Genomic DNA, 228,881 nt, shown 5'->3' with positions numbered 1-228,881 from the left:
ACAGCTCAAGCACCGTCCGCCGCCGCGCGTCCAGCGCCCTGGCCTCCTGCGGCGCGACACCGAAGAAACCGGCGTCGAAACCGTCGGCGGCGGCGATGTCCCCGGTGGTGTCCCCGCCGGGGTCGCCGGACGCACTCGGGAAGCGGTCCGACAGCCCGATGACGGCGATCGGCTCCCGAACGCCCCCGGTATCGCTGCGGCGATTCTCAACAGACACGCGGTCCTCACTTCAGGTCAGCGGCGTTCTATGGGGCTTGAAGGGGGCCGCGCCGCCCGGACCGTGCTGTCCGACCGGTGCGTCAGGCGCGGGCCCCGCGGTCACACCGACAGCAGCTGCCGTTCGGCCGTGCGCAGGGTCTCCGCCGGACGGTTGAACGCGATGCGCACGTACTGGTCCCCGTCGGAGGGGTCGGCGAAGAAGGCGCCGCCCGGGACGACCAGCACCCGGCAGCGGTCGACGAGGTCACGCATGAACTCCTGGCTGTTCCGCCGACCTCCGGTGAGCGGGCCGATGTCCGCGAACAGATAGCAACCGCCCTCCACCGGAGCGAACTTCATGCCCAGCCGGGAGAAGATGTCCTGCGCCAGATCGCGCCGCGCCGACATCTGCGCGGCCACGGCCTCCCGGTCCACCGACGGGATGGCCAGGCCGGCGGCGTGCTGCAACGGGGCGGCGGTGCCCAGCGTGGTCAGCTGATGCACCCGCTGAAGCACCTGGGTGCGCGAGGGGTCGGCACGCAGGAAGCCCAGGCGCCAGCCGCTCACCGCATGGCTCTTGGACAGCGAACCGACCACGATGCTGCGCTCGGCGAGACCGGGGACGTCGGCGACGGAGAGGTGACGCCGGCCGTCGAAGACGTAGGTGCTGTAGACCTCGTCGCTGATGACGGTCACGTTCCAGCGCTCGCACAGTTCGGCCAGTTCGGCCAGTTCGTCATGGGTGAGCACCCGGCCGGTGGGATTGCCGGGGGTGTTCAGGACGACGGCCCGGGTCCTGGCGGTGAAGGCCGCTGCCAGCGTGGCGGAGTCGAAGCGCCATTCCGGCGCCTCCAGCCTGACGAACCGAGGGATTCCGCCCACCAGTTCGATGGCGGCGGCGAACTGATCGAAGCCCGGCGTGAACACGACGACCTCGTCGCCGGGGTCGATGGTCGCCAGCAGTGCCAGGTACAGGGCCTCGGTCGCTCCGGCGGTGACGGTTATCTCGGTGTCGGCGTCGGTGGGAGCACCGAGCATCTCGGCGATGCGCTGTCGCAGCAGCTGTCCGCCGGCCGGATTCTCGTACTGGTTGTGTCCCGCCCGCATGGCACGGGACGCCTCCTCGATCATCGCCGTCGGGGTCTCGGGGTAACCCGGCGTGCCGATCGCCAGATCGATGGCGTCGGTGCTTCGTCCGAGCATGAACACCTCGGCCAGGCCGCTGTTCGGCAGCCGGGCCGCCCGCGCGGAGACGGCGGACCTCGCGGCCGGGTAATGCGTCATTTCCGATCCTCCCGCTGCTGGATCACTGAATGCGGCCGACGCCGCGGATACCTCTCGAAAAGCAAACGGCTCAGCCATTCACGTCAATTCCTGGGGTTCTTCAATTCCTGCGGAAGGTCCGTACGGCCGCGCTTCTTTGGCAGCGGCCGTACGGACCTGGGGGTGAACTGTCAGACGGTGCGCGACAGTACGCCATTTCCCGTTTCCCAGTAGTGCGGGATTACCGCACCCGCTTGAGACTTTCGCACTTTCTGATTCCAGCGACGGCAAACATACCCCTCGGCCGGGGAATGGTGAACCGGAAATCAGCGGCACCGGATAAATGCGTCTCCGTGCATTAGGGCGGACCTGGTGGAACCCGAGTCCGAAGGGGGCGCCGGGGCCTGTCCCGTCGACGGGACAGGTATCCCAGGTTGCGCGTGGCACCATTGTGGTGCAATCTTGGCGCTATGGACCTCACGCGGTACGTCGACAGCCTGCGGCAGGAGTTCGTCGCCGCAGCCGAGACGGGTGACGAAGCGTCACGTGAACTGGCCGAACGTCTGGTCGCGCCGCTGTCGTCGGTCGTCCGGCTCGCCCTCCTCGAAGCCTTGTCGGCCGCCGCGGACGAGATCACCCGCGACCTGGCGCCCGGCTCGGTGGAGATCCGGCTGCGCGGGCTCGATCCGAGTTTCGTGGTGACACTGCCCCCCACGGCCCATGGATTCGACGACAAGCCCGAAGAAGACTTCTCGCGCGAGGAGAATTCAGGACGGCCCGCTCTGTCCGCGGTGGCGAGCGGCGACGACGGCGCCACCTCGCGCATCAACTTTCGCCCCCCGGAATATCTCAAGGCCCGAATCGAGGAGGCCGCGAGCCGGGAGCGGCTGTCCGTCAACGCCTGGCTGGTCCGTGCGGTGTCCGAGATGCTGGAGACGGAGAACCGCTCTCGTGTGCCCGAGCGGCGTGCGGCTCGCGGAAGTTCGCAATTCAGCGGCTGGGTGAACTGACCGCAGACGCTGTTTCTCACGTACCGCGTTCTCCGGTACCGCGGGCCATGCATCCGGTCGGCCGCACGTCCGGCCGGTCAACAGGGAAGGGCGGCAATGCCAGCCTTCGAGACACCACAGCCGATCACGGTGACCATCGACCTGTCGGTCGGCGACGTCCGTCTCGATGCTGGAGACCGCATCGACACCGTGGTCGAGGTCCTTCCGAGCGACCCGCGCAACGAACTCGACGCCAAGGCCGCCGAGAACACCCGGGTCGAGTACACGGGCGGCCAACTGCTGGTGAAGGGGCCCAAGCAGCGTCAGCTCTTCGGCCGGGCCGGATCCATCGATGTGAGGGTCGAACTGCCCTCGGGATCCGAGATCCGGGCGGTGGCGCAGACGGCGGCCTTCCGAGGCACCGGCCGGCTGGGGGAGTGCCGCTTCAAGACGTCCATCGGTGATGTCCAGGTGCAGGAGACCGGTCCGCTCATCGCCGCCAGCTCGCTCGGGGACATCTCCGCGGACCGGGTCGAGGGCGCGGCCGAGGTCACCACCGGCTCCGGCGCCGTACGGATCGGCGAGATCGAGGGCCAGGCCGTGATCAAGAACTCCAACGGGGACACCTTGGTGCGGTCGGTCACCGGTGACCTGCGGGTGAAGGCCGCCAACGGCGGCATCTCCGTCGACCGGGCGCTCGCGGCGGTGGAGGCCAAGACCGCCAACGGTGACATCCGGATCAGCGAAGTGGTGCACGGTTCGGTGGTGCTCGGAACCTCCAGCGGCCAGCTGGACATCGGTGTCCGCGCGGGCACCTCGGCGTTCCTCGACGTGCGGACCAAGTCGGGGCGTGTGTACAACTTCATGACCGCGACGGACGGTCCCGGGACCGCCGAGGCGCGGGTGGAGGTGTACGCCAGCACCTCACGGGGCGACATCGCCGTCCGGCGCGTGTGATCCCTCCTTGGTGAGAGCCCGGCGGCGGAGTCCGTAGCCGCGAGAACGCCCGGGCTCCGCAGGGGCCGAGAGCCTTTCGGCAGGCGGTACCGGTTCCGCGGCGATACGTCGATTCCGCGATGCGTTTGATCAGCGATGCATTGAATCAACGATGCGTTGAATCAGCGACGGCCGGACGTGCCGGGTCGCTGCCGGTGCGGCGACGGCCGCCCGGGCTCCGGCGCTGCGCGCGTCCCATTGCCAGTCAGCCAGTCAGCCAGTCAGCCAGTCAGTCAGCCAGTCAGTCAGCCGGTCGAGCAGTCGGCCAGCCAGTCGGCCGCGCCGCCCGGCCCGGGCGGCGCGGCCGCATCGCGGCCAAGTGGTCCGCCGAATTCACGTTCCCCGGGCCGGAGTTGCCCGCTGCCGCTCGACGCGGCCCCCGAAGACCACGTCTGAGAGCCGCCCGGGATCCGTCCGAGAGCCACCGAAGTGGCTGCCGGAGAGGGCGCCGAAACGGACGCTGACAGCGTGGCGGTGCCACGTAACGCCAAAGCGGCTTGCGGTGGCGCCATCGTGATGCCACGATGGTGGAGGCGGGGCGCGCTGCGCTCGTACACCGCCGCACTCCGCACTCCGCTCACCGCAGTCCGTGCCGCGCCCCCGGGTGTGTGAGGACGCACTACGACCGAACAGGACGGGACCCGCCATGCCTGCTTTCGCCACTCCGTCACCCCTCTCCGTGAATCTCTGGCTCCCTCGGGGAGTCGTGCGCATCACGGCCGGTACGAGGGCGGAGACCGTGGTCGAGGTGAAACCCACCGACCAGAACAGCGAGCGGGACCGGAAGGCCGTCGAGCGGACCCATGTCGACTGCTCCGGAACCGAGTTGGTGATCGAAGGCCCCCGCAAGCGCAGCTTCCTCGACGGCAGCGGCTCGGTCGACATCTCCGTCGAACTGCCCGCCGGGTCACGGCTGTCCGGGAAGAGCGACATGGGCGCCCTCCACTGCGTGGGCGAGCTGGCCGGCTGCGAGTTCACCACCGACTTCGGCGAGATCCAGCTGGACCGCACCGGCGAGGTCCGGTTACAGAGCGGCTCCGGCGACATCGAGGTCGGTTCCGTCTCCGGTGGCGCCGACATCCGGGCCGGCTCCGGCGACATCCGGCTGGGCAGCGTCGACGGGGAGTTGACCCTCAAGAACTCCAACGGCGCGATGCACGTCAAGGAGGTCACCGGACCGGTGAAGGCGACCGCCGGCAACGGCGACTTCATCGTCGGCCTCGCCCACACCACCGTCACCGTCCGGTCCAACAACGGCCACATCCGTGTCAACGAAGCGCTCGGGGGCCGGCTGGAGTTGAAGACCTCGGCCGGTGAGATCGAGGTGGGCGTCCGCGAGGGCGCCACCGCCTGGCTCGACCTCCAGACCAAGTCCAAGGTCGGCACGGTGCACAACTCGCTCGGCCCGGCCGAGTCGTTCGTCCGCGAGGACGCCGACCTTGAGGTCCACGCGGTCACCAGCAGCGGCGACATCGTGGTGCGCGGGGCGGACCAGGCATGAGACGCCAACTGCTGTCACGGGCGGGCGCGTCGAGGCCTGCCGTTGCATCGACGAGTACGAACATCCACGCCACCACTGCCCACGGCGGCATCACCGCCCGAAGCCTCCGAGGAGCACTCCTGTGACCAATCTGGCCATCGCGGCGAACGGGCTGCGCAAGTCCTACGGCGACAAGGCCGTGCTCGACGGCATCGACCTGGTCGTCCCCGAGGGAACGATCTTCTCCCTGCTCGGCCCGAACGGCGCCGGCAAGACCACCGCCGTCAAGATCCTCTCCACGCTGATCTCACCCGATCCCGCCTCCGGCGTGATCCGCGTCGGCGGCCACGACCTCGGCACCGACCCGCAGTCGGTCCGCGCCACGATCGGTGTCACCGGCCAGTTCTCCGCCGTCGACGGGCTGATCACCGGCGAGGAGAACATGCTCCTCATGGCCGACCTGCACCACCTGCCCAAGCAGGAAGGCCGCCGGACCACCGCCGAACTGCTGGAGCGCTTCGACCTGGTGGAGGCCGCCAAGAAGCCCGCCTCCACCTACTCCGGCGGCATGAAGCGTCGCCTGGACATCGCCATGACGCTGGTCGGCAGCCCCCGGATCATCTTCCTGGACGAACCGACCACCGGCCTCGACCCGCGCTCCCGCCACAACATGTGGCAGATCATCCGCGAACTGGTCACGGGCGGTGTCACCGTCTTCCTCACCACGCAGTACCTCGAAGAGGCCGACGAGCTCGCCGACCGCATCGCCGTGCTCAACGACGGGAAGATCGCCGCCCACGGCACCGCCGCCGAGCTCAAGCGGCTCATCCCCGGCGGACACATCCGGCTCCGCTTCACCGATCCGACCGCCTATCAGTCCGCCGCCACCGCGATGCGTGAGGTGACCCGGGACGACGAGGCGCTGGCGCTGCAGATCCCCAGCGACGGCAGCCAGCGCGAACTGCGCTCCATCCTCGACTGGCTCGACTCCACCGGTATCGAGGCCGACGAACTGACCGTGCACACCCCCGACCTCGACGACGTCTTCTTCGCCCTGACCGGCAGCGCCGCTCCGGCCGATCAGCCCCCGCTCCCCAAGGAGACAGCCCGATGAGTTCCCTCTCCCTCGCCGTGCGCGACTCGTCCACGATGCTGCGCCGCAACCTCCTGCACGCCCGCCGCTACCCGTCGCTCACCCTGAACCTGCTGCTCACCCCGATCATGCTGCTCCTGCTCTTCGTCTACGTCTTCGGCGACGCGATGAGCGCGGGCATCGGCGGCGGCGGGGCCGACCGCTCCGAGTACATCGCCTACATCGTCCCCGGCATCCTGCTCATGACCATCGGCTCGAACGTCGTCGGCACCGCCGTGTCCGTCGCCACCGATATGAACGAGGGCATCGTCGCCCGCTTCCGCACCATGGCCATCCACCGCGGCTCCGTGCTCTTCGGCCATGTCGTCGGCAGTGTGCTTCAGGCGATCATCAGTGTCGCCCTGGTCGGCGCCGTCGGCGTCGCCATGGGCTTCCGCTCCATCGACGCCACCGTCCTTGAGTGGATCGCGGCATTCGGACTGCTCGTGCTGGTCGCCCTGGCCTTCACCTGGATGGGTGTCGGCCTGGGCATGGGCAGCCCCAACGCCGAGGCCGCCAGCAACAACGCCATGCCGCTGATCCTCCTGCCGCTGATCTCCAGCGCCTTCGTCCCCATCGAGGCGATGCCCGGCTGGTTCCAGCCCATCGCGGAGTACCAGCCCTTCACCCCGGCCATCGAGACCCTGCGCGGGCTGCTGCTCGGCACCGAGATCGGCCACAACGGATGGATCGTCGTCGTCTGGTGCCTCGGTCTCACCGTGCTCGGCTACCGCTGGTCGAGGGCGCAGTTCAACCGCGACCCCAAGTAGGCGGCGGTCGGGGCAGCGGGCCCGTTCCCGCGGCCCGCTCCCGCACTGCCGGACACGCCGGCCCGTGCCCCGTCTGCGAGAGCAGCGCGGGTCGGTGACACCGCACGCTCCGCTCCGGGGCGTGCGGTGGCCCGGCTGTCACGGACCACCAGCGGGGCACAGCTCAACCGATCACCGTCGCCCGTACACAGAGCACGTCCGGCAGATGCGACGCCAGTTGGTGCCAGGTGTCGCCGTCGTCGGCCGACGCGAAGACCTCGCCGTTGCGGTTGCCGAAGTACACGCCCGCCGGGTCCGCGCCGTCCGTGCACAGGGCGTCCCGCAGCACCGTGCCGTAGTGGTCCTCCTGCGGCAGCCCCGCGGTCAGCGGCTCCCAGCTCCGGCCCGCGTCCGCCGTGCGGAAGACACGACATCGGCGGTCCGCCGGGACCCGGTCGGAGTCGGCGTTGATGGGGAACACGTACGCCGTGTCGCCGCGGTGGGGATGCGCGGCCGCTGCGAAGCCGAACGTGGACGGCAGACCCTCGCCGATGTCCGTCCAGTGGGCCCCGGCGTCGTCGCTGCGGTACACCCCCCAGTGGTTCTGCAGATAGAGCCGGTCGGCCGTGGCCGCGTCCTGGGTGACCTTGTGGACGCACTGGCCGAACTCCGGGTCCGGGTCGGGCAGGAACACCGCCGACACCCCGGAGTTGGACGGCGCCCAGCTCTCCCCGCCGTCCTCCGTGCGGAAGACGCCTGCCGTGGACACGGCGACCGTCACCGCCCGCGGATCTCGGGCGTCGGTCAGGATCGTGTGCAGGCCCTCACCGCCGCCGCCCGGAACCCACCGCGAGCGGGTGGGATGCTCCCAGAGCGGGCGGACCAGCTCGAAGGACTCGCCGCGGTCCGTCGAGCGGTACAGCGCGGCGGGCTCCGTGCCCGCGTACACCACGTCCGGCTCGGCCGCCGCCGGGTGCAGCTGCCAGACCCGCTCCAGCGAGGCACCGGTGTCCTTGGGGAATTTGACGGCCGCCTTGGCCGGTTCGGTCCAGGTGCGTCCCAGGTCGTCCGAGTGGAACACCGACGGGCCCCAGTGCGCGCTGTCGCCTCCCACGAGAAGTCTCGGCACGTCACGACGGGTGTCGATCGCGACCGAGTAGACCGCCTGGGCGTTGAAGTACGGGCTGTCGTCGAACTCCCAGGCGCCGCCGCGCCGCCGCCCGACGAACAGTCCTTTGCGCGTGCCAACCGTGAGCAGAACCTCGGTCATGCCGATCCACCTCCGGACGTCGTTGTCTCAGATGTCGGCCAGTCTGCACCCCACCACTGACAGTCACCCCCGGACGGCATATCGGTGCAGGTCAGGGCGATTCCCAAGACGTACCACCGCGGCATCCGCGACGCATCGGGGATGTGGGGCAGGTCTGGTGAGCAACCGGGCCGCCGCTCCCGTATGGGAGGGGGACCGGTGTGCGCGTGTGGAGAGGGTCCCCGATGGCGGCTTTGCGTGGTCCGAGGGCGTTGCTGTGGCGATGGTGGCCCAATCCGCTACGGCGGCGCAGCGACAGGATCGAGGCCTGGACCATGCTCGCCGTCGCGCTGTCGGCCCTGCTCGCCGGAACGCTTGGGGGGCTGTGGGCGACGCGGTCGGTCGAGCTCAATCTCGCGCGGGAGCGTGACGAGTGGCGCCCCGTGATCGGAGTGCTCGCCGAGCGTGCGCCGGGTACGGCTTCCGGTTCCGAACAAGTGTGGGCCGAGGTCCGCTGGCCCGCCGCGGACGGCCCCGCCCACCGGGGTCAGACCCGGGTCGATCCGGGCAGCGCGGCGGGGACCCCGGTCACCGTGTGGACCGATCTCCAGGGGCGCATGGTCACCCGGCCCGCCACGGAGGCCCAGGCGAGCCTGCGGGCGGGACTGATCGGCGTCCTGGTGGGCACGACCGCGGCGCTCGTGCCCCTGGCGGGTGGCCGGCTGCTCTCGGAGCGCCTGCAGCGCCGCCGGCTCGACCAGTGGGACACCGAGTGGGAGCGGGTCGGCCCCCAATGGAGGTGGAAAACCGGCTGAGGCGGCGCCCGCTGTCACAGATCCGGGCCCTGCCCGGTCAGCATGGTGAACGTCCCGTTCCGACGGACGAAACCGGAAAGGTCGCACCATGAAGATCGTAGTGATCGGCGGTACCGGGCTCATCGGGTCGAAGCTCGTGGACAGGCTCCGGACGGACGGCCACGACGTCCTCCCCGCCTCCCCGAACACCGGCGTCGACAGCATCACCGGCGAGGGCCTCGACGAGGCGCTGAAGGGCGCGCAGGTCGTCGTCGACGTGTCCAACTCGCCCTCCTTCGAGGACAGCGCGGTGCTGGAGTTCTTCCGCACGTCCACGGGCAACCTCGGCGCGGCCGAGGCCGCGGCGGGCGTGGGACACCATGTCGCCCTGTCGGTCGTGGGCAGCGACGCGCTGCCCGACTCGGGCTACCTGCGTGCCAAGGTCGCCCAGGAGGAACTGATCAAGGGGTCCGGAATCCCGTACTCCATCGTGCGCGCCACACAGTTCTTCGAGTTCGTGAAGGGCATCGCGGCCGGATCCACCGAGGGCGACACGGTCCGGCTGCCCTCCTCGCTCCTGCAGCCCCTCGCGTCCGACGACGTGGTCGCGGAGGTCGCCCGCGTCGCCGTGGCGGCTCCGCTGAACGGCACCACCGAGGTGGCGGGCCCCGAGGAGCTGCACCTCGACGAGTTCGTCCGGACGGGCCTGGCGGCCGAGAAGGACCCGCGCGAGGTCGTCACCGACGAGTCCGTGGGCTACTTCGGGGCGAACCCCCGGGGGCGCGAGCTGCTGCCCGGCCCCGGAGCACGTCTTGCCGGGACCCGCTTCGCGGACTGGCTCGACAGCCGGCGGTAGTCGCCGACCGGCGACGGACCCGGGGCCGCGGATTCCGGCGGACCCCGGGTGTCAGGCCCCGTCAGACCGAACGGTGGTACTGGTCCGGTACGTGCACGGAGTCCCCGAGCTCGCGGGCCGCGTCCCGGGCCCACGAGGGGTTGCGCAGCAGTTCCCGGCCGAGCAGCACGGCGTCCGCCTCACCGTTGGCGAGGATCTTCTCGGCCTGCTCGACCTCGGTGATGAGACCGACGGCGGCGACGGCCATGGAGGTCTCGTTCTTGATGCGGGCGGCGAAGGGCACCTGGTAGCCGGGCCCGAGCGGGATGCGTACACCGGCCGCGTTGCCGCCCGTGGACACGTCGACCAGGTCGACACCGTGGGCGGTCAGCTCGGCGGAGAGACGGACCGTGTCGTCGGCGGTCCAGCCGTTCTCCTCCAGCCAGTCGGTGGCCGAGATACGGAAGAACAGGGGCTTGTCGTCGGGCCACACCGCGCGCACGGCGTCGACGACCTCCAGGGCGAAGCGCACCCGGTTCTCGTACGAGCCGCCGTACGCGTCCGTACGCCGGTTGGAGTGCGGGGAGAGGAACTCGCCGATCAGATAGCCGTGCGCGCCGTGGACCTCGGCGATCTCGAAGCCGGCGTCCAGCGCCCGCCGTGCGGCGTCGGCGAACTGGCCGACCACCTCGCGGATCCCGTCCACCGTCAACTCGGTCGGCACGGGGTGGTTCTCGTCGAAGGCGACCGGGCTCGGCGCGATCGCCTGCCAGCCGTGCGCGTCGGGTCCGACCGGCCCGCCGCCCGTCCAGGGGCGATCCGTCGAGGCCTTGCGGCCGGCGTGCGCGAGCTGGATCGCCGGGACCGTGCCCTGCGACACCAGGAAGCGCGTGATCCGCCGGAACGCCTCGACCTGGGTGTCGTTCCAGATGCCCAGGTCGTACGGCGAGATCCGGCCCTCGGCGCTGACCGCGGTGGCCTCGACGATGACCAGACCCGTCCCGCCGGCGGCGCGCGCCCCGTAGTGCTGGAGGTGCCAGTCGTTCGGCGCGCCCACCTCGGGGCCCTCCGGCGCGGCCGAGTACTGGCACATCGGCGGCATCCAGACCCGGTTCGGGACGGTCAGCTCGCGCAGGGTGTAGGGCTCGAAGAGCGCGCTCACGGCGGGACTCCAATCATGACGGGGCGGAATTGCCGAATCGTACGATAGGCATCGTAGTACGGTGGATGTCAAACTACGAGAGTTCTCGTACAATGAGGATTCCGGGGAGACCTCCGGACCCGACGCACTGGAGCCGCCGTGACGACCGCCGCCCCGACCGGCAGCAGCCGCGATCTGCCGCACCCGCAGCGCGCGGACATCCGGCTGGAGGCCGTGCTGCACGCGCTCTCCGACCCGCTGCGGCTGCAGGTCGTGCGGGACCTCGCCGCCGACGGCGGCGAGCTCTCCTGTTCGCACTTCGACCTGCCCGTCACCAAGTCCACGACCACGCACCACTTCCGGGTGCTGCGCGAGGCCGGCGTGATCCGGCAGATCTACCGGGGCACCGCCAAGATGAACGGGCTGCGCCGGGACGACCTAGACGGTCTCTTCCCGGGACTTCTCGACAGCGTCCTCGCCGCGGCCGCCCGTCAGGCCGTCCGGCTCGGGGGCCGTTGAACCGCCCTGCGCGGGAATCCCGGGTGCCTCTGAAGGGCCCACCTCCGAACCACCCACCTCCGAACGGCTCTTCGGGCCCAGGTGGTTGAAGAGCAGGTTCAGTGCGATCGCGGTGAGACAGCCCGCGCTGATACCGCTGTTCATCACCGTCTGGAACCAGTCGGGGAACTGCTCGTACACCGCCGGTACGCCGACCGGCAGCATGCCCACGGCCACCGAGACGGCCACGACCGTCAGGTTGTCGTTGCCCTTGAAGTCCACCTGGGCCAGGGTCCGCAGCCCGCTCGCTGCGACCGTGCCGAACATGACCAGACCGGCGCCGCCGAGCACCGGAGCCGGTATCGCCGCGACCACCGCACCCAGCTTGGGCAGCAGTCCGAGCAGGACGAGGATGCCGCCCGCGGCGGCCACGACCCAGCGGCTGCGGACCCGTGTCATACCGACCAGGCCGACGTTCTGCGCGTACGCCGTGTACGGGAAGGTGTTGAAGACACCCCCCAGGACGGTGGACAGGCCGTCCGCGCGCAGCCCGTCGGCGAGCGTGCGCGGCTCGATCCGCCGGTCCGTCATCTCGCCGACCGCGATGAGGTCGCCGGTCGTCTCGGTCATCGTCACCAGCGCCACGACCAGCATCGAGGCGATCGCCGACGCCTCGAAGGTGGGAGCGCCGAAGTGGAACGGCGTGCTGATGCCGAGCCAGTGCGCGTCCCCGACCCCGCCGAAGTCCGTGAAGCCGAACGGGACCGCGACCGCGAGACCCACGACGATGCCGATCAGCACCGCGATCCGGCTCAGGAACGCCGGCGCGAACCGCTGCACGCCGAGCACCACCGCGAGCACGAAGGCGGCCAGCGCCAGGTTCTTCGGCTCGCCGAAGTCCGCCGAACCCGCCCCGCCCGCCGCCCAGTTGCCGGCCACCGGCAGCAGCGAGAGCCCGATGATCAGGATCACCGTGCCCGTGACGAGCGGCGGGAAGAACCGCAGCAGCTTCCCGAAGACCGGTGCGAGCAGCATGATCGCGAGACCGGCGACGATCACCGAACCGTAGATCGCGGGCAGTCCGCCGCCGCCCGTCCCGATCAGCACCATCGGCGACACGGCCGCGAAGGTGCACCCCTGCATGATCGGCAGCCGTACCCCGAACCGCCAGAAGCCGACGCACTGGATGAGCGTCGCGATGCCGCACACCAGCAGGTCCGCGGTGATCAGGTACGCCATGTCCGCGGGCGACAGCTTCATCGCGCTGCCGACGATCAGGGGGACGGCCACGGCGCCCGCGTACATCGCGAGGACGTGCTGGAGGCCGAACGCGGCGAGTTTGTGGACGGGCGGGATCTCGTCCACCGGGTGCACCCGCGGTGCGGGCTCTGGAACGGGGGTTGCCATGGGCATGACTCCAGGAGTGGCGGGGAGGGGGGCTGTCCGTGACCGTACGGGGGTTGAACAGAATGTTGATTTCAAGGGTGTTGCCGGTTGGTGTCCTGCCCGGAGGGGTTGTTCGTCGCCTGCGGGCCGGTGGGGGTCGGCCGCGCCGTTCCCCGCGCCCCTAAAGGGGCTGGGCCGCATCCATCAGTGCCTGCCAGTCGGGGAGTTTGACCACGCCCCTGCCCAGGGAGGCGCCCAGGGCCGCTTCCGCGCGCTCTATCGACTGCCAGCCCGACCAGTCGACCGGGCGCAGGCCCTCGGACCGCAGCGCGGCGAGCGGGTCGGACGGGACCGCGCGCTGTACGAGGGCCGGGGCGTCCTCCAGGAGCGAGGTCACCGTCTCCTTCGCGCAGGGGCGGTTGGTGCCGATGACGCCCGTCGGGCCGCGCTTGATCCAGCCGGCCACGTACTCGCCGGGTGCGACCGAGCCCGCCCGCAGGACGCGGCCCGCGAGATGCGGGACGGTGCCGCGGTCCGCGTCGAACGGCAGGCCCTCCAGCGGAACCCCGCGGTAGCCGACCGAGCGCAGGACCAGCTGGGCCCCGATGTCCTCGTACCGCCCGGTGCCCTTCACGCCGCCGAGGCCGTCCGGGACGGTCCGTTCGAAGCGGATCGCGCCCACGCGCCCGCCGTCGTCCGGGAGCAGTGCGACCGGCCGCAGGAAGAAGCGGAGCCGGATCCGCCGGGAGCCGCCCGCCCGCGGGCGCTCGGTCCACCCGCGCAGCACCTCGACGTTGCGTCGCTGCGCGGCGGGCAGGGCGGACGGGTCCAGGTACGCCGGATCGAGCGCCAGCTCCGCCGGATCCACGACGACCTCGGTGTCCGGCAGGCCGCCCAGCTCCCGCAGCTCCTTGGTGGTGAAACGGGCCTGGGAGGGGCCGCGGCGCCCCACCATCTGGATCTCCCGCACCTGGCTGGCGGACAGCGCGTCGAGCGCCGCCTGGGGCATGTCGGTCGGGCTCAGTTCCGCGGCGCCGCGGGCCAGGATCCGGGTCACGTCCACCGCCACGTTCCCCACGCCGACGACGACGGCCGCCCGCGCCCCGGCCACGAAACCGCCGGCCCGGAACCTGTCCGACACGACATCCGGGTGCGCGCTGTACCAGGACACGAAGTCGGTCGCCGACCAGCTGCCCGGCAGCTCCTCGCCCGGCACTCCCAGACGCCGGTCGGTGGCGGCGCCCACGCAGTACACGACCGCGTGGTAGAGGTCCCGGAGCCGGGCGGCGGGCAGGCCTTCCGGGCCGATCCGGACTCCGCCGAGGAACCGCACCCGCTCGTGCTCCAGGACCGTACGCAGCGTGCCCTGCAACGACTTGATCTTCTCGTGGTCGGGTGCCACCCCGTAGCGCACCAGGCCGTACGGGCACGGCAGCCGGTCCAGCACGTCCACCCGGATCCCGGGCACCCGCTCCTGCTGGACGAGACCCTGCGCGGCGTACACCCCGCTCGGCCCCGAACCGACGACGGCGACCTGCAGCACGGCACAACCCCTTCCCCGAGGAGAACGAGAAGCTCGCTGGCGCTTCCAGCATCGCATCGCACCGCGCGCCGGGGGAGGGGCGGGAAGGGCCCGGGACACGGCCGGGCGGGGCGCTGCGCCGACCGTGTGCCGCGCGGACCCCGCGCGCGTGCCTGTCCGCAATGAATGTGATCATGCGGTTACGTTGCGTATGTGCTGGAAACATCCTTTCTTAATCTTTCTGATCGTGATGAGCCGGACGGGGCGGTGTCCGTGCGGCGCGCCTGGGAAGTGCGGGAGAACGACACCGCCACGACGTGGTGCGACGTCCGGCTGAGTTTCGCCGACGGCGCCGGGGTCGACCTGCTCGCGGCGGTGTGCGAGGGAGGCGTTGCCGTCGAGGACGTACGGGCCCGGCCCGCGCTCTCCCTCGACGACCTGGCCGTGCTCGCCGACTGGATCGAGGGCCCGCTTCTTGAGGCGTGCGGGGGCGCGCCCGTGGTGGCGGGCGCCCCGGGCGGTGACGGGAGCCCCGACAAGCGGCACGCACGGCCCGCGCTGCCGCGCGGTGTCGAGAGCCGTCGGCTGGTCGCCGGGGAGTATCTGGCGGCCCAGCGGGCGGGGCGGGATCCGGTGCTCGCGGTGATGTCCGTGACGGGGTTCAGCCGGCGGCGGTCGCTCAGGCTGATCGCGGGGGCGCGGGATGCGGGGCTTTTGGCGCCGCGGCATGTTCGGCGGTGACGCCGGCCGGTTCCGGCGGCGGCTGAGGAGGGGCGGTCGCTCGTCGCCCGGGTGCGGGTGCGTCGTGGCTGGGCGCGCAGTTCCCCGCGCCCCTCAAGGGGCGCCCCTGCGGGGCTGCCCCCTCCCGCGTGGCGGGCGTGTCACATCTCGCGCATCCTGCTGATCTCGCTCGTCTGCTGGGCGATCACGTCGTCGGCCATCTCGCCTATCTGGATGTTGTTGCCCTGGGAGAGGACGTCCGTGGCCATGGTGATCGCCCCGTTGTGGTGGGTGATCATCAGCTTCAGGAAGAGCTCGTCGAACGCCTTGCCCTTCGCCGCGCGCAGCGTCTTGAGCTGAGCGTCGGTCGCCATGCCCGGCATCACGTCGTGGTGGTGCTCCCCGGACCCCTTGCCGCTCTTCTTGTCGCCACCGTGGTTCTTGAGCCAGGCCTTCATCGTCTCGACCTCCGGCCCCTGTGAGGCGGCGATCCGCTCGGCGAGCCGTTTCACCGGCGTCGACGAGGCCTGCTTCGGGGCGAGTTCGGTCATCACGATGGCCTGGGTGTGATGCTCGATCATCATCCGGGCGTAGTCGAAGTCCGCCGAGTTGGGGGTGTCGTCGTCGGAGCGCTGCTTTGCCGCGTCCGCGGCGGAGAGCGTCTCCGCGGCCTCGCCCGGTCTGCCCGGCGCGATCACCGAAGGGCCCGTGTCCGGCGCTGACTTGGCGTCGTCGTCGGAGCCCGTGCAGCCGCCCAGTGCGAGAACGGCAACCGTCACGGACGCCGTGATCAGACGGCGGTACGCACGGTGGGACGTACGGCGAGCGAGCACAGTGACCTCCTGTGGCACATGAATCGGCAGACACCTGACGAGTGCGGACACCTTGTGAGTGTCGATGACCGTCCTAGCACGCTTCCGCGCGCCAATGATCAAAAACATTCATTACGAATGCGTTGCCACCTGTTGATCTGTGCATGCAGAAGACGATACTGCGGTGGTACCTGAACCGTTCGACTGCGAACGGCTACTAGGGAGGACGCAGTGACCCTGTTGAACAATCACCGAACGCGGCGCAGACGTCTGGGAGTTGCCGCCACCGCGGCCGGCCTGCTGGCGGCCCTGCTCACGGCAGGACCCGCGGTCGCGACCCCCGACCCCGGGGACGCTCCGGTGACTTCGGAGAAGGTCTCCAAGAGCGCGGCGGCCGAGGCCAGAGCGGCGATAGAGGCGGGCGAGATACCCGGGCAGGACGAGATCGTCCACTCGGACAACATCGAGCACCTCGTGAACATCCCCAAGGACGCGCTGCCCGGCACCAACTCGGACCTCGCCTTCCAGGGCAAGTACGCGTTCGCCGGCAACTACGACGGCTTCCGCATCTTCGACATCAGCAACCCGAAGGCCCCGAAGACGGTCTCCCAGGTCCTCTGCCCGGGTTCGCAGAACGACATCACCGTCTCCGGCGACCTGCTCTTCCTGTCCACGGACTCCTCGCGCAGCGACAACTCCTGCAGCAGCACCACGCAGCCCGCGACCGAGAAGTCCTCCTGGGAGGGCATGAAGGTCTTCGACATCAGCGACAAGAAGAACCCGAAGTACGTCGCCGCCGTCGAGACCGCCTGCGGCTCCCACACCCACACGCTGGTGCCGGAGCGCAAGAACGTCTACATCTACGTGTCCTCGTACTCGCCGAGCGCCACGTTCCCCGACTGCCAGCCGCCGCACGACGGCATCTCGATCATCAAGGTGCCGCGCAAGGCGCCCGAGAAGGCCGCGGTCGTCAACTTCCCCGTCCTGTTCCCCGGTGAGGGTCCGGACGGCGGCGGCAACCCCGGTGGTCCGACCAACCCGGGTGTCTCCAAGACCACCGGCTGCCACGACATCACCGTGCTGCCCTCGAAGGACCTCGCCGCGGGCGCCTGCATGGGTGACGGCATCCTGTTCTCCATCAAGGACCCGGAGAACCCGAAGATCATCGACCAGGTCCAGGACAACGTGAACTTCGCGTTCTGGCACTCGGCGAGCTTCAACCAGAAGGCGAACAAGGTCGTCTTCACGGACGAGCTCGGCGGCGGCGGTGCGGCCACCTGCAACGAGACCGTGGGCCCGAACCGCGGCGCGGACGGCATCTACGACATCGTCGGCAAGGGCGACAAGCGCAAGCTCGTCTTCAAGAGCTACTTCAAGATCCCGCGCCACCAGGCCGACACCGAGAACTGCGTCGCCCACAACGGCTCGCTGATCCCGGTCAAGGGCAAGGACATCATGGTCCAGGCCTGGTACCAGGGCGGTATCTCCGTCTGGGACTTCACGAACTCCTCGAAGCCCAAGGAGATCGCCTTCTTCGAGCGCGGTCCGCTGAGCACCACGACCATGGTCACCGGCGGCTCCTGGTCCGCGTACTACTACAACGGCTACATCTACTCGAACGACATCGCCAAGGGCTTCGACGTCCTGAAGATCAACGACCGTCGTACGGACCCGGCGAAGAAGAACCGGCTGGACGAGCTGAACGTCCAGACGCAGCCGGACTACTTCGACTGACCGGCCGCGTCCGTCTCCTGGTTCGCCACGCCACCGTCACCGCGGCCCTCCTCCGGCTCGCGGCTGCCGGGAGCGAAGAACCGTGAGAGGTCCTCGTGGTACGTCCCGCCGGGCGCTTCGGCGCCCGGCGGGGCACCCCGCTCCCAGTCCAGCCCGTACCGCCTGAACAGCTCGGCCCGCAGCACCGGTACCGGCATCGGGACGCCGGGCACCAGGGCCGCGTACACCGCGCCCATCAGCAGCGCCCGCAGCATCGGGTAGTCGGCGGCGGTGTCCGGTGAGCCGTAGCGGGACATGGTATCGCTCAGCAGCTCGGCCAGCCGGCGCTGCTCCGGACACTGCTTGAAGCCCTCGCCCTGCAGGATGCCCGCCATGTGCTGGCGCATCACCACCGGATGGTCCCGGGCGAGGCCCAGGATCGCGTCGATGGCCCGCGCCATCCGCTCCTGCCCGTCGTCGGTGCGCGGCTCGCGCTCCAGCGCCTCGTCCAGCGTGCGGTGCATCAGCCGGTGCACGGCGGACTGGACGAGCAGACGCTTACCGGGGAAGTAGTACGAGACGAGACCCCTGGCGGAGCCCGCGCGGTCCGCGATGTCGCCCAGCGTCGTGGCGTCGTATCCGCGCTCGCCGACGAGCTCCAGAGCCGCCTGCAGAAGCCTCTCGCGGGAACGTCGCCGCAACTCTTCATTGACCGATGCGCTGCGAGGGGACATCCTATGTACTCCTGCGTTGACTGGCTGCCAGCCAACTATACTCAGCGCGTCCGGGCCGGTCCCCTCGGGGATCACTTCCGGGCTGCCGTCCGTCCGGGGCGACGCGGGGGATCGTCCCGGGCGGTCGGCAAGGAATCCGGCGCGTGCCTCCCGCGGCGGCCGTCAGGGGGCCGACCTGCCGTTCGGCGCTGTCGCCGAGCCTTCGTCCGCTGCTTACAGTGGGCAGGAGTGCCGAGGAGGCGTACCCCATGGATCAAGAGCAGATCCTTGCCAGGATCACGGCGATGGTCGACGACGAACGCGTCCTGCGGGACGCCCTCGCGTCCGGGAAGATCGACAGCGCGACCGAGCAGGAGCGCCTCGGCCAGCTGGAACGCGATCTCGACCAGTGCTGGGACCTGCTGCGGCAGCGGCGCGCGAAGTCCGAGTTCGGCGAGAACCCGGACGACGCGCGCGTGCGGCCGTCGTCGCAGGTCGAGGGCTATCAGAGCTGAGGGACGGCGACCGGCGGTCCGGCGCGGATCAGGTGCGGACCAGGTCCAGCACCGGCCGCAGACCGTTCGGCCGGTCGGTCACCGGCAGATGCTCGACGAAGTACACCCCGCACCCCAGGGGCGCCGCTCCGCCGTCCGCCAGCCGGTCGTCCCCGACCATCAGGGTCTCGCGCGGATCGGCCCCGAGCGCGTCGCAGGCGGTCGCGAAGAGCCGCGCGTCCGGCTTCTGCACGCCGTGCTCGTACGACAGCACGTAGGCCCCCACGTACGCGTCGAGGCCGTGCTCGCGGAACACGGGCCGCAGATCCCAGCCGATGTTGCTGACCACCCCGATCGCGACCCCGCGGTCGCGCAGCGTGTGCAGGACGTCGATCGCGTCGGCGTAGGGACGCCAGGCCGCCGGGTTCATGTGCCGGTCGTACAGCGCGTCGTACAACTCCTCGGCGGGCAGCGCCACCTGGCGGCAGGCTCCTGTGTACGCGGCCCGGTGCGCCTCGGCACTCTCGTCGCGGATGCCCCACAGCGCGCTCAGCTCGGGCGGCACCGGCCCCCTGTGCGGTGCCCCGCCGGGCAGCGCGCCCGCCGCCTCCAGTTCCTTCGCGGTACGGAGCAACTCCTGCTCCGGCAGAGTGATCTCGGCCTCGGTCAGTACGGCGCGCAGCCAGCTCTCGGTGGATTCGATACGGAAGAGGGTCCCGGAGAAGTCGAACAACACGGCAGCCATGCGGGGGAAGTTACCCACACCGCCGTCCGGATATGTGCTCCCGCACTCCGCCGGCACTCCTCCGGCCCTGGTCAGAGCGGTGCCGTTGCCCACTGCGGGGTGGAGAGACGTCTCAGGGCCTGCGGCCCCGGAAGGTGCGGCGCAGGTCGTCCACCCAGGCGTCGGGGTTCTCCCACGGGATGAAGTGACCGCCGTGGTCATGGGCGTTGACGTTGACGTGGTTGAACCAGGCGGCCTGCGGGCCGGTCTCGAACGCCCGGACGCGCTCCTGGGCGGTGTGGACGCCGGGCGGGTTCTCGTACGTGACGAAGGTCAGGCCGACCGGGGCCTCCACCACCGGGGTGCGGTCGTGGGCGGGCGCCCACGGATAGCGGTTGGCGTTGGCGTAGTAGCGCATCGACGTGCCGATGGAGTTGTTCACCCAGTAGATCGTGGCGTGGGTGAGCAGGTCGTCCTTGGTGAAGACGGACTCGACGTCACCGCCGTTGTCGCTCCAGGAGTTCCAGCGCTCCAGCAGCCAGGCGAGCAGTCCGGCGGGCGAGTCGCTCAGCCCGTGGGCCAGGGTGGCGCCGTCGAGCATGTGCACGGCGAGGTGGGACGCCGAGCGGTGGTCCAGTTCGATGAGGCGGGCGCGGACGTCGGCGGGCTGGTCGTCGGTGAGGGGACGGTTTCGGGCGAAGTCCCAGGCGCGGGGGCCGCTGAAGAAGTCCAGCGGCAGCCCGGAGCCGATGTGGATGCCGTACAGCTCGTCGGCGTACTTGTGGCCGAGCTGGCTGGTGACGATCCCGCCGATGTCACAGCCCCCGGCCGCGTACCTCTCGTACCCCAGGGTCTCGGTCATCAGGGTGTGCCAGAGGTCGGAGACCTTCCAGAAGTTGACGTCCGGGAAGCCGGTGAGCGGGCCGGGGAAACCGAAGCCCGGCAGGGACGGCACGATGACGTCGAACGCGTCGGCGGGGTCACCGCCGAACGCGGCCGGGTCGGCGAGCGGGCCGATCACCTTCGACCAGTGCCAGAACGTCCAGGGCCAGCCGTGGGTGAGGATCAGCGGGACCGGGCGGGGGCCGCGGCCCGGCTCGCGCATGAAGTGCACCGGGACACCGGCGACGTCCACGCGGTAGTGCTCGTGGACGTTGACGGCGGCCTCGGCTTTGCGCCAGTCGTAGCCGTCCCGCCAGTGCGCGACCAGCTCACCGAGGTAGCCGGCCGGGACACCGTACGACCAGTCGCCGTTCCCCTCGTCCAGCGGCGGACGGGTCGACGCGAGACGGGCGCGCAGATCGTCGAGCACCTCGGCGGACACGTGGATCGGGGTGGGCTCCAGAGGGAAGGCGTGCGAAGAAGACATGGCGTGGGTCCTAGGGGTCGGGCCGCCCGCCGCGCTGTCGGGTGCGCTCCTACTCCGCGGGCGGCAGCGGGCCGAGGACCGGGTTGGTCAGATGCTGGTAGATGATCGAGGTGCGGAAGGCGACGATCTCGCGGCGGTTGGTGAACTGGTCCAGGAGAAAGGCGTGCAGGTGGTCGATGTCCTGCGCCGTGACATGGACCAGGAAGTCGTCGCTCCCGGCCATCGTGTACACGGAGACGACCTCGGGCAGCCGGGTCACCGACTGCTCGAACGCGGTGACGACGTCCCGGCGCAGCGGGCGTACCTGGGTGAACACCATCGCCTGGACCGAGCGGTTGAGAGCCTTGAAGGAGACCTCCGCCCGGTAGCCCTGGATGATGCCGCGCCGTTGCAGGAGCCTCGTGCGTTCCAGACAGGTCGAGGGGGCGATGCCGAGCTTTCCCGCGAGGGCGCGGTTCGACTGCCGACCGTCGGCCTGCAGTTCGCGCACGATCGCCGAATCAAGTTCGTCCACGGCTTCCTCCCCTGCCCGTACACCGAATTTGATTCGGTGCAATCCCCGGTGGTCCGCGCATCAGCCTAGCTTCGGCGTCATGAGTCGAGCATTCGCACATGAAGAGGTCGTCGTCCGTCGCGGACGCCGCTCCGGCCTGCCGCTGATCGTCGCCGTCCACTCCCGCGTGCTGGGGCCGGCGGCCGGCGGCTGCCGGATGCGCCGCTACGACACCTGGCAGGATGGACTGACCGACGCGCTGCGCCTGTCGGAGGCGATGACGTACAAGTCGGCGGTGGCCGGCCTGGACTTCGGGGGCGGCAAGAGCGTGATCGCCCTGGACCGGGACACCGACGTCACCCCGGATCTGCGGGAGGCCGCGCTGGAGGACCTGGGTGAGCTGATCGCCTCCTTCGACGGCTCCTACCGCACCGGCCCCGACATCGGCACCGGCCCCGAGGACATGGTGGTCCTGCGGCGCTTCTCCCCGTACGCGTACTGCGCGCCCGAGGAGCACGGCGGCACCGGGGACTCCGGCGGGCCCACCGCCATCGGTGTCCTGGCCGCTCTGCGGGCCGGCGCCCGGCATGTCTTCGGCGACGCCTCCTGCACCGGCAAGGAGGTGGTCGTCAGCGGGTTCGGGTCGGTCGGCAGCCGGGTCGCCGCCGGCCTGGCCGCGGAAGGGGCGCACGTCGTGGTGTCGGACGTGGACCCCTCCCGCAAGGAGGCCGCGCTGGCGAGCGGGTACGGCTGGGTCGAGCCCGGCCGGGCCCTGTCGGCACCGGCCGACATCCTCGTCCCGGCCGCCGTGGGCGGGGTGTTCGACGAGGCGAGTGTTCCCCGGCTCACCGCGCCGCTGGTCGTCGGACCGGCCAACAACCAGCTCGCCGACGAGTCGGTCGCCGACACCCTCGCGGAGCGCGGCATCGTCTGGGTGCCGGACTATGTGGCGGGCGCCGGAGGGGTCGCCTACACGCTCAGCCGGGAATCGGAGGGCTACGCCCACGAGGCCGCCCTGGAGCGGGTCGAGGGCATCGGCGACACCGTCGGGCACCTCCTTGGCCTCGCGCGCACGAGTGGCGTCACCCCGATGAGGGCGGCCCGGCAACTGGCCGAGCGCCGCCTCACCGCGGCCGGCTCCCCGGCAGCGGCAGCCGCAGAAGTAGAGGCCGATGCAGAGGCAGAGGCGGCGACTGCCCGGACCCGGCTCCTCAGCCGATCGTGACGACACGCGCCCAGGACGGCGGAGTGTCCGGTACGTAGTCGGGGTCCTCCTCGTCCGCCGCGCGGGCGGGGCGCGGGAAGAGCCCGACGACCGTACGGCAGGGCGGCGGCGCGGAGGGCCAGGGCGTCTGGCCGTCCGTGAGGGCGACGATCACGTCGGGGCGCGGCCGGGAACGCAGTGCCCGGGCGAAACCGGAGCGCAGATCCGTGCCCCCGCCACCGACCAGCTCGATGTTCTCCGCGCGGCAGAGCGGCACGGCGACCCCGGCCGCCGCGTCGCACGAGATCACCGATACCAGGTCGCGCCGACCGCCCACCGCCCGCGAGATCGCCGCCACCTCCAGCAGCGCGCTGCCCAGTTCGGCGTCGCTCACCGACCCGGAGGTGTCGATCACGACGCAGACGCCGGGCGGCGTACGGCGCAGGCTCGGCAGCACCACTTTGGGCACACTCGCCGAGCGCCGGGACGGGCGCCGGTAGCTGTGGTTCTCGCCCGCGCCCGGCGCACCCGCCGCCGACCGCACCGCCGCACCCAGCAACTGCCGCCACGGCTGCGGCGCTTGGAACGCCTCGTCGGCCCATCGGCGCCAGCCCTCCGGCGCCTCGCCCGGCCGGCCCTTGATCCCCTCCGCGACCCGGAAGCGGACCGCGTCCTGCTGGTGCCTGCTCAGCCCGTGCGCCCCGTCCGGACCCAGCTCCCACGGCCTGTCCTGTCCGTCGGCGCCGCTGCCGCAGTCCAGCCAGGCCAGGTCGGCGGCGAGACCGGACATCGACGCCGTCCGCAGGTACTCCTCCATCAACAGCCCGTCCGGCAGCCGCAACAGGGACGGAAGCACCGCTCCGGCGGGCCGCGGCAGACCGTCGCCGTAGATGTCGTCGTTGATCTCGAAGTCCGCGGCGATGTTCCGGCGCAGCCTCCCCCAGCCTTCGGCCGGGGGGACCCCCGTCCCGCTTCGCTCGCCCGGTCCGAACTCCTCGTGCTGCCGCGCGTACCGCTCGCCCCTGCCGTGGTGGTCCCGGAGCAGATGGGAGACCTCGTGCACCCACACACCCGCCAGCTCCTCCATCGGCGTGCGGGCCACGAACCCGGGGGAGACGTAGCAGCGCCAGTGCGCGTCCACCGCCATCGTCGGCACCGACCGGTCCTCCACCACATGCAGGGCGAAGAGCGCACCGGCGAGATAGGGGCGCACCTTCACCGCGTGCAGCCGGGCGGCCAGCAACTTCTCCATGTCCAGGGGGAGTCCGGTCGCTCGGGCCGCCGCACCGGAGCCGGCCGGCGGCTTCGGCACGGTCGCCCGCACCGGACGCGGTGGCGCGGGCCGGGGCATCGGACGCGGCCGGGGCTGCGGCGCCCGCGGGTTCGGAGTCCGCTGCTTCGGGGTTCTCGGGGTCCCCGTCATCGGCGTGTTCCCGCCGCCGCGCGCTCGGCCGCCGCGGCAGCTGCCGCGACCCGCTCCACCGACCGGTCCGCCTGCCGGGCGAGACCCACCACCCCGGCCAGCCGGTCCATCGTCGCCGGCACCTCCCAGTCGTCGCGCCGCACCGCGGCCAGCGCAGTCGCCGGGGCGACCAGCAGATCCGCGGTGCCGGTCTCCAGCGCCCGCACCAGCACCGCCCAGCCCGCCTCCCAGCGCTCCCGTTCCGGCCGCGCTCCGACGGCCGCCACCACCGCCTCCAGCGCGGCCTGCCGCAGATCGCCCCGCTCCGGCAGCTCGGCGGCGGCCGGATCGGCGAGCAGTGTCTCCGGGTCCGGCAGGTCCATCCGGTCCAGATGGGCGAGGAGTTCGAGTCCGGGCCCGTCGCCCACCGCACCCCGTACGAGCAGGGCCAGCACCTCGCGGGAGACCGAGGCCGCCGTGCCGAAGGCCAGCAGGGTCAGCGCGGCGTCCCAGCTCCGGGGCGAGGGCCACGCACCGCCGCGCCGTGTCTCGGTGCTCGGCAGCCGGTGGATCAGCGTCGGCCGCGCGGTCAGGAATCCGCAGACCACGCGCCGCGAGAAGGCCACCGCCTCCGGCAGCAACGCCGGGTCGAGGCGCGGCAGTACGGCCCTCGGCCAGACACCGCCGAGTCCGCGCACCACCACCTCCTGGTCGTGCACCCAGTACAGATGCACGAACCGGTTGGCCAGCGGCGGGCTCAGCTCCCACCCGTCCGCCGCGGAAGCGCGCGGATTGGCGGCGGCCACGATCCTTACGCCCGGCGGCAGTCGGAGCGCGCCGACCCGCCGCTCCAGGACGACCCGGAGCAGAGCGGCCTGCACGGCCGGGGTGGCGGTGGAGAGTTCGTCCAGGAAGAGGAGGCCGCGACCGGCCCGTACCAGCTCCACGGCCCATTGCGGCGGTGCCATCGGCACGCCCTGCGTCGCGGGGTCCTCGCCCACGATGGGCAGCCCCGAGAAGTCGGACGGCTCATGGACGCTGGCGATCACGGTCGTCAGCGGCAGATCGAGCGAGGCGGCGAGCTGGGTCAGGGCCGCGGTCTTGCCGATACCCGGCTCGCCCCAGAGCAGCACGGGCAGGTCGGCCGCCACGGCCAGGGTGAGCGCTTCGAGCTGCTCGTCGGGGCGCGGCTCGGTGGTGGTCGTCCGCAGGAGGTTCAGGAGGCCGTCGGCGACGGCGAGACGGGTGTCCGTGGCGGGCAGGAGGGTGCTGTTGGTCATGGGCATCACCTGAGGGGGCTGAGGGGACGACAGAGTCTGTCCCGGACGGCTGGAGACTGTGCGGCGCGGAAGGCGCGACAACGCGACAAGAGGTGGGAGCAAGGAGCAAGGAGCTAGAACTGATGGTCGAGGGGGCTGCGGCGGCTCGCCGGTCAGGAGGCCAGACCGGTGCGGGGCCGGGACCGGCCGACGAGTTTGCTGCGCAGCGGAAGCGGCGTGAAACGGTCGAGCCGGGGGCGGTGACCGGCCTTCACCCGTCCCGCGCCCGCGTCACCCGCACCGCCCCCGCCGTCTGAGCCGTCCGCGCCCCCTGCCGCACCGGCGGCGGCGGGATGCACGGCGACCAGTCCCGAGCGGAAGAGCCCGTGGTCGAGATGGCGGGCCGCGGCCTGCTCCAGCTCCTCGCGGAGCGGTCCGTCGCGCAGGACCGCGTCAGGACCGAGCAGGCCTTCGACGACGGCCAGTGCCCCGGTGACATCGCCGTGGCGGAGCCGTTCCCGGACCGCGGGCAGCGCCTCCGGATCCCGGTGCACCGAGTCGATCGCCCGCAGACAGGGCAGCGCGGGCCCGCCGAGCGCCACGAGCAGTTCCTCCCGGCGCAGTTGGGCGGGGTCGTGGTCGACCGCGGTCAGCACTCCGTCGCGCAGCGCGATCCGATGGGTCTCGCCACGGCACTCCACGCGATGCGGATCGCCGGGCTCGGGAACCGGTCCGTCCACCGGCGGCGACCCGTATCCCGCCAGCGCCGTGGCGACGAGCGGATGCAGGCGCCCGGGCGGGATGAGTCCCGTCCGCAGCAGTTCCAGATCCGGCAGGACCCGGGCCGCCGCTTCCGGCAGCACCGGGAGCGCCGCGACCTCCTGCGGCGGCAGCACGCCTTCGGGCAGGGGCCGGAGTGTCGGGACATGGCTGTCGTCGGGGGCGACGAGTTCGAGTACGTTCCGCCTGCGGGCCCCGAGCCGTACGGTGAAGGCCCCGCGGGAGAGCCCGTCGGCCCGCAGCAGCAGTTCGGCCTCGACGGCCCAACTCCCCTTCGCCCAGGGCGAATCGTGGGGCGGTGCCTCGCCGGCCGCGCACCGGGCGGTCAGCTCGCCGCTCCGCCCGGCGTCCCACAGATGCCGGTGCAGATCGAGCCGGAAACGCCGCTCGGGATGTGGGTGCGGGTGGTGTCCGTGGAGGCGGTGTCCGGGGGTGTCGTTCCCCGGTCCCTCCCACAGCGCCAGGGACATCCACTGCCCGCCGTCCGCCCAGGCCGGCGGGGTCCGTACCACCAGGTGCGACGGCGTGCCGCCGTCATTCCCGTAGCGGGCGAGCGAGAGGGTGAGTCCGGGACGGAGCCGGCCGTCCGGGGCGATGCGGGGCATGTGCCAGCGGAGCAGCTCCGGCGCCAGCCGGCGCAGGTCCTCGCGGAGGCGGGTGACCACTTGGGTGCCGTGGCGACGGCGCACGGCGCGCAGATCGAGATCGACGTGGACACGGGCGGCGGCGCAGGCCCCCGCCCAGTCGCCGGCCGCACGTCGTGCGGCCGCGCTCTCGATCATGGACGGTGGCACGGCGTACTCACGTACGCGCCGCCACATCAGCAGGTGGGAAGGAATCTCATTCGCGAAGTGAGGTGCCATCAGCACTCACCTTGCGCGAATGATTCCCCCAATCCGGAAAAGGAGAAGGTGTTCATCGCCCGCATGGTAGGCACGGCGACGACGATCTGTCTTCCCTCTTTTTTTGTGGGCCCTCTTCATGTGCCGTCCTGCGCGCCTAGGTGCCGGCGTGCCGGATCCCGGACGGGGCTGCCGGCCGCGTCGCGGTGGCAGCCCCCGTCCGGGTCATGGGCGTCGCGCGTGGGCGAAGCCCCGTCGGTGCCAGAGCAGGCCGCCCGAGTGCGTGGGCTCACCGCGCACAGCGGTCACCCGTCCTACGAGGATCGTGTGGTCGCCTCCTTCCAGGACGTCGTGGCGGACACAGTGGAGCGTGAGGGAGGCGTCCCGGATGACGGGGGCCCGGTGGGAGTCCGCGGCCAGGGGCACGCCGTCGAAGCGGTGCTCGGCCGGCCGCATGAACCGTTTGACGAGATGTTCCTCGCCCGGTCCCAGGAGGTGCACGGCGAACTCCTCGGCGCCCGTCAGCGTGTCGTGCGTACGGGAGTTGCGGTCGAGGCAGACGAGGAACAGCGGCGGGGTGAGGGACAGCGAGCTGACGGCGCTGGCCGTCAGACCGCGCGGCCTGCCCAGGTCGTCGTAGCAGGTGACGAGGGTGACGGGGGCGGCCAGGGCGGACATCGCGGCGCGGAAGGCGTCGGCGAGGTCCTGGACCGGCTGGGCGGGCGTCGTGGACGAGGACGTGCCGGACGAGGACGTGCCGGGCGGGGACTGGGATGCGGGCAGTTGGGATTCGAGCAGTGTCGAACTCATCGGGCCACCTCCAGAGGCCGTGCCGAGCCCTGCAGCCAGCGGCCCTCGGGGCGCCCGGAGAACCCGTCCCGGATGTCCCAGACGACATGGCCGCCCTTCACCGTGGTCGTGAAGCGTCCGGTGAAGGTCCAGCCCTCGTACGCGGACCAGCCGCACAGCGCCTGTACGTCGTGCGCGGAGAACTGCCAGCGGTCGGACGGGTTGAGCAGGGTCAGGTCCGCGTCCGCGCCGGCTTCGAGCCGGCCCTTGCCGACCAGGTCGAAGAGCCGGGCGGGTCCCTCTCCCATGAGCCGGGCCAGGTGCGAGGCCGCCTCGTCCGGGGCGATGTCCCGGGTCCGCAGGCCGGTCCAGACGGCCGTGGCCAGCTCCTGGACGCCGGGCAGGCCGGGCGGCGCGTCGGCCGGTGGACGGTTCTTCTCCTCCACGGTGTGCGGAGCGTGGTCGCTGCCCAGGGTGGCGACCTCGCCGCGCAGCACGGCCTGCCACAGCCGCTTCTGGTCACGGCACTCGCGGATGGCGGGGGAGAGCCGGGTCCGCGGACCGCGCCGGGTGGTGTCGTCGTGGGTGAACGAGAGGTGATGGCCCGTCACCTCGTAGGTGAGCGGCAGCCCTTCGGAGGCCGCCGCCGACAGCAGATCGGCCTCCTCCGCCGACGACACATGCAGGATGTGCGTCTTCGTGCCGTACTCGCGCACCAGCCGCACGACATGGGCGACCGCGACGATCCCACCGGACCGCGGCCGGTGCGGCTCGTACCCGCCGTACGTGTCCGGGGCGCCCGAACTCGCGTCGAGCAGGTCGAAGACGTGCTGGTCCTCGGCGTGCAGGACGAGCCGGACACCCCCGCGGGCGGCGGCGGCGAAGGCCCGTCGCAGCTGCTCGCCGTCGCGGAACACGACGGGGGCCGTGTGATGTCCTGCCATGAACACCTTCGCCGAACTCGCTATCCGCGGGTCCAGCTCCGCCAGCAGCTCGGGATGGTCGGGGTCGGCGCCCATGTGGAAGCGGTAGTCGATCCATGAAGTGCCCTGGATCACCGCGGCCTTGGCGAGCATGCTGCTCTCGTCCAGGGACGGCGGACGGGTGTTGGGCATGTCCATCACGGTCGTCACACCGCCGACGAGGGCGGCCCGGCTGCCGTGCTCCCAGTCCTCCTTGTACTCCAGACCGGGTGTGCGGAAGTGGACGTGGGAGTCGATCAGGCCCGGCAGCACGTAACGGCCATGGGCGTCGAGGCGCGGTCCCGGCGGCAGCGGCTCGCCCGGCGCGAGCAGGGCCGCGACCCGGCCGTCCCGGACGAGAACCGTTCCGTCGCGGACGCCGTCCGGGGTGACGAGGCGGCCCCCTTCGACGATCAGATCGGCGGGCGGGCCGACGGGAGGGGAAGGAGCGGTGCCGGGAGAGAGGTCTGCGGATCGGGGCTTCAGCGGTTCCACGTCAGACTCACCAGTTCCTTGCAGAGGTCGTTGGTCGGTCCCATCAGGGCGACGGCACGGGCGTCGCGGCCGTAGCGGTTGATCTCGTTCGAGGCGACATAGCCGGCCGAGCCCAGCAGCCGCTCGACGGCGTTGATGACGCGCTCGGCCGCCGAGGAGGCGACGAGCTTGGAGTGGAGCGTGGCGATCCCCGGGTCGTCGGCGGTCCGACGGCCGGCCCGTTCGACGACCGCACGGGCGGTCTCGACCTCGCCCGCGATGTCCACCAGCCGGTGCCGGACGGCCTGTTGGGCCAGCAGCCCGCGCTTCTCGGCGTGCCGGTGGGCGAGTTCGAGGGCAGCCTCGGCCAGGCCGACGGACACGGCGCCGAGCGTGGCGCCGCTGTCGCGGACCCCGGCGATGATCGAGGCGGCGGCGCCGACCGGGCCGAGCCGGGCGGTGTCGGGCACGTGGCAGTCGTGCACGGAGACGAAACCGGTCGCCGAACCGCGCATGCCGGTCAGCCGCATCGAGGTGTCGGGTTCCAGACCCGGTGTGTCCGCCGGTATCAGGAAGAACGTCTGGCCGGCGGAGCCGTAGCCGGTGTCCGGAGCGGCGTCCGGCTCGGGCTCCTCGGTCTGCGCCAGCACCAGGTAGATGTCGGCGAGCCCCGCGCTGGTGGTGAAGGACTTGGCGCCGTCCAGGACCCAGCCCCCGTCGGGCGTGCGGCGGGCGACGGTGGACAGCTGCTTCTTGTTGGCGCCCGCCCCCGTCTCGCTCCAGGCGGAGGCGGCGAGCCAGTCGCCGCGGGCGAGTTGGGGCAGCAGCCGGCGCCGCAGGGCCGGGCTGCCGTGTTCGAGGATGCGCCTGCTGACCGCGTAGTGCTGGAACAGCATGATCGAGGCGGAGGCGTTGACCTGCGCCACCTGTGCGACCGCCGAGTTGAGGCCGTGCGCGTCGGCTCCGGTGCCGCCGTACTCGTACGGCAGTGCCAGTCCGAGCAGTCCGGTCTCGCGGAGCAGGGCCAGCGCGGGCCGGTCGGGTTCGCCGCTCGCGTCGGCGTCGCGGGCGGCGGCCGCGAGACGCTCACGCATCGCCTCGGTCAGACCCGTGGACGGTCCGGCGGACGGACCGGTGGACGGTCCTGCGGGCAGGTCGTCGGCCGGTGCGGGAAGCGGCACGTCGGTCCCGGTCAGTGTCCGGGCTTCGGGCACGGTCAGGCTGTCAGCGGAAGCCATGACAACTCCTCGGAGGTGGGGGCGGGCAGGAAGAGGCCGGCGTAGTCGACCTGCTTCTCCGCGACGGAGATCCAGGCGAGCCGGCGGTCGCCGGGGCCGCCCGCGATACGGGCCGAGGCGCGGACCGTGGCGCCCGGTGTGCGCAGGGAGAGCAGATCGCTGTCCGGCTGGTCCGAGACACCGGACAGCAGGTAGGGGATCGTGCCCTCCACGGCGGCACCCGCCGCGAGGCAGGTGGCCCCGGTGAGCGCCACCGTCGGATGCCAGGACGGTACGGAGATGGCGCGCACCGCGAGGGCGCCCGGACCGTCCGGGAGCAGCGCGGCCACCTTGGGGAAGGCGCCGGTGGTGTCCCAGCCCAGCGTCCGGCAGACCGCCAGGCGCAGCCTGGTCATCCGGTCGAAGAGCACGAGGTCGTCGGCGAAGAGGTCCTCGACCGTGTGGGCGCCGAGTTCGGCGGCGTGCACGAAGAGATACGGATTGCCCATGGAGACCAGCGAGACCGGAACCGTACGCCCCTCGAAGGGGATGCCGGTGACGGGTTCGCCGGTGATCAGGAGGTCGTTCACCGGCCGTGGCGGCGAGCAGAGGAAGTGGGCCGTGAAACGGGTGCCCCCGTCGTCGGTCTCCTCCGCCTCGCACACCACGTTGTCGCCGTTGTTGAGGACGTTGACCCGGACCCGGCAGCCGGCCACGAGGGGCTGGATCATGCCGGTACGGGCCGCCGCCTCGACCGCCGCCAGGATGGAGTGGCCGCAGGAGCCGCGCAGGTCGAAGCTGTCGAAACTGTCCGGCATCGACTGGACGAAGCGGTAGTCCAGGTCGAACAGGGGATGCCGGGAGGGCTGCACGAGGGCGTTCTTCAGGACGTCCGAGGCTCCCTGGTCGGCCAGTGCCGACCGTAACTCGGAGAGCCGGGCGAGGAGTTCGGGTTCCGAGTCGGGCAGGGTGCGCGCGTCCATCACGGCGGTGGGGCAGGGGGTGCCGTGCGCACGGGCGAGGCTGACAGTCACGCCGCCTCCTGGAGGACTCGTACCGGGGTGTGGAGCGTGACCGGGGCCTTGGCCGTGGCGAAGAACTCCTGGCGCCACAGCTGGTGCGACATCAGGGACCACAGGGCCAGGGAGACGGCGTCGCTGGGGCGGGTGGCCTGCTCGTCGAAGAGGGCGTCGACCCGCTCGGGGCGGATCCGGCCGTCGGCGCGCAGGGTGTGGGGCGACAGGACGTCACGGGCGAGGGTCCACAGCCGCTGGCCGGGCGTGAGCATCGCGGTGACCGGGAGGGTGAAGGGCTGCTTGGGCCGTTCCAGCACACTGCGCGGGATCAGCCCCTGCGCGGCCTGGTACAGGGCCCGCTTCACCCCCAGACCCGGTACGAGCCGCTGCTCGTCGGTGAGGGTGGAGGCGAAGCGCACGACCGACGGCTGGGTGAACGGCAGCCGCACCTCCACCGAGCTCGCCATCGACAGATGGTCGACGCGCCGCAGGTGGTAGGCGGGGAGCCGGTAGCGCTGCTCCACCGCGCCGATGCGCTGCAGCCGGGTGCCGGGGCTGCTGTGCAGGATCCGCCGGATGCCGGGCGGCAGGGCGGGACCGACCGCGTTCACGGCGAAGGCGTACTCGTCGGTGTACAGGCTCTCGCGCAGGGCCCGCGGGACGGCGGCGAGATGGTCGAGGTAGCCGTCGATCCAGCTCGAACCGTGGTGTGCGGCGACCGCCTGGGTCATCCGGGAGTAGCCGCTGAACAGTTCGTCGGCCGCGTCGCCGGTGAGGGCGACCTTGAAGCCGGCGTCGCGGACCGCACGGAAGAGGGAGAAGGTGGACAGGGTGATGGGGTCGGCGTTGGGCTGCCCCAGATGGCGGACGACGTCGGTCATGAGGTCCGGGAAGGTGGCCGGATCGACCTCGACCTGGTGGTGGGTGGTGCCCGCGGCGCGGGCGACCTCGGCGGCGTAGGCGCGTTCGTCGCTGGGCCAGGTGCCGGTGTAGGCGATGTTGAAGGTGTGCAGGCTGCCGGTGCCGCCGCCGTCCCGCAGCGCCTGTGCGGCGAGCGCGGTGACGAGGCTGGAGTCGAGCCCGCCGGAGGTGACCGCGGCGACGGGGGCGTCCGCGATCAGGAGCCGCGACACCTCCCTGGACAGCAGGTCGCGCAGCTGGTCGCCCGCCTCGGCGAGGGTGCGGTCCTTGTCGGGGCGCAGTCCCCGCTCGTGGGCCATCGGGCGCTGCTTGATCCGCAGTCCGTCCCGGTGGCTGAGGAGGACGGTGGCGGCCGGCGGGAACACCTCCACCCCGCGGAACATGGTGCGGTTGCCGAACGGCGTCTTGGAGGTGAGGTAGGCGTCGAGACCTGCCTCGTCCTCCTCGGCCTTCACCCCGGCGAAGCCCAGCAGCGCGGGCAGTTCGGAGGCGAAGTGGAAGCGGCCGGCGGCACGGTCCCAGTGGTAGTAGAGCGGCTTCATGCCCGAGTCGTCGGTGGCCAGCACCATGCGGGGGGTCTCCCGCAGGTCCATGACCGCCACCGAGTACATGCCGTCCAGGTGCTCGGCGAACCGGTCCCCGTAGGTGATGTACAGCGCGGGCAGGATCGAGCCGTCGCACAGGTCGTCGAAGTGGAAGCCGAGGCCGGCCAGACGCGAACGCAGCTCGCCGTGGTTGTAGATCTCACCGTTGAAGACCACGGTGACCCGGCCGAGGTGGTAGGGCTGGGCGCCCCCCTCGGGGTCCATGATCGACAGACGGTTGTTGCCCAGGGCCCAGTCGGGCCGGTGCGCGACACCCTGGGCGTCGGGACCGCCGTGGTGCATCAGGTCGGCGACGCGGCGCAGTTCGGCCTCGTCGGAATGGACGTTGAAGGTTCCGTATATGCGGCACACGCTGCGTTCACCTGACCTGTGAGGAGTAGCCGGCGGCGGAGTAGAGCGCCGGGTCGAAGGGGCTGGGCCCGCCGCAGGTCACGAAGCGGCGGGCGGTGGGACCTGTGTGCGGGTTGCGGGCGCCGTGCAGCACTCCGGGCGAGGCGTACAGGACGTCACCCGCGCTCACGTCGATCCAGCGGTCGCGCAGATACATCTGGCCGACGCCCTCGAAGGCGATGAACGCCTCGTCGCTGTCGGGGTGGAGATGGACGTTGAAGGTCTCGCCGGGCTGCTGGATGCCGCAGTGCAGACACAGCCGGCTGCTGCCGTTGCCGGGCCAGAAGACGAAGTTCATGGTGGCGCGGCGCTCTGCCGCGTCGACCTGTCCGGTGCCGCCGAAGCCGCGCAGCTGGGTGGTCTCGTCCCACAGGGAGGAGTGCAGGACCGGCTCGCTCCCGACGGGGGCGTCCGCGAGCGGGGTCCGCCACACGTAGGCGGTCAGACCCCTGTCGTCCGCGGTGAGGGTGAGGGCGCGGCCGGTGGGGGCGTAGGCGGCGGATCCGCGCTCGACGGGTGCGGTGAGATCGCCGACGGCCGCGGTGCCCGTCCCCGAGAAGACCACGACGGTGTTCTCCTCGGCCGTGCTGCGCTCGGGGGAGTACGACTCGCCGGCGGCTATCCGCACGACGTGGAGGGTGACATGGGTGGCGCCCGCGGCCGGGCTGACGGGGGTGGCGACCGTGGTGCGGGCGCCGGATTCGGCGCCGGCGACGGGGCGGAAATCGAACTCGGCCGCGGTGATGATGCGGGCGTCACCGAGGGCGGTGGCCGGAGTGGGTGCGGGTGCGGTGGATGGGGGCATTCCGGTGGCTGCTTCCTGTGTACGAAGGCCGGTGCGGTGGCGTCGGCCCGCTGGTGCGGTGGGGGAATCGGAGGTGGGACGGGAGAGATGAGAGGGACGAGAGACACGGGAGAGGTGAGTGGGTGGGGCCACAGAGTCCGGAGGGGCTGCTGTGGCTCCTTTTCTCTTCCTCCTGCAGGTTCGCGCGGCGGGTTCCCGGTCGTGTCCCGCGTCGCTCCCGGCGCACGGAGCGGGCGCGGGAACCGGGGGGTGCGCCCCGTAAGGGGCGCGGGGAACGGCGCGATCGTTTGCCTTGAGGGGTGTGGGGAACGGCGCGGCTCGCCCCACGAACCCGGGCGCCGGCCCTCGGGGTGGGGACACGCGGGCAGCGGGCAGCGGGCAGCTGGCATCGAGCAGCCGGCCACACGCGAACGCCGCACGGCGCGCCCCTGAGCAGGGGGCGCGCCGTGCGGCGTGCTGCTGTGCGGAGTTGCCTGGAGAGGCCGCAAACGGGTCCGGGCGGGCCCGAACAGGTCCGGTCAGCAGGCCTCTTGGGCGACCGCGGGCTGGGCCCGGTCGGTGCGGTCGGCCCGGTCGACCTGGTCGGTCGGCCGGGTCGGCTCGGCCGGGTCGGGAACGGGCGGGACCGGAGCGGCGGCGGCCGGCGGCTCGGCCGTGCGCCGTGAAGCGGGCAGCGGCAGCCGCCCCTCCGCGAGAGCCAGCGCCGCGATGACCACCGCGCCGCCCACCGGCACGTTCCAGGTGACGGACTCGCCGAGGGCCGCCGCGCCGACGATCACGGAGAACACCGGGACCAGGTAGTTGACGCCGGAGGCCGTGGTCGGTCCCGCGTCCGCGATGAGCCGGTTCATCAGGACGAAGGCGATACCGGTGGAGGCGCCGCCGAGGACCAGGAGGGACAGCAGCGGGCCGGCCGTCAGCTCGCCCGGCAGGTCCCAGCCGATGCTAAAGGTGGTGATCAGACCGGTGATGACCATCGCGGAGGTGAGCTGCGCGGCGGTCACGGCGAGCGCCGGGATCTTGTACGGGGAGACGAACCGGCGGAGGTAGACGAAGCTGATCGCGTAACTGACCGCCGCCCCGACACAGGCGAGTTGGCCGCCGATGGACCCGAATCCGTCGGTGCGCCACGGTCCGACCACGACGACCAGCCCGACGAAGCCGATCACGAGACCGGTCACCTTGCGGGCCGTGGGCTTCTCCGTGCGGATGGCCGCGGCGGCGAGACCGAGCGTGACCAGCGGTGTGGCGCCCTGGATGACACCCGCGATGGTCGCGGTGGTGTGCTGCTCGCCGACGGCGAAGAGGGTGAACGGCACGACGTTGCCGAACACCGAGGCGACGGCGATGTGTCCCCAGACCGCGCGGTCGGGGAAGGAGCCCTTGGTCACGGCGAGGATCAGGCCGACGACGAGGGCGCCCACGAGCAGCCGCCCGAAGGCGAGTTGGAGCGGGGCGAAGGCGTCCAGCGACACCTTGATGAAGGCGAAGCTGCACCCCCACAGGGCGGCGAGCAGGCCGAAGCGGGCCCAGTTGACGGGATGCATGTGATGACTCCTGAGAGTTGTCGAACGGACGGGGGAACGCGTGAGTACGGGTGACGGCAGTGCGCGTGACGGTCAGGGCTCGTCGATCTCGAACTGGTCGTACTTCTCCATGAGCGCGACCATCTCGGCCCGCGACGGGGTGTTCCCGTCGGCCAACAGCTCCGCCAGGCCGGTGAAGTAGGCCTCGCGGTTCTCCGCCGGGGTGAAGATGATCAGCATCTCCGCCGGTGCGTCGCTGTCGTTGCGGAAGCCGTGCACGGCGTGCTCGGGCACGTGGAGGAAGTCGCCGGCATGGGCCTTGTGCCAGCCCGTGCCGTCATGGACGGTGACCTCTCCCGAGATCACGTAGAACGACTCGGAGATCCGGGTGTGGTAGTGCGGGGCCGCTCCGGCGGCGCCCGGCAGCATGTGGTGGTGGAAGAGGCCGAGGCGGCCGTCGGTGGTCTCGGCGAGCGCGATGTACCGGGTGGTGGTGGTCTCCCCGATACGGACCTTGACGGCGTCGCCGAACCTCTTCAGGGTCGAGACCAGCAGCGTCATGACGGGTCCTCCCACATGCTCAGGTACCGCTCGCCGGTGTCCGGCAGCACGGTGACGACGGTCTTGTCCCGGTACTCGGGGCGGGCGGCCACCGACTGCGCGGCGTGCACGGCGGCGCCGGAGGAGACACCGACGAACAGGCCCTGCCCGGCGGCGAGCCGGCGGGCGGTGTGCAGCGCGTCGGCGTCGCTGACGGCGATCACCTCGTCGATCAGGGAGACGTCGGTCGTCGGGGCGATGAAACCGCCGTTGAGGCCGGGGATGCGGTGCCGTCCGGCCTGTCCGCCCGACAGCAGCGGGGACCCCTGCGGCTCGACCGCGACGATCCGTACCGCGGAGTCGTACTCCCGCAGATGACGGGCGATCCCGGTGAGGGTTCCGCCGGTGCCCACCGCGCAGACGAGCGTGTCGACGCGGCGGCCGGTCGCCGTGAGCGCGGCGGTGATCTCGGGGCCGGTGGTGGCGTAGTGGGCCTCGACGTTGTCCGTGTTCTCGTGCTGGCAGGGGAACCAGGAGCCCGGGGTGAACGCGTGGATCTCCTCGGCCTTCTCGATCGCTCCGGGGTAGCCCCGGTCGGCGGGGGTCTGGACGACCTCGGCGCCCAGCGCCGCCAGCAGCCGCACGCGCTCGGTCGTCGCGTTGTCGGGCAGCACGATGACGCAGCGGTAACCGCGGGCCGCGGCCAGGGCGGCGAGCGAGATACCGGTGTTGCCCGAGGTGGCCTCGACGATCGTGCCGCCCGGCGCCAGATCGCCGCGCGCCTCGGCCGCCCTGAGCATGTACAGGGCCGCCCGGTCCTTGCTGCTGGACATCGGGTTGGCGGCCTCCAGCTTGGCCAGTATCTCGGCGCCGGGCGCCAGTCCTTCGAGCCTCAGCCGGACCAGCGGGGTGGCGCCCACCAGGTCGTCGATGCCGTCGGCGACGGCGGGCCGGACCAGGGAGGGTTGGGAGGTGTGCGGTGCGAGGGTGCGCATGGTGTGATTCCTTGTCAGATCTGGGCCTGCGGGCGGAAAGAGTGGGAACACCGGGCTGCGGGCGGGGAGACCGGAGGGAGGCGGACCGGTGGCGCGGAAGGCGTACGAGTCGGAGCCGGGAGACGCGGGGCCGGGAGGTCCGGAGCCGAGCGGCCCGGCGGCGGGGGAGCGGCTACCAGGAACCGGCCGAGGCGATGCTCGCGATGGTGTCCTCGGCCGGACGGCCCGGCGTGCGCCCGGAAGCGGTCGCGGCCAGCATCCGCATCCCCTCCGGCACGTCCTTGTTGACCAGGGCCTGCGCGCCGATGATCGCGTCGTCGCCGACGGTCACCGGGCCGAGCACGGTCGCGTTGGTGCCGAGGATGACGTTGCGGCCCACGACCGGATGCCGGCGGTCGCCCTGCGGCCTGTTGTTGTCGCTCCACCAGCCGACCGCGCCGAGCGTCACCTGGTGGTAGATCGTCACGTCGTCGCCGATCGTGCACGTCTCGCCGATGACCACCGCGGCTCCGTGGTCGATGAACACCCGGCGGCCCAGTACCGCCCCGGGATGGATCTCGACCGCGGTCAGCCGGCGGGCCCAGCGGGCCAGCAGACGTGCCGTCATCCGGTGTCCGCCCGTGTGCAGCCGGTGGGCGATCCGGTGCGTCCACAGAGCGGTCAGCGCGGGGTGCAGCGCGGCTTCGAGACGGCCGCGGACGGAGGGGTCGCGCTCGACGACGACGCGCAGGTCCTCCCGCATCACCCGCGCCAGACGCAGCGGACCGGTACCGGGGAGGGAGGGCGGCGTGGCCGTCGGCCCGGCGGCCCCGGTACCGGCCGCCTCGGTCCGCCGGAAGGGCAGGACAGCGGCGGGCTCCTTGTCGGTTGGCTCCTTGTCGGTGGCGCTCATGGGGGCTCCAGTCGGTGAGGAAGGGGCGGCCGTGGACGGGTCCGGGGCGGTGTGCGGGGGCACGTTCCGCTCCCGGTGAGGAGGGGGGAGCCCGACGGCCGCGGCGGTGGTCGAGGTCCCGAGAAGACCGTGCCGCACCCCGTTCCCGCTCTCTTCCCGCCCCGTTCCCCCCCCCGCCCACCGGTGCGCGGGAGCCGCTCGGCGGCCCGGCCGGGAACGTACGGGGAGGGATCCGGGAACGGCCGGAGGGACACTCCCGTCGAGCGCCACTCCGCGCGGAAACGCGTGGGCACGACCGGAACAGTCGGTCCGGCGCCCTCACGCATCAAGGAAGCATCCACACATGTACGAACATTCAGCCGACCGGCCATCAGTTGCCCGGCCGCCAGTTGTCCGGGTCACCCGGGACACGGGCGAGCGCGACAGCCGCCGGATCCCGCCCGCCGTCGAGGAGACGAGGAGCCAGCCATGAGCGCGACGGCCGACCGCTACCGAGAGCCTCACCCCCCGGACAGCGCTCCGCAGCGCCTGCTGCTGCTCTGTCCTTCGACCCGCCTCGTCCGCGAGGCCGTCGCGGCGGGTTTCGCCGTACGGGTGCTCGCGGACGCCTCCCTCCCACCGGGATCCCCGGAGCCCGCGAAGTGCCCCCGTACCGCGGACCGCCCGGACGACGGCATTCCCCCCGGGACACCGGTGGACCTCGTCGACCTCACGGACGAGACCGCGCTGGCCGCGGCGATCGACACCTCGGTCCGGGTCCACGGGACGCAACGGCTGCTCGCCTTCGCCGGCACGGCAGCCCTGCCCGCGGTCGCGAGGACCGCGGCCCGGCTCGGGGTGACCCCCAACCCGGTCGACGCGGCCCGGCTGCTGGGCGAACCCGCGGCCATGAGGGCCCTGCTCAACGGCAGCAGGCATTCGTACGTGCCCGCCGCACAGGCCCGTACGGCCCAGGAACTGCCCGCCGCGGTGGAGGAGATCGGCGCGCCGGTCACCGTACGCACGCTGCCGTCCTCCGCGCGGACCGCGGCCTGTGGCAGCGAGTCGGCGGGTGAGCGTTCCTATCTCGTGGAGCGGTATCTGGAGGGCCCGGAGTACGGCGTCGTGACGCTCACCGTCGACGGTATGCACCGGGTCGTCGGCGTCGTGGCCCTGCACGGCGCCTGGCATCCGAGCAGCCACCTCTTCCCGGCACCCCTGGGGGAACGGGACGAGGCGGAGGCCCGCGCGATCGCGACCGAGCTGCTCGACCTCGCCGGGTACGAGTTCGGCTACGCCTACACCGTGGTCGTCCTCACCGCCGACGGCCCACGCGTGGTGCGTTCCCGGGCGGACTACCCGGACGAGCCGCTCGCCTCGCTGATAGAGCTCGCGGCGGGCTTCTGCGCCGAAGCGGAACTCGTCCAGGCGCTGGCCGGGAAACCCGTGAACGTGCCGACGGCCGACCGGTACGCCGCCGTCGCGTCCTACCGGCTGCCCGTGGGGCGGCTGCTGTCGGTGTCGGGCCTCGAATCGGTCTCCGAGCTGCCCGGTGTGCACCGGGTCCACTTCCCGTACGCGTCCGGGGACGACATCCCCGGCCAGGGCGGCGGCGCGGACGGCTATGTGCTGCTGAGCGCGGAGTCCACGCAGGAGGCCGCTCGGACGGTCACCGAGGCGGGACGGCTGCTCCGCGCGGAGGTGAGCCGGCGCCCCGACCACCTCTGAGGTCCGGTACGCCGCTGTCGTACACCCCTGTCGTACGCCTTGGCCGTACGCCGCCCGCACGGCCCGAAGCAGGCCGTGCGGGCGGTCGTCGTGGGCGTGCGCGGGCCCCGCCGAAGGGGTTCCCGGGTGCTTCCCCGCCGCACCCGACGGGCCGGTAACGGACCCGGAACGGGCCGGGAGCGCCCGGCGCGACCTTTCTTTCTGTCAGCACCGCAGATCGCGACGACAGAAGGCGGACAACATGATTCTCAAGGGCTTCGGAACCTCGGCCGGTCTCTTCGCCTCCGCGGCGGTCACCCTCGCTCTCGCAGCCGGTGTCGCCGCCGGGACGGCCGCCGCGAGCCCCACCTCGGACGAGGGCCCGAACTTCGTCCCCGGCTTCTCCCTCGCCCTGGACACCGCCGCGGACCGCGGCCCGGCCCGCACACTCGCCTCCGACGAGGGCCCGAACGTCATCGGGACCGGCGCCGAGGGCGACGAGGGTCCCAACGTCGTGACGGCCGGTGTGGAGGGTGACGAGGGTCCGAACGTCGTCACGGTCGGCGCCGAGGGCGATGAGGGCCCCAACGTCGTCACGGCGGGCGTCGAGGGTGACGAGGGTCCGAACGTCGTGACGGCTGGTGTGGAGGGCGATGAAGGTCCGAACGTCGTCGCGGCTGGTGTGGAGGGTGACGAGGGTCCGAACGTCATCACGGCCGGCGCCGAGGGTGACGAGGGCCCCAACGTCGTCACCGACGGTGTGAACGGTGACGAGGGCCCCAACTTCTACGCCGCCTGAACCGCTTGGGACCCGCCCCCGGACGTCGCGTCCGCCCCGCCCGCTGAACCTCGCCCCACATGCCGATGCCCGCCGTGACGAACGGCGGGCATCGGCATGTCGTGCTTCACACGGCCGGCGTGTCAGTCCGCCCGGCGGAAACGGCCCGGGATCCCCATCGCACGGAACGCCTCCTCGGCGGCGGCCCCCCGCTCGGCCGCCCCCTCGGCGTCACCGAGCGCCGCCAGGGCCCGGGCGATGCCGTCCAGGGCGTAGGCCTCCTCCACCCGGTGGCCCAGCCGGGCCGCGGACGCGTGGGCCTGCCGGTGCAGACCCAGCGCCCGCTCGTCGTCGCCGTCCCGGTGGAAGAACCGTCCCGCGGTGTTCCACACGGTGACCTCCCGCACGGGCGCGTCCTCCAGACCCTTGATGGCGAGCGCCTCCTCCACCCAGGGCAGCACCTGCTGCCGCCGCCCGAGCCGGCCCTCCGCCTCCGCGGACAGGACGAGCTGCAGCGCCCGGTCCGCCGGAGCCAGCGCACCGGCGGCACGCTCGCGGGCCGCCGCCAGCGTGCGGGCGGCCGTCGCCACCTCACCCATGGCCAGCTGGACCTGCGCGAGATCGCTCAGTCCCACGAGTTCCTTCTCCGACGCGCCCAGTTTGCGGGCGAGTTCGATGGACCGGGTCGCCGCGCTCACCGCCTCCTCGAAGCAGCCGCGTTCCATGTAGACGCCGCTGACGTTCGACAGGGACTCCGACTCGGCCCGCTCGGCGCCCAGTTCGCGCTTGAGGGCGATCGACTGCTCCAGCCGGGGCAGCGCCTCGTCGAAGCGGCCGGTGGTGGCGAGCAGCAGGCCCAGTACGCCGGTGTCCTTGGCCTGGCCGCGCCGGTCGCCCAGTTCCACCGCCAGTTCATGCGCCTCGACGGCCGCCGCTATGCCGTCCTCGAACCTGCCGCGCTTCCAGCAGGCGACCGCCAGATTGGACAGGCTCAACCGCAGGAGGTCGGACTCGTTCAGCCGGCGGGCCGCGGCGAGCGCGGTGCGGCACAGGGCGAGGAAGTCGTCGAGCCTGCCCCGCAGATCGAGGTGGAAGACGACGTTCGCCGCGAGCAGGGCGACCTCGCGGTCCAGGCCCCGGCGGAAGGCCAGGGCGATCGCCGCGAGCAGACTGTCCTGCTCGCGCTCGAACCAGTCGCGGGCGGCCTCCGGCGTGGACAGCGGGGCCAGTTCGGGCTGGAACGAGGGCGTCGGGCGGACCATCCGCACCCGCCCGGGGAAGAGCAGGTCGCAGGCGGCGTCCGAGGCGGTGAGCGAGAACTCCAGCAGACGCCGGACCGCGCCCGCGGCCTCCTCCGAGAACTCGCCGGTGCCACCGGAACTCCGCGTGTGCGACAGCATGAGGGCGAAGCTGCGCACCAGGTCGTGGAACGCGTAGCGGCCCGGCTCGTGCTGCTGGACGAGGTGCATGTCGAGCAGGTACTCCAGGACGTCCTCGGCGTCCCTGACCCCCAGGTCGAGCAGGGCCGCCGCCGTGTAGACGTCCAGATCGGCGCCCGGGTACTGGCCGAGGAGCCGGAAGGACTTGCGGTAGTCGGCGCCCAGTCCCTCGTACGACAGCCGCAGGGTGACCTCCACGCTGCGTTCGCCGGCGCTGAGTTCGGCGAGGCGGTGGGTGTCGTCGCGGAGCCGGTCCACGAGGTAGCGCACGGTCCAGCGGGGTCGTTTGCGCAGTCGCGCGGCGGCGATGCGCAGGGCGAGCGGGAGGTGTCCGGCGAGGTCGGCGAGGTCGGCGACGGCCGTGGGTTCGGCCTCCGCACGGCGCTCCCCGATGATGCCGACGATCAGGGCGACGCTGTCCGGCGGCGCCATCGTGCCCAGGGAGACCGAGTGCGCCGCGTCGAGGTCGACGAGCAGGGCACGGCTGGTGATCAGGACCACCGTGCCGGTCGGCGAGGCGAGGAGCGGCTTCACCTGAGCCTCGTCGACTACGTTGTCAAGCAACAGGATCATGCGGTGTTTGGTCATGGTGGAGCGCCACAGGTTGATCCGGCCCTGCGGGTCGTCGGGGATGCGTTCGCCGGGGATGCCGAGCATGCGCAGCAGGGCCTCGGCCGCGGCGGGCGGGGCGAGGGGTTCCTCGCCCGGGGTGTAGCCGCGCAGGTCGAGATGGAGCTGGGCGTCGGGGTACTGCTCGGTGAGACGGTGGGCGGCGCGCACCGCGAGGGAGGTCTTGCCGCTGCCTCCCATGCCGTCGATGGCGATGATCAGCGGGCCGGAGCCGGTCGCTCCCTCCACGAAGCCGAGCAGCTTGTGCAGTTCCTCCTCGCGGCCGGTGAAGTCCCGCAGGTCGTAGGGCAGGGTGGAGCGGCTGCCGGTCACCGCCGGGGCCGCGGTCGGCGAGGGCGAGGCGGCGACGGTCAGGGAGGGTTCGTTGCGCAGGATGGCCTGGTGCAGCTCGCGCAGGGCGTCGCCCGGCTGGATGCCCAGTTCCTCGTCGAGCAGGGCGCGGATGTTCCCGTACTCCTCCAGTGCCTCGGCCTGGCGGCCCGAGCGGTACAGGGCGAGCATGAGCTGGCCGCGGAGGGTCTCGCGCAGCGGGTTGCCACCGATCGCCTCGCGGATCCCGGCGACCAGCTCGGCGCCCTCCCCGGCCTCCAGTCTGAGGTCGAAGAGCTGCTCCACCGCGGTCATGCGGCGTTCCTCCAGCGAGGCGGAAGCGGCGTCGACGACCGCTCCGCCGTTGCCGGAGAGCACCGGGCCGCGCCACAGGGCGACGGCCTCACGCAGCAGTGCCGTCGCCTCCACGGCGAGGCCGGCGGCGACGTGGTCGCGGGCCCGCCGCAGGGCGTCGGTGAACTGCAGCAGGTCCAGTTGCTCGGGCGTGACGGCGGCGCGGTAGCCGGGGCCGTCCGTCGCGATGAGGGTGCGTCCGTCGGGGATGCGCTGGCGCAGTTCGGCGACGGCCTTGCGCACCTGGTGGGCCGCGGTGGCGGGGGCGTCCTCGTCCCAGACGGCTTCGACGAGCCGGTGCACCGGCAGCACGCGCTGGGGTTCGAGGAGCAGCGTCACCAGGACGCGTTCGCTGACGGGCCCGCCGACGTGGACGCGCTCGTCACCGTCCCAACATTCCAGAGACCCGAGGATGCGAAAGCGTACGGGCGGTGTTTGGCGCATGGCGCGTGCCCTCTCCTCGGTCCGGGGGCGGCCGCCGCCCCGCTGCTCGTCTGCGGGAAGGAGCTCGCGGTGGGACCGCAGAGCGCTTCCCGTTCCTCGATGTTCCGCAGGGAACCGCGTCGGGCGGCCATCACTGTCGTGTACATCCTGACCCACGATGTGTACCGACCGGTGCGGCTTCATACGTCTCGTGGCCGAGACGCGGGGCGCGCTGGTGGATATCGGACAAGTTTTTGTAGGGGTTTAGGCTTTGCGCAGGTCGCCGACGGGTGAACGGACCGGGTGCAACGGGCGTACCGCAGGCGGGCGTCGACCGCCGGATGTTCGCCGCCGCGAAGGCGCCCTCCCGGGGCCCGGGAACGGCACGACGGGAAGCATCGTTTCTGCACAGGCCGTGTCGCGGAGCGTAGTTCCCGTACGCTTCCCGGCCGGGCCGGAGGTCAGGGGCGCGGCCCCGCCTCGAAGGGGCGCGGGGAACCGCGCGACCGGGCCCCCACCGGCCCGCAGCCGAAGTCCCCCGGGCCCCGGCGGCGTTCAGAGGCGGACGCGCAAACACGCGCGGCCGGTGGCCGACGGCGGAAACCGTCGGCCACCGGCCGTGTGCGTCGGTTTTTGTCAAGGGCGCCTCGACAGTGCGGGTTCGGCCTCCGGGGGCACCGGCGCACGGTCCGCCGGTTCCTCGATCGGCGTGTCGGCGAGGAGGCCTCCACGGCCCCAGTGGTCCTGCTCGACATCGCGTACGAGCACGGTCACGACGTCGCGCGGGCATCCCGCGATCCGGGCCACCGTCGTGGTCAACTCGTCCACGAGATCGGCTCGTTTCTGTCGGTCGTTGCCCTTCCACCAGTCCACGGTCACCACAGGCATGTTTCTCTCCTCATTCGTTGTGTGCGTCGAAGGATGTGCCGGAAGATTTCTCAGGGGTTACGAGGCCCTCGGCCGCCGGGAACTGGTCGAATCTGCGCGCCAGTTCCTCCAGCATCCCGGGGGTCGGTTCGGGCGACGAGTTCAGCAGGTCGCCCAGTTCGCGGAAGTACCTCTCCCGGCCGCCGTCCGGGGTGAACATCACCAGCAGGGTGGCGGGGTCGGCGCCGGGGTTGCCGAACGCGTGGCTGGTGCCGGGCGGCACCATCATGAACGTGCCGGGACCGGCGGTGCGCCGCTCCCCGCCCAGGGTGAGCAGGACGTCGCCGCTCGCCACGTAGAACATCTCGGTCAGTTCGCTGTGGAAGTGCAGTGGAGCTCCGGGTGCGCGGGGCGGGAGCCGGTGTTCGGTGAGGCCGAAGCGGCCGGCCGTGTCGTCCCCGGTGACGAGGAAGGAGACGGGGGTGCCGCCGACGACGGTGGTGGGACCGGCTCCGGGCTCGATCACTCGGGGGAGCGTCACCGCTCGCCCCCGGCATCCGCCCGGACGGCCGCCGTACGGGGCGACAGCGTCCGCAGTGCCACCGCCGCGGCCACCAGGGCGAGGACGGCGGTCAGCGCGTACGCCCGGCCGAACGCCCCGCCGGCGGGCTCGTCACCGAGGACGAGGACCAGTACGGCCAGTCCCATGGCGCCGCCCGTGTACTGCGTCGTCGTCAGGACGGCCGACGCGGTGCCCTGTTCGCTGTCCGGCACGTCCTTGGTGCCCGCGATGTACATCCCCGCGAAGGCCATGCCCTGGCCCAGCCCGCTGACCAGCAGGCCCGGGAGTACGGCGGTCCAGTAGTCGGAGCCGCCCGTCCCGAGGCCGAGCAGGGCGAGGCCCGCCGCGCCGACCGCGAATCCGGTGGCGAGGGTGCGGCGGATGCCCCAGGAACCGGCGAGCTGCCCGGTGACGAGATTGCCCGCCACCACGCTCAGCGCCAGCGGCAGGAAGGCGATACCGGCGCCGAGCGGACCGTAGCCCCACACGTCCTGGAGGAAGAGGGTGATCAGGAAGAACTCGGCGCCGACGCTCGCCATGTAGAGCGCCGACATCGTGCTCGCACCGGCCAGCGAGCGCACCCGCAGCAGGGCCGGCGGGATGAGCGGGGTGGCGGCCGGACGCCGGTCGTACGCCGACCAGGCCGTGCCCAGGGCGACGGCCGCGGCCAGGCAGCCCAGGCAGGACGCGGAGGCCCAGCCGTCGACCGCGGCCTGGGTGAGCGCCGCCACCAGGAAGAGCACCGCGCCGGTGAAGAGAGCGGCGCCGGGGATGTTGAGATGCCGGACCGAGGCCCTGGTCCGCGTGCCGGCCGGCAGGACCCGCAGCGCGAGGACGACGGTGACCGCGATGAGCGGCACGTTCACGAAGAACACCCACCGCCAGGAGAGCGCCGCGGTCAGCACACCGCCGATCAGCACACCGGCCGCGAGCCCCACCGCGCCGATCGCGCCCCAGATCGCGAGCGCCCGGGAACGGACGGGACCCGCCGGGAACGCGGCACCGATCAGGGCCAGCATGGCCGGGGTGAGGGCGGCGGCGCCGATGCCCTGAGCGGCACGGGAGGCGACCAGCAGCCACTGGTCACCCGCCAGTCCGGCCACGAGCGAGCCGAGGCCGAACAGGGCCAGCGCGCCCAGGAAGAGCCGGCGCGGCCCGGTCAGGTCGGCGGCCCGGCCCCCGACCACCAGGAAACTGGCGAAGAAGACGGCGTAGGCCGACACGACCCACTGGAGCCGCTCCGGGGCGAGTCCCAGGCCCGATCCGATGCTGGGCAGCGCCACGTAGATGATCGAGTAGTCGAGTGCCACCAGGAACTGGGCGATGGACAGGGCCAGCAGCGCGGCCACCATACGGCCGGTGAACCGGGTCGAGGCGGGAGGGGGAGTGGGGGAGGCGGGGGAGGGAGAAGGGGCGGAGGCCCCGGTGGAGGTCTCGGGGGTCTGGGCGGTGGTCATGACAGGGCTCCGGTCGGTTCCGGGCTGGTCCCGGTGAGGGCTCGGGGGGTGACGCGGGCGGTGGCTCGGGGCGTGACACGGGCGGCGAGCGGTGTTCCGTCCAGGAGGATGTCGATCACCGCGGGGAAGTCGGCGACGACGTGGTCGGCGCCGGCGGCCCGGAGCGCCTCGGCGGTGTCGACGCCGTAGGAGACGGCCACGGTCCGCAGTTCCGCGGCACGGGCCATCCTCATGTCGGTGACGGTGTCGCCGACGTACCAGGACCGCGCGGCCTGCGCGCCCAGGTCGGCGAGGGCCCGCAGCGCCATGTCGGGGTGGGGCTTGCCGCGTTCGACCATGTTGTGGCAGATGACGGTGTCGAACCGGTTGAGGATGCCGGTGGCGTCCAGCAGCGCGTGGGCACTGGCGTAGATCTTGGAGGTGGCGATGCCGAGCGGGCGCCTCGCCGACCGCAGCCGGTCCAGCCCCTCGGTCACGCCCGGCAGCAGGAGCGCCGGCCCCCGGCTGAGGACGTCCGTGGTGAAGCGGCGGCGGTAGCGGGCGGCGGCCTCGGCGGTCACGGTGTCGTGGACGCATGTGCCCAACAGCCCGGCGAGCGAGGCCTCCAGCGGCTTGCCGACCGTGGCCAGCACGTCCGCGTACGAGGGATCGGCGCCGAGACCGCGCACCACGTCACCGATCAGCTCGGCGATGGCGGACGGGGTGTCGGCGAGAGTGCCGTCGATGTCGAAGACGAACGCGGTGCTCATGCCGCGGCCACCTGCCCGACCGGCTCGGCGGTGGCGGCGTACGCGACCGCGAGGCGCCCGGCGAGCCGGGCGGTACTGATCAGGACCTCGCGGTTGGCGGCGGCGGAACGGCCCTCCGTGGCCCGCGAGACGGCCTTCATCAGGTACGGGGTCGCGGCGGGACCGCGCACCCCGTCGATCTCGGCGGCGCGCAGCGCCTCCTGGATGACCCCTTCCATGAGGTCGCCGTCCAGGGCGTGTTCCTCGTCGATGGGCGCGGTGATCAGGGCGCCGCCGGGCAGCCCGGCCGCCCAGTGCATCCGTACCGCGCGGGCGATGTCGCCCGGGTCGTCGATCCGCTGGGGGACGCGCAGACCGCTGGAACGGCAGTAGAAGGCGGGGAAGTGGTCGAAGCGGTAGCCGATCACCGGCACCCCGAGCGTCTCCAGGTACTCCAGGGTCAGGCCCAGGTCCAGGATGCTCTTCGCGCCGGCACAGACCACGGCCACCTTGCTCCGGGTGAACTGCACGAGGTCGGCGGAGACGTCGAAGCTCTCGCCCGCACCACGGTGGACTCCGCCGATGCCCGCCGTGGAGAAGAACGGGATGCCCGCGAGATCCGCGGCGACGATCGACGAGGCCACCGTGGTGGCGCCCAGGCCGCCACCGGCCAGGACGACACCGACGTCCCGGCTGGACACCTTCGGCACATCGGTACCGACCGCGAAGCGCTCCATGTCGTCGGGGGACATGCCCACGGTGAACCGGCCGCCGTCCAGCCCGACGGTCGCCGGGACGGCACCCGACTCCCGGACCGCCTTCTCGATGGCGAGCGCGGTCTCCACGTTGCCCGGATAGGGCAGCCCATGGGCGATCACCGTCGATTCCAGGGCGACAACGGGCCGGTTCTCGGCCAGCGCGTCACCTACTTCCTCACTTGTACGCAGCAATGGGTGCACGAGGGGTCTCCTGAACGGTTCGTCGTACGGCGATTGAGGGGCGGAGGCGGTGCGTACGACCCGGTCGGCGCGGGAGTGTGCTGCTCTTCCGGGTCACCAGGACTGTCCCGGACCCCGTTCCCGTTCCGTTCCCACCCCGCGGTCGCCCGGCTTCCCGCGTTGTCGGTGCCGGGCGCTTGAATGGCCGCATGAAGAACCTCCACGATGTCGCGCTGCGGCTGCCGGACACCGCCGAAGTCCTCGACCGCTGCGCCTCGTTGGCGGTCCTGCACGCGATCCTCGAACCGGATCCCGCCCGGCGGGGCTGCACACTCACCGCTGCGCGGGAGGGGGCGCACACCGCGCGACTGCGGCACCCGGACGGCAGGTGGCTGAGCGTCGGCTTCTCCGCGACCGGAGCCGGAGCCGGGGCGCTGCTGCACTGGCACCAGGAGCCGGGGCAGGGGCGGCCCGGAGTGCTGGACGACGTCCCTGAGTCGCTGTGGCGGATCCTGGAGGACGTCCCGTGCGCCTGCCTGGACGACCCGCGGCTGATGGCCGCCGCGATCTGGCGGGAGACGGGCGACGACACCTGGCGGGCGACCGACGACTCGGCCCCGGGGACCACTCCGTCCCTGCTCCGCTGTCTGACCGACCGTTCCCCCGAACGCGCGCGCCGGTTCGCGTTCAAGCACTACGGCACACGCGCCGGTCGAGAGGCGGTCCACCACCTGATGGCCCTGCGGACGGATCGCGGGCCGGAACTCGTCACGGATCGCGGGGCGGGCCTCGGCCCGTCGGCCGAGCGGGCGTTCCCGTCGGTCGGGCGTCTGCCGTCGGCGGCCACGCCCCGGCGGAGCCGCGAGCTGTTCCGCCGCCGTGACGCCTCCGGGCTGATCACCACTGCGGCCTTCCGGTACCGGGCCGGCCGCGACCAGCAGCACTTCACCGACCTCCGCGCCGACGTCGACGGCGACATGGTGGCGATCGGCGGCGGCGCGCGGGCCGTCGACTCACCGCAGGGCGCGCTGCTCACCGCCTCGTACCCGGCGGACGACGGTACGGCCTGGCTGGCGTCGTCCAAGGACCACAACGTCCCGCAGCCGCACCGGCTGACCGCCTTCGCGATCGGCATGAGGATCGACGGGGTCGGCCGTGAGCGGCTGGCCGGGGAACTGCTGACCGTCGTCCGGACCCGGAGCGCGCACGCGGCGCACCCCTTCGCCTCCGCCCGGGTCCCGGAGGGCCACACGCTGATCGGCGGAGGTTTCCGCGTCAACTGGCGCGATCCCAGGGGCGGTCACACCGAGGGCAACCTCGCCACCGGCTCCTTCCCGCGCGCAGGAGGCGCCTGGACCGCGCGCTCCAAGGACCACCGGGTCTCCAGCCCGTGCACCATCGACGCGTACGCGGTCTGCCTGAAGTCCTCTTTCGTGATCGACGGCGTCCGGTACACCGTCGACGTCCGCACGGACTTCGCCGAGAGCGACGGCGGCCCGGTGCCGCATCCCTCGGCAGCCGTGTCGCTCCCCGCGACCGGACACGTCCTGACCGGCATCGGCGCCGAGGCGCTCCCCACCGAACCGGGCTCGCTGCTGTGGCAGTTGGAACCCACCGCGGACGGTACGGGCCCGGGTGTCAGGTCAGGAGCGAAGGACCACGGGGAATGGTCCCCGGACACGCTGTGCGCGTGGGTGCTGGGGATTCGCCTGATACAAGGCTGATGGCGGAGTCGACGAGCGGGGCGTCTGCGGGTTGAGCCGTCACTTGCCGAACAGGCCGGTGACGATGTCCCCGATACCGTCGAGGAGACCGCCGGAGGACGTCTCGGTCGGCGAGGGCTCGGCCGAGGTGTCCGGGGCGGTGGAGTCGGCCGGGCTCGGAGCCGTGGTCGCCTCCTGGGCCGGGTCGGGGGACGTCGTGCGGCCGGGCTGCACGGCGACCGCTTCCTCCTCATCGGCGGGCGCCGCCCCGGTGTTGCCCGCCTTCGAGGACGCGCCGGCCGCGGACGGTTCGCCGGCCGAGGCGGTCGAGCCCTTCTCGCCGGACGGCGAACCGCCCATCGCCTCCGGGGCCGTGTCGTTCGACGGCTGCCGGATCGGTGACCCCGCGGCGGTGGACGAGGGGTCGTCGGCGGTCGGTGCGCCGGACTCCGGCCGCTGCGACTCCGGAGCCTCGTCCAGACTCCGGTTCTCGAAGCTGTCGCCGAGCACGCCGGGTATCTGGAGCCAGGGAGCGGTGGAGTTGCCGTCGGCGATCGCGACACCCAGGGTGGCGGCGGAGCACACGCACCCGGCTGCCACGAGCCAGCCCAACCGGCGCATCCGGCCGGCCCGCCTACCGCTGGGATCGACGAATATCGGTGCGACGCCCGCCGAGTCGGACTCCGATGAGGTGGACTCCGGCGCGTCGGATTTCGATGAGTCCGACCCCAACGCGTCCGACCCCAACGCGTCGGACGGGCTTTCCGCGCTGCGGTCGATGACGTCCGTACCGTGCTCCGGGCGTATGTGCCCTTCCCCGCCCGCCTTGCCTGTCATGCAACTGCCCTTTCACCGTGCCGTGGTTCGTGTGGGGGCCGTGTGTCGACGGCCTGCGCAGGTGATCCGTCGCCACGGTGGTGCACGGATTGGTCCAAAGAGGAAAAGTTTTGTCCGAGTCGGTCGCCATGAAGGAGCGGCCACGGATCCGTCCGCGACCGCCGCTCCGGCGAGATCGCCGCACCGGTGGTGCGGGCGGATCCGGAAGGCGAACGCGTTGGGGCTTCCCGCCTCGACGAGGACGTACCGGCCGCTGCTCGGCCTCCGCCGCGATTCACCGCCCCACCCCCATTGACACGTTCGGCTAATGGGATTAGCTTTTAGCTAACAACATTAGCTAAGCGGTCGGCGGCGAGAGCCGGCCCGTGCGAACTGGGAGATGTCATGACCGAGTACCTCGCCGTCGACGGCGGCACGATCGCTTACGAGGTGGCGGGAGACGGCCCGCTGATCGTCCTCGCGCACGGCATGGGCGACAGCCGCGCCGCCTACCGCGCGCTGATCCCGCAGCTGGTGGCGGCGGGCCACCGCGTCGCCGCCGTCGACCTGCGCGGCTGCGGCGAATCCAGTACCGACTGGCCCGCCTGGAGCCGCACCGCGATCGCCGGCGACCTGCTCGCCCTGATCCGCCACCTCGGCGGCCCGGCCGTGCTCGTCGGCCACTCGGTCTCCGGCGGCGCCGCCACCATCGCCGCGGCGCAGGAGCCCTCGCTGGTCACCGCGGTCGTGGAGCTGGCGCCGTTCACCCGCAAGCAGTCGATCAGCCTCGGCGGCCTGCGCCTCAAGCGCTATCGGCAGGGCATGTTCCGGCTGCTCGGCACCGGCGTCTTCGGCAGCGTGGGCCAGTGGCGCGCGTACCTCGACGTGGCCTACCCCGGCACGAAGCCCGCCCACTGGGCCGAGCGGCTCGGCCGTGTCGACTCCCTGATGCGCGAGCCGGGCCGGATGAAGGCCATGCAGGCCATGGGCCGCAGCGCCCCGACCGACGCCGGAGCGCAGCTCGGCAACGTCCGCTGCCCGGTCCTGGTCGTGATGGGCACCCTCGACCCCGACTGGGTCGACCCGCACGCCGAGGGTTCGGCGATCGTCGGTGACCTGCCGGCCGGCCTCGGTCGCCTTGAGATGATCGAGGGCGCCGGACACTACCCCCACGACCAGTTCCCCGACGAGGTGCTCTCGCTCGTGCTCGACTTCCTGCGGACGGACGCCGCCCGTGCCTAGGGCCGGCCTGGACCCGGCAGCCGTGGTCGCGGCCGGGGCGGCCCTCGCCGACGAGGTGGGCTTCGGCCGGCTGACGATGGGCCTGCTGGCCGAGCGGCTCGGCGTGCGCACCCCGTCCCTGTACAAGCACGTGGGCGGCCAGGACGACCTCAACCGGCGTATCGCGGCCCTGGCGATGAGCGAGGCCGCCGACGCCGTCGGGGGCGCGGTCCAGGGGTACGCGGGCCGCGACGCCCTGGGAGCCGCGGCCCGCGCCTTCCGCGCCTTCGTCCTGGAGCATCCCGGCCGGTACGCGGCGACGATCGGCGTGGAACCGGCCGGCCCGGACGACCCGATGGCTCTCGCGAGCCGCCGGCTGCTCGGCGCGTTCACGGTGGTGCTGCGCGGCTACGACATCGCGGAACCCGACGTCGACCACGCCCTGCGGATGCTCCGTAGTCTCTGCCACGGGTTCGCCACACTGCAGTCGGGGGGCGGCTTCCAGTGGAGCGCCGACATCGACGAGAGCTTCGAGTGGCTGATCGCCTTCGCCGACCGGGGCCTGCGCGCGGCCTGAACGCGCGGCGCCGGTTCTACCTCAGTCCCTCAGTCCCTCGGTTTCTCAGTCCCTCAGTTCCTCAGTTCTTCCGGCCCGTCCCGGTGAGCGAGGCCCGTTGCCGGGCGGCGCGCACCGCCGCGGACAGCGCGGCGATGTCGTAGGCGCCGTGGTGACGGCGGCCGTTGACGAAGAACGTGGGCGTGCCCGACACCCCGCTGAGGTCGGCGGACTCCACGTCCGCGGCGACCCTGGCGGCGCCCGTACCGGCCCGGAGGTCGGCGCGGAAGCGATCCGTGTCGAGGCCGATCTCCTCGGCGTAGCGCAGCAGGTCCTTCGGCAGCAGATCCCCTTGATGCCGCATCAGCTGCTCGTGCATCTCCCAGTAGCTGCCCTGCCGGTGGGCGGCCTCGGCGGCCTCCGCCGCGAGCTGCGCACCCGGGTGCACGTCCGGGAGCGGCAGATGCCGCCACACGTACCGCACGTCGCCGAAGTCGGCGAGCAGTTCGCGCACCACCGGCTCGGCCAGCCCGCAGTAGGGGCACTCGAAGTCCCCGTACTCCAGGAGCGTCACGGGCGCGTCCCGGGGGCCGCGTACGTGGTCGCGGTCCATGTCGACGGGTTCGCTGAGGTCGACGATGGTCTGCCCCGTGCCCAGCAGGGCGCGGGCCCGGGACGGCGCGGACAGGGCGCCGGTGACCGCGGTGACCAGCCAGGCGAGGAGGAACGAGCAGAGCACGGCGCCCAGGATGCCGATCTTCGCCTGCTCCAGCCGGTCGCCGTCGAAGGCGAGCGTGGCGATCAGCAGGGACACCGTGAAGCCCACCCCGGCCAGGGTGCCGCCCGCGGAGATGGCGCCCCAGCCGACCGGCGGATGCAGGCGCCCCTTGCTGAGCCGCGTGGTGAGCCAGGTAGCGCCGATGATGCCGACCGGCTTGCCGAGCACATAGCCGAGGAGGATGCCGAGGGTGACCGGTGAGGTGAACGCGCCGGTCAGCTGGTCGGCGCTGAGGGTGATCCCGGCGTTGGCGAGGGCGAACAGCGGCACGATCACATAGCTCGTCCAGGGGTGGAGCATGCGCTGGAGCCGGTCGTTGGGGGAGAGCGTCGAGGCGATCTGGCGCCGTACGGTCCGTTCGAGTTCGGGGGTCGGCTGCTCGCGGAAGCGCCGGAACTGCCGGCTGGCCAGTTCCAGGTCGCCGCGCTCCGCCGGGCGGGCGTACGTCAGCAGTCCCATCGCGAGGCCGGTCACCACCGGGTCCACCCCCGACTTGAGCAGCGCCACCCAGATGGCCACGCCCAGCACCGCGTACAGGGAGGGGACGCGCATGCCGAGGGTGCGGCGCACCAGCAGCACGACCGCGAACAGGCCGAGCGCGGTCAGCAGCGCGGGCCAGGCGATGGCTCCGCTGTACGCGAAGGCGATGACGGCCAGGGCCAGGAAGTCGTCGACGACGGCGACGGTGAGGATGAAGACCCGCAGGCCGCCGGGCAGCCGGTTCCCGAAGACGGCGAGCATGCCCAGCGCGAAGGCCGTGTCCGTGGACATGGCCGCGCCCCAGCCGTGCACGGAGTCCTCGCCCGCGTTGACCGCCAGATAGATCGCGACGGGTACGAGCATGCCGCTGAGCCCGGCGAGCAGCGGCAGGGTGATCCGCCGCCGCTCCCGCAGCTCGCCCATGTCGAACTCGCGGCGCGCCTCCAGACCGACGACGAAGAAGAACAGCGTCATCAGCCCGCTGTTCAGCCACTCGCGCAGTTCGAGGGAGACACCGCCCGAGCCGACGCGGACCGACAACTCGGTCTCCCACAGGGAGTCGTACGAACCGGCGCCGGCGTTGGCCCAGACGAGCGCGGCGAGCGCGCCCGCCAGCAGGAACGCGGCACTGCCGGTCTCCGTCCGCAGGAAGGCGCGCAAGGGGCTGCGGGGGGCGCTGCCGCACAGGGTCTGCAGCGGCGGTGAGGTCTCGGATGGCACGGTCACCCTCTGATTCTGACCCCACCGATGATCCGGCACCCGGCGGGGGCGCGGGCGGTGACGTCAGCGGTGTGCGGTCGACGACAGGAGCATCGGCAGGGAGACGTAGTCGGCGAGCGCCCGCTGGCCCGCGATGTTGGCGTGGATCCCGTCGCCGGTGTCGTAGGCCGGGTCGATGCTGTTGGGCTTCAGCGGGTCCTTGAGGACTTGGTCGAAGTCCGTCACCCCGTCGCACGTGCCGTCGCAGGTGTTCCCCTTCTTGACGTGGGTGCCGACGGCGTGGCGGTCGAGGTTGTTCCGGTCGGTGTAGCCGGGGCGCGGGGTGATCGGTGTGACGTAGACCTTGATCCCGGCGGCCCGCAGCCGCTGGAACACCTCGTCGTAGCTGCGCAGGATCAGCTCGGCGTCGCAGCCGTTGGCGAGGTCGTTCGTGCCGTAGTAGTAGAGGACCCCGGTCACCCCGTGCAGGGCGAGCACGTCCCGCTCCAGCCGGGACACCGCGTCGAGCCCCCGGACACCGGCCGGATTGCGCGGGCAGTCTGCGGAACTGGTCGTGCCCCCGATGCCCGCGTTGGCGATCGCGAGCTGCCGGGTGCGGGGGAGTTCGGCGGTCACGCGGCGGGCGAGATCGTCCGTCCAGCGGTGATCGGTTCCCTCGGGCGTGCAGCCGGGCCCGCAGTCGGTGCTGCCGGTCCCGTCGACCACCGAGCTGCCGTACGCGACGATCGTGCCCCTGAGCTTCGGGTTGTGCACGTCGACGGCGCTGACGAGGTACGTGGAGCCGACGGTCTGCGTGTACGCGGAGCCGCTCGCCTCGGTCGTGTGGTCGCCGGAGCCGGGCGCGGTCAGGTAGTTGGAGCGGAAGGCGCTGGTGTGCCGTCCGGGCGTGACCGTGCCGGACACGGACAGGGAGACCGCGACGTCGTCCTGCGCTTCGGTCCTCAGCGCCGCCGCGTCGCTCCACACCTCGCCGCCGGCCGGTACGACGACCTCGCGCCGCCCGTCGAAGGTGACGGCGAGGACGTCGCCCTCGACGGCCGCGCCCTGGCCGTCGCTGTGCCCGACGGTGGCGGCGTCCACGGTGAGCGGGGTCGTACCGAAGGTGTTCTGGATCCGGACCCGCAGCGCCCCGCCGCCCTGCCCGAGATGGGTGATCATGCGAACGGACTGGTCGCGCAGGGGAGTCGGGGCGAGATCCTGCTGGGACTGCGCCCAGGAGGTGAACCAGGCGCGTCCGGCCGATGCCGTGGCCGCCGCGGGGTCGGCGGTCGCGGTGGCGGCCGTGGTCGCGGAGACCGCCGACCCCGACGCCAGGAGCGTCAGGGTCAGGGCCAATGCGGCGCGGCGCAAGGAGGGCGTACGGAAAGGGGGCATGGGGGTCCCTTCGGTGACGTACGGTCCCGGCGGGCAGGCGCAACCGCCGGGACCACGGCGGCTCGTTCCCGTATGGCCTGCCCGTGGGGTCCCTGCGTCAGACGTGACGCCCGGGGCCAATTACCGCATCAGGTAAGGGAGTTACCGTCTCAACCGGTTCGTACCGACCGCCCGTGCCGAAGGTCCCGCGGTCAGGAGACGCGGGCCACGCCCGTGTAGATGCCGCTGCCCTCGGCCCCCTGCACCTTGCCCGAGGCGTCCCACTCCGTCGCCGTCACCAGGCCGGGCGCCACGAGTTCGAGGCCTTCGAAGAAGCGCTCCACCTCCGCGCGGGTGCGGAAGCCGAGCTGGATGCCGCCCTTGGCGTACTCGGCGGTGACCTGCGCCGCCAGTTCCGGATACAGGTCGGAGGCGGCGTGCGACAGCACCAGATAGCTGCCCGACGGCAGCGTGGCGACCAGGTCGCGCACGATGGAGTGGGCGTCCTGCTCGTCGGGGATGAAGTGCATCAGCGCGATCAGCGACAGCGCGATGGGACGGCTGAAGTCCAGCACGCGCCGGGCGTGTTCGACGATCGCCTCCGGCTGCCGCACATCGGCCTCGATGTAGTCGGTGACTCCGTCGGGACGGCTGACCAGCAGCGCCTCGGCGTGACGCAGCACGATCGGGTCGTTGTCGGTGTAGACGACCTTCGCCGTCGGCACGATGTCCTGGACGATCTGGTGGAGGTTGGGCTCGGTGGGGATGCCCGTGCCGATGTCCAGGAACTGGTCGACGCCCTGGGTGGCCAGCCAGGCGGCCGCCCGGTGCATGAACTGCCGGTTCTGGCGGGCCGCGTCCTTCGCCTCGGGCGGCAGCTTCTCGCCCACCGCCTCGTCGACCGGATAGTTGTCCTTGCCGCCCAGCAGCCAGTCATAGACACGCGCCGGGTGCGCCTTGTCGGTAACGATCTGCGAGAACCGCTGTGGGCCGGTCGACATGACAAGCAACTCCATCGCGCCAATGAACGGGTTGGATCAACTATTCGATCACGCAAGGGGAGTACATCATGTGCTTCGCGCGGGAGGGAAGCAGCGGGCGTACGACACCACCGCCAGGGCCACCGCCGACGCGCCCAGCAGCCAGCCGGCGAGCACGTCCGTCGACCAGTGCACGCCCAGCCAGATCCGGGTGAACCCCACACCGGCGACCGACACCACCGCCACGGCCACCGCGATACGCCACAGGACGCGCCCCGTGCCGTACAGGCGCAGGACCCACAGCAGCAGGCCGCACGCCACCGTGGCCGTCATGGCGTGCCCGGAGGGGAAGGCGGCGAAGTGGGCGGAGTCCACCGGGTCGGGCCAGACGGGGCGGTCGCGGTCGACCGCCGCCTTGATGCCCTGCGAGAGGAGCCCGGCGACCAGGAGGGTGGCCGTCAGCCACAGGGCGAGCCACCACGCGCCGTGGTGCAGCACCAGCCAGAGCACGGTGACGGCGATCAGGGCCCGCATCGTCCACGGGTCCCACACCCAGTCGGTGAGGATGCGGAACGCCTGGGTCAGGTCGGGGTCGTCGACCGCCCAGCGGTGGGTGGTGCGGGCGATGTCGCCGTCGAGGGCCATGAGCGGGTCCCAGGAGGCCGTGACCAGCACGATCAGCAGCACGGTGGGCAGAGCGAGAGCCGTGGCAACGCGCAGGGCGATCCCGGGGCCGGTCGCGTGGGGCGGCGAGTCGACGGGAGAGTGCATACGCCGATCCTCGCCGACGGACGGGGTCAGAGGCGAACCAGGGGTTCGCCGCGCGTGCCTGCGGCGTTCACCCGAGCGCCCGCAGACCCGGCCCGAAGGCCACCAGGACCGGGATCACCGGCACCAGCGCCGCCGCCGCGGTGAGCTTCAGCCTGCGGGTGGGCGGGAGGCGGTCCGGGGGAGTGAGCAGCCGGTGGACCCGCTGCGGAACATGCGCCTGCGGGGTCGGGCAGGGGCCGAACACACCGCGGTCCTCGTTGAGTTCCACCAGCGCGAGAGCGGTGGTCAGCCGGCCGAACCTGCGTGACGCCATGTCGTCGGCGGCGAGCTCCACCAGCCGGTGCATCTCGTCACGGAACGCCGCGAACACCGGGACCTGCGGAAAGCCGCCCGCCAGCGCCGCCGAGGAGTGCAGCAGCCAGTTGTGCCGGGCGCGCGCGTGGCCCTGCTCATGGGCGAGCACGGCGTCCAGCTGCTGCCCCTTGAGGCGGCGCAACGCGGCGGTGGTGATGACGAGTTGGGGCGCGGCGCCGGGCAGCCACCAGGCATCGGGGCGCTCCCCCTCCAGGACGACCAGCCGCTCACCGCCCGGCTCCTCCCCCGGCAACAGCGGTGCGCGTACGACGAGTTCGGCGCGGCGGCGCCGTCGCCTGGCCGCGGCCCGGCCGATCTCACGGGCCAGCATGGCCGCGGTCCACACCCCGCCGAGCGCCAGTGTCACCGCCGTCGCCGCGGCCCAGGGGCCCCCGGCGAGCGCGTAGGCCTCCACCACCGCGTGCGGGGCGGGGGCGAAGAGCCTGCCGCGCACGGCCTGCCAGGCGGCGGCCGCGCTGAGCGCCATCGACAGCGCGCAGCAGAGCAGGACGGCCACCACCACGCACTGCCACGCCCACAGGGCGACCACCGGTTCGCGGTCCTGCCACTGCGCCCGCGCGAGCAGGCGCGGAGCGAGGACGGCGGCCAGGGCGCCGAGCAGCAACAGTGCTGCGGGGACCATCATGGAAGCAGACTATGAGCGCGGCGGCGCCGCCGGATACGACTGGCCGCGGCAAGTGACGCAGACCACGGTTGCGTACGGTTCCGTACAGTCGCGAACCCCCTCAGAGGGTGCCCTCGGGCCGTGTCCCCGGCCGGTGCCCTCAGAGGGTGAGGAGCATCGCCAGCATGCCTATGCCCATGGAGAGCCGGCACGCCCGTGCCAGCTCCAGCCGGTCGCCCCAGCCGGGCGCGCGGAGATCTCCCGCCGGTCCGCCGGCGGCGACGGGTACGAGCCGTGTCCCGGTCCACAGCACGTACGCCGTGAAGTACGCGAGCAGTACGCCGGTCAGGACCGGAATCCCCGCGTGCGTCCCGCTCGCCATCATCGCGGCCATGTAGACCATGGCGAAGGCGCCCACCAGGTGATGCAGATGGTGGGCGCTGTTCCGCGCGGCCCACAGGGCGCGCAGTGCCGTCGCCCCGAACACGGCCGCGTAGACGACCCAGGCCCAGCGCGGTGGCGCCGGCACCGCCGCGGGTACGGCCATCGCGGCCATGCCGAACCCCATCAGCGCCTCGCCGCCCGCGGTGCGGCGCTGCTCCTCGACCCTGCTGCGCATCCGCAGCAGGCAGTAGGCCCCGGTCGCCGCGCACAGCGCGACGAGCAGCCAGCCGGCCGAACCTGCCCCCGGTCCGTGCACCGCGCACCTCCCCGCTCGACGGTGTCGGACAGTCCGGTCGAAGTGATGCCCCGGCCGGCCGGGACACAAGCGGAGTCGAGCGGGCGCAACGGCGTACAGGGGGAGCGTGCGGGGGGTGCGCGGCAGGCCGCAGAGGCTTCTGCGAGCGCATGTCTCCCACGAATATCTTTTATGAGTAAAACACCTGCTAATCTTATGGGTATGAGCAGTGTCCGCCCCCGCCACCGCGCCACCCCCGTCCGCAGACTGCCCCTCGCGGGCGTCCTGCGCCTCAACCGCCCCTCCGACATCTGGTTCAAGCCCGCACTGAGCGTGGTCGTCGCCGTCGGCGTGCCGAATCTGACACTGCTGGCGCTCGGCCGGCTCGACCTCGCCCTGTACTCCATGGCCGGCTCGCTCTGCGCGCTCTACGCCCACAACCTGCCGTACGCGGCCCGCGGCCGTGCCCTCGGCGGAGTCGTCCTCGGCATGCTCGCCTCGGTCGCGATCGCCCTGGTCACCGCGTCGCTCACGTCCTCCGCCGTGGTCCTGGTCGCGGTCGGCGCGCTGCTCGCCGCCGCGCACAAGGCGCTGACCGACCTGACGCGGATCGGCCCGCCCGGACCGGTGATCTTCACCTTCATCAGCTCCGCCTCCCTCTTCGCGCCCCAGACGCTCGGCCAGGTCCTGGGCCACCTCGCCCTCGCCGCCGGGGCGGGCGCCTGGGCCTGGCTCGTCGGCATGGCGCCCGGCCTCGTACGCCCGCACGGCCCCGAGCGCCGGGCCACGGCCCGCGCGCTGAACGCGGCCGCCGGATACGTGGAGGCGCACGGGTCGGCGTCCACCTCCGGCGTACGCGGCGAAGCGGGCCACCGGCGGGCCCGCGCCGCCGCTGCCGCCGCCGTGCACGCGGCCTGGCAGTCGCTGCTCGCCACCGGCGCGCGTCCGGAGCCCCGCCGGGCCCTCGAACAACTGGTCGTACGGGCCGAGGTCGCGCTCGCGGCCCCCGCCGACACGGACCCCGCCCGGCTGCGCACCTGGGCGCGCGACCTGCGCGGCACGAACCCCGTACCCCGGGTGGCGTCCGGACGGGACGCCGATGAACTGCTCGGCGTGGAGGTCGAACTGCTGGAGACCGGCCCGGCCGCCGGGAGGAGCGGCCGGCGGCGGTGGTCCGGCGGGCTGGGTCCCCTCCTCCCGTTCGCCCTGCGCACCGCGCTCGGGTGCGCCCTCGCCGGTTACGTGTCCCTGGCGCTCGGCGTCGGCCGCCCGTACTGGGCCCTGGTCACCGCGGCCTCGCTCTATCAGGCGAACCTCACGCTGACCTGGAGCCGGGGCGTCCAGCGCGTCGTCGGCAATCTCGTCGGCGTCCTCCTCTTCGCGGCCGTCGCCCCGCTCGCCCACCTCGGCCCCGCCGCCCTGGTCCTGTGCTGCCTCGCCTTCAACTTCGGCGCGGAGGCACTGATCACCCGCAACTACTGGCTCGGCAGCATCTGCGTGACCCCGATGGCCCTGCTGATCACCGAGTTCACCGGCTTCCAGGAGCCCGGCGCGCTGATGACGGACCGGGTCGTGGACACGCTGGTCGGCGCGGTCGTCGGTTTCGCGGCGGCGGTCGCCGTCACCAACCGGCGCGCCGGGGACCGTGTCGAGGACGCGCTCGACACGGTGGAGCGCGCCCGTGAGCAGGCGGCACGGCTGATCGCCGCCGAGCCGCCCGGACCCGGCTCCGGACCCGGCTCCGGCTCCACCCCCGGTCCCGGCGCGCTGGAGGCCGCCCGCCGTCGGCTGGCCGCCGCGCTCGTCGAGCTGCGCGCCACGGCCGACGCGGCGGCCGGCGAATGGTGGCAGCGCGCCCTGCCGCAGGAGCGGGTGATGCTGGCGGAGCAGGCCGGACACCGTACGCTCGCGGCGACGGTACGACGGCAGGGACCGCACGTTCTGGAGGACGCAGAGGCATGACGGCAGCGAACGGTCGGAGGGCGGTCGGCACCGACGCCGCCGGTGGCGGGCCGCACGAGGGCGCCGGGGCGGGGCGGCCGGCCGGGGGCGACACGGTCGCCGCGGTGGTCCGGCAGTGGCGGACGGTCCATCCCGACCTCGACACGGGACCCATGGAGGTCATCGGCCGCATCAACCGGTGTGCCGCGCTCCTCCAGCAGGCCGAGGACGCGCCGCTGCGGCACGCCGGACTCACCCGCCCCGAGTTCGACCTCCTCGGCGCACTGCGCCGCACCGGCCTCGAACTGACACCGGGGGAGCTGGCCCGGGAGACCTTCTCGTCCGGCGCCGCCGTCACCAAGCGGCTCAAGCAGCTGACCGAGCGCGGTCTCGTCGAGCGGCGCGGGGACGCGCGCGATCGCCGCGTCGCCCACGTCCGCCTCACGGACGCCGGCCGCGCCCTGGTGGACGGCATCCTCCCCGAGCAGCTCTCGTACGAGACAACGGCCCTGTCCGACCTGAACCCCACGGACCAACACACCCTGGCAACCCTCCTGGGCAACCTCCTCTCCCAACTGGAAGGCCGCCTGGGCACCCCGCGCACCTGACCCGGGCCCCCTTTGAGGGCCCGCCCTTCCAGGGACACGGGGAACGGCGCGCCGAGCCTGCCCGCTCGGCCGCGGCGGGATCGGGCTCGTTTCGAAGTGCTGCCCGGTGGGGGCCGGCCGCGCAGTTCCCCGCGCCCCTGAAGGGGCGCCTGCCCGACCGCGCTGAAGACCGGGAGGGAACTCGTCGAGCCAACGGGGTGCTGCCCCCGCCCTCGTCGGGCCCTTTCAGGGACACGGGGAACGGCGCGACAAGCCCCCACGGTCCCGCACTGTGAGAGCTGCCGGGTGTCGGCGCAGGGGCTGGCGGACCTGTCCTCGATGCCACCGCGGAGGGCCAGGCACGGCTCAGGGGCGCGGGGAACGGCGCGACCAGCCCCCACCGGCCCGCACTTCAAACCGAACCCCTCGCCCCCGCCCCGGAAGGCGGGCGTCGCGCCGCCGTGCTGGCCCGCACGACCAGCTCCGTGGCCAGCTCCACCCGGGGCGAGTCGAGGGCCTCGCCCCGGGTGAGCCGAAGGACCGTGCGGACCGCCAGCTTCCCCATCTCCGCGAGCGGCTGACGGACCGTCGTGAGCGGCGGAGCCGACCAGCGGACCTCCGGAAGGTCGTCGAAACCCACCACGCTCATGTCCTCCGGCACCCGCAACCCCCGCCGCCGCAACGCCTCGACGGCCCCCATCGCCATCTGGTCGCTCGCGGCGAAGAGCGCCGTGGGCGGCCGGTCGAGGTCCAGCAGCGCGGCGCATCCGGCGTACCCCGACTCGGGGTAGAAGTCGCCGGGCACGATCAGCGACTCGTCGACGGCGATCCCCGCCCGGTCCAGCGCCGCGCGGTACCCGTCCAGCCGGGCCCGCGAGCAGAGCAGCCGCGGCGGCCCCGCGACGAACCCGATCCTGCGATGGCCGAGCCGCACCAGATGCTCGGTGGCGGCCATCCCGCCGGCCCAGTTGGTGACCCCCACCGTGGGCGCGTCCAGCGCGGGCGAGCCCGCCGGATCGACCACCACGAGCGGCACCCCGAGCCGCCGCAACTCCTCGTGCAGGACGGGTTCCAGGACGGACGTCACCAGGATCACGCCGTCCGAGGCACGCGCCCGCAGGTTCGTCATCCACCGGCGCGCGTCCCCCGAGCGGCCGTGGATCGCGGAGACGACCGTCCCGACCCCCGCCGCGTGCGCCACCTCCTCCACGCCCCGGATGATCTCCACCGCCCAGGGACTGTCGAGGTCGTCGAAGACCAGGTCGATCAGCGCGGCCCGCACCCGCGCCCCGGACGGCCGCCGGCGGTAGCCGTGCAGACACAACAGGTCCTCCACCCGCGCACGCGTCCCCGGCGCCACGTCCGACCGGCCGTTGACCACCCGCGACACGGTCGGCACGGAGACCCCGGCCTCCCGGGCGATCTCCGTGATCGTGACCTTGCCCCGCCCCTCCCGCGCCCCACCGCCCCCGGCGTTCCCGGTGTCCTCCTCGGTCAACTGCCCCACCTCCGTTGACGGTCACCCCGTACGCCTCTACCGTTCCGGACGCACTCTCGAAACTTTGCAGAGGTCTTCCGGAAATTCCGGAAGCGACGTGAAGCCATCATGAGAGGGACGTCCATGAAGCCCCAGAGCTTACGGAGAGCCGCGTCCGCGTTCCTGGCCGCGGCCTCGCTCGTGATCGGGGCAGCCGCCTCCGGTCACGCCGCCGCCGGCTCCGAACCGGCCGCCACGCAACGGCAGGACGCGACGCGACGGCAGGCCGCCGCAGAGCCCGTACTGCGGGACCTCGCCGCCGCGAAGGGCATCTATTACGGGACGGCCGTCACGGCCTCCAAGCTCAACGGCACCTACGGCACGATCACCGGCGAGCAGTTCGACTCCATCACGCCGGGCAACGAGATGAAGTGGGGTTCGGTCGAGGCGACCCGCGGGAGCTTCACCTGGTCAGGCGCCGACGCCGTCGTCGACTTCGCCGAGGCGCACGCCCAGAAGGTCCGCGGGCACACCCTGGTCTGGCACAGCCAACTGCCCGGCTGGGTCAGCAACGGCACCTGGACCGCCGACACCCTGCGGACCGTGATGACCGACCACATCGCCACCGAGGCGGGCCGCTACCAGGGCCGCATCGACCACTGGGACGTCGTCAACGAACCGTTCAACGAGGACGGTACGCGCAGGCAGTCGGTCTTCCAGACGGCGATCGGCGACTCGTACATCGCCGACGCGCTGCGCGCCGCCCGCGCCGCCGACCCGGCCGCGAAGCTGTACGTCAACGACTACAACGTCGAGGGCGTCAACGCGAAGAGCACCGCGCTGTACAACCTCGTCAAATCCCTCAAGGAGCAGGGCGTCCCGATCGACGGCGTGGGACTGCAGGCCCACCTGATCCTCGGTCAGGTCCCGTCCACGCTCCAGGCCAACATCCAGCGCTTCGCCGACCTCGGCGTGGACGTCGCGATCACCGAACTCGACATCCGTATGACCGTCCCGCCCACGACCGCCCAACTCGCCCAGCAGAAGGCCGAGTACAAGGCGGTCACCGCAGCCTGTGTCGCCGTGGCGCGCTGCGAGGGCGTCACCGTGTGGGGCTTCACCGACTCCGACTCCTGGATCCCGGACGTGTTCACCGGGTACGGCGCGGCGACCCCGTACGACGAGAACTTCCAGCCCAAGCCCGCCTATTACGGCATCGCCGAGGCGCTCGGCTGGGTCGACGACGGCACTCCCGAACCGGTGGGCGCCTGCGCGGTCGCCTACGCCGTGCAGAGCCAGTGGAACACCGGCTTCACCGCGCAGGTGACGGTGCGGAACACGAGTACCACCGCCGTCAACGGCTGGCAGCTGGCGTGGACCTGGCCCGCCGGGCAGAGCGTGACGCAGGCGTGGAACGCGACCGTCACCCAGTCCGGCTCGGCCGTCACCGCCGCCAACGCGAGCTACAACGCGGCCATCGCACCGGGCGCGGCGGTCACGTTCGGCTTCAACGGCTCCTGGTCCGGCGGCAACACCGCACCCACGGCCTTCACCCTCAACGGGACGGCCTGCACCACGTAAAGGGGCAGGCGGCAGGAACGCCGGTGGGCGGCCGGGGCGTCGGGCCGAGGACGGGGGCCTACGCGGACGTCGGCTCCGTCCCGTGCAGGGGGCGGAGCACCAGCGGCGTCGCGTCCGGCGCCGCGCTCTCCAGGGCGTCCAGCCCGTACGAGTCCCACCACTCGGAGTTGCCGTCCTCGATGCAGCGCAGCAACACCCCTTCACGCAGCGCCCAGGGGCAGATGGTCACCTCGTCGATGCCCATCAGTTTCATCGTGGTGTGCGCGACGATCGCTCCGGCCAGGGACTGTCCCGAACGCGCGAGGGAGATACCGGGCAGCAGAGCGCGCTCCGCGGCCGGCAGCACCGCCAGCCGCTCCACGGCCCTGCCCAGGTCGGAGCGGGTCATGGTCCGCGTGGTGAAGGGCCCGGACCGGCCCGGGGCCGCGCCGCACAGCCGGCCCAGCTGCTGGAACATCCGCGAGGTGACGACCGCCGTCCGCGGCGCCTCCCAGCGGATACGGGCCGCGACATCGCGCAGCTGATGGCGTACGTGCCGGCGCAGCAGCTTGATCCGGTGCGGCGACGGCGGGTCCTGGCCGCGGAAGAACTCACGGGTCAGCCGGTTGGCGCCGAGCGGCAGCGCGATCGCGAAGTCGGGCAGTCTGCTGCGCCCGAAGGCCACCTCGAACGAACCGCCCCCGATGTCCAGCAGGGCCAGCGGCCCGGCGCGCCAGCCCATCCAGCGCCGGGCGGCCAGGAAGGTCAGCTCGGCCTCCACCTCGCCGGGCAGCACATGCAGCGGCACGCCCGCCTCCGCCGAGATCCGGCCGAGGATCTCGTCGCGGTTCGGGGCGTCCCGCACGATCGCGGTGGCGAACGCGAACGGCTGGGCGACCCCCCACCGCCTGCCCTCCGCCCGGGTGTCCCGCACGGCTTCCACCAGCCGGTCCACCTGTTCCACCGGCAGATGGCCGCCTCGCTCCACATGGGCGGAGAGGCGCAGCTGACGCTTGGCGGTGTGCACGGGAAGCGGAACCGCTCCATCCGTCTCCGCGATCACAAGCCGCACCGTGTTCGAGCCGACGTCGAGTACACCCATTCGCATCCCCTCCCCGTACCCCCGGCGGCCCCCGGCACACCGCGACACGCGGACCGGTCCCGCCCTGTTTGGGATGTTCTGCAGGGGTACTCGCACCTTCATGGAGAGCTTCGGCAGGGCCGCAGCGATCCCGCACGAGGTCGTGGCCGGTTCGGCGCCCTTCGTCGTGGGACCCCTCGTGGTGGGACTACTGGTCACGGCCATGCTGGTCGTCGCGGTGTGGTGGGGCATGCGGGTGCGCAGCCGGGAACCCGGTCCGCCGCGCCCCGAGGATCAGCCCCGGCTGCCCGAGGGCGGCGCGGTCCACGAGATCTCGGAGATGCGCGAGGCCGACGAGATGCCGCACGACGGCACCGTCCTCACCCCGCACGAACTCCGCTCCTCGGGCAACATGTCCACGCGGCGTGCCAGGAACCAGAAGCGGCGCCAGTGGAGCCGTAACAGCAGTGGCGGCTTCGGGAGCGGCGGCCTCGGCAGCCACTGAGACGGCGGGGGTTTCGGGCGGCCCCGACCGGCCACTCGGAACGTATGGTGCAAATCGGATACACGATGATGACCGAGCAGGCCGGCCCCCGTGAGCTCGTGGAGCACGTGGTGGCCGCCGAACGGGCGGGCTTCGACTTCTCCGTCACGTCCGACCACTACTTCCCCTGGCTGGCCGAGCAGGGACACGCGCCGTACGCGTGGAGCGTTCTCGGAGCCGCCGCGCAGGCCACGTCCACGATCCCCCTCATGACGTACGTGACCTGCCCGACGACCCGCTACCACCCGGCGGTCGTCGCGCAGAAGGCCGCCACCACGCAGTTGCTCGCCGAGGGCCGCTTCCGGCTCGGGCTGGGCTCCGGCGAGAACCTCAACGAGCATGTGGTGGGCGGCGGCTGGCCCGCGGCGCACGTACGCCTGGAGATGCTGGAAGAGGCCGTCGAGATCATCCGCGCACTGTTCGAGGGCGGGAACGTGAACCATCACGGCACGCACTTCGACGTGGAGAACGCCAGGCTCTTCGATCTGCCGGACGCGCCGACCCCCATCGGTGTAGCCGTCTCCGGTGAGCGGTCCTGCGCCCTCGCGGGGCGGCTGGCCGATCTGGTGATCGCGACCGAGCCGAAGGCCGAACTGATCGAGTCCTTCGACCGGCACGGTGGCAGCGGCAAGCCCAGGGTGGGCCAGCTGCCCGTCTGCTTCGACACCGACAAGGACGCGGCCGTGGCGCGGGCGCACGAGCAGTTTCGCTGGTCGCTGGGCGGCTGGCCGGTCAACTCCGAACTCCCGGGCCCGGCGGCCTTCGACACGGCCACCCGGTTCGTGAGGCCCGAGGACGTGGCGAAGAACGTTCCCTGCGGCGACGACGTGGACGCCTTCGTCGAGGCCGTCCGCCCCTACGCCGAGGCGGGCTTCACCGAGGTCGCCCTCGTCCAGATCGGGGGAGACCACCAGCTCCCCTTCCTGGACTGGGCGGAGAAGAAGCTGCTGCCCGCGCTGAAGGACCTGTGAGCCTCGAAGCGGAAGGAACCCCATGGCCATCGCCACGTACAGCCTCGTAGCACTCGACTGCCCGGACCCGCCCGCGCTGGCGGGGTTCTACGCGGGCGTGCTGGGCGGCGAGGTGAAGCGGTACAGCGACGACTGGTACGACCTCCACGCCCCCGGCGGCCACCGTGTCTCCTTCCAGCGGGCCCCGGACCACCGCCCGCCGAACTGGCCGAGCGCCGACGGCGGCTCCCAGCAGCTCCACCTGGACTTCGACGTGCCGGACCTGGACGAGGCCGAGGCGCAGGTACTGGCCCTCGGCGCCACCCCGCTCGACCTGGACGACGAGGACGGCCGTCGCGGCTTCCGCGTGTACGCGGACCCGGCGGGCCACCCGTTCTGCCTCTGCCGCCAGTGACAGGGAGCCGGCGGCCCTCCACCACCGTCGGCCGCCACCGTGCGCCGCCCCGGCCGTCACCATGCGGCGCCCCGCCCGGTCACCGTGCCCGGCTGCTCACGGCCGATACCGCAGCGGATGGTCCGACGGCACCTCCACCACCGCGATCCGCGTGCCGTCCGGATCGCTGAGCCACATCTCGACGAGCCCCCACGGCTCCTTCACCGGCGGCCGGTCCACCTCGACACCCGCGGCCACGAGTTCCTCGTACGCCGCCGTCACGTCGGCCACCTGCAGCCACAGCCCGACGGCGGGGGAGGGCGGTTCGGCGGAGCGGCCCGAGACTTCGAGGAAGCCGCCGCCGAGGAAGTAGACGGTGCCGCGCTCGGGGCCCGTGCCGAACTCGCGGTAGACGGGCAGCCCGAGCTGCTCGCCGTAGAAGGCGCGGGAGCGCTCGGGATCGGCGGGGCGGAGCAAGGTCCGGCTGCTCAGTACATGCACCATGCGTCCCGAGCGTAAGGGGTGCGACCGGGAGCGCTACTCTCTTGCCTGGCCGAGCCGCGCCCGAGATCGGAGAACCGCTCCATGCCCACCGCTCCCGACGGACTGACCTTCCGGGACGCCGTCGACACCGACGTGGACGACCTGGTCGCACTGATCGAGTCCGCCTACCGGGGGGACTCCAGCCGGACAGGCTGGACCACCGAGGCGGACATCCTGGAAGGGCAGCGGACGGACCCGGAGGGTGTCCTCGCGGTCATCAAGTCGCCCGACAGCCGGCTGCTGACCGTCGAGCGCGACGGCGCGACGGTCGCCTGCTGCCAGCTCGAACACCGGGGTACGCACGCCTACTTCGGCATGTTCGCGGTCAGCCCCGCACTCCAGGGCGCGGGTCTCGGCAAGGTGATCATCGCCGAGGCGGAGCGGCTGGCCCGCGAGACCTGGAACGCGGAGGAGATGCACATGACCGTCATCTCCGTGCGCGAGGACCTCATCGCCTGGTACGAGCGGCGCGGCTACCGCCGTACGGGAGAGATGACTCCCTTCCCGTACGGCGACGAGCGGTTCGGCCTGCCGCAACGCGACGACCTGCAGTTCGAGCTGCTGACGAAACGGCTCGCATAATCGTTACGCCGCCGACCGTCCCGTCGGCGGCGGCTATGCGGTGAAGCGGCCGGTGCGCTTGATCTCCGGGTAGTCGGTGGTCGCGCCGTCCAGCTCCAGGGCGCGCACCAGCCGCAGATGGTCCTGGGTGTTCACGACCCAGCCGATGATCCGCAGGTCCGCCTTGCGCGCCCGCTCGACGACCTCCAGGGTCAGCCGCCGGATGTTCAGCACCAGGGTCGTGGCGCCGACCGCGGTCGCCCGTTCGACGACATCGATGCCATAGCGGCTGGCGACCAGCGCCGTACGGACGCCCGGCACGAGCCGTGCGATCTCGGCGATCGCCTCGTCGTGGAAGGACAGCACCTCGACCCGGGCGACCAGGTCGCGCCGGTTCATCACCTCGGCGAGTGCCCGCGCCGCGGCCACGTCCTTGATCTCGGCCTGGAGCGGGGCCGTGACCGCGTCCAGGACCTCCTCGAACACCGGCACGCGCTCCCCGCGTCCCGCGTCCAGCACGCGCAGCTCCGCGAGGGTCTTCTCGGCGATCGGACCCGAACCGTCGGTCGTACGGTCCACGTCGGCGTCGTGCATGACGACGAGCGCGCCGTCCTTGCTCAGATGCAGATCCAGCTCGATCAGGTCGAGGCCCGCCTGCTGGGCGGCGGTGAAGGAACGCAGGGTGTTCTCCGGTTCGACACCCATGATCCCGCGATGACCGATGGTGAGGAAGTTCAAGGGTTGACTCCGCTTCCGTCGACGGCGGCTCGGCTGCCGCGCGCGGCGGTCCCGTGCCCACGGCGGCAAGGCCGCAGCCTAATGGCCCCGGCGGACCTTGTACCCGCTCCGGTGGCCGGGAATGAGGCCTGTCGGCCGGGGGAACGGGCGCTGCCGTCCTCTTTGCGGCTCACCCCCGGGTGGGCGAGTCCCCAGCGGGTTGACCGGGCTGCGGAGGGATGTCCGGAGCGGATCTCCCGAACTCCGGCGACTACCCGGACGGCGGCGGAAGTATTCGCTCTCGCGGTGCCCCACAGGAAAAATAGCGGTGAAGTTGCGAGACGGCAGGATAATTTCCCGAGTCTCCACTTGTCCCGGGGAGTCCCGCACGCATACGGTGTCCATACGCGAGGTTCTCCCGTGGAAGGTGGGTCATGACGGAAATTCTTGTGCAGGTGGGTGCGGAGGAACGGATTCCTCCCCGGAGCGGGGTAGTGAGCCACCCGGCCTGGCCCGTGCTCAAGGATGCCGTGGAGCGGATCCGGCCATGGCAGTCCAAGGACGGGTCGATCGACTTCGACGCCGAGGGCGCCCCTGATCCGGCGGACGCCGAGCTGGCCGTGCGCGACGTCATGGAGGCCGTCCAGGAGCTGTCGCCGCTGGTTCCGCACGACGCCGGGTACCACGCGGCGCTCGTCGAGGATCTGCGCCGCTGGGCCGACGGCGGCTTCGAGGTGCCCGACTTCCTCGACTCGCTGCTGGCCTTCCAGCCGGCGGCACACCGTGAGGACGGCCTCGAACACCTGGTCCTCTTCCCCATGTACACGCAGAACGGCAACCCGGACCGCAACTTCGAAGCGGTCGTCCTGCGCATGGTCTGGCCCGACTGGCTGGCCGATCTCGAACGCACCCGCTACGACAACCCGCTGTTCTGCGGCATCAAGTTCGAGGACTTCACCGCCGGGTACGACACCAACTCGGCCGTCCTCTTCCCCGAGACCATCGCCGTGCGCGAGGCCCCGGAGCGGTTCAGCTGGGGCGGTATCTTCTGCGACCGCGAGGCCGCCCGCTTCCGCAAGGTCACCGAGGCGGCCGTCGGCACGCTCGGTCTCGAACTGCCCGACGACATCCGCGAGATGGTCGGCGACCAGACGCGCTGCGAGCAGGCCTTCGTCCTGTGGGACATGGTCCACGACCGCACCCACAGCCACGGCGACCTGCCCTTCGACCCCTTCATGATCAAGCAGCGCCAGCCGTTCTGGATGTACGGCCTGGAGGAGCTGCGCTGCGACCTCACCGCCTTCCGCGAGGCCGTGCGACTGGAGGCCGACGGCTTCCCGCAGGGCCGCGACGTGCAGTACGCGGTGCTCTTCGACCGGATGTTCCGCTTCCCCGTGACCGGCGACCGCGTCCGCAACTACGACGGCCTCGGCGGACAGCTGCTCTTCGCCTACCTGCACAAGCACGACGTCGTCCGCTGGACCGACAACAAACTGTTCATCGACTGGCAGCGCGTCCCGCAGGTCACCAACGAGCTGTGCGCCGAGATCGAGAAGCTGTACCGCGACGGCATCGACCGTCCGAAACTGGTCCACTGGTTCGCCGCGTACGACCTGGTCTCCCAGTACCTCTCCCCGCACCCGGGATCCCGCTGGGCCAAGGGCCCCGACGCCCTCGACCTGACGCTGCCGCCGCGAAAACTGGTGGACGACGTGCTTCCGGACGAGTTTCCCCTGAGCATGTTCTATGAGGCACTCTCCAAGAAGCTGAAGAACGTGATCGCGCAGACCAAGGGCATCACCGCTGCGAGTGCCGAGCGGGTGGCCGCATGAGCGACCGCGTCCGGAACACTGCTCAGGAGGCGAAGACCATGGGGAACGGTAGCGGCGGGGCACTGAGCGGCGCGGTGATCGCGGTGGCCGGCGCGGGCGGTCCGGTCGGCCGGGCCACCCTGCTCCGGCTCGCCGAGGCCGGGGCCGTGGTCGTCGGGTCCGACAACGACCCGGAGCGACTGGCCGAGGCCGTGGACGCGGCCCGCTACGCCCACGGCGGCGCCACCGTCGTCGGCGACACGGTCGACCTCCTCGACCGGGACTCGGCGAAGGAGTGGGCCGCGCGCACCGAGAAGGAGTTCGGGCGCGTCGACGGACTGGTCCACCTCGTCGGCGGCTGGCGCGGCAGCGAGACCTTCACCAAGACCAGCCTGGACGACTGGGACCTGCTGGAACTGCTGCTCATCCGTACCGTGCAGCACACCTCCCTCGCCTTCCACGAGGCCCTGCAGCGCAGCGACCGCGGCCGGTACGTCCTGATCAGCGCCGCGGGCGCCGGCAAGCCCACCGCGGGCAACGCCGCGTACGCCGCCGCCAAGGCCGCCGCCGAGGCGTGGACGCTGGCCATGGCCGACTACTTCCGCAAGGCCGGGATCTCCGAGGGCGCCGACGGGCCGACGTCCGCCGCCGCCATCCTGGTGGTGAAGGCGCTGGTGCACGACGCGATGCGCGCGGAGCGCCCGAACGCGAAGTTCTCGGGCTTCACGGACGTCAAGGACCTCGCCGAGTCCATCACCGGTGTCTGGGAGCAGTCCGCCCCCGAAGTGAACGGAAAGCGTCTGTGGCTGACCGAGAAGCCGTGAATTCCGGCAGAGATGCCGTGAACCCGCCGAAGACCGATGCCCGGCGGCGCCACGACCCGCAGGTGCGCGGCTTCGCCAGCGACAACTACGCGGGAACCCACCCCGAGGTGCTCGCCGCCCTGGCCCTCGCCAACGGCGGGCACCAGATCGCGTACGGCGAGGACGACTACACCGGCCACCTCCAGCAGGTGATCCGCGGGCACTTCGGCGCGGGCGCCGAGGCGTTCCCCGTCTTCAACGGCACGGGCGCCAACGTCGTGGCGCTGCAGGCGCTCACCGACCGCTGGGGCGCGGTGATCTGCGCGGAGAGCGCGCACATCAACGTCGACGAGGGCGGCGCTCCCGAGCGGATGGGCGGGCTGAAGCTGCTCACGGTGGCCACGCCCGACGGCAAGCTCACACCCGAGCTGATCGACCGGCAGGCGTACGGCTGGGACGACGAGCACCGGGCGATGCCGCAGGTGGTGTCGATCACCCAGAACACCGAACTGGGCACGGTCTACACGCCCGACGAGGTCCGCGCGATCTGCGAGCACGCCCACGGGCACGGCATGAAGGTGCACCTCGACGGCGCCCGGATAGCCAACGCGGCCGCCTCCCTGGACGTACCGATGCGGGCGTTCACCAACGCGGTCGGCGTGGACGTGCTGTCCTTCGGCGGCACCAAGAACGGCGCGCTGTTCGGCGAGGCCGTCGTCGTCCTGAACCGCGACGCCGTCAGCCACATGAAGCACCTGCGCAAGCTGTCGATGCAGCTCGCCTCCAAGATGCGCTTCGTGTCGGTGCAGTTGGAGGCCCTGCTCGCCAAGGACCTGTGGCTGCGCAACGCCCGCCACGCCAACGAGATGGCCCAGCGTCTCGCCGAGGGCGTGCGCGCGGTGCACGGCGTCGAGATCCTCTACCCGGTACAGGCCAACGCGGTCTTCGCCCGGCTGCCCCACGACGTGAGCGAGCGCCTGCAGAAGCGCTACCGCTTCTACTTCTGGGACGAGGCCGCGGGAGACGTCCGCTGGATGTGCGCCTTCGACACGACCGAGGACGACGTCGACGGTTTCGTGGCGGCGCTCAAGGAGGAGATGGCGGCGGGCTGACGACCCGGGGATTGGATGCATAGATATACGGTCACTCGGAAAAGTATTTGACTCCCGGGTGATCGTGTTCTTATGCTCTGCAGGCATGGAGCTGATCCAGACCAACCCCGACCTGTCCGCCTATCTGGCTGTGGACGAGGCCATCGACCACCATCATCCGCTCGTGCGCGAGGTGTCCGCGCGGCTGGCCGGCCAGGTCGCCGACTCGTATGCCTATGCACAGGCCGCCTTCGAGTTCGTGCGCGACACCATCCCGCACTCGCAGGACTCCGGCGATCTCCGCGTCACCTGGCGCGCCTCCGACGTCCTGGAGCAGGGCACGGGCATCTGCTACGCCAAGGCCCACGCCCTGGCGGCCCTGCTGAGGGCCGAGGACATCCCGACGGCGCTCTGCTACCAGACGTTCGACGTGGTGCACGGCCTTGTCGCGGTCCGCTTCGACGGTGCCTGGCACCGGCAGGACCCCCGGGGCAACAAACCGGGCGTGGACGCCCGGTTCTCCCTCGACGGCGAACGCCTGGCCTTCACACCCGACCCGCAGGCGCACGAACGGGACCACCCGGAGCTGTACGCCGCACCGCACCCGGCCGTCCTGGCCGCCCTCAAGGCCGCCCCGGACCGACCGCGCCTGTGGGAGTCGCTTCCCACCGTGCTCTGAGCGGCGGGCCCGCAGGCCCGCCCACCTGTTCGTCCGTGGAGCGCCGCGCTCAGCGGGCCTCGGAAGCCTTCACCTCTTCGGGGGTCGGCGCCGTGCCGCCGAGGTGCGCCGGCATCCACCAGGTGTCGTCCGGGCCCTTGGGGCGGACGGGATAGGCGCGCTGCGCGGCTTCCAGGAGCTCCTGTACGCGCTCGCGCACCTGGCGGGTGATCGCGCCCGCGTACTTGTCGCGGGAGGCCTCGATCGCCTCGCCGACCCGGATGGTGATCGGGGTGTGGCTGCGCTTGAAGTTGCGCGGGTGGCCCTTGGTCCACAGCCGCTGCGTGCCCCACACGGCCATCGGGATCAGCGGGACGCCCGCCTCCTGGGCCATGCGCGCGGCACCCGACTTGAAGCTCTTCAGCGTGAAGGACTGGGAGATCGTGGCCTCGGGGAAGACGCCGACGATTTCACCGGAGCGCAGCGAGGCCAGCGCGTGGGCGTACGCCGTCTCCCCCTGCTTGCGGTCCACGGGGATGTGCTTCATGTTGCGCATCAGCGGGCCGGAGATCCTGTGCCGGAACACCGACTCCTTGGCCATGAAACGGACGAGGCGCTTCTGCGGCAGGGCGGCGAGACCGTCGAAGATGAAGTCGAGATAGCTGATGTGATTGCTCACCAGCACCGCACCGCCCGTGCGCGGGATGTTCTCCGTCCCCTTGAGATCGATCTTCAGGTCCCAGGCCTTGAACAACGTCTGGGCGAGACCGATGGCGGGACGGTAGGCAAGCTCAGCCATGAACGGAGGGGACCCTTCTCTCTGCTCTGCCTGGGAAGGGGTGCTCCCGGCGGGAAACTTACGCTGCCGTAGGTTTACGGCATTGCGCAGATCGTGCCCGAAGAACGGACGAGTGACCAGTCCTGGTGCCTGAGATTGGCGAGATCCTCGTCACGTCACCCCTTGATCCACCTCGGCGTTTTACGCCACCTTTACTCCGTGCGAACCGCCACTCGCCGTACGAGCAGGTACATCTCGCACCCGAGGCAATACCCGAACGCCGCGTTGAGAAACGCCGCCGCGAGCGCCGCCCCGGTCGCGGCGAGCCCCAGCCACTCCGGGCCCACCGTGTAGCCGAGCAGACCGAGCGCGGCGAACACGAACCCGACCGCCTGCGCGAACCGCGGCGGCTCGGGCGCCTCGAACTGCGTCGGCGGCGCTATCCGCGGACGCACGACATGGCGGAACAGCAGTCCGTACGGGGAACGGCCCACTCCGGCCGCCGCGCCGAGCGCGAACGCCAGCGTCTGCCAGGCCAGCAGCCAGGCGCTGCCGGTGATCAGTACGACCGCCAGGACCACGGTGGTCACGACCGCTCCGAAACGCGGCCCACGTGCATCGATGTTCATGAATCGAGTATTCCGCAGGGATCACCCCCTCGGGCGCGGGAATCTTTGCAGCCTCGTGAACGCTGAAGCCGGGGATGACCGGACTCGCGGTGTGTGTGGTGGTGCTCGCCCTGGCGAGCGCCTACGGAGTGCTGAACCGACGGCGGAGCGGGAGAGTCAGAGTGCGTGGGCGGGACGGCGGAAAGCGGCTGGGCGCGGCCGAGTTGGGCGAGGACCTCGGCGAGCGGGCCACCCTCGTCCAGTTCTCCAGCGCCTTCTGCGCCCCCTGCAGGGCGACCCGCAGGGTGCTCGGCGAGGTCGCCGAACTGGTGCCGGGCGTACGGCACGTCGAGATCGACGCCGAGAGCCGTCTCGGACTCGTCCGTGAACTGGAGATCCTCAAGACGCCGACCGTGCTCGTCCTCGACGCCGAGGGTCACATCGTGCGCCGCGCCACCGGACAGCCGCGCAAGGCGGACGTGATCGCCGCGCTCGGTGAGGCGGTCGGCGCCACCTGACCGTCCGACGCCCGATGCCTGACCGTCCGACGCCAGGTGCCCGACCGTCCGGAGCCCGTTGATCGTCCGGAACACCCTGATCATCCAAAAGCCCCTGATCGTGAGGCTGGAGGCCCTCGGTGACGCATCTCCCACATGCCGGGACGCACTTGACTGCATCGACCACCTATCGTCAGTCTGACCGTATGTCCACGGAACTCCTTCCTTGCGAGCGCCTCGCGCGCTTCGAGCGTGCACGCCTTCGGACCGCGGCCCTCGTCCGTGGTGCGGGCGGGCGCTGTCCGGGCTGCTGAACAGCCCAGGACCCCCGCCGCCGGCTTCGCGCAGAAGGACAACTCCATGACGGCCACGCCCGATCTCCGTACCTCCCGACTCGCCTCGCCGGACCTGCTCCGCTCCGTCTTCCGGCAGCACGCGGCCGGTGTCGCCGTGATCACCGCGCGCGGCGACGAGGGCCCCGTCGGCTTCACCGCCACCTCGCTCGCCTCCGTGTCCGCCGAACCCCCGCTGATCTCCTTCGGCATCGGCACCGGTGCCTCCAGCTGGCCGGCCATCTCACGGACGGACCACGTGGGCGTCCATGTGCTCGGCGAGCACCAGCGGGAACTGGCCGCCACCTTCGCCCGCAGCGGCGCCGACCGCTTCGGCGAACCCACCGCCTGGCGGGAGGGTCCCGAGGGCGTCCCGGTGCTCGACGACGTCCTCGCCTGGCTCGTGTGCCGGGTCGTCACCCGCGTTCCCGCCGGGGACCATCGCGTCGTACTGGCCGAGGTGGTGCTCGGCGACCCCGCCGGTGCGGGGCGCCCCCTGCTCTATCACCAGGGGCGCTTCAACGCGCTGCGGGAATAGCGCACCCGGAGCCGGATGCCCGGCCGCCCGGCCCGCGTCGCCCACCCCCGTCTGCGAACACGTCGAGTTCCGATTACGCTGCGTTGCGAAGGTCACAGTTCAAAGCGCTTGCTTAGAGGGAACCAGCTACGGGAGCGTAGAAGCGCGTACTGGCGAGTAATATTTCGCTCGGAGCGCGGGTCGCCCCCACCGGGAACGGCCGCTTCAGGCGCCTATGCTGCCCGTAGGCAGGCAGCCCAGAAAAGACGATGCAGTAGGAGAGCCGGCGTGAGCTTGAGGATCGTTGTCACTGTTAAGTACGTGCCCGACGCCACTGGCGACCGGCACTTCGCCGAGGACCTGACCGTCGACCGTGACGACGTGGACGGCCTGCTGTCGGAGCTCGACGAGTACGCGGTCGAGCAGGCCCTGCAGATCGCCGACGAAGCGGACGACGCGGAGATCACCGTGCTGACCGTGGGCCCCGAGGACGCGAAGGACGCGCTGCGCAAGGCGCTGTCCATGGGCGCGGACAAGGCCGTCCACGTCGAGGACGACGATCTGCACGGCACCGACGCGATCGGCACCTCGCTGGTGCTGGCCAAGGCGATCGAGAAGGCCGGCTACGACCTGGTCATCTCCGGCATGGCCTCCACCGACGGCACCATGGGCGTGCTGCCGGCGCTGGTCGCCGAGCGCCTGGGCGTCCCGCAGGTCACGCTGCTGTCCGAGGTGTCGGTCGCGGACGGCGTCGTCAAGGGCCGCCGGGACGGCGACACCGCCTCCGAGCAGGTGGAGGCCTCCCTGCCCGCCGTGGTGTCGGTCACCGACCAGTCGGGCGAGGCGCGGTACCCGTCCTTCAAGGGCATCATGGCCGCCAAGAAGAAGCCCGTGCAGTCCTGGGACCTCGAAGACCTGGAGATCGAGGCCGACGAGGTCGGCCTCGGCGGCGCCTGGACCGCGGTCGACTCGGCCACCGAGCGCCCGGCGCGCACCGCGGGCACGATCGTCAAGGACGAGGGCGAGGGCGGCAAGCAGCTCGCCGAGTTCCTCGTGGGTCAGAAGTTCATTTAACGGCTGGGGTCCGGGGGTCGTCCCCCGGGCCGACACAGCATCTGAGCCCGGCCGTTGCCGCCCGTCCCTCATCTTTCGCAAGCAGGAGAGAAGAAGTCCCATGGCTGAAGTTCTCGTCTACGTCGACCACGTGGACGGCGCCGTCCGCAAGCCCACCCTGGAACTGCTGACGCTGGCCCGCCGTCTCGGCGACCCGGTCGCCGTCGCGCTCGGCGCCGGCGCCGCGAACACCGCCGCCACGCTCGCCGAGCACGGCGCGGTGAAGGTGCTCACCGACGAGGCCGCCGAGTACGCCGACTACCTCGTCGTCCCCAAGGTCGACGCGCTGCAGGCCGCCGTAGAGGCCGTCTCCCCGGCCGCCGTGCTGGTGCCCTCGTCCGCCGAGGCCAAGGAGATCGCCGCCCGTCTCGCGCTGCGCATCGGCGCCGGTGTCATCACCGACGCCGTCGACGTCGAGGCCAGCGACCAGGGCCCGGTGGCCACCCAGTCGGTGTTCGCCGCGTCCTACTCCACGAAGACCAGGGTCTCCAAGGGCACCCCGGTCATCACCGTCAAGCCCAACTCGGCTCCCGTGGAGGCCGCCCCGGCCGCCGGCGCCGTCGAGGCGCTGTCGGTGACCTTCTCCGCGCAGGCCACCGGCACCAAGGTGACCGGCCGCACCCCGCGCGAGTCGACCGGCCGCCCGGAGCTGACCGAGGCCGCGATCGTGGTCTCCGGCGGCCGTGGCGTCAACGGCAGCGAGAACTTCTCGATCATCGAGGCGCTCGCCGACTCCCTCGGCGCGGCCGTCGGCGCCTCGCGCGCCGCCGTGGACGCGGGCTGGTACCCGCACACCAACCAGGTGGGCCAGACCGGCAAGTCCGTGTCCCCGCAGCTGTACATCGCCAACGGCATCTCCGGCGCCATCCAGCACCGCGCCGGCATGCAGACCTCGAAGACGATCGTGGCGGTCAACAAGGACGCCGAGGCCCCGATCTTCGACCTGGTCGACTACGGCGTGGTCGGCGACCTCTTCGAGGTCGTCCCGCAGCTCACCGAGGAGATCAAGACCCGCAAGGGCTGATCGCTCTCCTTGCGTGATCCTCGCGTGAGGCCCCCTCGACCGATTCGGTCGAGGGGGCCTCACGGCGTCCGGGGCCCTGCTCAGCCCAGGTTCAGGGACGCCTGTACGGGCAGATGGTCGCTCGGGAACTGCCCGTCCACGGAGAAGGTGTTGATCGACGCCCGGTGCGCGTTCACCCCGGGCGAGGCGAGGATCCAGTCGATGCGGTCGCCGTCGGGGGTCAGCGGCCGGTAGCCGTGGAACGTGGCGTACAGCTCGCTCCGTTCGGCCGCCGAATCCCAGGTGTCGACGAGGCCGGCGCCCAGCATCGTGTCGTAGACCGGGTTCTGGTGGGCGGCGACGTTGAAGTCGCCGGTCACCACCAGCGGCAGGGAACGGTCGAGCCCCGCGATCCGTTCGGCGATCAGGGCCGCGGCACGCGCGCGTGCGTTCTGACTTGCGTTGTCCAGATGGGTGTTGAGGAAGTAGAACTCCCGCTGCCCGTCCCGCAGATCACGGAAGCGGACCCAGGTCACCATGCGTATGGAGCCGCCGCCCCAGGTGTTCGAGCCGATCACGGAGGGCGTGTCCGAGAGCCAGAAGTGGTCGTACTCCACCGGCGCGAGTCTGCGGGTGTCGTAGAAGACCGTCATGAACTCGTCCCGGCTGCCGCCCGCCCGGCCCGTGCCGATCCACTCGTGGTGCCCGCCGAGATCCGTCGCGATGTCGCGCACCTGCTGGTAGAGGCCCTCCTGGGTGCCGATCACGTGCGGCCGCTCCCGGCGCAGCAGTTCACGGGTGACAGGACGGCGGACGGCCCAGCTGTGGGGTTCGGCGGTGCTCGCGTACCGCAGGTTGAAGGACATGACCTCCAGGCGGCCGAGGCGGTTCGCCGCCGAGGCGGACGACCTGGAGAGCGCTGTACCGGACAGGGGGAGTGCGACCGCGGCGGCGACCGCGGTCTTGAGTCCCAGGCGGCGCGTGACTCGGCTGTGACGGGGCACGGGATGCTCCTTCTGTGGCCAGTACCGGTCCGTGGTGCGGACCGTCGCTGCGACGGATGCCGGTCGGGTCGTGCGCCTTGCAGTCTCGAAGTTGGGCGTGAACATGTCGAGATGCCGGGATGGACCCAGGGGGAAGTCCGCGCGTGTTCCGGGAGGGACGCGGGGGAGGATCTCCGGGCAAGGGGGGTGCAATGAGGGTGTTGACCAGCCGGAAGGTCACGGATAACTTCGCTCTACGGATTGTTGATTCCGCTGAGCGGAAAACAGGAGGGTGCGGAATGGGTCAGGGTCAGCAGGAGAAGGTGGCGACGAGCCTCGCCGGCGCCGTCAGCGAGGAGATCAGCGCCTCCCTCGCCCCGGTCGACGCCGAGTTGGAGCGCCGCTACCCCGGAGACCCTGGCACCCGCCAGCCCGTCCACACCGTGTACGTCCCGGGCGACGCCTTCGCCGCGGACACCGTCCGCTCCTGGGGCGACCAGGCCCTCGCCGCCCTGGACCGGCACGCACCCGACGCGGCCTCCTTCGCCGCCGTCCTCGGCCTCTCCGACGACCTCGCCGAGCCCGTGCACGCCCGCGTCCGCGCCAAACTGGAGCGCGAGCCGATCGAAGACCTGCGCGTCGACTTCGAGGACGGCTACGGGCCGCGTCCCGACGCCGAGGAGGACGAGGCCGCCGCCCGCGCCGCCCGGCTGATCGCGCGGGCGTACCAGGACGGCACGGCGGCCCCGTACATGGGCATCCGGATGAAGTGCATGGAAGCGCCGGTCCGCGACCGGGGCATCCGCACGCTCGACATCTTCCTCACCGGGCTGATGGAGGCCGGCGGACTGCCCGCCGGACTGGTGCTCACCCTGCCGAAGGTCACGTACGCGGAGCAGGTCACCGCGATGGTGCGGCTCCTGGAGGAGTTCGAGAAGGCCCACGGGCTTGAGCGGGGCCGGATCGGGTTCGAGATCCAGATCGAGACCAGCCAGTCCATCCTCGCCACCGACGGCACGGCGACCGTCGCCCGGATGATCCAGGCCGCCGAGGGCCGCGCCACCGGACTGCACTACGGCACGTTCGACTACAGCGCCTGTCTCGGCGTCTCCGCCGCGTACCAGGCCAGCGACCACCCGGCCGCCGACCACGCCAAGGCGATCATGCAGGTCGCGGCCGCCGGCACCGGCGTGCGGGTCTCGGACGGCTCCACCAATGTGCTGCCGGTCGGGCCGACGGCGAAGGTCCACGACGCCTGGCGCCTGCACTTCGGCCTGACCCGCCGCGCCCTCGCCCGCGCCTACTACCAGGGCTGGGACATGCACCCCGGACACCTCCCGACCCGGTACGCGGCCGTGTTCGCCTTCTACCGCGAGGGGTTCGAGCAGGCCGCGGCCCGCCTCGTCGCGTACGCCAACCGCGCCGGCGGAGACGTCATGGACGAGCCCGCCACCGCCAAGGCCCTCAGCGGCTATCTGCTGCGCGGCCTGGACTGCGGGGCCCTCGACATCGCGGAGGTGGCACGAGCCACCGGGCTCACGCGCACGGACCTGGAGGGCTTCGCGGTACCGAGGCGGGCGGACCTGACCGTCGCGGCCAAGTAGCGGCCCTGTCACAGCACCAGCCGCAGGCCCTCGCCGTCACCCGGGCCCCGTACTGTGGGCGGCACTTCATTGGCATGTCACAGGAACGGGGCAGCGGTGTCTGCGGGGGAGAACCAGCAGCCGGGGGAGCGGGACCGGCCCGGGGAGAGCGAACAGCCGGACGGGATCGGGCGGCTCCTGGCCGGCCGCTACCGTGTCGTGGCCCAACTGGGCCGCGGCGGAATGGGCGTGGTCTGGCGGGCCCACGACGAGGTGCTCGGCCGCGAGGTGGCCGTCAAGGAACTGCGCACCTACACGGACGCGGACGCACCCGAACTCGCCGACCTGGGGCTGCGGATGCAGCGCGAGGCCCGCGCGGCGGCCCGGGTGCGCCACCCCGGCGTGATCGCCGTGCACGACGTCGCTCAGATCGACGGCCGCCCGCTCATCGTCATGGAACTGGTCGACGGACCGTCCCTGGACGACGTCCTGCGCGAACGCGGCACGATCGACGCCCGCGAGGCCGCCGGGATCGGCGCGAAGGTCATGGACGCGCTCGCCGCGGCCCACCGGGCGGGAGTCCTGCACCGCGACGTGAAGCCGGGCAACATCCTGCTCGACCGCTCGGGACGGGTCGTCCTCACGGACTTCGGCATCGCCACGATGGAGGACCCCGGCGACGGCTCCACCACACATCTCACGCGCAGCGGCGAACTGGTCGGCTCCCTGGACTACCTGGCACCCGAACGGGCCCAGGGGTACGAGCCGGGCCCCGCCTCCGACATCTGGGCGCTCGGCGCCACGCTCTACGCGGCCGTCGAGGGCTCCTCGCCCTTCCGCCGCACCTCCACCTGGTCCACGCTCACGGCGATAGTCGTCGAACCGCTGCCCGAACCGCGACGCGCCGGACCGCTCGGTCCCGTCCTGCGGCAGCTAATGCACAAGCAGCCCGAGTCCCGCCCGGAGGCGGGCCGCGCGAGCGAGCTCCTGGAAGCGGTGGCGACGGCCACCGACCAGGACTCGGCGACCCGCGGGCTGAGGGCGTCCGAGTCCCCGCCCCCGCCACGGGAGGCGACCGAGCGGAGCGTACCGGTGGTGCCACCGGGTTTCGGACCGCCGCAGCCGATGCCGCAGGCGGCCACTCCGGCGGCCCCGGCCACCCCGGTGGCGCCCGAGCCGGCCGCGCCCGCCGCTCCCCGGCGCCGCAACAGGGGGCGTGTCCTGCTCGTCGGCGTGGCCGTCGCCGTCGTACTGGCCTCGACCGGTGTCATCGTCGCCCACCTGACGGACTCCGACGCGTCAGGGGCCGCCGCCAGGACCGGGGCCTCCCGGGACGCGGACGGCACCGCCTCCCCGGGCGCCACCCGCGGCTCGGTCGACCTGACGGACGACGAGAAGCCCGCGGAGAAGGGCGACAAGAAGGAGTCGTCGCCCCCGGGCGACAAGCCGGACGCCTCCGAGGACACCGACCGCACCGAGGACGCCGACCCGACGGACAAGGCACCCGCTCCCTCGGCCGGAGCCACCGAGGGCGGTACCACGGGCGGGAGTTCGGGCGGCGGTTCGGGCGGCGGGGAGACCGCGAGCGCCGCACCGGTCTGTCATGCCATCGGAGGCGGCAAGTACAACTGCCAGGTCTGGAAGACCGCGGCGTCCTACACCGCCGCGGGAGCGCGGGCGGGCACCCTCAACGCCGGCACCAACTACTTCTACTGCCAGCAGGACCTGGGGCGCCGCGAGACCTCCGGGAGGTGGACGAACACCTGGTGGGCGAAGACCGACGACGACAGCGGCAACACCGGCGTCTGGGTCAGCGACGTCTACGTCCAGGGCGGCGACAACGACGCACCCGTGCCCGGACTGCCCGTCTGCTGACCGCGTACGTACTTCTCCAGGCCGGAAGCCGTCGTGCGCCCCTCCCGGGCGAAGAGCCGGGTCCCCTCGGCGCAGAGCCGCAGGTCGCCGCGCGCCCGGGAGACGAACTCCTCGGGAGTGGACCCGAACAGCTTCCTCAACCCCGGTGACTCCGCGAGGAGTTCGGTGAGCAGCCGATGCTCGCCGGGGTGTTCGCGCGGAGTGCCGGTGCCGTCCTGGAGGACACCGTGACGGTTCACATAGAGGTGCACACCGTCGAGCGGCTCACCCGGCTCACCGGAGTCGGCCGACTCCGGTTCGACGCGGAAGCCGGTCGGGGGCAGCGGCACGCGGTCGTACGCACCCGACGGCCTTGTGACTCCCTCGCTCGCGTCGATCGCGGCCAGCTGTGCCGGGTCCAGCCAGGTGATGAAGAGCTCGCGGGTGTGCCCGGGGGCGCGAAAGGGCGACGCGGACACATATCCCAGGGCGCTGACGTGCGCCGACACGCCGATCTCCAGCCCCGTGACCCGCGCCTTCACCAGGGGGATCGGGGACGACAGCTCGTACTGGCGCATCTTGTGCCGGAGCTGGGCGGGGGAGGCGTTCGAGCCGATCGCGAGGACGGGCACCCGGCCCGGGAACGTGCGGCGGGTCAGGGGCAGCAGCCGGTCCCCGTCGAGAAGCCCCGACTCCGCGGGCCAGACGCCGGGATAGACCAGCGGGTCCTCGCGCGGCGCCACGGCCAGGCCGAGGGCTTCGAGCGTGCGGTCGGCGGGGGTGTGCCGGGGCTCTCCCATCTGTCAGGCGGCGGGCGGCAGTTCACCCGAGCCGCGGGTGATCAGACGCGTCGGGAGCTCGATGCGCTCAGGCAGCACGAGGGAGCCGTCGAGCTGGCGGAAGAGGCGGTCGGCGGCGGTACGGCCGAGCTGGGCGGCGTCCTGGGCGACGACGGTGACGCCGGGCTGGAGGAGGTCGGCGAGCTCGATGTCGTCGAAGCCGACCAGGGCGACCGGGCGGGCGCGCTCGGCGATGACGCGTACGACCGTGACCGTCACGCGGTTGTTGCCCGCGAAGACCGCGGTCACGGGGGAGGAGCCCGAGAGCATCGTCTCGGCCGCCAGACGGACCCGCTCCGGGCCGGTGACGCCCAGGGACATCCAGTCGGGCTCCACCGGGATGCCGGCGTCCTCCATCGCGGCGCGATAGCCGCGCAGCCGCTCGGCGGCGGTGTGGATGCGGGGCATGTCCCCGATGAACCCGATCCGGCGGTGGCCGTGCGCGATGAGATGCGCGACGCCGTCGCGCGCGCCGCCGAAGCTGTCGGAGAGCACCACGTCCGCGTCGATCTGCCCGGCGGGGCGGTCCACGAAGACCGTGGCGACGCCCGCCTTTATCTCCGGCTCCAGATAGCGGTGGTCGTCTCCGGCCGGGATGACGACCAGCCCGTCCACACGGCGTGCGCAGAGCGCGAGGACCAGTTCCTGCTCGCGGTCCGGGTCCTCGGCGCTGGAGCCGTTGATCAGCAGGGCGCCGTGGGCGCGGGCCACTTCCTCGACCGCGCGGCTCAGCGGGCCGTAGAACGGGTCCGCCAGGTCCTCCAGGACCAGACCGATGCTCGCGGTACGGCCCTTGCGGAGCACGCGCGCGCTGTCGTTGCGGCGGAAGCCCAGCGCGTCGATGGCCTCCTGGACCCGGCGCTCGGTGTCGGGGGTGACTCCGGGCTCGCCGTTGACTACACGCGATACCGTCTTCAGGCCGACCCCGGCACGCGCGGCGACGTCCTTCATCGTCGGGCGGTTGCCGTAGCGGCTCTCGGTTCGGCGGGCGGTCTCGGCCACGATGCGCTGTCCTGTCCTGTAGTCCTGTGGGGCCGCGTCGGGCTTGACGGGCCCGATGGGCACCCGGATCGGGATGTGGCGTCGAGCATAGAGCCTGGACAACGTTGTCAGATGCGAGAGAGACTGTCCATCGCTTTTCCGGCCCGCTCTCCCCACCGCGCGACCGGCCTGCCCTTTCCTCATGGTCCATCGGGATCCGATCGGGAGAACTGACACTGATGCACACCGACCTCGTGGCCGCGCTCGACATCGGCGGCACCAAGATCGCCGGAGCGCTGGTGGACGGCCACGGCCGGATCCTGCTGCGCGCCCAGCGGCCGACGCCCGCGCAGGAGCACGGCGACATCGTCATCCGGGCCGTCGAGGCCGTGCTCGGCGAGCTGACCGCCTCGCCGCTGTGGAGCAGGGTCACGGCGGTCGGCATCGGCAGCGCTGGGCCCGTGGACGCCTCGGCGGGCACGGTGAGCCCGGTGAACGTGCCCGGGTGGCGCGACTTCCCCCTCGTCGAGCGGGTACGTGCCGTGACGGACGGGCTGCCCGTCGAGCTGATCGGCGACGGGGTGGCGATCACGGCGGCCGAGCACTGGCAGGGGGCGGCCCGGGGGCACGACAACGCGCTGTGCATGGTCGTCTCCACGGGTGTCGGCGGCGGGCTGGTCCTCGGGGGGAAACTGCGCCCCGGGCCCACGGGCAACGCCGGTCACATCGGTCACATCAGCGTGGATCTCGACGGCGACCTGTGTCCGTGCGGGTCGCGGGGGTGTGTCGAGCGCATCGCGAGCGGGCCGAACATCGCGCGCCGCGCCATCGAGGGCGGCTGGCAGCCGGGTCCCGAGGGGGACGCGTCCGCGGCTGCCGTGGCCGCCGCGGCCCGCGCGGGCGACCCCGTCGCGACGGCCTCCTTCGAGCGGGCCGCGCAGGCGCTGGCGGCGGGCATCGCGGCGACCGCGACCCTCGTGGAGATCGACATCGCGGTGATCGGCGGGGGAGTGGGCAAGGCGGGCGAGGTGCTGTTCGCGCCGCTGCGGGCCGCTCTGCGCGACTACGCGACGCTGTCGTTCGTACAGCGGCTCACGGTGACACCCGCGCAGATGGGCACGGACGCGGGGCTCGTGGGCGCGGCATCGGCGGCGCTCAGCCTCCGGCCGACCGGCACGGTGGTTGTCGGCTGAGCCGCCCGCTGTTTTGAGGACGGGGGTCCTCCGACCGACGTGACGTGCGGGCCCGGTGGGGGCTTGTCGCGCAGTTCCCCGCGCCCCTGGGGGGTTGGGGTGCGGGGGCGCTGCTTGGTGGACGCGGTCTCTCGGGCCCCGGATGCCCGGCCACCTCGTGGCACTTGTGATCGGCCCGGCGCTGGGCCCCGTAAGGGGCGCGGGGAACGGCGCGCTCGGCCACGATGGTCCGGCACCCGGATGACGACCGTTGCCGTCCAAGCCGCGCTTCGGAAGGGCCCGCTGTCGAGGCAGGCTCGTGCCCGGGAGGGCTTGGGGGCGCGGGGAACTGCGCGCTCGGCCACGACGGTCCGGCACCCGGATGACGGCCGCATCCGTTCAAGCCGCGCCTCGGGAGGGCCCGGTTGTCGAGGCAGGCTCGTGTCCGGGAGGGCTTGGGGGCGCGGGGAACTGCGCGCTCGGCCACGACGGTCCGGCACCCGGATGACGGCCGCATCCGTTCAAGCCGCGCCTCGGGAGGGCCCGGTTGTCGAGGCAGGCTCGTGTCCGGGAGGGCTTGGGGGCGCGGGGAACTGCGCGCTCCGCCACGGCGGACCCGCAGCCGGAAGGCCACCGCATCCGTGTGGGCCCGCACTCGTGAGAGGCCCGGCGCTCGGGGAACTGCGCGCCAGGACATGGCGGGCCGCCACCGGACGGCGTCGGCCCGCGCCGAGTCGACGGCGTCAGCAAGTCAGCCGCGCCACCCCCCAGTCACCGTGGTCCGACGTGATCCCGTCCCCGCCGTCCGTCACGGCCAGGCGGACCACCCGCGCCCCGCTGACGTCCGCGGCAAGGGCCCGCGCATCGTCCGCGTTGGTGAGGACCCCGGTCGACGCCACCTTCGTACCGTCGGCCCAGATCTCGAACGCGACGGACCCGTCGGCACCCTCCTCGTCGTCGACACCGACCTCCGCGGTGACGGTCTCGCAGGCCCCGCCCGCGTAGAACTCGACGGCGCTCTCCGCGTGGACGCCGAGCCCGGTGGCGTAGACGGCACCGTTGACCGTGAGCGGACCGCCGTCGCCCGCCGCGCTCTCGCCGTTGCTGGTGTCGCGCTCGACGGGCCCCCAGCCGTTGGTCGCCGACAGCCAGGGGAGAGCGCCGAGGTTCGACGTGCCGGAGGGCGGCGCCACCGCGACGGTCGCCGTCAGCGGCAGCACGCTCTCGGCCCGCACCCCGCCGGGCGAGCGGTACACGGCCTTCAGCGTCACGTCGTACGCTCCCGGAAGCGTGCCGGCGGGCGCGGTCACCGTCCACCTCGTACGCAACGCCCTGCCGGTCGGCAGGGAGTCCGCCGTGGTCGGCGAGTCGGCCTTCACCCGCCACCCCTCGGGCCCGGTCATGGAGACGGAGACGCGCTTCGCGGGCGTACGGCCCAGATCCGTGACCGATGTCGTCAGGGCGGTGGCCCTGCCCGCCTCGGTCAACGTGCTGCCGTCCACGCCGAGTTCCACGGCGGGCGGGTTCACGGCCCACCGGCCGTCGGCCGAGACACGGACGAGGACCGTGCCGTGGGCGGGGACGGTCGCGGAGATCGTGCCCGCCGTGTTGTAGCTCCTGTGCTGCCACAGATCGCGCAGCGTGTAGGCGTCCGCCTCGGGCAGCCCGACGGCCTGCGCGCTGGTGGCGATCCGCTGCGGGCTGCCGGTCTCGTTGAAGAGGGCGACCGCGCGGCTGCCGTCCTTCATCTCCTTGGCGACGACCCAGCGACCGCCCTCGGAGGAGAGCACCGCGCCCTGCTTGCCGAGCGGGTCCTGGTCGACCGCGATGACCTCCTTGTTGCCGATGATGTCGAAGGTCTCCTCGGACGCGGACCGCAGGTCGGAGCCGATGAGCAGCGGCGCGGCCATGACCGACCACATCGAGAAGTGCGTGCGGTACTCCGTGGCCGTCATCCCGCCGTTGCCGACCTCCAGCATGTCGGGGTCGTTCCAGCGCCCGGGACCGGCGTACTGCGCGAGCGGGAGGTTCTGCTTCATGATCGAGAGCATCGAACCCCAGTTGTCACTGATGTCCCCGGTCGTACGCCACAGCTGGCCGACGTCGGCCGCCCATTCCCAGGGCTTGTTCTCGCCCCACTCGCAGATGCTGTACACGATGGGGCGGCCGGTCGTCTGCGAGGCGGCCTTCAGGGCGTCCCGCATGGTCGTGTAGCGCTGTTTGGCGTCCACACCCTGGTTGTTGCAGTTGTCGTACTTCAGGTAGTCGACACCCCAGTCCGCGAACTGCCGGGCGTCGCTGTACTCGTGGCCCAGCGCGCCGGGAAATCCCGCGTCGTTGCAGGTCTTCGTACCCGCGCTGGTGTAGATGCCGAGCTTGAGCCCCTTGGCGTGCACATAGTCCGCGACCGCCTTGATCCCGCCGGGGAAGCGGGCCGGGTCCGGTACCAGTTTGCCGTCGGCGTCACGGGCGGGCAGTGCCCAGCAGTCGTCGAGGTTGACGTACTCGTACCCGGCGTCCTTGAGCCCCTTGTCGACGAAGATGTCCGCGATCCCCTTGACCATCGCCTCGTCGAACTCGGCCCTGCAGTGCGTGGAGTTCCAGTTGTTGAAGCCCATGGGCGGGGTGAGGGCGAGACCGTCGTCCGCGGCCGGTGCGGCCGACACCGGTGCGGCCGACACCGGTGCGGCCGGGGTCAGGGCGCCGGCGGTCGGGATCGGCCCGGCCGTCCCCCAGGTACCGGTCAGGCCCAGCGCGCCGAGCAGCCCGGCGGTGAGTGCTCCGACCACTCTTCGGCGAGGTGTGCGGGTGGGAAGGTGACGCATCGTTACGTTCCTCCGTACTCGCGAAAGGTTGGATGTCCGCATGTCCGCGTCATCCGTGCGCGTTTACGGTAGGACCTGTTGCACTGTGGTGGAAGGGATGCGGTCATGGTTGTTCGATATCCCGTCAAATCCCTTGACCATGGCTCTTGGGGGGTGCGCTCCGAGCTGTACGTGCGGTTGTGTTGGTTTGAGCCAACGAGGCCATTCCCGGCGCAGCCAGTGCCCGCCGAGCTCATGGCGCCTGCATGACGGGCCAGGACATCGGATGTCAGCGGACCCGGTGGAGAGCCGACCGTGGGTTCCGGGAAGCCCGACCGTGACCCCTGGGCGGGTCGGCAGTTGAGTGGGGCATGAAGAAGCGCAGCATGCTCGCCATCGCGTCCCTCGCCACCGGCTTCGTGGTGGCGGCCGTCACCCCGTCCCACTCCCTCGACGGTGACGCCCTCAACAGCCTCAGCACGCTCGATGTGCAGGACACCCTCAGCACGGTGGACCAGACGATCAGCGACGGCAGCCTGGAGACGGACGGCACTTCCCCGGCGCAGGAGGGCTGACCGGGCCCTTCCCGCCGCCCGTTCCGCCTGTCGAGACCCCGAAGCCCGGCCCACCGAGGGCCGGGCTTCCGTGCGTGTGCGAGCCCTCGAACGCGCACTCATCAGGCTTCGACGCGCAGCTCATCGCCGATGCCCCGAAGCGCTGACCCCTTCTGGCTCGGGTCCTCTCTACGACGGGTCCTCGCTGATGGCCTCGCGGCGCTGCCCCGGCGGCGGGGTCGCGGCCACGAAGTCGGCGCTCAGTACGTCGGCGTACGTGGCCAGATCTTCGTGCGTGGCCACCACGGCGCGCACGATCCGGTTGATCGTGTCCGAGCGGGCCAGGCGTGCGCCCCGGGCGCGGTTGGCCGACCCCGTCAGCAGGGCTCCTCGGGAGGTGAAGGTGCCGTAGGCGGTGTTGGTGACGCGGCCGGTCGCCGGGTCGGGCGCGAAGGTTCCGGCGGGAGTGAGCCCGGTGTAGGCGTCGATCGCGCGGACGGCGTCGCGGCTGATGGTGACACTGGTGGTCGCGGTCTCCTCCGCGTTCTTGGGCCGGACCTTCCAGGTGGTGCGGAAGCCCTCGTCGACGCGGTTCTCCAGGTTCAGGGCGCGGATCGTGCCGGGGCGCAGCTTCTCGTGCCCGAAGTAGCCGTTGAGCAGCAGGTGTATCAGGGCCCGGTCGCGCAGCGCGTCGCGGCCGGTCAGCCGGTCGGCGGCCTGCAGCAGCCACCTCGGGCCGTCACCCCTGAGACCGGTGCGCATGGGATCGGCGGGCACGGGGGCCCCGACGAGGCGCGCCCGGGTGAGTTCCGCGTCTACCCCGTCGGCGATGCCCAGGTCCAGCAGGTGCTGGTAGAAGCTCGTGACGGCGGAGGCCATCGCGGCGCGGGTGGCCAGCGCGTCGTGCCCGTGCATGTCGGAGATCCACACGCCGATGTTGGCGCGGGCGCAGGTGTAGGGGTCCAGTCCGCTGTCGAGGTCGCACCAGTTGAGCCAGGCGGTGACGTAGGCGCGGTAGTGGCGGCGGGCCTCGGAGGAGAACGCGCCGGAGACCAGCTTGTACACACCGCCCTCGGCGGTCCAGTCGGCGAGCTGTCGGTAGGCGTCGTGGGCGTCGTCGCACGGGGCCGGGCGCTCGGGCGAGCAGTCGATCGAGTGGCGGTGCAGGGCGTTCGTCACCCGCGGCAGTTTACGCGCTAAGTGTGGTAACGGACCTCGCCTCTCCAAAAAGTGGCATGGCTCCCGGACCTACCCCGCGGTACAAACCAGCACCTGGAGACCACCGCTTGGTGCCCCCACTTCCGCGCACGATGCTGCAGGGCGCGTACGCGGAGCTGAGTGACCTCGGTGGCCTGGCGCTTCTGGAAGCAGCAGACGTGCCCCGCCCGTGCAGCGTCTGCAGTGACGCATCCAAGACGGCGAGTACGCGCTCAACCAGTCCGAATCCGCCGTCGGACGTGAAGTACGGCAGCGGCTGCAGGCCGAGGCCGGGCAGCCGTGCCCTGGCGGCGAGGTGCACGCCGCCAGGGGTGATCAGTCGCGTACCGCCGAACCGGAACGCACCGGAACGCAGTGCTACGAGGCGGCTGGTGCGGGATGCCTGGCGGATGTGATGCGGCGTCGGTCGAGGAGGTCCCGATGCATCTCCTCACTGCTGCGCAGGGCGAGTGCCGCCATGGTCAGTGAGGGGTTGGACGTGGCCACCGTGGGCATGCTGCCGCACCCGACGGCGTAGAGGTAAGGGTGGTCCCAGCAGCGTTGCCATTCGTCGACCACGGATGTGCGAGGTGAGTCGCCCATGATGTGGGTTCCGGCTCCGTGGCCGGCCGCCCGGTAGGCGTAGGAGCTGCCTTCGAACTCGAAGTAACTGGGCCAGCCGGGCCCCTGTTCGAAACGCGTATGGTCCTGTGCGCCCAGCAGATCGAAGAGCTGGTCGGACACCGCCTTCGCGGCGGCGATGCCGCGTTTGACGTAGTCGGACAGGTCGTAGTGGATGATCGGCCGCGGAGTGCCCAGCGCGTCGCGGTGACGAGAGTCGATGGTCACGCGGTTCGCCGGGTCGGCCTCCTGTTCGAGTTCGAACTGGAAAGCGAATTCGCGTCCGATCTGATCGCCGAGCGCCCGCCGCAGTTCTGTACCGAGGATGCCGTGGCCGTCGGACCCTCCGGTGCCCAGGAGTTCGGCGACCCGCTGTTCGGGCGGTCCCAGGGACCAGGTCCAGCCCCAGTTGCCGATCTCCACGCGAAACGGGGCGCGCCGGGCTCGCGCGGCGCCGAAGCGGAAACCCTCCAGCCCGGAGGTCGAGCCGGGACCACGGTAAGCACCGACCTGCTGGGGCATCAGGCCCCACGTCAGCAGGACCGGGTGGTCCATCAGGTTGCGGCCGACCTGGTCGCTGCTGTTGGCGGCCTCGGAGACGAGGAGGAGCTTGGCGTTCTCGATCGCGTGCGCGGCCAGGACGACGAGGTCCGCGTCGACGCTGTGGGTCACCGCTCCGGCGGTGTCGTCACCGTAGGACCGGTAGTCGACACCTGCCGCCCGCCCGTCGGCTCCGATCCGGACCCGCGTGACGACCGCCCGGGTGACCAGGGTGACGGACGATCCCCAGCGGGCCTGTGTCTTGAGGGGCGTGTACTTCGCCTGGGACGGGCAGATCGGAACGCAACTGGCGTAGCCCTGGCACAGCGTTCCCCGATCCGGCTGCCCCGGTCCCGGGGCGGGCCGGTAGCCGGCGCCGTCGTCGTAGGAGGGATTGGGCAGGCCGTTGCGGGCGTGTGGTGTCGTGACGACGCGCAGAGGGACCGGATCGTCCGCCCCGGGATCCCGAATGGTCCCGCCGTCCAGGGACTTCGTCATCACCTGGTCCAGGTAGCTCTGCGGGATGGGCCGCATGGGGAACTGGTAGCCCTCCGGGAACGGCAGGCCGATTTCCGCACCCTGCTCCTCCGCGTCGCCGGCCACCCCGATCTCCCGCTCGGCCGCGCGGTAGTACGGTTCCAGGTCGTCGTAGCCGAGAGGCCAGTTCCGCCCCTGCCCGAAGTCCCCGGCGCGGAAGTCCTCGGGGTGCATCCGGAGCGCGAGTCCGGTCCAGGGCAGGCCGGTACCGCCGTTGGCCCGCAGGTATCCGCTGCCGTACGGAAGCGGGCCGTTCTGCACGAAGTACTCGCCGACGTCGCCCATCGCCGGCGACGGTGCCGCGGTACTCGTCCGGTAAGGCGAGTTGGGCACCTTGAGCAGTGCTGTGCGGTACGCCTCGACCGCGTCCGCGTGCCCCCCGTCCGAGCTGGACGCGCCGTGTCCGGCCTCCAGCACCAGGACCCGCCAGCCCTGGTCGCCCAGGCGCTTGGCCACCAGGGAACCCGCGAAACCCGCACCGACCACGACCACGTCCCACCGCCGCCCCTGCGGACCGCTCATCGCGCGACCACCGACTCGGTGTCACGTGCTCCCCTGGGCGCTGCCTCGGACGGGGCGGGCGCTGCCTCGGACGGGGCGTCGGCCCAGCTCCCGTGCGCCTGTGCCGCCGCGCCGGGCGCGTTCCCGCCGAACGCACGCCATACGAGACCCTGTTCATAGGCCTGGGACGAGACCACGTACGGCCCGGTCTGCGGTGTCCCCGCTCCGTTGTCCGGGGGCAGCGAATCCGGCAGGCCGGGCCATGTTCCGACGTACCAGAGGTGGGTGATCGCCCGCGCCAGCTCCCGGGCGGAATCGTCCTCGAAGCGCGGCGGGCCGTCGGGGGTCCCCGCCACCGAGTCGGCGAGCCGGTCGAGCCGCTCGGCTCCTGTCTGATCCACGACGACCTGCCGGTACGTGTGCAACATGCCGGTCTCCTGCAACTCCCTGCAGTCGAAACCGGTCAGGTCCGCCGACAGGGCGGCGAACTGGTGGAGTTCCATGCTCTCGAAATCCTTTTTCCTATGGGGTCAGACAAGTTCTTCTCGTACACGCGCGCCCTCGCGGGACGGTGAGCCCGCGCGGGTCGGGCTCGCGCCGGATCGCTGGGCACGGCCGACGCCCGGACCGGTACCGGCGTCCCCGCGTCAGCGGCGTTCCGCCGTGGCGGCTCCACCGGATCGGGCACGGCGAACGACATTCCGCGCGACGATCGGCGCATCCTGGCTGTCGCCCTCGGGCCGGGGCAGCGCAACCGCCACCACCTGCCCCGGGGCGACGCCGCCGAGGTGCGGCGCCAGGCCCTCCGGTGAGCCGGGGTCGTCGGCGCCGTGTGCCTCGGGAGTCCCGTCGCGGATCGCCATCACTGCTCCCGTGCGTCGGGGAGGAGCGAAGGCCGGGCCTCGGCCGGGCCGGTACCGCTTCCCGCGTCGGGGTCGAACCGGTTCAGTTCGGCCGTGATGACGGCGGCGACTCGCGGCAGTTCGTCGCTCTCCAGCATGTCCCAGTGGCCGCAGTCCACCGGTTCCACCACGAAGCCGCCGCCGGCGCGCCGCTCCCAGAACGCGCGGAGTTCGGCGGCTGCCTCACCGTCCTCGTCGTCCTCCACGGCCATGGCCTGCATGAGCACCGTGCGGGCCCGCGAGTCGGGCACCTCGTAGGCGAGGCCGGTTGCCTGGTGGTGGTTGTACACCGTGAGGTACCGGGCGACCTGAGCATCGTCGATGCCCGGGAACATGCCGTTGAAGCGGATCAGCTTCTGCCGGAACTCCTCCATGCCGGTCGGCGTGAACGGGGCGTGCCGTTCCGCGTCCTCGGCGCCGCGGGTGTCGAGCAGGACCGCGCTCACCCTTTCGTGCCCGGCCGCCGCCAACTGGCGGGCCATCTCGTGGGCGATCAGCCCTCCGTAGGACAGCCCGCACAGCACCAGTGCCTCGTCCGGGCGGGGATCGACGAGCCGCAGGTACTCCTCGGCGATGGCCTCCACGGTCGGCAGGGTCGACTCACCGGGATTGATCCCCGGGGCCTGCAGGCCCAGCACGCCGACGTCCTCCGCGAGCGCGGTGGACAACGGCAGATAGCAGAAGGCGGTGCCGCCGGCGGGGTGGACGCACACCACGCGCTGCCGGCCGTCTCCGGCGCGGAACTCGACCAGGCTGCTGTGGTGCGCGGGTCCGGCGGTCCCGGAGAGGGCACCGCGAACGAACTCCGCGAGCGCCTCGATCGTGGGACGCAGCATGACGTCCCGGACCGGCAACGCCACGCCGAGTTCCTCCTGCACGGCGTGTGCCATCTTGATGGCCGAGATCGAGGTGCCGCCGAGCTCGAAGAAGTTGTCCGCGACCCCGACGTCCGGGTGCAGCAGCACCTGCCGCCAGATCCGGTACAGGGCCATCTCGACGTGGTCACGGGGTGCGGCCGTGTTGACCCGCCCGGCGCGGGTTCCGGAGGTCGCGCTCAGCACGGCCTCCCGGTCCACTTTGCCGTTGCGGTTCAGCGGCAGCCGCGCGAACTCGGCGACGACCGCGGGGATCATGTAGTCGGGCAGCCGTTCCCCGAGCGCGAGACGCCATTCGTGGGGTGTCCGGTCGGGCCCGGGGTCGCGTCCCACGCCGGCCACCAGTTGCGGGTCGCCCGGCGTCCGGCGGTCGGCCAGGACGACCGCCTCCCGCACCCCGGGCACCGCCAGCAGAGCGGCCTCCACCTCGCCGGGCTCGATGCGGAAGCCGCGCAGCTTGAGCTGGTCGTCGCTGCGGCCGACGTACTGGGCGTTGCCGTCCGGCAGCCAGCGCGCCAGATCGCCGGTGCGGTAGAGGCGTTCTCCTGGCACGAACGGGTCCGGCACGAAACGCTCGTCGGTGAGGTCGGGTCGGTGCAGGTACCCGCGCGCCAGGCTTGCGCCTCCCGCGTACACCTCGCCGGGAATTCCCACGGGCACCGGGCGCATGCGGTCGTCCAGCAGGTACAGGCGCGTGCCGCGCAACGGCCGCCCGATGGGGCACGACCGCGAGCGGGCCTGCGGATCGGTGTACGCGGTGGTGTAGAGCGTGGCTTCGGTCGGTCCGTAGCCGTAGCAGATCCGAAGGCCCGGCAGTGCCTCGCGCATGCGGTGCAGCGCGGCTTCCGGCAGGGACTCCACGCCGGTGAGGAGCTGGCGCAGGCTCAGCCCGGCCAGCCGCCGGGACGGGTCCTCGTCGATCCACATGACGTAGGAGGGGGGCAGGAAGGCCTGGGTCACCCGCCGCTCCCGCAGCCAGTCCATGAGGGCCCCGGGGTCGCCGCGAAGCTCGTCGGGGACGAGGTGGAGCACCGCGCCCGTCGTCAGCGGCATGAGGAGTTCGTGCACCGAGGCGTCGAAGCCGATGCTCGACCAGGCCGAGGCGGCCTCGCCCGCGGCGTCGCCCATGAGTTCGCGCCAGTGGTCGAGGAGATTGACGACGCTGCCGTGGGTCACCGCCACCCCCTTGGGGCGGCCGGTCGACCCGGAGGTGTAGATGACGTAGGCCAACCGGGCAGGGTCCGGGTCGATCCGCGGCGCGGTCTCCCGTGTGCCCTCCGCCTCGACGGCGGTCAGGTCCTGCCAGCGTCCGCCGTCGGCCGCCGGGGCCGCGTGGTCGGTCAGCACGAGCGCCGGCTCGGCATCGGCCACCATGGCCGCGAGCCGTTCGGTGGGCTGCCCGGGATCGAGGGGGAGGTAGGCGGCCCCGGCCTTGAGGATTCCGAGGACCCCGACGACCAGTTCGAGCGTGCGCCCGGCGTGCAGGCCCACCACCTGGCCGGGGCGGACACCGCGGGCGGTCAGCGCGCTCGCCAACCGGTCGGCTCGCAGGTCCAGCGCCGCGTAGGTCACTTCCGCGTCCCCGGCGACCACGGCCGGCTGTTCGGGCCGGGTACGCACCTGTTCCGCGAAACGCTCCAGCAGGGCGGCGGACGCCGGTGTCACCGGGTCGCCTCCCCAGCTGAAGGTCGACAGGATCTCTCGCTGCTCGTCCTCGTCCAGCAGGGTGAGGTCGCCGAGGTCCGCCGTGGGCCGCTCGGTCATCAGCCGGAACACCCGCAGGAGTTGGCGTGCGAACCGCTCGACGGTCGTCTGGTCGAAGAGGGCGGTGGCGTACTCGATCCCGCCGACCAGGCGCCGGCCCTCGTCGGCGACGACCGCCACCAGGTCGAATTTCGCGGCGACGTGTGAGTCGTCCTCGCGCAGCTCGACTCTCACGCCGGGGAATTCGAGGTCCTGCCGCATGGAGGGCACCCACGCGACCATCGTCTGGAACAGGGCCGTGTAGGCCGGACTGCGCGGCGGGTTGACCAGCTCCACGACCCGTTCGAAAGGCAGGTCCACATGGCGAAGGTCTTCACGCAGCCGCTGGTTCACGCGCTTCAGCGCCTCCCCGACGGTCGGTGAGCCGGACAGGTCCGCGCGCACGGCAAGGGTATTGGCCAAGAAGCCGATGAGGCCTCCGACGTCGCCCTGCCTGCGGTTGGCCGTCGGGGTGCCGACAACGATGTCTTCCTGCCCGGAGAGCAGGGACAGCAGCACCGACCAGCCGGTCAGGACCGTCGCGTACAAGGAGACCCCGTGGTGCTTCGCCAGGGCTCGCAGCGCCTGGGTGAGGTCCTCGTCGACGACCAGGGCCGCCCTGCCGCCGCGGAAATCCTGCTCCGGCGGACGGGTCCGGTCAGTGGGCAGGGGAAGCACGGCCGGGACCCCGCTCAGCGCACCGGTCCAGTACTCGGCGTACGCGGCGGACTCCTCTCCCGCCATCCAGTCCCACTGCCAGCGGGTGTAGTCGCTGTACTGCCACCGCAGTTCCGGCAGCGACACTTCCTGTCCCGCGTGCAGCGCGGCGTACATCGTGCTCAGCTCCCGCAGCAGCAGGGACTGGGACCAGCCGTCGAAGATGAGGTGGTGTGCTGTAAGGAGAAGGACGTGGTGGTCCTCACCGAGCACGACCAGGCGACCGCGCGCCATGGCTTCCTCGCCGAGGCGGAAGGGAGTGCTGCCCACCGCCCGCTGCGCCTGTGCGAGGCGCTCGCCCGCGTCCGGCAGCCCTCTCAGATCCTCGACGGTGACGGGGAAGCCCGTCTCCGGGGGATCGACGACCTGAAGTGCCGAGCCCTCGGCCGGCACCAGCCGGGTGCGGAGCGCTTCGTGCCGGGCGGCGAGCAGGTGCAGCGCCTGGACGAGCAGGTTCGCGTCCAGCGGCCCCTTGAGGTCGAAGTTCATGAGCCCGTGGTACGCGGCGCTGGCCTCCCCACCCATCCGCGCGAGGACCCACAACCGCTCCTGTGCCAAGGACAGGGGGGCGGGGTCGGACGAGGGGACGCCGACGGGGCCTGATGCCGATGAGGCCGACCGGGTGGACGGGAGGGTTCGGGGGGTGGCGATGCGAGGCACAAGGTCTCCTTCATGAGCGAGGAAGACGGCGAAACAGGCGTGGGACGCGGCGCAGGGAGGGCCTGTGTCCGGTCGGCCGCACCGGCGACCGGGAGCATGGCGAGGGCGACAGCTGAAGGAGTGGTGGCTGCGTCGGGCCTCGGCGTGCCGGGCAGGATTCCGAGGCGCCCGTCCGGCGGCGGGCTTTCGTCGTAACTCAGGAATTTTATCGGCGTATTACCCGCACATGACGTCGGGGGTATCGGTCGAAGCAGCTGGACCAGCAATAGATATGGCTAATCACCAATTAATGGTTCGTCACGCAAAAGTACATCCCAGGCTGCTTTAAAGGTCAACAGTGACGCAGGTCACACAAGTTCCTGGCGTCGAAATGTTTGGATCCGTCATGTCTCGAAAAAGGGTATGGCGGCAATTCTGTCAAATATCACCACCCTTCCGTCATGGGGAACTGGGTGGGAGAAGTCCGATGCACGCCGAAAAGGCGTACGGTCCGGCGATGTCGAATCTCCCGCCCTTGGCGCGGGTTGTCGAAACCTGCACGCCATCCAGCCCGTCTGTACGCGGTGGGCTGCACCGTTTCGCCGAAGTGAAGCCTTGACGGGGCGTAGATCTTCATTACGCTGAAGCGGCTTGAGATTCACGGAGGCGCTAATGAGGGAGACCCGAGCCGGTGCGGTCGCGGATGCGGCAGCATCTCACGCGTCCCCTGCGGTGGACGTGTCGGCGCGTGTCGTGTTCATGCGATTGCGCCTCGTAGGGACTGGACATCACTACCTGGGGGAGAAGGTCGGTCGTCGCCGGCGGGGTCGGAAGAGGGGTGGCTGACGCGGCGTTAATCGGGCAGGTCCGGCGGGCGCATGCCCTCGATATGCCGGCGGGTCGGCTGTTCGGCATCACCCCACGTGACCGTCGGATTACGGCTGCCGGGCAGAACAAATGACGCCGTCCGTAAAAGCGCTAGTCTCGGGGAGAGGAAAAATTTTCATCTCCGACTGAATGCATATCGGTCCGGACGGGTTCGCCGCGAAGGGGGCCGGCCGACTCCGCGGCGATTTCTCCCGACTGTCCTGTACGGGCCCAGAAAGCGGGCTTGGGAAGGTGAACCCGGAGCCGAGGAATCCGGCCGTCCGGGCGCACCCCGGCCCGGGTGTCGCCGCTTCTTCACACACCACACGCCGCACACCACACACGGTTTACGGACCCCCGGTCGATCCGGGCAACCCAGTAGGGGCCAAGGCATGAGTGTCCGCCGAGACCGAAAGGTCACACCCCAGTTCCTGAGGACAGCGGAAAGGACGTTACTTTGATGAGCAGCGACACTTTGACGAGCACCGACGGCCTGCCCTTGGACGGTGTGACCGTCCTCGACTTCACCCAGGTCTTCATGGGTCCCAGCTGCACCCAGCTGCTGGGTGATTACGGCGCCGACGTGATCAAGATCGAGCGCCCCGGAACCGGCGACCTCTCCCGGACGTCCTTCCCGGACCGGGACGGGCTGGACGGGCCGATCTTCCTCGCCATCAACCGGAACAAGCGCAGCGTCTGCGTCGACGTCCGCGCGCCCGAAGGCAAGGAAGTGATCCTGAGTCTGGTCCGCACGGCAGACGTGGTGGTGAGCAACTTCCGCGGTGGTGTGATGGAACGGCTCGGTTTCGGCTACGAGGACCTGCGCACGATCAACCCTCGTCTCATCTGGGCCTCCGGCACCGGTTTCGGAAGCGCCGGCCCGTACAGCCACAAGGGCGGCCAGGATGTGATCAGCCAGGCCTACTCCGGGGTGATGTGGCGCCGCGAATCACCGGACCTGCCGCTGTCCGTCTACCCCACACCACTGGGCGACTACACCACCGGCATGCATCTGCTGCAGGGCATATTGCTCGCGCTGTTCACCCGGACCAGGACCGGGGAGGGCCAGAAGGTCGAAGTCAGCATGTACGACTCGATGCTGCACATGCAGATGCAGGAGGCCTGCGCGCAGCTCAACCGCGGCTACGAGGTCAACTGGGCCAGCATGCCGCTCAGCGGTGTCTTCCCGACCATGGACGGCGCAGTCTGCATGGTCGGAGCGTTCAAGGAGAACCCGCTACGCGCGGTCTGTGCAGCCCTGGAGATGGACGAGGACCTCTCGCTGCGCGAGGAGTACTCCACCATGGAGGCGCAGTTCCAACGACGCCCGCAGCTCCAGGCGATCTTCCGGCAGCGGTACGCCGGCAATGTCACGGATCACTGGATCCGACGGCTGGAGGAGCAGGACATCCTCTGCGCCCCGGTGCGCACTCTGGAAGAGGCTCTCGCGGACGAGCAGACCGCGGTCAACGGCATGATCGTCGATATGAACCACCCGGTGGCCGGCAAGGTCAGGGCGGTCGCCGCCCCCATCCTCCTCTCCGGCGCCCGCATGGCCGTCCGCCACAGCCCGCCGCAGCTCGGCGAGCACAGTTCCGAGGTCCTCAGGGAACACGGCTTCGACGACGCCCGGATCGCCGCGCTGGTGGAGAGCGGTGTCCTGCGGTGACCGCAGCGCCCTCCGCGGACGAAGTGCGCCTGGAGATCGACCAGCACGTCGCCCGTGTGACCATCGACCGACCCCGGGTGCTCAACGCCGTCGGTGCCAAGACGCTTCAGCACCTCAACGAGGCCTGGGAGCGCATCGAGTCGGACCCCGAGGTCCGTGTCGTCGTCGTCACCGGTGAAGGCGACCGAGCCTTCTGCACCGGCGCCGACATGTCCGGCGAGGAGACCGCCAGGACCGGCTTGGAGTACTGGGCCGCCCTCGACCCCAACGGTTTCGGCGGCCTGTCCCTGCGCACCACCCTCGACGTCCCGGTCATCGCCCGGGTGAACGGGTACGCCCTCGGCGGTGGCATGGAGATGGTCCTGGGCTGCGACATCGTGGTCGCAGCCGATCACGCCCAGTTCGGGCTCACCGAGCCCCGCGTCGGACGCGTCCCACTCGACGGAGGAGTCACCCAGCTTGTCCGCCGGCTGCCGCATACCCAGGCGATGAGCCTGCTGCTCACCGGGCGGCGGGCGAGCGCGGCCGAGCTCGCCGGGATGGGACTGGTCAACGAGGTGGTTCCGGCCGAGCAGTTGGACGAGGCGGTCGGCCGCTGGGTCGCCGATGTTCTCGCGTGCGCTCCCACCTCGACGCGCGCCATCAAACAGATGGTGCAGCGCACCGCGCACCTGACCAGTCAGGAGGCACGGGCGACCCGTCTGCCGGCGCTGATGGCAGCCCTGGACAGCGAGGACAGCCGCGAGGGCGTCCGAGCCTTCAGAGAAAAACGCCCACCGAACTGGCCCGGCCACTGAACCGCCGGCGATCAGTGGCAGATCACTGTGGGGGATGACAGCTGACAGCTTTGGCCGGACGCTCGGCCCAAAGCCTGGTGGGAGCGCTTCGGTGGTCTGGTTGGTCGGCCGGCTGAGGGGGGCGTCTTGGAGGCGGCGTGGGTGAAGCTCGCTTGGGAGATGCAAGCAAAGATGGGTAGGGGCAAGAGCCGAATATCGTGCCCCCGAGTGGTGTCTCCCGGATCCATGGGCTGTAAGTAGGCGGTGCCTGCCATTCTCTACGAGGATCAGCTGATTTGCTTGCATTACCTTGCCATGTCGCAACCGCAGAAGCTCAAGGGAACGCGCAAGAAGTGACGAAAAAATGATCGTGCTTGGCGCCACACATGCAGGTGAGATCTACGCCCGCACTGAACAGGAGGTGAGTTCACTCATCGATCACATCATGGGTGGGCTCATCCAAGAAGGGCGAACTCCGGACGGCTTTGAGATCATTCCCGAAAGGGCTGTGATCAGTATCGTCCAGGGGAAGTATCCGGAGGAGACCATTGAGGGATGGCCAAACAACTATCTGTATGTTTCGGTGAACACTCGAAACGAGTACGGGGCGTTGAAGTGGTGGACAAGCGACATTCCCGACGGGTCGCCTGGAGGTGACGTCGCCCGATCCGTATGGACCTCGGGAGTCTCAAATCCTCCGCCCTTTGATCCGAGACTAATTTCGGATCCGGGGACACCCAGCTACTACCCGCGAGAGGCGGCCATCCCGGTGAACCTCGTTCGCGAAGCCGTTGAGGAGTTTTGTCGATCTCGAACGGGCGCGCGCCCGGAATGTTTGCCATGGCAGCGACTTGAGCAGTCGGTGTAAAAAGGCCGTACTGTGTTGTAACCGCGGTGTATGGGGGTGCGGCACGCCACCTGACTCGAACTTACGTGACGGCCCGTCGGCTTCTTAGGTGGGCCGTTTTAATCGTGTCCGTTACAGAATGTTCCAGGATCCGAAACTCCAGTTCTGCTAAACGGAAAGAGGGGGGAATCTGCGATCATCGCTGTCCGCTTTCGGGGTGAGATGTCATTTTTGCGTAGCGTACAGGACGTTTCGGACTCCCTTGACGATGTCTTCCGGGCCTCGCGAGGGGCCGATGTGGACGCAAAGGCTTCGTGGCTTGCGATGGCTAATGAGGAAGACCATTTCCCGGCACGCATGCTAGAAATCAGCGTCAATCTGAAGAACCGACTGGCCGGTGCTGTCTGGTTCGCCGGATGGGAGAACGGCCAGTGCGTATCGAATGGGTTCCGGGTGAGCTGGACGCAGCCGGTCTTCCTGACAGGTTTTCGTAGCTTCCTGCGCACACTTGACGACAGAGGCAAGAATCGACGGTCAGGAAACCGCGTCCGGCATCGGCCCATCGCCTCGGAGCTCAACCTCGCATGCCGTCCGGGGCGGAGTAGCGGGACAGTGCTTAACAAGCTGGTGCACGACAAAAGCTGAGGCGTCGAGAAGCTCGGTGTGGCCCATGTTCACGTCTGCCGTGTTGAGTGCAGTTCTGCGGTCTGCTGGTGGGATAGCTGCAGCGGTCACCTGACAGAAATGCATCGCCCGACCCGCATTGCCGAGATACCCCTGCGAGTCTTAATCGCAGGGGTATCTCATATTATCTAGTCGCTGGGCCGTAGGTCCTGGCATGATGTTGTCCATGTCCATGTCCACGTACCGAAAGGTCGATGCCGCGTAAGCGGCCCGGTGCGCTGCGCGCTGAACAGTCTCTCCGTGTCGCGTGGGGCTTGCCTCCAGAGCGGATCCACGGGCTCTCTGCCCGAACCAGCGTCGCCATAGATCGAGTAGAGCGGCTCTCGGGCGACTACTACGTGTATCCCGGTGCCACGGACCGTGCGCTGCGGCAGTATCGGGCGTTTCTGCAGCCCCCCGGACGACGGCCCCTGTATCCACAGGATGTCGAGTGTTCGTGCCGCGGTTGCTCCTTCGACGACGTGCGGCACGCTCGCGACGTGCTTGAGGAGGTCTTGCGGCAGTTGCCTCCCCGTCCCCGCGCCCAGCTGCAACGCCAGGTGCGCGCCTTGGACGCCAAGTACGTCGAGCGGACGCTGCCCGACCCGTTCGCCGCTGATCGACAGTGGCGTTCTGACCTCTGGTGGCGGCGCCGTCTGGCCGGCTGACGAGAAGCTGGATGAGATTCCCGGCCCAAGCCGCGGTGAAAGGATCAATCCGTGGCTGGTGTGATCACGGCGTCAGAGCCGTCCTGGATAGGGCCGTTCGCCGGGCTGAGCCCGCGCTGCTTCGGCAAGCTGGTGACCGCCCTGCGCCGCGAAGGAGCGGACACGGTCCGCCGAGGCCGACCGTGGGGCCTGCCCCTGAAGGGCCGCGTCCTGCTGGTCGCGGCGTACTGGCGGACGAACTTGACGCTGCGCCAGCTCGCGCCGCTGTTCGGAATCTCGAAGTCTGCGGCCGACCGCATCATCAACCGCCTCGCACCCCTGCTCGCCCTGCGGCCATGCCAACGATTCCGCAAGGACACCGTGCTCATCGTGGACGGCACCTTGGTCCCCACACGTGACCACGCGGTGGCCGCACAGTCGAAAAACCACCGGTACTCCACCAACCACCAGATCGTCATCGACGCCGACACGCGACTGGTCGTCGCAGTTGGCCAGCCCCTGCCCGGCAACCGCAACGACTGCACGGCATGGGAGTTGTCCAGAGCGAAGGCAGCCGTCGGCAACACCACGGTGATCGCTGACGGCGGCTACCGCGGCACCGGCCTGGTGATCCCACACCGCCACGAACCCGGCCAGGCCGAACTCCCGGCCTGGAAAGAGGAGCACAACCACTCACACCGCAAGTTCCGTACCCGCGTCGAGCACACACCTTCGCCCGCATGAAGAGCTGGAAGATCCTCCGCGACTGCCGATTGAAGGGCGACGGCGTTCATCACGCCATGCTCGGCATCGCCCGCCTGCACAACCTCACCCTCGCCGGATGAAGCAGCGGCCCGCACCGCACGGGACCGCATCCCCGACTCACTGCTGATCATTGCGGGACAGCGCTTACGAGCTCGTGCACGGTAGGCCGTGGCTCGGTGCCCGGGTGGCTCGTTGAGCTCTGCATGATGGGGGCTGGGGCGCGCGAGTTGATCGTGGCGGAGTACCGGATCACCGGGCTGTCGCCGGTTGTGATCGCTGAACTCATCGCCGGCATAGCGCCGTTGTGGCACGAGCGGCATCAGGCTCGCCTGACGGCGCGGCAGCGGCAACGAGCGGTAGGAACTGGGGCGAAGTACGAGTTCGTCTTCGTCGACCGGCTGCTGGCCACGCTGGTGAGTCTGCGCCATGGAACCACGCATGACGTGCTGGCCTGCTGGTTCGGCGTGGACCGATCCACCATCACCCGCTCCATCGGCGAGGTGCGTCCCCTGCTCGCGCAGCGGGGATGCGCCATCGCCCCGGACGTCCGGCTGCGTACTCTCGCCGAGGTCATCGAGTACTGGGCGCGGTGGTCGGACCGGCATCATCGACGACACGGAGATCCGCGTGCGACGCCCGGCTGCCGGCCGCAAGGACCGCGACAAGTTCGTCTCCGGAAAGACCAAGCAGAACGCCGTGAAGTCCATGGTCCTGACGGACGCCGAGGGGCGCATGCTGTTCTGTAGTCCGGTTCGGCCAGGCAGTTGTGCTGACATCACCCAGGCCCGGGAGCTGGGCCTGGGCCAGCTCCCGGGCCGACGGACCATTCATGGAGATCCTCGCGGATGCCGGCAACCAGGGCATGGGAGCGCAGGCCGGCGGCCGGGTGGTGACACCGCCGCATCGCAAGTGAAAGAAGAACGCTCCTGTCTGGTACGAGGAGCGGCACGAGCAGCAGCGCACGGCGCACTCCTGACGGCGCATCCGTGTCGAGCACGGCATCGCGCACCTCAAGAACTGGAGGGCTCTGACCCGCCATCTTGGCCGACGCGAGCACATGAGTGACATCGTCCAAGCCGTCGCCGGACTCCTCTCACATCAGCAGACCGCCGCCCTCGACTGTGGCCTTCGAGTCTGAACACCGACCACGCCACACGTCTCGACTTGCCACGGCCTACCGTGCACGAGCTCGTTAGCCAGGGCAACGAGCGGGAGTTCCAGGGGGATATTCTCCTGCAAACCGGGCCGACCCCGCACCTGCGGGGATCCACCGGAGATGCCGGAACGCAAGGTCGAGGTTCTTCGACCCCACGCCCGCGCGGATCCTCTACTCACCGTCCCAACCAAGGGACAGGTGGTGGCGATCGGCCTGCCGCTATCCGGTAGCCGCAACGACTGCCGGGCCTTATTGGTGGTGTCGGCCGTCAGCCGCCTCGGAGTGCCCACTTGTCGAGGCCGCCGTACACGTGGGCTTCAAGGCATTGTGGAGCGTCCATACCGACGGCCTCGCCTCGGTAGAGGGCGATGAGCGAGTCCCTGCCTCGCCACCATGTGTCCGTTACGCCCTGTACTTCGGGCACCGGCTCGAAGTCGGCGAGGTCCAGTGACTCGACGGCCTTCCCTTTGACTTTTGTCACGGTCGTGGCCCAGCGGCCGGCGTGGGCGGCGAGCGCCAAGGACTCCACCCATCCGTCGGTGCTGGCGTGCAGCGGTGTCCAGCGGTGGGCATTGATCCCGAATGCGCCGTCTGAGCCGATCATGAATCCGTAGGCCATGGAGACTCGGCAGCTTCCTGCCGGAAACAGCCAGCCCTCAGCCGCCGAGCCTTCGGGGCAGTCGGCGCCCAGGATGCGGGGACCGCCCTCGTAGAACGGGGCAGGCGGCAGCGCAAGACCGCCCCAGCGGTCCTGGAAGGTTGCGGCCCGGTCGATCTCCACGGTCGGGACCCCGTACTTGATCCATCTCTCTCGGTGCTGCCCGAAGCCCTGTCCGGGAACGCGAACGCCATCCACTTCGACGAACCTTCTGGCCCGCGCGGTCAGGCCGACGGGCGCGACCGGGATAGGCGATAGGGGAGTGGCGGCCGTCATAGAGCCGGAGTCTAGTGGCGGGGGCCGGTCGCGATTTCGGTGTCAGTCGTCGTGGCCAGGTGTCATCTGTCGCGCCGGTTGCACCGCAGGAGGGCCGGCGTTCCAGGGTCGTGCCGTCAGCGCCAGCCGAGTTCCGGAGCGACGTGGGTCAAGATGCTTTCGATGACATGGGCGTTGTACTCGACGCCCAACTGGTTGGGCACGGTGAGCAGCAGGGTGTCGGCGGCGGCGATGGCCTCGTCCTCGGCGAGTTGTTTGATGAGGACGTCGGGTTCGGCGGCGTAGGACCGGCCGAAGATGCTGCGTGTCTGGGCGTCGATGTAGCCGATCTGGTCCTTGGAGTTTCCTTCCCGGCCGAAGTAGGCGCGGTCGCGGTCGTCGGTGAGGGCGAAGATGCTGCGGCTGACCGAGACCCTCGGCTCACGGGTGTGGCCCTCGGCCCGCCATGCCTGGCGGTATGCCTCGATCTGCTTGCGCTGCTGGACGTGCAGGGGCTCGCCGCTCTCGTCGTCCTTGAGTGTGGAGCTCTGCAGGTTCATCCCGAGTCCGGCTGCCCAGACCGCGGTGGCGTTCGAGCCGGATCCCCACCAGATACGCTCGCGCAGTCCCTCGGAGTGCGGTTCGACGCGCAGCAGTCCCGGCGGGTTGGCGAACATCGGTCTGGGTTCGGGCTGTGCGAAGCCCTCGCCTGTGAGGACGTCGAGCAGTCGCTCGGTGTGCTCGCGTGCCATGTCGGCGTCGGTCCCGCCGGGCGCGGGCGTGTGGCCGAAGTGCCGCCAGCCGTCGATCACCTGCTCCGGGGACCCGCGGCTGAGGCCGAGCTGGAGTCGGCCGCCGGAGATCAGGTCGGCCGCGCCCGCGTCCTCGGCCATGTACAGCGGGTTCTCGTAGCGCATGTCGATCACACCGGTGCCGATCTCGATGCGGCTGGTGCGCGCGCCGATGGCCGCGAGCAGCGGGAACGGTGAGGCGTGCTGCCGGGCGAAGTGGTGTACGCGGAAGTAGGCGCCGTCGGCGCCCAGTTCCTCCGCGGCGACCGCGAGGTCGATCGCCTGGAGCAGGGAGTCCGCCGCTGAGCGCGTCTGCGAATGCGGCGATGGCGTCCAGTGTCCGAAGGACAGGAACCCGATCTTTTTCATGCCACATTCAACAATCAGCGACCGGTTTCATTCCTCGGAACCCAGGTGGAGGCGTCTAGCGGGGCCGTGCCAGCCGTTGTCGCAGCCGCCGGGAGTCAGCCGGACGGTGTCGCCGACATGTTCGGCCGCCGAGGACGGGTCGTGGCCGAAGTAGCAGCAGCCGGTGCCGTCTGGCACCTCCCGCCGGTCACGGGCGCCGAGCAGACCTTCTCCGGCACGGGCGGCTGTCTCGGCCGCCGGCCCTGGAGAGACGTACTGCACCTTGCATGTCTCTCCAACAGCCGGGAAACACCGAGGATTCAAGGGCGCCACCGTCTGTGCGGTCACCAGTCGGTGTGAGCTGCCCAGTATGGAGGGCGCGTGCAGCGAGGTGACGGTCTCGATGGGGGAGCGGATCGGGGCGTATCTTCAGGGCGTATGGGAGAAAGAGGTAGTGGGTGCGGGATTGTGGACACCGACTTTTCCCACGCCGCTCCCGGATGATCTGGTTACGCCCGCTCCGCCGCTGTTCAGCGGCCTTCCCATCTTGGAGTACGAGTGATCGTCTGGATCAACGGTGCGTTCGGTGCGGGGAAGACCACCACCGCACGGGAACTGATCGACCTGATCCCGAACAGCACACTCTTCGACCCCGAGCTGATCGGCACAGGGCTGGCACAACTGCTGCCCGCCAAGCGCCTCGCCGAGGTCGGCGACTTCCAGGATCTGCCGATCTGGCGGCGGCTCGTGGTCGACACGGCGGCCGCCATGCTCTCGGAACTCGGGGGCGTGCTCGTGGTCCCCATGACACTGCTCCGCCAGGACTATCGCGACGAGATCTTCGGCGGCCTCGCGTCCCGCAGGATCGCCGTACGCCATGTGCTTCTCGCCCCGGCGGAAACGATCCTGCGCGAACGAATAGCCGGCCGGGAGGTCCCGCCGGACCTCCCCGACGGGGAGATACGGGTGCGCCAGTGGTCGTACGACCAGATCGAGCCCTACCGCGCCGCCCTGGCCGGCTGGCTCACCGCGGACGCCCACTCCGTCGACAACGGCACCCTCACCCCGCACGAGTCCGCCGTGTGCGTCGCCGAGGCCGTGAACAGCGGATCCGTGCCGGTCTGCGACATCGTGCAGACCCCCGAACCCACCTCGGAGACCGTCGCGGCGGGAGTGCTCCTCTTCGACGAACTGGACCGGGTGCTGCTCGTCGACCCGACGTACAAGGCCGGCTGGGAGTTCCCCGGCGGCGTCGTGGAATCCGGCGAGGCACCCGCGCGCGCGGGCATCCGCGAGGTCGCCGAGGAGACCGGCATCCGGCTCGCCGACGTCCCCCGCCTGCTGGTCGTCGACTGGGAACCCCCGGCGCCCCCCGGTTACGGCGGCCTGCGCCTCCTCTACGACGGCGGCAGGCTGGACGGCGGAAAGGCCCGGCAACTGGTGCTGCCGGGCCCCGAACTGCGCGACTGGCGCTTCGTCACCGAGGAGGAGGCCGCCACACTCCTGCCCCCCGTCCGCTACGAGCGCCTGCGCTGGGCACTGCGGGCGAGGGAGCGGGGGGCCGCCATGTACCTGGAGGCGGGGGTACCCCAGGGGTAGGGGAGGGGTCTTCAGCCCGTCCGGCGTTCGAGGACGAGGCCGTTCAGGCCGAGGGGGGCCTGGGGGCGCAGCCCCCAGATCCCCGGGGCGCGCCCCACCCACGGAGCGTGCCCCGGCTTCACCCCGCCGCGTAGTTCCGGAGGAACAGCGCCTCGGCCACAGCGAGCCGCTCCAGTTCGTCGGGCGACACGCTCTCGTTCACGGCGTGGATCTGCGCCTCCGGCTCGCTGAGCCCGATCAGCAGGATCTCCGCCTGCGGGTACAGCGACGCGAGAGTGTTGCACAGCGGAATGGACCCGCCCTGCCCCGCGTACTGCATCTCCGCTCCGTCGTACGCGACACTCATCGCCTCAGCCATCGCCGCGTACGCCGGGCTCGTGGTGTCGGCGCGGAACGGCTGGCCCTGCCCGATCTGCTCGGTGCTCACCCGCGCTCCCCACGGCGTGTGCGTCTCCAGGTGGGCCTGGAGCAGCTTGGTCGCCTCGGCGGCGTCCACGCCCGCCGGTACCCGCAGGCTGACCAGCGCGCGGGCGCCGGCCTGCACGGACGGGGTGGCGCCGACCACCGGCGGGGCGTCGATGCCGAGCACGGTCACGGCGGGCCGCGCCCAGATACGGTCGGCGACCGTGCCGGAGCCGATCAGCTCCACACCGTCGAGCACCTTGGCGTCCTTGCGGAACTGCTCCTCGTCGTACTGCAGGCCCTCCCACGACGAGGCGCCCGCGAGCCCGTCGACCGTGGTCGAACCGTCCTCCGCGCGCAGCGAGTCGAGTGCGCGGATCAACGCGCTCAGCGCGTCGGGGGCCGCGCCGCCGAACTGGCCGGAGTGCAGATTGCCTTCGAGGGTGTCGACCTGGACGCGGACGAGCGTCATACCGCGCAGCGCGGTGGTGACCGTCGGCACGCCGACCCGGAAGTTCCCGGAATCGCCGATGACGATCGCGTCGGCCGTCAGCAGCTCGGGGTGTTCCTCGGCGTACCGCTCCAGACCGCCCGTGCCCTGCTCCTCCGAGCCCTCGGCGATGACCTTGACGCCGACCGGGACGCCGCCGTTCGCCTTCAGCGCGCGCAGCGCCAGCAGGTGCATGATCAGGCCGCCCTTGCAGTCGGCGGCCCCGCGCCCGTACCAGCGGCCGTCCCGCTCGGTCAGCTCGAAGGGCGGCGTCCGCCAGCCGGCCTCGTCGAGGGGCGGCTGCACGTCGTAGTGCGCGTACAGCAGGACGGTCTTCGAGCCCTCGGGGCCCGGCAGGTAGCCGTACACCGACTGGGTGCCGTCAGGGGTGTCGAGCAGGGCGACGTCCTGGAAACCCTCGGCGCGCAGCGCGTCGGCCACCCAGTTCGCGGCGCCCTCGCTCTCGCTGCGCGGGAACTGGTCGAAGTCCGCCACCGATTTGAAGGCCACCAGCTCGGTCAGCTCCGTCTTCGCCCTGGGCATCAGGGAGACGACGGTCTCGGCGACCGGATTCGACGACATGGGCACGCTCCTCGTGGGTGCGACGTTGTACGAGTGGGTACGGCTGCGAGTGCGCGCGCGAACGGGTGTGCGCGCTGCATACGCTGCCGATCCTCCCACAGCGGTCTTCGCCGGACGCCGCCGTAGGATGCGTGGAGTAGGTGCGGCAGGCGGCTGGATCGGAGCAGCAGACCATCGTGAGCAGCGAGAACTCTTCGGACGACGGACAGGACGACGGGCAGCAGGTGTGGGACGTCGTCGTGGTCGGGGCGGGACCGGCGGGCGCCTCGGCCGCCTATGCGGCGGCGGTCGCGGGGCGCCGCGTCCTGTTGCTGGAGAAAGCGGAGTTGCCCCGCTACAAGACGTGCGGCGGCGGCATCATCGGACCCAGCCGTGACGCGCTGCCGCCCGGTTTCGAACTGCCCTTCCGGGACCGGGTCCACGCGGTCACGTTCTCGCTGGAGGGCAAGTTCGCGCGGACGCGGCGCTCCAAGCAGATGCTCTTCGGGCTCATCAACCGGCCGGAGTTCGACCAGCAGCTCGTCGAGCACGCCCAGAAGGCGGGCGCCGAACTGCGTACGGGGGCCACGGTCTCGCGGGTCGAACAGCACGGCTCGGCGGTCCCCGACCGGCGCTCGGTCGCCGTCGTCCTCCAGGACGGCGAGACGCTGCTGGCGCGGGCCGTGGTCGGCGCGGACGGCAGCGCCAGCCGGATAGGAGCCCACGTCGGGGTCAAGCTCGACCAGGTCGACCTCGGCCTGGAGGCGGAGATCCCGGTGCCGGAGACGGTCGCGGAGGACTGGAAGGGCCGGGTCCTCATCGACTGGGGCCCCCTGCCCGGCAGTTACGGGTGGGTGTTCCCCAAGGGCGACACCCTCACCGTCGGAGTGATCTCGGCCCGGGGCGAGGGCGCCGCCACCAAGCGGTATCTGGAGGACTTCATCGCCCGGCTCGGCCTCGCGGGCTTCGAGCCCAGCATCTCCTCCGGGCACCTGACCCGCTGCCGCGCCGACGACTCCCCGCTGTCGCGGGGCCGGGTGCTGGTGTGCGGGGACGCGGCCGGTCTGCTGGAGCCGTGGACCCGCGAGGGCATCTCCTTCGCGCTGCGCTCAGGGCGGCTCGCGGGGGAGTGGGCGGTGCGCATCGCCGAGGCCCACGACGCCGTGGACACGCGACGGCAGGCGCTGAACTACGCCTTCGCGATCAAGGCGGGGCTGGGCGTGGAGATGAGCATCGGCAGGCGCATGCTCCAGATCTTCGAGCGCCGGCCCGGGGTGTTCCACGCCGCGCTCACCGGCTTCCGGCCCGCGTGGAAGGCGTTCGCGGGGATCACCCGCGGCTCCACCTCGCTGGGCGACATGGTCCGCTCGCACCCGATGGCGGAGCGGGCCCTGAGCAGGATCGATCGCTGATCGCTGATCGCTGACCGCTGACCGCCGAAGGCCGACTGCTGGCTGCCGGCCGCTGAGGGCTGCGGGCCGACCGCCGAGAGCTGCCCGCTGAGGGCCGGCCGCCGATCGTCGGCGGTCGGCCCGAGCGCGTACTCCGCAGGGAGTACGTGTGATCACCACGCCCGGCGGACGCCCCCGGCGGGCCGTGACGTCTAGCGTGGCCGGCATGGAAGAGCAGCGCACACGCCGGTGCGACGGACCCCCCTGGGCCAGGGGCGGTCCACCAGGAGGCCGGTGGCACGGGCCCCCGTGGTGGAACCACCGCGGGGAGGAGGACGAGAGCGGCGGTCACCGTCCCCGCTGGCCGTGGCGTTCCACGCTGCTCCTCGCAGCGTTCGTCATGGTCGGCAGTAAGTTCGCCGCCGAGGCGCAGCCCGAGCGGGAGCAGCTCGACGCCCTCGCGCGGGCCCTGCTCCTCGGCGGCGCTCTCCTGCTCCTGTGGCGGCAGCGGTACCCGGCGCTGGTCATGTGCGGCACCGCGACCACGGCCCTCGTCTACTTCAGCGCGGGATACCCGTACGGGCCGGTCTTCCTCACGGTCGCGCTCGCCTGCTTCAGCGCGGTCCTCGCCGGGCACCGCCGGCTCGCCTGGAGTGCGCTCGGCACCCTGTGGACGGTGCATCTCCTGGTCGGGCACTGGCTCTACCGATGGCTGCCGCCGGAGGGCGACCCGGCCTCCTCGTGGGGCGAGGAGATCGCCATCGCCGCCTGGATCGTGGCGATCCTCGCGGTCTCCGAGCTGGCCCGTGCCCGCCGGGAGCAGTGGGACCGCGACCGGGCGGAACGCCGTCAGGCGGCCAGGCGGCGCGCCGACGAGGAACGGCTGCGCATCGCCCGCGAACTGCACGACGTCCTGGCGCACAGCATCTCGGTCATCAACGTCCAGGCCGGAGTGGGCCTCGCGTTGCTCGACTCCGACCCGGAACAGGCCCGTACCGCGCTCACCACCATCAAGGCCGCGAGCAAGGAGGCGCTGGGGGAGGTGCGCCAGGTGCTCGACACGCTCCGCACGCCCGGGGACGCGCCCCGCGCTCCGGCGCCCGGCCTCGACCGGCTCCCCGAACTGGTGGAACAGGCCGCGGGCGCCGGTCTGACCGTCGCCGTCGAGAACGGGGACGGCAGCGGGAAGCTCCCGCCGGGCGCCGATCTCGCGGCCTTCCGCATCGTCCAGGAGGCGTTGACCAACGTCGTACGGCATTCCGGGTCACGCCGTGCGCGCGTGCGGGTCGACCGGACGGGCGACTCCCTGCGGCTCCGGATCGACGACGACGGTCCGGCGACCGGCGAGGAGGCGGGCGGCAGCGGCAACGGACTGGCCGGAATGCAGGAGCGCGCGGCGGCCCTGGGTGGCACCATCGAGGCCGGGCCCCGGGAGGACGGAGGGTTCCGTGTGCTTGCCGTGCTGCCGCTGAAGAAGTCCCGTATCCCCGAGGAGGACCGGTGATCCGCGTACTGCTCGCCGACGACCAGTCGTTGGTCCGTGCGGGATTCAAGGCGCTGCTGGACGCCCAGCCGGACATCGAGGTGGCCGGCGAGGCCGCGGACGGGGCGGAGGCCCTGCGGGGAGTACGTCAACTGCGGCCCGACGTCGTCCTGATGGACATCCGTATGCCGGTGCTCGACGGCCTCGCCGCGACGCGCCACATCACGGACGCGCCGGACCTGGCGGACGTCAGGATCGTCATGCTCACCACCTTCGAACTCGACGAGTACGTCTTCGAGGCGATCCGTTCCGGCGCGTCCGGCTTCCTCGTCAAGGACACCGAACCGGAGGAGCTCCTGCGGGCCGTCCGGGCGGTGGTCGAGGGCGACGCGCTCCTGTCGCCGGGTGTGACGCGCCGGCTCATCGCCGAGTTCGCGGCCCGTTCGAAGGAGCCGGCCGCGGCGGATGCGCTCGTCGAACTCACCGAGCGGGAGCGGGAGGTGATGGCGCTGGTCGGCATCGGACTGTCGAACGACGAGATCGCGCGGCGTCTGGTGGTGAGCCCCCTGACGGCCAAGACCCACGTCAGCCGCACCATGGTCAAACTGGGCGCCCGCGACAGGGCCCAACTGGTCGTACTGGCCTACGAGTCCGGTCTGGTCCGACCGGGCTGGCTGGGCTGAGGCCCCTGCCGGAAGCGGACCAGCACCGAGATCACCCGCAGGAAGAAGAGAGTGGCCGCGAGCACCGTCCCGGCGGCGAGGAGGACCTTCTCGACCGTCGTCGGCAGGTCGAAGAGCAGTGCGGGACCGGCCAGGACCCCGAACAGCACGGCCGCGGCGAACACGGCGCTGGCCAGCGCGTATCCGATCTCCACGGTGATCGCGTCCCGCTCGGACTGCGTCCGTCGCCCCCTGCTGTGTCCCATACGGGGAGTGTCACAGCTGTGCGCCCGGCGCGGCAAGGAAGCCCGCCGGGCGCACGACGCCGAGTCCGGTCCACGGGCCGAGGTCGGTTCACCGTCCGAGTTCGGCCCTGGGTCGGGCGCCAGCGCCGGGGATCAGTCGCGTGACGTCACGCGGGCGTCGGCCTTTCGCTCCTGCGGCTGCGGCTGCGGCGTCGTTTCCGGGGCCGGGTCGGACTTGGCGACCAGGATCGTCGTCTGCGGCGTACGCTGCCGCCGCAGTCCGGTGGCCGTGATCAGCAGGCCCGCCACGGCGACCGCGGTCACCACGACGAGACCGGGCCGGTAGCTGTCCAGGACCGCCTGGGGCGAGGCGCTGCCGGACGAGTTCGCCGTCACGACGGCCGTCACGATCGCCAGGAAGATCGCCCCGCCCACCTGCACCGAGGTGTTGAGCAGACCCGACACCATGCCCTGCTCGTGGTCGTCGACGCCGTTGGTGGCCTGGATGTTGAGCGACGGGAAGACCAGCGCGCAGGCCGCGCCGATCAGCAGCATCGACGGCAGGATCACCGCCGCGTACACGGGGTCGAGGTCGACGCGCAGGAACAGCGCGTAGCCGACGACCATCAGGGCGAAGCCCAGGACGAGGAGTCGTGGCGTGCCGAACCGGTCGACGATCGCCCCCATCTTCGTCGCCGAGAGCGCCACGAGCGCGCCCGCGGGCAGGAAGGCGAGCGCGGTGTGCAGGGCCGACCAGCCGAGCAGCGACTGCATGTACAGCGTGACGAGGAACTGGAAGCCGACGTACGAGCCGAAGAACATCATGGCGCCGAGCTGGGCGCGGACCTGGTCGCCGGAGCGCAGCACACCGAGCCGGATCAGCGGGCTCGCGCTGCGCAGCTCGACGCGGACGAAGACGGTGAGCATGACCGCGACCGCGAGGAACGACAGCAGCGTACGGGCCGAGGTCCATCCCACCTCGGGTGCCTCGACGACGGTGAAGACGAGCAGCAGCATGGAGGCGGTGCCGATGACGGCGCCGGGGATGTCGTAGCCGCGGTGGGTGCGGTCGCGTTCGCTGCGCGGGATGAGCTTGAGGCCGGCGATCAGGGCGAGGACCGCGATGGGCGCGGGCAGCAGCATGGTCAGCCGCCAGCTGGCCTCGGTGAGCAGCCCGGACAGGACGAGGCCCATCGAGAATCCGGTGGCGGCGCAGGTGGTGTAGATCGACAGGGCGCGGTTGCGCAGCGGGCCCTGCGGGAACGTCGTGGTGATGATCGACAGCCCGGCGGGCGCGGTGAACGCCGCGCTCAGGCCCTTGATGAACCGGCTTGCGATCAGCAGCGGCCCGGAGTCGACGAGCCCGCCGAGCAGTGAGGCGAGGGCGAAGACGGCGAGGGCGACCAGGAAGACCTGGCGGCGGCCCAGGAGATCGGCGGTGCGGCCGCCCAGGAGCAGCAGGCCGCCGTAGCCGAGGATGTAGCCGCTGACGATCCACTGCAGGGTCGAGGTGGAGAGGTCCAGTTCGGAACCGATGGACGGCAGGGCGACGCCGACCATCGACACGTCGAGCGCGTCCAGGAACATCGCGGCGCAGAGCACCAGCAGGGTGCCCCACAGGCGGGGCGTCCAGCGCCCCTGGGACGCGGAGGTGGTGAGCGGAGAGGTCATGCGCGTCACAGTACATGCGCATGCATTCAATGCAGCTGCATTTAATTCCAATGCAACAAAGTCACGCCCTTGCTAAGGTGCGGCCATGGCGGCTGTGGAGAAGCCCGAGCAGCAGCTCGTGGACCGATGGCGCGACATCCTCGCGGTGCACGCGCGCACGCTGTGCGAACTCGACCGCGCCCTGCATCGACACGGTCTGGGCGCCAGCGACTTCGAGGTCCTCGACGTACTGGCCGCGGGCGCGTCCGCGGACGGCGGGAACGCCTACCGCGTCCAGGAGATCGCCGAGCGGGTGCATCTGAGCCAGAGCGCGCTGTCCCGGCTGATCGGCCGCCTGGAGAAGGACGGCCTCGTGGAGCGCTGCATGTGTCCCGAGGACCGGCGGGGCGTCCGCGTGTCCCTCACGGCCAAGGGGCGCGCCCTGCACGCTGAGGTGCTGCCGCTCCAACGGGCCGTGCTGGGGCGGATGTTGGCGGGCGGGTCAGACTCGCGGGACTGACCGGCGCCCGCCGGGGTCGTGCTTCTACCGGGTGCTTACCAGGTGGTTCCAACGGGTGGTCCTACCGAGTGCTCCACCCAAGTGCCCCTACCGAGTGGTCGACTCCCCGGAACCCTCGTCGAAGCTCGCGAAGTAGGCCGCAGCCATGTCCTCGTCCGCGTGACCCTGCGCCGCGGCCCGCTCGAAGCGTTCCGCGCTCGCGGCGGCGACATCGAGGCGGACCCCGTGCTGCTCACCGGCCTCGACGATGAGGCGGGCGTCCTTGCCCGCGGTGGACACGGCGAAGGCGGCGGGCGACAGCCGGTCCTCCAGGATGAGGGCGCTCTTGGCGTGCAGATACCCCATGTCGAGCGGGCCGCCGGCGATGGCGTCGAAGAAACTCCTCGGCTCCACACCGAGCGCCTTGGCCAGGGCGAGGGTCTCGCCGGTCGCGCTGGTGGCGGCGATGACCCAGTTGTTGGCGACGAGCTTGAGCCGGGTGGCGCTGCCCGCCGCCCCGTCCTCCCCGGTCCACACCGTACGGGCGCCGACCGCGTCGAAGACCGGTGTCACCGTGTCCCGGCCGTCGACCGGACCCGCGGCGAGGACGAGCAACTGCCCGGCCTCGGCGGGCTGTCGGGTGCCGAGCACGGGCGCGTCGTAGAAGGCGAGGCCTTTCTTGCGGGCGAATTCGGCCAGTTGGCCGACGCCGTCGAGGCCCGCGGTCGTCGACTGGATCCACGACGTGCCCGCGCGCAGGGCCGGCGAGGCCTGCCGCATCACGTCGAGCGCGGCGGGCCCGTCGTACAGCATGGTCAGCACGACGTCGGCGCCCTCCACGGCCTCGGCGGGCGTCCCGGCGATGTGCGCACCGTCGGCGGCGAGCGGTTCGGCCTTGTCCCGGCTGCGGTTCCAGGCCCGGACGCTGTGCCCGGCACGCGCGAGGTTACGGGCCATCGCGGCCCCCATGATCCCGGTGCCCAGGACACTGACAGTGAGCTTGTCGGTCATGACATCAACTTCCCTATCCGTTCGGTGCGGTGGACACCACTCTGCCGTGCGCGGCCGACCGCCGCGTTCCCCCGGCTCGCCCGGAGCCTCAACGGCTTCTCCCGGAATCACCAAGAGCGGTTCAACAGCTGCCCAACAGCCGCTCAGGATTGAGCAACCCGAACAGAGGGGCGGCGGGGCGGACGTACGTTCCCCTCCGTGATCTCTGACCCAGCACCTCACATACCCGCCGACATACGCGCCGACGCGACGACCCCCGCCCGGCGCTCCCTCCTGCGTGCCGCCCTCACCGGGACCGCGGTTCTCGGAGCGGGACTGACCGTCGGCGCCGGATCCGCGGTTGCCGCGGCCCCCGCCGCCGCGCGCAAGCGGCCCACCACCGCCGAAGAGGCCCTGCGGGAGCTGTCGGCGGGCAACCGCCGCTGGCGCACCTTCCGCGAGAAGCATCCCGACGAGTCACCCGCCGTCCGGCAGGCGCTGACGACCGGTCAGCACCCCTTCGCGCTCCTGCTCGGCTGCATCGACTCCCGGGTCCCCCCGGAGCTGGTCTTCGACCAGGGCCTCGGCGATCTGATGACCGTGCGCAGCGCGGGCCAGGTTCTCGACGAGGCCGTGCTCGGCAGCCTCGCCTACGGAGTGCTCGAACTGGGCATCCCGCTGCTCATGGTGCTCGGTCACCAGTCGTGCGGTGCCGTGAAAGCGACGGTCGAGGCGGACGAGTCGGGGGCGCGACTGCCCCGCCACATCCAGTACCTGGCCGACCAGATCAGCCCGGCCATCGACCGCACCGAGGAGGGTGACGCACGCGTCGACGCGACGATCGACGCCAACATACGGCTCGTCCACTCACGGCTCGCGGCGGATCCCGATCTCGCCGCCAAGGTGGACTCGGGGGCGCTGAAGATCGTCGGTGCCCGCTACGAACTGAGTACGCAACTCGTGCACGGCGTCAGCTGAAAATCGCGACGACGGTCGCCCCGGCCGACGCGGCCGCAGGTCCGAACCCGTCAAGGGCTCGGACCTGCGGCTCGGACCGGCTCCGCCGGCCCATGGCCGGGAGGGCGGTGTGCGGTGTGCGTGTGCGGACCTTCGGCGCGGTGCGTGCGCACTACCGGCGCGGGCGGCCCTCGCCGTCGTCCTCGATGCCGTCGGCGGTGATCCGTTCCTTGCGGACCTGACCCGTGACGGTCTCCTCCTCGGTGACCTCCTCGGTGCTCAGCCGCACCCGCTCCACCGGAACCGTCTCGGTCTCCACGATCGGACGTTCGGCGTGCAGCGTGACCTCGTGCTCGGCCTCGGAGATCTCCGCACCCGACATGGCGTCGCCCACGTTCGCGTCCGTGATCGGCTCGCGCACGACGCGTACCTCCTCGTGACGCAGGGGCACCGTCTGCGTGACCTCCTCCGTCACCACGTACTTGCGCAGTCGCGCCCGCCCCGTCTCGTAGCGTTCGGCGCCGACGTGCATGTGCTCCTCGGACCGGGTCATCGCCACGTCCTCGGGCGCGGCCATGTCCCTCTCCGCGGTGCCGGCGGCCGCGGCCGTCCCGGTCGTCCCGGCCATGCCGGCCGTGCCGGAGTGGGCCCAGCCGCCTCCGCCGGGCTGGTTCGCCTGCTGCCACGCGTCGTCCCAGGCGATGCCGTAGTGCTCGTACAGCCGGACCTCCTCCGACTCGGACAGGTGGCCGCCGCTGTCGACGTCGACGTTGGGTGCGTCCTTGACCATGCCCTTGGCGTAGGGCACCTCAAGGTGGTCCTCGACCATGACCGCTTCCCGGATCGGCACGAACGACTCGCTGGTGCCGAAGAAGCCGGTCTTGATGCTGACCCATTCCGGACGGCCGGTCGCATCGTCGAAGAAGACGTGGCTGGCGTCCCCGATCTTGCTGCCCTCGGCGTCGTACACGGGATGTTCCAGTACTGCCGGTATCTGCTCCTGGGTGATCATCCTTCAGCACCCTCCTTCTGGGTCCGGTGTGCTGTCCGGGTCACCGCGACAGAAGGCATGAAACATAGTAAAAGCGGACAATGGCCATAGAAAAGGCAACTACTTTGCGGCCGGTTCAGGCCTCGCGCGGACGCGGGCCGCGAGTTTCCGCAGCAGGGGCCAGATCAGCAGCAGGGCCGTCACGGCGTACACGGTCACCGCGAACGGCGTGTTGACCAGCCCCGACACGCTGCCGTCGCTGATCTGCAGGGCGCGTCTGAGCTGTTGCTCGGCGTTGGGACCGAGGATGACGCCGATGACGGCGGGCAGCACCGGCAGACCGTACCGCCGCATGCCGAAACCGATCAGGCCGATGATCAGCAGGATCACCAGGTCGATGACCTCGCCGCCGACCGCGTACGCGCCGACCGCCGCGAAGAACAGGATTCCCGCGTACAGGTACGGGCGCGGGATGCGCAGCAGTTTCGCCCAGACCGGGGCCAGCGGGAGGTTGAGGGCGAGCAGCAGGACCATGCCGACGAAGAGGGAGGCGATCAGGCCCCACACCAGGTCCGGCTCGCGCTCGAAGAGGAGCGGGCCCGGCTGGATGCCGTACTGCTGGAACGCCGCCAGCATCACGGCCGCGACCGCCGTCGTCGGCAGGCCGAGCGTCAGCATGGACACCAGCGTGCCCGCCGCGGAGGCCGACGCCGCCGACTCCGGCCCAGCCACCCCCTCGATCGCGCCCTTGCCCCAGTCGTCCTTGTGCTTCGACAGCCGCTTCTCCGTGGCGTACGACAGGAACGTGGGGATCTCCGCGCCGCCCGCCGGGATCGCCCCGAAGGGGAAGCCGATCAGCGGTCCGCGCAGCCACGACTTCCAGGTCCGTCGCACGTCGTCGCGGCCCAGCCAGGGCCGGCCCACCGGGATCGGCTTGCCCGTGCTGCGCCGCAGATGAGCCGCCACCCACAGGGCCTCGCCGATCGCGAACAGGCCGACCGCCACGATCACCACGTCGATGCCGTCAGCCAGTTGCAGCGACCCGAACGTGAGGCGCTGCTGGCCGGTCATCTGGTCCAGGCCCACCAGGCCCAGGGTCAGGCCGATGAGCAGGGACGCGAGCCCTCTGATCCGGGACGAGCCCAGCACCGACGTCACCGCGATGAACGCCAGGACCATGATGGCGAAGTAGTCCGGCGCGCCGATGTCCACCGCCAGGTCCGCGACCGTCGGGGCGAGCGCGACCAGCAGGAGCGTACCGATCAGGCCGCCCGCGAAGTGGCCGATGGCGGCGGCCGCGAGCGCCTGCGCGCCCCGCCCCGCCTTCGCCATCGGGTTGCCCTCCATGGCCGCGACCACGGCGGCGCTCTCACCGGGCGTGTTGAGCAGGATCGAGGTGGTCGAACCGCCGAACATCGCCCCGTAGTAGATCCCCGCGAACATGATGAACGCGCCGATCGGTTCGAGTCCGTACGTCACCGGCAGCAGCAGGGCCACGGCCATCGCGGGCCCGATGCCGGGCAGCACACCGATGGCGGTGCCGAGCAGCACACCGAGGGCGGCCCACAGCAGATTGACCGGTGTGAGGGCCGTACCGAAGCCGTCCATCAGGGAGTTGAGGGCGTCCATGTCACAGCACTCCCATCAGCGGGCCGCCCGGCAGCGGTACCCCGAGCAGATTGTTGAAGACGGCGTACGTGATCAGGGAGAGGACAGCCGCGATCAGCGGGTCCTTGTCGAGCCGGCGGCTGCCCAGCGCGAAGGCGGCGCCCCAGAAGAGGAGGGCGCCCGCGACGGGGAAGCCCAGCGGTTCGATGAGGACGGCCGAGCCGAGGAACACCCCGGCGAGCAGCAGCACCGTACGCCAGTCGGCCGGTTCGGACAGGTCGACGTCCTCGCCGCCCTCCGCCTCGCCGTGGCCGCCGCGCAGGACGTCGACGGCGAGCAGCGCGGCGATCACGAGCAGCCCGACGCCGACCACGATCGGGACGGTCTTCGGTCCGACGGGGCCGCGCTGGGTGATGTCGACGTCCATCGTGAGCGCGTCGGTCAGCACGAGCACGCCCAGCGCCAGCAGCAGGACGCAGACGCCGAGTTCGGAGTGCTCCCGCAGCCAGGCGCGGCGCGTGTCCGAGGACGTCGGGGGTGTCGGCGGGGTGGGCGGCGTCCCGGGGACGTCGGTGGTCTGCGTCGTCACAGTCCCAGCTCCTTCAGCACGGACACCACGCGCTTGTCCTGGGCGTCCAGGAAGTCGCCGAACTTCGCACCGGTCAGGAAGGCGTCGTCCCAGCCGTTGGTCTCCAGGGACTTCTGCCACTCGGGTGAGTCGTGCAGCTCCTGGACGAGGCGTACGAGCTTGTCGCGTTCGGCGTCGGACAGGCCCGGCGGGGCCACGATGCCGCGCCAGTTGGTGAAGTCCACGTCGTAGCCGGACTCCTTCAGGGTGGGCGCGTCCAGCTCGTCGACCCGCTCGGGTCCGGTGACCGCGAGCACCCGCAGCTCGCCTGCCTTGATCTGGTCGAGGTACTCGCCGACGCCGGACACCCCGAAGGCGACCTTGTTGCCGAGGATCGACGCGAGCAGCTCGCCGCCGCCGTCGAAGGGGATGTAGTTGACGTCCTTCGGGGCGATCCCCGCGGCCTTCGCCATCAGCATCGGCGCGAGATGGTCGGGCCCGCCGGGCGAGGAACCGCCGCCCACGGGCAGCTTGCCGGGATTCGCCTTCCAGGCGCCCACCAGCTGCTCGACCGACTCGTACGGGGAGTCCTTGGAGACCACGACGACGTCCTGCTCCTCGGTGAGCCGGGCGATCGGGGTGGTGTCTGCGAGGGTCTTGGGCGCGTCGTTGGAGCGCACCGCGCCCACCACACCGAGACCCATCGACATGGCGAGCTTGCCGTTGCCGTGCTCGCTCACCAGCCGGCTCAGCCCGACGGTGCCACCGGCGCCCGGCAGGTTGAACACCTCGATGTTGTGGGTGAGTTCGGCGTCCTCGGCGTTCTTCGCCGCCGTACGGGCGGTGATGTCGTAGCCGCCGCCGGGCGTGTTGGGGACCATGAAGCGCAGACCGGGAATCTGGGTGCCGGTCTCGGCACCACTGCCCGTGGTGAGCAGCGGAGGTCCCACGAGCACGAGCACGGCGGCCCCGAACAGGGCGAGGGGAGTGCTCAGGCGCACGGATTCCACCACCTGTACATGAGATGCGGGGGAGGGGCGTCCCCGTACTGGAGCCGGGGGGATACGGGGACGCCCTGGAATGGGGGGGGAGGGTGACGTGGGCCACATCCTGCCCGTGCGCCGGGAGTCTGTCTCTCTTGCGGAACCAACGGAGGTTGTGGTCTTTGTGTCAGCCCCGGTCCTCTCCCTTTTCCCGGCCGTCGGCGGACGCCATGATGGTGCGACCCGGCAGCCGAGCCGAGCCGAGCCGTTCAGTGCCGTGTCAGTGCCGTGTCAGCGCCGTTCAGCACGAGAGATTGAGTCCGTCGTGGTCGCCGCCTTCCGTCGCCAGACCCTCGCGGGCGAGATGCTGGTGCTGCAGCTCGGCATCGTCGTGGTGGTGCTGGTGGCCGTCGCGGCACTCTCCCTCAGACAGTCGGAGCTGACCTTCACCCGCGTCGAGGGCCGCCGGGTCATGGCCCTCGCCGAGCAGCTGGCCGCGAACCCCCTGACCCGCAGCCAGCTGATGCAGCCCGCGCCGCAGCAGGCCCTCGCCCCGCTGGTGAACTCCACACAGACCCAGTCCGGGGTCACCTCGGTGACGGTCGCCGACGCCGAAGGCCGGATCGTCAGCTCCACCGATCCCACGGCGGTCGGCGGCCGGCTCCCCCTCGGCGAGGGGGTCTCCGAGGGGCGCGGCTGGTCCGGACCGATGACGCTGGACGGCAGCCACGAACTCGTGGCCCAGGTGCCGGTCCTCGGCGCGACGCAGGAGAACCTCGGACAGCCGCTGGGTACGGTGATGATCGGCGAGGCGGACCCGACGGTGTGGCAGCGCCTCAGCGGGGCGTCCTCGTACCTCTTCGCCTATCTGGGCATCGCCAGCGGGCTCGGCCTGATCGGCTCCTGGCTGCTGGCCCGGCGCGTCAAACGGCAGACGCTCGGCCTCGAACCCCGCGAGATCGCCGGCCTCGCCGAGCACCGGGAGGCGATGCTGTACGGGATCGCCGAGGGCGTGATCGCCCTGGACCCGCAGCACCGGCTCACGCTCGCCAACGACATGGCGCGGCGCCTGCTCGCCCTTCCCGCGGACTGCGTGGGCCGCAGCCTCACCGAACTCGGCATCGAGGGACGACTGCGGGACGTCCTGGCGGGGGACCGGGAGGGCGCGGCGGGCCCGGGGAGCGGGCTCGGCGACCGCGGCGACCGCGGCGACGGTGACGATGGTGGGGACGATGGTGGGGAACGCGACGAGGTCGTCGTCCTGCACGGCAGGGTGCTGGTGATGAACCGGATGACCGTCACCAAGGACGGCCGCCCGCTCGGCTCGGTCACCACGCTGCGGGACCGTACCGAACTGGCGCGGCTGGAGAGGGAGATCGGATCCTTCCGCAGCTCCTCGGAGCTGCTGCGCGCGCAGGCCCATGAGTTCGCCAACCAGCTGCACACCATCTCGGGGCTGATCCAGATCGGTGAACAGGACGAAGTCGTGCGCTATATAAGGGGGTTGAATCAGCGCCGCCAGTCGCTGGACGTCACCCTCAGCCGCCGTGTCCGCGACACCGCGGTCGCCGCCCTGCTGATGGCGAAGTCCTCCCTGGCCGCCGAACGGAAGGTCAGCCTGCGCATCTCGGACGCGACCGCCCTCGACCGGCTCACCCCGGAGGACGCCGCCGACGTGGCGACGGTGGTCGGCAACCTCGTCGACAACGCCGTGGACGCCGCGTCCGTCGCGGCGGCGGGCCGTGATCCCCATGGCCGTGACCCCCATGGCCGTGAGGGACCCCACGGTCGTGAGGGGCCCGACGGCCACGAGGCCTGGGTCGAGGTCGAACTGCGGCAGGATGCCTCCAGCGTGGAGATCGTGGTCCGCGACTCGGGTCCCGGCGTCGCTCCCGAACTCGCCCGGGAGGTCTTCTCGCACGGCTTCACCACCAAGGCCGCCCAGGAGGGCGAACGCGGGATCGGCCTGGCGCTCACCCGGCTGGTCTGCGAGCGTCACGGTGGAGAGATCTCGGTGACCAACACCCCCGACGGGGCGATGTTCACCGCACGCATGACCGTCAGCCACCTCACCGACGCGGTGGCGGAAGGAGCGACACGATGAACGGGGCGCCCGGTGGGGCAGACACGACCGCGACGACGGACACGACCGCGACGGCGGACGCGTCCGGCACGACAGACGCGTCCGGCACAGCCGACGCGGCCGACGCGTCCGGCACGGCCGAGAGAGCCGGCGGATCCGACGTATCTGACGGATCCGATGGATCCGACTCGATCGACGTCCTCGTGGTCGACGACGACTTCATGGTGGCCCGGGTCCACCGCGCCTTCGTCGACCGTGTCGAGCCGTTCCGGGTCGTGGGCGTCGCCAGCACTGGCGAACAGGCCGCCCGCGCGGTCGACGAACTGCACCCCGACCTCGTCCTGCTCGACCTGTATCTGCCGGACGTCTTCGGGCTCGACGTGATCCCCCGGCTGCGTACCGCGGGACACGACTGCGACGTCATGGTCATCAGCGCGGCACGGGAGACCGACGCGGTCCGTGGCGCTGTCCGGCACGGCGTGGTCGACTACCTGCTCAAACCGTTCGAGTTCGAGGACCTGCGGGCCCGGCTTGAGCGGTACGCGCTCCAGCGCGGCCGGGTGCTCGCCACCGTCGTGCACGGCCAGGCCGATGTCGACCGGGTGCTGGCCGGAGCGACCGCACCCGCATCCGCATCCGCGCCCGCCACCCTGCCCAAGGGCCTGAGCGTGGAGACGGCCGCGCTGATCGAACGCACCCTGAGAACCGCGCAGGACACCCTGTCCGCCGCCGAGTGCGCGACCCGGGCCGGCATCTCCCGCGTCAGCGCCCGCCGCTATCTGGAGCACTTCCACTCCATCGGCAACGCCGAGGTGACCCTGCGCTACGGAGCGGCCGGCCGCCCCGAGCGCCGCTACCGCTTCCGCGGACACGGGCAGGGGGTCCGACGGCCAGGTGACGAGGCGCGGGCCTGAAACCACTTGGCGGTGTCGTGCGTGACGGCACCGATGACGATCGCGACCGCCACACGTGGAGAAAGTCGGTGCAGGACACGTCCCGCCCCGTCCGGCCTATCGGTGTGCGGTGTCGTCCTCCAGAGCCACGGCCAGCACGAGCGCGGCACTCGCCGCGCAGTCGATCCTGCCGTCCCGGACCGCCGACAGGGCCGCCGTCAAAGAAACATGACGGATCTTCAGGTCCGTCTCGAAGGGATCCGGGGCGGGCGCCCCCGGCGTGAGTCCGGTCGCCCGCCACAGATGGACCCGGGCGGGTGTCAGGGCTGGCAGGGGCTGCGGCGCACCCCGTTTCGACCAGTCGCCGCCGAAGTAGCCGGTCTCCTCGGCGAGTTCACGGCGGGCGGCCGTGCCGCTGTCCTCGTCGCCGGGCTCCACGGACCCGCCCGGAAGCTGCCACATGGGCCCGCTTAGGTAGTGGTACTGCTCGACGACCAGGAGGCATCCGTCCACCAGCGCGGCCACCCGCACCTGGTCCGCCACGTCCACCCAGTCGTAGTGCCCCGCTCGTCCGTCCGGCAGCGTGACCTCGTCCCGGTACGCGGTCAGATGCGGGGCGGCGTGCACCCGCGTCCGGCTGTGCCGTAGCCAGGGTCCCCGGTGTTCGTTGTCGTCCATGGCCGGTGTCCGCCCCCTCGTGCCGAGTTCATCGTTCCGCCGTCCGGTGACGCCATCCTCCTCGGGCTCTCACACCCTGACGACCCCGACGCCCGCCTCCTCGAAGCGCTCCACCGTCTCCTCGTCCGCCGCCGCGTCCGTGACCAGCGTGTCCACCGAGCCTGCCGGGCAGATGCGGGCGAAGGCCCGCTGGCCCAGCTTGCTGGAGTCGGCGGCGACGATCACCCGGTCGGCGCGCTCGCACAGCAGGCGGTTGATCGCGGCCTCCGCCTCGTCGGTCGCCGCGGCGCCATGGGTGGCGTCGAAGGCGACCACGCCGAGCACGGCCACGTCGAGGGAGATCTGACCCAGCACACCGTCGGCGAGCGGCCCGACCAGCTCGTACGACTGCGGCCGGGCGACGCCACCGGTCAGCACGATCTTGAACTGGGGGCGTACGACCAGTTCGCCGGCGATGTTGAGGGCGTTCGTGACGACGGTCAGGGCCGGGGAGCCGGTGGCGAGGTCGCCGTGCACGGCCAGGGCGCGGGCCACCTCCGTGGTGGTCGTGCCGCCTGTCAGGCCCACCACCTCGCCGGGGGCCACGAGATCCGCCACGGCCTTCGCGATGCGCTGCTTCTCCGAGGCGCGGCGGGCGGTCTTGTAGCGCAGGGGCAGCTCGTACGACACCCCGTGCACGACCGCGCCGCCCCGGGTGCGTACGAGCATCTGCTGTTCCGCGAGCTGGTCGAAGTCGCGCCGGATCGTCGCGGCCGACACCGCCAGGTCGGCCGCCGCCTCCTCGACGTCGAGCCGGCCGCGCTCGACGAGCAGTTCCAGCAGTGCCTGCCAGCGGGCGTCGCGCGACATCCGCACTCTCCGTCCATCGATGTCCATCGACCGTCACAGGGGCCGTCACAGGGATCGTCACAGGGGTCGTGACAGGGACCGTTCACGACCGTTCTCCGATCGTGCGGCGACTTTAACGCACATCGTTCACCGTGGAATGCTTGATTGTGCTCGAAAGCTCGCTATATCTTGCACGAACAAGCATTTCATCCATCGGGAGGCCGCGGCGTGAGCCATGTCGAGAACGAACTGAAGTCCCAGCCCGAGTGCTGGGCGCGGGCCGCCGGGGAGGCCGCGGAGCACGCGGCCGTGCTGCCCGCGCCGGGTGAGCGCGTCGCGCTGGTCGGCTGCGGCACCTCGTGGTTCATGGCGCAGGCCGTCGCCGCCCTGCGCGAGCAGGCCGGGCAGGGCGAGACCGACGCCTTCGCCGCGTCCGAGTTCCCGTACGGCCGCCCGTACGACCGGGTGGTCGCGCTGACCCGCTCCGGCACCACCACGGAGGTGCTCGACCTGCTCGGCCGGCTCAAGGGGAGCACCCGCACGGTGGCGATCACCGCCGATCCGCGAACTCCCGTGATGGAAGCGGCCGATGACGTCGTCGTCCTCGAATACGCCGACGAGAAGTCGGTCGTGCAGACGCGGTTCGCGACCACCGCGCTCACCCTGCTGCGCGCCCACCTCGGCCTGCACACCGACGCCGTGGTCGCCGACGCCCGCACCGCGCTGGCCGAGCCGCTGCCCGAAGGGCTCGTCGACTGCACCCAGTTCACGTTCCTGGGGCGAGGCTGGAGCGTCGGGCTCGCGAACGAGGCCGGGCTCAAGATGCGCGAAGCGTCCCTGGCGTGGACCGAGGCCTACCCGGCGATGGAGTACCGGCACGGCCCGATCAGCGTCACCACCGCCGGCACCGCGACCTGGATGCTGGGCGAGGCGCCCGACGGGCTGGCCCAACAGGTCCGCGACACCGGGGCGTTGTGGGTGGCGGGCGGCCTCGACCCGCTCGCCGAACTCGTCCGCGCCCAGCGCCTCGCCGTGGCCGTCGCCGCCGCCCGGGGGCTCGACCCCGACGAGCCCCGCCACCTCACGCGCTCGGTCGTCCTCGGCTGATCCGCCACCACACCCGCCGCACCCTGAAGGACGGTCCATGCCCCTCGTAGCAGCCGGTGAGCTGGTCTCCCGGGCGGCCGCCGCCCGGACCGCCGTCGCCGCGTTCAACGTCATCACCCTGGAACACGTCGAGGCCGTCGTCGCGGGCGCCGAGGCGGCGAACGCCCCCGTCATCCTCCAAGTCAGCGAGAACGCGGTGAAGTTCCGCCACGGGCGGCTGCTCCCGCTGGCCCGCGCCGCGGTCGCCACGGCCGAACAGGCCGCCGTGCCCGTCGCGTTGCACCTCGACCATGTGCAGAGCGGTGAACTGCTCCGGCAGGCGGCGGACGCCGGTTTCGGTTCCGTCATGTACGACGCCGCCCATCTGCCCTATGCCGAGAACCTCGCCGCGACCCGGGCCGCCGCGGACTGGGCACATGCCCAAGGTCTGTGGATCGAGGCCGAGTTGGGCGAGGTCGGCGGCAAGGCGGGGCAGCCCGCCTTGGACGCCCACGCGGCGGGGGCCCGTACGGACCCGGCCGAGGCCCGCTCCTTCGTCGCCGACGCGGGTGTGGACGCCCTGGCCGTGGCCGTCGGCAGCACGCACGCCATGACCACCCGCACCGCCGCCCTCGACCACGACCTCCTCAAGCGACTCACCGCCGCCCTCGACGTACCGCTCGTCCTGCACGGCTCGTCCGGTGTCCCGGACGCCGAGCTGAGGGCGGCCGTCACCGGCGGCATCGCCAAGGTGAACGTCGGCACCGCCCTGAACATCGCGATGACGGACGCGATCAGACGGTTCCTGACCGAGCACCCCGAGGCGGTGGACTCACGCAAATACCTGCTGGTGGCACGTGAGGCCATGGCGGAGGCGGTGACCCGGATCATCGGCGTCCTCGACGCCCGCTGACCTCCTCAACCGCCCGCGGACCCGTCCGCCGGACCGGCCGGGGGCCTCACCCGCCCGTCGGCCCGTCCGGCGGCAGGTCGACGAGCTTCTCGAAGAAGAACTCGTGCTTGAGGAAGGACACGTCGTACTCGCCGCCCGGGTACGGCGGGATCAACTGGGCCGCCTGGAACAGCCGCCAGCCGTCCCGCAGCGCCTCCACGCCCGACGCGTACGGCGGCACGTCACCGTCCCCGGTGGTGGGCGACGTGCGGCCCGTACCGTCGTACACCGACCAGCCGACCACCGGGGAGTCCAGCGCCGACGTGCCCAGATAGAGGACCAGCACCTGCTGACGGACGCTCATACGGCGTCCTCCTCGGGGCGGTTGGAGACACGGGTGACCCAGTGCTCCAGGTCGAAGGACGCGTCGCCCGTGAGCGAGCGCCACAGCAGCACACGGTTGTACAGCTCAAGACGGCCGGTGGCGGGCTCGTACCAGGGGAACGTCGTCGAGAGTTCCGCGGCCACCCGGGGATCGGCTAGGTCGGAGGTGTCCCACAGCCGGCGCTGCCGTACCGCCGGGTTGAAGCGGATCTTGAACATGTACCGGATGCCGTCGCTGTCGTTGCGCCGCCCGCCGTGCCAGAGGCCGTGGTGCAGAAACACCACGGTGCCCGCCGGGCAGACCAGCCGTGACTGGCCGAGCAGGTTCTGGTAGCGGCCGGTGTCCGACTCGTTCGTACGCCGCAGATGGCTGCCCGGCACGCTCAGGGTGCCGCCCATGTCCAGGGTCACGTCCTGCGGGTAGTACATCAGCTGGACGTCGAAGGCGTCCGTGCGGACGTCGATGATCGCGTCGCCGTGCAGCGGCTGGGCCGACCCCTCGTGGGGCTCGCGCACGTGCACCGCGTGATGGTCGACGAGCGGGCCGGGCCCGACGAGACCGCGCAGCACCCCGGCCACCGCCGGGACATCGAGCAACCGTCGTACGAAGGAGCCCTCGGGATAGGCGTCCGCCACGGCGCTGCCGTACGGCACGTCGGGTACGCCGCGTGCGAGGAAGCCGATCGCCTCGGCGTTCAGCCCGGCCGGGACCGCCGCGTCCAGGCGCAGCGAGCCGTGGGCCACGAAACGGGCCATCCGGACCGAGTCCAGCAGGGGACGGTGTTCGAGGTCTTCCGGAGAACGCTCGGGATGCGTCATGCGCCGACCGTACGGAGCCGGGCCCGCCGCGCGCGTTGGTCCGTTTCACCACCGCTGGTATTTTTTCACCATGCTGGAGACGAGCATCCACCTGGGCGAGCCGCCCGTCGTGGTCAACGCGGGCGTCGGTGTGCACGGCGTCGCGAGCCGCACGGACGTCTTCCGGCTGCCCGAGCTGTGGCAGCTGCACCTGTACCAGTACGAGGCCGAGCTGACCGTCGACGGCACACCGCACCTCATCCGCCCCGGCCGGGTCGGCCTCGTCCCGCCGGGCGCGACCGTCCGCTACCGCTACCGGGGCCGCTCGGAACACCTGTACGCACACCTGCGCGTCGCCGCCGCCGGAGAACCGCGGACCGTGCCGGTACTGCAGGACGCCGGAGCCGAACTCCCCCTGCTCACCGAGCTGTTGCTCCAGGCGGTGGCCTCCGCGCCGAACGAGCCCGAGCGCACCAGGGCCGAGATCTGGACCGTGCTGTGGCGTATCGCCCGGCTGGCCCCGGCCGCCGCACGGCCCGGCCCGCATCCGGCCGTCACCGCCGCCATGGCGTACATCGAGGGCCGTCTCGCCACCCCGCTCACCGTGCCCACGGTGGCCCGCGCCGCGGGTGTCTCGCACAACCACCTGACCCGGCTCTTCCGCGTCACGACCGGCGCCACCGTGGTCGCGTACATCCGCCGCCGCAGGCTCGACCGCGCCCGGCATCTGCTGCGGGCCTCGACCCTGTCCATCCCGGCGGTCGCCGCGTCGGTCGGCATCCCCGACCTGCAGGCCTTCAACAAGGCCTGCCGACGCGAACTCGGCGCATCGCCGCGCGCCCTGCGCGGCGGGACCGGTGCTACCGCGGCGCCTGCTTGACGGCCTTCAGGACCACGAACTTCGCGTCGCTCGCGACCAGTTCGCTGTTGCCGAAGAGACGCCGCAGCTTCACGTGATAGCCCAGATGGCGATTGCCGACCACCCACAGCTCCCCGCCCGGCCGCAGCGCGCGGCGCGCCCCGACGAACATCCGCCACGCCGTGGCGTCGGTGGTCGCCTGGTGCGAGTGGAAGGGCGGGTTGGTCAGGACCAGGTCGACGCTGTCCTCCGGGACACCGTTCAGACCGTCGTCGACCCGGAACTCCGCCTTGCCGTGCTCGGCCGTGTCGTCGGTGTTCACCCGGTACGTCGCCTCCGCCGAGGCCACCGCCTGGTACGACTCGTCGACGAACAGCACCTCGGAGTCCGGCCGCGCCAGTGCCACGGCCGTACCGACGACGCCGTTCCCGCAGCCCAGGTCCACGACACGCCCGGACCCGTGCCCGTACGGCAGGTGCCGCAGGAAGAACCTGGTGCCGATGTCCAGGCGCTCGGCGCAGAAGACGCCCGCCTCGTTGACGACCGTGCGGCCGGATACGGGGCCGATGCCGTCGGGCAGCGTGTAGCTGAGCGGCCAGGGGTTCGCCGACGGCACGATCCCGGGGTTCGGCGTGCAGAAGATCAGCCGGGCCTTCTTCTCGGCCAGCGACGTCCGGGTCGGTCCGATGATCCGCTCGAACAGCTTGAGCGTCGAGGTGTGGATCTCCTTGACCATGCCGGTGCCGACGACGACCGTCCCCTCGTGCACGGAGGGCGCCAGCCGCAGCAGCTGGTCCTCCAGCAGCGCGAGGCTCTTCGGGACGCGCACCAGCAGCACGTCGACGCGCTCGGGCACCGCGTCCTGCGTGGTGAGAAGGCGTACGGACCCGTCGTCGGCGCCGTTGCGCGCCAGATTGGCGCGGGTCGCCTCCCGGGTGAGGAACGAGTCGGTGATCTGCGCCGGCGCATGCGCCCGCAGGGCCGTGGTGAGGGCACCCCAGCGGTCACCGACCACGACGACCGTGCCGTCGAGCGACCGGCCGCTGTCGGCGAGATGCCTCAGCAGGTACTCGTCGGAGGCGTCCCACGCACGGAGCTGGTCACGGGAGTCCTCGGGGAAGCGCGCCAGCATCAGCTCGGCCGAGGGGGTCGTCATACGGTCGGTCATCGGGACCAGGCTAACTGAGGCGCAGCTCAGGGACGCCCGACGGCCACGCGAGGGTACGGCGGGAGCGTGCGCGGACCCTGCGCGAGGATGGGAGCCATGGACGCCGAACTGTTTCCCCGGAGCCGGACGGAGATCGCACCGGGCGCCGTGCACCTGCCGGACTGGCTGTCGCCCGGACGCCAGAAGGACCTCCTGGAGGCCTGCCGCGACTGGGCCAGGCCGCCCGCGGGACTGCGCACGGTCCGTACCCCGGGCGGTGGCACCATGACCTCCCGGCAGGTCTGCCTCGGATGGCACTGGTATCCGTACGGGTACGCGCCGACGGTCGTCGACGGGGACGGCGCGCCCGTGAAGAAGTTCCCCGCCTGGCTGGGTGAGCTGGGGCGCCGGGCGGCGCGGGACGCTCTCGGCGACCGGGCCGTGACCACTCCCGGGGACCGCACCCCGGAGGCAGAGGGCCCGCCACCCCCGTACGACTACGACATCGCGCTGATCAATTTCTACGACGCCGACGCCCGCATGGGTATGCACCGCGACAGCGACGAGAAGTCCGGCGCCCCCGTGGTGTCGCTGAGCCTCGGCGACACCTGCGTCTTCCGGTTCGGCAACACCGCGTCGAGGGGGCGTCCCTGGACGGACGTCGAACTGCGCAGCGGCGACCTGTTCGTGTTCGGTGGCGCGGCCCGGCTCGCCCACCACGGCGTGCCGCGCGTCCACGCGGGCACGGCACCGCCCGAGTTGGGACTGACCGGCCGCCTGAACATCACCCTGCGGGTGAGCGGCCTCCCGGGCGCATGACCGGCTACTGACCGGTCACCGGGCCACCGGATCATGGGAGACTCGCCCTCATGAGCGGCGATGCGACCCCCGGAGCGGTGGGAGAAGGAAGCACCAGGACACGCCTGGACCGAGGGCGGGGTGCGCTCGGACCCGCGCTGGAGCTCGTGCACACGGGACGCGCGCCGACCCGGGCCGTGCTCACCGCCGAACTGGGCGTCACCCGTGCGACGGCGGGCGCGGTCGCCGCGGAGCTGGAGGCGCTCGGGCTGATCCGCGTCGACGCCCGGCCGGGCGCAGCGGCCGGTTCGCAGGGCCGCCCCTCGCACCGGCTCGAACTCGCCGAGGACGGCCCCGTGGCGCTGGCCGCCCAGGTGCACGCCGACGGCTTCCGGGCCGCCCTGGTCGGCCTCGGCGGCCGGCTCGTGGCGACCGCGCCGGGCTGCGAGACCGTGGACGCCGACCCGGCGAAGGTGCTCCGCTCGGTCGTGGAGGCGGGCGCCGATCTCCTCCGGGAGACGGGCCGCCGCTGTGTGGGCGCCGGGGTGGCCGTCCCGTCGGCCGTCGCCGAACCCGAGGGCACCGCGCTCAACCCGCTGCACCTGGCCTGGCCGGCCGGCGCGCCCGTGCGGGAGATCTTCGCGGAGTGCGTCCGCGCGGCCGGCATCACCGGTCCGGCGTTCGCCGCCAACGACGTCAACCTCGCCGCGCTCGCCGAGCACCGGCACGGCGCCGGCCGCGGCGCGCGCGATCTGCTGTGCGTGGCGACCGGGCACCGGGGTGTCGGCGGTGCGCTGGTGCTCGACGGGCGTCTGCACACGGGCAGTTCGGGCCTCGCGCTCGAAGTCGGCCACCTCACGGTCAACCCGGAGGGCCGCGCCTGCCACTGCGGCAGCCGGGGTTGCCTGGACGTCGAGGCGGACCCCCTGGCGTTCCTGACCGCGGCCGGCCGCGACCCCGGCCCCGAGGTGTCCCTGCTCCAGCAGGCCAACGAACTGATCCGCGACCACTACGCCGACCCGGGCGTACGCACCGCCGTCGAGGCACTGATCGACCGGCTGGGCCAGGGCCTCGCGGGCCTGGTCAACATCCTCAACCCGGACCGCATCATCCTCGGCGGCCTGCACCGCACCCTCCTGGACGCCGACCCGGAGAGGCTGCGGGCGGTCGTGGCGGACCGGAGCCTGTGGGGGCGGAGCGGTGGCGTACCCATCCTGGCCTGCACACTGGACCACAACAGCCTGGTGGGCGCGGCCGAGTTGGCGTGGCAGCCGGTCCTGGACGACCCGATCGCGGCCCTGGCACACGCCTGAGCGGATCTGATCGCGCCGTTCCCCGCGCGCCTGAGGGGGACGGGGCGCAGCCCCTCCCCGAGGGGCGCGGGGAACGGCGCGGCCCGCCCCCGCCGTCCCGCGGCCGAACGCCGTCCTCACTGCCGCCCGTGGCTCTACGTCCACCCGACGGCGAACGCCCGCTGCGGATTCGCCGTCAGCACGCGCTCCACCAGCTCGCTCCCCAGAGCGAGTTCGAGCCGGGGCCGGACGCGGCGCAGCAGATACGGCATCCCGGGCCCGCCGTTCACCGAGCGGGCCCCGGCCGTGGTCGTGTCCCCGCCGAGAAGCAGCCGGTCGCCGAAACCGGCGTCGGCAAGATCGCGTACGGCATCGGGCATGCGCCAGTCCGTCGCGTGATTCGCGCGTGACGGTCCGTCAAAAGCCAGATAGGCGCCGGACTCGGCGGCCTGCCGGTGTACCACCGGGTCGGGGGAGCGGTTGAGATGTCCGAGGATCACACGGGCTGGCGCCACGCCCAACTCCCCGCACAACAGGTCGAGTACGTCGAGCGCGCCCGTGCCCAGCTCCAGGTGCACGGCGATCGGCGCCCCCGTGGCGTGGTGCGCCTCGGCCGCCGCGGTCATCGTCCAGCGGGCATGCGCGTCGAGCGCGTGGAAACCGCCCGCCACCTTGATGAAACCCGCCCGCACACCGGACGTGGCCAGGCCCTCGGTCAGCTCGGACACGAAGACGTCGGCGAGCCCGCCGCGCAGCCCGCCCCGCAGCCGGTCCAGCACCTCCGGCGCGTAGTGGACGGCCTGGTGCAGTCCCGTGGCGGCCACGACATGGACCCCGGCGGCGCGGGCGACCAGCGGCAGATCGGCGGCCCGCCGCCCCAGTCCGTACGGGGTCCACTGGGCGACGCTTCCGCCACCCGCCGCGCCGAACGCGGCCAGCTCGGCCGTCGCGGCGCCCGCGTCCCGCAACTCCTGCCCCGGAAGGCGGGGACTGCTGAAGAAGAGATGGTCGTGCGCGTTGCACACCCCCAACTCCGCCGGGGGAATGTCCCCGACCACCGTGCGGACGGTACGGGGCGCACCGACCTGACTCACCACTGCCGTCCCCTGCGCAGCCGGTCACGCCCCGGCGCCGACAGATGCAGCACGCGATACGTCTCGCCCTCGGCCTTGGGCGTGTCGTGGGCCCAGAGGGAGAAGTGCACGACCTCCCAGTGACGTGGGTCGAGGGCGGCAGCGGCACCCACGACCCCGTCCAGCGCGGCCAGGCGCCCCGCCTCCAGGACGGCCTCCCGCGCCACCTCGGCGAGCGGCACGCCCTCGGGGACGCTCACCCGTCTGCGTACCGCGACCTCGGGCGCCGCACCGGCTGCGCCCCCGTCCTCGTACGCCAGGCCCGTCCAGTGCTGGACCACGGGGCGCCCGAAGTCGTTCACGAGCCCCTGGAAGCCGGGCCCCCAGAGGAAGGAGTTCATGCCCTCGGGCGTGTCCCAGAGATAGAACGGCGCGTACTGGTTCACCGCCGAGCCGTCCACGCCCCGCTCCCTCAGCAGGTAGGCCTTCAGCCCGAGCCCGTCCCAGTCGTCGAGCAGATGCCCGACGCGGGCCACCCGGTCCCGGACGATGCCCATGTCGTAGTCCGCGGGCAGGGTGATCTCGTACTGCATGGCGTGCATCGGTGCCTCCCGGCGGCTCAGGCCTTCGTAGGGGTGGGGCAGTCGCCGGCGGGGGAGCGGGGCGCGAGGAGGGACAGCAGCCCGCGGACCCCCGTGTCGAAGGCGGCGGTCGAGCCGGAGGCGCGGGCCAGCACATAGCCTCCCTGGACCGTGGCCACGATCGTCGCGGCGATCTCCTCGCCGTCCAGTCCCGGCGCGAACTCGCCCCGCTCCCGGCCCTCCTCGACGACCGCGGCCAGCCGCTCGCGCAACCAGTCCAGCGTCTCGTCCACGGGCGCGCGCAGTTCGTCGCTCGCGACGACGTCCGGATCCATGGTCAGCCGCCCGACCGGACAGCCGCGCAGGACGTCGCGCTCGCGCCGCAGATACGCCTCGACCCGCTCGTACGGGGAACCCGGCCCGCCCAGCACCGCTTCGGCGGTGGCGCGTATCTCCTCCGCGGTGCGCCGGATCGCGGCCAGGGCCAGCTCGGGCTTGCCCGTGAAGTGGTGGTACATGCTGCCCTGGCCCGCGCCCGCCCGCTGCAGGATCGCTTTCGGGCTCGTGCCCACGTAGCCGCGCTCCCACAGCAGCTCACGGGTGGCTTCGATCAGACGCTCCGGAGTACTCACACAGACACTGTACATACTAGTAGTTACAGAATCGAGAGGTGGGCGGAGCCGAAGGCGCGAGGAGCAGCCGAAGCCCGCATTCCTACTCCCACGGAGGTACGCGTACTGCCGCTGGCCGTACGACGACCCGGACCCCCTCCCGGCGCGAGCCTCGAAGCATCACCGGAACACCCGGAACCAGCCGGAGTGCCGGACCTCCCGAGGAGATGACTTCAGATGCAGACCCTGGCGAACTGGGACGGCGGGCCCGGCCCGTGGATCCTGTTCTTCCCGCTGATCTGGGCGGCCGTCGTGATCGGTGTCGTGACCGTCCTGCGCCGCACGGTGTGGCGCGGCCGTCGCGGCCCGTGGCACGGCCCCGAGCGGTCCCGACCCTCCGGCGACTCGCCGATCGCGATGCTGGGCAGGCGCTTCGCCGCCGGCGAGATCGACGAGGACGAGTACTGGCGCCGCCTCTCCGTCCTGGACGAGCAGTTCGGACGCACGGGGCCGGACGAGCGCTTCGGACGTACGGGCAAGGGCGGTGCGGCATGAACGCGCCACCCGCGACGACCGCCACCAAGGGCACACGGACCGCGGCGCGGGTCGCCGGAGCGGTGAAGGTGTACGGCGCCGGGGACACGGCGGTACGGGCCCTGGACGGGATCGACGTCACCTTCCCCGCCGGACGCTTCACCGCGATCATGGGGCCCTCGGGCTCCGGCAAGTCCACCCTGATGCACTGCGCGGCGGGCCTGGACACCCTCACCTCGGGCGCGGCCTTCATCGGCGACACCGAGCTGGGCACGCTCGACGACCGCCGCCTCACGCTGCTGCGGCGCGACCGTATCGGCTTCGTCTTCCAGGCCTTCAACCTGGTACCGACGCTGACCGTCGCGGAGAACATCACGCTGCCCATGGATCTGGCCGGGCGCGGGCGTGGCCGCAGGGGTGACGGGAGGGGTGAGGGGAGGGGTGACGGGAGGCGGGACGGCTCGTCCGGCGAGTGGATCGACGCCCTCGTGGAGGTCGTCGGGCTGCGCGACCGGCTGCACCACCGGCCCGCCGAACTCTCCGGCGGTCAGCAGCAACGCGTCGCCGTGGCACGGGCGTTCGCGGGCCGGCCCGATGTCGTCTTCGCCGACGAACCGACCGGCAACCTCGATTCACGCTCCGGCGAGGAGGTCCTGAACCTCCTCGGCCGGGCCGTACGCCGGATGGACCGCACGGTCGTCATGGTCACCCACGACCCGGTCGCCGCAGCCCACGCCGACGAGGTGGTCTTCCTCGCCGACGGCCGCCTCGTGGACCGCATGGAGTCCCCGACGGCCGACCGGGTCCTGGACCGGCTGAAGGCGTTCGACGGCACGTTCGACAGCAAGGGGGCTCCGTCATGAACGCGTCCGTGCGGATCAGCGTCTCCTCGCTGCGTGCCCACAAGCGACGCTTCGCCGGTACCTTCCTGGCGGTCCTGCTCGGTGTCGCCTTCCTGGCGGGCACGCTCGTCATGGGCGACACCCTGCGCGCCTCCTTCGACACCATGTTCGGCGACGCCACCAGCGGCACCGATGCCGTGGTCCGCAGCGCCGACACCATCACCACACCGGGGGAGAGCCAGGGCGTACGGCAGCCCGTGGACACCGACCTGGTGGCGGCCGTCGAGAAGATCCCGGGTGTCGCCGCTGCCGCCCCCGACATCCAGGGCGCGGGCCAGCTCGTCGGCGCGAACGGCGAGCCCATCGGCGGCCAGGGCCCGCCCACCCTCGCGGGCAACTGGATCGACGACCCCGAACTCAACGCCTACCGCCTGGCCGAGGGACGCGCCCCGGCGAAGTCCGGCGAGGTCGTCGTCAACCGGGGCGCGGCCGAGAAGGGCGACCTCCGTATCGGCGACACGACGACCCTGCGCACGCCCGATCCCGTCGACGTGACGATCGTGGGCCTCGCGACCTTCGGCGGCGAGGACGGCATGGCGCAGGTGACCTTCACCGGCATGACGCGCTCCGACGCCGAGAAGTACCTGACCGCGAAGCCCGGCGAAGCCGCGAGCATCCTCGTACGGGCCGGCCCCGGCACCGGTCAGCGGGAACTCGTCGACGCCCTGACTCCCGTACTGCCCAAGGGAGTCGAGGCGATCACCGGTCAGGAACTGGCCGAGGAGAACACCGACATGATCTCCGGCCAGTTCCTGACACTCTTCACCACGTTCCTGCTGGTGTTCTCCGGAGTGGCGCTGCTCGTCGCGACCTTCTCCATCCACAACACCTTCGCGATCGTCGTCGCCCAACGCACCCGCGAGAACGCCCTGTTGCGTGCCCTCGGCGCCTCCCGCCGCCAGGTCACCGCGTCGACGCTCGTGGAGGCGAGCGTGGTCGCCGTGGTCGCGTCCGCGGCCGGTCTCGCGGGTGGCATCGGTATCGCGGCAGGCCTCCAGGCGCTGTTCCCGGCCATCGGATTCCCTTTCCCCGAGGGCGACTTGGTGATCAGCGCGCTGTCCATGGCCCTGCCGCTCGCGGTAGGCGTCGTGGTCTGCCTGGGCTCCGCGCTGCTGCCCGCCGTACGCGCCGGGCGCACCGCACCGCTGGCCGCCCTGCGCGAGACGTCCGTCGACCGGTCCGGCGCGTCCCGGACCCGCGCCGTCGTGGGCACCGGACTCGCCGCTCTGGCGATCGCCGTCACCCTGACCGGCGTCGTCGTCAGCCCGTCGCTGTGGCTCGCGGGCGGGGGCGCCGTGCTGGCACTCGCCGCCTTCGTGGTCCTCGGCCCGGTCGCCGCGACCAGCGCCGTACGCGTCCTGGGGGCGCCGCTGGACCGGCTGCGCGGTGTCACCGGCGCCCTGGCCGCGCGCAACGCCCTGCGCAGCCCCAAACGCACCGCGGCCACCGCCAGTGCCCTGATGATCGGCGTGGCCGTGGTGTCACTGTTCACGGTCTTCGGCGCCTCGCTGAAGGCGACCATGGACCAGACGGTGTCGCGGTCCTTCGCCGGGGACGTCGTCGTGAGCACCCCGTCGTTCGGCGCGGGCGGCAGCGGACTGAGCCCCGCACTCGCCGGCGCGATCGGCGAACGGCCCGAGGTCGACACGGCGGTCGGGCTGGGCCGCGGAGTGGCCGAAGTCGACGGCAAGGGGCGGGCGTTGACGGTCACGGACCCGGTCGCGCTGGAGCGGACCTTCGACCTCGGCGACGTACGCGGCTCGATGCGTGACCTGGGCGCCGACGGCATCGCCGTCACGGAGGAGGAGGCCGACAAGCAGGACCTCACGGCCGGCGACACCACCCGGCTCGCCTTCACCGACGGCCAGGAGAAGACCTTCACCGTCCGCGCGGTCTACGGCCGTTCCGAGCTGGCCGGTGAGTACGTCATCACCCGCGAGGCCTGGGCCCCGCACCGCACCCAGGACTCCGACACGGTCGTCGCCGTGAGCTTCAAGGACGGTGTGGACGCGGCCGAGGGCAAGGCGGCGGTCGAGCAGGTCGCGAAGGCGTACGGCAACCCCGAGGTGCAGACCCGTGACGAGTACGCGCGGTCCTCGGCCGGGGCCATCGACATGATGCTCACCCTCGTCTACGCGCTGCTCGCGCTCGCCGTGCTCATCGCACTGCTCGGCATCGCCAACACGCTGACCCTCGCGGTCCATGAACGCACCCGCGAACTCGGTCTGTTGCGGGCCGTCGGACAGACCCGGTCGCAGCTGCGGGCCATGGTCCGCTGGGAGTCCGTCCTGGTGGCCGCGTTCGGCACGGCGGGCGGGCTGGCGCTCGGCGGATTCCTCGGCTGGGTGCTGGTCAAGGCGTCCGACGGGGCGTCGAGCAGCGCGTTCGCGTTCGCGGTGCCGCCGGTTCAACTGTGCGTGGTCGCCGGGGTGGGGGTCGCGGCGGGCGCGCTCGCGGGCCTGCGGCCTGCGCGCCGCGCAGCCCGCTTGGACGTGCTGCGAGCCATCGCGACAGAGTAGTGCGCTCACCTCTGAGGGCTGCGCCCCCGGCCCCCCTGTCCTCAAACGCGGGGCGGGCTCGGAGACTTCGGCTGCGGGCCGGTGGGGGCCGGCCGCGCAGTTCCCCGCGCCCCCGGGGGGTGGGGCTGCGCCCCTACCCCCGATTCTTGAACGCTGGGCGGGCTTGCAGGTTTCGGGTGCGGGCCGGTGGGGGTCGGTCGCGCAGTTCCTCGCGCCCCTGGGGGTGGGGCTGCGCCCCTACCCCCGGCCCCCTTCAGCCCGTCTGTGATGTCTTCAGCCCGTCCGGCGTTTGAGGACCGGGGGTTCGGGGGCGGAGCCCCTGAGTATGTGACGGGAACGGGTAGGGGCGGCGGGGGCGGGAAACCGGACCGCCACCCCCCATCCCCCCACCGCGCAGCCACCTGTCACCGCCCGGTCAGCCGGCAACGGCCGACCGGGCGGGAGCGTGTCCACCCCCAGAAGCCGGCGCCAGCCCATCCCCGGCGTGCTCCACCTCCACGAACCCGACCCCACCCGCCCCCGCGACAGCGGCGTACGGCGGTCGCATGGGCAGCGCAGGAGCAGGAGCCGGAGCCGTGAGGGTGAACCACACGACCTTCCCCGACTCACCGTCCGGCCGCACACCCCAGCTCTCACTCACCGCGGCGACCATCGAAAGCCCACGCCCGCAGGTCGCGAGGGAGGTGGCGTCCCGCACCTCGGGAAGCCGCGGGTCGCGGTCGTGCACCGAGACGGTGAGCCGGTCGAGCAACAGCTCGATCTCGACGGTGCACAGCTTGTCGGGCCGGGCATGCAGATGGACATTGGTCAGCAGCTCGGTCACACCGAGCGCGGCCCGGTCTATCAAGGGATCCAGACGCCAGTAGCGCAACTGCGCAGATACGATTCTGCGGACCTGGCCGATCCGCGACGGCAGAGCGTTGAGCTCCACCGTGCAATGTTTGCTTGGCTGGCTGATCACGGCTGCGACTCCCCGAATTGAGGTCCGGAAGAAGACGAGTGCGGATCCAGCGGGCTGCCTACGCGCGCCGACCGCCTGCTGTCGGTGGCCGGCGGGCTGGTTCGCAGCGTTATCGCCGGTAAACCCAGAGTGACGTGACAACAGAGTGGCTCAGGAGGCGCGCTCCCGCAACTCGCGGTGATCCCGGCGGCCGGACGAACGGCCCCCCGCCCGGGGCTCAGCGCACGCGCCCCGCCGCATTGCGCACGGCCTCGATGAACCGACGGGCCGCCGGCGGACCGGGCTCTCCGGGGGCCGGATCGTGGTCGCCGAGGGTGAGCAGATAGCGGGTGCCGTTGACGTCCGCCAGTGCCCGGTCCGCCTGGGCGAACCAGGGCTTGGACGCACGGACCGCCTGCACCGGCGCGCTGTCTATCTCACTGCCGTAGCTGGTGAGCAACTCCAGCCTGCCGTCGCTGATCCGGACCTGCCCGGCCCGGGTGAGCGAACGCAGCCGCTTCCCGATCCGCACGCCTGTGGCTGTGAACTCCGGCTCCGCCATGTGCCCCACCCCCTTGTGCGCTTCGGTCGTGCCCCGTCGTGCATACGGTCATGCAGGTCGTGCAGGTCGTGCAGGTCGTGCAGGTCATGCGATACGGGTCGTGCCCCGTCACGAACGGCGGGTCGCGCCCGCCGTGCGTACGACGAGGGTCACGCCCGTCGTGCGTACGACACGGGTCCCGTTCCATTGTGCGTCCCGCCGGGACCGGCGTCCTGTGCGTGCAGTCTGCCCGCGCAGGGCGTCGAGCACCAGTGCGCATCCCGGCGTGGCACATGCCCTGTGGCGCACTCGCGTGAATGCGCCCCCCAACCCCTCGGCGACCGATCGCACCAGGAGTCCCTTTGGGGTTCTCAAAGGAGTGTTTATGCAGGTGAGAAGCGTGCGCAAGGTGCCTATGATCGAGGCGTCCGACCGCGCGATCCGACGTCGGCAGCCACCCGAAGGAGCCCCGCCGTGACCACCCCACAGCAGGCCCGCCCCCATGAGCCGACGGCCACGCTCGATGTCGACCACAGCGACGCGGAGTACCGGCACTGGCTCAAAGAAGCCGTGCGGAAGGTCCAGGCCGACGCGAACAGATCGGCCGACACCCATCTCCTGCGCTTCCCGCTGCCCGAGCGCTGGGGCATCGACCTGTATCTCAAGGACGAGTCCACCCACCCCACCGGCAGTCTCAAGCACCGCCTGGCCCGCTCGCTCTTCCTGTACGGGCTGTGCAACGGCTGGATCCGGCACGGCCGCCCCGTCATCGAGGCGTCGAGCGGCTCCACGGCCGTCTCCGAGGCGTACTTCGCCAAGCTGATCGGCGTGCCGTTCATCGCCGTGATGCCCCGCACCACGAGCCCGGAGAAGTGCCGCCTGATCGAGTTCCACGGCGGCCGGTGCCACTTCGTCGACGACCCGCGCACCATGTACGCGGAGTCGGCGGCCCTCGCGGCGCAGACCGGCGGACACTTCATGGACCAGTTCACGTACGCGGAGCGGGCCACGGACTGGCGCGGCAACAACAACATCGCCGAGTCGATCTACCGCCAGCTGGAGTTGGAGCGCTACCCCGAGCCCGCGTGGATCGTCGCCACCGCGGGGACCGGCGGCACCTCGGCGACCATCGCCCGCTATGTGCACTACATGCAGTTCAACACCCGCATCTGTGTGGCCGATCCGGAGAACTCCTGTTTCTTCGAGGGCTGGACCACGGGTGACGCGGAGGTCACCACCGACTGCGGCTCCCGCATCGAGGGCATCGGCCGGCCGCGGATGGAACCGAGCTTCGTGCCCGGGGCCGTCGACCGGATGATGAAGGTCCCGGACGCGGCGAGCGTGGCGGCCGTGCGGGCGCTGGAACAGGCCATCGGACGCAAGGCGGGCGGCTCGACCGGCACGGGCCTGTGGAGTTCGCTGAGGATCGTGGCCGAGATGGCGGCGGCGGGACGGACCGGGAGCGTGGTCACGCTGCTGTGCGACCCGGGGGACCGCTATCTGGACAAGTACTACTCGGACGACTGGCTGGCCGGTCAGGGCCTGGACATCGCGCCCTACGCGGCCACGATCGACGCGCTGCTGGCGACGGGGGTCTGGCCCGCCTGAGCGGTCCGTTCACGGGGCGGCGCGGGTCCAGAGAGGAAGCGACCCAAGGTGACCGTGCCCAGGCCGACGGCGGTCGTTCCGGACAGCGGCTGTCAGCGCGCGTGCGTCGAGCCGATCCGCCGGTCCAGCTTCCGTACCGCGTCGCGGAACGCCCGGCCGAGACCGGCCCGGCTCAACCTCGTCACCAGGCGGAACGCCGCCGTGCCGTCGGCGGCCACGGTCCACCGCACCCGCGTACCGGAGGCGCCGTCCGGTGTGAGCCGCCACTCCTCGACGAGGGCGCGTACCCCGGGGGCGTTCGTCGCGTCGACGCGGTACGCGTACAGCTCGTGGGCCTCGGCCGCGAGGATCGTCTCCTCGAAGCGCGTGCCGCCCCTGAGACGGATCAGCCGTCCGGAGCCGCCGTCGGACGGGTGCGCAGACGAGACGGCGGAGAACCATCGCGGCCAGCCTTCGACGTCCTCGGCCAGTGCGCGGTAGACCGCCTCGGGGGACGACGTGACCCTCCGCGCGAACACCAGCCGCACGGGAGCGGTCTCGGTGAAGTCGAGTTCCACGGGGCGCAGTCGACGAACCATGCGTACGACCTCCTCGCGTGAACGAGTCGGGAACGAGTCGGGAGCGAGTCCTGAACGCGGCCCCGCGCCACGGCAGTTGGCGAGGCAGGGTCACCATAACCGGCGGCACGCCGGATGTCTGTACCGCCGATGGACGCCGGGGCGGACCCTCAGGCGTCCGGCGCGTCCTCGTCCTCGGCCTCCGGTTCGCCCGCCACCACCAGGCGCCGCAGGTGCTCGGAGATCTCCGCGCGCGCCTCGGCGGGCAGCCCGTCGTCCGTCACCAGCGTGTCGATCTGTTCCAGCGCGGCGAACGAACTCAGCCCCACCGTGCCCCACTTGGTGTGGTCCGCGACCACGACGACACGCCGCGCGGACTGCACGAGACGCCGGTTCGTCTCGGCCTCCGCGAGGTTCGGCGTGGACAGACCCGCCTCGACCGATATGCCGTGCACCCCGAGGAAGAGCACATCGAAGTGGAGGGCCTCGATGGCCTGATCCGCGACGGGACCCACCAGCGAGTCCGAGGGTGTGCGCACCCCGCCCGTCAGCACGACCGTCGCCGCGCCCTGCCGCTGCCCCGACGTGCGCTGCGCCGAGTGGAAGACGTCGGCCACCCGCACCGAGTTGGTCACCACCGTCAGGTCCGGCACGTCGAGCAGCTGATGGGCGAGCGCGTACGTCGTCGTGCCGCCGGACAGCGCGATCGCCGTGCCCGGGGCCACCAGCGAGGCGGCGGCCCGCGCGATGTCCTCCTTGGCCGTCAGCTCCAGCCCCGACTTGGCCTCGAAACCCGGCTCGTGCGTACTCGCCTCGACCACCGGGACGGCGCCGCCGTGCACCTTCTCCACCACGCCCTGCCTGGCGAGCGCGTCCAGGTCGCGACGGACCGTCATGTCGGACACGCCGAGTTTCCTGGTCAGTTCGTTCACGCGGACGCCACCGCGCCGCCGCACCTCGTCCAGGATCAGAGCGCGCCGCTGCTCCGCGAGGAGGTTCTGATTCTCGCTCACGTCCGCTCCGGTTCCCTTCGCCTCGACCCGCTCGACATACCCCTGTGCAGCCCCTGCGTCGAACACCGACAAGGACGTTCCCCTCACCTGTGGACCGCGGGACGCCCCATCCTCGCACGGGCCGCCGCAGGTCGCGCCACTGCCTGTGGCGACGCGCACACGTCACGCTGCCACCTCGTGTCCGGCACTGTCACACGGATCGGGGAGATTCCGTGACGAGTGGTGCGCGCAGCGTCAGCAGAGGAGATCCTTGTATCTGGACATGACACATGTCGTACGGGCATCACGGGGGACACACAACAGTGGAGCGTCTACAGGGGCACGCCCCGACGAACGAGACGAACGGTTCCGGGCCGCGGCAGGCGCCCGACGCCGCGCTCGAACTCCTGGTCCACGGCGTCGGCGGCACGACGCCCCAGGAAATGCTGAACGATCCGCGCACGGTCCGGATCACCGGCGACGACACGGCCGCGGTCTTCCGCCGCGCCGACGACGTCGAGGCCGAGACGGACGCGACGCGCCGGTCCGCGGAGCACCGGGGCGAACCGATCCCCGAGGCGTACGTCTGGTGCAACCTCACCTCGGGCAACGGCTCCCGGGCGCTGTGGCTGCTGCTCCTGCCGTTCATGGTGGTCAACCTCGCCCACTGGATGCGGCCCACGGTGAGCGACAACCGCAAGCCCGCGGTCCGCCTCTACGGGCTGCTCGTGCGCGTGACCGGTCTGACCCTCACGGTGCTGCTGGTCGCCGCGGCCTGCGAGGTCGCCCTCGACCTGGCCGTGTGGCAGTGCGCGGGGACGCCCGACTGCGCCCGGGAACACTCCTGGCTCGGCTTCCTGTCCCCGGCGGTCTCCGACGGCGGCTGGTGGAGCCAGCCCGGCCGCCGCCTCGCCCTCGCCGCGCTGGTGCCCGCCGCACTCACGGGTCTCCTCTGGTACCTCTCGCACCGCACCTGGAGCGCGTACGAGTCCCAGCAGCCGAGGCCGCGCGAGAGCGAGCCGGAGGAGGAGGGCAGCCGGGCCGGACTCGGCCGCCCCGGCTTCTGGTACGGACGCCGGCTGGTCGCCCGGCTGCGGGTCGCCCATACCGCCGCGGGTCTGCTGACGATCGCCACGGCGGTCGGCGCCGCGGCGGCCCGCCACGACCGCGAGGCGGGCGGCCCGGCCACCCTGGACGTGCTCGGGTGGCTGCTGACCGGGGCGCTCGTGCTCGTGGCCGTCCTCGTGCTGTGGGTCGTCTGCAGCCGGGGTCGCAGCGAGCACCGGCTCGACCGGCGGATCGACGCGGCCCTGGTGCGCCGGCTGCCCCTCGGCTCGCTCGCCCTGCTCGTCCTCACGCTCGTCTACGCGGGCTGGTCTCGCCCCGGGTGGAGTTCGGACCACCGGCTCGCCGGCGGCGGCACCGCCTTCGGCACCATCGCGCTGGTCGAGTGCCTGCTCGTGATCGTCCTCGGGGTCGTGGCCCACGCCCTCCACCGCGCCAAGCCCGATCCCCGTACCGCGATGCGGGGCCTGGCGGGGCCCGCCGTCGCGATGCTGGCCTGCGCGCTGGGCGGGGTGATGTCCGGCGGAGTCTCGCAACGCGTCGCCGACTGGCTGGACGGCACCGGCCACACGATCGCCGGACCGCCCGTGCTGCTGACCTGGCAGGCGTCCGTCATCCCGCCCCTGCTGCTGGTCCTGTTCGTCCTCGTCGGCTGGCTGGCGCGGCGCACGGTGGTGCTGCGCCGCGCCGAGACGGCCGCGGTGGAACTCGCCTACGAGGACGAGCCCAAGGACGAGGCCACCACCCGCCGCATCGCGAGCATCCGCGCGATGGCCTCCCTCACCGACCGGGCGCCCCGGATCATCGGGATCACCTCCGTCGTGACGCTGATCCTGGGCGGCCTGGCCGTCGCGGGCGCCCTGGCCACCGAGGACGCCCCGGGCGAGGCCGCGAGCGGCACCTACCCCGTCGTCCAGGGCGCGGCCGAGACCGCGCAGGCCCTCGGCTCCTGGCTGATCGGTGTCGGCTTCATACTGTTCGTCACCTGGGGCCGCCGCGCCTACAAGGACCAGACCGCCCGCCGCACCATCGGCATCCTGTGGGACGTCGGTACGTTCTGGCCACGCGCGGCACACCCCTTCGCGCCCCCCTGCTACGCCGAGCGCGCCGTCCCCGACCTGACCTGGCGCATCGCCGGCTGGACCCGCGCCACAGGCGGCCGTCTCGTCCTCTCCGGCCACTCCCAGGGCAGTGTCCTCGCCGCCGCCGCGGCCTGGCAGCTCGAACCGTCGGTACGCAAGCGGGTCGCCCTGCTGACCTACGGCTCACCGCTGGAGCGGCTCTACGGGCGCTGGTTCCCGGCGCACTTCGGGCCCGAGGCGCTCAGCGGACTGCACCGGGACGTCGACTGCTGGCGCAATCTGTACCGGGCCACCGACCCCATCGGCGGCCCCATGCGGCTGCCCGGCGACTGCGGCCCCGAGGTCGACCGCGAGGCGCTGGAGGACCCGCTCGCGTACTGCCGCTCGGAGAAGCACCCGCTGCCCGCGCCGATCCTCGGACACTCGGACTACCAGGCGGACCCCGTCTTCGCCGAGGAGCGGGAGAAACTCCTGTCCCGCCTCAGGCCGGACGTCCCGGCCCCGCGACCGGGCACGGAGCCCGAGGAACCACTGGGCGGCCCCCGGGCGGAACCGACGCCGGTCTAGGGCCGGACGGCCGGAACTCCCCTGAGCCCCGGCCGGAGTTCAGGGGAGTTCCGGCAGGTCCTCCGCGTACAGCAGGGTGAGGTCGTCCGTGCTCGTCTCGGCGAGCTGGGCGACCCGCCCCGCGTGCCGCTCGACCATCGCCTCGAAGGTCTGCCGCGCGGTACGGCCGTTGCCGAACGCGGGCCCCTTGGGGATCGCCGAGAAGTACTTGAGCAGCGCCTGGTCGGCGCCCGGCGCCAGTCGGTACTCGTGCTCGTCAGCCTGCTGCTCCACGATCCGCAGCAGCTCCTCGGAGCCGTAGTCGTTGAAGGTGATGGTCCGTGAGAAACGGGACGCCACACCGGGGTTGACCGACAGGAAGCGCTCCATCTCGGCCGTGTAGCCCGCGACGATCACGACCACGGCCTCCCGGTGGTCCTCCATCAGCTTCACCAGCGTGTCGATCGCCTCGCGGCCGAAGTCGCGCCCCGAGTCCTCCGGCGACAGCGCGTACGCCTCGTCGATGAACAGGACACCGCCGCGCGCCTTGTCGAACGCCTCCTGCGTACGGATCGCCGTGGAACCGATGTGCTCGCCGACCAGGTCGACGCGGGACACCTCGACGAGATGCCCCTTCTCCAGGACGCCGAGGGAGGCGAGGATCTCGCCGTACAGGCGGGCGACCGTCGTCTTGCCGGTGCCGGGGGAGCCGGTGAAGACGAGATGGCGGCGGGCGGAGGCGGCCTTGAGCCCCGCCTGCTGCCGCCGGCGGCCCACCTCGATCATGTCGGTGAGGGCCCGCACCTCGCGCTTGACGCTGTCCAGGCCCACCAGCAGGTCCAGTTCGCCGAGCACGGCCTCCGAGGTGCGCGAGGGCCGCTCGGGCTCCGCGGCGGCGATCAGCGGCTCCTGCTCGGTGGCCCGCTGGCCCGGGATGGCCCCCAGCAGGCCGGAGGACTGCCCGGCGGTCTGTACGGCGGGTTCCGGGGCCGGGGGCCGCGCGTGGGCGCTCTCGTCGCTCGTGCAGTCCTCGACCAGCGGCCCGGTGCCGGACGCCTGGTCGCCCCCGGCGTCGGCGAACTCGTAACCACCGCGCGCGCAGCGCTCCGTGCGGCACTTCTTCAGGGTGGCGCGGCAGCCGTCTATGACATGGAAGCCGTACCCGCCGCTGCCCGTCACCCGGCAGCCGTGGAAGCTGCCGCGACCGCCGGCCGACACGTAGAAACCCGCCTCCGCCGGCGAGGTGACCGTGCACCGCTCGATCGTGGGATCGGCGCCCTTGGTGACGATCACGCCCGTCTGCGTGCCGTCGATCGTGCAGGCCGAGAGTGTCCCGCCGCTGCCGTGGTCGCGGAACCAGGCACCCGTCGCCGCGTCCCGGATGCGGCAGTCGTCGAGCTGCGCGGTGGCGCCGTCGCTCACCGACACGGCGGTGTTGCGGACCTGCGTGATGTCGCTGTCGACGACGTCGGCGCGCGAGCCGCGGTCGAGCACGAACAGGGCGTCCGGCACGTCGTGCACCCGGCACGATTCGAGGACGACCGTCGCGCCGTCGCTGACCCACACCGCGGGGTAGTCGCCCGTACTGTCGTGGATCTCGCACTGGTTGGCGTCCACGCGCGTGCCGGGATCCCAGACCGACAGGCCGTTGCGCCCGAACCGGCGCACGGTGGAACGCGTCATCGTGAGGACCGAGCGGGAGCGCAGATCGACCGCGTTCTCCGGGATGTCGTGGATGCGGCAGTCGGCGAGCGTCAGCACGGCGTCCGTGTCGAGCGTGACACCGTCCGACGTCGTGCGGTGCACATCGCAGTCCGTGAGGTGCGCCGTGGCCCGCGCGGAGATCTGTACGCCGCTGCCCCTGACCTCGTAGACCTCGCAGCCCACCGCTTCGAGGGCGGACTGCTCGCCGGTCACCGACAGGCCCGCGCCCGCCGTGTGGTGCACCCGGCAGCGCTCCAGCCGCGGATGGGCGCCGCCGCGCACCGAGATGCCGGACTGGCCGGCGGCCACGACCTCGCACTCCTCGAAGACCCCGCCCCCGCCGTCGAGCACGGAGATGCCGACGCCGGCCGGATTGTCCACCGTGCACCGCCGCACCGTCGGGCGCGCGCCGCCGCGCACCTCGACGCCGGCCGCGGATCTGGTGACGATCCGGATGTCCATGAGCTCCGGGGTGCCTTCCTCGACGAGCAGCGCGGGCGCGGCCGAGTCCTGGCCCTCCACGAGCAGGTCCTGGACCACGGCGGAGGCCCGCACGGTCAGCGGCACGCCGTCGACGGGCGCGATGCGCACGGAACCGGCCGATCCCTCGGGGCCGCGCAGTGTCACCGCCCGCTCTATGACGAGGTTCTCCCGGTAGGTACCGGCGGCGATGGTGAGCACGTCACCGTCGGCCGCGGCCTCCAGGGCGGCGGCGAGGGATGCGTACTCACCCGTGCGGCGCCGCCACCGCGACGTGCCGGTGTGCGTCACCTGGACCGTGCCCTGTGCCATGGCGCTGCTGTGCCCCCACCTCGTCGTACGCGGGTCCTGAGAAGCCGTGTTCCCAGCGCCTGGCCGTCAACTCGGCTCACGGGGAACGGGAAACAGCCTCTCATGACGGTGCCGAACACCTCGGCCGGTCCACCGTAGCGTGCGCGGGGCCGCGCGGTTGACCGGAGCGGGGAGGCCGTCAGCTGCCCGTGCCCGTCCTGCCCCAGTCCGGCCCCGCCTGGGACCACGCCTGGTCCCAGCGGTCGTACCTGCGACGCACCATGCGCCAGACCAGCAGACGCCGGGTGCCCTCGACGAGACCCGCGCAGGCGGCGGCCGTGCCGAAGCCCGCGAGGACGGCGTGGGTCGCGGCGGTCGCGGTGTCCAGCGGCCTGCCCACTATTCGGCCCCGCTGATCCGTCCACACCGTGAAGCGGTCGCCGCGCTCGGGGGCCTTGAGGTCCGCCATGGCCGTGCCCCGGTGCGCGGTGCCGTCCGGAGCGGTCCAGCGGGCCAGCACCCGGTTGTGGGAGTCACGTCCGGAGGCCGTCTCGGGGTCGGGATCCAGCGGAGTGCGATCCGATTCCCTGATCACGGTCGCGACCACCGGATGGTGGTTCTCCCGCTGCTCCCGCACGGACCGCTGGAGGGCGTCCCCGGCGATACCGCCGACCAGCACCCCGACCAGGGGCGCGGCGACGAGGATCAGCACGAGTGCCCCCAGCGCCAGCCACGCCTCGAACAGATCCGTCGTACGCCGAAGCGGGTTGTGCCGCCAGCGCCAGATTCCCCGGATTGCCCGCACCGCTCCGCACCCCCCTCCGCCTCCGTGATAACCCCCCTCGGAGCCGTTCACGCGCGCGGCCGGACAAGAGAGAGGCACATCACCTCTCCTGCCGGCCTCTCATGAACTTCTCACACGGACTCAACGGCTGTGCCCGGCACGGGTGTTCCCCGGACGAAGCCCTATTCGAGGATCCGCACCGGGTCGCCCACCCGGACCGAACCGGGGGACTCCGGTACGAGATTCTGCCCGAAGACCAGCTTGTCGCCGAAACGGCGGTGGCGGGCGAGGGTGCGCAGCGGCTCCCGGCCGCGCTCGGCCGTCTTCTGGTCGGTGGTGGTCACGACACAGCGCCCGCACATCTTGGCGACGCGCAGCACGACCTCGCCGACGGCGATCCGCGACCAGCCGTCCTCGGCCCAGGCGGCGGTGCCGTCGACCACGATGTTCGGCCGGAAGCGGTCCATGGGGAGCGGGCCCTCCTCGGGCCGGTCGCCCTGCGCGATCAGCGCGTTCAGGGCGTCGAGCGAGGCGAGCGTGGTGACGAGCAGGGGGTAGCCGTCCGCGAAACTGACCGTCTCGCCCGGCCGCGCGAACAGCGGGTCGACGGGTCTGCGGGTGGCCGGGTCGTCGAGATGCGCGAGCCGCACGGCGATGCCGAGGAAGTCGCTGAACCAGGCGTCCGCCGCGACCCCGGCGGGGACCGCCTCCACCTTGTCGTTCCAGATCTCCACCGTCGTGGTGCCGCCCGGTTCGGGCACGGGGACGGTCAGTGGCTCCCGGCCGGGCGCGGACACCAGGATCGCGCCGCCGGCCAGTGTCTCTGCGCGGACCAACGCCATCCGCGGTCGCGCGCGTTGGGTGATGATCCTGTTCTTGTCGTCGGTCAGCACCCAGCGCCGGTCGCCCGCCGGACCCCATGGCTCCACGACGGCCTCGTGCGGGTCGTACCCCGCGGCCGCCTTCAGCGGGTAGACGTGGATCGAGTGCAGTACCGGCTTCGACATGAGGTCATCCTGCCGGAGGGCTCGGACAACCTCCGTCGCATCACCCTCAGTAACCGCGGTACTGCTGGTTGTTGTACGGGTCCTGGTACGGCGCCGGAGCGGGGCGCGGGGCCGAGGGGGCGGGCCGCGGCGCTGCCGGACGCATCGCCTCGTAGCCCGTGCCGCCGCCGTTCATCGGGCGCTGCGGCTGGGGCGCCTGGGGGCCCGGGTAGCCGCGCGGCGCGCCGCCCTGCTGCGGGATGTACGGAGCCGCGGCCTGCTGCAGCGGAGCCGGTTGCTGGGCCTGGGGGTAGCCGTACTGGGGAGCCTGCGGAGAGGGCGCGGCGGGCAGAGCGGGCAGCGCCGACGGAAGCGCGGGCAGGTTGCTGCCCGTGTCGTACGCCGCGGGAACCCGGATCGGGGCGATCTGCGGGGTGCCCCGTTCGGCCACGAGGGAGTCGTAGATCGGGGTGTCCGGGAAGGAGGCGGAGTAGTAACCGCCGCCATAGGTGGAGCGGGGGGAGGTCATGGCACATAAGTTAAGCCCACGATCTGCCGGTTGGGGAGACCGATAAGAGGGTTGTTTTCCGTGTCGGCAGTGACGTGGGACCCCCAATGTGAGCGAACTTGGCGAAAAAGGGCAGCGGAGACTGCCAGGATCGTGTAAAGGCCGAGTTCCGGAGGGGTTACCGACGGGTCGGCCGCCGATCTTGCGGGTCCGGTCATGGGCGTTCGGGGCTCGGGGGATTAGGTTGGCGCAGAACGGGCGAACGAACCGAGTCGCGGTCGTCGCGGAGACACCCGATGGGGGCGGACATGTCAATGCCTAAAGGATCGAACGTTCCGGTGCCGACGACGGGACTCCGCGTCGAGCTGGGCTGGCGGACAGGTCCCGGAGTGCCCGACGCGGACGCCTCGGCGCTGCTGCTGGCGTCCGGGAAGGTCCGCTCCGACCGGGACTTCGTGTTCTACAACCAGCCGGCGCACTCCTCCGGCGCGGTGCGCCACGAGGGCAAGCGCAACGCCGGCGGCCAGGTGAACGACACCCTGTTCGTCGACCTCGCGCGCGTGGAGCCCGGAATCGAGACGGTGGTCCTCGCCGCCTCCTCGGACGGCGGCACGTTCGGGCAGGTCCCCGGGCTGTACATCCGGGTCCTCGACGCACAGGCGGGCACGGAGGTCGCGCGCTTCGACAGCGAGGGCGCGAGCGTCGAGACCGCGTTCGTGCTCGGCGAGTTCTACCGCAGACAGGGCGCCTGGAAGTTCCGTGCCGTCGGACAGGGTTACGACAGCGGACTCATGGGACTGGCCACGGACTTCGGGATCACCGTCGACGAGCCGCAGCAGCCGGCGCCGCCCGCCCCCGTGGCCCCGCCGGTCACGGCCGCCCCGCCGCCGGCCCCCGTCGCCCCGCCCGTCACGGCCCCCCGCCCGATGACACCGCCGCTGCCCGCCCCTCCGGCACCGCCCGCCCCGCCCGCGGCGCCCGTACGCCTGACCAAGGTCACGCTCACCAAGGACGCCCCGTCCGTCTCGCTGACCAAGCAGGGCGGCACCTCGGGTGTGATGCGCGTGAACCTCAACTGGACGGTGCGCAAGCAGTTCTCGGGCTGGCAGGCCAAACTGGGCCGGGCGATCGCCATGCACGCGGACCTCGACCTCGACCTGTGCGCCCTCTACGAACTCTCCGACGGAAGCAAGGGCGTCGTCCAGGCCCTGGGCAACGCGTTCGGAGCGCTGCACCAGCCCCCGTTCATCCACCTCGACGGCGACGACCGGACCGGCGCGTCGTCGAGCGGCGAGAACATCAGCGTCAACCTCGACCACATCCGGGACTTCCGCCGCATCCTCATCTTCGTGACCATCTACGAAGGGGCGCGTTCCTTCGCCGACCTGGACGCCTCGGTGACCCTCCAGCCGCTGCACGGCGCACCCGTCGACTTCTCGCTCGGCGAGTGCACGGTCCCCTCGACGGTGTGCGCGCTCGCCCTCATCACGAACACCGGCAGCGACCTCGTGGTCCAGCGCGAGGCGCGCTTCCTCGTCCCCGACCGGGGCGTGAGCCCGCAGCGCACCGTCGACTACGCCTACGGCTGGGGCATGAACTGGACCCCGGGCAGGAAGTGAGCCGACGCGCCGCGCCCGCTCAGGGGCCGGGCGCCGCGTCGGGACGGGCGTAGGTGCGGCCCTTCCAGGCCGCGCCGCGTCCCCTGTAGTGCTGCACCGCGGAATCCACCGTCATGAAGAGGTACATCAGGGCCGTGAACGGCAGCAGCGGGCCGAGCGCGAGCGGCTGCCCGTAGTAGCGCAGCATCGGCAGATACGTCGCCGTCATCAGCAGCCACGCCAGTCCGCCGGCCGCCGCCGCCGGGTGGGCGCCCGTCACGAGACCCACGACGAGTGCCACCGGTGGCACCAGATACACCACGGCGAGACCTGCCACGGTGCCGGCGAGCAGCAGCGGGTTGTGCCGCAGCTGGGCGTACGCGCTGCGCGAGACCATCCGCCACAGATCGTGCAGCCGCGGATAGGGACGCACGCTGTCCACGCGCTCGGCGAGCCCGAGCCAGATGTGCCCTCCGGAGCCCTTCACGGCCCTCGCCAGCGCCACGTCGTCGATGACGGCCTGCCCGATGGCGTCCGGGATCCGGGCCCGCTCGGCGGCGGAGGCACGCAGCAGGACACAGCCGCCCGCCGCGGCGGCGGTCCGCGAGCCCTTCCCGGCGATCCACCGGAACGGATACAGCTGCGCGAAGAAGTACACGAAGGCGGGCACCACGAGCCGCTCCCAGACGCTCTCCACGCGCAGCCGGGCCATCTGGGAGACGAGATCGAAGTCCCCGGTCACGGCCGAGGCCACCAACTCCCGCAGACTGTCCGGCGCATGGGCGATGTCCGCGTCCGTGAGCAGCAGGTATTCGGGTTCACGCGCGCGTGCCAGGCCGATGCCGTGCCGCACCGCCCAGAGCTTGCCGGTCCAGCCCGCGGGCGGCTCCCCGGGCGAGCCGACGGTCAGCGGCAGCCCGCCGTGCCGTCGGCCCAGCTCACGGGCCAGCTCCCCGGTGCCGTCCGAACTGCCGTCGTCGACGAGGAAGACCTCCGCCCGCCCCGGATACTCCTGCGCCAGCAGCGAGGGCAGACTCTCGGACAGGACGGCGGCCTCGTCGCGCGCCGGTACGACGACACACACGGACGGCCAGCTCTCCGGCTCCCCGCGCGGCGGCAGCCGCAGGTCCGTACGCCAGAAGAAGCCCTGGCCGAGCAGCAGCCACAGCCAGGCGGCCAGCGATCCGACAGCGGTCCACACAAGGGCGCTCACCCGCCGCAGTCTGCCCCACCGCCGCGGCCCGTTGAGCCGGATCGACTATGGTGACCGGGTGAAGATCGCGCTCATGGACTCCGGAATCGGACTGCTTGCGGCGGCCGCCGCGGTACGTCGACTGCGCCCCGACGCGGAGCTCGTTCTCTCCTCGGACCCCGGCAGCATGCCGTGGGGGCCCCGTACGCCCGAGGACGTGACCGCGCGCGCCCTCGCCGTCGCGGAGGCCGCCGCCGCGCACCGGCCCGACGCCCTGATCGTCGCCTGCAACACCGCGTCCGTGCACGCCCTGCCCGCCCTGCGGGCCCGCCTGGAGCCGGGGATTCCCGTCATCGGCACGGTCCCCGCGATCAAGCCGGCCGCCGCGGGCGGCGGATCCTTCGCGATCTGGGCCACGCCCGCCACCACCGGCAGCCCCTACCAGCGAGGTCTCATCCGCGAGTTCGCCGACGGGGCGAGCGTCACCGAGGTGCCCTGCCCCGGCCTCGCGGACGCTGTCGAGCACGCCGACCAGCCGGCCATCGACGCCGCGATCGCGGCGGCCGCGGCGCGTACCCCCGCCGATGTGACGACCGTCGTCCTGGGCTGCACCCATTACGAACTGGTCGCCGAGCGCATCCGCGCGGCCGTGCAGCGGCCCGGCACGGCACCGCTCGTCCTGCACGGCTCGGCCGGCGCAGTGGCCGCCCAGGCGCTGCGCCGCACCGGTGAGGCGGCGGCCCCGCAGGCACCCGACCAGGGCACGCTCACGGTGCTCCTCGGCGGCCGGGAGGGCGTCCTGCCCGCCACCGCGCTGACGTACGACGAGGGCCGGCTGCTCCAGGCGGTCAGTCCCGCCCGCTGACCCGGGCGCGCGGCGGCGCCCGCCCGGCGGAGGCTTCGCCTCCACGCGCGACGGTCACCGTCCGCGATCAGGTGCCCCCGCTGCGGAACGTGAGTACGCTCATTGGCATGACGGACCACCCCCACGGCGAACAGGGCGCTGCCGACGCCCCGCATACCGAGGTCTGGCACGGCCGCGCGTCCAACCGCATGCAGTGGCTGCTCGCGAGCATCGGCGCCGCCTGCCTGGCCCTGGGCATCCAGCTGGCCGTCGACTCGACCTGGACGTCGGGCATCGCCGCCCTCGCCATGTCGGTGGTCGGCTGCATCGCGGCGGGGCTCCTCGTCCTCTTCGGGACGCTGGCGTTCGTGCACGTGGCCGTGAAGGTCGACAAGGAGTGCCTCGAAGTGCGCTGCGGCCACATGGGTGTCCCGCGCCGCCGCATCCCGCTGTCGAACATCACCGGAGCCGACTTCGCGCCCCGGGTCACCCCGCGGCAGTGGGGCGGCTGGGGTTACCGCTGGCGGCCCGACCAGGGAACCGCCGTGGTCGTCCGACGCGGTGAGGGGCTGGTGCTCCTCCTGGGCGACGGGCACACGTTCACCATCACGGTGGACAACGCGGAGGCGGCCGTGCGGGTGATCCGCGACCGGCTGAGGATCGCCGCCATGGGCCGGACCCACTGACGCCGTCACACCGCTGACGCCGTACGGACCGTCCCCTCCGGAAGGGCTCTCCCGGGCGGGTGCGTCCGCTACTCCGTGGGGACGGTCGGCGCGGGACGCGCTGTGGCCAGGCCCGCGAGCAGGCCCGCACCCGCCGTGACCGTCGTGAAGCTCAGGGCGTTGCCGACCGCGGCGATCGCGGCCAGCGCCGCCAGGGCGGCGCCCGCGGTGAGGACGACCGGAGTGGGGCGCGGTGACCTCCACAGGGCGTACAGGACCCAGCCGAACACCGCGGCGAGCAGGACCATGCCCAGGACCCCCTGCTCGGCTGCCTGCTGGAACGGCGCCGAGTGGGGTTTGCCGTCGGGCGGCAGCGTCTGTGTGACGGTCGGGCTCAGCTCCGCGAAGCGTCCGGGGCCGATGCCCAGCCCCGGTTCCCGGGCCGCCATGTCGAGCGCGTCGTGCCACAGCAGTACCCGGTGCTGGGTGAGCTGTCCCTCCAGGGCCGAGGTCAGACCGTCCGGCAGTACGTCCTCGGCCGCGGCCCAGGTCGCGCCGGTCACCAGGGCCACGGCGAGCGCGAGACCGCCGAGCCCCACCGCGCGGCGGCGCATACGGTCGGCGGCGAGCGAGCAGAGCAGCACTCCCAGGCAGGCGACGAAGCCGGACGTCGATCCCAGGACGGCCGCGGTGACCGCGATGCCTGCGGCCAGCAGCCGCAGGGCGAGCCGCAGTCCCGGCGGGCGCGCCGCCCAGGCCGCACAGCACGCGGCGCCCGCGGAGAGGGTGAGCAGCGCGGCGGTCGCGCCGGTCTGCCCGAGCGGTGAGGTCGCCTGGCTGCCCGGATTGATGTGCGGCGCGGCCACGGCGAGCCCGAGCCCGGCGAACGCGCCCGCGGTGGGCACGGCGACCGGCAGCAGTTCGCCGCAGATCCGCCCCACCGCGTAGCCGGCGGCCACGGCGAGCACCGCGAGCAGGACCCCCTCGGGCCGCCCGCCGTGCACCGCGGCGGTGATCAGGGACCAGGCGGCGCACGCTCCGAGCACCGCGACACCCGTCGCGTCCGAAGCGCTGCGTCTGTCGTGCGCCGACGCCGGACCGGTCGCCGAAGTCATCCCCGTGGACCCCACCCCGACGCCCCCCGACCTGTGACGGGCCCCGACCGCCCGGCCGGAAACGGCCCGTACGTCGAAGGCTCCGGCACACCGTAACGGGTGATGCGCCGGTTTGTGGACGAGTTGCGCAGAAACGATGCGGCAAGTGAGGGGTGAACACCCGGTCAGTGCCTCGCCGGTACCCGGCCGGAGCCTGGTCGGGAGCCGGGGGCCGCGCTGTCGGTGCCGTGGTCAGGCGCCGTAGACTCCCCGGGTGACCGCCACAGCGACCCCCGTAGACGAGCCGGAACAGCTCGAACCGCAGGACCGGCCCGTTTCGCGCACGGTTCGCCTGGCACGACGGCTGCTTCCGGCCGCCGCCGCGGCACTCTCCGGGGTGCTGCTGTACGTCAGTTTCCCGCCGCGCACCCTGTGGTGGCTGGCCCTGCCGGCCTTCGCGATCTTCGCCTGGTGCCTGCACGGCCGCACCTGGAAGGCGGCCCTCGGCCTCGGCTACCTCTTCGGCCTCGGCTTCCTGCTGCCGTTGCTCGTGTGGACCGGCGTCGAGGTCGGCCCCGGACCGTGGCTGGCGCTCGTCGCCATCGAGGCGGTGTACGTCGCGCTCGTCGGCGCCGGTATCGCGGCCGTGTCGAAGCTGCCCGGCCGGCCGCTGTGGGCCGCCGCCCTGTGGATCGCAGGCGAGGCGGCACGCGCGCGTGTGCCGTTCGGCGGCTTCCCCTGGGGCAAGATCGCCTTCGGCCAGGCCGACGGGGTCTTCCTGCCGCTCGCGGCGGTGGGCGGCACCCCCGTGCTCGGTTTCGCGGTCGTCCTGTGCGGCTTCGGCCTGTACGAGACCGTCCGCCTGGGCCTCGAAGTGCGGCGCACCCGTGTCGTACGCCGGGGAGCCGCCGCGGTGGCCCTGCTCGCTCTCGTCCTCCCCGTGGCGGGCGCCCTCGCCGCACGCACCCTGGTCAGCGACAGTGCCGAGGACGGCACCGCGACCGTCGCCGTCATCCAGGGCAACGTCCCGCGCGCGGGACTCGACTTCAACTCCCAGCGCCGTGCCGTCCTCGACCACCACGCACGGGAGACCGAGCGGCTGGCCGCGCGGGTCAAGGCGGGCAAGGCGGCCCAGCCCGACTTCGTGCTGTGGCCGGAGAACTCCTCGGACATCGACCCGTTCCGCAACCCCGACGCCTACGCAGTGATCGACAAGGCGGCCCGGGCCATCGGCGCGCCCATCTCGGTCGGCGGTGTCGTGGAGAAGGACGGCAAGCTCTACAACGAGCAGATCCTGTGGGACCCGGTGAAGGGCCCCGGCGCCACCTACGACAAGCGGCAGGTCCAGCCGTTCGGCGAGTACCTCCCGATGCGCTCGCTCCTCGGTGCCATCAACGAGAACTGGACCTCCATGGTCCGCCAGGACTTCAGCCGGGGCGACGAGCCGGGCGTGTTCACCATGGCGGGTACCGAGGTCGGCCTCGCGACCTGTTACGAGGCCGCCTTCGACTGGGCCGTGCGCGACACCGTCACCCACGGCGCCCAGATCATCTCCGTACCGAGCAACAACGCCACGTTCGACCGCAGCGAGATGACCTACCAGCAGCTCGCCATGTCCCGCATCCGGGCCGTCGAGCACAGCCGGACCGTCACCGTCCCGGTGACCAGCGGTGTCAGCGCCATGATCATGCCGGACGGGGAGATCACCCAGCGCACCGGCATGTTCGTGGCCGACTCCCTCGTCCAGAAGGTCCCGCTGCGGTCCTCCGAGACCCCCGCCACCCGCCTCGGCATCGCGCCCGAGATGGTGCTGGTCCTGATCGCGGCGGGCGGACTCGGCTGGGCGGTGACCTCGGCCGTACGCGGACGCCGGAACGCGGCAGGGTGACCCGACCGGCCCGTTAGGGTCGGTCCATGGCTACTCCTGACTTCATCCGTACGATCCGGGCCACCGCCGGACAGCAGCTGCTGTGGCTTCCCGGAGTCACCGCCGTCGTCTTCGACGACGAGGACAGGGTCCTGCTCGGGCGCCGGGTCGACACCGGCAAGTGGGCCGTCATCGCCGGAATGTCGGACCCGGGGGAGCAGCCCGCCGCCTGTGCCGTCCGTGAGGTCTACGAGGAGACGGGCGTACGGTGCGTCGCCGAGCGCGTCGTGCTCGTCCAGGCCCTGAAGCCCATCACGTACCCCAACGGCGACATCTGCCAGTTCATGGACATCACCATCCGGTGCCGGGCCGTCGGCGGCGAGGCCCGTGTCAACGACGACGAGTCGCTGGAGGTCGCCTGGTTCGCCGTGGACGCGCTGCCGGAGCTGAACGAGCACGGGCTGATCCGGATCAAGCAAGCGCTGTCCGACGAGCCCACGTGGTTCGACCCCACGACCTGACGGCGAAGTGTGGGTTGTGACCACATGGGTCGAGCTGGAGGGGCTCCCTAGGGTCGGAGCATGACCGCCCGCAGCGTCCTCGCAGGCCCCCAGGCCCCCTCCTTCGACCTCGGCGGCCGTACCGCCCTCGTCACCGGCGCCGCGGGCGGTATCGGCCGCGCGTGCGCGCTGCGGCTCGCCGCGGCCGGTGCGAAGGTGCGGGCGGTCGACCGGCAGGCGGGGGGACTGGAGACACTCGCCGAACGGGCCCGCGGCCTCGCGGGAACCGTCGAGCCGCACCTCCTCGACCTCACCGACCTGGACGCGGCGGAATCCGCCGCGGCGGGCACCGACATCCTCGTCAACAACGCCGGACTGCAACTGGTGCGCCCCATCGAGGACTTCCCGCCCGACACCTTCCACACCGTGCTGACCGTGATGCTGGAGGCACCGTTCCGCCTCATCCGTGGGGCGCTGCCACACATGTACGGGCAGGGGTGGGGCCGCATCGTCAATGTGTCCTCCGTCCATGGGCTCCGCGCCTCCGCCTTCAAGTCGGCCTATGTGGCGGCAAAACACGGCCTGGAGGGCCTCTCCAAGACGGCGGCACTCGAAGGCGCACCCCATGGAGTCACCTCGAACTGTGTGAACCCCGCCTATGTGCGCACACCCCTGGTCGAGAAACAGCTCACCGACCAGGCGGCCGCCCACGGAATACCGCGGGAACGGGTGCTGACGGAGATCCTGCTGAAGGACAGCGCCGTCAAACGCCTCATCGAGCCCGAGGAGGTCGCCGAGGCCGTGGCGTACCTGTGCGGCCCGGCCGCGTCCTTCGTCACCGGCACCTCGCTGGTGCTCGACGGCGGCTGGACCGCGCACTGAGCGCGAGTTATCCACAGGGCTGGTCAGGCTGTCGGTGCGACGGGTAATCCTGGTGGACATGTTCCGTGATCAATCGAGGTCGGCCGGGCGCTCCGAGGCGAGCGCGGAGACGCCGTTCCTGAAACTGCTGGCCAGGGGCGCGTCCGCCGACGCGTACGAGCAGCCGGTGCTGCTCGCCCGTGCGGACGGCATGGCCGCCGACCGGATCGCCGCTCTTGAGGGCGCCAAGGATCTCGCCCTGCGTGTGCGCTCCGAGATGGAGGGGCGCCGCAGACGCGAGGCCGAGCTGTCCGCGCTCTTCGAGACGGCCCACGACCTGGCGGGACTGCGCGACCTCGACGCCGTGCTCCAGGCGATCGTGCAGCGCGCCCGCTCGCTGCTGAGCACGGACGTCGCGTACCTCAGCCTGAACGACCCGGCGCGGGGCGACACGTACATGCGGGTCACCGAGGGCTCGGTCGCGGCGCGCTTCCAGCAGCTGCGCCTGGGCATGGGGGAGGGGCTGGGCGGGCTCGTCGCCCAGACGGCCCGGCCCTACGTCACCGACGACTATTTCCGGGACGACCGCTTCCGGCACACGCTGACGATCGACGCGGGGGTCCGGGACGAGGGGCTGGTGGCGATCCTCGGCGTGCCCCTCACGCTCGGCCCGCACGTCATCGGTGTGCTCTTCGCCGCCGACCGCCGGGCGCGGGTCTTCGAGCGGCAGGAGATCGCGCTGCTCGGCTCGTTCGCGGCCCTGGCGGCGGCCGCCATCGACGCCGCGAACCTGCTCACCGAGACCCGTCAGACACTGGCGGACCTGGAGCGGGCCAACGAGATCATCGGGGACCGCAGCGGGGTCATCGAGCGGGCCTCGGACGTCCACGACCGGCTCGCCGAGCTCGTCCTGCGGGGTGGCGGGGTCCACGACGTGTCCGCCGCGGTCTCCCAGGTCCTCGACGGCACCGTGCGCTTCGCCGACGCGGGAACGGCACCCGGCGACGCGGTCGAGATGTCACGGGCCGAGGGCCACGCCGTCCGCCACGGGGACGACTGGATCGCCGCCGTCGCCGCCGGCGGAGAACTGCTCGGCGCACTCGTGCTGGACGGCCAGCCGGGCCTCGACCCCGTCGACCAGCGCACCCTGGAGCGCGCCGCCATGGTCACCTCGCTCCTGCTGCTGGCCCGGCGTTCGGCCGCCGAGGCCGAACAGCGCGTCCGCGGCGAGCTGCTGGACGATCTGCTCGACGCCCGCGACCGCGATCCCCGGCTGCTGCGCGAGCGCGCGGCCCGCTTCGACGCCGACCTCGACTCCGTCCACGTGGTGCTCGCCGCCCGCCTGGACAGCCCGGTGGCGGACGCCGACCAGGAGGCGGCCGCCCGGCGCAGACTGGGGTCCGCGGCGTCCCACCTCGCCGCCACCCGGCACGGACTCGCCGCGGCCCGCGACGGAGGCACCGTCCTGCTGCTGCCCCTCGGCCCCGGCGAGACCGCGACGGAGCTGGCCCGCCGCACGGCGAGAGATCTGGGCACGGCCGTGCACGAGGCGGTCACCGTCGGGGCCTCCGCGCCCGTCCGGGATCTCGCCGTGCGCCCGGAGACCGTGGCCGAGGCCTACGCCGAGGGGCAGCGGTGCCTCGACGCGCTGCGGCTCCTCGGCCGCCCGGGGGACGGCGCCGCCGCCGAGGACTTCGGGTTTCTGGGGCTGCTGCTGGCCGGCAGCAGGGACATCCCCGGCTTCGTCGAGCGCACCATCGGCCAGGTCGTCGGTTACGACGAGAAGCGCGGCACGGATCTCCTGCGCACCCTCGACGCGTACTTCGCCTGCGGGATGAGCCCGGCGCGTACCAAGGACGAACTGCACGTCCACGTCAACACGGTCGCGCAGCGCCTGGAGCGGGTCGGCCGGCTGCTCGGACCCGAGTGGCAGAGCCCGGCCCGCGCGCTGGAGATCCAGCTCGCCCTGCGACTGCACCGGTTGTCGTCCGCGACGCCTCCCGGACGGCACTGACCCCCGCACACACGGGCGCGCGGGGGTCGGTCGTCGCACAACGGCTCGGACGATGCCGGGTCGGTGCGGCCGCTGCTCAACAGGTGCTCAGCCGCTGCTCAGACGGTACGGGCGTCCGCGGGCCGGGAATCCTTCACGCCCTCCGCCGCCTCCGCCGCTTCCCTCTCCGCCTCCCCGTCGACGTCCGCGAGGTCCCGGTGGCGGGTCTCCTTCGCCACACCCACGGCGATCAGGGTCAGCACGGCCGCCCCGATCACGTACAGGGCGATCGGGGTCGAGCTGTCGTAGTCCGCCAGCAGCGCGGTGGCGATGAGCGGTGCGGGCGCGCCCGCGGCGACCGACGAGAACTGCGCGCCGATCGAAGCCCCGGAGTACCGCATGCGGGTCGCGAACATCTCCGAGAAGAACGCGGCCTGCGGCGCGTACATGGCTCCGTGCAGGACCAGCCCCACGGTCACAGCGAGGATCAGGTCCCCGAAGCTCCCCGTGTCGATGAGCGCGAAGAACGGGAACATCCACAGCCCGATACCGGCCGCGCCCAGCAGATACACCGGACGGCGGCCGACCCGGTCGGACAGGGCGCCCCACGCCGGGATCGCCGCGAAGTGCACCGCGGAGGCGATGAGCACCGCGTTGAGCGCGGTCTGCTTGGACAGCCCGGTGGACGTAGTGGCGTACACGAGGATGAACGCGGTGATCACGTAGTAGCTGATGTTCTCCGCCATGCGCGCGCCCATCGCGATGAGGACGTCCCGCCAGTGGTGGCGCAGCACGGAGACCAGTGGCAGCTTCTCGGCGCCCCCGTCCTCGACTGACCTGCGGGCCTCGGCCTGGGCCAGAGCGGCCTTGAAGACGGGCGATTCGTCGACGGACAGACGTATCCACAGACCGACCATGACGAGCACGCCCGACAGCAGGAAGGGTATGCGCCAGCCCCAGGCGGTGAACGCGGCGTCCGAGAGCAGGGCCGTCAGCAGCGACAGCACCCCCGTCGCCAGCAGTTGTCCGGCGGGCGCGCCGGTCTGCGGCCACGAGGCCCAGAAACCGCGTCGCCGCGCGTCCCCGTGCTCCGACACCAGCAGTACGGCGCCGCCCCACTCCCCGCCCAGCGCGAAGCCCTGCACCAGGCGCAGCACGGTCAGCAGCACCGGGGCCGCCGTGCCGATGGTCGCGTGCGTGGGCAGCAGCCCGATCGCGAAGGTCGCCCCGCCCATCAGCAGCAAACTCAGGACCAGGAGCTTCTTACGGCCGAGCCGGTCGCCGTAGTGCCCGAAGACCAGTGCCCCGAGCGGCCTGGCGGCGAACCCCACCGCGTACGTCAGGAACGACAGCAGGGTCCCGACGAGCGGGTCGGAGCCCGGGAAGAAGAGCTTGTTGAAGACGAGCGCGGCGGCGGATCCGTAGAGGAAGAAGTCGTACCACTCGATGGTGGTGCCGATCAGGCTCGCGGCGACGATGCGCTTGAGGCTGCCGGGTGGTGTCGAGGCTGGTGGTGGGGGAGCGGTCGCTGCGGATGCCATGTGCACCACTTCCGGGTGTTCGGTGGGGACGGGGACGTATCGGCACACCGTAGGAAGACGCAGGTCAGGCGCACATGTGGTGGGACAACATAGTTCTGCCCGATGAAGTGCGTGCATCCACCATGCCGGGCATCGATGGCGCGGGCTGACCACCCCCGACCGGGCCGAAGCCGCCTCTCGGCCGGACCGCGGCGGACTTGTGCAGCCTCCTGTCCGGTCCCGCGCCATCACGAGATATCTTGATGTCGAGCAATGTTGCAGACTTTGCAGACGTGGAGCGGAGCACCCGGTGACTGACTCGACCATCATCTACACGCACACTGACGAGGCCCCGGCCCTGGCGACCTATTCGTTCTTGCCGGTGGTCCAGGCGTACGCGTCGCAGGCCGGTGTCACTGTGGAAACCCGTGACATCTCGCTGGCCGGGCGGATCATCGCCCTCTTCCCCGAGTTCCTGGAGGAGGGGCAGCGCATCCCCGACGCCCTCGCCGAGCTGGGTGAGCTGGCCAAGACGCCCGAGGCCAACATCATCAAGCTGCCGAACATCTCGGCCTCGATCCCGCAGCTGAAGGCCGCGATCGCCGAGCTGCAGTCGCAGGGCTACGCGCTGCCGAACTACCCGGACGACGCGAAGACCGACGAGGAGCGCGACATCCGCGCCCGCTACGACAAGGTCAAGGGCAGCGCCGTGAACCCGGTGCTGCGCGAGGGCAACTCCGACCGCCGCGCCCCCGCGTCGGTCAAGAACTACGCCAAGGCCCACCCGCACCGCATGGGCGCCTGGACCGCCGACTCGAAGACCAACGTGGCGACCATGGGCGTCGACGACTTCCGGTCCACCGAGAAGTCCGTGGTGATCTCCGAGGCCGGCTCCCTGCGCATCGAGCTGACCGGCGACGACGGTTCCACCACCGTCCTGCGTGAGTCCGTACCTGTCCTCGCGGGCGAGGTCGTCGACGCCTCCGTCCTGCACGTCGCCGCGCTGCGCGAGTTCCTCACCGCGCAGATCGCCAAGGCCAAGGCCGACGGCGTGCTGTTCTCCGTGCACCTCAAGGCCACCATGATGAAGGTCTCCGACCCGATCATCTTCGGCCACGTGGTGCGCGCCTTCTTCCCGAAGACGTTCGCGCAGTACGGCAAGGCGCTCGCCACCGCGGGGCTGACCCCCAACGACGGTCTCGGCGGCATCTACAAGGGCCTTGAGTCCCTGCCCGAGGGCGCCGAGATCAAGGCGTCCTTCGACGCCGAGCTCGCCGAGGGCCCCGAGCTGGCCATGGTCGACTCCGACAAGGGCATCAGCAACCTGCACGTGCCCTCCGACGTCATCGTCGACGCCTCCATGCCGGCGATGATCCGTACCTCCGGCCACATGTGGGGCCCGGACGGCGGCGAGGCCGACACCCTGGCGGTCCTCCCGGACTCCAGCTACGCCGGTGTCTACCAGGTCGTCCTCGACGACTGCCGCGCCAACGGCGCCTTCGACCCGTCGACGATGGGCACCGTCCCGAACGTCGGTCTGATGGCGCAGAAGGCCGAGGAGTACGGCAGCCACGACAAGACCTTCGAGATCGCGACCACCGGCACGGTCCGCCTCGTCGACGAGGCCGGCGATGTGGTCCTGCAGCAGACGGTCTCCGCGGGCGACATCTTCCGCGCCTGCCAGACCAAGGACGCCCCGATCCGGGACTGGGTCAAGCTGGCCGTCACCCGCGCCCGCGCCACCGGCGACCCGACCGTGTTCTGGCTGGACGAGACCCGCGCCCACGACGCGAAGCTCATCGAGAAGGTCAACGCCTACCTGCCGGAGCACGACACGGAGGGCCTGGACATCCGTGTCCTGTCGCCCGTCGAGGCGACCAAGCTCTCCGTGGAGCGCATCCGCCGCGGCGAGAACACCATCTCGGTCACCGGCAACGTCCTGCGCGACTACCTGACCGACCTGTTCCCGATCCTGGAGCTGGGCACCAGCGCCAAGATGCTCTCGATCGTCCCGCTGATGAACGGCGGCGGCCTCTTCGAGACGGGCGCCGGCGGCTCCGCGCCCAAGCACGTGCAGCAGCTGGTCAAGGAGGACTACCTGCGCTGGGACAGCCTGGGCGAGTTCCTCGCGCTGGCCTCCAGCTTCGAGCACCTCGCGCAGACCACGGGCAACGCGCGCGCCCAGGTCCTCGCCGACACGCTCGACCGCGCGACGGCCACGTTCCTGGAGAACGACAAGTCGCCGAGCCGTCGCCTCGGTGGCATCGACAACCGCGGCAGCCACTTCTTCCTCGCGCTGTACTGGGCGCAGGAGCTGGCCGGACAGACGGACGACGCCGAGCTCGCCAAGGTGATCGCTCCGCTCGCCGAGACGCTCACCGCGCAGGAGGAGACGATCGTCTCCGAGCTGAACGCGGTGCAGGGTTCGCCTGCCGAGATCGGTGGGTACTACCAGCCCGACCCGGCCAAGGCCTCGGCTGTCATGCGGCCGTCCGCGACGCTCAACGCTGCGCTGGCGACGCTGGCCTGATTTTTGGCCTCGGTGTGCCGCTGACGGTTCGACGCCGTCTGCCGGCGCGTCGTGGCTGAGCGCGCAGTTCCCCGCGCCCCTGACGGGGCGCGCAGTTCCCCTGCGCCCCTTCCGGGGGCGTGGGGTTTGCTGTATCCGGACTCCTGACGGGCAGGTCGGTGATGGCGTTGCAGGTCGAGGCGCACGGGCTCGATGTGATCGGGGACGGCGAGCGGAAAGGCACGCCGCGTACGCTCTTCTGGCCCTGGTTCGGGGCGAACGTCTCCATCCTCGGGCTGAGCTACGGATCCTTCGTGCTCGGGTTCGGGATCTCCTTCTGGCAGGCCCTGGCCGCCGGAGTGATCGGGATCGTCTTCTCCTTCCTGCTCTGCGGACTCGTCGCGGTCGCGGGCAAGCGCGGCTCGGCGCCGACGATGGTGCTCAGCCGGGCCGCCTACGGTGTGCGCGGCAACCGGCTCCCCGCCGTCGTGTCCTGGATGCTCACCGTCGGCTGGGAGACCGTCCTCACGGCGCTGGCGACCATGGCCACCTCCACCGTGCTCGACCGGCTCGGTTGGGGTGGCGGCACCGGGACCGAGGTGGTCGCCCTGATCGTCGTCGGCGCGCTCGTCGTGGTCGGCGGAGTGATGGGATTCGACCTGATCATGCGGCTCCAGACGGTCATCACCGTCGTCACCGGGGTCCTGACCGTCGTCTACATCGGGCTCGTCGCCGACCACATCCACTGGTCGGCCGTCAGCGCCGTACCGGCAGGCTCCGCCCAGGAGCTCATCGGCGCCCTGGTCTTCATGATGACCGGCTTCGGCCTCGGCTGGGTCAACGCCGCCGCCGACTACTCGCGCTATCTGCCGCGCGACTCCTCCGGCCGGGGCGTGGCCGGGTGGACGACCTTCGGCGCCTCGGTGGCACCCCTGCTCCTGCTGGTCTTCGGCCTGCTGCTCGCCGGATCGTCCACGACCCTCAGTACGGCCATCGCGGGCGACCCGATCGGCGCGCTCACCACGATCCTGCCCACCTGGTTCCTGGTCCCCTTCGCCGTGGTGGCCGTACTCGGCCTGGTCGGCGGCGCGGTCCTCGACATCTACTCCTCCGGCCTGGCCCTGCTCGCCGCGGGCCTGCGCGTACCGCGCTATCTGGCGGCCCTGCTGGACGGTGTCCTGATGATCGCGGGCTCCGTCTACATCGTCTTCGTCGCCGACGACTTCCTGGGCCAGTTCATCGGCTTCCTCACCACGCTCGGCGTACCGGTCGCCGCCTGGTGCGGAGTGATGCTCGCCGACCTGGCGCTGCGCCGCCGCGACTACGACGAGGCCGACCTGTTCCGGGTGAAGGGCCGCTACGGAGACGTCGAACCGCTCCCGCTGCTGCTCACCCTCGCCGCCACCGCGCTCGGGTGGGGCCTGGTCACCAACTCGGCCGCCGACTGGCTGGAGTGGCAGGGCTATCTGCTCGGCCCCCTCGGCCTCGGCGGCAAGGACGGCACCTGGGCCTACGTGAACCTGGGCGTCCTCGCCGCGCTCGCCCTCGGCTTCCTCGGCACCCTCGCACTCGGTGGGGGAAGGGTGCGTACGCAGGAGGCACAGGCTCCGAGCGGACCGGTGGACGGGAAGACGCTGAAGGCATGAGCGGCGACGGGACCCCCGCCCACCTCGCCGTCATCGACATGCTGCTCACCGGAACGAAGTGAGCACGTCAGAGCCGGCCCGCCCCCGTGTACAGGTCCAGTTCCCCCTCCAGTTCCACGGCCAGCACGGTCGCCTCCTCGTCCAGATCGGCCGCCGCGGGCGCGTCGATCCACGTCACCCCCGGTACGGTGTCGAGCCCGCCCGTGACGTGATGGCCCAGTTCCGTGCCCGTGCCGAGGACCGTGACGCGCCGGACCCGGTTGCGCAGCCCCCGGACCGACACGGAGTCGCGCGGCGCGTCGAAGCACACCAGATACAGCGTGCGCCGGTCGGCGGACAGGGTGCTGGGGCCGTAGTGGTGCCCGGCGGGCAGCCCGGCGACCGTGCCGTACACGGCGTCCGAGTGCCGCCCGATCCACGCGCCGAGGCCCTCCATGCGGGTGATCTGTTCCTCGGGGATCGTGCCGTCCTCGCGCGGTGCCGCGGCCAGCAGCAGATTGCCGCCCATGCCGATGGTCTCGGTGAAGTACCGCACCAGCTGGCGCACCGACTTGAAGTCGCGGTCCTGCGGCCGGTGGCTCCATGAGCCGTTGATGGTGAGGCACAGTTCCCACGGGCCGTCCGGGGCCTGGAGCGGGGTGCCCTGTTCGGGCGTGGCGTAGTCGCCGTGGCCGGGTATCCGGCCGTTGAGGACGGTGTCCGGATTGCCCGCGAGGATCAGGTCGGCGAGCTCGTCCGTCCGCCACTGCTCCTCGGTGCGCTCCCACTCGCCGTCGAACCAGAGGATGTCGGGCCGGAAGCGTTCGACGAGTTCGCGGACCTGTCCGTCGCGGTACGCGAGATAGCGCGCCCAGGCCGCCGGGTCCTCCCGGCCGGGCTCGGCCTGCGAGTACGCGTTCAGCGGCACGATGTACGGCCCCGGGTGCCGCTCACTCGCGTAGTCCGGGTGGTTCCAGTCGGAGTGCGAGTAGTAGAGGCCGACCTTGAGGTCCCGGGCGCGCAGTGCCTCGACGAACCCGGTGACGAGGTCGCGGCCCGCCGGGGTGTCCCGGACCACGTCGAGATTGCGGTGATCGGTGTCCCAGAGGGCGACCCCGTCGTGGTGCCGGGTGGTCAGGACCGCGTACCGGGCGCCGACGCGGGCGAACAACTCGGCCCAGGCGTCGGGGTCGTAACGCGACGCGCTGAAACCGTCGAGCTGTTTCATGTACTGCTCGTGCGTCATCTCGCCCGTGTAGAAGGACCAGGACTCGGCGGCGCCACCGACGGCGTAGACGCCGTAGTGGATGAAGATGCCCAGCTTGGCACCGGGAAACCAGGGTTGCATCGGCATGCTTCCACGCTAGGCGCGGGCCCCTCGCGGCGCGTGGGCGCCGGTCACCACTACTGGTCCGTTCTCACCCTGCGGCCCCCGGGCTGCGCGATCCCTTTACGTGGCTGTCATGTACCTGTAGCTTCCGCGCTGCAAGGACTTTCTGGAACTTGCCGGTTCTTCTTGCAGAGCAACTCGGCGCCCCACGGCCCGCATTGGAGACGCTCATGGGACGTACACCCCTCGGTCGGTCGCGGCGCCCGCTCCTCGCGGCGCTGGTGGCGACCGGACTGCTCGGCGCGCTCGCGGGGCCACCGGAGACGGGCCCCGCCCCGATGGAGACGGTCGCCGCCGACGCGAACACGGCGACCGTCTTCTACTACACGAAGACCAAGAACTGGTCCTCCACCTATCTGCACTACGCGCCGGACGGCGGCGCGTGGACCACCGTGCCGGGCACGAAGATGGAGGCGGCCTGCACGGACTGGGTGAAGAAGACCGTCGACCTCGGCTCGGCGGCCGGGCTCGCGGCCACCTTCAACGACGGCGGCGGCACCTGGGACAACAACGGTGGCGCCAACTACGCGCTCGGCACGGGGAACATCACCGTCAAGGACGGGGTGATCGCCCACAGCGACCCGTGCGCCGGCACCGAACCGGCCGAGGGCAACCAGGCCACGGTCTACTACTCGACGGCCACCACCGGCTGGACGACGGCCAACATCCACTACGCGCCGACCGGCGGCACCTGGACGACCTCGCCCGGCGTCGGCATGGAGGCCGCCTGCACCGGCTGGTGGAAGAAGACCCTCGACCTCGGCACGGCGACCTCACTGAAGGCGGCCTTCAACAACGGCAACGGCGTCTGGGACAACAACAACAGCGCCGACTACGCCCTCACCTCCGGCACCTCGACCGTCAAGGACCGTACGGTCACCAAGGACGCGGCGGACCCGTGCGCCGCCGTCGAGCCGGACACCGAGGCGCCGACCGCGCCGGCCAAGGTGACCGCGAGCGCCACGAACACCTCCGTCGTCGTCAGCTGGGACGCGGCGACCGACAACATCGGAGTGACCAAGTACCAGGTGGCCCGCACCGGCGGCACCAAGGGCACGATGGTCACCGACATCGGATCGACGGTGTTCTCCGACACGGGACTTGAGGAGAGGACCCGCTACACCTACACGGTGAAGGCGGTCGACGCGGCGGGCAACACCTCACCCGCCTCCGCCGCGGCCACCGCGACGACCGGGGACAAGGCCCCCGACCCCGCCTCCGGCACCCCGCTGGGCACCGACCCCCGCAAGGACCCCATCTACTTCGTCCTCACCGCCCGCTTCAACGACGGCGACAGCTCCAACAACCGCGGCGGCAGCCAGCACACCAAGTCGGGCAACGCGGCGAACAACGACCCCATGTTCCGGGGCGACTTCAAGGGACTGGTCGAGAAACTCGACTACGTCAAGGCGCTCGGCTTCTCGGCGATCTGGGTCACCCCGGTGGTCCTCAACCGCTCGGACTACGACTACCACGGCTATCACGGCTACGACTTCTACAAGGTCGACCCGCGCCTGGAGTCGGCCGGCGCCTCCTACCAGGACCTGATCAACGCGGCGCACGCCAAGGGCATGAAGATCTACCAGGACGTCGTCTACAACCACAGCTCCCGCTGGGGCGCCAAAGGCCTGTTCACCCCCACCGTGTACGGCGTCCGCGACTCCCAGTGGAGCTGGTACTACGACGAGAGGAACGAGGGCTTCGAGTACGACGGCCTCACCGTCGAACCCAAGTCCGGCAAGGCGTACTACAACGGCGACCTGTGGTCGACCGCCGAGCCGTCCGGCAACACCTGCCTCAACTGGGGCAAGCCCACCGGAGGCAAGAGCGCAGAGGGCTACACGCTCTACAACTGCCAGTGGCCCAGCCCCACTTCGGGCATGTTCCCCAAGGCGCTCTACCACCAGTGCTGGATCGGCAACTGGGAGGGCGAGGACGCGCGCTCCTGCTGGCTGCACGAGGACCTGGCCGACTTCAACACCGAGAACACCACCGTCCAGAACTACTTGATCGGCGCCTACGACAAGTACATCGACATGGGCGTCGACGGATTCCGCGTGGACACGGCCGTGCACATACCCAGGGTCACCTGGAACCGCCGTTTCCTGCCCGCCATCCAGGAGCGTGTCACCCAGAAGTTCGGCGCCGAGGCCGCGCGGAACTTCTTCGTCTTCGGCGAGGTCGCGGCCTTCGTCAACGACAAGTGGAACCGCGGCTCGGTCAACCACTCCGCGCAGTTCTACACCTGGAAGGAGCGCAAGGAGTACAGCGCCGACGACGAAGTGGCGGCCCTGGAGCAGTTCACCTACGAGAACGACCAGGGCACCGGGAACCAGCCGACGTCCACCAACGCCTTCCTGGACGGGAACAACTACCACACCCCCGACCGCAGTCGGTTCTCCGGCATGAACATCATCGACATGCGGATGCACATGAACTTCGGCGACGCGCAGAACGCCTACGGCAACGGCAAGGACTCCGACGACAGCGTCAACGACGCCACGTACAACGTCGTCTACGTCGACAGCCACGACTACGGGCCCAACAAGAGCAGCGAGCGCTACACCGGCGGCACCGACGCGTGGGCCGAGAACATGGCCCTGATGTGGACCTTCCGCGGCATCCCGACCCTGTACTACGGCTCGGAGATCGAGTTCCAGCAGGGCAAGAAGATCGACTGCGGTCCGAGCTGCCCGCTGGCGACGACCGGTCGCGCGTACTACGGCGACCATCTCGCCGGCAGTGTCACGGCCTCCGACTTCGGCACGGTCGGCTCCGCGAGCGGCGAGGTCGCGAACACCCTCGCGCAGCCCCTGGTCAAGCACGTCCAGCGGCTCAACCAGATCCGCCGGGCCGTCCCCGCCCTGCAGACGGGGCAGTACTCCACCGAGGGCATCAGCGGCTCGATGGCCTTCAAGCGCCGGTACACCAGCGGCTCGACGGACAGCTTCGCCCTGGTCACCGTCACGGGCGGCGCCACATACACGGGCATCCCGAACGGCACCTACAAGGACGCCGTCACCGGGGACGTGAAGACCGTCTCCAACGGCACGCTGAGCGTCGGCGCCCCCGGCAAGGGCAACCTCCGGGTGTACGTGCTGAACGGCCCCGGGAAGATCGGCGCCGACGGCCCGTACCTGAAGTAGGCCCGCGCACAAGCGAGTTGGTGGGGCGGTCCACTTGGCGGTATCCGGTGGGTACAGCGGGCACCGGTCGCGTGTTCAATCACGGGTACCGCGTCACGTACGGACCGCCCCACCTGTCAGGAGGCACCGTGATCGCCCCTCCCGAACCCGCACTGACCGAACGTGAACTCATCGACCGGGCCACCGCCCTGCGGCCCGTACTGCTCGAACGCCAGGCGGAGACAGAGGAGTTGACGCGCTACCCGCAGGAGACGCACGAGGACTTCCTGCGGGCCGGCTTCTACCGGACCCTCCAGCCGCGCCGCTACGGAGGCTACGAGTTCGGGCTGCCGACCTTCTTCCGCGTGGTCACCGAGATCACCCGCGGCTGCCCCTCCACCGGCTGGGCCCTGTCCCTGACCGCCGCCCATGTCCTGCAGTTCGCGGCGCAGTTCGACGAGCGGGCCCAGGACGAGGTCTTCGGCACCCACGGCGAGTTCCGCGCCGCGTCCACCGTCGCACCCGTCGGAGTCGCCCGGCCGAACGGCGACGACGGGATCGTCCTGGACGGCATCTGGCCCTACTCCTCCGGTTCCCCGTACTCCACCCACTACCTCGGCCAGACCCTGCGCGCCCCGGAGAAGCCCGGCGACCCGCCCGGACCGATGGTGCTGTTCGTCGCCCCGCGCCCGGTGTGGACCCTCGTCGACGACTGGCACGGCGTCCTCGGCCTGCGCGGCAGCGGCTCCAACAGCGTCCGCATGGACCAGGCCCGTATCCCCGAACACCTCACCCGCGAGGTGAGCCTGCTCGACCTGCCCGTGGAGGGCGGCACCCCCGGCTCGAAGCTGCACGGCAACGCCCTGTACGCGGGACGCGCGCCCAGCGTCTACCACGGGGAACTGGCGGCCATCATGACCGGCATCGGATACGCCGCCGCCGACGAATACGCCCGGATCCTCGCCGACCGGCCGCTGACCCTGGAACCGGACCGTACCCGCGCGGAACTGCACGACTACCAGCGTCATCTCGGCGAGGCGCTCGGCATGATCCACACCGCGCAGGCCGCCCTCCAGCGCAACGCCGAGGACTACATGGAGGCCTGCCGCCGCAACGTCTCCGGCGAGGCGCCCTTCACCGTCGCCGACGACAACCGGCTCGCGTTCGTCTTCCTCAACGCGGGACGCACGGCCTGGGACGCCCTGCAGAACATCCTCTTCCGCACGGCCGGCTCACGCTACGCGCGCGACGGCGAACGGATGCAGCGCTACTTCCGGGACGCCGCCACGTACTGGTCGCACATCGGGGCGAGCATGGCCGAGCCACTGGCCCGGCGCGTGGGCCGCGACCGGCTCGGACTGCCCTCGCACGACATTCCGCTCATCCCGTGACCGTTGCGTGACAGGTGTGTGGAGCGGGCATGGCACCCCGCAGGACGGGTACGCGATCAGCCGCGCCCGAGTCGGAGACGACACGGGCGGCCTGTTTTCGCCACTACGTCTGGATGTGCCATGGAGATTTCCTCGAACGACAGCGCCACGGTGGAGGCCCAGCGCGCGCTGAGCGTCCTGGCCGAGAACGCCGGGGACGGCGCGGCGCTGGACACACTGGCCGGTAGTGACGTGCTGGTCCCGGTGCCCGACGACGCCCAGGACGAGACAGCGGCCGACCCCACGGTCGTGGCCCTGCCCGTCCTCGAACAGCCGGGCTCCGACCCGCTGGTCCCGGTGTTCACCTCGGAGGTGACGATGGCCGAGCTGCTGCCGTCCGTCTCGCGCTACCGCCTCGTCCCCCTGGGGACGCTCGCCGCGCAGTGGCCCTCCAGCGACCTCTCGCTGAGCATAGACGCCAGCACGCCGCACGGACTGACCCTCGACTCGCAGGGTGTACGCACCCTGCTGGCGCCCCGCGCCTGAGAAGGACGGTGCGGACGGGGGATCGGGCCCGGCCACATGCGGAGGGGAGCGGCCGGGCCCTGGGGCGCGGGCGTGCTCCCGCGCCCTGGGGCGCAGGTCTGCTCCCGCTCCCGCGCCCCTGGTCCGCAACCGTGAGGGATGAACGGCGCCGACACCGTTCATCCCTGACGCACGGGCGCCGTGATCAACGGTAGGCCGACACCCGTGCCGGAATCGCTCCGCAAAGCGCGGCGCTTGTCCGGTATGCGCGGTGGCGCCCCTCAGCCCGAACGCAGCGTCTGCGCGGGCGAGGTCCCGAACCGGTTCCGGTAGCGCTGCGCGAAGCGCCCGAGATGCGCGAACCCCCACCGGTACGCCACCTCCGTGACGGTGATCGTCGCGGGATCGGCCGCGAGCAGCTGCTCGTGCGCCCGCCGCAGCCGGACCTCGGTGACATACGCGGTGGGGGACATCCCCACATGTTTGCGAAACGCCTCCTGGAGGGCGCGCACCCCGATCTGGGACAGGGAGGCCAGCCGCGCCGCGTCGTAGTGCTCGTCGGGGCGTTCCTCGATCGCCTCCATGACCCGCCGGACCGTCGCGGGCCGCGCCGCCGGCACGGGCGTCTCCAGCGCGCCGCGGTAGGAGTGCCCGCACGCGAGCAGCAGCCCCTCCAGCAGGGTCTGCTCGATCCGGGACCGGATCAGGGGCCGGCCCAGCAGCCCGTTCGAGGTGTTCTTCTCCAGCAGGCACCACAGCGCGAGATCCGCCCAGCTGCGCCCGGCCCCCTGGCCGACGTCGATGTACGTCTCGAAGGACGGCGGACGGCGTACGGGCCCGCCGAGCAGGGCCTCCAGCCGCTCGTGCAGGGCAGCCATGTCGATCTTCACGGTGAGGGCACGGCAGTCGGCCGACCAGTCGTCCACCCGGATCCCGCGTTCCGGCTGGAGGAACACCGCGCGCTCGGGAACGGTGTACGCCGACGCCCCGTACCCCTGCCTGCAGCGGAAGCGGCCGGTGAGGGGCACGGTCACGTGGTAGACCCGCGGCTGTGCGAAGTCGATCCTCACCTCGGTGCCGAAACTGACGTCGCCGACGGTCAGGGCGCCGAGTTCGGCCACGCTGAGCCGGGTGAGGAAGTCCTCGGCCCGGCCCGGTACTTCGAGGCGGAGGTCGTAGTAGTGCTCCGCGATGACGACATGGGACTCGTCCACGCTGCGTGTCTCGTAGCTGCTGACCCCGGCCTGCCGCTCTTCGTCCTCGACCACTGTGATCCCCCCGACACAGCCCGCGCCGTTCTGCGCACGGCAACCATGTGACGGTACGGGATGCGCCGGGCGCGGAGGAAGGAGCCTCAGGCGTCGGTCAGCATGCGCGCCAGGGCGGCGCGTTGGAGGGGGCGGACCTGGGTGTGCAGGTCGCGGCCCTTCTGCGTGAGGGCCACCCAGACGCCGCGCCGGTCCTCCTGGCAGATGCTCCGCTCCACCAGGCCCTCCTTCTCCAGGCGTCCGATCAGCCGCGAGAGGGCGCTCTGGCTCAGATGGATCCGGTCGGCGATGTTCTGCACACGGCACTGCTCGGCGGGGGCCCGGCCCGTCTTCTCCTGTGTGGTCGGGCCCGAGGTGTCCGACACGAGGATGTCGAGCACCTCGAAGTCACTGGCGCCCAGTCCGTGCGGATGGAGTTCGCGGTCGATCTCGCACATGGTGCGCGCGTGCACCGACAGGATGTCCCGCCACTGGTCCTCCAGCCGGGAAGCGGCCTTCTCTGCTGCCATGTCCGCACGGTAACAGAGAAAAGGCCGCTTGTTGAGTATGCAACTAGTGCAGTTGCATACAGTTGACCGGCTTCAGGATCGGACTGACCGGGTCCAGGATCAGGACGCCTCCTGGACCAGACCGACCGCGTTGCCGTCCGCGTCCTTCACGGAGGCGATCAGCATGCCGCCGCCGACGTCCTGGACGTCCTGGACCACCTCGGCGCCGGCGCCGACGAGAGAGGCGAGGCCCGCCTTGATGTCGTCGACGTACCAGTAGGGGACCGGCCCGGTCAGCCCCTTGGCGTGCCCGTGCGGGTCGAGCCCGACCTCGGGCTGCCCCGGCGCCCGGAAACCCACGTAGTACGCCTCGTCCACGTACGGCTCCACTCCGAGGAGCGCGCCGAACAGGGCCTTGGCCCGGGCGAGGTCCTTGACGGGGTAGGTGATGGTCTTCAGGCCTTCGGACATGACGGGCTCCTCCGTGGTCGTGGTCGTGACGCACCGGCGGTCGTTCGTCCGCCGGTTCCTTCACGCTACGACCGGGTGGTGCCGGGCCGCTTCTCCGATCCTGACCGGTCGTGGGACCGGCCGCGGGCGGAGCGGCCGTCGGCGCGTCAGCCCGCGAAGATCTCCACCACCGACCAGACGGCGAGGCCGAGCATGCAGATCCCGCCGACGCGCTGCACGGTCTTCAGCGGTACGCGCTTGGCGATGAAGCGTCCGGCCAGCAGCGCCAGCGCCGAGACCGACATCAGGGCCGCCGCCGAACCGATGGCCACGGACGCGACCCCGTTCGTGGCGGCGAGGTTGGCGGTCGTGATCTGCGTCAGATCGCCCCACTCGCTGATGAAGACGGCCATGAAGGCGGTCGTGTAGACGGGCCAGAAGCCGGTGACGGTACGGCCGCCGGCGTCCTCCTCGTCCTCGTCGTCGCCGCCGCGCAGCAGCATGAAGGCGCCGAACGCGAAGAGGGCGGCCGAGACGGACTTGACGGTCCAGTCGGGCAGCAGGCCGATGAGGCTTCCGGCGCCCACCGCGATGGCGACATGCACGATGAAGGCGGTGGACGTGCCGAACCACACGTACAGGGGCCGCATGCGGGTGCCCATGGCGAGTGACGCGAACATCGTCTTGTCCGGCAGCTCGGCGAGGAAGATCAGCCCGAAGGCGGTGAGGATCGCCAGAGGGTCGAGATGCATTCCGGTGGCTTTCTGTAGGGACCGGGCCCCCGGATCTTCGCGAAGCGCCCTCGATCGGGGCGACGGGAGAACCGATCGGCCCGGCATCTGGGGTGCCCGCGGGATCGCGGGCACGGCAATGCCTGGCCGAAGGTCTCGTCCACCCGTGTGTCACACGGGCCCGGCCACCGGGAACCCGAGGGCTCCAGTGTGTCGACGACCGGTTCGCAGGACTACTCCCCTTCGCAGTCACTCAGTGTACAGGGCATCTGGATGGGTGGCGCATGGGAGCGGGACGAGTGGGTAGAACGGGTGCATTCCGCGCGGACGGATCATCTCCGGGCAATCAGGTCTCCGGGGGCCGCGCGGGGAGAACGGAAAGCGGCACCATGACCATGACCGACGCGACCGACGAAGGCACCGCCGAGGTGATCCTCCGGGCCCTGAGCGTGCTGGCCCACGACGGAGGGGACCGGCACGCGCGGGCGACGCTGGCCGACAGCGACGTACTGATCCCGTCCTACGGCATGGACGACGACGGCGGGGACCCGATACAGCTGCTCCTGCCGGTCACGGAGCGGACCGTGCTGGTCTTCACCTCGGAGGCGCGCATGGTCCACTCCCTGCCCGGTGTCCGTCACTACTGTCTCGTCCCGCTCGGCACGCTCCCTGCGTACTGGCCCGAGAGGAACCCCTCTCTGATCATCGACGCCGGGTCGCCGGACAGCGTGATCCTCACCGCCGAGGGCGTACGGACACTGCTGTCCGCCGACGGCCGGTGAGCCCCCGCCTCAGGTCGACTGGCGTTTCACCAGCTCCGTCGGCAGGATCACCGCCGCCGGATCCTCTCCGCCGATCTGGGCGAGCAGCACCCGGACCATCTCGGAACTGATCCGGTCGTAGGGCTGGCGGATCGTGGTGAGTTCGGGGCTCGCCGCGACCGCCGCGGAGGAGTCGTCGAAACCGCCCACCGCGACATCGCCGGGGACGCTGCGGCCCGCCCGCTGCAGCGCGCTCAGCACGCCCTGCGCCATCAGGTCGGAGGCCACGAAGACGGCGTCCATGTCCGGCGACCGTTCCAGGAGCAGTTCGGCGCCCGCCTCGCCGCTGGCCCGGCTGTAGTCGCCGGACGTGACGAGGCGTTCGTCCAGGTCGATGCCCGACTCGGTGAGCACCTCGCGGTAGCCCGCCAGGCGCTCGACACCGCCGGGGGTGTCCAGCGGGCCGGTCACCATGCCCACCCGGCGCCGGCCGAGCGACACCAGATGGCGCACCATGTCCCGGGCGCCGTCCCGGTCGTCCGCGGCCACGTAACTGATCTTGGAGCCGACGCCGATGGGCTTGCCGCACATGACGAGCGGCACACCGGCGTCGCGCAGTTGCTCGGCCACCGGGTCGCCGGAGTGGCTGGACACCAGCAGCACCCCGTCGACATGGCCCGCCGTGATGTACCGCGTGATGCGGCGCCGCTCGTCCTCGGTGCCCGCCAGCATCAGCAGCAAGGGGATGTCGTGCGCCGCGAGTGCCTGCGTACAACCGCGCAGCAGGACGTTGAAGTTGGGGTCCTCGAAGAACCTCTCCTGCGGTTCGGTGAGCAGGAAGCCGATCGAGTCCGAGCGTCCGGTGATCAGCGAGCGGGCGTGCCGGTTCACGACGTAACCCGTCCTGCGGATGGCGGCGTTGACCGCTTCCTGGGCGGCGGGGCTGACGTAGTGCCCGCCGTTCAGGACGCGTGACACCGTCCCCCGGGACACTCCGGCCTCGCGCGCGACGTCGTGAATCGTCGGCGGTCGGCGCCGGCCCCCCGATTGGCTCATGGTCACGACTTTACGGCTCCCGACAGCAGATCGAGACTCCAGAACCGCTGGATGACCAGGAAGAGGGCGACGAGCGGGATGACCGCGAGCAGCGCGCCGGTGATCACCAGCGTGTAGAGGGCCGGAGTGTTGGAGCCCTGTTCGAGAAGCGTGAACAGACCGAGGGTGATCGGGAACTTCTCGTCGTCGCTGAGCATGATGTACGGCAGCAGGAAGTTGTTCCACACCGCCACGAACTGGAACAGGAAGACCGTCACCAGACCGGGCACCATCATCGGCAGCGCGATCCGGGTGAAGATCCGCAGCTCGCTCGCGCCGTCCATCCGCCCCGCCTCGACGACGTCGGCGGGCACGGCCGCGGCGGAGTAGATCCGCGCGAGGTACACGCCGTACGGGGACAGGATCAGCGGCAGCAGCACGGACGCGTAGGAATCCGTGAGGTCGGCCTTGGCCATGAGGAGGTACTGCGGGATCGCGAGGATCACGGGCGGCATCAGCACACCGGCCAGCAGGATGTTGAAGACGGTCTCGCGCCCGCGGAAGCGGTAGATGGCCAGCGCGTAGCCGCTGAACGCCGACACGGCCGTCGACAGGAGGGCGCCGAGGCCCGCGTAGAGGGCGGAGTTGCCCATCCACTTCCAGTACACGCCGTCGCGATAGGCGTTGAGGTCCGAGATGTTCTGGGTGAAGCCCGTGCCCGGCAGGAACGTGAACGTCGAGAACAGCTCGCTGCCCGACTTGGTCGCCGCGATCACCACCCAGGCCACCGGCAGCAGGCAGTAGAGCGCGCCGATCAGCAGGGTCACCGTCGGGACGAAGGCGATACGGCGGCGCAGCGGCGGCCCCTGGGCGGTGCCGGGCGTGGTGCCGGCGGCCGGGGCCGCCTTGCGGACGGCAAGAGAACTCACTGTGCTGCCTCCTGCTTGTTACGGGAGTTCGCGGCCCGCAGGAAGCCGAAGGACAGGACCAGCGTGACGAACGCGATGATCACCGCGGTCGCCGCGGCGGAGTAGATGTCGCCCTTGCCGAAGGCGTCCTGGTACACCTTCATCAGCGGACTCCAGGTCGTGGAGACGGAGTTGGTGAGCGGTTTGAGCGTGGTCGGCTCGCTGAACACCTGGAGCGTCGCGATGATCGAGAAGAAGAAGGTGAGCACCAGCGAGGGCACCACCATCGGGATCTTGATCCTGAGCGCGGTCTGCAGCGGGGTGGCGCCGTCCAGCTTGGCCGCCTCGTACACCTCGGCGGGGATCGCCTGCAGCGCGGTGTAGATGACGATCATGTTGAAGCCGGTGCCGCCCCAGACCGCGATGTTGGACAGGGCGATGTACAGCGGCCCGCCGTCCAGCAGATCCGGCTGCGGCAGGCCCAGCCGGTCGAGGACGAAGTAGAAGGGGCTGACGTCCGGCAGATAGAGGAAGCCCCAGAGCATCGCCGCGACGACACCGGGAATGGCGTACGGCAGGAAGATCGCGAGCCGGGTGACCGGCGTGAGACGGACCCGGTCGGCGTCGAGCATCAGCGCGAAGAGCAGCGCGAGCCCGAGCATCACCGGGACGACGATGGCGCCGTACCCGAGCACGCGCAGCGCTCCGGCGAGCAGTTCGGAGTCGGTGAGGGAGTCGGTGTAGTTCTCCAGGCCCGCCCAGACCTCTTTGCGGGCCCCGGAACCGAGGCCCAGGCCCTTGACCTGGACCTTGTGCAGGCTGAGCCAGATCGCGTAGCCGATGGGCAGCGCGAAGAACAGGGCGAACAGGATCGTCGCGGGGAGAAGGAAGGCATACGGGGCCTTCTTGGCCCCGTACGACTTCCGGCGTGCGCTGGTCACTCCGCGACCTCGAAGCCCTGCTTCTCCAGGTCCGCGACGGTGTCGTCCTGCATCTTCGTCAGGGCCGCGCCGAAGTCCGACTTGTTCTTGGCGGCCGAGCCGAAGGCGTCCTTGAACGTGGTGTACGCGACGTTCACGTTCGGGCCCCAGGCGGAGGGGGCGGTGGTCTTCGCGATGGCGGAGGCCTGGGTGTAGAAGTCGGGCTGGTTCGAGAAGTACGCCGGCGGCTCGGTGAAGGCGCCACTGGTCTGCGCGGTCGTGGCGGCCGGGTAGATGCCGCCCTCCTTCGCGAGCGCGGTCAGCGCCTCGGGATCCGTGTTCAGCCAGGTGGCGAACTTCGCGGCGGCCGACTTGTGGCCGGAGTCCGTGGTGACGGCCGTGGACGAACCGCCCCAGCTGCCCGTGACGTTCTCGGCGGCGGACCACTGCGGCAGCGGGGCCATCGCCCACTTGCCCTTGGTGTCGGGCGCGGCGGTGGTGAGGGTGCCCGGCGCCCAGACCGCGCTCACCCAGGCGATCTGCTTGCCGGTGTTCAGCGCCTTGTTCCAGGCGGGCGTGTACATCGGCTGGTTGTCGATCGCGCCCTCCTCGACGAGACCGCCCCAGAAGTCGGCGACCTTCTGCGAGGCCGCGTCGTCGATGCCGACCTTCCACTTGTCGCCCTCGGTGGTCCACCACTTGGCACCGGCCTGCTGCGCGAGACCGGCGAACAGCCCGGAGTCGTTGGCGGAGAACGTGGTCAGGTCCGACTCCGGCGCCTTCTTCTTCAGCGCGCGGGCGGTCTCGGCGAACTCCTCCCACGTCTTCGGGACATCGAGGCCGTACTTCTTGAACAGGTCCTCGCGGTAGTAGAACATCATCGGCCCGGAGTCCTGCGGGATCGCGTACACCGCGTCCGAGCCCAGCGTGGTCTGCTGCCAGACGCCCTCGGCGAACTTGTCCTTCACCCCGTCCACGTCACCGGCTATGTCGGCGAGCGCGTCGTTGCTGACCAGCGTCGGCAGGGCCTGGTACTCGGCCTGGACCAGGTCAGGGGCCTTCTTGGCCTTGTGCGCGGTGAGGATCTTGGTGACCAGCGTGTCGCCGGACGCCTGCTTCTTGACCGTGACCTTGATCTGGTCCTTCTTGCCCTGGCCGTCGTTCCACAGGGCGGCGACCTTGTCCATGCCCGGCGTCCAGGACCAGTACGTCAGCGAGACGGGCCCCGAATCGGCCTCGCTGTCGTTGTCGTCCGAGGACCCGCAGGCGGCGAGTGCGGTGGCGCCGAGCGAGACGGCGACCGAGATGGTCACGAGGCGGCGCAGCTTCGTGTGTGGCATGGATGTATCTCCCTGACCGTGGTCTCCGCCTGCTGCGGAGGCCTGCCATGCTTCTGTGAGCGTTCACAGTAGAGAAACATCCCGGACACTTGTCAATGGTTGTTGCTGTGCGGTTATGTTGGCCTCGCGCCGCTGGCGCTGTGTGTGCACGTTCCCAAATGATCGATTGACCGGGAGACATTCCATGCCGGAGACCACCCCCAAGGGCCTTGACCGGCTCGCCTTCGGTGGGGACTACAACCCCGAGCAGTGGCCGGAGTCCGTGTGGCCCGAGGACGTCCGGCTGATGCGCGAGGCCGGCGTCACGATGGTCAGCGTCGGGATCTTCTCCTGGGCGCTGCTCGAACCCTCGCCGGGCACCTACGACTTCGGCTGGCTCGACCGGGTGCTGGACCTGCTGCACGAGAACGGGATACGCGTCGACCTCGGTACGCCGACCGTCGCGCCGCCCGCCTGGTTCTACCGGGAGCACCCCGAGGCGCTGCCGGTGGCCGCCGACGGGACCCGTTACGAGTTCGGCTCGCGCGGCGCCATCTGCCACAGCAACCCGCACTACCGCGCCGCCGCCGCGAACATCACCGAGCGTCTCGCGGAGCGGTACGCCGCACATCCCGCACTCGCCCTGTGGCACGTCCACAACGAGTACGGGGTCCCGGTCTCGGCCTGCTACTGCGAGAACTGCGCGGCACACTTCCGCCGCTGGCTCACCGAGGCGTACGGCTCCGGCGGCACCGTGAACGCGATCGACGCGGTCAACGAGGCCTGGGGCACGGCATTCTGGGGCCAGCGGTACGCGGACCTCGACCAGATCAACCCGCCCCGGCTGACCCCGACCGTCGGCAACCCGGGCCAGGCGCTCGACTACAAGCGGTTCGCCGACGCCACCATGCGCGAGAACTTCGTGGCCGAGCGGGACATCCTGCACCGCCTGGCGCCCGGCATCCCGGTCACCACGAACTTCATGACCGCCCTCAGCCAGTGCGACTCCGTCGACTACTGGGCCTGGGGCCGCGAGGTCGACCTCGTCAGCAACGACCACTACCTGATCACCGACGGCCGCCGTACGCACGTGAACCTCGCGATGGCCGCCGACCTGACCCGTTCCGTGGCGGGCGGCGCCCCCTGGCTGCTGCTCGAACACTCCACCTCGGGCGTCAACTGGCAGACCCGCAACCCCGCGAAGGCGCCCGGCCAGATGGCCCGCAACTCGCTCGCCCATGTGGCCCGGGGCTCCGAAGGCGCGATGTTCTTCCAGTGGCGGCAGTCACGGCGCGGCGCGGAGAAGTTCCACTCGTCGATGCTGCCGCACGCGGGCACCGACTCGCGCGTGTGGCGCGAGGTCGTCGAACTCGGCGCGGCCGTCGACTCGTTGAGCACCGTGCGCGGCACTCGCACGGTGGCCGACGCGGCCGTCCTGTGGGACTGGCACTCCTGGTGGGCGCAGAACCTCGCCTGGCGGCCGAGCGAGGACCACGACCCGCGCGAGCGCGCCGACTCCTTCTACGAAGCCCTCTACGACCGGCACCTCACCGTCGACTTCGCCCACCCGGAGGCCGACCTGTCGGCCTATCCGCTGGTCGTGGTCCCGGCGCTCTACCTGATGACCGAGGCCGCCGGGCTCAACCTGAAGGAGTACGTCGAGAACGGCGGCACGCTCGTCGTCTCGTACTTCTCCGGCATCGTCGACGAGCACGACGCCGTGCACGACGGCGCGTACCCCGGACCGCTGCGGGACGTGCTCGGCCTGACCGTCGAGGAGTTCTCGCCCCTCCTCGCGGGCGACCGGGTGCGGCTCACCGGCCCCGACGGCTCCGAACTCGCCGGCGACGTGTGGAGCGAGTTCGTCGTGCCGCGCGGTGCCGAGACCGTGTGGACGTACGCGGACGGGCTCGCCGCCGGGCATCCCGCGGTCACCCGGCACCGGCTCGGGGCGGGGTCCGCGTGGTACGTGTCCACGCGGCTCGGCGCCGCCGGGCTGGACGCGCTGATCGGGTGGGCCGCGGATGATGCGCGGATCGCTCCGCGCGGTGATCTGCCGCGTGACGTCGAAGTCGTGCGGCGGGTGGGGGAGTCGGGGGCGTTCCTCTTCGTGGTCAACCACACGGGTGTGGAGGTCAAGGTGCCGGTGGATGCGCACGGTACGGAGTTGCTGACCGGGGAGCGGGCCGGGGGGCGGCTCGCGGTGCCCGCGGGGGCCGTCCGGGTCGTGCGACTCGACGACTGATCCGACCTGCTGATTTCGCCCCCGCCGCCCTTACCCGTTCCCGTCCACGACTCGGGGGCCAGCCCCCGAACCCCCGCTCCTCAAACGCCGGAGGGGCTGAGATCAGCCCGTCCGGCGTTTGAGGACGAGCGCGCAGCGCGATCAAGGGGGGCGAGGGGGCGCAGCCCCCATGCAGTGACGGGAAGGGTAGGGGCGGCGGGGGCGAGCAAACCCCCCGTCACCACAACGCGGGGATCACATCCACATCACGTCGAAGGGACAACGACGACGATGTTCCATCCCAGACGCACACTCAAGGCCCTGCTCCTGCCCCTCGCAGCCGGCCTCGCCCTGACCCTGCTACCCGCGCAGAGCGCCTCCGCGGCAACCACCCTCACCAACCCCGGCTTCGAAGCGAACGGCACCGGCACCGCCACCCCCACCCCCACCGGCTGGACGGCCTACTCGGCCGCAGGCCAGACCGCGGCCTCCTTCACCGAGGCGGGCGGCCACACCGGCAGCTACCGGCTCACGCACTATGCGGCCTCCGCGTACAAGGTGGAGACGTACCAGTACCTCTCCGGCCTCACCAACGGCACCTACAAGCTCACCGCCTGGGTGCGCTCGGGCGGCGGCCAGAACTCCGCGTATCTCGCGCTGAAGAACTGCGGCAGCGCGGAGCAGCGCACGGACATCCCGGTGTCGTCCAGCGGCTGGCTCCGGATCGTCACCTCCATAGCGGTGACGAACAACCAGTGCACGATCAGCGTCAACTCCGACGCCAAGGCGGGCAACTGGATCAACGTGGACGACCTGACCTTCACGTCCGGCTCATCCGCCCTGTCCATCAAGGGTTCTGACGTGTCGTCACTCGCCAAGAGCGAGGCCAAGGGCGGCGTCTACAAGAACAGTTCCGGCACCACCGGCGACGCCCTCGCCATTCTCAGGTCGGCCGGGCAGAACTACGCCCGGCTCAAGGTATGGGTGAACCCCGCCGACGGCTACAACGACAAGGCGCACGTCCTCGCCGTCGCCAAGCGCGTCAAGGCGCAGGGTATGAAGCTCCTGGTCGATTTCCACTACTCGGACACCTGGGCCGACCCGGGCGCCCAGGCCAAGCCCGCCGCCTGGTCCGGCCACTCCTACAGCCAGCTGAGGACGGACGTCTACAACCACACGTACGACGTGCTGAACGCCCTGAAGGCCCAGGGCACCACCGCCGACATGGTGCAGGTCGGCAACGAGATCAATGGCGGCATGCTCTGGAACGAGGGTTCCACCTCGAACTGGTCGCAGCTCGCCGGACTGCTCAACTCGGGCTACGACGCGGTGAAGGCGGTCAACTCCGGTACGACCGTGGCGATCCACCTCGCCAAGGGCGGCGATCTGGCCGGCACCCGCTGGTGGTTCGACAGCGCCGTCTCCAACGGTGTGAAGTTCGACGTCATCGGCCTGTCCTACTACGGCTACTGGCACGGCACGCTCGCCGACTTCCAGACGACCCTGGACGACGCGGCGTCCCGCTACGGCAAGCCGGTCTACCTCGCCGAGACGGCCTACCCCTTCCGCCTGGACAGCGAGGACGCGACCGAGAACATCATCGACCTCGCGAGTGAACTCGTCCCCGGCTACGCCGCCTCGACGGCGGGCCAGACCCAGTGGATGAAGGACGTCGCGAGCATCGTGGAGGCCGTTCCGAACGGCCGCGGCCTCGGCATCTTCTACTGGGAGTCCACCTGGACCGCGGTGACCGGCAACGGCTGGGACCCGACGGACCCCTCGTCCGGCAACGGCTGGGAGAACCAGGCCCTGTTCGGCTACGACGACAAGGCGCTGCCGGCGATGGCGTGGTTCAGCCACCGGTGACCGCCCTAGCGTGACCTGGCGCGAGAGCAACGGGGGTGGGGTGGAGACAGGTGTCCGTTTCCGCCCCACCCCCCTCGGCCCCGCCCGCTCTCCCTCCCGGAGGGCCCCGTCAGTCCCGCCAGAACGGCTCCCGCAGCTTGAACTTCTGCAGCTTCCCCGTCGCCGTGCGCGGCAGCGACTCCACGAAGTCGACCCGCTTGGGCGTCTTGAAACCGGCGAGCCGCGTCCGGCAGTGGGCGATCAACTCCTCGGCGGTGACACCGGATCCGTCGGTCACCACGAGCGCGGTCACCAGCTCGCCCCACTTCGCGTCCGGGATGCCGATCACCGCCACCTCGCGCACCGCGGGATGCGAGGTGATGACGTCCTCCACCTCGATCGACGAGACGTTCTCGCCGCCGGAGATGATGACGTCCTTCTTGCGGTCGGAGATGACCAGGTACCCCTCGTCGTCGAGGTAGCCGCCGTCCCCGGTGTGGAACCAGCCGCCCTCCTGGGCCTTCGCCGTCTCCTCGGGCTGCTCCCAGTAGCCGTCGAGGTTGTGGTTGGACGCGGTCAGCACCTCTCCGTCCACGTCGACGTCGACGCGTACGCCGAGAGCGGGCGCGCCCGCCCGCCCCAGCCTGCGGGCCCGTTCGGTGGGGTCGAGGTCGTCCCACTCCGCGCGACCGCGGTTGACCGTGACGAGCGGCGAGGTCTCGGTGAGCCCGTAGATCTGGATGAACTCCCAGCCCAGCTCGACCTCCACGCGCTCGATGGTGCGCGTCGGCGGCGGCGCGCCCGCGCAGACGATACGGACCCGGTCGCGGCCCGGGATCTCGCCCTCCCAGTCGGCGGCGGCGTCGAGCACCGCGTTCAGGACGGCGGGCGCCGCGCACATCAGGGTGACGCCGTGCCGCTCGACGCGGCGCAGGATCTCGGCCCCGTCGATCTGCCGGAGCACGATGTGCCGGCCGCCGACGCCCGTGACGCCGTACGGCATGCCCCAGCCGTTGGCGTGGAACATCGGGAGCGTGTGCAGATAGACGTCACGGTCGCTGATGGTGGTGTGCAGCCCGAACACGGTCGCGTTCAGCCACAGATTGCGGTGGGTGAGCTGAACTCCCTTGGGGCGGGCGGTCGTTCCGGACGTGTAGTTGACGCTGGCCGTCGCGCCCTCGTCCGGCTCCGCCCACGCCCGCGGTTCGGTGTCGGCGAGGAAGAGATCGTCATCGTCGCCCAGGACGAACTTGTGCTTGACGTCGAGGGAGTCGAGCACCTCCGCGCAGGAGGGGTCCGCGTAAACGACCGAGGCGCCGGAGTGCCGGACGATGTAGTCGATCTCCGACCGGGTGAGCCGGAAGTTCACCGGTACGAGGACCCGCCCCCAGCCGGAGACGCCGAAGAACGAGGTCAGCAGGCGCGCCGAGTTCTGTGAGATCACCGCGACCCGGCCGCCCACCGGGACGTCCAACCGGTCCAGTTTCGCCGCCTGCGCCCGGGCGAGCCTCGCCAGCTCCCGATAGGTGAGCTCGCCGAGGCCGGGCCCCGGCTGTTCCGGTTCGTCGACGACGGCGACGCGGTCCGGGTAGACATGGGCCGCGCGGTCGAGGAAGTCACGGACGGTCAGCGGGTAGTACACGACAGCACCTCCGGTTCGGTGGTTCCTTCCTACCTCGCCGGACCGCCCGCGTACCCCCATGGACCCGTCGCGTTCCCAGTCCACCCGTCGCGTGTCCCTGTCGACCCGTTGCGGACCGGCGCGCCCGAAGAGTACTGTCCGACACACCTATTCAACATGTTGAGTATCAGTGAGCAAGAGAGAGTGAGAGGTGGATGATGACGCACCCCTTCCGCAAGGCGGTCGAGGACGGCGACCACGCTGCCGTCGTCGACCTGCTCTCCGAGGACGTCGTGTTCACCAGCCCGGTGGTCTTCAAGCCGTACGCCGGGAAGGCGATCACCTCCGCGATCCTCGGCGCCGTCATCGAGGTGTTCGAGGACTTCCACTACGTCCGCGAGATCGCGGACCCGGCCGGCCGCGACCTCGTCCTCGTCTTCGAGGCGCGAGTGGGGGACCGCACCCTCCAGGGCTGCGACATCCTGCACTTCGGCGAGGACGGCCGGATCGACGACCTCACCGTCATGGTCCGCCCCCTGTCGGCGGCCCAGGCGCTCCAGGCGGCCATGGCGGCCCGCTTCGACGCCATCACCGAGCAGGCGTCGGCCGCCTCCTGACCGGCCCCGGCGGTTAGCCTGATCTCCTTGCCCGAGATCAGGAGACACCGCCCATGACCAGCCCCCATCCGGAGACGGTGGACGAACCCGCGGAAACCACCGCGCCCGCCCGGCGCGCACCGGTGTGGCGGGGCCAGGGGCCGGCCGTGGCGGTGGTCGCGGTCGGCGGTGCGGCCGGTGCGTCGGCGCGCTACGGGGCCGCGCTGCTCTGGCCCGCGCGGGCGGGCGGCTTCCCGTGGACCACGTTCTGGGTCAATGTCGCCGGCTGCTTCGTGATCGGCGTCTTCATGGTCCTGATCACCGAGGTGTGGGCGCCCCACCCGCTGGTACGCCCCTTCTTCGGCACCGGCGTGCTGGGCGGCTTCACGACCTTCTCGACCTACGCCGTGGACATCCAGCGACTGATCGACGAGGGCCACCCCCGGACCGCCCTCGCCTACCTCGCGGCCACCCTCCTCGCCGCCCTCGCGGCCGTGTGGGCGGCCGTGGCACTGACGCGCCGGGTGTCGGCCCGGTGGGGTACGGGGCGGGAGGCGTCGTGAACTGGGTACTGGTGATCCTCGGCGGCACGGTCGGCGCGCCCCTGCGCTACCTCACCGACCGCGCGGTGCAGTCCCGGCACGACTCGGGCTTCCCCTGGGGCACCTTCACCGTGAACGTCGTCGGCTGCCTGGTCCTGGGCACCCTGACCGGCGCGGCCACGGCCGGAGCGGCCTCCTCCCACCTGCAACTGCTGCTCGGTACGGGCCTGTGCGGGGCGCTCACCACGTACTCGACGTTCTCGTACGAAACGCTGCGGCTGGCCGAGAGCGGCGCCCGCGCCCAAGCCGCTCTCAACGCGATCGCGAGCGTGACCGCGGGGCTCGGGGCGGCTTTCGTGGGGGTCACGGTGGCCCAGGCGATCTGGGCGTAGTCGCCGGGCGGGGTCGAACGGGCCGCGGCGGGCCGCCGGGCGGCCGACCTTGACAGTCACCTCACGCGCACCGCAGGATCACCCCCGTGAACCTGTCAGACAGCCAGACAGCTGGTGGCTCCGTGCCGCGGCGCATCAGCGCCATGGAAGCCGTACTCGCGCACCTTCGTGGTGCCATCGAGGGCGGCGAGTACGCCGTGGGGGACAAGCTGCCCTCCGAGGCGGAGCTGTGCCGACGGCTGGAGGTCAGCAGGCCCGTGCTGCGGGAGGCCCTGCGCGCCCTGCAGACCATGGGGCTGACCGTGTCACGGACCGGCAAGGGCACGTTCGTCGTGTCGACGGGCCCCGTCGAGGACCCCACCTTCGGCGACTACACGGCCAGCGACCTGATGGAGGTCCGCCGGCACGTCGAGATCCCGGTGGCCGGATACGCGGCAGTGCGCCGGACCCCCGAGGACCTCGACCACCTGGCCCATCTGCTCGAACGGATGGAGCGCGAGCGGGACACCACCGCGTGGGTCGCCATGGACACGCTCTTCCATCTCGCCGTGGCGCAGGCCGCCCAGAACCCGGTCTTCCGCCGCGTGATCGAGGAGATCCGGGACGCATTGGCCCGGCAGTCGGCGTTCCTCAACGAACTCGGCGGCCGGCGCGAGCAGTCCAACCGTGAACACCGCGCCATCGTCGAGGCCCTCGTCGACGGCAGCGCGGCCGACGCGACCGACGCCATGGCCCACCACCTCGACCGCGTCGAGACGACCCTCACCGCGATCGTGCGCCCCGAGCGCACCGACCCCGCGGGCACCCCCACAGAAGGCGGAACACACGCGTGAGCGAGCAGTCCCTCGAAGAGCACGAAGAACAGACACAGCCCGCGGAGCCGAAAAGGAGGGCGAGCGGTCATGTCGACGCCGGTGACGCGGGGTACAGCAAGTCCCTGAAGTCCCGGCACGTCAACATGATCGCCATCGGCGGGGCCATCGGCACCGGCCTCTTCCTCGGCGCGGGCGGCCGGCTCGCCGACGCGGGCCCGTCCCTCTTCATCGCGTACGCCGTCTGCGGGGTCTTCGCCTTCCTGGTCGTCCGCGCCCTCGGCGAACTCGTCCTGTACCGGCCGTCCTCCGGCGCCTTCGTGTCGTACGCCCGGGAGTTCCTGGGCGAGAAGGGCGCGTACACCGCGGGCTGGATGTACTTCCTGAACTGGGCGACCACCGGAGTCGCCGACATCACCGCGGTCGCGACCTACACCCACTACTGGGGCATGTTCTCCGACATTCCGCAGTGGGTGATCGCCCTGATCGCGCTCGCGGTCGTGCTCACCGTGAACCTCATCTCGGTGAAGATCTTCGGCGAGCTGGAGTTCTGGTTCGCCATCGTCAAGGTCGGCGCGCTCGTCGCCTTCATGCTCATCGGGATCTTCGTCCTGGTCACCCAGCACCCCGTCGACGGAGCCACCCCCGGCCCCTCCCTCATCACCGACAACGGCGGCCTCTTCCCGAGCGGTCTGCTGCCGATGCTGCTGATCATCCAGGGTGTCGTCTTCGCGTACGCCTCCGTCGAACTGGTCGGCGTCGCGGCGGGCGAGACGGAGAACCCCGAGAAGATCCTCCCGAAGGCCATCAACTCGATCATGTGGCGCGTCGGACTCTTCTACGTCGGCTCGGTGCTCCTGCTGTCCATGCTGCTGCCCTGGAACAAGTACACCGCCGGGGAGAGCCCGTTCGTGACCGTGCTGTCCAACATCGGCATCCCGGCAGCGGGCGGCGTGATGAACCTGGTCGTGATGACCGCCGCCATGTCCAGCCTCAACTCCGGGCTCTACTCGACCGGCCGCATCCTGCGCTCCATGTCGATGGCCGGCTCCGCGCCCAGGTTCACCTCCGTGATGAGCCGCAGCCAGGTCCCGTACGGCGGAATCCTGCTGACCAGCGGTATCTGCGTGCTCGGCGTCGGGCTCAACTTCGTCGTCCCCGCCGACGCCTTCGAGATCGTGCTCAACTTCGCCGCGCTCGGCATCCTCGCCACCTGGGGCATGATCATGATCTGTCATCTGCAGTTCTGGCGGAAGGCGCAGGAGGGCGAGGTGGACCGCCCCGGCTACCGGCTCCCGGGCTCACCCTGGACCGAACTCGTCACCCTCTTCTTCCTCGCCTCCGTCCTGGTCCTCATGTACGCGGACGGGGGAGCGGGCCGCACCACCGTCCTGTGCCTCCCGCTGATCGTGGCGGCGCTGGTGGCGGGCTGGTACGGCGTACGCGCCCGCGTCAACGCCCTGCGCAACGGCCAGGTGGACGCATGAGCACCGACGCCGCCACCGGCTGCGGGAGTTCGCTCGGCGCGGCACCCTCCGTCAGAGAACCGCTGCACGCGCCCGTCGCCCATCTCGTCCGCGGCGGTGTCATCGAGGGCATCCACTACGGCTCGGTCGTCGTGCTGGCCGCCGACGGGAGCGTGGACCTGCAGATCGGCGACATCGAGGCGGCCTTCTACCCGCGCTCGGCGCTCAAGCCCGTCCAGGCGGTCGCGATGGTACGGGCCGGGCTGCCGCTCGACGGCGACCTGCTCTCGCTCGCCGCGGCCAGCCACTCCGGCGAGGAACGCCACCTCGCCGGCAGCCGGCGCATCCTGGAACTCGCCGGACTCACCGAGGACGACCTGCGCAACGTCCCCGACCTGCCCTTCGACCCGGTCGTCCGGGAGAACTGGATCCGCGCGGAGCGGCTCCCGTCCCGGCTCGCCCAGAACTGCTCGGGCAAGCACGCCGCCATGCTCTACACGGCACGCCTCAACGGCTGGTCGCTCGACGACTACCTCGACCCGGCCCACCCCCTCCAGCAGGCCATCGAGGAGATCGTCGAGGACCTCACCGGGCAGTCCGTCGCCCAGGTCACCGTCGACGGCTGCGGCGCCCCGCTGTTCGCCGTCTCGCTGCACGGCCTCGCCCGCGCCGCCGCCCGGATCACGACGGCCCCGCCCGGCACGCCCGAGGCGCGGGTGGCGGACGCGATGCGCGAGCACGCCGAGATGGCGTCCGGCTCCGGCCGCGACGTCGCCGCGCTGATGCGTGCCGTGCCCGGGCTGCTCGCCAAGGACGGTTTCGAGGGTGTGCAGGTCGCGGCGCTGCCGGACGGCCGGACCGTCGCCGTGAAGATCGCCGACGGCGCCGACCGCGCACGCGTACCCGTCACCGCGGCGGCCCTCGCCCGTGCCGGCGTCGACCCGGCCGCGCTCACCGAGTTCGCCGGGGCGCCGCTCCTCGGGGGCGGCGCGGTGGTGGGCCACATCCGGCCGACCCGCGCGCTCGACCCGCTGACGGAGCCGCCGGCGGCGGCGCTGTCGGCCCGGCCCGTCTGACCCGCTCGCCCTCTCTGCCCTCGACTCCTGGAAAGAAGACACGCACCGACATGAACGTCCGCAGTGAGCACGACCTGCTCGGCGACCGTGACGTACCCGCCGAGGCGTACTGGGGGGTTCACTCCCTGCGTGCCAGGGAGAACTTCCCCATCACCGGCACGCCGATCTCCGCGTACCCGCACCTGATCGAGGCGCTCGCCGCGGTCAAGGAGGCCGCCGCCCTCGCCAACGAGGAACTGGGCCTGCTGGAGCCCGTGAAGGCGGCGGCGATCGTCGGGGCCTGCCGGGAGATCCGGCAGGGGAAGCTGCACGACCAGTTCGTCGTCGACGTCATCCAGGGCGGGGCCGGCACCTCGACGAACATGAACGCCAACGAGGTCGTCGCCAACCGCGCGCTCGAACTGCTCGGCCGTGCCAAGGGCGAGTACGCGTACCTGCACCCGAACGAGCACGTCAACCTCGGCCAGTCGACCAACGACGTGTATCCGACGGCGGTCAAGGTCGCCACGGTGTTCGCGGTGCGGGGGCTCCTGGACGCGATGTCCGTCCTCCAGGACGCCTTCGCGGGCAAGGCCGTCGAGTTCCGCGATGTGCTGAAGATGGGGCGTACGCAGCTCCAGGACGCCGTGCCGATGACGCTCGGGCAGGAGTTCTCGGCGTACGCGGTGATGCTGGACGAAGACCGCAGCCGGCTCGCCGAGGCCGTCGAACTGGTCCACGAGATCAATCTGGGCGCGACGGCGATCGGGACCGGGCTCAACGCGCCCGCCGGTTACGCGGAGGCGGCGCGCCGGCATCTCGCGGACATCACCGGGCTGCCGCTGGTGACGGCGGCGAATCTGGTCGAGGCGACGCAGGACTGCGGGGCGTTCGTCCAGATGTCCGGGGTGCTGAAGCGGATCGCGGTGAAGCTGCCCAAGGTCTGCAACGACCTGCGGCTGCTGTCGTCGGGGCCGCGGGCCGGGCTCAACGAGATCAATCTGCCGCCCGTGCAGGCCGGCTCCAGCATCATGCCCGGCAAGGTGAACCCGGTGATTCCCGAGGTGGTCAACCAGGTCGCCTTCGAGGTGATCGGCAACGACGTCACCATCACGATGGCGGCGGAGGCGGGTCAGCTTCAGCTGAACGCGTTCGAGCCGATCATTCTGCACTCGCTGTCCGAGAGCATCACGCATCTGCGGGCGGCCTGTCTGACGCTCGCGGAGCGGTGCGTCGTGGGGATCACGGCGAACACGGAGGTGCTGCGGGCGGCCGTCGAGAACTCGATCGGGCTGGTGACCGCGCTCAATCCGTACATCGGGTACTCGGCCGCGACGGAGATCGCGCGGGAGGCTCTCGCCACGGGGCGGGGGGTGGCGGAGCTGGTCCTGGAGAAGGGCCTGCTCCCGGCGGACCGCCTGGCGACGGTGCTCCGGCCGGAGGTGTTGGCGGGCGGCTCTGGCCCGCGGTGAACCGGCGGCCGGTGGGGGCCGGTCGCGCAGTTCCCCGCGCCCCTTAGGGGGTGGGGGCTCGCGTCCGCGGTGAGCTGACGGCCGGTGGGGGTCACCCGCGCAGTTCCCCGCGCCCCTGAATACCTAGGGGCGCGGGGAACTGCGCAGTCTTTTGGCTTTTCAGGGGCGCGGGGAACGGCGCGGGTGACCCCCGCTGACCCCCGCTGACCCCCACCGACCCGCAGCGCACGGAGTGCCCCGGCGGCAGAATGTGATCATGAGTTCGCCGCTGACCTTCCAGCCCGTTCTGGACCGTATCGCCGCCGAGATCGAGCAGACCCCCGGCCGCGGCCGGCCCGCCGACTACATCCCGGCCCTCGCCGCCTGCGACCCCCGGAGCTTCGGCATGGCCGTGGCAGAGCTGGACGGCACGGTGTACGGCGTCGGCGACTGGCGGCAGCCCTTCTCCACCCAGTCCATCACCAAGGTCTTCACCCTCGCCCTGGACCTGGCCCACGAGGCCGACGAACTCTGGGAACACGTCGGCCGCGAACCCTCCGGCAACCCCTTCAACTCACTCGTCCAGCTGGAGTACGAGAACGGCATCCCCCGCAACCCCTTTATCAACGCGGGCGCCCTCGTCGTCACCGACCGTCTCCACACCCAGACCGGCGACGCCGCGGGCACCCTCCTCGACTTCCTGCGCGCGGAGAGCGGCAACGAACACCTCGCCATCAACGAGGACGTGGCAGCCTCCGAGTCCGCCCACGGCGACCGCAACGCCGCGCTGGGCCACTTCATGGCGTCCTACGGGAACATCGGCAACCCGGTGCCGGCCCTGCTCGACGCGTACTTCCGGCAGTGCTCCGTAGAGGCGTCCTGCGCGGACCTCGCCCTGGCCACCGGCTTCCTCGCCCGCCACGGCATCCGCGCCGACGGCTCCCGCCTCCTGACGATGAGCCAGGCCAAGGAGGTCAACGCGGTCATGCTCACCTGCGGCACGTACGACGCGGCGGGCGAGTTCGCCTACCGCGTGGGCCTGCCCGGCAAGAGCGGCGTCGGCGGCGGGATCATCGCCGTCGTCCCCGGCCGCTGCACGGTCTGCGTCTGGAGCCCCGGCCTGGACGGACACGGCAACTCGGTCGCGGGAGTCGCCGCCCTGGACCGCTTCACCACCATCACCGGCCTGTCGGTGTTCTGAGCAGCCGCACCCGGACAGCCGTCCGGACGCCCGTCCGGGTCGGTAAGACGGCGGTCATGCTGCGGCTGCCGCTCCGAGACGGACACGTCGCTTTCCGGCCACCCCGCCTTGACACGCTTCCCGAGTGTTGGCCAAGGATTTCACCGTCGATCTGCGTCGCTGTCAGCTGCTCGGGCTCGCGGGCTCGGTCGTCCTCGCGGCGGGAGGCGAGACGGCCGGCGCCCTGCCCGTCCGGGAACTGCCGTCGCTCGCGTCCGGACGGGCGGCACTCGGCCTGGTCGGCGTGTACTTCGGAGTCGTCCTGCTCATCGCCGCCTGGGCGCTGCTGGGGCGGGTCGTCCGAGGACCCGAACCGCCGACCCCGCGTGCGCTGCTGGTCGTCCTCGCCGTGTGGGCGGTGCCCCTGCTACTCGCCCCGCCCCTGTTCAGCCGGGACGTCTACAGCTATCTGGCCCAGGGCGCGATGGTCGACGCGCACCTCGACGTCTACACGCACGGCCCCGCCATCCTGGGCGGGCCCCTCGCGGACGAGGTGGCGCCCGTGTGGCGAAGGACCGCGACACCGTACGGGCCCGTCTTCCTCGCCGTCGCCTCCGCGCTCTCCGGGCTCACGCGGGGCGAGGTGCCCGCCGGACTGTTCGGCATGCGGGTCGTCGCGCTGCTCGGCGTGGCGCTGATGGCCGCCGCCCTGCCGAAGCTCGCCCGGCACAGCGGCGCCGACCCCGCCGCCGCCCTGTGGCTCGGCGCGCTCAACCCGCTCGTCCTGCTGCACCTGGTGGCCGGAGCGCACAACGACGCCATCATGCTCGGCCTGCTCGGCGCCGGACTGGTGGCGGCCCTCGGCCGCTGGCCCGTCCTGGGCGCCGTCCTCGTCACCCTGGCCGCCCTGGTCAAGGCCCCGGCCGTGCTGGGCCTGGCGGCCGTCGTGGCGCTCCAGGTACGCGCCGGACGGGGCTTGGCGCGGTCCGTCGCCACGACCACGGCCGCCGCACTCGCCACCACCGTCGCCGCGACCGCCGCGGCCGGTACCGGATACGGCTGGATCGCCGCGCTGAGGACACCCGTGTCCCCGCACAACTGGTCGCCCACCAGCCTCCTGGGCCGCGCCACCGGCGACATCCTCCGGGGCCTCGGCAGCGACCTCGCCCCGTACGCGCTGCCCGCCTGGCACGCCCTCGGCCTCGTCCTCACGGCCGTCGTCATCGGCGGTATCTGGCTGCGCCGCCCTCGCGTCAGCCCCGTCTACGCGCTGGGCCTCAGCCTGGCGACGGTGGCCGTGCTCGGCCCGGCCATCAGGCCCTGGTACGCGCTGTGGGGCCTGTTCCTCATCGCCGCGGCGGCGCCCAGCGCGTCCGTACGCCACCGGGTGGCCGCGGTGACCGGAGCGCTCGCCCTCGCCGTCCTGCCCAGCGGAGGGCCGCCCGACAGCGAGCAGCTGGCGCTCGCGGTGTCGGGCGGGATGCTCGCGCTGGTCGTCCTCTGGCAGGCGCACCAGACGTCGAACGCCTCCGTCCTGGGGCGGACGGCATGAGGCTGCCGCGCTCCGACCGGGGGCGTGTGCTGTTCGTCCTCGCCCTGGCCACCGCCGTGACCGTCTTCACCGCGACCGTGCCCCTGCTGCGGGACTGGTTCGACCTGCGCGTCTACCACGGGGCCGTCGGCACCTGGATCCACCACGGCGGGCACCTCTACGACTACCGGGTGCCGGGGACGACGTACGGCTTCACGTATCCGCCGTTCGCGGCGGTCGGCATGCTGCCGATGGCGCTGCTCGGACTGCGCACCGCGATCGCCGTCGGCCTGCTGCTCAACCTCGCCGCGACGGCCTTCGTCCTGCACACGATGTACGTGCTGACCGGGCGCCGACTGCGCCGGTTCGGCCTGTTCGGGCTCGCCGTGGGCGTCTGTCTGCTCGCGCTGCTGGAACCGGTCCGCGACACCTTCAGCTTCGGCCAGGTCAACCTCCTGCTGCTGGCGCTCGTCCTCGCCGACGCCCGGCTGATCGCGCACGGGCGGAGCCGCTGGACGGGCGTCGGGATCGGGCTCGCTGCGGCGGTCAAGCTCACGCCCGCGATCTTCATCGTCCTGCTGCTGCTCGCCCGGCGCCCACGCGCGGCGGCCACCGCCACGGGGGTCGCGGGGGCAGCCACCGCGTTCGCGGCCCTGGTCGCGCCGGACGCCTCCCGCTTCTACTGGACCGACGCGGTCTGGGACACGTCCCGTATCGGCCGCCTCGCCTATGTCTCCAACCAGTCGCTGCAAGGCGTACTGGCGCGTCTCGCCGACCCCGCCGAGCCGAGCCGCGCCGTCTGGGCGCTGCTGGCGCTCGCCGTCCTCGGGGTGTGGGTGTGGCGGGCGCGCCGGGCCCTCGCCACGGGCGACGTCCTCGGCGCCTTCGCCCTCACCGGACTCGCCGCCTGTCTGGTCAGCCCCATCACCTGGGTGCACCACCTCGTCTGGCTGCTGCCCTCGCTGCTGATCCTCACCGAGACGGGCCTGCGGCGGCGGCGCGCACGGCTGCTGTGGTTCACCGCGGGCCTGTACGTCCTGCTGTGCAGCAGCGTCGTGTGGCTGTGGTTCGACGACGCGTCGGGCATCGACGGCTTCGTCGGGAGCAACGCGTACGTGTGGATCACGCTGGGGCTGCTGCTCGGGCTGCCCGTCGGTCAGCGCCGGGCGGTGGAGCGCCGGCCGTGGAGGCGCAGGGCCAGCGCCACGGCACCCGCGCCGAGCACGCCCGCGCCGGCGAGCGTTCCCGCGGTCGTCAGCCAGCCACCGGCCCCCTCGGAGTCTTCGGCGGCCCGGTCCGCGGGCGCCGGGGGACCGGTCGGCGCAACGGCGGCCGAACCCGGGCCGGGCCGTGCCCCGGCCGCCGGACCCGCGGTGGCCCTCGGCACGGGACGGGGCAGCAGCGAGCCGACCGGATCGACCCGGCCGGTGGCCCCGAATCCCCAGTCGAGCAAGGAGCGCGCCTCCTCGTACACGGCGAACCTGCCGCCTTCCTGAGGGTTCATCACGGTGACGACGAGGGTGTGTCCGCCCCGGCGCGCGGCGGCGACGAGCGTGCTGCCCGCCTGCGAGGTGGACCCGTTCTTGATGCCGATGAGCCCCGGATAGGGCGCGACCCCGTCGGCGCCGGAGAGCAGCCGGTTGGTGTTCTCGATCTCGTACGCCCAGCCGTCGCCGGGGAACTTCGCGCGGACGGTGGCGCAGTAGCGGACGAAGTCCGTGTTGCGGAGCCCCGCGCGCCCGAAGACGGCCAGGTCGTAGGCGGACGACACCTGCCCGGGCATGTCGTAGCCGTCGGGTGAGACGACATGGGTGTCACGGGCGCCCAGGGACCGGGCCTTGGCCTGCATCTGGGCGGCCGTGGCGCGCCAGCCGCCGTTCATCGCGGCGAGGACGTGGACGGCGTCGTTGCCGGAGTTGAGGAAGACGCCCCGCCACAGGTCGGACGCCCGGTAGGTGTGCCCCGCGCGGACCCCGACCAGGCTGCTGCCGGGGCCGATGCCGGCCAGGTCCGCCTCGGTGGCGGTGTGCCGGACCGCCGAGGGCAGCACCGGGAGCACGGTCACCGCGAACAGGGTCTTCAACGTGCTGGCGGGCGGCAGGGCGAGGTGCGCGTTGTGTGCCGCGAGCACGTCTCCGGTGTCGGCGTCCGCCACCAGCCAGGACCGGGCGGACATCCCTTGCGGCACGCCGGGCGCTCCGGCCCGGAGCCGGACCTGTGTCCCGGGACGGTCCAGGGTCGGGGGCGGCGCGGGGGGCGACGACTTCGCGGGAGGCGCGGGCGGGGGATGGGCGGTGCTCGGAGTGGGCCCGGTGTGCGCGCCGCCCGTCCCGACGCGAGGGGTGACGGGCGTGTGCGCCCCGCCGAGGGCCGCGACCGGTGCCGGCCCGAGGGCGAGCGCCCCGACGACGCAGAGGGCGGAGCAGGAGACGGCCGTGCGGGCAGGGAGTCCGATGGTCATACCGCAAACGTAGGAACGCGCAGGTCGCAAGGCGAACCGCCTCGGCCGAACGGAGCTGTCGAACACCCGGATGCCGCAGCGGACGCCGACGCGCGGCAGGTGTTCCCGGCCGCCTACTGGCTGCCCGGCACCGTCTGCTGGACCTGCCGGAGGAAGGTCGCGTTGTCCGGGGTCCGCCGCAGCCGCTCCAGCAGGGTCTCCAGACCGGCCTGGCCGTCACCGCGGGAGTGCAGGGCGCGTCGCAGACCTCGTACGGCGGCCAACTCGGCCGCGGGGACGAGGAGTTCCTCGCGGCGGGTGCCGGACGGGGTGATGTCGACGGCGGGGAAGACACGGCGGGACGCGAGGGTGCGGTCCAGCCGGAGCTCCATGTTGCCGGTGCTCTTGAGCTCCTCGAAGTAGTAGTCGTCGGCACGGGAGCCGGTGTCCACGAGGGCCGTGGCGATGATGGTGAGCGAGCCGCCCTCCTCGGCGAGCCGCGCCGCCCCGAAGAGCCGCTTGGGCCCCTGGAGCGAGGACGCGTCGACACCGCCGCTGAGGGTACGGCCACCCGCCGCGGCCGCGTTGTTGTGGGCCCGGCACAGCCGGGTGAGCGAGTCGAGCAGGATCACGACGTCCTGGCCCGCCTCGACGAGCCGCTTGGCTCGCTCGACGGCCAGCTCGGCCAGCGCGATGTGCTGCTTGGGGCTCTGGTCGAAGGTGGACGCGAACACCTCGCCGCGCACGGAGCGGCGCATGTCGGTCACCTCCTCGGGACGCTCGTCGAGGAGCACCACCATCAGCCGGGCCTCGGGGTGGTTGCCGGCCACGGCGGCGGCCAGCTGCTGGAGCAGTACGGTCTTGCCGGTCTTGGGCGGGGCGACGATCAGGCCGCGCTGGCCCTTGCCGATCGGCGCGACCAGGTCGACGAGGCGGGTGGTCGCACCGCCCGCCGGGTGTTCGAGGCGCAGCCGCTCGCGCGGGTGCAGCGGGGTCAGGTCACGGAAGTGCGGACGGCCGCGTGCCTCGTCGGCGGGACGGCCGTTGATCCGCCGGATCTCGGTGAGGGCGCGCTGCCGGCCGCGCAGTCCTTCGACGTGGTCGCCCTTGCGCAGGCCGTACCGGCGGATCAGCGAGGCGGGGACCTGAAGGTCGGCTCCTGTGGGGAGCAGGTTCTCGGCGCGCAGGTGGCCCTGCCCGTTCGAGGTGATGTCGAGTACGCCGGTGGCCTGCTCCTGGTCGGTGACCGGAGTGGGCGGGCGTTCGAGTGTGGTGGTCATGGTGGGTGTCCTTTCGCGGACGGATGGTTGAAGTTCTCTGATCTGTCATGCGGTTGGGGGAGAGGCCGGAGCAGGAGCGGTCACTTCACGCCCTGCACGGCGGAACGCGTCACTTCTCGAAACCCGTACGGCGGACGAACGCCGTACGAAGAGAGGTGCTGCGAAGAAGATGCTGTACGCCGGTCGGAATCGACGGGCGGATCAGCGGGAGAGAGGGAAATCTGCACCGGCGCCTGGAAGCGGCGTACACAAGTGCTGATCGCACTGTAGCACCATCTCGTCCGGTGGCGCCGGAAGTGGCCGGATCCCGGGGCGTTGACACAGCTGGTCCCTCGCGCCACGGTGGTCCGCATGGTCGATGCCGGGATCGTCGCACGCGTACGGGAATTACGGCCGCTGATCAGGCAGAACGCGCTGCGTGCCGAGCACGACCGGCGGGTGCCGGACGAGGTCGTCGCCGCGCTGAGCGGCACCGGTGTGCACCGGATGAACGTCCCCGCGCGGTACGGCGGTTACCGGACCCCGCTGCACACCCAGGTCGACGTCTTCGCCGAGATCGCCCTCGCATGCGCCTCCACGGCCTGGGTGACGCTCAGTCAGGCGGGGGTCTCGTACATCGCGGCGCTCTTTCCCGACGAGGCGCAGGACGACTTCTTCACCGGACCGGCCGGCCCCGACGTCAGGATCGGCGGCACGCTCGTCCCCGGCGCCACGGCGGTGCCGTACGACGGGGGCTACCGGGTGGACGGCGCCTCGGGCTTCGCGACCGGCTGCCATCACGCGGACTGGCATCTGCTGACGGCCACTGTCGTCCCCGCCGACGGACGGCCCCAGGAGGGACCGCCCGAGATCCTGTGGCTCGCGGTGCCGATGTCCGAGCTGGAGATCCTGGACGACTGGGACACCACGGGTCTCGCCGGTACTGGCAGCAACACCGTCGTGGCCCGGAACATTTCCGTCCCCGCGCACCGGGTGCTCCCGGTCGCGCCGATGCTGGCCGGGAGCACCCCGTCGAAGACCAACGCGGACGACCCCTTCTACCGCATGCCCGTGCTGCTGCTGTTCTGCGCCTGGACGGCGGCGGCCGCACTGGGGCTGGGCAGGGCGGCGCTCACGGAGTTCGAGGAGCGCATCCACCGGCGCGGCATCACGTACACCTTCCACGAGCGGCAGCACGAGGCCACCGTCACCCATCTCCAGTTCGCCGAGGCGCAGTTGAGGATCTCCGCCGCCGAACTGGTGGCCGACCGGCTGATCGCCGAGATCGAGACCAAGGCCCGTGACGGCGACCCGTACACCCCGCTGGAGCGGTCCAGGATCCGTGCCGAGTGCGGCTATCTCACCCGGCTCTGCAAGGAGGCCGTCGATCTGCTCGCCTCGGCCGCCGGCGCCTCCTCCCTCCAGCGGTCCGTGCCCCTGCAGCGCATCGCCCGCGACATCAACGCCCTGACGCTGCACTCCTTCGTCAACCCCGCCACCAACCTGGAGATCTACGGCCGCGTACTCTCGGGCGTCGACCCGGGCACCCCCTTCCTGTGACGGCCTCCGACTGCCGTCGACCGCAGTCAGGAGATCGCGTTGGACAGCACGGCAGCAGAACCGTCGAACCACACGGCAGGTACATCCGGTACGCCCCGTCCGTCCGACGGGCCGCACCGTCTCGACCCGGCCGGCGGCTGCCCGCACGCCGACAACGCGCGCCTTCTCGCCCGCGGAGCCGTGGCGCCGGTCGTCCTGCCCGGCGGGGTGGACGGTGTGGCGGTCCTGGGGCACGAGGCGCTGAAGGAATTCCTCGCGCACCCTCAAGTCGCCAAGGACGCGAGCCACTTCACCGCGCTGCGGGAGGGCCGCATCGCCCCCGGCTGGCCCCTCGCCACCTTCGCGACGGTACGGGGCATGACGACCGCCGACGGCGACGACCACCGGCGGCTGCGCTCACTGGTCAGCAAGGCGTTCACCGTCCGCCGGGTCGAGCAACTGCGCCCGCGCATAGAGGAGTTGACCGAAGAACTGCTCGACGGCCTGGAGCGTGCGGCCCGCGACGGCGGGGGAGTCGCCGATCTGCGCGCGCACTTCGCGATGCCCCTGCCGATGGGTGTCATCGGTGAACTGCTGGGCGTGGACGCCGAGTTCCGCGACCGGCTGCACCACCTCTCCAGCCAGGTCGTCGCCACCGACATCGGCCCCGAGCGCGCGCTGGCCGCCAACCGGGAACTGATGGCCGTCCTCGGCGCGGTCGTCCAGGCCAGGACCGAGCGGCCGGGCGACGACCTCACCAGCGCGCTGATCGCCGCCCGCGACGAGGGCGGCGACCGGCTCACCCACGAGGAACTCCTCGGCACCCTGGTCCTGATGATCATCGCCGGGCACGAGACCACGCTGAACCTGATCACCAACGCCGTACGCGCCCTGTGCGGCCACCGGGACCAGCTGGAACAGGTCGTGCGGGGCGAGGCGGGCTGGGCCGACGTCGTCGAGGAGACCCTGCGCTGGGACGCGCCGGTCAGCTACTTCCCCTTCCGCTATCCCGTCGGCGACCTGACCGTCGACGGCACTCTCATACCCGGCGGCACCCCCGTCCTCGCCGGCTACTCGGCCGCGGGCCGCGACCGGGCCGCGCACGGCCCCGACGCCGACCTCTTCGACGTCACCAGGCCCGCCGGGCCCGGCGCCGCCCGGCATCTGTCCCTCGGCCACGGCGCCCACTACTGCCTCGGCGCCCCGCTGGCCCGGATGGAGTCCGCCATCGCCCTGGAACGCCTGTTCACACGCTTCCCCGGCCTCGACCTCGCCGTCCCCGAGGCGGACCTCGCCCGCGGCGCCAGCTTCGTGGGCAACAGCGTCCAGGAACTCCCCGTACGCGTGTGAAGGCCGTACGGGTGTGAGGGCGGCCCGCCGGAGCAATCATGGAGGGTGTGTCGATCCGGCCCGGGCCCGTTCGTCGGTGGGGTGCAAGGACCTCTGCACACCGCGATCGCGTACCGCGATCACACCCGTGCATCGCCACCGGGAGGAAACATGAAGTACGTGATGTTCATCTGCACACCCGTCGACGGTGAGGAGCTGAGCCCCGAGGAGATCGCCGACGACCCCCGTTTCACCTCGTACATCGACCATGTGCGCGCCGGTGGCATGGTGAAGGGCGGCGCACGGCTGCGGCCGGCCGCCGACGCCACCACCGTCCGCGTCCAGGGCGACGAGGTACTGCTCAGCGACGGCCCGTTCGCGGAGTCCAAGGAGTACATCGCCGGCTTCGACATCATCGAGGTCGCCGACCTCGACGAGGCCATCGCGCTCGCCTCCCGCCATCCGGCCGCGCTGGGCGGTGGATCGGTCGAGGTACGGCCGATCTGGGAATGAGCGGCGCCGAAGAGGTGGAGAAGGACAGAGGCGCGGACGGCGTCGAGGAGGCCGTCGGCGCCGCCTTCCGCGAGGAGTGGGGCCAGGTCGTCGCCACCCTGATCCGGGTGACCGGCGACTGGGACCTCGCCGAGGAGTGCGCACAGGACGCCTTCGCCCAGGCCCTCGACCGGTGGCGGCGCGACGGAGTGCCGCGCCGCCCCGGCGCCTGGCTGACCACGACCGCGCGCAACCGCGCCATGGACGTGACGCGCCGCAGAGCCGTGGGCGCGGCGAAACTGCGGGAGGCCGCGATGCTGGCACGGGACGGGGGACCCGGCGGCCCGCGGGATCCGGACTCCGACGACGACAGCGGGGTGACGGACGACCGGCTGCGGCTGATCTTCACCTGCTGCCATCCCGCGCTGCCCGTCGAGGCCAGGGTCGCCCTCACCCTGCGCACCCTCGCGGGGCTCACCACACCCGAGATCGCCCACGCCTTCCTCGTCCCCGAGGCGACGATGGCGCAACGCCTCGTCCGGGCCAAACGGAAGATCCGTCACGCCGGCATCCCGTACCGGGTGCCGCCCGCGCATCTGCTCCCCGAACGCACGACGGGGGTGCTCGGCGTGCTGTACCTGCTGTTCAACGAGGGGTACGCGGCGTCGTCCGGCGCGGACCTGATCCGTACGGACCTCTGCGCGGAGGCCGTGCGGCTGGCCCGGGTGCTGGCCCGCCTCATGCCCGACGAACCCGAGGTGCTCGGCCTCCTCGCGCTGCTGCTCCTGCACGACGCCCGGCGCGGCACCCGCGTGGACGCGGCCGGGGAACTGGTCACGCTGGAGGACCAGGACCGCACGGCATGGGACCGGGCGGAGATCGACGAGGGCGCCACCCTGCTGGAGACCGCGCTGCGCCGGGGGCGGCCCGGCCCGTACCAGATCCAGGCTGCCGTCGCCGCCTGCCACACCACCGCGGCCACGGCACAGGACACCGACTGGGCGGACATCGCCGGTCTGTACGCCGAACTGGAACGCCGGGTTCCGTCCGCCGTGGTGCGCCTCAACCGCGCGGTGGCCGTCGGCATGGCCGAGAGCCCCGAGGCCGGGCTGGCTCTCGTCGCGGACCTGGAGGAGAGCGGGGAACTGGCGGACTACCACCTGCTGCCCGCCACCCGGGCGGACCTCCTGCGGCGCACGGGACGTCTGGAGGAGGCCGCCGAGTCATACGGACAGGCGCTGGAACTGGTGGAGAACGACGCCGAGCGGCGCTTCCTGTACAGGCGGCTCGCGGAGTGCCGGCCGGGCTGATGTCGGCCTGCTGGATGCGCTGCTACGGGGTCAGCTCGAAGATTCCGTAGCCGAACGCCTCCGCGGTGAGCGTGCCGCCGTCGGTGACGACACCGGACGCTTCGAGGGCCCGACCGGGCCGGAGGTCCCCGAGCGGGCAACTCGTCCGCTCCTCACGGGGGTTGACGACCACGAGATACCGTCCGCCGCGTACGTGCACGAAGGGGTAGCCCGCGTGCACCACCTCCACCGAGCCGTCCGGGCCGAGTTCGGGCGTGGACGTGCGCAGGGCGATGAGACGGCGTACGAGGTGCAGGAGGGACGTGTCGTCGGCGCGCTGGGCGGCGACGGTGGGGCGGCCGGGGTCCGGGTCGACCGGGAGATAGGGGTGATCGGACGTGGAGAAACCGGCGTTCGGGCCGTCGTCCCACTGCATCGGCGTACGGGAACCGGCGCGGTTGTAGGCGGGCCCGAGGACACTGCCCTCCGTGTCGGGGAGGTCCGGGATGTAGCGCATACCGATCTCGTCGCCGTAGTAGATCGCGGGCAGGGTGGGCCAGGTCAGCTGGAAGACGAAGGCCACCGGGAGCTGTTCGGCCGAGCGCGGCCCGCAGTTGAGACGTGAGAAGTCGTGGTTGGCGGTCGGCAGCGAGATGAAGCCGCTGTCGCCGAGGGCCGCCGACGCCTGCTGCCAGGCCTCGACGAACGGCCGCGGCGAACCCTTGCCGCTGGGGTCGAAGAAGCAGTCGAGCGGATCCCAGTCGAGGTTGACGGTCCCGGAGCCGTTGCTCCACAGCGAGCGCAGCGCGAGACCGTCGGTGGGACCGCCGAACTGGAGGAAGAAGTCCGTGTGGAACCCCGCCGGGACGGACACCTCCGGCTCGCCCCACTCCGAGAGGATCACCGCGTCCGGGTGCGTCCGGTCCAGCCAGTGACGCAACTCCGTCCAGACCTTGCTCGTCTCCGTCTTGCCCGGGTCGTCCTTGACGAGCGAGGCGGCCATGTCGACGCGGAAGCCCGACAAGCCGAGGCCCAGCCAGTGGTCCATGACCGTGCGCAGCGCCTCCCGGTTGGCGCGCGGCCCCTCCGCGTCCACCGGCTGACGCCACGGCTCGGCCGGATCCGTGCGTGCGTAACCGAAGTTGAGGGCGGGCTGGAAGGTGAAGAAGTTCGGCAGATACGCACCCGGACGGCTGCCGGGCGAGGCCACGAAACCGTCCGGGCGACCCTCGGCCGCCCAGATGTAGCGATGGTCGTCGGGATCGTCCGCCGACGCGGTGAACCACGGGTGCCGGTCGGAGGTGTGTCCCGCGACCAGGTCGAGGAGTACGCGGATTCCGTGGCCGCGTGCCTGGTCGACGAGCCTTGCGAGGTCGTCGTTCGAGCCGTAGCGCGGGGCCACGTTCAGATAGTCGGCGACGTCGTACCCGGCGTCCCCGAAGGGCGAGGCGAAGCACGGGTTCAGCCAGACGGTGTTCACCCCGAGCCACGCCAGATGGTCCAGCCGTTCGCGGATGCCGTCGAAGTCACCGATCCCGTCGCCGTTCGAGTCCGCGAACGACTGCGGGTAGATCTGGTAGAAGACCGCGTCGGCCAGCCATGCGGGTGCGGGGCGGAAGGAGCTCATGGGGCAGGTACAGCCTTTCCCTGGGCGGAACGTCCTCGATGTCGAGGGTGACAGTGCCCGGGACCGTCCGAAAGGCCGCGCCCTGGCCGCAAGCCTGGTGAGAAGCGCAGGGGAAGCCCACCGGAAGTCCCCGGGAAACCCGCCGGAAGCTCTAAGCTGATCGACGATGTTCACCCCTCAGGGCCCCACGTTCCGCGAACTCGCCGTGCAGGCGCTGTCGTCCGTCGAGCACGGCTACGACCTCCTCGCGCCGAAGTTCGACCACACCCCGTTCCGTACGCCGGACGCGTTCCTGCGGGCCGTCGAGCGGGCCCTGACGGGCATGGGGCCGTTCGGGCGCGGGCTCGACCTGTGCTGCGGCACCGGCGCGGGCATGGACGTGCTGGGCACGGTGTGCCGGGAGAGCGTCACCGGCGTGGACATCAGCGCGGGCATGCTCGCCGAGGCGCGACGGCGTGACCGGCCCGGCGGACCGTCCCCCACCTGGGTGCGCGGCGACGCCCTGGCCCTGCCGTTCGGCCCGGTCTTCGACCTGGTGGTGAGCTTCGGGGCGTTCGGACACTTCCTGCCCCGCGAACTGCCCGGGCTGTTCGAGCAGGTCCACTCGGTGCTCAGGCCCGGCGGCCGGTTCGCCTTCCCGATCATGGCGCCGGCCCGCCCCGGCTCGCCCGGCTACTGGGCCATGCTCGGCTTCGACGCGGCGATGAAGGTGCGCAACGCGGTGTGGCGTCCGCCGTTCGTCATGTACTACCGCGCGTTCCGGCTCGACGACGTGCGACGGGAACTGACCCGCGCGGGCTTCACCGTCGAACTGCACGCCCTGTCCGAGTTCGGCCGCAGGGACGACGGCAGCCCGCGCTGCCGGATGGTGGTGGCCACGAGGCCCGGACCTGCGGTTTAGCCGCTCGGGGTGACTCCTGGGTCCGCTCCGGGCCCCGGTTCCGCAGCGGTGCGTCGTACGGGCGTATGAGATCCGTCAAGAGCGTGATGAACGGCGTCAGGGAGCCGTCAACGTGCGCCGCGAGCGGTTCCGTCGGATGTTTGCTCTGAAGGTCAAGGCGTTCGGCCGGGGCACTGGCGCGGTCCGCCGGGGCACCGGCACCGCATCCGGAACCTCATTCAGGAGCTCACGATGGCCGATGTGGCCTTCGTCGTCACCACGATCGCGCTCTTCGCGCTGGTGGCCCTCGTCGCCAAGGGGGTGACGAAGCTGTGACCGCCGAGAACATTGTCGGCCTGATCGTGGCCGTCGCCCTGCTGGGCTATCTCGTCCTCGCCCTTGTGTTCCCCGAGAGGTTCTGAGCACGACATGAGCCCCGTACTCGCCGGCATCCTTCAGCTGCTGGCACTCATAGCGGCGCTGGCACTCGCCTACCGCCCCCTCGGCGACCACATGGCCCGGGTCTACTCCTCGGACCGGCATCTGCGCGTCGAGAAATGGATCTACAAGGGCATCGGCGCCGACCCGGACACCGGGATGCGCTGGCCCGCGTACCTGCGCGGAGTCCTCGCCTTCTCCGCCGCCGGTGTGCTCCTCCTGTACCTCCTGCAGCGCCTGCAGGGTGTGCTGCCCGGTTCGCTCGGCTTCTCCTCGATCGACCCGGACCAGGCGTTCAACACCGCCGTCTCCTTCGTCACGAACACCAACTGGCAGTCGTACTACGGCGAACAGGCCATGGGCCACGTCGTGCAGACCGCCGGTCTGGCCGTGCAGAACTTCGTCTCCGCGGCCGTCGGCATGGCGGTCGCCGTCGCCCTCGTACGAGGCTTCGCGCGCACCCGGAACGGCGACCTCGGCAACTTCTGGGCGGACCTCGTCCGCGGGGTCGTCCGCATCCTGATACCGCTGTCCGTGGTCGCCGCGATCGTCCTGGTCGCCTGCGGAGTGATCCAGAACTTCTCCGGCATCCACGAGGTCGGCCAGTTCTCGGGCGGCTCGCAGCAGTGGAACGGCGGCGCGGTCGCCTCCCAGGAGGCCATCAAGGAACTCGGCACCAACGGCGGCGGCTACTTCAACGCCAACAGCGCCCACCCCTTCGAGAACCCCACCCCGTTCTCGAACCTCTTCGAGATCTTCCTGCTCCTGGTCGTGCCGTTCTCGCTGACCCGCACCTTCGGCCGGATGGTCGGCAGCCTGAAGCAGGGCTACGCGATCCTCGCCACCATGGCCACCATCTGGGTGGGCTTCGTCGCCCTGATGATGTGGACCGAGTTCGCCCACCACGGCCCCGCCTTCGACCTCGCGGGCGGCGCGCTGGAGGGCAAGGAGACCCGCTTCGGCGTCGGCGCCTCGTCGATCTTCGCGGTGTCCACGACCCTGACCTCGACCGGCGCGGTGGACTCCTTCCACTCCTCGTTCACGGGCCTCGGCGGCGGCATCACGATGCTCGGCATGCAGTTCGGCGAGATCGCGCCCGGCGGCACCGGCTCCGGCCTCTACGGCATGCTGATCATGGCGATCATCGCGGTGTTCATCGCCGGTCTGATGGTCGGCCGCACCCCCGAGTACCTGGGCAAGAAGATCGGCACCCGCGAGATCAAGTTCGCGGCGCTGTACATCCTCATCACCCCGGCACTCGTACTCGTCCTGACCGCTGCCGCGATGGCCCTGCCGACGCCGGGCCACTCGATGACCAACACCGGGGCACACGGCTTCTCCGAGATCCTGTACGCCTACACGTCCGCCGCCAACAACAACGGCTCGGCCTTCGCGGGCCTGAACGCGGACACCCAGTGGTTCAACACCACCCTGGGCGTGGCGATGCTGCTCGGCCGCTTCCTGCCCATGGTGTTCGTCCTCGCGCTGGCCGGCTCGCTCGCCGGACAGAAGCCCGTACCGGAGACGGCGGGCACCCTGCGCACGGACAAGCCGCTGTTCACCGGACTGCTGGTGGGCGCGATCCTCGTCATCACCGGTCTCACGTATTTCCCCGCGCTCGCGCTGGGTCCGCTGGCGGAGGGGCTGGCATCATGACGACACACATACACCCCGACAGCGACAGTGACACCGGTGCCGACACCGGCGCACCGGCCGCACGCACCGTCGGCGAAGGCCGGGTCGGCGTGGGTCTCTTCGACCCGAAGCAGCTGGTCAAGTCGCTGCCGGATGCCTTTCGCAAGCTCGACCCGCGGGTGATGGTCAAGTCCCCCGTGATGTTCGTGGTGCTGGTCGGCTCGGTCCTTACGACGCTCTTCTCGTTCAAGGACCCGGGCGACTGGTTCGGCTGGACGATCAGCGCCTGGCTCTGGCTGACCGTGATCTTCGCCAACCTGGCGGAGGCGGTGGCGGAGGGCCGCGGCAAGGCGCAGGCGGACACCCTGCGCAAGGCCAAGACCGACACCGTGGCCAGGCGTCTGCGCGGTGCCGAGGAGGAAGCGGTTCCCGGCACCGACCTGCGCATCGGCGACCGGGTCGTCTGCGAGGCCGGCGACATCATCCCCGGCGACGGTGACGTCGTCGAGGGCGTGGCCTCCGTCGACGAGTCGGCGATCACGGGGGAGTCGGCCCCGGTCATCCGTGAGTCCGGCGGCGACCGCTCGGCCGTCACCGGCGGCACGAAGGTGCTGTCCGACCGCATCGTCGTGAAGATCACCACGAAGCCCGGCGAGACCTTCATCGACCGCATGATCAACCTGGTCGAGGGCGCCGCCCGGCAGAAGACGCCCAACGAGATCGCGCTGAACATCCTGCTCGCCTCGCTGACGATCGTCTTCCTCCTCGCGGTGGCCACGCTGCCGCCGTTCGCGGACTACGCGGGCACGCACCTCACGATGGTCGTGCTGGTGGCGCTGCTCGTCTGCCTCATCCCGACCACGATCGGCGCGCTGCTCTCCGCGATCGGCATCGCCGGCATGGACCGGCTGGTGCAGCGCAACGTCCTGGCCATGTCCGGCCGGGCGGTCGAGGCCGCCGGAGACGTGTCCACGCTGCTGCTCGACAAGACCGGCACCATCACGCTGGGCAACCGGCAGGCCGCCGAGTTCGTGCCCGTCGCCGGGACCACCGAGGCGGAACTCGCCGACGCCGCCCAGCTCTCCTCGCTGGCCGACGAGACCCCCGAGGGCCGTTCCGTCGTCATCCTGGCGAAGGAGCGGTACGGGCTGCGTGAGCGCCACCAGGGCGAGCTGGCGCACGCCGAGTGGATCACCTTCACCGCCCAGACCCGGATGTCCGGCGTCGACGTCGACGGACGCAGGGTCCGCAAGGGAGCGGCCGGCTCGGTCGTCGCCTGGGTGAAGGAGCGGGGCGGCACGGTCACCGAGGACGTGGCGGACCGGGCCGACCGGATCTCCGAGGCGGGCGGCACCCCGCTGCTCGTGGCCGTCGACGACACCGAGGGCGCCCGTGTGCTGGGTGTCATCCACCTCAAGGACGTCGTCAAGGACGGGATGCGCGAGCGGTTCGACGAACTGCGCCGCATGGGCATCAGGACCGTCATGATCACCGGCGACAACCCGCTGACGGCCAGGGCCATCGCCGAGGAGGCGGGCGTCGACGACTTCCTCGCGGAGGCGACCCCCGAGGACAAGATGGCGCTCATCAAGCGGGAGCAGGCGGGCGGCAAGCTCGTCGCGATGACGGGCGACGGTACGAACGACGCGCCGGCGCTCGCCCAGGCGGACGTGGGGGTGGCCATGAACACGGGCACCTCGGCCGCCAAGGAGGCCGGGAACATGGTCGACCTCGACTCCAACCCGACCAAGCTCATCGAGATCGTCGAGATCGGCAAGCAGCTCCTCATCACCCGGGGCGCGCTGACGACGTTCTCCATCGCCAACGACGTCGCCAAGTACTTCGCGATCATCCCGGCGCTGTTCGCCGCGGTCTACCCGGGCCTGGACAAGCTCAACATCATGCAGCTGTCCTCGCCGGACTCCGCGATCCTCTCCGCGGTGATCTTCAACGCGCTGGTCATCATCGCGCTGGTACCGCTCGCCCTGCGCGGAGTGCGCTACCGGCCGGTCAGCGCCGACCGGCTGCTGCGGCGCAACCTCGGCATCTACGGCCTGGGCGGACTGATCGCGCCCTTCATCGGCATCAAGATCATCGACCTGCTCCTCTCCCTCGTCCCCGGGCTGTAACTCCCCGACCTTCCTCGAAAGCGTGCTGATCGTCATGAACAACTCGGTCACGAACACCGCCCGGCTGCTGGGCGCGGGGCTGCGGGCGCTCCTGGTCCTCACCGTCGTCTGCGGAGTGCTCTACCCGCTCGCCGTGACGGGCGTCGCCCAGGCGCTCTTCAACTCGAAGGCGAACGGGTCGGAGATCACCTCGGGCGGCAAGGTCGTCGGCTCCTCGCTGATCGGCCAGCAGGACTACGGACTCGACTATTTCCAGCCGCGGCCGGCGAACGGCCTCGGCGAGAACTCCGTCAACACCCAGTACAAGCTGATCCTCTCGGGTGCCACCAACCGCTCCGGCGACAACGCCGAACTCATCGCATGGGTGAAGGAGGCCAAGGCCGAGGTCGTCAAGGACAACTCGACGGCCGACTACAAGGTCAGGCCCTCCCAGGTCCCCGCCGACGCGGTGACGTCCTCCGGATCGGGCCTCGACCCGGACATCTCCCCGGCCTACGCCGACCTCCAGGTGCACCGGGTCGCCGAGCGGAACGGCCTGTCCGTGGCCCGGGTGCGGCAGCTCGTGGACCGGCACACCGACGGCCGCACCCTCGGCTTCATGGGCGAGCCCCGGGTGAACGTCCTCGAACTCAACACCGCGCTCAAGGAGCTGACCAAGGGCTGACGCCGGGGGTGACGGGGGTTCGGGGTGACCGAGGCGGTCGGGAGCGGCCGATCGCCTGGTCCGAGGCCGTTGTCAGTGGCCCGCGCTAGTCTGCGGACAACTGCTCGATTCGTCCGATCTGGGAGGTTTTCATGGCTTCACGCCTCAATCCCTACATCAGCTTCGACGGCGACGCCCGGCCGGCGATGGAGTTCTACAAGGAGGTCTTCGGCGGCACGCTGGCACTGAACACCTTCGGGGAGGCCGGTTCGCCGGGCATCCCGGAGGCAGACCAGATCATGCACGCCATGCTGGAGACCCCGAGCGGCTTCACCCTGATGGCAGCCGACACCCCACCGGGCATGGAGTACAGGCCGGGTGGCAACTTCTCGGTGAGCCTGAGCGGCGACGACGAGAGCGAGCTGCGCGGCTACTGGGAGAAGCTGTCCGCCGGTGGCACGGTCATGGTCCCGCTGGAGAAACAGATGTGGGGCGACGTCTTCGGGATGTGTACGGACCGGTTCGGCATCCCCTGGATGGTGAACATCGGCCAGGCAGAGGAATAGCGACAGGCCCGTGGAGCGGGCGGCCCCGAGGGGGTCGCCCGCCCCGGTCGCGCGGGGCACCTGTGGGCGAAGCGGTCGTGGACCGGTGGCACGGAGCGGTCGCGGACCGGTGGCACGAGGAGGTCGTGGACCGGTGGCACACTGACCCGGTCACCGAAGGAGCCCAGTCAGTGCCCATGATCCGCAACCTCAGCAGGGTGGTCCGCCGCGCCTATCGCCGCACGGTGGACCTCAGCCATCCCGCCCGTTCCCCCCTCGGCAGCGCGGTGGAGAACTGCGTGGTCTACCGCGGGGGCGGACGGCAGCCCGGCGACTGGGCGCCGGGCGAGGCGGTCCGCCGGACCCGCGAGAGCCGGGACGGTTTCGTCTGGATCGGTCTCCACGAGCCCACCGAGGAGGAGTTCGCCGGCCTCGCCAAGCTGTTCGGCCTGCATCCGCTGGCCGTCGAGGACGCGATCCACGCGCACCAGCGGCCGAAGGTCGAGCGCTACGACGACACGCTGTTCGCCGTCTTCAAGACCGTCCGGTACGTCGAGCACGAGCAGCTCACCGCGACCAGCGAGGTCGTGGACACCGGCGAGGTGATGGTCTTCGTCGGCCCGGACTTCGTGATCACCATCCGGCACGGCAGCCACGGCTCCCTGGGGCCGCTCCGCGAAGCCCTGGAACGCCTGCCCGACCAGCTCCGTAAAGGGCCCTCGGCGGTCCTGCACGCCATCGCGGACCAGGTGGTCGACGACTACCTCGACGTCACGGACGCCGTGCAGAACGACATAGAGGCCGTCGAGACCGCGGTCTTCGCCGAGCGCACCGCCCGCGGCGACGCAGGCCAGATCTACCAGCTCAAGCGCGAGCTGCTGGAACTCAAGCGCGCCGTGATCCCGCTGCACCGGCCCCTGCAGATCCTCGCCCACGAGCCGCCGGTCGCCCTCTCCCCGGAGATCCAGCCCTACTTCCGTGACGTGGCCGACCACCTGGCCCGCGCCACCGAGCAGATCAACGCCTTCGACGGGCTGCTCGACTCGATCCTCCAGGCCCATGTGGCCCAGGTGACGGTCGCCCAGAACGAGGACATGCGCAAGATCACCGCCTGGGCCGCCATCGTCGCCGTCCCGACCATGATCTGCGGCCTCTACGGCATGAACTTCGACCACATGCCGGAACTGCATTGGAGGTACGGCTATCCGCTGGCCCTCTGTGTCATCGCCGGCCTCTGCCTCGGCATCCACCGGGGGTTCCGGCGCAACGGCTGGCTCTGAGCCCGGGCCCGCAGGGGCGGAGGCGCGGGCCCGGTGCGTACGTCGAAGTCGGCTCGTACGTCGAGGTCGGCTGGTACGTGGATGTCGGCCCGTGCGTCGGAGTCAGCTCTTGATGAACGCCAGCAGGTCGGCGTCGAAGGCCTTCTCGAACTCGCCGACCAGGCCGTGCGGGGCGCCCGGGTACGTCTTGAGCGTGGCGTCCTTGACGATCTGGGCCGTCTTGAGGGCGGCGGCCCCGATGGCCACGATCTGGTCGTCCTCGCCGTGCGCGACCAGCGTGGGGACGTCGATGCCGCGCAGATCCTCGGTGAAGTCCTGCTCGGAGAACTGCTCGACGCAGTCGTACGCGGCCTTCAGGCCGACCTGCATGCTCCACAGCCAGAAGGAGCGGCGCAGACCTTCCGACACCGTGGCACCGGGCCGGTTGAAGCCGTAGAACGACTCGCTGAGGTCCCAGTAGAACTGCGAGCGGTCCGCCTCGACGCCGGCGCGGATGCCGTCGAACACCTCACGAGGGGTGCCCTCGGGGTTGTCCGCGGTCTTCAGCATCAGCGGCGGTACGGCGCCCAGCAGGACCACCTTGGCGACCCGCCGGGTGCCGTGGCGGCCGATGTAACGGGTCACCTCGCCGCCGCCGGTCGAGTGACCGACGAGGATCACGTTGTCGAGGTTGAGCCCCTCGATGAGTTCGGCCAGGTCGTCCGCGTACCGGTCCATGTGGTTGCCCTGCCACGGCTGATCGGAGCGGCCGTGGCCCCGGCGGTCGTGGGCGACCGCGCGGAAGCCGTTGTCGGCCACCAGGCGGGCCTGACCGTCCCAGGCGTCGGCGTTGAGCGGCCAGCCGTGGCTGAAGACGACCGGCTGTCCGGTGCCCCAGTCCTTGTAGAAGATCCCGGTGCCGTCGCTGGTGGTGAAGGTCGCCATGGGGGTGCCTCTCGTTTCGTGTCGTCGCGTGTTCGGCTGAGGGAGCGGCCCGACGTCCGCCCGGTCCGTGGTGCCCACCGGTGGACATGCTGTCGACACTAGGCCCGTGCGCCGTTTCCGCAATCCGTCGCTCGACCGCGGCGGCCTACCGGACGGTCGGACGTCGGAGATCCGCTTCCGGACGTCAGAGATCCGTTTCCGGACGTGAGAGATCCGCCAACGGGCGTCAGAGATCCACTTCGTCCGCCACGCCGTTCAGCGCGAGCCGTATCGCCGCCTCCGGGTCCAGCCCGCGGCCCTCGCGCACGGCATCGGCGAAACCGGTGTCGCCGAGGGCGGCCCGGAGCTCGCGGGCGTACTCCCGGCGGAAGACGGTCGCCTCGATGTCGGCGAGCTGGGGGAGTCCGGCCGTGTACCAGAGCCGGGTGCCCACGCCCAGAAGACGGGCCGCGCGCTCGGGCTCGCCGGCGGCGGCCTCCGCCGCGATGAGGAGGTCGGCGACGGCCGCCGCGCCCAATCGGTCGTGGACGCGCCACTTGGCGGCCAGCGCCTCGCGCGCGGAACGCAGCGCCGCCTCCGGCCGCCCGAGCCCGATACCGGCGAGGGCGACGAAGAAGTCGCCCCAGGCCCGCATCCACAGCTCCCCCCGCTTCGCGCAGTCGAGACGCAGCCGCTCCGCGACCACCGCGCACCGCTCGAACGCGCCCTGCCCGGCGAGCAGATACGCCTGCACCGCCAGCGTCAGCAGTTGGAAGAACTCCGCGCCGCCCCCGGCCCCCGGCCCCTGGGTGTTGCTGCCGTAGAGCAGGGCAGACCGCGCCGACTCGCCGCGCACCGCGAGGCTCGCCCCCGTCAACGGCAGTGCGGAGATGGGTAGTTGACGTTCCTGGGCCAGCCAGACATACGCCGCGCTCACGGATTCGGCCGCGTCCACGTCGTCCGGTACGACCGTGACCAGCCGGTGGGTCCAGGTCGCCAGGGTGTGCCCGGGGACGCCCTCGGGTGCCCGGCGCAGCGCCCGCTCCAGATAGCCGCGCCCCTCGTCGGCGAAGCCGCACGCGAACCAGAAGTACCAGAGTGTGCCGGTGAGTTCGAGCGCCGGCTCGGGCTCCGGCGCCGCCAGGCTCTCCTCCAGCGCGACCCGCAGATTGGCGTGCTCCACACTCAGCCGTTCGGCCCACATGCGCTGGCCGGGGCCCAGCCACTCGGCCTCCCCCTGCCGGGCGATCCAGCGGAAGTAGTCGAGATGACGGGCGCGTACGGCGTCCTGTTCGCCGAGGCCTTCCAGCCAGTCGGCGCCGAAGGTGCGAATGGTGTCGAGCATGCGGTAGCGCCCGGCCACGCTGTCGGTCTCCCGGGTGACGATCGACTTCTCGGTGAGCGACGCGAGCAGGGCGAGGATCTCCTCCGCATCCAACGGGCCGCCGTGGCACACGAATTCGGCGGCCTCCACGTCCCAGCCGCCCGCGAACACGGACAGCCGGGCCCACAGCAGCCGCTCCAGCGGGGTGCACAGCTCATGGCTCCAGCCGATCGCCGTGCGCAGTGTCTGATGCCGGGCGAGCCGGGGCCGGGCTGGCGAGACGAGCAGGTCGAAGCGGGAGTCGAGGCCCTGCAGCAGACGGTCGAGAGGGAAACCGCGCAGGCGTACCGCCGCCAGTTCCAGGGCGAGCGGGATCCCGTCGAGCCGGGCGCAGACCGCCGCGACGTCGGCCCGGTTGGTGTCGGTCAGCGTGAACGACGGCACCGCGGCGGCGGCGCGGGCCGTGAACAGCGCCACCGCGTCGGCGTGCTCGCCGAGCGGCAGCGGTGCCAGCGACAGCAGATGCTCACCGGGCACGCCCAGCGGCTGACGGCTGGTGGTCAGGATCCGTAACTCCGGTACGCGCGCGAGGAGTTCCTGGACGACACGGCCGCACTCGGCGAGTACGTGCTCGCAGGTGTCCAGGACGAGCAGCAGCGGCCCGTCGTCGAGGTGCTCGCAGACCGCCACCAGGAGCGGGCGGAGCGTCTGTTCCGTCAGCCGTGTCGCCTCCGCCACCGCGTTCGTGAGGAGGTCCGCGTTCTGCAGGTCGGAGAGTTCCACCAGCCATACTCCGCCGGAGAACGCGTCCTGTGCGGTGTGTGCGGCCCGCAGCGCCAGCCGGGACTTGCCGACGCCTCCGGGGCCGGTGAGGGTCAACAGACGCGTGGACCCCAACAGGGAACCGATCCGGGCGAGTTCGGACGTGCGGCCGACGAACGTATTGGGCTCGGCGGGAAGATTGCCGCTCCTGCCGCTGCGTACCGAGGCGCCCATCGCTCCTCCTCACCGGCCGATGGCGGTCACCCTAACGCTCCGCGACGCCCGTGTCCGAGTCCTGGCGGGGTGACGGAAATCAGGTACTCATCCTCTCGCACAGGTGTCGACGGGCGTAGCGTGGAGGCGTTCCGGCACACCGAGCGGGAGATCTGGGAGGTGCGGGAAATGGAAGTTGTGCCCGCGCTCAGAGCGGTCGGAGAGATGCGTGCGGGGGACCATCTGCTGCTCGGTTACGACGCGGACGAGGAGCGCGAGACCGTGGTCGCCGCGTTCCTCCTCGACGGGCTCGCCAGCGGGCACCGGGGGCTGGTGCTGGGCCCGGCCGATCTGCCGGCCGAACTCGCGCTCACCTTCCTGGAGTCCCGTGGCTGCGCCGTCGACGACGAACTCGCCGCGGGCCGCCTGACGGTGGACCCGCACCTCGGGACGCCCGAGGGGCTGTGGGACCTCGACGAGGTGATCCGCCGTGAGACGCGGCGTGCGGTCGGGGACGGCTATCTCGGCCTGCGCGTCAGCATGGAGATCATGCGCGGCCAGGCGGGCAAGGGGCTCAAGACGCTGCACGACAGCGAACTCCTCCTGGAACCCGTCTTCGCCTCCCTGCCGGTCCTCGGGATCTGCCAGTACGACCGCAGGGTCTTCGACGACGTCGAACTGGCGCCGCTCGACGGGCTGCACCACGGGCGGGTCGCCGCCGACCTGGTGTGGCGCGACGAACTGCTCTCCATCACCCGCACCTTCGCCCCGCCGGGCCTGGCGCTCGCCGGCGAGGTGGACGACACGAACGTGACGGCCCTGGCCCGCGCGCTGCAGGCCGAGACGATCCGCGCCCGGGCCCGTTCGGCCGACGGCACGAGCATCCGGCTCGACCTGCGGGAGCTGGCGTTCATCGACGTGGGCGCGCTGCGCCTGCTGGTCTTCTCGGCCCTGTCCCTGCACACCTCCGGCGGCACCCTGGTCCTGCGCGGTGTCGCCCCGCACATCCAGCGGCTCATGCGTGTCACCGGCTGGGACAGGATCCCCGGTCTGCGCCTCGACAAGGGCGACGTGAAGGAGGCAGCGATGCCATGACACGTCAGGCGTTCGTCCACCAGGCGCTGTGCTACGGATCGGACGCGGACTTCCTCGACGGCGCGGCCACCTTCGCCCTCGACGGTCTGCACGCCGACGACACCGTCCTCGCGGTCCTCGCGCCCCGGAACATCGGTCTCCTGGGCCGGGCGCTCGGCGCGCGCTCGTGCGCGGTGGAGTTCGTCCGCGCCGACGACTGGTACGGCTGCCCGTCCCGCACGCTGGGCCGCTATCACGCCTACTGCGCGGAGCACGGCACGGGCGGGGTGGGCCGCCCCTCGCGGGTCCGGATCATCGGCGAGCCCGTCTGGCCGGGCCGCACGGAGTTCGAGACACGTGAGTGGATGCGGTACGAATCCCTGCTCAACGTGGCCTTCGCGGGCACCGGTCACTGGATACTCTGCCCGTACGACACCAGGGTCCTGCCGGCCGTGGTGGTCCGTTCGGCGACCCGTACCCATCCCGAACTCGCCTTGGGGGCAGGGGAGTCGACGGTCAGTGGCCGCTATGCGGATCCGGCCGACTTCTGTGCCGAGTGCGACGTGGCGGCGCCCGCCGCACTGCCCGCCGGCCATGACGACATCCCCTTCGGCCGCGACCGGTCGGCGCACGCACGGGACGCCCTGCGCAGCTACGCCCGTGACCTCGGAGTACCCGAGCAGCGGACGCACGACATGGTCGCCGCGGTGCACGAGGTGATGGTCAACTCCGTGCGCCACGGGGGCGGCCGAGGAGTTCTGCGCCTGCGCAACGACGTCGAGTACGTGATCTGCGAGGTCACCGACATCGGTACGGCGAGGCAGATCCCGGCGCCGCCCTTCCCGGGGCATCTGCCGCCGGACCGCCGGGCCGAGCGGGGTCATGGGATGTGGGTGGTGCGTCAGTTGAGCGATCTGCTGACGGAGACCTTCGATCCGAGGGGCTCGATCGTGCGCCTGTACTTCAAGAGAGCGGCGACCGTGTGACCGCCTCGCGGCGGCGGTCGCGGGGCACGTCCTTCAGGAGGCCGGGCCGGGCGGCAGGGTCGCGAGTCCGGCGCGCAGGAAGGCCATCGCCGTGTCGATGTCGGCCTCCTGGGGCCGGTAGCACACTTCGCTGATCACCGCGGCGGCGGCGGCCGACGCCATGCGCGGTCCGAAGTCGTCGGGGGAACTGCCCTGTTCCTCGGCGAGGATCTTCGCGCCGAACTTGATGACCTCCGTCAGCCGCGCCTCGGCCACCGCGCGCAGCTGCGGGTTCAGCTCCAGCACGCGGTCGGTGAGATCCGCCATGCCCTTGGGCTCGGCGAGCTCCTCGCGCAGCCAGCGCTCCAGCGCGTCCAGGATCGTGAGGCCGGGCTCCCGGTCGTGCACGGCGGCCCTGACCTGGTCGGTGACGGAGTCGAACTCCGACATCGCCAGTTCCAGTTTCGAAGGGAAATACAGGGTCACTGTACGAGGTGAGACCTCGGCGGCCGCCGCGATGTCGGCGATCGTCGTCGCCTCGAACCCGCGGTCGGCGAACAGCTCGTAGGCCGCGCGGACGATCGCCTCCCGGCGTCGTGCCTTGCTGCGTTCCCGTAGGCCGTCACTCATCATGACACCACTTTACCACCCGTAGTTAATTTACATCCGACTGTAAAAATGCTTTAGGGTGTAGAGATGTCGTGGTCCGATCGAGGGCCGCGGGGAGAGGGAGGAAGACGGGTCATGGCGTCACGCCTGTACACCTGGGGACGATGGGCGGTACGCCGCCGGGGCAGGGTCCTGGCCGTCTGGCTGCTGCTGCTCGCCGTGGTCGGCGGCCTCGGGATCACCCTGCACGGCAAGGTGAGCACCGAGTTCTCGGTGCCGGGGATCGAGTCCCAGAAGGCCCAGGAGCTGCTGAAGGAGAAGTTCCCGGCCGCCGCGGGCGGGGTGGCCCGAGTCGTCTTCGCCGCGCCCGAGGGGGACACGCTCAGTGACTCCAAGGCCGACGCGGCCCTCACCGCGAGCCTGAAGAAGGCCGCCGAGGTGCCCGGCGTCGTCAACGTCTCCGACCCGGCCGGCACCGGGACGGTCTCACGGGACGGCCGCATCGGCTACTCCGACGTGATGTTCCGCCAGGCGGCCGACAGCGTGCCCCAGACGTCCAAGGACGCCCTGTCGGACGCGATGGAGCAGGCCCGGGACGCCGGGCTCGAAGTCGAGTTCGGCGGCTCGGCGATGCAGCCGCAGACCGAGGTCGGCGGCCCGGCGGAGATCGTGGGCGTCGTCATCGCCTTCGCCGTCCTGGCCCTCGCGCTCGGCTCCCTCATCGCGGCCGGACTCCCGCTGCTGACCGCCGTCGTGGGGGTCGCGATCGGTGTGCTGGGCGTCCAGTTCGTCTCCCGCTTCGTGGAGATGACCAGCACCGCCACCGTGCTCGCCCTCATGATCGGCCTGGCGGTGGGCATCGACTACGCCCTGTTCATCCTCTCCCGCCACCGGGAGCAGCTCGCCGACCCCGACATGGACGTCGAGGACTCCATCGCACGGGCCGTCGCCACCGCGGGCGGTGCGGTCGTCTTCGCCGGAGCGACCGTGATCATCGCGCTCTCCGCGCTGGCGGTCACCGGCATCCCGTTCCTCACGATCATGGGCCTGGCCGCCGCCGTGACCGTCCTGCTCGCCGTGCTCATCGCCATCAGCCTGGTGCCCGCGGTGCTGGGCATGTTCGGCGAGCGCCTGCGTCCGCGCCCCCGCCGCTCCGAGCGCGCCGCCGGCTCCTGGGCCCTGGGCTGGGCCCGGCTGGTCACCGGCAAGCCCGTCATCGTCCTCCTGGTGGGCGTGGTCGGCCTCCTCGCGCTCGCCCTGCCCGCCCGCGATCTGCGCCTCGGCCTTCCCGGATACGCCTCGCAGCCCGTCGAGAGCACCCAGCACAAGAGCTACGACCTGCTCAGCGAGGGCTTCGGGGTCGGCTTCAACGCGACCGTCACCGCCGTCGTCGACACCGGCGGCATCCCGGCCGCCGACCGCACGGAGACACTCACCCGGCTGCGTACGAGCCTGGCCGGTGACCCCGGGGTCGCCGCCGTCGCCAAGCCGGTCACCAACCCGGACGGCAGCCTCGCGATCGTCGCGGTCGTGCCGAAGACCGGCCCGGACGCCCAGGCCACCACCGACCTGGTGCACCGGCTGCGGGACAACGCGCCCAGCATCGACAAGGCGGGCGGCACCCTCTACATCGCCGGCGCCACCGCCGCGGCCATCGACGTCGCGGGCAAACTGTCGAACGCCCTGCCGCTGTTCATCGCCATCATCGTGATCCTCGCGCTGATCCTGCTGACCATCGCCTTCCGGTCGCTGCTGGTCCCGGTCAAGGCCGCCCTCGGATTCCTGCTGTCGGTCGCCGCGTCCCTCGGCGCCACCGTGTGGGTCTTCCAGAACGGCCATCTGAACGGCGTCCTCGACATCCCGTCCGCCGGACCCGTCACCAGCTTCCTCCCCGTCCTGCTCATCGGCGTCCTCTTCGGGCTCGCCATGGACTACGAGGTCTTCCTGGTCAGCCGGATGCGCGAGCACTACGAGCGGACGGGCAGCGCCTCCGAGGCCATCGTCCACGGAGTGGCGCGCAGCGGCCGGGTGGTCAGCGCCGCCGCGCTGATCATGGTCGCGGTCTTCGGCGGCTTCGTCTTCAACCACGACCCGATCATCAAGTCCATCGGTTTCGCCCTGTCCTTCGGCGTCCTCGTCGACGCGTTCGTGGTCAGGATGACCCTCGTCCCGGCTGTCATGGCCCTCATCGGCCGCCGCGCCTGGGGACTGCCCGGCTGGCTCGACCGCGTCACGCCCGACGTCGACATCGAGGGCGCCAAGCTGCCGCGGCGCGCCCCGGCCGGACAGGAGGACGAGCACCGCGAGGCGGTCGGCGCCCCCGGTTCCCGCTGACCCCCGCACCCGCCGGCCGGAGCCCCCGTGCGGCTCTCCGGCCGGCGGTCACGTTCCGTGCGGCTCGGCGACCGCCGGGAGCGTGAACTCGTAGACCAGTGCGTCCTGCTGGGCATTCACCTCCAGATCGGTGATCTCCAGGGGGCGGGCGTACTGGTCGTGCACCCGCCGTGTCACCCGCACCGAGGCCGCGTCGCCGGGCCCGGTGATGGAGTCGCGGTGGTGCAGGGTCAGCCCCGCCCGGCGCATCCAGTCGTACACGCGCCGCAGTTGCGCCGACGCCGTGCCGTCGGCGCGGTCGCGGTAGCGGGCGAGTTCCTCGACCTCCGCGAGCGCGACCGCGGAGAACGACGTCACCGCGGTCCGCCGCCCGTGCCCGTCCGGTGCGGCGGACTCGTAGCGGTGCACCAGCGTCGGCCGCCACGGGGCCAGCCCCAGCGCCGCCGCGTGTTCCGGCGGGGGAGTCTCCCAGGCCACGGTGGCCCGGTCGACGGCGCGGGACGGAGTCGTGTCGGCGCCGAGCGGAAAGCCGAGCGACGGGAGATGCCCGACCGGCAGACCGGGCAGCTTCGCATGGGTGCCGCGCCGGTCGGTGGCGACCAGGCCGTCCCGGCGAAGGATGTCGAGGGCCTGCCGGACCGTCTCCCGGCTGGCTCCGAAGTGCGCTGCCAACTGCCGCTCGCCCGGCAGCCGTTCGCCGGGCGGAACGGATCCGTCGCGCAACGCCCCGAGCAGCTCCGAGGCGATCCGCGCGTACAGCGGCTGTGGGTCATCGTGCGTGGTGCTGCGGGCCATGTCCGCGCTCCCCTTGTGACAAGACGTAGCCGTGCGGGCTGTGGACCCGCGCTCCCGCGGCCCTGGTCATGGGGCCGGAGGGCGCGGTTCCTCGTGAGCGACCATCTCTAGCATTGGTCTAAACCATGCTGGAAGTGCGTCCCGGCGGATCGGCCGATTTCAGCCCGTCCCGCTCCGCCCTCGGAGCGCGCTGCAGAGGGCGTCGACGAGTGCCGTCTTCCGCGGGTCGTCGGCGATGTGCGGGCCCATCCGGTTCATGACGTACCCCAGTGAGACGCCCGCCTCCGGGTCGGCCAGACCGCAGGAGCCGTCGAAGCCGTCGTGCCCGACAGCGCGGGGGTTGGGGCCGTAGGAGCGGTTGGAGCCGCTGAGCCACAGCCCCAGGCCGATCTCCGTCTCGCCCTTGAAACCGGTGCCCAGCACCAGGTCACGGCAGGCGCCCTGCCCCTCGCGGACCCGCTCGGCGGCCTCGGGGGACAGGACGCGGTGCGTCCCGTACGAGCCCCGGCCGGCGACGATCCCGTACAGCGCGGCGATCGCCCGCGCCGTGCCGTGGCCGTTGGCGGCGGGGATCTCGGCGGCCCGCCACGCCGCCGTGTCGGCCTCGCGCGCACCCGCCACCGGGTTCGTCAGCGCGGCCAGTGCCACCGGCGCCAACTGGCTGAAGATCGCCGCTGCTCGCTGGGCTCGGCGGTCGGCGGATGCACCAGTTCGGCCGCGCGCCCCGCCTCCGACTCCGGCAACCCGATGCCGAAGTCGATACCGAGGGGTCCGGTCACCTCGCGCCGCAGGAACGCGCCCGGCAGCAACCCCGAGACGCGGCGCACCACTTCAGCAGATGCCGTACGAGCACCGACCCCTTGCCCGCCGCCGCGAACTCCGGCCAGTACGCGGCCACCGGGGCGTCCAGGTCGAGCAGCCCGAAAGCCCCGCAAGGGGCGCGGGGAACGGCGCGCTCCACCACGACGGACCCGCACCCGCAAGCCACCCTTCACCCTCACCCCCTCAGGGGCGCGGGGAACTGCGCGACCAGCCACAGCGAACCCGCAGACACCGGACACCCGACACCGGACACCCGACACCCGACTTCGGACACCCGCCCCCCAACAACCCCCCGCTCAGAAATACGCCGGCAGCCAAGCCAACTTGACCGCCTCCTGATAAGGCCCCCCACCCTCGTGGTCGTTGAAGTCGTACACCTCGATCCCCTTGTCGGCATGCCCCCACGCATTGAACGCGGCGAACACCGTCGACGGCGGACACGTCTGATCCTCCAGCGCCGCGGAGAACAGCGCGGGCGCCCGCCCCCGCGCGGCGAAGTGCACCCCGTCGAAGTACGACAACGTGCGCAGCACCGCCCCGGTCCGCCCCCGGTGCGTCTTCAGGTAGTTCCCGATCTCCCGGTACGGATCCCGATCCGTCAGCCGCGTCGCGCGCGGATAGTCGCACAGGAACGGAACATCGGGCGCGACCGCCACGAGATCCGGCACCAGCCCGCCCACCGCGATCGAGATGCCGCCCCCTTGACTCGTGCCGACGACCGCGGTCCGCGAGGCATCGACCAGCGGATGCGAACGCGCGGCCTCCACGGCCCGCACCCCGTCGGTGAACACCCGCCGGTAGTAGTAGTTCTCGGGAGCGTCGACACCCCGTGTCATGAACCCGGGATACGCGGGCACGCTGCCCACCGGATCGGGCGTGTCACCGCCGCCGCCCCACGCGCCGCCCTGCCCCCGCGTGTCCATCACGAAGTGCGCGAACCCGGCCGAGGCCCACAGCAGATGCGTGTGCGGGAGGCCGCGTCCGCCGCCGTACCCGATGAACTCCACGACCGCGGGCAGCGGCCCGTCCGCCCCGGCCGGAAGGATCAGCCAGCCCCGCACCGGGTGACCGCCGAACCCGGCGAACGTGACGTCGTGCACCGTGACGTTCCGCAGGTGCGTCTCGACCGGCTCGAAGCGGGCGTCCAGGTCGTGTTCGCGCGCCTCCTGAAGTGTTTTTCCCCAGAAGGCGTCGAAGTCCTCGGGCTCCACGGACGCGCTGCGATACTCCCGCAGCTGATCGAGGGGAAGGTCGAACAAGGCCATGGAGGACCGCCTTTGCTACGGATGAGGGTGCGGGTGATCCACACCGTACGGGTGGCGTCCGAAGGCCGCCAGGCCATGTCCGCGGACGGACCCGGCACGAGTGGCCCAACTCCGCGATGCCACGTCGGCGTTCACCGGTTACGGTGAAAGACCGGGGGGCGACGTCTAGTCGGCTCCCGATGTGGAGGGGCCCATGAGCGGGGGCGGATACGGGAGCGGTGGGAGCGGCCACGGTGAAGCCGACCGTGGAGAGCCCGGTCGTGGAGCAGGCCGTCACGGGGGAGACGGCCGTGACCTGCGCGAGCAGGTGCCGAAGCTGCGGCTCGACGAACTGCTCGACGAGCTCCAGGGGCGTATAGAAACCGTCCGCGGCACCCGGGACCGCCTCCAGGGACTCCTGGAAGCCGTTCTGTCGGTGGGCCGCGAACTGGACCTCGCACAGGTGCTGCGCCGGATCGTCGAGTCCGCGATCGTGCTGGTCGACGCGGAGTACGGCGCCCTCGGAGTCATCGGACAGCAGCGACAGCTGGACCAGTTCGTGCCCGTGGGCATCGACGAAGAGACATGGGCACAGATCGGCGAACTGCCGTCCGGACACGGTCTGCTCGGCGAACTCATCCGCAACCCCGAGCCGCTGCGGATCGCCGAACTCTCCGGCCACCCGGCGTCCTCCGGCTTTCCGCCCCACCACCCGCCGATGCACACCTTCCTCGGCGTACCGATCAGCGTCCGCGACACGATCTTCGGCAACCTCTACCTCACCGAGAAGCGCGGCGGCGGGGAGTTCGACCCGGAGGACGAGGCCGTCCTGTCGACGCTGGCCGTGGCGGCCGGCGTGGCCATCGAGAACGCCCGCCTCTACGAACAGGTCAGTCTGCGGGAGCGCTGGCTGGCGGCCGGCGCGGAGATCACCAGCGAACTGCTCTCGAACGTGCCCCAGGAACAGGTCCTCGAAGTGATGCTGGAACGCGCCCGGGAGATCACCGCGGCCGACCTCGGTGTCGTCGACCTGATCGTCGAGGGCACCGGCGATCTGCGCGGAGTGCTGGCGCGCGGCCGCCAGGCCGAGACCCATCTGGGCCTGCTGCTGCCCCGGGAGGGGACCTTCGCGGGCGCGGCACTCACGGCGGGCACCCTCGTCACCACGACGGACGTACGCAAGGACAAGAGGATCACCTACGGACCCGACCGCTGGGACGGGCTCGGCCCCGCCGTGGCCGTGCCCCTGGGAACGAACGACGGACTGCGCGGTGTCCTGATGCTGGCCCGTGGCGCGGGCCGCCCGCCGTTCAACGAGCGGGAGACCATGTCGCTCCTCAACTTCGCGGGACAGGCCGCGCTCGTCATGGAGCTGGCGGACCGGCGCCGGGACGCCGAGCAGCTGAGCCTGCTGGAGGACCGCGACCGCATCGCCCGCGACCTGCACGATCTCGCCATCCAGCGGCTGTTCGCGACGGGCATGACCCTGCAGAGCGCACAGCGTTTCGTCCAGCATCCGCAGGCCGCCGAGCGGCTGGGCCGGGCCGTCGACGACCTCGACACCACCATCAAGATCATCAGGTCCACCATCTTCGGCCTGCGCGCGCACGAGACCGCGGCCGTGGGACTGCGGGTCCGGGTCGTGCGCGCCCTGGAGGAAGCGGCGGCGGTCCTGGGCTTCACACCCTCCCTGCGGATGGAGGGGCTGCTCGACGTCGACGTACCCGGTGAGGTCGCCGAGGACGCCGTGGCCGTGGTGGGCGAGGCACTGACCAACATCGCCCGGCACGCGGAGGCCACCGCGGTGGACGTCGCCCTGGTCGTGCGCGACGGTCGCCTCACGCTCACCGTCACCGACGACGGCACGGGAATGCCGACCGGCGGCGACGGCCGCCGCAGCGGCCTGCGCAACCTCGCGGAACGGGCCCGACACCGGGGCGGTGAACTGCTGCTGACGGACAGTCAGGGCAACGGGGCGAGCGGCGACGGCGGTGGAGAGAGCGGCGGCAGGGTGGACAGCGCCGACGGCGCAGACGGGGACGGCAGCGACGACGGCGACAAAAGTGGTACGCGGCTGACATGGCGGGTGCCTCTGGACCCCCACCAGGCGCCCGACGCGTCGTGAGTGTCCGACGTGCCGAGAGCACCCGACGTGCCGAGAGCGACCGCCGTGAGTGACCGTAGCGACTCACCGTGCACGCGCTCCGACCTCACCTCACCTCACCTCACCGATCGCCCTTCCGGCGAGGAGGCGGCAGCCGCGCCGCGAGCACCGCTGCCTGGATGCGCCGCTCCACGCCCAGCTTGGCCAGCAGCCGGGAGATGCCGTTCTTGACGGTCTTCTCGGAGAGATAGAGCCGTTGGCCGATCTGCCGGTTGGTGAGGCCCTCGCCGATCAGGACGAGGAACTCGTGCTCGCGCTCCGTGAGGCCCGCCGGCCGTGCGTCGTCGGGGGCCGGTGCGTCGCCCGCCGGGGCCCGCAGCGTGTTCATGAGCCGGCCGGTGGTCGCCGGATCGAGCATCGACTGCCCCGCCCCGACCGTGCGGACCGCCGAGATCAGGTCGGAGCCCTTGATCTGCTTGAGGACATAACCGGCCGCCCCCGCCATGATCGCGTCCAGCAGCGCGTCGTCGTCATCGAACGACGTCAGCATCAGACAGGCCAACTCGGGCATCCGGGAACGCAGTTCGCGGCAGACGGTGATGCCGTCGCTGTCGGGGAGCCGCACGTCCAGGATCGCCACGTCGGGCCGCAGCGCCGGTCCGCGCAC

General features: G+C 71.5%; 201 protein-coding genes and 3 pseudogenes (1 of these 204 running past the window's edge). 102 read left to right on the top strand and 102 right to left on the bottom strand.

All coding sequences use genetic code 11. The features are described 5' to 3' along the window. Positions 1-217 carry the start of a type I polyketide synthase gene (locus J8N05_RS36810; protein WP_210890923.1) on the bottom strand. It extends 13,025 nt beyond the left edge of the window, so only the first 217 of its 13,242 coding nucleotides appear in the window; it begins with the start codon at positions 215-217; its stop codon lies off the left edge, out of view. A 101-nt stretch (positions 218-318) separates the two neighbouring features. After that, entirely contained in the window at positions 319-1,482 is a 1,164-nt protein-coding gene (locus J8N05_RS36805; RefSeq protein ID WP_210890921.1) for a pyridoxal phosphate-dependent aminotransferase, read from the bottom strand. A gap of 449 nt (positions 1,483-1,931) precedes the next feature. Here J8N05_RS36805 and J8N05_RS36800 point away from each other — a divergent pair, with 449 nt between their 5' ends. The 5 genes from J8N05_RS36800 (at position 1,932) to J8N05_RS36780 (ending at position 6,828) form a co-directional block, all read left to right on the top strand. Then, positions 1,932-2,471 carry a hypothetical protein gene (locus J8N05_RS36800; protein WP_210890920.1) on the top strand — a complete coding sequence of 180 codons (540 nt, stop codon included), beginning with the start codon at positions 1,932-1,934 and terminating at the stop codon, positions 2,469-2,471. A 96-nt stretch (positions 2,472-2,567) separates the two neighbouring features. Continuing rightward, the gene (locus J8N05_RS36795; protein ID WP_210890918.1) at positions 2,568-3,407 is read left to right on the top strand and encodes a DUF4097 family beta strand repeat-containing protein; all 840 of its coding nucleotides are present in this window, start codon (positions 2,568-2,570) and stop codon (positions 3,405-3,407) included. Between the two features lie 745 nt (positions 3,408-4,152). Next, positions 4,153-4,947 carry a DUF4097 family beta strand repeat-containing protein gene (locus J8N05_RS36790; protein WP_210890916.1) on the top strand — a complete coding sequence of 265 codons (795 nt, stop codon included), beginning with the start codon at positions 4,153-4,155 and terminating at the stop codon, positions 4,945-4,947. A 121-nt stretch (positions 4,948-5,068) separates the two neighbouring features. Next, positions 5,069-6,040 (top strand): ATP-binding cassette domain-containing protein, encoded by a 972-nt coding sequence (locus tag J8N05_RS36785; RefSeq protein WP_210890914.1) that lies wholly within the window; start codon positions 5,069-5,071, stop codon positions 6,038-6,040. Further along, on the top strand, positions 6,037-6,828 hold the full coding sequence (locus tag J8N05_RS36780; RefSeq protein ID WP_210890912.1) for an ABC transporter permease: 792 nt from the start codon (positions 6,037-6,039) through the stop codon (positions 6,826-6,828). Before J8N05_RS36785 ends, J8N05_RS36780 begins: the two co-directional genes overlap by 4 nt. Before the next feature lie 163 nt (positions 6,829-6,991). Here J8N05_RS36780 and J8N05_RS36775 read toward each other — a convergent pair whose 3' ends face one another. Next, on the bottom strand, positions 6,992-8,077 hold the full coding sequence (locus J8N05_RS36775; RefSeq protein ID WP_210890910.1) for a WD40/YVTN/BNR-like repeat-containing protein: 1,086 nt from the start codon (positions 8,075-8,077) through the stop codon (positions 6,992-6,994). Positions 8,078-8,301: 224 nt separating this feature from the next. Here J8N05_RS36775 and J8N05_RS36770 point away from each other — a divergent pair, with 224 nt between their 5' ends. Then, on the top strand, positions 8,302-8,871 hold the full coding sequence (locus tag J8N05_RS36770) for an Rv1733c family protein (protein ID WP_210890908.1): 570 nt from the start codon (positions 8,302-8,304) through the stop codon (positions 8,869-8,871). Positions 8,872-8,959: 88 nt separating this feature from the next. Beyond that, positions 8,960-9,706 carry an SDR family oxidoreductase gene (locus tag J8N05_RS36765; RefSeq protein WP_210890906.1) on the top strand — a complete coding sequence of 249 codons (747 nt, stop codon included), beginning with the start codon at positions 8,960-8,962 and terminating at the stop codon, positions 9,704-9,706. Between the two features lie 61 nt (positions 9,707-9,767). On the opposite strand, the gene J8N05_RS36760 is transcribed toward J8N05_RS36765, so the two are convergent. Beyond that, positions 9,768-10,847 (bottom strand): NADH:flavin oxidoreductase/NADH oxidase, encoded by a 1,080-nt coding sequence (locus tag J8N05_RS36760; RefSeq protein ID WP_210890904.1) that lies wholly within the window; start codon positions 10,845-10,847, stop codon positions 9,768-9,770. Between the two features lie 138 nt (positions 10,848-10,985). Between J8N05_RS36760 and J8N05_RS36755 the strand changes: the two genes are divergently transcribed. Beyond that, a complete protein-coding gene (locus tag J8N05_RS36755; RefSeq protein ID WP_210890902.1) occupies positions 10,986-11,345 on the top strand; it encodes an ArsR/SmtB family transcription factor in 360 nt (119 codons plus the stop codon). Here J8N05_RS36755 and J8N05_RS36750 read toward each other — a convergent pair. After that, positions 11,265-12,731: a nucleobase:cation symporter-2 family protein gene (locus tag J8N05_RS36750; protein WP_210890900.1), complete on the bottom strand. Its 1,467-nt coding sequence runs from the start codon at positions 12,729-12,731 to the stop codon at positions 11,265-11,267. The two genes, J8N05_RS36755 and J8N05_RS36750, sit on opposite strands and share 81 nt — an antisense overlap. A 160-nt stretch (positions 12,732-12,891) precedes the next feature. Next, positions 12,892-14,253, bottom strand: coding sequence for an FAD-dependent oxidoreductase (locus tag J8N05_RS36745; protein WP_210890898.1), 1,362 nt, complete (start codon positions 14,251-14,253; stop codon positions 12,892-12,894). 246 nt (positions 14,254-14,499) lie between these two features. On the opposite strand from J8N05_RS36745, the gene J8N05_RS36740 reads away from it, so the two are divergent. Then, positions 14,500-14,973: a DUF6214 family protein gene (locus J8N05_RS36740; RefSeq protein ID WP_210890896.1), complete on the top strand. Its 474-nt coding sequence runs from the start codon at positions 14,500-14,502 to the stop codon at positions 14,971-14,973. A gap of 140 nt (positions 14,974-15,113) precedes the next feature. Here J8N05_RS36740 and J8N05_RS36735 read toward each other — a convergent pair whose 3' ends face one another. Beyond that, the gene (locus J8N05_RS36735) at positions 15,114-15,785 is read right to left on the bottom strand and encodes a DUF305 domain-containing protein (RefSeq protein ID WP_247706836.1); all 672 of its coding nucleotides are present in this window, start codon (positions 15,783-15,785) and stop codon (positions 15,114-15,116) included. A 210-nt stretch (positions 15,786-15,995) separates the two neighbouring features. On the opposite strand from J8N05_RS36735, the gene J8N05_RS36730 reads away from it, so the two are divergent. Then, positions 15,996-17,498 carry an LVIVD repeat-containing protein gene (locus tag J8N05_RS36730; RefSeq protein WP_210890892.1) on the top strand — a complete coding sequence of 501 codons (1,503 nt, stop codon included), beginning with the start codon at positions 15,996-15,998 and terminating at the stop codon, positions 17,496-17,498. On the opposite strand, the gene J8N05_RS36725 is transcribed toward J8N05_RS36730, so the two are convergent. After that, on the bottom strand, positions 17,486-18,211 hold the full coding sequence (locus J8N05_RS36725) for a TetR/AcrR family transcriptional regulator (RefSeq protein WP_210890890.1): 726 nt from the start codon (positions 18,209-18,211) through the stop codon (positions 17,486-17,488). The two genes, J8N05_RS36730 and J8N05_RS36725, sit on opposite strands and share 13 nt — an antisense overlap. A gap of 248 nt (positions 18,212-18,459) precedes the next feature. On the opposite strand from J8N05_RS36725, the gene J8N05_RS36720 reads away from it, so the two are divergent. Beyond that, positions 18,460-18,705 carry a DUF2630 family protein gene (locus tag J8N05_RS36720; protein WP_210890888.1) on the top strand — a complete coding sequence of 82 codons (246 nt, stop codon included), beginning with the start codon at positions 18,460-18,462 and terminating at the stop codon, positions 18,703-18,705. A gap of 28 nt (positions 18,706-18,733) precedes the next feature. On the opposite strand, the gene J8N05_RS36715 is transcribed toward J8N05_RS36720, so the two are convergent. The 3 genes from J8N05_RS36715 to J8N05_RS36705 all read right to left on the bottom strand — a co-directional run bounded on the left by J8N05_RS36715 (position 18,734) and on the right by J8N05_RS36705 (position 21,291). Then, positions 18,734-19,429: an HAD family hydrolase gene (locus tag J8N05_RS36715; protein WP_210890886.1), complete on the bottom strand. Its 696-nt coding sequence runs from the start codon at positions 19,427-19,429 to the stop codon at positions 18,734-18,736. 112 nt (positions 19,430-19,541) lie between these two features. After that, the gene (locus J8N05_RS36710; protein ID WP_210890884.1) at positions 19,542-20,777 is read right to left on the bottom strand and encodes an epoxide hydrolase family protein; all 1,236 of its coding nucleotides are present in this window, start codon (positions 20,775-20,777) and stop codon (positions 19,542-19,544) included. Positions 20,778-20,826: 49 nt separating this feature from the next. Beyond that, positions 20,827-21,291, bottom strand: coding sequence for an Lrp/AsnC family transcriptional regulator (locus J8N05_RS36705; protein ID WP_210890882.1), 465 nt, complete (start codon positions 21,289-21,291; stop codon positions 20,827-20,829). Positions 21,292-21,370: 79 nt separating this feature from the next. Between J8N05_RS36705 and J8N05_RS36700 the strand changes: the two genes are divergently transcribed. Further along, complete coding sequence (locus J8N05_RS36700; RefSeq protein ID WP_210890880.1) at positions 21,371-22,495, top strand: Glu/Leu/Phe/Val dehydrogenase family protein; 1,125 nt, start codon at positions 21,371-21,373, stop codon at positions 22,493-22,495. Here J8N05_RS36700 and J8N05_RS36695 read toward each other — a convergent pair. The 13 genes from J8N05_RS36695 to epsC all read right to left on the bottom strand — a co-directional run bounded on the left by J8N05_RS36695 (position 22,482) and on the right by epsC (position 37,751). Further along, positions 22,482-23,726, bottom strand: a complete 1,245-nt coding sequence (locus J8N05_RS36695) for a vWA domain-containing protein (RefSeq protein ID WP_210894062.1) — start codon at positions 23,724-23,726, stop codon at positions 22,482-22,484. The two genes, J8N05_RS36700 and J8N05_RS36695, sit on opposite strands and share 14 nt — an antisense overlap. A 167-nt stretch (positions 23,727-23,893) precedes the next feature. After that, positions 23,894-25,156: an AAA family ATPase gene (locus tag J8N05_RS36690; protein ID WP_210890878.1), complete on the bottom strand. Its 1,263-nt coding sequence runs from the start codon at positions 25,154-25,156 to the stop codon at positions 23,894-23,896. A gap of 152 nt (positions 25,157-25,308) precedes the next feature. Beyond that, the gene (locus J8N05_RS36685) at positions 25,309-26,778 is read right to left on the bottom strand and encodes a hypothetical protein (protein ID WP_210890876.1); all 1,470 of its coding nucleotides are present in this window, start codon (positions 26,776-26,778) and stop codon (positions 25,309-25,311) included. A gap of 204 nt (positions 26,779-26,982) precedes the next feature. Then, on the bottom strand, positions 26,983-27,567 hold the full coding sequence (locus tag J8N05_RS36680; RefSeq protein WP_247706835.1) for a flavin reductase family protein: 585 nt from the start codon (positions 27,565-27,567) through the stop codon (positions 26,983-26,985). Continuing rightward, positions 27,564-28,994 (bottom strand): dihydroorotase, encoded by a 1,431-nt coding sequence (locus tag J8N05_RS36675; RefSeq protein WP_210894059.1) that lies wholly within the window; start codon positions 28,992-28,994, stop codon positions 27,564-27,566. Before J8N05_RS36675 ends, J8N05_RS36680 begins: the two co-directional genes overlap by 4 nt. Continuing rightward, positions 28,991-30,076, bottom strand: coding sequence for an acyl-CoA dehydrogenase family protein (locus J8N05_RS36670; protein WP_247706993.1), 1,086 nt, complete (start codon positions 30,074-30,076; stop codon positions 28,991-28,993). Before J8N05_RS36670 ends, J8N05_RS36675 begins: the two co-directional genes overlap by 4 nt. 122 nt (positions 30,077-30,198) lie before the next feature. Further along, the gene (locus J8N05_RS36665; protein ID WP_247706834.1) at positions 30,199-31,233 is read right to left on the bottom strand and encodes a PrpF domain-containing protein; all 1,035 of its coding nucleotides are present in this window, start codon (positions 31,231-31,233) and stop codon (positions 30,199-30,201) included. Beyond that, the gene (gene asnB, locus J8N05_RS36660) at positions 31,230-33,092 is read right to left on the bottom strand and encodes an asparagine synthase (glutamine-hydrolyzing) (RefSeq protein ID WP_210890872.1); all 1,863 of its coding nucleotides are present in this window, start codon (positions 33,090-33,092) and stop codon (positions 31,230-31,232) included. Before asnB ends, J8N05_RS36665 begins: the two co-directional genes overlap by 4 nt. Positions 33,093-33,099: 7 nt before the next feature. Then, entirely contained in the window at positions 33,100-33,936 is an 837-nt protein-coding gene (locus J8N05_RS36655; RefSeq protein WP_210890870.1) for a cupin domain-containing protein, read from the bottom strand. Positions 33,937-34,454: 518 nt separating this feature from the next. Then, positions 34,455-35,483, bottom strand: coding sequence for a DMT family transporter (locus J8N05_RS36650; protein WP_210890868.1), 1,029 nt, complete (start codon positions 35,481-35,483; stop codon positions 34,455-34,457). 72 nt (positions 35,484-35,555) lie between these two features. Continuing rightward, positions 35,556-36,023, bottom strand: coding sequence for a cupin domain-containing protein (locus J8N05_RS36645; protein ID WP_210890866.1), 468 nt, complete (start codon positions 36,021-36,023; stop codon positions 35,556-35,558). After that, positions 36,020-36,997 carry a PLP-dependent cysteine synthase family protein gene (locus tag J8N05_RS36640; RefSeq protein WP_210890863.1) on the bottom strand — a complete coding sequence of 326 codons (978 nt, stop codon included), beginning with the start codon at positions 36,995-36,997 and terminating at the stop codon, positions 36,020-36,022. The genes J8N05_RS36645 and J8N05_RS36640 overlap by 4 nt, the downstream gene beginning before the upstream one ends. 172 nt (positions 36,998-37,169) lie before the next feature. Further along, a complete protein-coding gene (gene epsC / locus J8N05_RS36635; RefSeq protein ID WP_383950388.1) occupies positions 37,170-37,751 on the bottom strand; it encodes a serine O-acetyltransferase EpsC in 582 nt (193 codons plus the stop codon). A gap of 606 nt (positions 37,752-38,357) precedes the next feature. Here epsC and J8N05_RS36630 point away from each other — a divergent pair. Together J8N05_RS36630 and J8N05_RS36625 are read left to right on the top strand one after the other, a co-directional pair. Then, positions 38,358-39,596, top strand: coding sequence for an ATP-grasp domain-containing protein (locus tag J8N05_RS36630; protein WP_210890861.1), 1,239 nt, complete (start codon positions 38,358-38,360; stop codon positions 39,594-39,596). A gap of 241 nt (positions 39,597-39,837) precedes the next feature. Further along, positions 39,838-40,374, top strand: coding sequence for a hypothetical protein (locus tag J8N05_RS36625; protein WP_210890859.1), 537 nt, complete (start codon positions 39,838-39,840; stop codon positions 40,372-40,374). Positions 40,375-40,496: 122 nt separating this feature from the next. Here J8N05_RS36625 and J8N05_RS36620 read toward each other — a convergent pair whose 3' ends face one another. The 6 genes from J8N05_RS36620 to J8N05_RS36595 all read right to left on the bottom strand — a co-directional run bounded on the left by J8N05_RS36620 (position 40,497) and on the right by J8N05_RS36595 (position 48,081). Further along, positions 40,497-43,529 (bottom strand): AfsR/SARP family transcriptional regulator, encoded by a 3,033-nt coding sequence (locus tag J8N05_RS36620; RefSeq protein ID WP_210890857.1) that lies wholly within the window; start codon positions 43,527-43,529, stop codon positions 40,497-40,499. 615 nt (positions 43,530-44,144) lie between these two features. Next, a complete protein-coding gene (locus J8N05_RS36615; RefSeq protein ID WP_210890856.1) occupies positions 44,145-44,396 on the bottom strand; it encodes a tautomerase family protein in 252 nt (83 codons plus the stop codon). Positions 44,397-44,406: 10 nt separating this feature from the next. After that, positions 44,407-44,901, bottom strand: coding sequence for a cupin domain-containing protein (locus J8N05_RS36610; protein WP_210890854.1), 495 nt, complete (start codon positions 44,899-44,901; stop codon positions 44,407-44,409). Between the two features lie 11 nt (positions 44,902-44,912). Next, positions 44,913-46,394 carry an MFS transporter gene (locus J8N05_RS36605; protein ID WP_210890851.1) on the bottom strand — a complete coding sequence of 494 codons (1,482 nt, stop codon included), beginning with the start codon at positions 46,392-46,394 and terminating at the stop codon, positions 44,913-44,915. Further along, a complete protein-coding gene (locus tag J8N05_RS36600) occupies positions 46,391-47,143 on the bottom strand; it encodes an HAD family hydrolase (RefSeq protein WP_210890849.1) in 753 nt (250 codons plus the stop codon). The genes J8N05_RS36605 and J8N05_RS36600 overlap by 4 nt, the downstream gene beginning before the upstream one ends. Next, positions 47,140-48,081, bottom strand: a complete 942-nt coding sequence (locus J8N05_RS36595; RefSeq protein WP_210890847.1) for a pseudouridine-5'-phosphate glycosidase — start codon at positions 48,079-48,081, stop codon at positions 47,140-47,142. Before J8N05_RS36595 ends, J8N05_RS36600 begins: the two co-directional genes overlap by 4 nt. A 188-nt stretch (positions 48,082-48,269) precedes the next feature. Here J8N05_RS36595 and J8N05_RS36590 point away from each other — a divergent pair, with 188 nt between their 5' ends. Further along, positions 48,270-49,784: a hypothetical protein gene (locus tag J8N05_RS36590; protein ID WP_210890845.1), complete on the top strand. Its 1,515-nt coding sequence runs from the start codon at positions 48,270-48,272 to the stop codon at positions 49,782-49,784. Between the two features lie 39 nt (positions 49,785-49,823). On the opposite strand, the gene J8N05_RS36585 is transcribed toward J8N05_RS36590, so the two are convergent. Next, entirely contained in the window at positions 49,824-50,600 is a 777-nt protein-coding gene (locus J8N05_RS36585) for a hypothetical protein (RefSeq protein ID WP_210890843.1), read from the bottom strand. A gap of 384 nt (positions 50,601-50,984) precedes the next feature. Between J8N05_RS36585 and J8N05_RS36580 the strand changes: the two genes are divergently transcribed. Continuing rightward, positions 50,985-51,821, top strand: coding sequence for an alpha/beta fold hydrolase (locus J8N05_RS36580; protein WP_210890841.1), 837 nt, complete (start codon positions 50,985-50,987; stop codon positions 51,819-51,821). 22 nt (positions 51,822-51,843) lie between these two features. Further along, positions 51,844-52,377, top strand: coding sequence for a TetR/AcrR family transcriptional regulator (locus tag J8N05_RS36575; RefSeq protein ID WP_210894054.1), 534 nt, complete (start codon positions 51,844-51,846; stop codon positions 52,375-52,377). Positions 52,378-52,438: 61 nt separating this feature from the next. Here the strand turns inward: J8N05_RS36575 and nhaA are convergent, their stop codons facing one another. From nhaA to J8N05_RS36545, 6 genes are all read right to left on the bottom strand, one after another. Continuing rightward, the gene (nhaA, locus tag J8N05_RS36570; protein ID WP_407699996.1) at positions 52,439-54,340 is read right to left on the bottom strand and encodes a Na+/H+ antiporter NhaA; all 1,902 of its coding nucleotides are present in this window, start codon (positions 54,338-54,340) and stop codon (positions 52,439-52,441) included. Between the two features lie 57 nt (positions 54,341-54,397). Continuing rightward, positions 54,398-55,708: an SGNH/GDSL hydrolase family protein gene (locus tag J8N05_RS36565; protein ID WP_210890839.1), complete on the bottom strand. Its 1,311-nt coding sequence runs from the start codon at positions 55,706-55,708 to the stop codon at positions 54,398-54,400. Between the two features lie 191 nt (positions 55,709-55,899). Continuing rightward, a complete protein-coding gene (locus tag J8N05_RS36560) occupies positions 55,900-56,688 on the bottom strand; it encodes an SAM-dependent methyltransferase (protein WP_210890837.1) in 789 nt (262 codons plus the stop codon). A gap of 66 nt (positions 56,689-56,754) precedes the next feature. Then, positions 56,755-57,438: a phosphatase PAP2 family protein gene (locus J8N05_RS36555; protein WP_210890835.1), complete on the bottom strand. Its 684-nt coding sequence runs from the start codon at positions 57,436-57,438 to the stop codon at positions 56,755-56,757. A 67-nt stretch (positions 57,439-57,505) separates the two neighbouring features. After that, complete coding sequence (locus J8N05_RS36550) at positions 57,506-58,438, bottom strand: M56 family metallopeptidase (RefSeq protein ID WP_210890833.1); 933 nt, start codon at positions 58,436-58,438, stop codon at positions 57,506-57,508. A gap of 139 nt (positions 58,439-58,577) precedes the next feature. After that, positions 58,578-59,117: a DUF5134 domain-containing protein gene (locus J8N05_RS36545; protein ID WP_210890831.1), complete on the bottom strand. Its 540-nt coding sequence runs from the start codon at positions 59,115-59,117 to the stop codon at positions 58,578-58,580. 201 nt (positions 59,118-59,318) lie between these two features. Between J8N05_RS36545 and J8N05_RS36540 the strand changes: the two genes are divergently transcribed. Then, positions 59,319-61,058 (top strand): FUSC family protein, encoded by a 1,740-nt coding sequence (locus J8N05_RS36540; RefSeq protein WP_210890829.1) that lies wholly within the window; start codon positions 59,319-59,321, stop codon positions 61,056-61,058. Then, the gene (locus J8N05_RS36535) at positions 61,055-61,645 is read left to right on the top strand and encodes a MarR family winged helix-turn-helix transcriptional regulator (protein ID WP_210890827.1); all 591 of its coding nucleotides are present in this window, start codon (positions 61,055-61,057) and stop codon (positions 61,643-61,645) included. Before J8N05_RS36540 ends, J8N05_RS36535 begins: the two co-directional genes overlap by 4 nt. A gap of 391 nt (positions 61,646-62,036) precedes the next feature. Here J8N05_RS36535 and J8N05_RS36530 read toward each other — a convergent pair whose 3' ends face one another. Continuing rightward, a complete protein-coding gene (locus J8N05_RS36530; protein ID WP_210890825.1) occupies positions 62,037-63,122 on the bottom strand; it encodes a LacI family DNA-binding transcriptional regulator in 1,086 nt (361 codons plus the stop codon). A 123-nt stretch (positions 63,123-63,245) separates the two neighbouring features. Here J8N05_RS36530 and J8N05_RS36525 point away from each other — a divergent pair, with 123 nt between their 5' ends. Next, positions 63,246-64,682 carry an endo-1,4-beta-xylanase gene (locus J8N05_RS36525; RefSeq protein WP_247706833.1) on the top strand — a complete coding sequence of 479 codons (1,437 nt, stop codon included), beginning with the start codon at positions 63,246-63,248 and terminating at the stop codon, positions 64,680-64,682. 58 nt (positions 64,683-64,740) lie between these two features. Here J8N05_RS36525 and J8N05_RS36520 read toward each other — a convergent pair whose 3' ends face one another. After that, on the bottom strand, positions 64,741-65,769 hold the full coding sequence (locus tag J8N05_RS36520) for a Ppx/GppA phosphatase family protein (RefSeq protein WP_210890821.1): 1,029 nt from the start codon (positions 65,767-65,769) through the stop codon (positions 64,741-64,743). A 94-nt stretch (positions 65,770-65,863) separates the two neighbouring features. Here J8N05_RS36520 and J8N05_RS36515 point away from each other — a divergent pair, with 94 nt between their 5' ends. The 3 genes from J8N05_RS36515 to J8N05_RS36505 are packed head-to-tail and all read left to right on the top strand — an operon-like array spanning position 65,864 to position 67,651. Further along, a complete protein-coding gene (locus J8N05_RS36515) occupies positions 65,864-66,247 on the top strand; it encodes a DUF6479 family protein (RefSeq protein WP_247706832.1) in 384 nt (127 codons plus the stop codon). A gap of 44 nt (positions 66,248-66,291) precedes the next feature. Further along, positions 66,292-67,257 carry an LLM class F420-dependent oxidoreductase gene (locus tag J8N05_RS36510; RefSeq protein ID WP_210890819.1) on the top strand — a complete coding sequence of 322 codons (966 nt, stop codon included), beginning with the start codon at positions 66,292-66,294 and terminating at the stop codon, positions 67,255-67,257. Between the two features lie 22 nt (positions 67,258-67,279). Next, a complete protein-coding gene (locus J8N05_RS36505) occupies positions 67,280-67,651 on the top strand; it encodes a VOC family protein (RefSeq protein ID WP_210890817.1) in 372 nt (123 codons plus the stop codon). Positions 67,652-67,747: 96 nt separating this feature from the next. Here the strand turns inward: J8N05_RS36505 and J8N05_RS36500 are convergent, their stop codons facing one another. Then, on the bottom strand, positions 67,748-68,134 hold the full coding sequence (locus J8N05_RS36500) for a VOC family protein (protein WP_210890816.1): 387 nt from the start codon (positions 68,132-68,134) through the stop codon (positions 67,748-67,750). An 81-nt stretch (positions 68,135-68,215) separates the two neighbouring features. Here J8N05_RS36500 and J8N05_RS36495 point away from each other — a divergent pair, with 81 nt between their 5' ends. After that, positions 68,216-68,755, top strand: a complete 540-nt coding sequence (locus J8N05_RS36495) for a GNAT family N-acetyltransferase (protein ID WP_210890814.1) — start codon at positions 68,216-68,218, stop codon at positions 68,753-68,755. A 33-nt stretch (positions 68,756-68,788) separates the two neighbouring features. On the opposite strand, the gene J8N05_RS36490 is transcribed toward J8N05_RS36495, so the two are convergent. After that, a complete protein-coding gene (locus J8N05_RS36490) occupies positions 68,789-69,472 on the bottom strand; it encodes a glycerophosphodiester phosphodiesterase (protein ID WP_210890812.1) in 684 nt (227 codons plus the stop codon). Positions 69,473-69,885: 413 nt separating this feature from the next. On the opposite strand from J8N05_RS36490, the gene J8N05_RS36485 reads away from it, so the two are divergent. The 4 genes from J8N05_RS36485 (at position 69,886) to J8N05_RS36470 (ending at position 73,835) form a co-directional block, all read left to right on the top strand. Continuing rightward, positions 69,886-71,283 carry a DUF6421 family protein gene (locus J8N05_RS36485; RefSeq protein WP_210890810.1) on the top strand — a complete coding sequence of 466 codons (1,398 nt, stop codon included), beginning with the start codon at positions 69,886-69,888 and terminating at the stop codon, positions 71,281-71,283. Positions 71,284-71,321: 38 nt separating this feature from the next. Then, positions 71,322-72,086 (top strand): SDR family NAD(P)-dependent oxidoreductase, encoded by a 765-nt coding sequence (locus J8N05_RS36480; protein WP_210890808.1) that lies wholly within the window; start codon positions 71,322-71,324, stop codon positions 72,084-72,086. 17 nt (positions 72,087-72,103) lie between these two features. Further along, the gene (locus J8N05_RS36475) at positions 72,104-73,177 is read left to right on the top strand and encodes a threonine aldolase family protein (RefSeq protein ID WP_210890806.1); all 1,074 of its coding nucleotides are present in this window, start codon (positions 72,104-72,106) and stop codon (positions 73,175-73,177) included. An 85-nt stretch (positions 73,178-73,262) separates the two neighbouring features. Continuing rightward, the gene (locus tag J8N05_RS36470; RefSeq protein WP_210890804.1) at positions 73,263-73,835 is read left to right on the top strand and encodes a transglutaminase domain-containing protein; all 573 of its coding nucleotides are present in this window, start codon (positions 73,263-73,265) and stop codon (positions 73,833-73,835) included. A 49-nt stretch (positions 73,836-73,884) separates the two neighbouring features. Here the strand turns inward: J8N05_RS36470 and J8N05_RS36465 are convergent, their stop codons facing one another. Beyond that, complete coding sequence (locus J8N05_RS36465; RefSeq protein WP_210890802.1) at positions 73,885-74,613, bottom strand: lysophospholipid acyltransferase family protein; 729 nt, start codon at positions 74,611-74,613, stop codon at positions 73,885-73,887. A 191-nt stretch (positions 74,614-74,804) separates the two neighbouring features. After that, positions 74,805-75,221 (bottom strand): DUF4395 domain-containing protein, encoded by a 417-nt coding sequence (locus J8N05_RS36460; RefSeq protein ID WP_210890799.1) that lies wholly within the window; start codon positions 75,219-75,221, stop codon positions 74,805-74,807. Positions 75,222-75,295: 74 nt separating this feature from the next. On the opposite strand from J8N05_RS36460, the gene J8N05_RS36455 reads away from it, so the two are divergent. The 4 genes from J8N05_RS36455 to J8N05_RS36440 all read left to right on the top strand — a co-directional run bounded on the left by J8N05_RS36455 (position 75,296) and on the right by J8N05_RS36440 (position 78,683). Continuing rightward, positions 75,296-75,718, top strand: coding sequence for a TlpA family protein disulfide reductase (locus tag J8N05_RS36455; RefSeq protein ID WP_210890797.1), 423 nt, complete (start codon positions 75,296-75,298; stop codon positions 75,716-75,718). 339 nt (positions 75,719-76,057) lie between these two features. Beyond that, complete coding sequence (locus tag J8N05_RS36450; protein WP_210890795.1) at positions 76,058-76,567, top strand: flavin reductase family protein; 510 nt, start codon at positions 76,058-76,060, stop codon at positions 76,565-76,567. 267 nt (positions 76,568-76,834) lie between these two features. Next, entirely contained in the window at positions 76,835-77,620 is a 786-nt protein-coding gene (locus tag J8N05_RS36445) for an electron transfer flavoprotein subunit beta/FixA family protein (RefSeq protein WP_210890793.1), read from the top strand. 100 nt (positions 77,621-77,720) lie between these two features. Further along, positions 77,721-78,683 (top strand): electron transfer flavoprotein subunit alpha/FixB family protein, encoded by a 963-nt coding sequence (locus J8N05_RS36440; RefSeq protein ID WP_210890791.1) that lies wholly within the window; start codon positions 77,721-77,723, stop codon positions 78,681-78,683. Between the two features lie 80 nt (positions 78,684-78,763). Here the strand turns inward: J8N05_RS36440 and J8N05_RS36435 are convergent, their stop codons facing one another. Further along, complete coding sequence (locus J8N05_RS36435; RefSeq protein ID WP_210890789.1) at positions 78,764-79,666, bottom strand: endonuclease/exonuclease/phosphatase family protein; 903 nt, start codon at positions 79,664-79,666, stop codon at positions 78,764-78,766. A gap of 278 nt (positions 79,667-79,944) precedes the next feature. Between J8N05_RS36435 and J8N05_RS36430 the strand changes: the two genes are divergently transcribed. Further along, on the top strand, positions 79,945-81,249 hold the full coding sequence (locus J8N05_RS36430; RefSeq protein WP_210890787.1) for a DUF6986 family protein: 1,305 nt from the start codon (positions 79,945-79,947) through the stop codon (positions 81,247-81,249). 96 nt (positions 81,250-81,345) lie between these two features. After that, positions 81,346-83,103, top strand: a complete 1,758-nt coding sequence (locus tag J8N05_RS36425; protein WP_407699995.1) for a serine/threonine-protein kinase — start codon at positions 81,346-81,348, stop codon at positions 83,101-83,103. Here J8N05_RS36425 and J8N05_RS36420 read toward each other — a convergent pair. Continuing rightward, positions 83,049-83,882, bottom strand: coding sequence for a hypothetical protein (locus J8N05_RS36420; protein WP_210890785.1), 834 nt, complete (start codon positions 83,880-83,882; stop codon positions 83,049-83,051). The two genes, J8N05_RS36425 and J8N05_RS36420, sit on opposite strands and share 55 nt — an antisense overlap. Before the next feature lie 3 nt (positions 83,883-83,885). After that, positions 83,886-84,923, bottom strand: coding sequence for a LacI family DNA-binding transcriptional regulator (locus J8N05_RS36415; RefSeq protein ID WP_189773956.1), 1,038 nt, complete (start codon positions 84,921-84,923; stop codon positions 83,886-83,888). A gap of 218 nt (positions 84,924-85,141) precedes the next feature. Here J8N05_RS36415 and J8N05_RS36410 point away from each other — a divergent pair, with 218 nt between their 5' ends. Further along, the gene (locus tag J8N05_RS36410) at positions 85,142-86,095 is read left to right on the top strand and encodes an ROK family protein (RefSeq protein WP_210890783.1); all 954 of its coding nucleotides are present in this window, start codon (positions 85,142-85,144) and stop codon (positions 86,093-86,095) included. A gap of 722 nt (positions 86,096-86,817) precedes the next feature. Here the strand turns inward: J8N05_RS36410 and J8N05_RS36405 are convergent. Then, positions 86,818-88,899 carry an NPCBM/NEW2 domain-containing protein gene (locus J8N05_RS36405; RefSeq protein WP_210890781.1) on the bottom strand — a complete coding sequence of 694 codons (2,082 nt, stop codon included), beginning with the start codon at positions 88,897-88,899 and terminating at the stop codon, positions 86,818-86,820. Between the two features lie 350 nt (positions 88,900-89,249). Between J8N05_RS36405 and J8N05_RS36400 the strand changes: the two genes are divergently transcribed. Beyond that, positions 89,250-89,453 (top strand): hypothetical protein, encoded by a 204-nt coding sequence (locus J8N05_RS36400; protein ID WP_210890779.1) that lies wholly within the window; start codon positions 89,250-89,252, stop codon positions 89,451-89,453. 168 nt (positions 89,454-89,621) lie between these two features. Here the strand turns inward: J8N05_RS36400 and J8N05_RS48015 are convergent, their stop codons facing one another. The 5 genes from J8N05_RS48015 to J8N05_RS36375 all read right to left on the bottom strand — a co-directional run bounded on the left by J8N05_RS48015 (position 89,622) and on the right by J8N05_RS36375 (position 97,725). Further along, the gene (locus J8N05_RS48015; protein ID WP_210890777.1) at positions 89,622-90,611 is read right to left on the bottom strand and encodes a site-specific integrase; all 990 of its coding nucleotides are present in this window, start codon (positions 90,609-90,611) and stop codon (positions 89,622-89,624) included. Positions 90,612-91,007: 396 nt separating this feature from the next. After that, a complete protein-coding gene (locus tag J8N05_RS36390; protein ID WP_210890775.1) occupies positions 91,008-92,849 on the bottom strand; it encodes a GMC family oxidoreductase in 1,842 nt (613 codons plus the stop codon). Further along, a complete protein-coding gene (locus tag J8N05_RS36385) occupies positions 92,846-93,331 on the bottom strand; it encodes a hypothetical protein (protein ID WP_210890774.1) in 486 nt (161 codons plus the stop codon). Before J8N05_RS36385 ends, J8N05_RS36390 begins: the two co-directional genes overlap by 4 nt. A gap of 144 nt (positions 93,332-93,475) precedes the next feature. Further along, on the bottom strand, positions 93,476-93,691 hold the full coding sequence (locus tag J8N05_RS36380; RefSeq protein WP_210890772.1) for a hypothetical protein: 216 nt from the start codon (positions 93,689-93,691) through the stop codon (positions 93,476-93,478). Continuing rightward, positions 93,691-97,725 (bottom strand): non-ribosomal peptide synthetase, encoded by a 4,035-nt coding sequence (locus J8N05_RS36375; protein WP_407699994.1) that lies wholly within the window; start codon positions 97,723-97,725, stop codon positions 93,691-93,693. The genes J8N05_RS36380 and J8N05_RS36375 overlap by 1 nt, the downstream gene beginning before the upstream one ends. Before the next feature lie 1,306 nt (positions 97,726-99,031). Here J8N05_RS36375 and J8N05_RS36370 point away from each other — a divergent pair. The 8 genes and pseudogenes from J8N05_RS36370 (at position 99,032) to J8N05_RS47675 (ending at position 105,003) form a co-directional block, all read left to right on the top strand. After that, positions 99,032-100,240, top strand: a complete 1,209-nt coding sequence (locus J8N05_RS36370; protein ID WP_210890770.1) for a CaiB/BaiF CoA transferase family protein — start codon at positions 99,032-99,034, stop codon at positions 100,238-100,240. Next, complete coding sequence (locus J8N05_RS36365) at positions 100,237-101,037, top strand: enoyl-CoA hydratase-related protein (RefSeq protein WP_210890768.1); 801 nt, start codon at positions 100,237-100,239, stop codon at positions 101,035-101,037. The genes J8N05_RS36370 and J8N05_RS36365 overlap by 4 nt, the downstream gene beginning before the upstream one ends. 343 nt (positions 101,038-101,380) lie before the next feature. Then, positions 101,381-101,884: an Imm1 family immunity protein gene (locus J8N05_RS36360; RefSeq protein WP_210890766.1), complete on the top strand. Its 504-nt coding sequence runs from the start codon at positions 101,381-101,383 to the stop codon at positions 101,882-101,884. 276 nt (positions 101,885-102,160) lie between these two features. Next, complete coding sequence (locus J8N05_RS36355; RefSeq protein WP_210890764.1) at positions 102,161-102,508, top strand: hypothetical protein; 348 nt, start codon at positions 102,161-102,163, stop codon at positions 102,506-102,508. Positions 102,509-103,026: 518 nt separating this feature from the next. After that, complete coding sequence (locus J8N05_RS47685) at positions 103,027-103,194, top strand: hypothetical protein (protein WP_247706831.1); 168 nt, start codon at positions 103,027-103,029, stop codon at positions 103,192-103,194. A 51-nt stretch (positions 103,195-103,245) separates the two neighbouring features. Further along, a pseudogene (locus J8N05_RS36345) lies at positions 103,246-104,018 on the top strand (transposase). A 123-nt stretch (positions 104,019-104,141) separates the two neighbouring features. Then, positions 104,142-104,684: a helix-turn-helix domain-containing protein gene (locus J8N05_RS47680; RefSeq protein WP_247706830.1), complete on the top strand. Its 543-nt coding sequence runs from the start codon at positions 104,142-104,144 to the stop codon at positions 104,682-104,684. Then, complete coding sequence (locus J8N05_RS47675; protein WP_247706829.1) at positions 104,566-105,003, top strand: transposase family protein; 438 nt, start codon at positions 104,566-104,568, stop codon at positions 105,001-105,003. Before J8N05_RS47680 ends, J8N05_RS47675 begins: the two co-directional genes overlap by 119 nt. 359 nt (positions 105,004-105,362) lie before the next feature. Here J8N05_RS47675 and J8N05_RS36335 read toward each other — a convergent pair whose 3' ends face one another. From J8N05_RS36335 to J8N05_RS36325, 3 genes are all read right to left on the bottom strand, one after another. Further along, the gene (locus tag J8N05_RS36335; RefSeq protein ID WP_210890760.1) at positions 105,363-106,028 is read right to left on the bottom strand and encodes a hypothetical protein; all 666 of its coding nucleotides are present in this window, start codon (positions 106,026-106,028) and stop codon (positions 105,363-105,365) included. Positions 106,029-106,144: 116 nt separating this feature from the next. Next, complete coding sequence (locus J8N05_RS36330) at positions 106,145-107,167, bottom strand: LLM class flavin-dependent oxidoreductase (protein ID WP_210890758.1); 1,023 nt, start codon at positions 107,165-107,167, stop codon at positions 106,145-106,147. Positions 107,168-107,194: 27 nt separating this feature from the next. Beyond that, on the bottom strand, positions 107,195-107,428 hold the full coding sequence (locus J8N05_RS36325) for a hypothetical protein (protein WP_210890755.1): 234 nt from the start codon (positions 107,426-107,428) through the stop codon (positions 107,195-107,197). Positions 107,429-107,704: 276 nt separating this feature from the next. On the opposite strand from J8N05_RS36325, the gene J8N05_RS36320 reads away from it, so the two are divergent. Continuing rightward, positions 107,705-108,745 carry an NUDIX hydrolase gene (locus tag J8N05_RS36320; protein ID WP_210890753.1) on the top strand — a complete coding sequence of 347 codons (1,041 nt, stop codon included), beginning with the start codon at positions 107,705-107,707 and terminating at the stop codon, positions 108,743-108,745. A gap of 118 nt (positions 108,746-108,863) precedes the next feature. Here the strand turns inward: J8N05_RS36320 and J8N05_RS36315 are convergent, their stop codons facing one another. Then, a complete protein-coding gene (locus J8N05_RS36315) occupies positions 108,864-110,219 on the bottom strand; it encodes a dipeptidase (protein ID WP_210890751.1) in 1,356 nt (451 codons plus the stop codon). Positions 110,220-110,395: 176 nt separating this feature from the next. Here J8N05_RS36315 and J8N05_RS36310 point away from each other — a divergent pair, with 176 nt between their 5' ends. The 3 genes from J8N05_RS36310 to J8N05_RS36300 all read left to right on the top strand — a co-directional run bounded on the left by J8N05_RS36310 (position 110,396) and on the right by J8N05_RS36300 (position 113,755). Then, positions 110,396-111,610, top strand: coding sequence for a geranylgeranyl reductase family protein (locus J8N05_RS36310; RefSeq protein WP_210890749.1), 1,215 nt, complete (start codon positions 110,396-110,398; stop codon positions 111,608-111,610). A 205-nt stretch (positions 111,611-111,815) separates the two neighbouring features. Next, complete coding sequence (locus tag J8N05_RS36305) at positions 111,816-113,093, top strand: sensor histidine kinase (protein WP_210890747.1); 1,278 nt, start codon at positions 111,816-111,818, stop codon at positions 113,091-113,093. Continuing rightward, positions 113,090-113,755, top strand: a complete 666-nt coding sequence (locus J8N05_RS36300) for a response regulator (protein ID WP_210890745.1) — start codon at positions 113,090-113,092, stop codon at positions 113,753-113,755. Before J8N05_RS36305 ends, J8N05_RS36300 begins: the two co-directional genes overlap by 4 nt. Here J8N05_RS36300 and J8N05_RS36295 read toward each other — a convergent pair. Then, the gene (locus J8N05_RS36295) at positions 113,716-114,000 is read right to left on the bottom strand and encodes a DUF6332 family protein (RefSeq protein WP_210890743.1); all 285 of its coding nucleotides are present in this window, start codon (positions 113,998-114,000) and stop codon (positions 113,716-113,718) included. The genes J8N05_RS36300 and J8N05_RS36295 overlap by 40 nt on opposite strands. Positions 114,001-114,132: 132 nt before the next feature. Further along, complete coding sequence (locus tag J8N05_RS36290) at positions 114,133-115,650, bottom strand: MFS transporter (RefSeq protein ID WP_210890741.1); 1,518 nt, start codon at positions 115,648-115,650, stop codon at positions 114,133-114,135. 85 nt (positions 115,651-115,735) lie between these two features. On the opposite strand from J8N05_RS36290, the gene J8N05_RS36285 reads away from it, so the two are divergent. Continuing rightward, on the top strand, positions 115,736-116,149 hold the full coding sequence (locus tag J8N05_RS36285; RefSeq protein WP_210890739.1) for a MarR family winged helix-turn-helix transcriptional regulator: 414 nt from the start codon (positions 115,736-115,738) through the stop codon (positions 116,147-116,149). A gap of 87 nt (positions 116,150-116,236) precedes the next feature. Here J8N05_RS36285 and J8N05_RS36280 read toward each other — a convergent pair whose 3' ends face one another. After that, positions 116,237-117,250: an NAD(P)-dependent oxidoreductase gene (locus J8N05_RS36280; RefSeq protein ID WP_407700015.1), complete on the bottom strand. Its 1,014-nt coding sequence runs from the start codon at positions 117,248-117,250 to the stop codon at positions 116,237-116,239. Between the two features lie 87 nt (positions 117,251-117,337). Here J8N05_RS36280 and J8N05_RS36275 point away from each other — a divergent pair, with 87 nt between their 5' ends. Further along, entirely contained in the window at positions 117,338-118,096 is a 759-nt protein-coding gene (locus J8N05_RS36275) for a carbonic anhydrase (RefSeq protein ID WP_407699993.1), read from the top strand. Between the two features lie 151 nt (positions 118,097-118,247). Here J8N05_RS36275 and J8N05_RS36270 read toward each other — a convergent pair whose 3' ends face one another. The 4 genes from J8N05_RS36270 to J8N05_RS36255 form a co-directional block, all read right to left on the bottom strand. Further along, the gene (locus J8N05_RS36270) at positions 118,248-119,087 is read right to left on the bottom strand and encodes a PRC and DUF2382 domain-containing protein (protein WP_210890736.1); all 840 of its coding nucleotides are present in this window, start codon (positions 119,085-119,087) and stop codon (positions 118,248-118,250) included. Between the two features lie 99 nt (positions 119,088-119,186). Further along, positions 119,187-120,695: a tripartite tricarboxylate transporter permease gene (locus tag J8N05_RS36265; protein WP_210890734.1), complete on the bottom strand. Its 1,509-nt coding sequence runs from the start codon at positions 120,693-120,695 to the stop codon at positions 119,187-119,189. A gap of 1 nt (position 120,696) precedes the next feature. Then, positions 120,697-121,263, bottom strand: coding sequence for a tripartite tricarboxylate transporter TctB family protein (locus J8N05_RS36260; RefSeq protein WP_383947909.1), 567 nt, complete (start codon positions 121,261-121,263; stop codon positions 120,697-120,699). Next, positions 121,260-122,243 carry a Bug family tripartite tricarboxylate transporter substrate binding protein gene (locus tag J8N05_RS36255; protein ID WP_210890732.1) on the bottom strand — a complete coding sequence of 328 codons (984 nt, stop codon included), beginning with the start codon at positions 122,241-122,243 and terminating at the stop codon, positions 121,260-121,262. Before J8N05_RS36255 ends, J8N05_RS36260 begins: the two co-directional genes overlap by 4 nt. A 307-nt stretch (positions 122,244-122,550) precedes the next feature. Here J8N05_RS36255 and J8N05_RS36250 point away from each other — a divergent pair, with 307 nt between their 5' ends. Both J8N05_RS36250 and J8N05_RS36245 read left to right on the top strand, forming a co-directional pair. Further along, positions 122,551-124,329: a sensor histidine kinase gene (locus J8N05_RS36250; protein WP_210890730.1), complete on the top strand. Its 1,779-nt coding sequence runs from the start codon at positions 122,551-122,553 to the stop codon at positions 124,327-124,329. A gap of 200 nt (positions 124,330-124,529) precedes the next feature. After that, positions 124,530-125,222, top strand: coding sequence for a response regulator (locus J8N05_RS36245; RefSeq protein ID WP_247706988.1), 693 nt, complete (start codon positions 124,530-124,532; stop codon positions 125,220-125,222). A 96-nt stretch (positions 125,223-125,318) separates the two neighbouring features. On the opposite strand, the gene J8N05_RS48010 is transcribed toward J8N05_RS36245, so the two are convergent. Together J8N05_RS48010 and J8N05_RS36235 are read right to left on the bottom strand one after the other, a co-directional pair. Beyond that, a complete protein-coding gene (locus J8N05_RS48010) occupies positions 125,319-125,879 on the bottom strand; it encodes an NUDIX domain-containing protein (RefSeq protein WP_210890725.1) in 561 nt (186 codons plus the stop codon). 69 nt (positions 125,880-125,948) lie between these two features. After that, a complete protein-coding gene (locus J8N05_RS36235; protein WP_210890723.1) occupies positions 125,949-126,728 on the bottom strand; it encodes a DeoR/GlpR family DNA-binding transcription regulator in 780 nt (259 codons plus the stop codon). A 207-nt stretch (positions 126,729-126,935) separates the two neighbouring features. On the opposite strand from J8N05_RS36235, the gene J8N05_RS36230 reads away from it, so the two are divergent. Further along, on the top strand, positions 126,936-127,814 hold the full coding sequence (locus J8N05_RS36230) for an SIS domain-containing protein (RefSeq protein WP_210890721.1): 879 nt from the start codon (positions 126,936-126,938) through the stop codon (positions 127,812-127,814). 37 nt (positions 127,815-127,851) lie between these two features. Next, the gene (locus tag J8N05_RS36225) at positions 127,852-128,706 is read left to right on the top strand and encodes a ketose-bisphosphate aldolase (RefSeq protein WP_210890719.1); all 855 of its coding nucleotides are present in this window, start codon (positions 127,852-127,854) and stop codon (positions 128,704-128,706) included. Between the two features lie 46 nt (positions 128,707-128,752). Here J8N05_RS36225 and J8N05_RS36220 read toward each other — a convergent pair whose 3' ends face one another. Together J8N05_RS36220 and J8N05_RS36215 are read right to left on the bottom strand one after the other, a co-directional pair. Next, positions 128,753-129,049, bottom strand: coding sequence for a hypothetical protein (locus J8N05_RS36220; RefSeq protein ID WP_210890717.1), 297 nt, complete (start codon positions 129,047-129,049; stop codon positions 128,753-128,755). Then, the gene (locus J8N05_RS36215; protein WP_210890715.1) at positions 129,046-129,888 is read right to left on the bottom strand and encodes a phytanoyl-CoA dioxygenase family protein; all 843 of its coding nucleotides are present in this window, start codon (positions 129,886-129,888) and stop codon (positions 129,046-129,048) included. Before J8N05_RS36215 ends, J8N05_RS36220 begins: the two co-directional genes overlap by 4 nt. A 70-nt stretch (positions 129,889-129,958) precedes the next feature. Here J8N05_RS36215 and J8N05_RS36210 point away from each other — a divergent pair, with 70 nt between their 5' ends. Beyond that, positions 129,959-130,747 carry an AraC family transcriptional regulator gene (locus J8N05_RS36210; protein ID WP_210890713.1) on the top strand — a complete coding sequence of 263 codons (789 nt, stop codon included), beginning with the start codon at positions 129,959-129,961 and terminating at the stop codon, positions 130,745-130,747. Here the strand turns inward: J8N05_RS36210 and J8N05_RS36205 are convergent. Continuing rightward, a complete protein-coding gene (locus J8N05_RS36205; protein WP_247706828.1) occupies positions 130,728-131,894 on the bottom strand; it encodes a methyltransferase in 1,167 nt (388 codons plus the stop codon). The genes J8N05_RS36210 and J8N05_RS36205 overlap by 20 nt on opposite strands. A 96-nt stretch (positions 131,895-131,990) precedes the next feature. Here J8N05_RS36205 and J8N05_RS36200 point away from each other — a divergent pair, with 96 nt between their 5' ends. Together J8N05_RS36200 and J8N05_RS36195 are read left to right on the top strand one after the other, a co-directional pair. Continuing rightward, positions 131,991-132,692 carry an alpha-ketoglutarate-dependent dioxygenase AlkB family protein gene (locus tag J8N05_RS36200; RefSeq protein ID WP_210890711.1) on the top strand — a complete coding sequence of 234 codons (702 nt, stop codon included), beginning with the start codon at positions 131,991-131,993 and terminating at the stop codon, positions 132,690-132,692. 50 nt (positions 132,693-132,742) lie between these two features. Next, a complete protein-coding gene (locus tag J8N05_RS36195; RefSeq protein WP_210890709.1) occupies positions 132,743-133,984 on the top strand; it encodes an ROK family protein in 1,242 nt (413 codons plus the stop codon). A 134-nt stretch (positions 133,985-134,118) separates the two neighbouring features. Here J8N05_RS36195 and J8N05_RS36190 read toward each other — a convergent pair whose 3' ends face one another. The 3 genes from J8N05_RS36190 to J8N05_RS36180 are packed head-to-tail and all read right to left on the bottom strand — an operon-like array spanning position 134,119 to position 136,264. Beyond that, positions 134,119-135,057, bottom strand: coding sequence for a phosphotriesterase family protein (locus J8N05_RS36190; RefSeq protein ID WP_247706827.1), 939 nt, complete (start codon positions 135,055-135,057; stop codon positions 134,119-134,121). Then, positions 135,054-135,638 carry a DUF4865 family protein gene (locus J8N05_RS36185; RefSeq protein WP_210890707.1) on the bottom strand — a complete coding sequence of 195 codons (585 nt, stop codon included), beginning with the start codon at positions 135,636-135,638 and terminating at the stop codon, positions 135,054-135,056. The genes J8N05_RS36190 and J8N05_RS36185 overlap by 4 nt, the downstream gene beginning before the upstream one ends. A 17-nt stretch (positions 135,639-135,655) precedes the next feature. Next, positions 135,656-136,264: a TetR/AcrR family transcriptional regulator gene (locus J8N05_RS36180; protein ID WP_210890705.1), complete on the bottom strand. Its 609-nt coding sequence runs from the start codon at positions 136,262-136,264 to the stop codon at positions 135,656-135,658. 201 nt (positions 136,265-136,465) lie between these two features. Here J8N05_RS36180 and J8N05_RS36175 point away from each other — a divergent pair, with 201 nt between their 5' ends. The 3 genes from J8N05_RS36175 to J8N05_RS36165 are packed head-to-tail and all read left to right on the top strand — an operon-like array spanning position 136,466 to position 140,183. Further along, on the top strand, positions 136,466-136,783 hold the full coding sequence (locus tag J8N05_RS36175; protein ID WP_210890703.1) for an SHOCT domain-containing protein: 318 nt from the start codon (positions 136,466-136,468) through the stop codon (positions 136,781-136,783). Then, positions 136,780-137,625: an ABC transporter ATP-binding protein gene (locus J8N05_RS36170; RefSeq protein ID WP_210890701.1), complete on the top strand. Its 846-nt coding sequence runs from the start codon at positions 136,780-136,782 to the stop codon at positions 137,623-137,625. The genes J8N05_RS36175 and J8N05_RS36170 overlap by 4 nt, the downstream gene beginning before the upstream one ends. Then, on the top strand, positions 137,622-140,183 hold the full coding sequence (locus tag J8N05_RS36165; protein ID WP_210890699.1) for an ABC transporter permease: 2,562 nt from the start codon (positions 137,622-137,624) through the stop codon (positions 140,181-140,183). The genes J8N05_RS36170 and J8N05_RS36165 overlap by 4 nt, the downstream gene beginning before the upstream one ends. Positions 140,184-140,598: 415 nt before the next feature. Here the strand turns inward: J8N05_RS36165 and J8N05_RS36160 are convergent, their stop codons facing one another. Together J8N05_RS36160 and J8N05_RS36155 are read right to left on the bottom strand one after the other, a co-directional pair. Further along, a complete protein-coding gene (locus J8N05_RS36160) occupies positions 140,599-141,144 on the bottom strand; it encodes an ATP-binding protein (RefSeq protein ID WP_210890697.1) in 546 nt (181 codons plus the stop codon). Between the two features lie 217 nt (positions 141,145-141,361). Then, entirely contained in the window at positions 141,362-141,685 is a 324-nt protein-coding gene (locus tag J8N05_RS36155; protein WP_107019186.1) for a hypothetical protein, read from the bottom strand. Between the two features lie 453 nt (positions 141,686-142,138). On the opposite strand from J8N05_RS36155, the gene cds1 reads away from it, so the two are divergent. Further along, complete coding sequence (gene cds1, locus J8N05_RS36150) at positions 142,139-143,272, top strand: L-cysteine desulfhydrase Cds1 (RefSeq protein ID WP_210890695.1); 1,134 nt, start codon at positions 142,139-142,141, stop codon at positions 143,270-143,272. A gap of 92 nt (positions 143,273-143,364) precedes the next feature. On the opposite strand, the gene J8N05_RS36145 is transcribed toward cds1, so the two are convergent. After that, positions 143,365-143,850 (bottom strand): SRPBCC family protein, encoded by a 486-nt coding sequence (locus J8N05_RS36145; RefSeq protein ID WP_210890694.1) that lies wholly within the window; start codon positions 143,848-143,850, stop codon positions 143,365-143,367. Between the two features lie 149 nt (positions 143,851-143,999). Then, positions 144,000-144,842, bottom strand: a complete 843-nt coding sequence (locus J8N05_RS36140; RefSeq protein ID WP_210890692.1) for a DeoR/GlpR family DNA-binding transcription regulator — start codon at positions 144,840-144,842, stop codon at positions 144,000-144,002. Between the two features lie 269 nt (positions 144,843-145,111). On the opposite strand from J8N05_RS36140, the gene J8N05_RS36135 reads away from it, so the two are divergent. Then, the gene (locus tag J8N05_RS36135; protein ID WP_407699992.1) at positions 145,112-147,535 is read left to right on the top strand and encodes a hypothetical protein; all 2,424 of its coding nucleotides are present in this window, start codon (positions 145,112-145,114) and stop codon (positions 147,533-147,535) included. A gap of 39 nt (positions 147,536-147,574) precedes the next feature. Here J8N05_RS36135 and J8N05_RS36130 read toward each other — a convergent pair whose 3' ends face one another. The 4 genes from J8N05_RS36130 to J8N05_RS36115 form a co-directional block, all read right to left on the bottom strand. Beyond that, complete coding sequence (locus tag J8N05_RS36130; RefSeq protein WP_210890690.1) at positions 147,575-150,010, bottom strand: right-handed parallel beta-helix repeat-containing protein; 2,436 nt, start codon at positions 150,008-150,010, stop codon at positions 147,575-147,577. Positions 150,011-150,188: 178 nt separating this feature from the next. After that, on the bottom strand, positions 150,189-150,794 hold the full coding sequence (locus J8N05_RS36125) for an Rv1733c family protein (RefSeq protein ID WP_210890688.1): 606 nt from the start codon (positions 150,792-150,794) through the stop codon (positions 150,189-150,191). Between the two features lie 161 nt (positions 150,795-150,955). Continuing rightward, a complete protein-coding gene (locus tag J8N05_RS36120; protein WP_210890685.1) occupies positions 150,956-151,780 on the bottom strand; it encodes an MOSC domain-containing protein in 825 nt (274 codons plus the stop codon). Between the two features lie 46 nt (positions 151,781-151,826). Then, on the bottom strand, positions 151,827-152,288 hold the full coding sequence (locus J8N05_RS36115) for a DUF6643 family protein (protein WP_210890684.1): 462 nt from the start codon (positions 152,286-152,288) through the stop codon (positions 151,827-151,829). Between the two features lie 287 nt (positions 152,289-152,575). Here J8N05_RS36115 and J8N05_RS36110 point away from each other — a divergent pair, with 287 nt between their 5' ends. Beyond that, positions 152,576-153,886 carry a TerD family protein gene (locus tag J8N05_RS36110; RefSeq protein WP_210890682.1) on the top strand — a complete coding sequence of 437 codons (1,311 nt, stop codon included), beginning with the start codon at positions 152,576-152,578 and terminating at the stop codon, positions 153,884-153,886. 19 nt (positions 153,887-153,905) lie between these two features. Here the strand turns inward: J8N05_RS36110 and J8N05_RS36105 are convergent, their stop codons facing one another. Further along, positions 153,906-155,078, bottom strand: a complete 1,173-nt coding sequence (locus J8N05_RS36105; protein WP_210890681.1) for a glycosyltransferase — start codon at positions 155,076-155,078, stop codon at positions 153,906-153,908. Positions 155,079-155,136: 58 nt separating this feature from the next. Here J8N05_RS36105 and J8N05_RS36100 point away from each other — a divergent pair, with 58 nt between their 5' ends. Next, entirely contained in the window at positions 155,137-155,922 is a 786-nt protein-coding gene (locus J8N05_RS36100) for a glutamate racemase (RefSeq protein WP_210890679.1), read from the top strand. A 107-nt stretch (positions 155,923-156,029) separates the two neighbouring features. Beyond that, the gene (locus J8N05_RS36095) at positions 156,030-156,587 is read left to right on the top strand and encodes a hypothetical protein (protein ID WP_210890677.1); all 558 of its coding nucleotides are present in this window, start codon (positions 156,030-156,032) and stop codon (positions 156,585-156,587) included. Positions 156,588-156,655: 68 nt separating this feature from the next. Here J8N05_RS36095 and J8N05_RS36090 read toward each other — a convergent pair whose 3' ends face one another. Next, positions 156,656-157,681 (bottom strand): O-antigen ligase family protein, encoded by a 1,026-nt coding sequence (locus tag J8N05_RS36090; protein WP_210890675.1) that lies wholly within the window; start codon positions 157,679-157,681, stop codon positions 156,656-156,658. A 253-nt stretch (positions 157,682-157,934) separates the two neighbouring features. Here J8N05_RS36090 and lnt point away from each other — a divergent pair, with 253 nt between their 5' ends. From lnt to J8N05_RS36070, 4 genes are read left to right on the top strand one after another with little or no spacing between them, the layout of a single operon-like run. After that, positions 157,935-159,548: an apolipoprotein N-acyltransferase gene (lnt, locus tag J8N05_RS36085; RefSeq protein WP_210890673.1), complete on the top strand. Its 1,614-nt coding sequence runs from the start codon at positions 157,935-157,937 to the stop codon at positions 159,546-159,548. 26 nt (positions 159,549-159,574) lie between these two features. Next, a complete protein-coding gene (locus J8N05_RS36080) occupies positions 159,575-160,048 on the top strand; it encodes an NUDIX hydrolase (RefSeq protein ID WP_210890671.1) in 474 nt (157 codons plus the stop codon). 60 nt (positions 160,049-160,108) lie between these two features. Further along, positions 160,109-160,909 carry a 3-hydroxybutyrate dehydrogenase gene (locus J8N05_RS36075; RefSeq protein ID WP_210890669.1) on the top strand — a complete coding sequence of 267 codons (801 nt, stop codon included), beginning with the start codon at positions 160,109-160,111 and terminating at the stop codon, positions 160,907-160,909. A 58-nt stretch (positions 160,910-160,967) separates the two neighbouring features. Next, positions 160,968-162,902, top strand: coding sequence for a helix-turn-helix domain-containing protein (locus J8N05_RS36070; protein ID WP_210890667.1), 1,935 nt, complete (start codon positions 160,968-160,970; stop codon positions 162,900-162,902). 98 nt (positions 162,903-163,000) lie between these two features. On the opposite strand, the gene J8N05_RS36065 is transcribed toward J8N05_RS36070, so the two are convergent. Next, positions 163,001-164,422 carry an MFS transporter gene (locus J8N05_RS36065; RefSeq protein ID WP_210890665.1) on the bottom strand — a complete coding sequence of 474 codons (1,422 nt, stop codon included), beginning with the start codon at positions 164,420-164,422 and terminating at the stop codon, positions 163,001-163,003. Positions 164,423-164,711: 289 nt separating this feature from the next. Here J8N05_RS36065 and J8N05_RS36060 point away from each other — a divergent pair, with 289 nt between their 5' ends. Together J8N05_RS36060 and J8N05_RS36055 are read left to right on the top strand one after the other, a co-directional pair. After that, positions 164,712-166,931 (top strand): NADP-dependent isocitrate dehydrogenase, encoded by a 2,220-nt coding sequence (locus J8N05_RS36060; RefSeq protein ID WP_210890663.1) that lies wholly within the window; start codon positions 164,712-164,714, stop codon positions 166,929-166,931. A 161-nt stretch (positions 166,932-167,092) separates the two neighbouring features. Continuing rightward, entirely contained in the window at positions 167,093-168,556 is a 1,464-nt protein-coding gene (locus J8N05_RS36055; RefSeq protein ID WP_210890661.1) for a purine-cytosine permease family protein, read from the top strand. 67 nt (positions 168,557-168,623) lie between these two features. Here the strand turns inward: J8N05_RS36055 and J8N05_RS36050 are convergent, their stop codons facing one another. Then, the gene (locus tag J8N05_RS36050) at positions 168,624-169,889 is read right to left on the bottom strand and encodes an alpha-L-fucosidase (protein WP_210890659.1); all 1,266 of its coding nucleotides are present in this window, start codon (positions 169,887-169,889) and stop codon (positions 168,624-168,626) included. 206 nt (positions 169,890-170,095) lie between these two features. Between J8N05_RS36050 and J8N05_RS36045 the strand changes: the two genes are divergently transcribed. From J8N05_RS36045 to J8N05_RS36035, 3 genes are all read left to right on the top strand, one after another. Continuing rightward, the gene (locus J8N05_RS36045) at positions 170,096-173,071 is read left to right on the top strand and encodes a carbohydrate binding domain-containing protein (protein WP_210890657.1); all 2,976 of its coding nucleotides are present in this window, start codon (positions 170,096-170,098) and stop codon (positions 173,069-173,071) included. Between the two features lie 128 nt (positions 173,072-173,199). Beyond that, entirely contained in the window at positions 173,200-174,441 is a 1,242-nt protein-coding gene (locus J8N05_RS36040; protein WP_210890656.1) for an acyl-CoA dehydrogenase family protein, read from the top strand. Between the two features lie 120 nt (positions 174,442-174,561). Continuing rightward, positions 174,562-174,966, top strand: a complete 405-nt coding sequence (locus J8N05_RS36035) for an SseB family protein (protein WP_210890655.1) — start codon at positions 174,562-174,564, stop codon at positions 174,964-174,966. Positions 174,967-175,226: 260 nt separating this feature from the next. Here J8N05_RS36035 and J8N05_RS36030 read toward each other — a convergent pair whose 3' ends face one another. The 4 genes from J8N05_RS36030 to J8N05_RS36015 form a co-directional block, all read right to left on the bottom strand. After that, the gene (locus J8N05_RS36030; RefSeq protein ID WP_210890654.1) at positions 175,227-176,213 is read right to left on the bottom strand and encodes an AraC family transcriptional regulator; all 987 of its coding nucleotides are present in this window, start codon (positions 176,211-176,213) and stop codon (positions 175,227-175,229) included. A gap of 86 nt (positions 176,214-176,299) precedes the next feature. Then, complete coding sequence (locus J8N05_RS36025; protein WP_210890653.1) at positions 176,300-176,722, bottom strand: MarR family winged helix-turn-helix transcriptional regulator; 423 nt, start codon at positions 176,720-176,722, stop codon at positions 176,300-176,302. A 99-nt stretch (positions 176,723-176,821) separates the two neighbouring features. Further along, a complete protein-coding gene (locus J8N05_RS36020) occupies positions 176,822-177,172 on the bottom strand; it encodes a VOC family protein (RefSeq protein ID WP_210890652.1) in 351 nt (116 codons plus the stop codon). 146 nt (positions 177,173-177,318) lie between these two features. Then, complete coding sequence (locus J8N05_RS36015) at positions 177,319-177,903, bottom strand: TMEM165/GDT1 family protein (RefSeq protein WP_210890651.1); 585 nt, start codon at positions 177,901-177,903, stop codon at positions 177,319-177,321. Positions 177,904-178,271: 368 nt separating this feature from the next. Here J8N05_RS36015 and J8N05_RS36010 point away from each other — a divergent pair, with 368 nt between their 5' ends. Then, positions 178,272-178,664, top strand: coding sequence for an SseB family protein (locus J8N05_RS36010; RefSeq protein WP_247706826.1), 393 nt, complete (start codon positions 178,272-178,274; stop codon positions 178,662-178,664). A 9-nt stretch (positions 178,665-178,673) separates the two neighbouring features. Here J8N05_RS36010 and J8N05_RS36005 read toward each other — a convergent pair whose 3' ends face one another. From J8N05_RS36005 to J8N05_RS35990, 4 genes are read right to left on the bottom strand one after another with little or no spacing between them, the layout of a single operon-like run. Continuing rightward, positions 178,674-179,705: a LacI family DNA-binding transcriptional regulator gene (locus tag J8N05_RS36005; RefSeq protein ID WP_210890650.1), complete on the bottom strand. Its 1,032-nt coding sequence runs from the start codon at positions 179,703-179,705 to the stop codon at positions 178,674-178,676. After that, on the bottom strand, positions 179,702-180,607 hold the full coding sequence (locus tag J8N05_RS36000; protein ID WP_210890649.1) for a carbohydrate ABC transporter permease: 906 nt from the start codon (positions 180,605-180,607) through the stop codon (positions 179,702-179,704). Before J8N05_RS36000 ends, J8N05_RS36005 begins: the two co-directional genes overlap by 4 nt. Then, a complete protein-coding gene (locus J8N05_RS35995; RefSeq protein WP_210890647.1) occupies positions 180,604-181,527 on the bottom strand; it encodes a carbohydrate ABC transporter permease in 924 nt (307 codons plus the stop codon). The genes J8N05_RS36000 and J8N05_RS35995 overlap by 4 nt, the downstream gene beginning before the upstream one ends. Further along, positions 181,524-182,846, bottom strand: a complete 1,323-nt coding sequence (locus J8N05_RS35990) for an extracellular solute-binding protein (RefSeq protein WP_210890646.1) — start codon at positions 182,844-182,846, stop codon at positions 181,524-181,526. The genes J8N05_RS35995 and J8N05_RS35990 overlap by 4 nt, the downstream gene beginning before the upstream one ends. Before the next feature lie 184 nt (positions 182,847-183,030). Here J8N05_RS35990 and J8N05_RS35985 point away from each other — a divergent pair, with 184 nt between their 5' ends. Continuing rightward, the gene (locus tag J8N05_RS35985) at positions 183,031-185,070 is read left to right on the top strand and encodes a beta-galactosidase (protein WP_210890645.1); all 2,040 of its coding nucleotides are present in this window, start codon (positions 183,031-183,033) and stop codon (positions 185,068-185,070) included. Between the two features lie 270 nt (positions 185,071-185,340). Next, the gene (locus tag J8N05_RS35980; protein WP_210890644.1) at positions 185,341-186,915 is read left to right on the top strand and encodes a glycoside hydrolase family 53 protein; all 1,575 of its coding nucleotides are present in this window, start codon (positions 185,341-185,343) and stop codon (positions 186,913-186,915) included. Between the two features lie 109 nt (positions 186,916-187,024). Here the strand turns inward: J8N05_RS35980 and J8N05_RS35975 are convergent, their stop codons facing one another. Next, positions 187,025-188,536 (bottom strand): AMP-binding protein, encoded by a 1,512-nt coding sequence (locus J8N05_RS35975; protein WP_210890643.1) that lies wholly within the window; start codon positions 188,534-188,536, stop codon positions 187,025-187,027. Between the two features lie 194 nt (positions 188,537-188,730). Here J8N05_RS35975 and J8N05_RS35970 point away from each other — a divergent pair, with 194 nt between their 5' ends. From J8N05_RS35970 to J8N05_RS48070, 10 genes are all read left to right on the top strand, one after another. Next, positions 188,731-189,132 (top strand): nuclear transport factor 2 family protein, encoded by a 402-nt coding sequence (locus J8N05_RS35970; RefSeq protein ID WP_247706825.1) that lies wholly within the window; start codon positions 188,731-188,733, stop codon positions 189,130-189,132. Positions 189,133-189,185: 53 nt separating this feature from the next. Continuing rightward, positions 189,186-189,674, top strand: a complete 489-nt coding sequence (gene crcB, locus J8N05_RS35965) for a fluoride efflux transporter CrcB (protein WP_210890642.1) — start codon at positions 189,186-189,188, stop codon at positions 189,672-189,674. After that, positions 189,671-190,045: a fluoride efflux transporter CrcB gene (gene crcB / locus J8N05_RS35960; protein ID WP_210890641.1), complete on the top strand. Its 375-nt coding sequence runs from the start codon at positions 189,671-189,673 to the stop codon at positions 190,043-190,045. Before crcB (J8N05_RS35965) ends, crcB (J8N05_RS35960) begins: the two co-directional genes overlap by 4 nt. 143 nt (positions 190,046-190,188) lie before the next feature. After that, entirely contained in the window at positions 190,189-190,878 is a 690-nt protein-coding gene (locus tag J8N05_RS35955) for a FadR/GntR family transcriptional regulator (RefSeq protein WP_210894032.1), read from the top strand. Next, entirely contained in the window at positions 190,875-192,344 is a 1,470-nt protein-coding gene (locus J8N05_RS35950; RefSeq protein WP_210890640.1) for an amino acid permease, read from the top strand. Before J8N05_RS35955 ends, J8N05_RS35950 begins: the two co-directional genes overlap by 4 nt. Beyond that, positions 192,341-193,399 (top strand): asparaginase, encoded by a 1,059-nt coding sequence (locus J8N05_RS35945; protein WP_210890639.1) that lies wholly within the window; start codon positions 192,341-192,343, stop codon positions 193,397-193,399. Before J8N05_RS35950 ends, J8N05_RS35945 begins: the two co-directional genes overlap by 4 nt. Positions 193,400-193,449: 50 nt before the next feature. Then, the gene (gene aspA / locus J8N05_RS35940; RefSeq protein ID WP_210890638.1) at positions 193,450-194,850 is read left to right on the top strand and encodes an aspartate ammonia-lyase; all 1,401 of its coding nucleotides are present in this window, start codon (positions 193,450-193,452) and stop codon (positions 194,848-194,850) included. A 256-nt stretch (positions 194,851-195,106) separates the two neighbouring features. Beyond that, entirely contained in the window at positions 195,107-196,030 is a 924-nt protein-coding gene (locus J8N05_RS35935; protein ID WP_210890637.1) for a glutaminase, read from the top strand. Positions 196,031-196,154: 124 nt separating this feature from the next. Beyond that, positions 196,155-197,561 (top strand): polyprenol phosphomannose-dependent alpha 1,6 mannosyltransferase MptB, encoded by a 1,407-nt coding sequence (gene mptB / locus J8N05_RS35930; RefSeq protein ID WP_210890636.1) that lies wholly within the window; start codon positions 196,155-196,157, stop codon positions 197,559-197,561. Beyond that, positions 197,558-199,036: a glycosyltransferase 87 family protein gene (locus tag J8N05_RS48070; RefSeq protein WP_210890635.1), complete on the top strand. Its 1,479-nt coding sequence runs from the start codon at positions 197,558-197,560 to the stop codon at positions 199,034-199,036. Before mptB ends, J8N05_RS48070 begins: the two co-directional genes overlap by 4 nt. 59 nt (positions 199,037-199,095) lie before the next feature. On the opposite strand, the pseudogene J8N05_RS48065 reads toward J8N05_RS48070, so the two are convergent. Beyond that, positions 199,096-199,716 (bottom strand): annotated as a pseudogene (locus J8N05_RS48065) (D-alanyl-D-alanine carboxypeptidase family protein); the annotation flags it as partial. A 398-nt stretch (positions 199,717-200,114) separates the two neighbouring features. After that, the gene (gene rho, locus J8N05_RS35915; protein ID WP_210890634.1) at positions 200,115-201,260 is read right to left on the bottom strand and encodes a transcription termination factor Rho; all 1,146 of its coding nucleotides are present in this window, start codon (positions 201,258-201,260) and stop codon (positions 200,115-200,117) included. A gap of 351 nt (positions 201,261-201,611) precedes the next feature. Between rho and J8N05_RS35910 the strand changes: the two genes are divergently transcribed. From J8N05_RS35910 to J8N05_RS35895, 4 genes are all read left to right on the top strand, one after another. Beyond that, on the top strand, positions 201,612-202,799 hold the full coding sequence (locus J8N05_RS35910; RefSeq protein ID WP_210890633.1) for a flavin-dependent monooxygenase: 1,188 nt from the start codon (positions 201,612-201,614) through the stop codon (positions 202,797-202,799). A gap of 39 nt (positions 202,800-202,838) precedes the next feature. Then, on the top strand, positions 202,839-204,128 hold the full coding sequence (locus J8N05_RS35905) for a cytochrome P450 family protein (protein WP_210890632.1): 1,290 nt from the start codon (positions 202,839-202,841) through the stop codon (positions 204,126-204,128). A 150-nt stretch (positions 204,129-204,278) separates the two neighbouring features. Beyond that, positions 204,279-204,620 (top strand): YciI family protein, encoded by a 342-nt coding sequence (locus J8N05_RS35900; protein WP_210890631.1) that lies wholly within the window; start codon positions 204,279-204,281, stop codon positions 204,618-204,620. Beyond that, positions 204,617-205,909: an RNA polymerase sigma factor gene (locus J8N05_RS35895; RefSeq protein ID WP_210890630.1), complete on the top strand. Its 1,293-nt coding sequence runs from the start codon at positions 204,617-204,619 to the stop codon at positions 205,907-205,909. Before J8N05_RS35900 ends, J8N05_RS35895 begins: the two co-directional genes overlap by 4 nt. 22 nt (positions 205,910-205,931) lie before the next feature. On the opposite strand, the gene J8N05_RS35890 is transcribed toward J8N05_RS35895, so the two are convergent. Continuing rightward, positions 205,932-207,515, bottom strand: coding sequence for an alpha-amylase family glycosyl hydrolase (locus tag J8N05_RS35890; RefSeq protein WP_210890629.1), 1,584 nt, complete (start codon positions 207,513-207,515; stop codon positions 205,932-205,934). A gap of 166 nt (positions 207,516-207,681) precedes the next feature. Between J8N05_RS35890 and J8N05_RS35885 the strand changes: the two genes are divergently transcribed. The 7 genes from J8N05_RS35885 (at position 207,682) to J8N05_RS35855 (ending at position 215,065) form a co-directional block, all read left to right on the top strand. Next, complete coding sequence (locus J8N05_RS35885; protein ID WP_210890628.1) at positions 207,682-208,416, top strand: class I SAM-dependent methyltransferase; 735 nt, start codon at positions 207,682-207,684, stop codon at positions 208,414-208,416. Positions 208,417-208,727: 311 nt separating this feature from the next. Continuing rightward, entirely contained in the window at positions 208,728-208,817 is a 90-nt protein-coding gene (kdpF, locus tag J8N05_RS35880) for a K(+)-transporting ATPase subunit F (RefSeq protein WP_055544543.1), read from the top strand. A 7-nt stretch (positions 208,818-208,824) separates the two neighbouring features. Beyond that, positions 208,825-210,489, top strand: a complete 1,665-nt coding sequence (kdpA, locus tag J8N05_RS35875; RefSeq protein ID WP_210890627.1) for a potassium-transporting ATPase subunit KdpA — start codon at positions 208,825-208,827, stop codon at positions 210,487-210,489. Then, complete coding sequence (gene kdpB / locus J8N05_RS35870; protein ID WP_247706823.1) at positions 210,486-212,597, top strand: potassium-transporting ATPase subunit KdpB; 2,112 nt, start codon at positions 210,486-210,488, stop codon at positions 212,595-212,597. Before kdpA ends, kdpB begins: the two co-directional genes overlap by 4 nt. Positions 212,598-212,631: 34 nt before the next feature. Then, entirely contained in the window at positions 212,632-213,261 is a 630-nt protein-coding gene (locus tag J8N05_RS35865; protein ID WP_210894031.1) for a potassium-transporting ATPase subunit C, read from the top strand. A 131-nt stretch (positions 213,262-213,392) separates the two neighbouring features. Beyond that, a complete protein-coding gene (locus J8N05_RS35860) occupies positions 213,393-213,806 on the top strand; it encodes a VOC family protein (RefSeq protein WP_210890626.1) in 414 nt (137 codons plus the stop codon). A gap of 176 nt (positions 213,807-213,982) precedes the next feature. After that, on the top strand, positions 213,983-215,065 hold the full coding sequence (locus J8N05_RS35855; protein ID WP_210890625.1) for a magnesium and cobalt transport protein CorA: 1,083 nt from the start codon (positions 213,983-213,985) through the stop codon (positions 215,063-215,065). 102 nt (positions 215,066-215,167) lie between these two features. Here the strand turns inward: J8N05_RS35855 and J8N05_RS35850 are convergent, their stop codons facing one another. Both J8N05_RS35850 and J8N05_RS35845 read right to left on the bottom strand, forming a co-directional pair. Further along, the gene (locus J8N05_RS35850) at positions 215,168-215,989 is read right to left on the bottom strand and encodes an alpha/beta fold hydrolase (protein ID WP_210890624.1); all 822 of its coding nucleotides are present in this window, start codon (positions 215,987-215,989) and stop codon (positions 215,168-215,170) included. Between the two features lie 226 nt (positions 215,990-216,215). Further along, a complete protein-coding gene (locus J8N05_RS35845; RefSeq protein ID WP_210890623.1) occupies positions 216,216-218,288 on the bottom strand; it encodes an ATP-binding protein in 2,073 nt (690 codons plus the stop codon). A 168-nt stretch (positions 218,289-218,456) separates the two neighbouring features. Between J8N05_RS35845 and J8N05_RS35840 the strand changes: the two genes are divergently transcribed. Together J8N05_RS35840 and J8N05_RS35835 are read left to right on the top strand one after the other, a co-directional pair. Further along, positions 218,457-219,362 carry an MEDS domain-containing protein gene (locus J8N05_RS35840; protein ID WP_210890622.1) on the top strand — a complete coding sequence of 302 codons (906 nt, stop codon included), beginning with the start codon at positions 218,457-218,459 and terminating at the stop codon, positions 219,360-219,362. Next, on the top strand, positions 219,359-220,327 hold the full coding sequence (locus J8N05_RS35835; protein WP_210890621.1) for a sensor histidine kinase: 969 nt from the start codon (positions 219,359-219,361) through the stop codon (positions 220,325-220,327). The genes J8N05_RS35840 and J8N05_RS35835 overlap by 4 nt, the downstream gene beginning before the upstream one ends. 33 nt (positions 220,328-220,360) lie before the next feature. On the opposite strand, the gene J8N05_RS35830 is transcribed toward J8N05_RS35835, so the two are convergent. Further along, positions 220,361-220,939 carry a TetR/AcrR family transcriptional regulator gene (locus J8N05_RS35830; protein WP_210890620.1) on the bottom strand — a complete coding sequence of 193 codons (579 nt, stop codon included), beginning with the start codon at positions 220,937-220,939 and terminating at the stop codon, positions 220,361-220,363. 111 nt (positions 220,940-221,050) lie between these two features. On the opposite strand from J8N05_RS35830, the gene J8N05_RS35825 reads away from it, so the two are divergent. After that, positions 221,051-223,249 carry an MMPL family transporter gene (locus J8N05_RS35825; RefSeq protein WP_210890619.1) on the top strand — a complete coding sequence of 733 codons (2,199 nt, stop codon included), beginning with the start codon at positions 221,051-221,053 and terminating at the stop codon, positions 223,247-223,249. Between the two features lie 48 nt (positions 223,250-223,297). Here J8N05_RS35825 and J8N05_RS35820 read toward each other — a convergent pair whose 3' ends face one another. The 3 genes and pseudogenes from J8N05_RS35820 to J8N05_RS35810 form a co-directional block, all read right to left on the bottom strand. Continuing rightward, entirely contained in the window at positions 223,298-224,044 is a 747-nt protein-coding gene (locus J8N05_RS35820; RefSeq protein ID WP_210890618.1) for a GntR family transcriptional regulator, read from the bottom strand. Between the two features lie 159 nt (positions 224,045-224,203). Then, positions 224,204-224,966 (bottom strand): annotated as a pseudogene (locus tag J8N05_RS35815) (serine hydrolase domain-containing protein); the annotation flags it as partial. Positions 224,967-225,162: 196 nt separating this feature from the next. Further along, positions 225,163-226,131, bottom strand: a complete 969-nt coding sequence (locus tag J8N05_RS35810) for an acetylxylan esterase (RefSeq protein WP_210890617.1) — start codon at positions 226,129-226,131, stop codon at positions 225,163-225,165. Between the two features lie 193 nt (positions 226,132-226,324). Here J8N05_RS35810 and J8N05_RS35805 point away from each other — a divergent pair, with 193 nt between their 5' ends. Next, positions 226,325-228,235, top strand: coding sequence for a sensor histidine kinase (locus J8N05_RS35805; protein ID WP_210890616.1), 1,911 nt, complete (start codon positions 226,325-226,327; stop codon positions 228,233-228,235). A 100-nt stretch (positions 228,236-228,335) separates the two neighbouring features. On the opposite strand, the gene J8N05_RS35800 is transcribed toward J8N05_RS35805, so the two are convergent. After that, positions 228,336-228,881 (bottom strand): response regulator (locus J8N05_RS35800; protein ID WP_210890615.1); only part of this gene is annotated, 546 nt, incomplete at its 5' end.

Origin of the sequence: Streptomyces liliiviolaceus (genome assembly GCF_018070025.1) — a bacterium.
In the GTDB taxonomy this organism is placed as follows: Bacteria; Actinomycetota; Actinomycetes; order Streptomycetales; family Streptomycetaceae; genus Streptomyces; species Streptomyces liliiviolaceus.
The sequence above is the reverse complement of the archived record's forward strand: the minus strand, read 5'-3'. Positions and strand labels throughout refer to the sequence as shown.

Excerpts from the sequence above, each read along its gene's own strand:
- J8N05_RS36075 (WP_210890669.1), top strand. The coding sequence starts at position 160,109 with ATGACCGCCCGCAGCGTCCTCGCAGGCCCCCAGGCCCCCTCCTTCGAC.
- J8N05_RS35985 (WP_210890645.1), top strand. The coding sequence starts at position 183,031 with ATGCCGGAGACCACCCCCAAGGGCCTTGACCGGCTCGCCTTCGGTGGG.
- J8N05_RS36205 (WP_247706828.1), bottom strand. The coding sequence starts at position 131,894 with ATGACCGACCGTATGACGACCCCCTCGGCCGAGCTGATGCTGGCGCGC.
- J8N05_RS35990 (WP_210890646.1), bottom strand. The coding sequence starts at position 182,846 with ATGCCACACACGAAGCTGCGCCGCCTCGTGACCATCTCGGTCGCCGTC.
- J8N05_RS36305 (WP_210890747.1), top strand. The coding sequence starts at position 111,816 with ATGGAAGAGCAGCGCACACGCCGGTGCGACGGACCCCCCTGGGCCAGG.
- J8N05_RS36600 (WP_210890849.1), bottom strand. The coding sequence starts at position 47,143 with ATGAGCACCGCGTTCGTCTTCGACATCGACGGCACTCTCGCCGACACC.
- J8N05_RS36580 (WP_210890841.1), top strand. The coding sequence starts at position 50,985 with ATGACCGAGTACCTCGCCGTCGACGGCGGCACGATCGCTTACGAGGTG.
- J8N05_RS35885 (WP_210890628.1), top strand. The coding sequence starts at position 207,682 with ATGTTCACCCCTCAGGGCCCCACGTTCCGCGAACTCGCCGTGCAGGCG.
- J8N05_RS36380 (WP_210890772.1), bottom strand. The coding sequence starts at position 93,691 with ATGGCGATCCGCGACGGGACTCCCGAGGCACACGGCGCCGACGACCCC.
- J8N05_RS36095 (WP_210890677.1), top strand. The coding sequence starts at position 156,030 with ATGACGGACCACCCCCACGGCGAACAGGGCGCTGCCGACGCCCCGCAT.
- J8N05_RS36800 (WP_210890920.1), top strand. The coding sequence starts at position 1,932 with ATGGACCTCACGCGGTACGTCGACAGCCTGCGGCAGGAGTTCGTCGCC.
- J8N05_RS36455 (WP_210890797.1), top strand. The coding sequence starts at position 75,296 with ATGACCGGACTCGCGGTGTGTGTGGTGGTGCTCGCCCTGGCGAGCGCC.
- J8N05_RS36165 (WP_210890699.1), top strand. The coding sequence starts at position 137,622 with ATGAACGCGTCCGTGCGGATCAGCGTCTCCTCGCTGCGTGCCCACAAG.
- J8N05_RS36295 (WP_210890743.1), bottom strand. The coding sequence starts at position 114,000 with ATGGGACACAGCAGGGGGCGACGGACGCAGTCCGAGCGGGACGCGATC.
- J8N05_RS36655 (WP_210890870.1), bottom strand. The coding sequence starts at position 33,936 with ATGCCCCCATCCACCGCACCCGCACCCACTCCGGCCACCGCCCTCGGT.
- J8N05_RS36775 (WP_210890910.1), bottom strand. The coding sequence starts at position 8,077 with ATGACCGAGGTTCTGCTCACGGTTGGCACGCGCAAAGGACTGTTCGTC.
- J8N05_RS36115 (WP_210890684.1), bottom strand. The coding sequence starts at position 152,288 with ATGACCTCCCCCCGCTCCACCTATGGCGGCGGTTACTACTCCGCCTCC.
- J8N05_RS36765 (WP_210890906.1), top strand. The coding sequence starts at position 8,960 with ATGAAGATCGTAGTGATCGGCGGTACCGGGCTCATCGGGTCGAAGCTC.
- J8N05_RS36155 (WP_107019186.1), bottom strand. The coding sequence starts at position 141,685 with ATGGCGGAGCCGGAGTTCACAGCCACAGGCGTGCGGATCGGGAAGCGG.
- J8N05_RS36590 (WP_210890845.1), top strand. The coding sequence starts at position 48,270 with ATGAAGAACCTCCACGATGTCGCGCTGCGGCTGCCGGACACCGCCGAA.
- J8N05_RS35840 (WP_210890622.1), top strand. The coding sequence starts at position 218,457 with ATGGAAGTTGTGCCCGCGCTCAGAGCGGTCGGAGAGATGCGTGCGGGG.
- J8N05_RS36055 (WP_210890661.1), top strand. The coding sequence starts at position 167,093 with ATGGCGTTGCAGGTCGAGGCGCACGGGCTCGATGTGATCGGGGACGGC.
- J8N05_RS36410 (WP_210890783.1), top strand. The coding sequence starts at position 85,142 with ATGCACACCGACCTCGTGGCCGCGCTCGACATCGGCGGCACCAAGATC.
- J8N05_RS35850 (WP_210890624.1), bottom strand. The coding sequence starts at position 215,989 with ATGGCGACCTTCACCACCAGCGACGGCACCGGGATCTTCTACAAGGAC.
- J8N05_RS36145 (WP_210890694.1), bottom strand. The coding sequence starts at position 143,850 with ATGGTTCGTCGACTGCGCCCCGTGGAACTCGACTTCACCGAGACCGCT.
- J8N05_RS35900 (WP_210890631.1), top strand. The coding sequence starts at position 204,279 with ATGAAGTACGTGATGTTCATCTGCACACCCGTCGACGGTGAGGAGCTG.
- J8N05_RS36225 (WP_210890719.1), top strand. The coding sequence starts at position 127,852 with ATGCCCCTCGTAGCAGCCGGTGAGCTGGTCTCCCGGGCGGCCGCCGCC.
- J8N05_RS36495 (WP_210890814.1), top strand. The coding sequence starts at position 68,216 with ATGCCCACCGCTCCCGACGGACTGACCTTCCGGGACGCCGTCGACACC.
- J8N05_RS35970 (WP_247706825.1), top strand. The coding sequence starts at position 188,731 with ATGATGACGCACCCCTTCCGCAAGGCGGTCGAGGACGGCGACCACGCT.
- J8N05_RS36130 (WP_210890690.1), bottom strand. The coding sequence starts at position 150,010 with ATGGCACAGGGCACGGTCCAGGTGACGCACACCGGCACGTCGCGGTGG.
- crcB (WP_210890642.1), top strand. The coding sequence starts at position 189,186 with ATGACCAGCCCCCATCCGGAGACGGTGGACGAACCCGCGGAAACCACC.
- J8N05_RS36315 (WP_210890751.1), bottom strand. The coding sequence starts at position 110,219 with ATGTCGTCGAATCCGGTCGCCGAGACCGTCGTCTCCCTGATGCCCAGG.
- J8N05_RS36200 (WP_210890711.1), top strand. The coding sequence starts at position 131,991 with ATGGACGCCGAACTGTTTCCCCGGAGCCGGACGGAGATCGCACCGGGC.
- J8N05_RS36625 (WP_210890859.1), top strand. The coding sequence starts at position 39,838 with ATGATTCTCAAGGGCTTCGGAACCTCGGCCGGTCTCTTCGCCTCCGCG.
- J8N05_RS35805 (WP_210890616.1), top strand. The coding sequence starts at position 226,325 with ATGAGCGGGGGCGGATACGGGAGCGGTGGGAGCGGCCACGGTGAAGCC.
- J8N05_RS36050 (WP_210890659.1), bottom strand. The coding sequence starts at position 169,889 with ATGCCGATGCAACCCTGGTTTCCCGGTGCCAAGCTGGGCATCTTCATC.
- J8N05_RS36540 (WP_210890829.1), top strand. The coding sequence starts at position 59,319 with ATGAGCAGTGTCCGCCCCCGCCACCGCGCCACCCCCGTCCGCAGACTG.
- J8N05_RS36510 (WP_210890819.1), top strand. The coding sequence starts at position 66,292 with ATGGTGCAAATCGGATACACGATGATGACCGAGCAGGCCGGCCCCCGT.
- J8N05_RS35980 (WP_210890644.1), top strand. The coding sequence starts at position 185,341 with ATGTTCCATCCCAGACGCACACTCAAGGCCCTGCTCCTGCCCCTCGCA.
- rho (WP_210890634.1), bottom strand. The coding sequence starts at position 201,260 with ATGACCACCACACTCGAACGCCCGCCCACTCCGGTCACCGACCAGGAG.
- J8N05_RS36780 (WP_210890912.1), top strand. The coding sequence starts at position 6,037 with ATGAGTTCCCTCTCCCTCGCCGTGCGCGACTCGTCCACGATGCTGCGC.
- J8N05_RS35955 (WP_210894032.1), top strand. The coding sequence starts at position 190,189 with ATGGAAGCCGTACTCGCGCACCTTCGTGGTGCCATCGAGGGCGGCGAG.
- J8N05_RS36330 (WP_210890758.1), bottom strand. The coding sequence starts at position 107,167 with ATGAAAAAGATCGGGTTCCTGTCCTTCGGACACTGGACGCCATCGCCG.
- J8N05_RS36335 (WP_210890760.1), bottom strand. The coding sequence starts at position 106,028 with ATGACGGCCGCCACTCCCCTATCGCCTATCCCGGTCGCGCCCGTCGGC.
- J8N05_RS36670 (WP_247706993.1), bottom strand. The coding sequence starts at position 30,076 with ATGCGTGAGCGTCTCGCGGCCGCCGCCCGCGACGCCGACGCGAGCGGC.
- J8N05_RS35845 (WP_210890623.1), bottom strand. The coding sequence starts at position 218,288 with ATGGGCGCCTCGGTACGCAGCGGCAGGAGCGGCAATCTTCCCGCCGAG.
- J8N05_RS36065 (WP_210890665.1), bottom strand. The coding sequence starts at position 164,422 with ATGGCATCCGCAGCGACCGCTCCCCCACCACCAGCCTCGACACCACCC.
- J8N05_RS36170 (WP_210890701.1), top strand. The coding sequence starts at position 136,780 with ATGAACGCGCCACCCGCGACGACCGCCACCAAGGGCACACGGACCGCG.
- J8N05_RS36470 (WP_210890804.1), top strand. The coding sequence starts at position 73,263 with ATGGAGCTGATCCAGACCAACCCCGACCTGTCCGCCTATCTGGCTGTG.
- J8N05_RS36430 (WP_210890787.1), top strand. The coding sequence starts at position 79,945 with ATGGGTCAGGGTCAGCAGGAGAAGGTGGCGACGAGCCTCGCCGGCGCC.
- J8N05_RS36725 (WP_210890890.1), bottom strand. The coding sequence starts at position 18,211 with ATGTCCCCTCGCAGCGCATCGGTCAATGAAGAGTTGCGGCGACGTTCC.
- J8N05_RS35855 (WP_210890625.1), top strand. The coding sequence starts at position 213,983 with ATGATCCGCAACCTCAGCAGGGTGGTCCGCCGCGCCTATCGCCGCACG.
- J8N05_RS35860 (WP_210890626.1), top strand. The coding sequence starts at position 213,393 with ATGGCTTCACGCCTCAATCCCTACATCAGCTTCGACGGCGACGCCCGG.
- J8N05_RS36035 (WP_210890655.1), top strand. The coding sequence starts at position 174,562 with ATGGAGATTTCCTCGAACGACAGCGCCACGGTGGAGGCCCAGCGCGCG.
- J8N05_RS36220 (WP_210890717.1), bottom strand. The coding sequence starts at position 129,049 with ATGAGCGTCCGTCAGCAGGTGCTGGTCCTCTATCTGGGCACGTCGGCG.
- J8N05_RS36485 (WP_210890810.1), top strand. The coding sequence starts at position 69,886 with ATGACGGAAATTCTTGTGCAGGTGGGTGCGGAGGAACGGATTCCTCCC.
- J8N05_RS47680 (WP_247706830.1), top strand. The coding sequence starts at position 104,142 with ATGATGGGGGCTGGGGCGCGCGAGTTGATCGTGGCGGAGTACCGGATC.
- J8N05_RS36025 (WP_210890653.1), bottom strand. The coding sequence starts at position 176,722 with ATGGCAGCAGAGAAGGCCGCTTCCCGGCTGGAGGACCAGTGGCGGGAC.
- J8N05_RS36630 (WP_210890861.1), top strand. The coding sequence starts at position 38,358 with ATGAGCGCGACGGCCGACCGCTACCGAGAGCCTCACCCCCCGGACAGC.
- J8N05_RS36215 (WP_210890715.1), bottom strand. The coding sequence starts at position 129,888 with ATGACGCATCCCGAGCGTTCTCCGGAAGACCTCGAACACCGTCCCCTG.
- J8N05_RS36180 (WP_210890705.1), bottom strand. The coding sequence starts at position 136,264 with ATGTACAGTGTCTGTGTGAGTACTCCGGAGCGTCTGATCGAAGCCACC.
- J8N05_RS36620 (WP_210890857.1), bottom strand. The coding sequence starts at position 43,529 with ATGCGCCAAACACCGCCCGTACGCTTTCGCATCCTCGGGTCTCTGGAA.
- J8N05_RS36195 (WP_210890709.1), top strand. The coding sequence starts at position 132,743 with ATGAGCGGCGATGCGACCCCCGGAGCGGTGGGAGAAGGAAGCACCAGG.
- J8N05_RS36645 (WP_210890866.1), bottom strand. The coding sequence starts at position 36,023 with ATGACGCTGCTGGTCTCGACCCTGAAGAGGTTCGGCGACGCCGTCAAG.
- J8N05_RS36405 (WP_210890781.1), bottom strand. The coding sequence starts at position 88,899 with ATGCGTCACCTTCCCACCCGCACACCTCGCCGAAGAGTGGTCGGAGCA.
- J8N05_RS36385 (WP_210890774.1), bottom strand. The coding sequence starts at position 93,331 with ATGGAACTCCACCAGTTCGCCGCCCTGTCGGCGGACCTGACCGGTTTC.
- J8N05_RS36290 (WP_210890741.1), bottom strand. The coding sequence starts at position 115,650 with ATGACCTCTCCGCTCACCACCTCCGCGTCCCAGGGGCGCTGGACGCCC.
- J8N05_RS35825 (WP_210890619.1), top strand. The coding sequence starts at position 221,051 with ATGGCGTCACGCCTGTACACCTGGGGACGATGGGCGGTACGCCGCCGG.
- J8N05_RS36680 (WP_247706835.1), bottom strand. The coding sequence starts at position 27,567 with ATGAGTTCGACACTGCTCGAATCCCAACTGCCCGCATCCCAGTCCCCG.
- J8N05_RS36500 (WP_210890816.1), bottom strand. The coding sequence starts at position 68,134 with ATGGTGCATGTACTGAGCAGCCGGACCTTGCTCCGCCCCGCCGATCCC.
- J8N05_RS48070 (WP_210890635.1), top strand. The coding sequence starts at position 197,558 with ATGAGGCTGCCGCGCTCCGACCGGGGGCGTGTGCTGTTCGTCCTCGCC.
- J8N05_RS36450 (WP_210890795.1), top strand. The coding sequence starts at position 76,058 with ATGACGGCCACGCCCGATCTCCGTACCTCCCGACTCGCCTCGCCGGAC.
- J8N05_RS36690 (WP_210890878.1), bottom strand. The coding sequence starts at position 25,156 with ATGACCAACAGCACCCTCCTGCCCGCCACGGACACCCGTCTCGCCGTC.
- J8N05_RS48010 (WP_210890725.1), bottom strand. The coding sequence starts at position 125,879 with ATGGACGACAACGAACACCGGGGACCCTGGCTACGGCACAGCCGGACG.
- J8N05_RS36480 (WP_210890808.1), top strand. The coding sequence starts at position 71,322 with ATGGGGAACGGTAGCGGCGGGGCACTGAGCGGCGCGGTGATCGCGGTG.
- J8N05_RS36720 (WP_210890888.1), top strand. The coding sequence starts at position 18,460 with ATGGATCAAGAGCAGATCCTTGCCAGGATCACGGCGATGGTCGACGAC.
- J8N05_RS36650 (WP_210890868.1), bottom strand. The coding sequence starts at position 35,483 with ATGCATCCCGTCAACTGGGCCCGCTTCGGCCTGCTCGCCGCCCTGTGG.
- J8N05_RS36465 (WP_210890802.1), bottom strand. The coding sequence starts at position 74,613 with ATGGCTGAGCTTGCCTACCGTCCCGCCATCGGTCTCGCCCAGACGTTG.
- J8N05_RS36565 (WP_210890839.1), bottom strand. The coding sequence starts at position 55,708 with ATGCCCCCTTTCCGTACGCCCTCCTTGCGCCGCGCCGCATTGGCCCTG.
- J8N05_RS36270 (WP_210890736.1), bottom strand. The coding sequence starts at position 119,087 with ATGATCACCCAGGAGCAGATACCGGCAGTACTGGAACATCCCGTGTAC.
- J8N05_RS36265 (WP_210890734.1), bottom strand. The coding sequence starts at position 120,695 with ATGGACGCCCTCAACTCCCTGATGGACGGCTTCGGTACGGCCCTCACA.
- J8N05_RS36015 (WP_210890651.1), bottom strand. The coding sequence starts at position 177,903 with ATGCATCTCGACCCTCTGGCGATCCTCACCGCCTTCGGGCTGATCTTC.
- J8N05_RS35890 (WP_210890629.1), bottom strand. The coding sequence starts at position 207,515 with ATGAGCTCCTTCCGCCCCGCACCCGCATGGCTGGCCGACGCGGTCTTC.
- J8N05_RS36175 (WP_210890703.1), top strand. The coding sequence starts at position 136,466 with ATGCAGACCCTGGCGAACTGGGACGGCGGGCCCGGCCCGTGGATCCTG.
- J8N05_RS36080 (WP_210890671.1), top strand. The coding sequence starts at position 159,575 with ATGGCTACTCCTGACTTCATCCGTACGATCCGGGCCACCGCCGGACAG.
- J8N05_RS36560 (WP_210890837.1), bottom strand. The coding sequence starts at position 56,688 with ATGTCGACCGGCCCACAGCGGTTCTCGCAGATCGTTACCGACAAGGCG.
- J8N05_RS36535 (WP_210890827.1), top strand. The coding sequence starts at position 61,055 with ATGACGGCAGCGAACGGTCGGAGGGCGGTCGGCACCGACGCCGCCGGT.
- J8N05_RS36700 (WP_210890880.1), top strand. The coding sequence starts at position 21,371 with ATGAGTCGAGCATTCGCACATGAAGAGGTCGTCGTCCGTCGCGGACGC.
- J8N05_RS36515 (WP_247706832.1), top strand. The coding sequence starts at position 65,864 with ATGGAGAGCTTCGGCAGGGCCGCAGCGATCCCGCACGAGGTCGTGGCC.
- J8N05_RS36525 (WP_247706833.1), top strand. The coding sequence starts at position 63,246 with ATGAAGCCCCAGAGCTTACGGAGAGCCGCGTCCGCGTTCCTGGCCGCG.
- J8N05_RS36685 (WP_210890876.1), bottom strand. The coding sequence starts at position 26,778 with ATGGCACCTCACTTCGCGAATGAGATTCCTTCCCACCTGCTGATGTGG.
- J8N05_RS36090 (WP_210890675.1), bottom strand. The coding sequence starts at position 157,681 with ATGACTTCGGCGACCGGTCCGGCGTCGGCGCACGACAGACGCAGCGCT.
- J8N05_RS36715 (WP_210890886.1), bottom strand. The coding sequence starts at position 19,429 with ATGGCTGCCGTGTTGTTCGACTTCTCCGGGACCCTCTTCCGTATCGAA.
- J8N05_RS36185 (WP_210890707.1), bottom strand. The coding sequence starts at position 135,638 with ATGCACGCCATGCAGTACGAGATCACCCTGCCCGCGGACTACGACATG.
- J8N05_RS35830 (WP_210890620.1), bottom strand. The coding sequence starts at position 220,939 with ATGATGAGTGACGGCCTACGGGAACGCAGCAAGGCACGACGCCGGGAG.
- J8N05_RS35895 (WP_210890630.1), top strand. The coding sequence starts at position 204,617 with ATGAGCGGCGCCGAAGAGGTGGAGAAGGACAGAGGCGCGGACGGCGTC.
- J8N05_RS36285 (WP_210890739.1), top strand. The coding sequence starts at position 115,736 with ATGGCGGCTGTGGAGAAGCCCGAGCAGCAGCTCGTGGACCGATGGCGC.
- J8N05_RS36210 (WP_210890713.1), top strand. The coding sequence starts at position 129,959 with ATGCTGGAGACGAGCATCCACCTGGGCGAGCCGCCCGTCGTGGTCAAC.
- J8N05_RS35945 (WP_210890639.1), top strand. The coding sequence starts at position 192,341 with ATGAGCACCGACGCCGCCACCGGCTGCGGGAGTTCGCTCGGCGCGGCA.
- J8N05_RS36550 (WP_210890833.1), bottom strand. The coding sequence starts at position 58,438 with ATGATGGTCCCCGCAGCACTGTTGCTGCTCGGCGCCCTGGCCGCCGTC.
- J8N05_RS36460 (WP_210890799.1), bottom strand. The coding sequence starts at position 75,221 with ATGAACATCGATGCACGTGGGCCGCGTTTCGGAGCGGTCGTGACCACC.
- J8N05_RS36390 (WP_210890775.1), bottom strand. The coding sequence starts at position 92,849 with ATGAGCGGTCCGCAGGGGCGGCGGTGGGACGTGGTCGTGGTCGGTGCG.
- J8N05_RS36520 (WP_210890821.1), bottom strand. The coding sequence starts at position 65,769 with ATGCGAATGGGTGTACTCGACGTCGGCTCGAACACGGTGCGGCTTGTG.
- J8N05_RS35810 (WP_210890617.1), bottom strand. The coding sequence starts at position 226,131 with ATGGCCTTGTTCGACCTTCCCCTCGATCAGCTGCGGGAGTATCGCAGC.
- J8N05_RS36750 (WP_210890900.1), bottom strand. The coding sequence starts at position 12,731 with ATGGCAACCCCCGTTCCAGAGCCCGCACCGCGGGTGCACCCGGTGGAC.
- J8N05_RS36370 (WP_210890770.1), top strand. The coding sequence starts at position 99,032 with ATGAGCAGCGACACTTTGACGAGCACCGACGGCCTGCCCTTGGACGGT.
- J8N05_RS36710 (WP_210890884.1), bottom strand. The coding sequence starts at position 20,777 with ATGTCTTCTTCGCACGCCTTCCCTCTGGAGCCCACCCCGATCCACGTG.
- J8N05_RS36605 (WP_210890851.1), bottom strand. The coding sequence starts at position 46,394 with ATGACCACCGCCCAGACCCCCGAGACCTCCACCGGGGCCTCCGCCCCT.
- J8N05_RS36555 (WP_210890835.1), bottom strand. The coding sequence starts at position 57,438 with ATGCACTCTCCCGTCGACTCGCCGCCCCACGCGACCGGCCCCGGGATC.
- J8N05_RS36120 (WP_210890685.1), bottom strand. The coding sequence starts at position 151,780 with ATGTCGAAGCCGGTACTGCACTCGATCCACGTCTACCCGCTGAAGGCG.
- J8N05_RS36135 (WP_407699992.1), top strand. The coding sequence starts at position 145,112 with ATGTCGTACGGGCATCACGGGGGACACACAACAGTGGAGCGTCTACAG.
- J8N05_RS36615 (WP_210890856.1), bottom strand. The coding sequence starts at position 44,396 with ATGCCTGTGGTGACCGTGGACTGGTGGAAGGGCAACGACCGACAGAAA.
- J8N05_RS36245 (WP_247706988.1), top strand. The coding sequence starts at position 124,530 with ATGGTGGCCCGGGTCCACCGCGCCTTCGTCGACCGTGTCGAGCCGTTC.
- J8N05_RS36440 (WP_210890791.1), top strand. The coding sequence starts at position 77,721 with ATGGCTGAAGTTCTCGTCTACGTCGACCACGTGGACGGCGCCGTCCGC.
- J8N05_RS35835 (WP_210890621.1), top strand. The coding sequence starts at position 219,359 with ATGACACGTCAGGCGTTCGTCCACCAGGCGCTGTGCTACGGATCGGAC.
- J8N05_RS36640 (WP_210890863.1), bottom strand. The coding sequence starts at position 36,997 with ATGCGCACCCTCGCACCGCACACCTCCCAACCCTCCCTGGTCCGGCCC.
- J8N05_RS36010 (WP_247706826.1), top strand. The coding sequence starts at position 178,272 with ATGACCATGACCGACGCGACCGACGAAGGCACCGCCGAGGTGATCCTC.
- J8N05_RS36770 (WP_210890908.1), top strand. The coding sequence starts at position 8,302 with ATGGCGGCTTTGCGTGGTCCGAGGGCGTTGCTGTGGCGATGGTGGCCC.
- J8N05_RS36505 (WP_210890817.1), top strand. The coding sequence starts at position 67,280 with ATGGCCATCGCCACGTACAGCCTCGTAGCACTCGACTGCCCGGACCCG.
- J8N05_RS35935 (WP_210890637.1), top strand. The coding sequence starts at position 195,107 with ATGAGTTCGCCGCTGACCTTCCAGCCCGTTCTGGACCGTATCGCCGCC.
- J8N05_RS35865 (WP_210894031.1), top strand. The coding sequence starts at position 212,632 with ATGAACAACTCGGTCACGAACACCGCCCGGCTGCTGGGCGCGGGGCTG.
- J8N05_RS36805 (WP_210890921.1), bottom strand. The coding sequence starts at position 1,482 with ATGACGCATTACCCGGCCGCGAGGTCCGCCGTCTCCGCGCGGGCGGCC.
- J8N05_RS36695 (WP_210894062.1), bottom strand. The coding sequence starts at position 23,726 with ATGGAGAAGTTGCTGGCCGCCCGGCTGCACGCGGTGAAGGTGCGCCCC.
- aspA (WP_210890638.1), top strand. The coding sequence starts at position 193,450 with ATGAACGTCCGCAGTGAGCACGACCTGCTCGGCGACCGTGACGTACCC.
- J8N05_RS36020 (WP_210890652.1), bottom strand. The coding sequence starts at position 177,172 with ATGTCCGAAGGCCTGAAGACCATCACCTACCCCGTCAAGGACCTCGCC.
- kdpB (WP_247706823.1), top strand. The coding sequence starts at position 210,486 with ATGACGACACACATACACCCCGACAGCGACAGTGACACCGGTGCCGAC.
- J8N05_RS36235 (WP_210890723.1), bottom strand. The coding sequence starts at position 126,728 with ATGTCGCGCGACGCCCGCTGGCAGGCACTGCTGGAACTGCTCGTCGAG.
- J8N05_RS36420 (WP_210890785.1), bottom strand. The coding sequence starts at position 83,882 with ATGGGAGAGCCCCGGCACACCCCCGCCGACCGCACGCTCGAAGCCCTC.
- J8N05_RS36795 (WP_210890918.1), top strand. The coding sequence starts at position 2,568 with ATGCCAGCCTTCGAGACACCACAGCCGATCACGGTGACCATCGACCTG.
- J8N05_RS36400 (WP_210890779.1), top strand. The coding sequence starts at position 89,250 with ATGAAGAAGCGCAGCATGCTCGCCATCGCGTCCCTCGCCACCGGCTTC.
- J8N05_RS36110 (WP_210890682.1), top strand. The coding sequence starts at position 152,576 with ATGTCAATGCCTAAAGGATCGAACGTTCCGGTGCCGACGACGGGACTC.
- J8N05_RS36045 (WP_210890657.1), top strand. The coding sequence starts at position 170,096 with ATGGGACGTACACCCCTCGGTCGGTCGCGGCGCCCGCTCCTCGCGGCG.
- J8N05_RS36360 (WP_210890766.1), top strand. The coding sequence starts at position 101,381 with ATGATCGTGCTTGGCGCCACACATGCAGGTGAGATCTACGCCCGCACT.
- J8N05_RS36585 (WP_210890843.1), bottom strand. The coding sequence starts at position 50,600 with ATGACAGGCAAGGCGGGCGGGGAAGGGCACATACGCCCGGAGCACGGT.
- kdpA (WP_210890627.1), top strand. The coding sequence starts at position 208,825 with ATGAGCCCCGTACTCGCCGGCATCCTTCAGCTGCTGGCACTCATAGCG.
- J8N05_RS35820 (WP_210890618.1), bottom strand. The coding sequence starts at position 224,044 with ATGGCCCGCAGCACCACGCACGATGACCCACAGCCGCTGTACGCGCGG.
- J8N05_RS36070 (WP_210890667.1), top strand. The coding sequence starts at position 160,968 with ATGTTCCGTGATCAATCGAGGTCGGCCGGGCGCTCCGAGGCGAGCGCG.
- J8N05_RS35910 (WP_210890633.1), top strand. The coding sequence starts at position 201,612 with ATGGTCGATGCCGGGATCGTCGCACGCGTACGGGAATTACGGCCGCTG.